Genomic DNA, 225625 nt, shown 5'->3' on the forward strand with positions numbered 1-225625 from the left:
GAAGTCCACGAGCACGGGCTTTTCGAAGGAGTTCTGGATCACCGCCTGGTCGAACGTGGCGGTGGTGGCGTCGAAGATATACGGCGTGGGCTCACTCATGGGGCGTCTCGAATAAAGCGGGAATGGGGCAACTATAAGGGCTGGCGCCGCGAATGGTACAGGCTCACCTTGCGAAACTCCCAAGGCTCGGCCAAGTCCGGCAATGTCAGGGCATCGAGTATCGCCAGGCGCTGATAATCCGGATGCTGAAAGTCCCGCACCCGCGAGTCCGCCACCAGTGCTTCACGTCCGCGCGTGAGGAACTGGTCGAGCAGCGGCAGGTTGGCGCGGTCGTAGAGCACGTCGGCCACCAGGATCAGGTCGAAGCGGTCGGCCTCGGCGAAAAAATCCGCCGAATAGCCCAGTTCAACCCCGTTGAGTTCGGCATTCGCACGGCAGGACGCCAATGCCAGTGGGTCCAGGTCGCAGGCCACCACTTCCAGCGCGCCGGCCTTGGCGGCGGCAATCCCGGCGACGCCGGAGCCGGCGCCGAAATCCAGCACGCGCTTGCCCGCGACCCATTCCGGGTTCGCCGCCAGGTAGCGTGCGAGTGCCAGGCCGCTGGCCCAGCAAAAACTCCAGTAGGGCGGCTCATGCAGGATGCGCCGGGTTTCTTCGGGGCTGAAGGCGCGGTCCATGTTGTCGGCGTCGAGCAGCCACAACGCCAGGTCGGTGCCCGGCAACGGGCAGGGCACCAGCTGTGCGTCGCCGATCAGGGCGCTCAGCGCCCGTTGCAGGTCGAGCGGTGGCGTCATGGTGCCTTGACGAGTTGCAGGGGGCCGGTGGTCTGGGTGATGGCCTGGGTGATGCGTACTGCGGGCAGGTGCAGGATCAGTTGGCCGGACTGGCTGGCGCGCCCGCGCAGTTCGACCCGCGCACCGGCCGGGAACGCGTCGGGGCTGAAGCGTAGGCGGAAGGCCAGGGGCTTGCCGTTGCCGCTCAGCACGCTGCTGGCGAGCAGTTGTTGCGGGCGGCTGCGGTCGTCGATCACCAACAGCGCCATTTCGACTTCGGCGCCGGCGGGCACGTTGGTCAGGCTGCCGTTGATCTCACGCTGGTAGGCCGGCAGCGGGCCGAGGTCTTCGATGCCGGGGACTTTTTTCTCTTGCGCCGGCTGAGGCTGCGGCGTCGAAGGTTTTGGGGCTTCGCTGCTGCAGGCGACCAGAAAACCGAACAAGGTGAGTAAAACGAGTGGTCGTAACTGCATGTACGGCTCCAGAAAGGACAAAATCCGTGGCTTAAAAAACAGGAAACATAATCGTCAGCCTATATACCGTAAAGGCTATGGCTTGTCTTGCCACGGGGATGCGCTACCATGGCCCTCCCTTTTTTTGTTGCCTGCCACCATGCACTGTCCCTTCTGCGGTGCCAACGACACCAAGGTCATTGACTCGCGTCTGGTCGCCGAGGGCGATCAAGTGCGTCGCCGGCGCGAATGCCTGGCCTGCGGTGAACGTTTCACCACCTTCGAAACCGCCGAACTGGTATTGCCGCGCCTGATCAAATCCGACGGCAGCCGCCAGCCTTTCGACGAAGACAAATTACGCGCCGGTATGCAGCGCGCCCTGGAAAAACGCCCGGTGAGTGTCGAGCGGCTGGAGGCGGCGCTGGCGCATATCAAGCACAAGTTGCGCGCGACCGGCGAGCGCGAGGTCAAGTCCCTGGTGGTTGGAGAGCTGGTGATGGGCGAGCTGCAAAAGCTCGACGAAGTCGCCTATATCCGTTTCGCTTCGGTGTATCGACGTTTCCAGGACCTCAATGAGTTCCGCGAAGAGATCGACCGCCTGGCCCGTGAGCCGATCAAAAAATGAACCCACCGTCTGCTGAACAGGCCATCCTCGACGCCCATTACATGGCCCGCGCCCTCGAACTGGCGCGCAACGGCCTGTACACCACCCATCCCAACCCGCGTGTGGGGTGTGTGATTGTGCGCGATGGGCAGATCGTCGGCGAAGGTTGGCATGTACGTACCGGCGAGCCCCATGCGGAAGTGCATGCCTTGCGCGCGGCCGCTGACAAAGCCCGCGGCGCCACGGCCTATGTCACCCTGGAACCCTGCAGCCATTACGGCCATACCCCGCCGTGCGCCGATGCGCTGGTGAGTGCCGGGGTGGCGCGGGTGGTCGCGGCGATGCAGGACCCCAACCCGGACGTCGCCGGGCGCGGTATGCAGCGCTTGGCCCAGGCCGGCATCGAAGTGCGCAGCGGTGTGCTCGAAGTGGAAGCGCGGGCGCTCAATAAAGGTTTCCTCAAGCGCATGGAACACGGCCTGCCGTTTGTGCGGGTCAAGCTGGCGATGAGCCTGGACGGCCGCACCGCGATGGCCAGCGGCGAGAGCCAATGGATCACCGGCCCCGCCGCCCGCGCCGCCGTGCAGCGCCTGCGCGCCGAGGCCAGCGTAGTGCTGACCGGCGCCGACACCGTGCTGGCCGATGGTGCGCGCCTGACCGTGCGCGCCGCCGAACTCGGCCTGGACGCAGAAACCACCGCGCTGGCCATGTCGCGTCCGCCGCTGCGCGTATTGATCGACGGCCGCCTGCGGGTGCCGCTCAATGCGCCGTTCTTCAAGGCCGGCCCGGCGCTGGTCATCACCTGTGTCACTGCGGAAAACCAGTTCCCCCGTGGCCCCGAGTGCCTGGTGGTGCCCGGTGTCGATGGCCAGGTCGACCTGCGCTCGGCGCTGGTGGCGTTGGCGGCCCGTGGCGTCAACGACGTGCTGGTGGAAGCCGGGCCAAGCCTGGCGGGCGCGTTCGCCCAGCAGGGCCTGGTGGACGAATACGTGATTTTCGTCGCCGGCAAGTTCCTCGGCTCCGCAGCCCGGCCTTTGCTGGACTGGCCGCTTGAGAAACTGGCCGACGCGCCCCAACTCAAGATCACTGAAATGCGCGCTGTGGGCGATGACTGGCGAGTCACTGCCATCCCTGTGCCAGCAGCGAGCGTATAATTCTGACCGGGCGCTCAAACGCCCGCACCGTTTTCCAGGAGAAGGCCATGTTCACCGGCATTATCGAATCCATCGGCAGCATCCGTGCCATGACCCCCAAGGGCGGCGACGTGCGCCTGCTGGTTGACACTGGCAAGCTCGACCTGGGCGACGTCAAGCTGGGCGACAGCATCGCCGTCAGCGGCGTGTGCCTGACCGTCGTCGACTTGCCGGGCAACGGCTTTGCCGCCGATGTCAGCCGCGAAACCCTGGACTGCACGGCGATGAGCGACCTCAAGGCCGGCAGCCCGGTCAACCTGGAAAAAGCCCTGACCCCGACCACGCGCCTGGGTGGTCATCTGGTCAGCGGCCATGTCGACGGCGTCGGCGAAGTAGTGGCGCGCAGCGAAAACGCCCGCGCCGTGGAGTTCCGCATCCGCGCGCCCAAGGAGTTGGCCAAATACATCGCCCACAAAGGCTCGATCACCGTCGATGGCACCAGCCTGACCGTGAACGCCGTGGATGGCGCCGAATTCGCACTGACCATCATTCCCCACACCCTGAGCGAAACCATCATGGCGTCGTACCAGCCAGGTCGCCGGGTGAACCTGGAAGTCGACTTGCTTGCCCGTTACCTGGAGCGCCTGCTTATGGGCGATAAGGCCGCAGAGTCTGACTCTCGACAAAAGCCTGCCAGTAACATCACCGAAAGTTTTCTGGCCGCTAACGGCTACCTGAAATCCTGACCAAGGGGGTGCCCTGTGGCGCTCAATAGCATCGAAGAACTGGTTGAAGATATCCGCCAAGGCAAGATGGTCATCCTGATGGATGACGAAGACCGTGAGAACGAAGGCGACATCATCATGGCCGCCGAGGCGTGCAAGCCGGAGCACATCAACTTCATGGCCAAGCACGCCCGTGGGTTGATCTGCATGCCCATGAGCCGCGAACGCTGCGAGTTGCTCAAGCTGCCGCTGATGGCGCCGCGCAACGGTTCCGGGTTCGGCACCAAGTTCACCGTATCGATCGAGGCCACCACCGGCGTGACCACCGGGATCTCCGCCGCCGACCGTGCGCGCACCGTGCAAGCGGCCGCCGCGAAAGACGCCAAGGCCGAAGACATCGTCAGCCCGGGCCACATCTTCCCGCTGATGGCCCAGCCGGGCGGCACCCTGGCCCGCGCCGGCCACACCGAAGCCGCCTGCGACCTGGCGCGCATGGCCGGTTTCGAGCCGAGCGGGGTGATCTGCGAAGTGATGAACGACGACGGCACCATGGCCCGTCGTAGCGAACTCGAAACCTTTGCCGCCCAACACAACCTCAAGATCGGCACGATTGCCGACCTGATTCACTACCGGATGATCCACGAACGTACCGTTCAGCGGATTGCCGAGCAGCCGCTGGACAGCGAACTGGGCCAATTCAACCTGGTGACCTACCGTGATTCGGTGGAAGGCGACGTTCACATGGCGCTGACCCTGGGCACCATCTGCGCCGACGAACCGACCCTGGTGCGCGTGCATAACATGGACCCGCTGCGCGACCTGTTGATGGTCAAGCAACCTGGGCGCTGGAGCCTGCGCGCCGCGATGGCCGCGGTGTCCGAGGCCGGCAGCGGGGTGGTGCTGCTGCTGGGCAACCCGGTGGATGGCGACGTCTTGCTCGCGCATATTCGTGAGTCCGCCGAGCAAACCCAGGTCAAAACGCCGACCACCTACAGCATCGTCGGTGCCGGTTCGCAGATCTTGCGTGACCTCGGCGTGCGCAAAATGCGCCTGATGAGCGCACCGATGAAATTTAATGCGATATCCGGTTTCGACCTGGAAGTTGTAGAATACGTGCCCTCCGAATAAAGGCTGGCGATTTTCGCCCCTTGTTCGCGGTTAAATCATCACTGAGGGACGCACTTTTCGCGTCCCGGCTCTTTAAGAGATTTGTCGAATGACCCTGAAGACCATCGAAGGTACCTTCATCGCCCCCAAAGGCCGCTACGCCCTGGTGGTTGGCCGCTTCAACAGCTTCGTGGTTGAAAGCCTGGTAAGCGGTGCCGTGGACGCCCTGGTTCGCCACGGTGTGAGCGAGAGCGACATCACCATCATCCGTGCCCCTGGCGCCTTCGAAATTCCACTGGTTGCGCAAAAAGTTGCGCAACGGGGTGAATACGCGGCGATCGTCGCCCTGGGCGCGGTCATTCGTGGCGGTACGCCGCACTTCGAATACGTGGCTGGCGAATGCACCAAGGGCCTGGCCCAGGTGTCCATGGAGTTCGGCGTACCGGTTGCATTCGGCGTGCTGACCGTGGATTCGATCGAACAAGCCATCGAACGTTCCGGCACCAAGGCCGGTAACAAAGGTGCTGAAGCTGCCCTGTCCGCCCTGGAAATGGTCAGCCTGCTGGCGCAGTTGGAGGCCAAGTGATTTCCGACGAGAGCGATCGTTTCAACCCGCGCGACCCACGCCCAGCCGACGCCGGCAAGCCGTCCAAGAGCGTCAAGCGTCGCGAAGCGCGTCAGCTTGCGACCCAGGCGCTGTATCAGTGGCACATGGCGAAAACCTCGCTGAACGAAATCGAAGCGCAATTTCGCGTCGATAACGATTTCAGCGACGTCGATGCCAGCTACTTCCACGACATCCTACACGGCGTCCCGGCCAATAAGACCGAGATCGACATCGCGCTGGCACCGTGCCTGGACCTGACCCTCGACGAGCTGGACCCGGTTGAACTGGCCGTACTGCGCCTGTCCACCTGGGAACTGCTCAAGCGCGTCGACGTGCCGTACCGCGTGGTGATCAACGAAGGCATCGAACTGGCGAAAGTCTACGGTTCGACCGACGGTCACAAGTTCGTCAACGGCGTGCTCGACAAGCTGGCCCCGCGCCTGCGCGAAGCCGAAGTGAAGGAACACAAGCGCTGATCCGCGCTTGAGTTCCCGATGGGCGAGTTTGAGCTGATCCGCAAATACTTCGCCGCCGCGCCTTGTGCGCAGGGCGGCGAGGGCATTGCCCTGGGGATCGGCGATGACTGCGCCTTGCTGGCGCTCCCCGCCGGGGAGCAGTTGGCAATCTCCACCGATACCTTGGTGGCCGGCGTGCATTTCGCCGACCCCTGTGATCCGTTCCTGCTCGGCCAGCGCTCGCTGGCCGTGGCGGTGAGCGATCTGGCCGCCATGGGCGCCGACCCCATCGCGTTTACCCTGGCCCTCACAACCCCCGCCGTCGATGCCGATTGGCTGCAACGCTATGCCCAGGGTTTGAACGCCATGGCGCAGAGCTGCCGCGTGGGCCTGGTCGGCGGCGACACCACGCGCGGGCCGCTGAGCCTGACCATGACCGTGTTCGGCCGTGTGCCGGCCGGGCAAGCGTTGACCCGCAGCGGTGCGCGGCCGGGTGACTTGCTGTGTGTGGGCGGGGAATTGGGCAACGCGGCGGGAGCGCTGCCGTTGGTGCTGGGCCAGCGCAGCGCCGAGGCCAGCATCGCCGACCCGCTGCTGGCGCATTACTGGTCGCCGCAACCGCAGTTGGCCTTGGGCGTTGCCCTTCGGGGCAAGGCGACGTCTGCAATGGATATTTCCGACGGGCTCCTGGCCGATTGTGGGCATATCGCCAAGGCATCGGCTGTCAGCCTGCTGGTCGAGCGCCAGCGACTGCCGTTATCCAAGGCCTTGCTCGCGTTTGTCGGCGATGACGCGGCGCGGGTGGCGGCCTTGAGTGGCGGCGACGACTATGTGTTGGTGTTCACCCTGCCACCGGCCGCGCTGGCACCATTGCTGGCGGGCGGCTGGCCGGTGCATGTGATCGGCCGGGTCGAGGCGGGTCAGGGCGTGACGCTGCTCGACGCGAACGGGCGCGACATCACCCCGGCCGTTCGCGGTTATCAACATTTTCGCGAGACGCCCTGAGTCAGCATTCAGACCTGCATAGAACCGAGACGAAGGCCAATCGAGCCGATTGATCTTTATCAACGATAATTCAGCTTAAGCGTCTGTAGGAACGTGCTGTTACAATGCCCGCCTCTGTGAAATCTGAAATCAGGAGCACACGGTGCCCGTCGTTTTCGTCGCTGCTTCCAAGCTGCCTACCCCTTTTGCCATGTTCACCATGCATGGCTTCCTCGAAGAAGCCAACGGGCGCGAGCACGTCGTGCTCAGCCTGGGCGATATCGCCGATGGCGCGCCGGTACTGGGCCGCATCCACTCCGAGTGCCTGACCGGCGACGCGCTGTTCAGCCAGCGCTGCGACTGTGGTTCGCAACTGGAAGCGGCGATGCGCGCCATTGCCCATGAAGGCCGCGGCATCTTGCTGTACTTGCGCCAGGAAGGTCGTGGCATTGGCCTGCTGAACAAAATCCGCGCCTACGAGTTGCAGGACGGCGGCGCCGACACCGTTGAAGCCAACGAGCGCCTGGGCTTTGCCGCCGACCAGCGTGACTACGGCATTTGCCTGCCGATGCTGGAGCACCTGGGCGTGAAATCCCTGCGCCTGATGACCAACAACCCGCGCAAGGTCAAAGCCTTGACCGAGATGGGCATCACCGTCGCCGAGCGCGTGCCGCTGCACACCGGGCACAACCCGCACAACAAGCTCTACCTGGCGACCAAAGCCAGCAAGCTCGACCACATGATGGGCAACGAGCACCAGGGCGAGGTCGACCGCGCGTGACTCGAGGCCAGGTGAAACGGCGACTGTCCTTCAATTGGTGGCAGTACCTGGCGCTGGCGTTGCTGCCATTGTTCGTGATCAACCTGGTGTTCGCTCAGGCCGAACCGCTGTTGCCGGTGCTGGCCATGCCGTTCTTCATTGCCGGCGTGGCCTCGATGTTTCTCAGCCTGCGCTATTTTCATGGCTATAAACATGCGTTGATCGCCACCTCTAAAGCCCTCGACACCGCAGAAGAGCCGGCGGCCTGGATCACCCTCGCCGCCCGTCGGCGCACGGCGTTGCTGATTGCCTCCGTGCCGGCCTGGATCGGTGCGCTGGCGGTATTCGTCGGCCTGGAAGCGGTGCCGTTGTTCCTGCTGGCGTTGTCTACCCTGGTGTTGTTTTACCTCTACCGCATCCCGCGTCAATTGGGATGAAGTCTCGCTGGCTGGCGCTCCTGCTGCTGGCGTTCGCTGCCCAGGCCCTGGCGGTCGAGCGGGTGGTCAGCCTGGCGCCGTCGCTGTCGGAAATCGTGGTTGAACTGGGCGCTGCCGACCTGTTGGTGGGCGTGCTCGACGGCGGCGAGCGGCCAGCGGCGCTGGCGAAGGTCGCGTCGGTCGGGCGCTATGGGCAATTGAACATCGAGCGCTTGCTCAGCCTCAAGCCCGACCTGATCCTGCTCTGGCCCGGCAGCGTCGGCCCGGCCCAGCGTGAACAGTTGCAGCGCCTGAATATCCCGGTCTACGTCGCCGAACCCCATAACCTCGAACAACTGACCCAGCAGGTCCAGGCCATCGCCGAGCAACTGGGGCGCGCCGACGCCGGCCGGCAATTGTCTGCGCAGTTGCGCCAACGCCTGGCCGGGTTGCGCCAGCGCTATCAGCGTGCCGAACCCTTGCGGGTGTTTTACCAAGTGTGGAGCCCGCCTTTGTACACCGTGGGCGGTGGGCAGATCATCAGCGATGCGCTGAGTGTGTGCGGCGCGCGCAATGTGTTCGACGACCTCACGCTGCCCGCGCCGCAGGTCAGCGTCGAGTCGGTGCTGCAGCGCAACCCCGAGGTGATTCTGGCGGCGGATCAACCGCAGTTGGATGCCTGGAAAGCCTGGCCGCAGCTGGCGGCGGTGGCGCAGGGGCGTTTGCTGTTGGTTCCGGACAAGGGGCTGGAACGGCCGAGCGGGCAGATGTTGGAAGCCTTGGCGCGGTTGTGTCAGGTGATTGCGCCGAACCGCTGACGCAATCGCAGGCACACCGACGTTTCTATCAGAGCGTCGGCGTCCAGGTCACGCCAACCCTCCACACCCGACCTTCTTCCCGATAGTCCTGATTGTTCAGGAACGCCGGATCGTCATAGCTGTAACGTGCCCGAGCGTAAGTCTTGTCCAGCACGTTATCGACTTTCAGCGACAACGCCACTTCCCGGCTGAGCGCCCAACTGCTGCGCAGCCCGAGCAAGGCATAACCGCTCAGGCGATTGCGATTGGCTTCGTCGTCGTAGCTGCTGCTGATCGCCTGCCAGCTCGCACCGACGCCGAGTTGATCGAATTGCCGATCCAGGTCCAGGTTCAGGGTGCGCCGCGCGCGGCGGGCGAGGGTGTGGCCGCTGTCGCGGTCGCGCGGGTCGATCAGCGAAACGCCCAGGTTGCCCTGCCAGCCGAACAGCTCGTGCTTGAGCGCGGCTTCAAAACCATTGATCCGCGCCGCTGCGACGTTCTGCGGTTTGCCGCCGTCGAGAATGATCGCGTCGCTCAAGTCGGTGCGGTACAGCGAGGTTTCCAGGCGCGTGTGGTCGCCGAGCTGGCTGCGCCATTGCAGTTCGTAACTCTTCGACGTCTCGGGCTGAAGATTCGGGTTGCTGTACTGCGTGTCCGGGTAATAGAGGTCATTGAAGGTCGGCGCGCGGAAGCCTTCGCTGTAGCTGAGCAGCACATCGTTGTCGGGGTTGATCGGCACGGTGAGGGTGCCGCTCCAGCTGTTCTGGCTGCCAAACTGTTGGTTCTGGTCATGGCGCAGGCCCAGTTCGGTGGAAAACCACTCGCTGCGGAAACGATGCTGGACAAAGGCGGCGCGGTTCCAGCGGCTGTTTTCGGTAAACGTGGTGGAGCCGTGGAAGCGGTCTTCGTACCAGTCGCCGCCGAGGATCAGGCTGTTGCGCTCATTCAGCGTCAGGTCGTTCTGCCAGTTGAGCGAGTCGCGGTAGGTGTTGAACACGCTGAAGTCATCGCTGAGCGTATCGCGCTTGGTGTCGCGGTTCTCGCTGTGGCCCAGTTCCAGGCGCGATTGCCAGCGTTCGCTGAGGCGGGCGTCGGCATAGCCGCTGGCGCTGCTCACGGCGTAGTCGGTGTAGGGTTTCTGGCCGACGCTCTGGCCGGTGGCGACGTCGTAGCGGCCGAAGCTGTTGTCGTACTCCGACTTGCCGCGGCTATCCAGCAGGTTGAAACCGGCTTCCAACGCGTCACTGAAACTGTGGCTGAGGTTCAGGCTGACGGACTGGTTGCGGTAGGCATCATGGTCGCCATCGCTGGGAAACGAGGTGTGTGTCGAGTTGATGCCGGCGCTTTCATCCAGGCTCGCGCCCAGGTTGAAGCGCGTGTGTTCGTCGCCGCCGGACAGCCCGAGGCTACGCTCCCAGCTCTGGTGGCTGCCGAAGCCCAACCGCAGGCGCGGTTGCAGGCCCTGTTCGGCGTTGCGCCGGGTAAACACCTGGATCACCCCGCCAATCGCATCGCTGCCGTAGATCACCGAGCGCGAGCCGCGCAGTACTTCGACGCGCTCGATCTGGTCCACATTCAGGTATTGCAGGCCGCTGTCGCCGGAGGTGGCGTTGGCGATGCGCTGGCCGTCCACCAGCACCAGGCTTTGCGCGGACTTGGTGCCGCGCAGGTAGATGCCCGGCAAACTGCCACGGCCGCCGGTGGGCGCCACTTGCACGCCGGGCACGCGGCTGAGCAGGTCGGTCAGGCTGGTGGGTTGCAGGCGGTCGATGTCGTCGCGGGTGAAGACGGTGTTGGCGGCGCTACTGTCGTTGCGCGCCTGGACCTGGCGGTTGGCGCTGATGACCACGTCGGGGAGTTTCAGCGCGGCGTCGCGGGTGTCGGCGAGCAGGTCGTGGGCTGGCAGAAGCAGCAAGGGCAGGGCAAGGCGCAGGTGATTCATAGAGCGGTCCATAGCTTTTTGTAGGAGCGAGCTTGCTCGCGAAAAACCTGAGGACGCCGCGTGCATACAGAGTGCACGCGTCATCGTTGACGTTTTTCGCGAGCAAGCTCGCTCCTACAGAAGTCTCGGGGGGTTATAAACCCAGGAGTGTCATGCGTTCGCGGACCGACGCCTCGATACCCGCCTCGTCGAGCCCGCACTCGGCGAGCATCTGCGCCGGCTTGGCGTGTTCGACGTACACATCCGGCAAGCCCAGGTGCAGCACCGACTTGAGGATGTTCTCGCGCGCCAGGAACTCGCTGACCGCCGCACCGGCACCGCCCATGATGGCGTTTTCTTCGACCGTCACCAGCAGTTCGTGGCCGGCGGCGATCTCGCGCACCAGCGCTTCATCCAGCGGTTTGACGAAACGCATGTCGACCACGGTGGCGTCGATCTTCTCGGCGACTTTCAGCGCTTCGGCCAGTTGCACGCCGAACACCAGGAACGCGGTCTTGCTGCCTTGGCGTCGCACAATGCCCTTGCCGATTTCGATCGGCGCCAGGTCTTTTTCGATCACTGCGTTCGGGCCGGTGCCGCGCGGGTAGCGCACGGCGGCCGGGCCGTTGTAGAGGTGGCCGGTGCTGAGCATCTTGCGCAGTTCGTTTTCGTCGCTCGGCGTCATCACCAGCATGCCGGGGATGCAACGCAGGTAGGACAGGTCGAAGCTGCCGGCGTGGGTCGGGCCGTCTTCGCCGACCAGGCCGGCGCGGTCGATGGCGAACAGCACGTCGAGGTGCTGCACCGCGACGTCATGCACCAACTGGTCATAAGCGCGCTGCAGGAAGGTGGAATAGATCGCCACCACCGGCTTGGCGCCTTCGCAGGCCATGCCTGCGGCGAATGTCACCGCGTGCTGCTCAGCGATGGCGACGTCGAAGTAGCGCAGCGGGAAACGCTCGCTGAACGCCACCAGGTCGGAACCTTCCTTCATCGCCGGGGTAATCCCCACCAGGCGCGGGTCGGCGGCGGCCATGTCGCACAGCCATTCGCCGAACACACCGGAGTACTTTGGCCCGCTGGCTTTTTTCGGCGCGGCGGCGGGGGCGTCCAGGGGGTCGAGCTTGGTGATCGCGTGGTAACCGATCGGGTCGACTTCCGCCGGGGCGAAGCCTTTGCCTTTCTTGGTGACGATGTGCAGGAACTGCGGGCCTTTGAGGTCACGCATGTTGCGCAGCGTGGCGATCAGGGTCGGCAGGTCGTGGCCGTCGATGGGGCCGATGTAGTTCCAGCCCAGCTCTTCGAACAGCGTGCCGGGCACCAGCATGCCTTTGGCATATTCTTCGGTGCGGCGGGCGATTTCCCACGCGCCGGGCAAGCGCGACAGCACTTTCTTACTGCCTTCGCGCATGCTGGCGTAGGTCCGGCTGGAAAGGATCTTCGCCAGGTAGTTGGACAGACCGCCGACATTGCGCGAGATCGACATGTCGTTGTCGTTGAGGATCACCAGCATGTTGGCGTCCACTTCCGGCGCATGGTTCAGCGCCTCGAAGGCCATGCCGGCGGTCAGCGCGCCGTCACCGATCACCGCAATCGCCTTGCGATCGCTGCCTTGCAGACGCGAGGCAATCGCCATGCCCAGCGCGGCACTGATCGAGGTGCTGGAGTGGCCGACGCCAAAGGTGTCGTACTCGCTCTCCGAGCGACGCGGGAAGGCGGCGATGCCGTCCTTCTGGCGCAGGGTGCTCATGCGCTCGCGACGGCCGGTGAGGATTTTATGCGGATACGCCTGATGGCCTACGTCCCACACCAGCCGGTCGTCCGGGGTGTCGAACACGTAATGCAGCGCGATGGTCAGCTCGATGACGCCCAGGCCGGCACCGAAATGCCCACCGGTCTGGCCGACCGTGTAGAGCAATTCCAGGCGCAATTCATCGGCCAGGGTTACCAGCTCGGCTTCACCCAGACGACGCAGGCCGTCCGGCGTGACAGCACGGTCGAGCAGAGGCGTGGACGGGCGTTTGCGGGGAATCTCTTGAAACGTCGTGGGCATCAGGCGAATCGTTATAGGTATAGAAGAGGCGGCAGTTTACCTCAAGCATCGCAAACTGCCCACGCAGAGCACCGAACTTGACCGATATGTGGCTGTAATGGCCGCGGTTATCAGTGACGACGTTCGACGATGTACCGCGCCAGGTCTCGCAGGGGCTCGGCTGCTGCGTCGAAAGGTCGCAGGGCGACCAGGGCCTGGTCGCGCAGTTCCAGGGCGTAAGCCTTGGCGGCATCCAGCCCGAGCAGCGCAGGATAAGTCGGTTTGTCCCGTGCGATATCGGCGCCCTGGCGTTTGCCCAGGGTGGCGGTGTCACTTTCTACGTCGAGAATGTCGTCCTGCACCTGGAACGCCAGGCCGATGGCCCCGGAGTAAACCTGCAAGGCCGCCAATTGCGCGGCTTCGGCACGCCCACTGGCCAGGGCGCCCAGGTGGACGGCGGCTTCGATCAGGGCGCCGGTCTTGTGCCGATGCATGTGTTCGAGGGCCTGTTGATCGAGCTTCTGGCCCACCGAGCCGAGATCGATGGCCTGGCCACCGACCATCCCGGCGGGGCCTGCGGCAACCGCCAGGGTGGTGACCATGCGCAAGCGGATCTCGGCATTCACGCGGCTCAAACTCGGGTCGAGCAATGCGCTGAACGCCAGGCTTTGCAGGCCATCGCCGGCGAGGATCGCGCAGGCTTCGTCAAAGGCTTTATGGGTGGTCGGCTGGCCGCGACGCAGGTCATCGTCGTCCATCGCCGGCAAATCGTCATGCACCAGGGAATAGGCGTGAATCAACTCCACCGCGCAGGCCGCGCCGTTGGCCTGTTCGGCAGGCGCGCCGAGGGCTTCGCAGGCCGCATAGGCCAGCAACGGGCGCACCCGCTTGCCGCCATTCATCACGCTGTAGCGCATGGCCTCGTAGAGCCGTTTCATTTCCGGGCTTGGCGCAACAAACAAGGGCTCCAGCGCCGCATTGACCCGGGCTTGGCTACTGGCCTGATACGCGTCGATCATTCGGGCTGTTCCGCATCGAAAGGTTCTTCGGCCAACTCCCCGTCGCGTTCGAGCAACACCTGGACCTTCTGCTCCGCCTGCGCCAACGCGCTCTGGCAGTCGCGGGTCAGGCCGATGCCTTGTTCAAACGCCGTCAGCGAGTCTTCCAGCGACAACTCGCCGTTCTCCAGACGCTCGACCAGGGTTTGCAGGTCGGCGAGGGATTGTTCGAAATCGAGTGCAACTTTTTTGCGGGCCATGGCGGCTATTCCGGTAGACGGTAAACCGGCGCGACACTAGCAGACATGGGGGATGGGGGCAAATGAACGGGGCGACTGAGCCGATTGCGCGGTCGCCTGTTACTGCGCCGCCGCGGCGCGCAAATAGTTATACACACTGGCCCGGGAAATCTTGAAGTAGTCGCCGACGTAGTCGACAAAGTTACGCACATCCAGCAGGCCGTGCTCCCGCGCCTGCACCAGCACCTGGATGATTTCGCCACGGCCGAAATCGGCGGGTTTCAAATGATTTTCGGCGGCGAGGGTTTCGATGATCTCATTGAGTTTTTCCCGCCAATCGCCGCTGAACAGCGATTCTGGGCGCCCCTGGGACTGCTGGCCTACGGCAAAGCCGCTGATCAGTTTCTGCACTTGGGCCAGGGCGGTCACATCGAAGTTCAGGCACAGCAAGGCGCAGGGTTCACCGTTGGCGGCACGGGCGACGAGGGAGATCGAACGCAACTGACGGCTGTTGATCCCGGTCTTTTCATACGGCCCGACGGTGTCGGGTCCGGCAGCCAACTCAGCCAGGTCAGTGATCAGCGATTCATCCCCGACCTGACGTCGGGAAAAACCATTGGCGATGTGGGCAATACGCCCGGTGTGCAGGTCGTGTACCACGGCTTCCAGGTCCGGATAGAGCAGGGCGGCGATGCCGTCGGCGGTTGCCTTGATGAATGCGATATCGACCATGGGTTAACCGGGCACTGGAAAAAGGAACGGTGATTGTACGCAGGCGTCCGAACAGTTGTCAGTCCACGGCCTGCATGCGCTGCACCGCGAGGGTCGCCAGTGCGATGTCCTGAGCGGCCAGGCCGGTCAGGTCAGCGATGGTCAGGTCATCGTCGCGGAAACGCCCGCGTGCCTTACCGGCCAGCACATGGCCGAGGGAAACGTCGGCCTGGTCGCTGATCAAATGGGCCCGTACTGCGTGGCTCATTTCGCCATGGTCCAGGCATTGGGCACGGTCATCGGTCATGAGCACCCGTGCCCTCTGCAGCAGCAACGGGTCCAGTTCCTGTTTGCCTGGGCTGTCTGCGCCCAGGGCGACAATATGAGTGCCTGTACGCACCATGTCGGCCGGTACGATTGCCTGGGTCGACGGCGTGCAGGTAATCACCAGATTGCACTGTGCGAAAACAGCCTCAACGCTGTCGGCTGCTTGGGCTTTCAACCCAGCTTGCTGCAGTGCGTTGGCGAGGTGTTGTGCCCGCTCGGGAGAGCGTCCCCAGATCACCACACGCTCGATTCCCAGCAGTTCGCAGGCCCAGCGCGCCTGCAGTTGCGCCTGATGCCCGCTGCCGAGAATGCCTAGCGCGCTCACCCGTGCGGGCGCCCCGGCCCGTGCGGCCAAGGCACCGGCGGCGGCAGTGCGGCAACTGGTCAGCCAGCCTTCGTCGTTGAGGATGGCGCGGGTCTTGCCGGTGTGAGAATCGAACACCAGCACCAGGCCATTATTGGTCTCCAGGCCGCGGGAAGGATTCTCATAAAAGCCCATGGCCAGCTTGACCACAAACACCGAACTGTCTTTCGCGTAGCCGGACTTGATATGACAGTCCCCCGGCGGGTTTTCAAACAACAACACCCCCGGCGGCGGGGCCACGATGCGGCCGTCGGCGTGACTGATCAATGCCTGTTCCACCGCGTGCAGCATGTCTTGGCGCGACAGCGCGGCGCGCAATGCACTGAGTTCGTAAACCGCCAGTGGCACCGCGCTCATCACGCACGCTCCTGCGGGGGAACGCAGGTTTTAAGCTTGAAGTCCGAGAGTGTGGTCATGGCGCGCTCCTGAATATCAACGGGACGAAAGCGCGACACTAACCTGATTTGTATTTATTGTCTAATTTGTACTTATCGTGCAATTCTGGTTTGAGTGTTTAAGCATCGCGTCAAACTCGACCAGCCCGGCCTGCATCTTCTGCAGTGCCGCCATCTGCAGCGCCAGCTCCTCCTGCTTGCGGGCAATCGCCTGGCTCGCGCGCGCCCAGGGCAGCGCGTCGCCCTGGTGCCCGTGCAAAATGGCCTGTAACTCCTTGAGCTTGAAACCCAGTTGCTGAGCACACTTGATCAACATCAGCAGCTCGACACTCTGCGCCGAATAGACCCGATACCGCCCCGCTCTCTGCGGGCTGGGAAGCAGGCCGATCGCTTCATAGTGACGAATCGCCTTGATGGTCGTGCCCGACAGTTGCGCCGCTTTGCCGATGAACATGAAAACGCCCTTTTCCAAATAATCCGCCGGCCCGCGTCAGCCAACGAGCGCGTTGCGCGGGCGTGGAACCCAGCACCGGCCCGAGCAACAAGGTCTTGGTCACCGTTATGCCGCAAAACGCCAGCGTCGTCTTGCGCATCTGATGAATGCCCGGCATGCGGTAGAACCAGCGGTAATACCATGGCGGCGTATCGAGCGTCACCAGCAAGTGCGCGGTTCGGCCATGCAGCAGCTTGTCAGGAAATGCCTTGCCTGCACGGTACTTGAAGGCGAAGCCGGGTAGGAAAACTCTATCGATAAAGCCCTTCATCAACGCCGGAATACCACCCCACCAAATCGGCAAGACAAACGCCAAATGGGTGGCCCACAGGATATCTGCCTGGGCACCGAGCAAATCGGCTTCCAGGGCTTGAATGTCGGTGTAACCGTGATGCAGCACCGGGTCGAAAGCCAGCGTGCCCAGCCGTAGGACGCGTACTTCATGGTCGGCGTTTTTGGCCGATTGGATGTAGGTGTCCGCCAGTGCCGAACAGAAACTGGTGCTGGAGGGATGGCCGAGGATGACCAGAATGCGCTGAACCATGGGGATGAGTCCTGAAACGGGGTTGCAGGGTAGGGGCTGCCGTATAGGGGAGAGTCAAGGGCAATAGCGCGATGCGGCTTGCCCCACGTTTTGCCCCGTTACTCATAAAACCCCGGTCTCAAGTGCTTGAGATTCGTCACCGATGAACAGCGGCTGGAACGTTTTGCTTGGCACGTAGCCGGTTATTTTTTTGTCATGTGTAAGGTTTTGAGGCGCATGTTCGGTGATGTGCATATTGATGTCGTTGGCGGCCTGCCGGCGTTTGCTACCAACGCTCTGGATCACGTGCCCCGTGGTCTGCCGGCCCTCCTGCCGGAGGACAATCTCGATCAAGTAGTGGCGAAGTGCCAGGTCCCAGTAAACCTGTTCAATGGAATGCATGCGTTCCATCCCCTCGTGACGTGTGCGAATACTTTACCTGTATAAGTCTACATTCTAGACCTGTCGTCTATTGCTACATATCGTGTGGCTGTCGTTTAAACAAATCGAGTACACGCAAGGAAGTACGCATGACTATGGCAGAAGCAGTGTCGACAGGGGCATTGGTAGTGTTGGGGAGCATCCTGCTGGTGCTCCTGCTGCAATACTTGAGGCTGCGTGAGCTCTGGAAAATGGCGCTTACCTGCCGCCGGAACGCGCGCTGGGGGCGGATCTATGAGGCTGAGAACCGGGAGTTGCGTTCTGCACTGCGCGCTGAGAAGGCGCATATCAAGCAGTTGCAGAGGAAAGTCGGGCTTTTGCAAGGGGGGGTGACTGCGCAGGAGGAATAGGTAGAGAAGGATGTCTCGCTGATCACTTTTCAGACGAGAGCAGGAGCGTCAAAAACAATACCCGTTGGAGCCTATCCTCCCAACCGCTGCGCTTGACAGGGATGGTGGCAAAGTGCGATTGAGGCTTTAGGATTTTGGGTCCGGGGCGATAACCTTTTTTTTAGCGCGCCCTCTTTTGAGCGCCGCGTAGCGACGGAGAATAGAACAATGGCAAGTATGGAAGCTCAACTGGAAGAGCAGTTCGATAAGGAAATGGCGTCGGTCAAACGCCCGAACCTGATGATTGTTGGCGGCACCGGTGTTGGAAAGAGCAGCCTGATCAATCATATCTTCGGCAAAACGATTGCCAAGGTCGGTACCGGGCAGCCTGTCACTCGCGGTTGTCATCGCTACGAAGACGCCAACATCCCTCTGGTCATCTTTGATACCGAAGGTTATGAGGTGACAGAAGGCAAACCCTCGACAGGCAACTTTCGGGAAAAAATCATCCCGGAGATCAAACAGCGCAAGTTCAAGGCGCTGGATGAACAGATCCATCTCATTTGGTACTGCCTCAGCGTAGCCAACCACCGGGTTACTGATTTTGACCTGGACAACTTGCGATTGATTACCGGTGAACTGGATATTCCGGTGGCTGTGGTACTCACCCAGTGCGATGCCGAACCCGTCGATGATGAGGGCAACGGTGAGACTTCCCGGGCGTTTCGCAACGTGCTGCGCGAGCACGGTATTCATTGTGAGGTTTTCGAGACCTGTGCAAATAACCCCAGCCACGATCCAGAGCTGAAACTGGACCTTGAAAAGTTAATTGCCTGGTCGAGTGCATCACTCAAGGACGATGCGCTACGCCAGTCCTTCGTGGCTGCCCAGATCGCGTCGCTACCAGCCAAACGCAGCGAGGCGATGACCATCATCATGACCTACAGCGGCACCACCGCCGCCAGCGCCGGACTTAACCCGGTGCCGATGTCGGACGCGTTACTCATTGTGCCTCAGCAGATGGCGATGGCGGCATCGCTGGCCAAGCTCTACGGGTTTGGCTCGATGGGTGAAATGGCCGTCAGCCTGCTCAAGGGCCAGATCCTCAGCCTGGTGGGGCGTCAGTTGGCAGCCAGCCTGACCAAGATGATCCCCGTGCTTGGGCAGATCATTAACGCCGCTGTTGCCGGGGCGATCACCGGAGCGCTGGGCTTGGCCCTGGTCGAGGTCTATGAACGCGCCGTGGACGGCTACCTGAAGACAGGCAAGTCACCGGACTGGGCTCGCCTCTTTTCTAACGAGCAGTTCATGCAGGCGTTCAAGATTGCGCTGGGAAAATGGGGCAATCAAAAAGCTTGAAGCCACTTGGCGCACTCTGAAGGCCGTGGCGAGAGACAGATCTGTTTCTAGGCAGGCCTTCATCCCCCTTCAGCGGTTCAGGGTTTAGAGAGACATGGATCAGTTCGCGATCAACATCATCGTGCTGGGTAAAAGCGGCGTCGGCAAAAGCAGCTTCTGCAACTATCTTTTTGACCAGGTGGGTTTGTTTGAGACGGGAAGTGGCAAGCCCGTCACCTCCTGGGAGAAAAATTTTCAGTCGCACACCTTCGAGCACCAGGGGCACCTGTTGAATGTGTTCGACAGCGTTGGCCTGGAAGCTGACAACTATGAGCGATGGCTCCAACAGTTCGACCGTTTCATGCAGCAACATCGTGCGCGCCCGATGGAACCGGAAACCTGGATTCATGGTGCCTTCTATGTGATCAACGCCAGCTCCGCACGGCTGGAACCGGTGGATGTGAATCTGATCAAACGGCTCGGACTGGATGCCAGGATTCCCCTGCAAGTCATCCTGACCAATGCCGACGTTGCGGGCGATAAGGTCGAGGCCCTCCAGCGAGAAATTCACCAACTATGCCCGGGTGTATCGGTGACGCCGCTGTGTTCGGTATCGGTACGTAGGCGTGGTGGTCAGTCGACGCAAGCCTTTGGTCGCGATGAAGTGCTTTCGCTCTACCTGGAACAGTCGCATGCCTTTCTCAGCAAGCGTCTGGCTGCGATGAGCTGCTTGAACTTCAAAGGTGTGCTTCGCCAAATGCGCGATACGGTCGTTGCCAAGATCGAAAAGGCAGACCTCAGCATCTTTAGAATCGCGGACCTCGATCTGGATACGGAAATCGAGTTGCCCGATTTTGATGAGGTGTTTTCCGATCTGAAAGGCTTCGATGACTACCTCTCATCCTTTGGTTTCATGGGGGACTGGGAGACCAGCGATGAGCTGGAAAACGCAGTGACCCGTGTGTTTGACGACTTCCAGCGAGAGATGGAGGGCCGCTTCAAAGAGATCGAAGACGGGTTCGAGTCCGATAGCCTCCTGCGCAAGGTGGGCGCGCTCTATGAGGCGGCAAAAATCATCCTGACGTTGAAATCGACCATGATTGAATGGCTGGATGACGGTTTTGGCCGTGTCCACGCAGAACTCGACAGGCTCTTCGTCAAATATGCCGAGGACGACAACTTCTTCGCCAGTCATCTAACGGGACGCGTCTTCATCAGGCCCAAACTGTTCGGCATTTTCTAAGCACGGGCTGCATCAGCGCTATTTAAGGAAGAGCATTAACCATGGGCTTCGATTCGATTTATGCGGTGCTGCCAGACCACGCGGCCGAGATAAGCCGCTTGCAGTACTTGTTGGCTGACGCACGGCTGCCGGTGGTTTCGGTGATCGGCAAATACAACCATGGCAAGAGCTCCTTGCTCAACGCCCTCGTGGAGCGCGAGCAGTTCGCCGTGTCGGATGCTCGGGAAACCACCGTATTGAGCTACTTCGAGCCTGAACGCCTGAGTTGAACCTGTCCTCTTATCGTGACGCCGCTCATGCTGGGCGGCTGCTTTTTTTTTGCAAAGGAATGACGCGGCATGAATCGAATGTTTGTAAGCCCTTGGTTGTCGGTATCCCCCAACGGCCCGGTGACCTGTGCTCACCCCCGCGCACATGACTATGTTCATTTACGCCAAGGCGAAATGGATGGTGCCTGTGGACCTTACTGCGTGGCGATGACCTTGATCGCATTGGGCGTTATGTCCCGCGAGCAGGCTCAATCACTCGACAGTTACGATGGCCGAACCCGACTGGGTCGCTTTCGCGAAAGCCTACTGGCCTTCGGCGCCCTGGTGTCGGAAGGCGCCGACGATTTCGATGTGAGCTGGCTGGTTGATGTGTTCAAGCACGCCGGGGTTGTGACCGAAGTGCTGGATGCAGCGCCGCGACGACAGACGACCATCCGCAATATTGCCGACGCCGTCGACAACCGCAAAATCCCGATCGTCTGTGTCGATTGGGACGACGGCCTGGCGGCGCATTGGCTGCTGGTTATCGGCTATCAGGGTTACCAGGCAAACGATGACGATGAATTACAAATCACCCACCTGCTGTGCCTCGACCCCACCAGTGACGCCCCACGGGTGTCACTTTGGAATGCAGTGATCGAAGTCTTCACCGAGGAGGGTAAATCGGTGAACGAAGGTCGTTACTACTGCCAGCACTGGGGCCCCAACGCCGCGCCGACGGCCTGCCGAATTGCTCAGAGTGTTTTGGTGGGGCTCGATAAAAAAGCCGAGTCCAACTATTTCTACTGAGTAAAGTGCGGGCGCCGCACCGTCCATCGCAGCACCTAACGAAGCAAGCCTGCTTTTTCAAGCAGGCTTATCGTTGACGGCAGTTTTCTTACTTCTGCTGCGCCGTCAGCGCCGCATAACCATTCATCAAGTTGCGATAGTTCGGAATACGCTGGGACAACAGATTGCCCAGGCCTTCGATATCGTTGCGCCAGTCGCGATGCAGCTCACACGCCACCGAAAACCAGTTCATCATCTGCGCACCGGCCTGCGTCATCCGGCTCCACGCCGCCTGCTGCACCGTGGTATTGAAGGTGCCCGACGCATCCGTCACCACAAATACATCAAACCCCTCCGCCAGCGCCGACAACGTCGGGAACGCCACGCACACATCCGTCACCACACCGGCAATGATGATCTGCTTACGCCCGGTAGCCTTGATCGCCTTGACGAAGTCTTCGTTGTCCCACGCATTGATCTGGCCAGGGCGAGCGATGTACGGCGCGTCCGGGAACATCTCCTTCAACTCCGGCACCAGCGGGCCGTTAGGGCCTTGCTCGAAGCTGGTGGTGAGGATCGTCGGCAGGTTGAAGAACTTGGCCAGGTCCGCCAGGGCCAGCACGTTGTTCTTGAACTCGTTGGGCGAGAAGTCCTGCACCAGGGAGATCAGACCGGTCTGGTGGTCGACCAGCAGGACTACGGCGTCGTCTTTGTTCAAGCGGTTGTAGGTTGGCGTGCTCATGGTTGAATCCTTTTTTGTTTAAGTGGGTTGGGCGTTGCGTTCAACATGGGCACAGATTAATGGGTGGGACGTGGGGGATAAATCGGCTGGGAGGCGTCTTACTGTCAACTTAAAAGGGACAATTGGTTGAGCTACCCGCAGTATCGGTCCTTTTCACTTGCGGGATGTTTCCTAGAGAACTCCAGGAGCGGTATGAGGGTGTTCTTCAAAAGAGCGGGCGTCAGTGCTCTGCGTGATTAACGGTGTTCTATTCGAGCTCCACCTTTTTCAGGTGAAGCCAGGCTGTACTCACCTTCATCACAATGACCCCCAACAGCAGCAAGCCGGTGAGCGTCATGGCGAGCCCTTGCAGCAAGATGTTTGCCGGTACCTTATCGGCCACGACGCCTGTCAGCATGACCGAAACAAGAAAGGCCGCGCCTGTGCCGGTATCCAGCAATGCAATCACACGGGCATAGAAATCCCCAGCAACCTGCTGATAGATGCGCAACAGGCTCAGGGTAATGACCAGCCCCTCCGCCAGCCCCGTCACAGCCACCAACGGCAATGCCAAACCGAGGCTGTCGACTTTCGATACAACCCAGATAGAGGCACATATCAGGGTCAGACTGATCAACATCCATGCGCCATATTGCTGCCCGACACGGGACCATGACGACAAAGCAAGTCCAGCCAGCATGCCGACACCATAGGCGCCGAACAGCAACCCGACATCGGCCGGTGGACGCTCCAGCACCTGGACCACATAGACAAGCGCAAGAATCTCAAAACTGCCAAGGGCCAGCATCACCAGCATACTGGCCGTCATGGGCAGTATCAGGCTGGCTCCATAGCGTGAAACCGCCGTGCGCAAATCGCGCCAGATACCTACTTCATCGGCCTGCTCCCGCTTGACATGGGACGAGGGCAACAACACACACAAGACACTGGCGATGAGCAGCAGCACGCCAATTACCACAACCGCCACCACATGCCCGTAGTGGCTGGCCAGCACGCCAGCCAACAGCGTACCGATGGCCATCCCTGACATGCGCGCGGCCATGATGATGGCGTTGGCAGCGGGTAGCCTATCTGCCGAAACCAGGCTGGGTAACAAGGCACTGGCACCCGGCACGAAGAACCGGTTGCATGTCGCCGCCAGGGCAGCAATGGCAAGGATCGGGATAAGCTGCCCACGCATCGCCGGCAGCAAGAGTGCCAGGATGATGAACAGACGCGCCACACAGGCCCAGACCAGTACCCGTTTGAGATCGGTGCGATCGGCCACTGCACCGGCCCATGCGCCGAACAGCAGCATCGGGATCAACTCGCAAATGACCAGCAACATGATGTTGAACGCTGACTGGGTCAGATCGAATACCACGATCTGCAGCAGTACGATCAGCATCCAATCCGCCACCGAAATCACCCATTGCAGACCGGTCAAGAGCAAAAGACCGGCGCCATGTTTGTGTAGCAGCCGCTTCACCGCTGGTCTTCCACAGTCAGGTTTTCCTGCGCGAGCTTGTCCTGGTCGTGCTTGAGCACAAATCGATGCAGGATCATGCGAAGCAGTCGTCCGAGCCACTTGGGATTGGCTTGCATCCAGGCGTAACAGGCTTGCAGGCGACAGCCCATTTCGACTTTGCCTTGCTCGTTGGAAATACCAAAGTTAATGCTGCGCAGTCCTTTGCCGATGGCGTGGCGAACGATGTGGTAGCCCATTGCGCGGTGGATGGACAGGCGACTCGTTGCCTCCAGATCCACGCCGCAATAGGTGGATTCCAGATGGTCGCCCAGAACAAAACAGAGGTCGAACGCATCAATGCGTCCTTCCTTGCGCAGCAGCAACCACACCGCATGGTCGAGCTGGCTCATTTGCAGAAAGAAATCTTCGGTGACCATGATCTGGTCAGGCGAGTGATGTTTGCGATACAGCTGTAACCATAAGGCGTGCAAGCGCTGCGCTTCATCAGTCGACAGTGCCTGACCCTCGCGAATGTCGAGACAGTAGCCTGCCTTTTCAAGCGACCGCAGATCACGGCGTATGCTTTTGCGCTTGGGGTGCTGCTCCAGATACTGCTCAAAGTCTGTCCAGGGCAGCTCCAAATGCGCGCAGCTGTAGAGCTTGTCGAGCGCCTGCTTGTGGAGGTAATCGGATGTCGGAAAATCCCGCCCGACGAACAGTCGGACGCCGCGCTTGATTGACGCCCGCTCCAGCGCAGCCACCAGACCATATCGCAGGCTTATGGAATTCGCAGTCACCGCTAACATCAGCGGCAACCCCGTATTGACCGGCGTTCCCAGGGTTGTGACGCGCAATGACATCCCATATGGCAGATGAATCCGCCATAGGGTGGCTACAGCAGCGCCGACCAGTTCACCGTTTGAAATGGCCAGCGCATAAAGGTACTGGCATTCCAGGCCGCTGGCCTCCAGGGCAGCCATATACTCATGGCTGCAAAACTGATGAGGCTTGCACAGTTGATTCCAGGACGTTCGGTCAATCGTCGCAATCGAGTCCTTGATTTCAATATGTTCCGCCGCCCAAGTGGTGTCATTTGTGCTGGCCGGCAAGCCGACCCGCACCACCTGTTCCATGCGTGTCATATGCGACTTCCTGACCTAGTTCGCTGCCGCTAGCAGGCTCTCGCCCAATCGACTGGATGAATCATCGCAACCGAGCAGATTTTCCAGGCTTTGGGCAAACCTCTCGATTTCCGCGTCGGTGTGGTGCCGGTGCAGGATCAGCCGTATCAGTGCCTGATTGGGCTTGACCGCCGGATAGCGGAAGATCGGTACGCAGAAGCCTTGTTGCTCCAACTGCTCCCGAACTTGCTCGGCCTTGCTGTCCTTGCCGATCAACACGGAGGTGATGTAAGACGGTGTGCTATTGAGCTGCAGGCCACCGTCAAGCAATCGCAGGCGAAACGCCAGGCTTCTGCGCAGGAAGTCATCCATGATGGAAGGGTCGCGCTTGAGGCGCTCGATGATGGATGCCGCTGCGTCTGCCGTTGGCGGTTGAATGGCGGCTGTGAAGATCGACGTTCCACTCAGTACTTCAAAGGCGTCGATGTACTCCGCGTTGGCGCTGATCGCACCGCCTTCCAGGCCAACTGATTTCGATAATGAGATCATGATGAAATCGGCGCGGCGAAGGTGCTGGAACTCTTCGTAGAAATTGCGCTGCGGCTCGCCATACACCATGAAGCCATTGGCGTCGTCGATATAGCTCAGGGCATTGAATCGTTCACACAGATCCAGGATCGTACCGATAGGCGCCACGCTTCCGTCGGAGGAGTAGACACTTTCGAAAACCACAATGGCCTTTCGATCTCCGATATTTTGCAGAACACGCTCAAGGTCGGCCACATCGTTATGCTTGAACGACAGCAGCGATTCGCCGTACTTAAGGTGCGCGGCGGCTTTCCAGAGACTCCAGTGGCAATCACGGTCAAAGATCAGCACGGCATCGCGGTTGTCAATGCCGCTGCTGGGGGAGAAATTGAACTTCGCTGTCATGGCATTGATGAAGCCAAGGTTGGCCAGCATGCCTGAGGCAAACGTGAGTGTTTTGTCTTTGCCATGATGCTCGCTGAGCAACGTTTCCAATCGGAAATGTGGCTCGCAGACACCCTGCGTCGCCCGCGACCCACCGGTGGAAAGCCCATAGCGTTTGACCGACTCACAGAACGCATCGAGCACTTGCGGGTCCTGTTGCCAGCCGAGGTAGTTGATCCCCGAAAAATTCACATACGGCAGGCCATTGCGCGTGATGCGCGAACCAGACATTCCTTCCATCAGGACCGGCTCGCGCAGGAACCCTTCTGACACCGACGACTCAACGAAGCGCTGAAAACCCCAGCGATCCACATTTGGTGATATTTCCATATGTCCCTCCTCCATTCATCCTGATTGCCAACACTTGATAGAACTTGACAAATTGCAAAAAATAAGCTTGTCGATTTTGTTTCAAGTGGTAGCGTTTAGTCGTCTCAACGATTTACGGCCGCATTCAGAAGCGCAATTATCGTTGCACCGAAATATCAAGTAACGATCAACAAGCCATCAAGATCGCATGAAGGAGTGACCTGTGAGTTTAGGACGAGTACTGATCGTCGAGGATGATTTCGATGGGGCTGAAGTACTGGAGGCCTATCTTGGCCGGGATGGATTCCAGACGCGACATGCAGCAGATGGCCATAAAGCCTTGGACTACCACGCGCGTTGGCGGCCGGATCTGGTGCTGCTGGACATCATGTTGCCGGGACTCAGCGGCAACGAGGTTTTGACTGCCATTCGCCAACACTCAGCGACCCCAGTCATTATGGTGACCGCTGTTGGGCACGAACCCAGCCGCATCAACTCCCTGCTGTACGGTGCTGATGACTATGTGGTCAAACCCTACAACCCAGGGGAAGTGGTTGCTCGCGTGCATGCGGTGCTGCGGCGTTGGCGTGGGGGTGGCCAGGGTCAGTCGACCTTGCTACGGCATAATCACTTGGTCATTGATTTGAATGCGGCACTGGCGACCATTGAAATCAATGGCACCAATCAACCCCTGGAGTTGACGCGCACCGAGTTCAATCTACTGTCCATGATGATGGCCGCGCCATCGCGCATGTACACACGTGCCGAGCTGCTCGCCAACTGCCTGCCCGAAAGTGATGCGATGGAGCGAGTGGTCGATGCCCACCTGTACAACCTGCGACGCAAGCTGGAGCGAGTAGGCATTCACGATGTCGTTCTGACGGTGCGGGGGCTGGGGTATCGCTTCAGCAATCCGGCATGAGCACGGCAAAGAACGGACTCTCCCGCCAACTCTGGTACTGGATCAGCCTGCGCATGATCGGCCTGGCACTGGCGGCCATGCTGGTGGTGGGGGCTGGCATGTGGTTACGCTTCTTCTCGTGGGAAACCAAACTGCGAAACGCACTGCCCGAGGCCGTGCGCCAGGAACTCAAGGTCCTGGAAGTCGACCATGCCGCCAATGCCGAGCGCCTGCGTGAAATCTATGGGCAATACCTCTATGGCGATTACTTCACGCCAGAGGTCCTCCGGGCGGATCTGCTGTGGTTCAGCGGGCTGGCGCTGATTGCGCTCCCCCTGATTATCGGCGGCGGCATCTGGGTCTCGTTGCGCCTGTCGCGCCAACTCAGCGCCGTTGCGATCTCGGCAATGCACATCGCTGGCGGAGACTTCCGGTCACGAGCAGGCAACGTGCGCGATGCCCCCGCAGCGCTGTATAGCTTGATGGCCGATTTCAACCACATGGCTGAGCGCCTGGAGCGGCAGGAGCGGGAATTACAGGCATCCAGCGCCGCCATCGCCCACGAGCTGCGCACGCCCCTCACCGCTGCCAAGGGGCGGCTACAGGGTCTGATCGATGGCGTATTCGAGGCCTCGCCGCAACAGTTGGTCATGATCATGCGACAGCTTGATCAGCTCAATCGGCTCATTGATGATCTGTACTTATTGTCGCTGGCCACAGCCGACCAGTTGCAGCTGATGCCCTCAAGCTTTGCACTCAAGTCCCTGATGGAAGAGCGAGTGGCTTGGGCGGCACCACGCTTGCAACAGCAACCGGTGAACATCGTCCTCGACTGTCCGGACGGTTTGATGTTGATCGCCGATCGCGACCGCTTAGGCCAGGTACTGTCGATCCTGCTCGACAATGCCCTGTGCTACGCAGCATCCGGGGGGTATCTGGCGCTGCGGGCCAGCAAGCGGCAAGACCGGGTGCTGCTCGACGTCGAGGATGCTGGCCCGGGCTTCGCACCGGAGCATATCGAGCGCTCGTGCGACCGTTTCTGGCGTGCCGAACATTCGCGCTCTCGCCATGCAGGCGGCAGCGGGCTGGGGCTGTCGGTGGCAGTCGCTATCTGCCAAGCCCATAGTGGCAAGTTGAGTGTCCATAATCGTGCCGAGGGCGGCGGTCGCATCCATATCGAGTTGCCAGGCTGACTCAAGGCGAAGGCTGCGCCAGCCTGAAAGCGGGCGCAGGCAAAACCTGGTCCGTTGTCCTTGACGAAGTCTTCACCGTTTCTTGGCGCGACCTTGAATCGAAGGCGGCTCACTACCGGGGTACTGAACCTCAAAGGATGAACCGCCATGAGCAAGCCCGTTTCTCGATACAAACACAAGCGACACATGACCAGCGCTGTCTCGGTTTTCATTACCGGCAGCCTCTGCTTGCTGATTCCGCTGAAAAGCCAGGCCCAGCAGCAAGTCTCTGACGTATCCACCCGCTTGTTTGGCGAAAAAACCGAGGTCACGGTGGGACTGGGTGCCGCCTATACCCCTCGCTATCTGGGCGCAAAACAATCGCGAGCCATGCTGGTGCCGACACTGAGTATTTATCGCGGCATTTTCTTTGCCGATTCCATGCGCGGCCTTGGTGCGGAATACCTGACTCAGAGCGGGTTTTACTCCAGCGTGGCAATCGGCTACGACTTTGGCCGTACTGATGAAGACAGCGTTTGGCGCCCGGGCTCCAAGCGACTCCAGGGGATGGGTGAAGTCACAGGCGCGACCACTGCCACGTTTCAGCTGGCACAGGATCTGACCTCCTGGCTGTCGATCAAGGGTGAAGCAGAGCTGCGCGTTGCTGGTTATAAGCGTGGTAATCGTTACCGGTTGGGCCTGGAAAGCACCGTACTGAAAACGGCAGGTGATGTGATTACCCTTGGCATGAACGTGCATGCCGGGGATAAGCGCTACAACCGCACCTACTTCGGGGTGAGCGATGCCCAGGCCCAGGCTTCCCGGTTCTCTCGTTTCGATGCCGACTCCGGCGTCTATGCCTACTCGTTGTCAGCGGACTGGCAACATAAATTCAATCAGCATTGGGCGATGTTGGTCGGGTTGAATGTCATGGAGTTCCGCGAAGAGGCGAACAAAAGTCCTGTGGTGGAAGAAAAAACCGGCGTCACCAGTTTTGCCTCATTGCACTATTCATTCTGAGGCGAATAGACATCCACCGTGCGCTTACGTAGACAGCTCATCCCGGCGCGGAGGCCAGGGTGCCGGAAACTGATTTGGTTGGCCTGCACCGTGGCGGCAGTCTTGTTATTGGTGGCGGGCGCTTGGCTGCTCATGAGCGAGCCGCCCATTTCAGTGCTGACGACACCGCTACAGCCTCCAAAATAATCTCAGACGCTCAAGGCAAGGTTGCGCCGTGGGCGTCTGTTCCGCAGACCGGTATTTGGCCGCACTTGATGAAATCTTGATTAAACCTTGAAAGACGATTGACGCGTGAAGAGCACACTTCCTTCCATGCCTCCTCTGGATCGGAAACTTCACACCATGTCACGACAGTGCAATGCAGCATTTGTGGTGGTGCTGCTATCAGGCTGCACTACGCTAATACCGCCGTATACAACCCCCGACAACAGCACCTTGCCTGCGCATTACCAGCAAGGGAGCGGTAAAAAATCCGAGGATGCCGCACTAACCTCGGAGGCCGATAAAACCTGGCAGAGCTATTTTCCCGATCCTCATCTACAGGCTTTGATCCGCCAGGCGCTGCTTCACAACCACGACCTGCGCAGTGCCGCTTTGCGGGTTCGGCAAGCACAGGCGGCCTACCGCATCGAGCGCAGCGCCCTGACGCCCACGGTTGCCCTGGGAGTCGATGCGAAACGCTCGCGCACGCCTGCAGATCTGACGGAAATCGGTCAGACCTCGACGGGCAACGAATTCAAGGCAGGTGTGGGTATCAGCAGTTGGGAGATCGACTTCTGGGGACGTATCACCAGCCTGAACGAAGAAGCCTTGCAGCAATTCCTGGCGACCCAGGCCGGGCATCAGGCAGTGACGATCAGCCTGGTGGCGCAGGTGGCCGACGCCTGGATTAGCCTTCGCGAGCTGGATAAGCGCCTGCACCTGGCTAATGTCGCTCAGGCCAACCAGAGCGAATCGCTGCGCATCTTCACACGTCGGTTCGAGATGGGGTCAGTGACCAAGCTGGAACTGACCCAGGTGCAGACGCTGCTGACCCAGGCCGAGGCATTGACGCTGCAACTGCAACAGCAACGTGACCTGCAACACAATGCCGTGAATCTGCTGGTCGGACAGGTTGACCTCGTCGATGCCAACTACAGGCCTGTCGCCGATCAGACCCTGGTCCAGCCCCTGGATGCCGGCCTGCCATCCGACCTGCTGATCAACCGCCCGGACATCGTCGCAGCAGAGCATCGCCTGCGTGCCGCCAATGCCCATATCGGCGCGGCCCGCGCGGCCTTCTTCCCGCGCATTAGCTTGACCGCTTTCGGCGGCCTGGCCAGCGCAGAACTGAGTGACTTATTCAGCGCAAGCAGCCGTGCCTGGAACTTCGCGCCAAGCCTGTCGTTGCCGGTCTTCGATGGCGGACTGAACCAGGCCAACCTGGATTTGGCGAATGTGCGCAAACACCTTGCCGTCGTTGAGTACGAGCAAACCATCCAGAGCGCCTTTCGTGACGTAGCGGATGCCCTGGCCAACCAGCACTGGCTGCAACAGCAACTATCAGTGCAGCAGCAAGCCGTCGAGATCCAGGAGGAACGCAGTCGGCTGGCGCTCCTGAGCCATGACCGTGGCCGCTCCAGTTTCCTGGAGGTGCTTGACGCCGAACGTGATCGTCTGCAGGCCCAGCAACAAGAGGTACAAGCGCAACACGCACTGCTACGCAACCGGGTGGCGCTGTATGCCGCACTGGGTGGCGGCTCACGGCATGTGCCGAACGCCCCGTTACTCGACCAGCCGTCATCCACCCTGTTTTCAGATATTGCAGAGGAATAACCCAGCCATGAGCGCCTCCATCAAGAAGAAAATCACCGCAGTTGCCATCGTGGCGGCCATTGCCGGTGCGACCTGGATCGGCTGGGACTGGTTCGATCAACGCGCTGTGCCGGACGGTCTGATGGTCAGCAATGGACGCATTGAAGCCACGGAGGTGGACGTGGCCGCCAAATTTAGTGGGCGCGTCGCGCAGATCCTGGCCGATGAAGGTGACGAGGTGCAGGCTGGGCAGGTGTTGGCACACATGCATATCGATTCGCTGCTGGCCCAGATGCGCGAGGCCCAGGCGCAATTGCAGCGGGCAGAACATGCCGTGAAGGCCACTCAGGCGCAGGTGAGCATGCGCCGCAGCGAGCAGGCCGCCGCCGAGGCTGTCGTGGTTCAGCGCCATACGGAACTGAATGCCGCCCAGCGTCGACTGGTACGCACCGAGGTATTGGTCAAGGACGGCGCCACAACAGGCCAGGAGTTGGACGATGACCGCGCCAGAGTGGCGAATACCGGCGCTGCGCTCAATGCCGCGCGCGCGCAGGCTAACGCCGCCAGATCGGCCATCGAAGCCAGCGACGCCGAAGTCACCGGCGCAACATCGACCGTCGCGGCAGCGCAGGCCACGGTCGAGCGCATCCAGTCCGAGTTGGACGACAGCACTCTCAAGGCCCCGCGCAGTGGCCGCGTGCAGTATCGCCTGGCCCAGCCCGGCGAAATGCTCAGCGATGGCGGCAAGGTGCTTAACCTGATCGACCTGTCAGATGTCTACATGAGCTTCTTCTTGCCCACCGAAGCCGCCGGGCAAGTGGCCCTGGGCAGTGAAGTGCGCGTCGTGCTGGACACCGCGCCGCACTTGCCGATACCCGCCACGGTCACCTTTGTCTCGCGCCAGGCCCAGTTCACCCCCAAATTCGTGGAGACAGCCAATGAGCGGCAGAAGCTGATGTTCCGGGTCAAGGCTCGGATCGACAAAGCATTGCTGAGCAAGTACCAGGATTATGTAAAGTCCGGCCTGCCCGGCGTTGCCTGGATCAGGACCGCTCCTCAGGCCCAATGGCCTGAAGCCTTGCAGCTTAGGGACTTGCCATGAACAGCCTCGCTGAGCCCGTGGTTCGCCTGCGGGACGTAAGCCTGCACTACGGCAAGACCCAGGCGCTGTCGGGCATCACCCAGGACATCCCTGGCGGTTGCATGGTAGGGCTGATCGGCCCGGATGGCGTAGGGAAGTCCAGTCTGCTGTCGTTGCTCTCCGGCGCGCGTCGGGTACAGCAAGGCACAGTAGAGGTGCTGGGCGCCGACATCGCCAGCAAGGCCCACCGCGACCAGATCTGCCCGCGTATTGCCTACATGCCCCAAGGCCTGGGCAAGAACCTGTACCCCACACTGTCAGTGGAAGAAAACCTGCAGTTCATCGCACGGTTGTTCAGTCAAAACGCCAGCGAACGGCGCCGACGCATCGACGATTTGACCCGTAGCACCGGCATGTATCCATTTCTTGCGCGACCCGCCGGGAAGCTTTCGGGGGGCATGAAGCAGAAACTGAGCCTGTGCTGCGCTCTGATCCATGATCCCGACCTGCTGATCCTCGACGAACCCACTACGGGTGTCGATCCGCTGGCGCGCGCGCAGTTCTGGGAACTGATCGCCCGTATCCGTCGCCAGCGAGTCGGCATGAGCGTGATCGTCGCCACCGCCTACATGGATGAAGCACAAGGCTTTGACTGGCTGGCAGTCATGGACGAAGGTCGGGTACGGGCCACCGGCACGCCTGCCGAACTGCTCGCACGCACCCATTGCGATTCGTTGGAATCGGCCTTCATCAGTTTGCTGCCGGACGAGAAAAAGCAAGACCATGAGCCCGTGGTCATTCCTCCCTTGCAGACCGACCCGGATGATATCGCCATCCAAGCCCAGGGACTGACAATGCGCTTCGGCGACTTCACGGCCGTGGATCACGTGAGCTTTCGCATCCGTCGCGGAGAAATCTTCGGGTTTCTCGGCTCCAACGGCTGCGGCAAGAGCACTACGATGAAAATGCTCACCGGCCTGCTACCCGCCAGCGAAGGCCGTGCCTGGCTGTTCGGCAAGGAGATCGACTCTCACGACCTTGCCACACGCAGTCGCGTAGGCTACATGTCGCAATCGTTCTCGCTCTATAACGAATTGACGGTAAAGCAGAACCTGGTCCTGCATGCCAAACTATTCCATGTGCCCGCCACAGAGATCGACGCTCGCGTGCAGCAAATGGCCGGGCGTTTTGAATTGCTGGACGTCATGGATAGCCTGCCGCCTAGCATCCCCATGGGCATGCGCCAGCGCCTATCGCTGGCCGTGGCGATGGTTCACAAGCCCGAACTGCTTATTCTGGACGAGCCGACTTCGGGCGTCGATCCGGTGGCGCGCGACAAGTTCTGGCGCTTGTTGGTGCAACTGTCGCGGCGCGACCACGTGACCATCTTCATCTCCACCCACTTCATGAACGAGGCCGAGCGCTGCGACCGCATGTCGATGATGCATGCGGGAAAGGTACTCGACAGTGATGCGCCAATGCAGTTGGTGGAAAAACGCGGTGCCGCCAGCCTGGAAGAGGCCTTTATCGGTTATCTGATCGAGGCCGATAACAATGCCGCGCATGTGCCGGATGAGAGCGCTCCCACACAGCACGGCACGGCCGCAACAGCAGCCGAACAGGCTCAGTCGTTCAGCCTGCAGCGTCTACTCAGCTACGCCTGGCGCGAGTCGCTGGAACTGCGGCGCGATCCGGTACGCGCCACACTGGCGCTACTGGGATCGCTGCTGCTGATGTTTGTTATCGGCTATGGCATCAGCACTGACGTCAATGACCTGCGCTACGCCGTGCTTGACCGTGATCAGACCGGCCTGAGCCATGACTACACCCTGGCGCTCTCCGGTTCGCCGTATTTTCTTGAGCGCCCGCCGTTGCACAGTTACGCAGAGCTGGACCGACGCATGCAGACCGGCGAACTGAGTCTGGTCATCGAGATCCCGTCCGGCTTTGCCCGCGACGCGACGCTGGGGCACAACGCCCAGGTCGGTGCCTGGATCAACGGCGCCATGCCCAGCCGCGCCGAAACCGTGCAAGGCTATGTGCAGGGCATGCACCTGCTCTGGCTCACGCAAAAATCCCAGCGATTGAACGGCAAAACCTACACCAACCCGGTCGAAGTGCAGACGCGCTTTCGCTACAACCCGGACATCAAGAGCCTGCCCGCCATCGTCCCGGCGGTGGTGCCATTGCTGCTGTTGATGCTGCCGGCGATGCTGACCGCGCTAGCCGTGGTGCGCGAGAAGGAACTGGGCGCGATCATCAACTTCTACGTCACCCCTGTCACCCGCACCGAGTTCCTGCTTGGCAAGCAACTGCCCTATGTGGCGCTGGGAATGCTGAACTTCCTGTTGATGAGCGTGCTGGCGGTGACCGTACTGGACGTGCCCATGAAGGGCAGCTTTGCCACCCTGGCGCTGGCCACCCTGGTGTTTCTGGTGATCTCCACCGGCATGGGGCTGGTCGCATCGGCCGTCACGCGCAGTCAGATCGCCGCGATGTTCGCTGCGCTGATCGGCACGCTGGTGCCTGCCACCCAGTTCGCCGGGCTGACTACACCCGTTTCCTCGTTGGAGGGCATCGGCAAGCTGATCGGCGAAGCCTACCCGGCCACCCACATGTTTCTCATCAGCCGTGGCGTATTCGCGAAGGCTTTGGGGCTGGCTGATCTGCAGCAGTCCTTCATTGCTTTGTTGGTGGCCCTACCGCTGGTGATGGGTCTGGCGATTGCGATGCTGCACAAACAGGAGCGCTGAGATGAAACGCACTTTTTCCAATATCTGGCAACTGGGCGTCAAGGAGCTTCGCAGTCTGTGGCGCGATCCGGTCATGCTGCTGCTGATCGTCTTCAGCTTCACGGCGATGGTCTACACGGCCGCCTCGGCCATTCCAGATACCCTGAACAACGCACCGATCGCCTTCGTCGACGAAGATGATTCGCCCCTGTCGCAGCGCATCGCCACCGCTTTCTACCCGCCTCAGTTCACGCAACCAGAGCACATCAGTGTTGCCGAGATGGACGCCGGTCTGGACTCCGGCCGCTATACCTTCGTGCTGTACATGCCGCCCAACCTACAGCGCGATGTTCTGGCGGGTCGTCCCGCGCAGGTGCAGCTCAACGTCGATGCCACACGCATGGATCAAGCCTTCAGCGGCAGCGCCTATGTCGAGCAGATCGTTACCGATGAGGTCAAGACCTTCGTGCAGCGTTATCGCGGCAATTCGGCCCCGTCGGTGGAACTGGCGCTGCGCGCACGTTTCAACCCGGCGTTGGACAAGACTTGGTTCAGCAGCCTGCTGCAGATCATCGACAACATCACCATGCTGGCGATCATTTTGACCGGAGCCGCGCTGATCCGCGAACGCGAGCACGGCACTATCGAACACCTGCTGGTGATGCCGGTCACCCCCACGCAGATCATGCTGGCCAAGGTCCTGGCGATGGGCACGGTGGTGCTGGTGGCGGCGGCGTTGTCGTTGCAGTTCGTGGTACGCGGGTTGCTCGCCGTACCCATCGAAGGCTCGATCTGGCTGTTCCTGGTCGGCGCCGCGCTGAGCTTGTTCGCCAACACCGCCCTGGGCATCTATCTGGCCACCGTGGCCCGCAGCATGCCGCAGTTCGGCCTGTTGCTGATGCTGGTGCTGTTGCCGTTGATCCTGCTCTCCGGCGGCGCCACTCCGCGCGAAAGCATGCCCACGCTGGTGCAGTACCTGATGCTGGCCGCACCCACCACCCACTTGGTGCAGTTGGGAGAAGGCGTGCTGTACCGCGGCGCGGGGCTGGACGTGGTGTGGGTTCAACTTCTTGCGCTACTACTCATCGGCAGCGTGCTGTTCGCACTTTCGTTGCAGCGTTTTCGCCGGATGCTTGCGCAGATGGATGGAGGCTGATTGATGCCTCGCCCATCACATCGCCGGATGAGGTTAGGTGGCGTTAAACCCCATTGGACAGAGAAATACCTTATGGCCTCTGAATAGAGACGCTATCAGTTGATTTCTCAGAATGGATAGGCTTATTTCGGACAATTAAAAAGCCGGCTTGTGGCCGGCTTCTCGGGGACCGCCTCAGCTTGTTTTTGACAAACCTCACCAGCCTTCAAATCGCTCAGCCAACATCGCGTCTGGCTGAATAGTCAGGGCATCCGCGGGAGTTTTTCCGCATCGCCTGGCAGGGTGAATGGCCTAAAACCAGCCCCTGCCAAATGTGCGGCGCATGATACCCACATTCACCTCAGTTGCCCACCTCCGTATCCGATTTAGAGCCTTCCCAGCCCAGCAGGTGTTCATCCAGCGGCACGGGTGGGCGGCGGTTGTTGAGGGTGGACCACCAGAACACCCAGCCGACGATCTGGAAGTTCTGTTCGAAGCGTTGATCGAAGGTCAGGTATTCGTCGGGGTGTTCGCCGGCGTTGTGGCTGCGCATGCGCAGGCCGCCGCCGGGGCGGTTGTAGAGGTATTTGATGCGCAGCATGTCGTCGTGTTCGACGGCGTAGATTTCGCCGTCGACGATTTGGGTGCGGCCGCGGTCGATGGCGAGGGTGGCGCCTTGTTGGATGATGTCGACCATGCTGTTATCGACCATGTAGGCGCCGAGGGCGCGGTCGGGGTTTACGTTTAAGGTATCGAGGGTGTGACGGGAGAGGCGGATACGTTCGGTTGAGGTGAAGGACGGATGGAGGGCGATCTCCACATCGATTGTTTCCGGGGAACGGGCGGGGCCTGTGAGGTATTTGCCGCTTTCTTCGCGGGTGGGCAATGCTTTCCTTGCATCTTGAGCGTCCAACAGGAAGTTGGCCGGTGGGTGTTTAGGGCCTACACCGGCGTGCAGCCAGCGGCTGGAGACGCACAGCAGTTCTGCGATTTCGTTGAGTCGGCCCATGGGAACACCGCGTTTGAACCAGTTGTTCACGTGCTGAGGCGTGACGCCGCGGTTCTTGGCGAAGTCGGAAGCGGAAAGATGAACTTCCCGTAATAGCGCTTTTAAGCGATCACCTGATGTATTCATAAACGCTGAGTTTACTGGCCGGGAAAATAGATCAAATAAACTATGCGTTCAATTGCCGGTGTAGGTTTTTACTTAGTTGTAGCCTGATCTTTCGTTGGTGCTGCTTAGTTCAACATAGAGTGTTAATAATTGAACTTGGTGTTTAAATTTTTCCACAAAAAAAGCCCCGAATGATCGGGGCTTTTTGATTGCCGCAGCAATGAGGAGCCGGTATCAGCCTTTGTAGGCGGCGACCGACTTCATGATCTCGGCGCGGGCGGCATCTGCGTTGCCCCAACCGTCGATCTTCACCCATTTGCCTTTTTCGAGGTCTTTGTAGTTCTCGAAGAAGTGCTTGATCTGTTCCAGCAGCAGTGGCGGCAGATCGGTGTATTCCTTCACGTCCACGTACAGCTGGGACAGTTTGTCGTGGGGCACTGCGATGACTTTGGCATCGCCGCCGCCGTCGTCGGTCATGTTCAGGATGCCGACTGGACGCGCGCGGATAACCGAGCCTGGAGTAACCGGGTAAGGGGTTACGACCAGCACGTCGAGGGGGTCGCCGTCGTCAGCCAGGGTGTTGGGGATGAAACCGTAGTTGGCCGGGTAGAACATCGGGGTGGCCATGAACCGGTCAACGAACAGGCAGTCGCTGTCTTTGTCGATTTCGTATTTGATCGGCGCGTGGTTGGCCGGAATCTCGATGGCGACGTAGATGTCGTTCGGCAGGTCTTTGCCAGCCGGAATCTTGCTGTAGCTCATTGGGCGTTGCCCCCGTAGTTGGCCATGTACATGGCCGGATTGGCCTAAAAGTGGCGGCGATTATAGGCATATTCTGACGCCGATGCCATGCACCAGACGTCGTACAGTCATTCGCCTTGTGGCTGATAACGCGGGTCGTGCGCTTGCAGCTGCGCGAGGCGGGCCAGAGGGTCCTGGCGGTAAAAATGACTGAGTTGGGCGTACACCTGTGGATAACTTTCCACCAATAAATCTGGCGCGCTGAAAAAATATTCGCTGGTGACCGCGAAAAATTCCGCCGGGTTTTCGGCGGCGTAGGGGTCGATGGCGGTTTCGGCGTCGGGGTTGGCGTCCAGTTGACGGTTAAGCTCATCGTAGGCGCCTTGCATCACGCGGGCCCAGTCTTGCACGCGCATGTCGTGGTGCAGGGGCGGCAGGCCGTTGGCGTCGCCGTTGAGCATGTCGAGCTTGTGCGCCAGTTCGTGGATCACCAGGTTGTAGCCTTCCCAGTTGCCGCTGGCCAGCACGCCGGGCCAGGCGAGGATCACCGGGCCTTGTTGCCAGGCTTCGCCGCTGTGCTCGCCGTCCCACTCGTGCTCGACGCCACTGGCGTCGCGATGACGTTGCGGGCTGAGGAAGTCGTCGGGGTACAGCACGATCTCGTGGAAGCCCTGATACCAGTCGAGGTCGCCGAGGTTCATCAGTGGCAGTTGCGCCTGGGCGGCGAGCAGCAGGCGTTGTTCCTGGTGCAGCTCGACGCCGGGCAGGGCGGTGAGGTGTTTTTCGGCGAGAAACACCACGCAGGCTTCGCGCAACCACTGGTCTTGCTCGGCGCTGATGCCGTCGAGGAAGGTCAGGTGCTCGCGCACCCGCTGCCAGGTGTCATCGGCAATCGGGTGCCTGGCCAACAGGCGCCGGCGACGCCAGGCGCTGAGGGACCACATCGCAGGTTACTGCGACTTGGCTTCGGAAGACGTGCGACCAAAGCGGCTGCGGAACACGCTGATGATCATCGGCACCAGCGACAGCAGGATGATGAACACCACCAGCAGCGAGAGGTTTTTCTTGATGAACGGCACGTTGCCGAAGAAGTAGCCCAGGGTTACCAGGCCGCCGACCCAGAAGACGGTGCCCAGCACGCTGAAGCCGAAGAAGCGCGGGTAGGGCATTTTCGCGATACCGGCGACGAACGGCGCAAAGGTGCGCAGGATCGGCAGGAAGCGCGCCAGGGTCACGGTTTTGCCGCCGTGCTTGTCGTAGAAGTCGTGGGTTTTTTGCAGGTAGTCGCGGCGGAAGATTTTCGAGTTCGGGTTGCTGAACAGGCGTTCGCCGGCTGTTCGCCCGATCACGTAGTTGGTGCTGTCGCCGAGGATCGCCGCCAACATCAATAGACCGGCGAGCAAGACCGGGTCCATGCCGCCACCCGCCGCCACCGCGCCGGCAATGAACAGTAATGAATCACCCGGCAGGAACGGCATGACCACCAGGCCAGTTTCGCAAAAGATTACAAGGAACAGAATGGCGTAGATCCACAGACCGTAATTTTTTACCAGCAGGTCGAGGTAGACGTCGAGATGCAGGATAAGGTCAAGCGGGTTGAAATCCATGGATGGCACCTGTGTGAATGGCCCGACTCAGCAGGCCTGTGCGGAGGCTCGGGTAATAAGGCTACAAGTATTTGTCGCGCTTCTTACAATCCTGAAAGGTCGGCATTATACGGATTGAGAAGTGAAAAGAGTGTGTGGGTTTTGTAGCGGGGGATGTCATGGCACTCTGCTCCCAGAGCACCACAGAACCAAATGTGGGAGGGGGCTTGCCCCCGATGGGCGCGTGTCAGTTATAAATAGTCTGACGGGTCCACGGCTATCGGGAGCAAGCTCCTCCCACAGGAATTTTGGGGGGCTTGGGGGATGGGGTCAGTCTTCGCTGATCGGCAACACGTAGTTCTTGAACTCGCTGTCTTCGCGAAAACCCATCGACTCATACGTCTTCTGCGCCACGTTATTGTTGCTGCTGGTCGACACCCGCAGCCGCACTGCATGGGTTTCCTTGGCCATCTTCTTCGCCGCGCGCATCAGGTTGTCCGCCACCAGTTGCCGGCGCGCGTCTTCGGCGACATAGATGTCGTTGAGGATCCACACCCGTTTGAGCGACAACGAAGAAAAGCTCGGGTACAGCTGACAGAACCCGAGCAAGCGCTTGTCGTCGTCATCGGCCAGGGCCAGGTAGATCACCGATTCCTTGCGGCGCAGGCGTTTTTCCAGGAAGGCCCGCGAAGAGTCCGGGAACGGCAGGGCCCCGTAGAACTCGCGGTATTTGACGAATAACGGGGTCAACAGGTCCAGGTGTTCCAGGGTCGCTTGAGTGATCCGCATGCCAGGCCTCAACTTCCAGATGGTATATGACCACGCGAGCGGCCGTGACTCGATGCTGCCTAAAGACGTGAAAAAGCGCAATCGTGCGGGGATCAGTCGGTGGGCGGGCTGAGCAGGAAATTGCCTTTCACCAAGTCCGGGTCATCTGACTCGATGGTCTGAACCTGCGCCTCATCCTTGAGGTTGACCCCCGACAACTGCCGACGGCAGGCCTCCCGCATCAAGTACAGCAGGCGATGGGCCGCCATGCCATAACTCAAACCCTCCAGGCGCACGTTGGAGATGCAGTTGCGGTACGCGTCGGTGAGGCCAACCTTGGGGTTGTAGGTGAAATACAGGCCCAGGCTGTCCGGCGAACTGAGCCCCGGTCGTTCACCGATGAGGATCACCACCATCTTGGCGCCGAGTAGCTGGCCAATCTCATCGGCCACCGCGACGCGGCCCTGTTCCACCAGGATCACCGGTGACAAGGACCAGCCTTCGGCGTGGGTCTGTTCCTCCATGCGCGTGAGAAACGGCAACGTGTGTTTATGCACCGCCAACGCCGACAGACCATCGGCCACCACCACGGCCAGGTCGACGCCGCCGGGGTTAGCCGCCGCATGGTCGCGCAGCGCCTGGGCCGACTCATCGCTCAGACGCCGCCCCAGGTCCGGGCGTTGCAGGTAGCTGTGGCGGTCGACGGCGGCGCTGTGCAGCAACAGGCTGTCACGCCCGCGTTCGGCGAGCTGAGTGCTGAGGCCGACGTGGTCGAAGGGCAGGTGGACCGCGTCCCGCGCCTGGGCGTGGGCGAATTGGAAGTCCAACTGTGCGCTGGTGGGGATGCTGGTGCCAGTACGGCCCAGGGCGATGCGCGCCGGGGTCAGGCGACGCAGTTCCAGCCACGGGTTTTCGGGTAAGTCTGGTTGCACGGGCGGCTCCTTCATCCCAATTGCGCCAAGGCGTGGCGAAATGCCGGTGGCAGGCTGTTGCCGAAGCGCACTTTGCCGTCGGCTTGCGTGAAAATGCCCATGTTCGCCAGCCACTGTTCAAACTCCGGCGCCGGCTTTAGACCCAATGTCTGGCGGGCGTACAGGGCGTCGTGGAACGAGGTGGTCTGGTAGTTGAGCATGATGTCGTCGGAACCGGGAATGCCCATGATGAAGTTGATCCCGGCCACGCCCAGCAGGGTCAGCAGGGTGTCCATGTCGTCCTGGTCGGCTTCGGCGTGGTTGGTGTAGCAGATGTCGCAACCCATCGGCACCCCCAGCAGCTTGCCGCAGAAGTGGTCTTCGAGGCCGGCGCGGATGATCTGTTTGCCGTTGTACAGGTACTCGGGGCCGATAAAACCGACCACGGTGTTCACCAGGAACGGCTTGAAGTGCCGAGCCACGGCGTAGGCGCGGGTTTCACAGGTTTGCTGGTCGACGCCGAAGTGCGCGTTGGCCGACAAGGCGCTGCCCTGGCCGGTTTCGAAATACATCAGGTTCTGTCCGAGGGTGCCACGGTTCAGGCTCAGGCCTGCTTCGTAGCCCTCCTGCAGCACGCTCAGGCTGATGCCGAAACTGGCGTTGGCCGCCTCGGTGCCGGCGATCGACTGGAACACCAGGTCCAGCGGCACGCCACGGTTGATGGCTTCGATGGAGGTGGTGACGTGGGTCAGCACGCAGGCCTGGGTGGGGATTTCGTAACGCTGGATGATCGCGTCGAGCATCTCCAGCATGGCGCAGATCGAGGCGATGCTGTCGGTGGCCGGGTTGATGCCGATCATGGCGTCGCCGTTGCCGTACAGCAGTCCGTCGAGAATGCTCGCCGCGATGCCCGCCGGTTCGTCGGTGGGGTGGTTGGGTTGCAGGCGGGTCGACAAGCGGCCGCGCAGGCCCATGGTGCCGCGAAACCGGGTGACCACGCGGATCTTCTGCGCGACCAGTACCAGGTCTTGCACGCGCATGATCTTCGACACGGCGGCGGCCATTTCTGGTGTCAGCCCTGGCGCCAAGGCGCGTAGGGATTGTTCATCGGCTGCGTCACTGAGCAGCCAGTCGCGCAGGCCGCCGACGGTCAGGTGGCTGACGGCGGTAAACGCCTGTTTATCGTGGGTGTCGATGATCAGCCGGGTGACTTCGTCGCTTTCATAGGGAATCAGCGCCTCTTGCAGGAAGTGCTTCAGCGGGATATTCGCCAAGGCCATTTGCGCCGCCACCCGCTCGCCATCGTTCTGTGCGGCGACGCCAGCGAGGAAGTCGCCTGAACGGGCGGGGCTGGCCTTGGCCATCACGTCCTTGAGGCTGTCGAAGCGGTAGGTCGATGCACCCACCGCGTGGGAAAAACTTGCCATACAGTGTCTCCTTGATGACGCGGGCAAATATGGGTAAAGCGCCCGCGTCGAGGTTTACGGCAGTCAGTGCAAGGCGGCCTCTGCGGCCTGAATCGCCGCGAACTCTTCTTCCGGCGTGCCTGCTACCAAGTGATGCCGGCTGTAGAAAGCAAAGTAAGCAATTAATACTCCATAGATGATTGCAGCGCCAATCACCACTCGCGGGTCGACCAGAAAGCCCGCCACCACGGCCACGCAGGCCAATACCAGGGCCACGCCGGAGGTAAAGATGCCGCCCGGCGTGCGGTACGGACGATCCATTTTGGGGCGACGGATGCGCAGGGTGATGTGCGCGGCCATCATCAGCACGTAGGAAATGGTCGCGCCAAACACCGCCACCAGAATCAGCAGGTCGCCCTGGCCGGTCAGCGACAGGCCGAAACCGATAATGCCGGGGATCACCAGCGCCAGGACCGGCGCCTTGCTTTTGTTGGTCTGGGACAGTTTGCGCGGCAGGTAGCCGGCACGGGACAACGCGAAGATCTGCCGCGAATAGGCGTAGATAATCGAGAAAAAGCTGGCGATCAAGCCCGCCAGGCCGACCAGGTTGACGAAGCTGCCCATCCAGGTCGAGCCGCCATACGACAGCGCCAACGCTTCAACCAGCGGGTTGCCGGACTTGATCAGCGCGTAGGTGCCGGCGCCGCCCGGTGCAATCACCAGGATCAGCAGGGCAAAACTGGTCAGCACCACAATGGCGCCGATCAGGCCGCGAGGCAGGTCGCGCTTCGGATTCTTGGTTTCTTCGGCGGCCAACGGTACGCCTTCGACTGCCAGGAAGAACCAGATCGCATACGGAATCGCCGCCCACACGCCGACGTAGCCGAATGGCAGGAAGGTGCTGGCGCCCTTGGCGTCGGTCACCGGGATGTCGAGCAGGTTGGCGACGTTGAAGTGCGGCACCATCGAGACCAGGAACACGCCCAGTGCAATGGCGGCGACGGCGGTGATGACAAACATCAGCTTCAAGGCTTCACCCACGCCAAAGATATGGATGCCGATGAAGATGATGTAGAACGCCAGGTAAATCATCCAGCCGCCGATGCCGAACAACGACTCGCAATAGGCGCCGATGAACACCGCGATGGCGGCGGGGGCGATGGCATATTCGATCAGGATCGCGGTGCCCGTCAGGAACCCGCCCCAAGGGCCAAAGGCGCTGCGGGCAAAACCGTAGCCACCGCCGGCAGTAGGAATCATGGAAGACAGTTCGGCCAGGGAAAAGCACATGCACAGGTACATGGTGGCCATCAGTAATGTGGCGAGGAACATGCCGCCCCAGCCACCCTGGGCCAGGCCGAAGTTCCAGCCGGCGTAGTCGCCGGAGATCACGTAGGCAACGCCAAGGCCGACCAGCAGCACCCAGCCGGCGGCGCCTTTTTTCAGTTCGCGTTGTTGGAAGTATTGGGAATCGACTTTTTCGAAGTCGACGGAGGATCCAGTGGGTTCGCTAGGCATGGGAAAGTACCTTTCATTCTTATTGTTTTGGTCCCGACAAGTTGTCGCCGGGTAATGTAGGAGCGAGTTTGCTCGCGAAAAACTTCAGAGCACCGCGCAGAGCCAGGCTATCCGCGTAATCGTTGAGGTTCTTCGCGAGCAAGCTCGCTCCTACGGGGGCGGTTATCGCCCCGGCGGTGTTGGGTTAGAAGAAGCCCAATGGATTGATGTCGTAGCTCACCAGCAGGTTCTTGGTCTGCTGGTAGTGATCCAACATCATCTTGTGGGTTTCACGACCGACGCCGGACTTCTTGTAACCGCCAAACGCGGCATGCGCCGGGTACAGGTGGTAGCAGTTGGTCCACACGCGGCCCGCCTTGATCGCCCGGCCCATGCGGTAGGCGCGGTTGATGTCCCGGGTCCACAGGCCGGCGCCGAGGCCGAACTCGGTGTCGTTGGCGATCGCCAGGGCTTCGGCTTCATCCTTGAAGGTGGTGATGCTCACCACCGGGCCGAAGATTTCTTCCTGGAACACCCGCATCTTGTTGGTGCCCTTGAGCAGGGTCGGCTGGATGTAATAGCCGGTGGCCAGATCACCTGTCAGCTTCTCGACCTTGCCGCCGGCCAGCAACTCGGCGCCTTCGCCCTTGGCGATTTCCAGGTACGACAGGATCTTGTCGAACTGCTGCTCGGACGCCTGGGCGCCGACCATGGTGTCGGTGTCCAGCGGGTCGCCACGCTTGATCGACGCGACCTTCTTCATCACCACTTTCATGAAGTCGTCGTAGATCGACTCTTCCACCAGCGCGCGGGATGGGCAGGTACACACTTCGCCCTGGTTGAAGAACGCCAGCACCAAGCCTTCGGCGGCTTTCTCGATGAATTGCGGTTCGGCTTTCATGATGTCGGCGAAGAAGATGTTCGGCGACTTGCCACCCAGTTCAACGGTGGACGGAATAATGTTCTCGGCCGCGCAATGCATGATGTGCGCGCCCACCGGGGTAGAGCCGGTGAAGGCGATCTTGGCGATGCGCTTGCTGGTGGCCAGGGCTTCGCCGGCTTCTTTGCCGAAACCGTGGACCACGTTCAGCACGCCCGGCGGCAGCAGGTCGCCGATGACTTCCATCAGCACGTTGATGCCCAGCGGGGTTTGCTCGGCCGGCTTGAGCACCACGCAGTTGCCGGCGGCCAGGGCCGGGGCGAGTTTCCAGGCGGCCATCAGCAGCGGGAAGTTCCACGGGATGATCTGGCCGACCACGCCCAGGGGCTCATGGAAGTGATAGGCGGCGGTGTGTTCGTTGATTTCGGCGCTGCTGCCTTCCTGGGCGCGGATGCAACCGGCGAAGTAGCGGAAGTGGTCGGCGGCCAGCGGGATGTCGGCGTTGAGGGTTTCACGCACGGCCTTGCCGTTGTCCCAGGTTTCGGTGATGGCCAGCAGTTCGAGGTTCTGTTCGATACGGTCGGCGATCTTCAGCAGCACCAGCGAGCGGTCCTGGGCAGAGGTTTTGCCCCAGGCGTCGGCGGCGGCATGCGCGGCGTCCAGCGCCTTGTCGATGTCTTTGGCGGTGGAACGTGGGAATTCGGCGATGGGCTTGCCGTTGACCGGGGAAGTGTTGGTGAAGTAGTTGCCATCGATCGGCGCCACGAATTCGCCGCCGATGTAGTTGCCGTACTTGGCCTTGAACGAAACGATGGCGCCTTCAGTACCGGGGTGTGCGTAACGCATGGTGGGTATCTCCTGGCTTTTTATGTTTATTGGAGTGCAGCGCGGCAAGCGCTTGATAAAGCGTAGAGCAAAGGTCGGGCCACTGCCTTGCAAGCCAGTTAAATCAGGGGGTTGGCGAGAGCCAAAAAGTGCGGCTGTGCCAGCCTTGGTACAGTCTGTGTGACAGTTTGTGCCATGCACGGTACAACCTGTGACCGGTGGGTCGGCGCGGGATTGCAATGGCCGGGTGGCTGGGGGATGCTGGACGTTCTCACGCAGGGAGAATAATAAGAACATGCATCACGATCATTTCAGTCGCCATGCCCAGCAAGTCTTGACCGTGACCCGTGGGCAAGACCTTTCCCAGGGCCCCGGCAGCGACCCGTCCATCGCCCGCTCCTGGCTGCGTTGCCTGGAGGATTATCACCTCGACCCTGCGCTGAGCATCGCCCCCACCGTGCTCGAACATGGCCGTCTGCTGGAAAGCCGCGAGCGCCTGCAGCAGGTGCTGCACATCGCTGGCGGCGAGATGAACAGCCTGCATCAGCAACTTTCGGGCGCCGGTCACGCCGTGTTGCTCACCGACGCGCGCGGGGTGATCCTCAACTGCGTCACCGCGCCGTCCGAGCGCAAGATTTTCGAGCGCGCCGGGTTGTGGCTCGGCGCCGACTGGAGCGAGGCCTGCGAAGGCACCAATGGCATCGGCACCTGCCTGGTGGAGCGCCAGTCGTTGACCATTCACCGCGATGAGCATTTTCGCGGGCGCCACACCGGGCTGACCTGTTCGGCGAGCCCGGTGTTCGATCCCCATGGTGAGTTGCTGGCGGTGCTGGACGTGTCGTCGGCGCGGGAAGCGGTGTCGCGTCAGAGCCAGTTCCACACCATGGCGCTGGTCAACCTGTCGGCGAAGATGATCGAGAGTTGTTACTTCCTGCGTCACTTTGAACACCACTGGCTGCTGCGTTTTCACTTGCAGGCGGAGTCCGTGGGCTTATTCAGTGAAGGGCTGCTGGCGTTCGACGGTGAAGGGCGCATTTGCGCAGTCAACCAAAGTGCCCTGAACCTGTTGGGGCAGATGCGTGGTGGCTTGCTGGGGCAGCCTGTGGAAGTGCTTTTCGAATGCACCCTGGATCAACTGCTGGGCCGCGCCAGCGCCAATGCCACAGCGAGTTGGCCGCTGCGGACGCGGGACGGTCGACATCTGTTTGCCGCGTTGCGCGGCCAGCCGCGCAGTGTGCCGGTGCCCGTACCGCCGCAGCCGGTGGTTGCCGCCAAGCCCGAGCGTCTGCTCGGTATCTGCCTGGGCGATTCCGCGTTGCAAAGCGATTTTCGCAAGGCGTTGCGCGTGTTCGAACGTGATGTGCCGCTGCTGGTCAACGGTGAAACCGGTTCCGGCAAAGAGGCCTTCGCCAAGGCCGTACACCAGGCCAGCCAGCGTGCGGACAAGGCTTTTGTTGCGCTCAACTGCGCCGCCATCCCGGAAAGCCTGATCGAAAGCGAACTGTTCGGCTATCGCGGCGGCAGTTTCACCGGTGCCCGCAAGGAAGGCATGCGCGGCAAGCTGCAACAGGCAGATGGGGGCACGTTGTTCCTGGATGAAATCGGCGACATGCCCCTGGCTTTGCAAACCCGGCTCTTGAGGGTGCTGGAGGATCGCCTGGTGGTGCCCATCGGCGGCGAGCCCCAGGCGGTAAACGTGAGAGTCATCAGCGCCACCCACCGTGATTTGTTGCAGCGTGTGCAGGCAGGCAGCTTTCGTGAAGATTTGTACTACCGACTCAATGGCCTCGAAATCGGCTTGCCGCCGTTGCGCGAGCGCAGTGATAAGCCGCAATTGCTGGATTTTCTGCTGGCCCAGGAAGCCGGGGAGCAGACGATAACGCTCGATGCCGGCGCGCGTCAGGCATTGCTGGCGTTCGCCTGGCCGGGCAATGTGCGGCAGTTGCGCACGGTGTTGCGTACCCTGGTTGCACTGTGTGACGGCGCGTTGATCGGTGTCGATGATTTGCCGCCGATGATCCGCCCGGCGTCCTTGACTACGCCTGCTGCGGATGTCCCCCCGCTGTCGCTGCTTGAGGATGCCGAGCGCCTGGCATTGTTGAAGGTCCTGACGCAGCAGCGCTGGCATATGACCCTTGTGGCTGAACGGTTGGGGGTGAGCCGCAACACGTTATATCGAAAGTTACGCAAACATGGCATTGAACTGCGTTCGGCGTTGTAATTCGTAAGTTGTTGTCGAGTGTGTGGGCGCGGTTTTTAATTGTTGGTTGTAGGGGGATTTACTGTTTTTGCTTTTGTGGGTTAATTGTTGAGAAAGTGTGTCCTGGCTGGCGCGGAAGTAAATGCATGTAATGTTGTTTCGGTGGAACTGAGATAGATATTTTTGTCACCCAGTGAATGCAAGTTTTTATTGACTGACTAAGGTGATGATTATGAATGTTACAGGTGTTCCAACTTATACTACAGTACCGTCCAGTGACGTTTCAGCTGATGTTACTCAAGCTGCCAATAATACTGGATCGACCGGTAACCCGCGCAACGCCGCTTCGGCTACTTGGCAAAATGATCGCTCCGAGCTTACTTATGATGCTGAACGTTTGAACTCGGACACGCAGGTTCGTAGCAAAAGGGGAATTGATTTCGGACGTTTTTTCCGCAGGCCGACGCATAGCACTTCCCGCGTGCCGTCTGGGACGCCCGGTCAATATAATCAGGTTAATAAGGGACCGTTTTTCTCAAACCCACCTTCCACTCATGCATCTAATAAGCCCTTTCGAGATCTGATTAATAACAACCGGTTCGGGGGCTCTACCCTTCCTTCCAGGTCTCACCCCGTTCCCAAGACGTTTGGCGAGGTGGCGCAAAACCTCGTCACTGCCGATCGCCTGGTCAAGGCTGGCGTGTTCAAGACCGGGCCAGATCTGAAAACCGTGACACGGGACGCTTTCGTGAATGCCGCAGTCAACGGCTTGGTCAGTACGCCATTGAGTATTGGTACTTACGCAGGCTCCGTATGGAGTGGCGAGCAGATCAAGGGGGCGTTCAGCGCCAATACCCCCTTACTTCCTCCCGCGCACCAGCCCGCGCCGAGTCAACAGAACGGTGTGGCGGGATCGGCGCCGAGTCCTTCATCGCCGCAAGACCTGGCGTTGCACTTGGACAATGCAGAATTAAAACTGCTCTTGGTCAGTAATACGATCCAGGCCTATACCGAAGGGAGCGAGGGTCAAGCCTTGGATAAAAGCCCCGATTGGCCAACCGAGACAACTGCCCGACTTGATATGTTGGAAAAGCAATACGACACCGTCGAGTCGAACTTGGAATTAATCTCTAAGGAAAATGATTTTATATTCAGGCCTTTTAAAAGTGATACCGCCGCCACCGAGAAAGACCCTGTGCGCCGCCTTGAAACATTGGATCGACGCAATCAGGCTGTTTTAAACCAGATCTCCCGTATCAATACGGTGTTGGAGCCGAAGGGGCCGCCATCCTCGATGCAGTTTGTCTGATGCGGGTTATTAATTGACACCCCATAATGACCCCTCGTATACGCTGAGTCCGGTGCTGTCACGGCGGGTGACGGCACCGGGCTCAACGACCGCACTGCCGGCCGAATTCAGACGATTGAGCTGGCGTGTACCGCTAAAAGAGTGCGATTTCCCCCTCCCTGCGCTAACCTGCCTCGATGTTTTACGAGGTCGACCATGCACATTCATATTCTCGGTATTTGCGGTACTTTCATGGGCTCGATGGCGGTTCTGGCCAAGGAGTTGGGCCACCATGTGACGGGTTCCGATGCCAACGTCTATCCGCCCATGAGTACGCAACTGCAAGCCCAGGGCATCGAATTGACCCAGGGCTATGATCCATCCCAATTCGATCCGGTCCCCGACCTGGTGGTGATCGGCAACGCCATGTCTCGGGGCAACCCGGCGGTCGAGTACGTACTGAACAAAGGTTTGCCGTATGTGTCCGGCCCCCAATGGCTGGCCGACCATGTGCTGCAAGGGCGCTGGGTGCTGGCGGTCGCTGGTACGCACGGCAAGACCACCACCAGCAGCATGCTGGCCTGGGTGCTGGAGCACGCGGGCATGAGCCCGGGTTTCCTGATCGGCGGCGTACCGCAGAACTTCTCGGTGTCGGCGCGCCTGGGCGATACGCCGTTCTTCGTGATCGAAGCCGATGAATACGACAGCGCGTTCTTCGACAAACGCTCCAAGTTTGTCCACTACCGCCCGCGCACGGCGATCCTGAATAACCTGGAGTTCGATCACGCGGATATCTTCCCCGATCTGGCGGCCATCGAGCGGCAGTTCCATCATTTGGTACGCACCATCCCGAGTGAGGGCCTGGTGATCCACCCGACCACCGAGCCGGCCTTGCAGCGCGTCATCGACATGGGCTGCTGGACGCCGGTGCAAACCACCGGCGCGGGCGGGCAGTGGCAGGTCAGGTTGCTCAGTGAAGACGGTTCGACATTTGAAGTGCTGTACGAAGGCGAGGCCCAGGGTGTGGTCGACTGGGACATGACCGGCCAGCACAACGTTGCCAACGCCCTGGTCACCTTGGCGGCGGCACGGCATGTTGGCGTGGTGCCTTCCATGGGCATCGCGGCCTTGAGTGCGTTCAAAAGTGTGAAACGGCGCATGGAAAAGGTTGCCGATGTGAATGGGATTACCATCTACGACGACTTTGCCCACCACCCGACGGCGATTGCCACCACCCTTGATGGCCTGCGCAAGCGGGTCGGTGATGCGCCGATCATTGCGATTATCGAACCGCGCTCCAACTCCATGAAGCTCGGCGCGCACCGCGATGGCTTGCCGGAGAGCGTCAATGATGCGGACCAAGTGGTCTGGTACGCACCGGCCAACCTCGGCTGGGACCTGCCCGCCATTGCGGCGCTGTGTCACGTGCCGTCGACGGTCTGCGATTCGATCGAAGGCATCATTGAACACGTCAAGCAACAGGCCACGCCCGGCACCCACGTGGTGGTCATGAGTAACGGCGGCTTCGGCGGCCTGCACGGCAAATTGGCCGAGGCCCTGAAATGAGCGGGCCCGAGCGCGTGACGCTGGCGATGACCGGCGCATCCGGCGCGCCCTATGGCTTGCGCCTGCTCGACTGCCTGGTGCGCGAGGAGCGTGAAGTTCATTTCCTGATCTCCAAGGCCGCGCAACTGGTGATGGCCACCGAGACCGATGTCGCGCTGCCGCCCAAGGTGCAGATGATGCAGGCGTTCCTCACCGAGTACACCGGTGCGGCGGCGGGGCAGATCAAGGTTTACGGTAAAGAGGATTGGATGTCGCCGGTGGCCTCCGGCTCCGGCGCGCCGGCGGCGATGGTGGTGGTGCCGTGTTCCACCGGTACGTTGTCGGCGATTGCCACGGGCGCCTGCAACAATTTGATCGAACGGGCCGCCGATGTGACGTTGAAAGAGCGGCGCCAGCTGATTTTGGTGCCGCGTGAGGCGCCGTATTCGAGCATTCACCTGGAGCACATGCTCAAGTTGTCGAACATGGGCGTGACCATCTTGCCGGCGTCGCCCGGTTTCTATCACCAGCCGCAGACCATCGATGACCTGGTGGATTTTGTGGTGGCGCGGATTCTCAACCTGCTGAACATTCCCCAGGACATGCTCCCGCGTTGGGGTGAGCACCATTTGAGCAGCGATGAATAAGGCGCTGTTGGTGTTGCTGGCGTTGCAACTGGCGGGCTGCGCCACCGCGCGCACGCTGGATGCGGCGAAGCCTGGCGCGCCGGTGGTGTATGCCGGCACGCGGCTGGACCTGTATGCGATGAACGGCGGCTGTTGCGCGATGGACCGTTTTGGCGCCGAGGCGCCGAGCTATCCCGGCGTCGACCTGCCAGCCAGCGCGTTGCTCGATACCCTGCTGTTGCCGCTGTCGGTGTTGACGGTGTTGGGGGTAGGGTTCAACGCCACGGGTGGGCTGTGACTCCGCGCTCAGGCCCCATCTGAACCCACATGTTGAGCTGGCAGCTCGGTTGGCAGGGTTTATTTACCCAGCTTGCGCAACTCGTCCGATTCGACCACGCGCACACCATCTTGCTCTTCCAGCGCCAGGCGCCACATGGCGCGTGCCAGTTCGCACACTTCGATGCCGTGGTACTTGCCTGGAATCAGCCGTGACAACGGCCCGGCCAATTGCTCGGCCAGGCGCGGTTCGAGGCGCTCCCCCAGCAACAGCGACGGCCGCACGATGGTCAGTTGCGGCCAACCCTGGGCTTTCAAGGCGTCTTCCATTTGCCCTTTGATCCGGTTGTAGAAGATCGAGGATTTCGGGTCGGCGCCAATCGCGCTGATGACAATCAGGTGCCGCGCGCCCATTTCCCGTGCGCGCTTGGCAAAGGCCACGACCAGGTCCAGATCGATCGCGCGAAAGGCTTCCTCGGAGCCGGCTTGCTTGATCGTGGTACCCAGGCAGCAGAAGGCGATATCGACCTGGCCACGCAGTTGCGGCAGGACCACCGCCGGGTCGCCCACTGGGTTTTCCAGGCGTGGATGTTCGGCCAACGGCTTGCGGCTGGGCGCCAGCACACGGGTCACGGTGGGTTCGTTGAGCAGGCGATCGAGCAGGTGTTCGCCGGTCAGGCCAGAGGCTCCTGCGAGCAAAATATGCTGAGGCGTCAGGTACATGGTGTTTCCCCCTTTGTTACACGTTACAGCTTAGTTGCCTTTAGCTTCCTTGCTATTCATTGAGACGCTTTCGAGCGCCTTTCGTGCTTGCTGCTTGCGTAATAGTTGCCAATGGGCGATCACGCCTTTGGGGGCCCAGATCTGCGGTTCGGAGGCTTCGAAGTTGTCCGCCTGTTCGCGTTCGGTCACGTGCAGTTGCGCCAGCTTGAAGGCTTGCTGCAAGTCGTCGGTCTGGTTGAAGGCTTGGGCGAAAAGGGCATCGCCGAAGTAGGTGAAGTCGGCTTCCTCGGAACAGCCAAACGACACGCGGTCGGCGCGGGAAGCGGTCATGATCAAGGTGTGCTCGTCTTTCAGCGCGGGAATGAAACCGCCGGAGTAACACGCGGAAATCACCACGACCTTGTCGCGGTTCTTCAACGGCGTGAGTACTGCGGCGAGCTCATCGGCCGGCAGGTCGGCCAGCTCCATGCGCGGCTGATCGAGCACCAGTTCGCTTTCGTGGGTGCCGTGGCTGGTCAGGTAGATAAACACCAGGTCCTCCGGCCCGCTGCGTTCGGCCAGGGTCTGCACGGCACGGCGCAGGCTTTCGCGGGTAGCCAGCGGGCGGTCGGCGATATGGTCGCGGTGGTTGACCAGGCGAATCTGCCCGCGCGCACCGAAGCGGCTGGCGAGCATGTTGCTGACGTAATCGGCTTCGCGCAGGAACACGCTCTGTTTGCCGTCGCCGGCGAGTACCAGGGTGTACAGTTCCACGGCGGGGGTCGAAGGAGGCACGGCGGCGAGGGCAGCATCGAGCAGGCGGCCCTGGGCCAGCACGCCGATTTCCAACGGGTCGGGCAACAGCTTGCCGTCGGCGTCGCGCACGCGCATGCCGTTGACCCAGGTGCCGGCTTGCACGGTGCCGTCGGCGAGCACCAGGGTGCCGCGGCCCTGGTAGTTGTCGCTGTCGAAACCGCCGATATAGAAGCTGCCGTCGGTGAGGTTCAGGCGGCCTTCGCCGCTGAAGCGCCAATCGCTGAACTGGCCAATGTAGTGGCTGCCATCGACGCCGATCAACTCGCCCTTGCCGCCGAGGGCGCCTTCCTTGAACTGGCCGATCCACACGTCGCCGTCGGCGTTTTCGTAGCGACCCTTGCCGTTCAATTGGTTCTGTTTGAACTGGCCGACGTAGATGTCGCCGTCAGCGCTGTTGAAGGTGCCGTTGCCTTCCAGCTGGCCATCGACGAAGTGGCCGCTGAACTGGTTGCCGCTGTCGTCGTTGCGCTGGCCTTCGCCGTTGGGCTTGCCGTGGGCGAACTGGCCCTGGTATTGGCTGCCGTCGGCCAGCTCCAGGCGCCCGAGGCCGGAATACTGGTCGTCCTTGAATTCGCCGCGATAGGTCATTTGCCCCTCTTTGAGGGTGCCTTCGCCGTTGCGCCGGCCTTGCTTGAAGCCACCGACATAGTGGCTGCCCGCAGTGGTCAGGCTGCCCTGGCCGTCAAACAGGCCTTGCTGGAACTGGCCTTTATAGACTTCGCCGTTGCTGCCATGCCATTCGCCCTGGCCGTGCCACTGGCCTTTGTCGAACTGGCCGGCGTACCAACTGCCGTTGGGGTAGTCCACGCGACCCTGGCCTTGCAGCAAGCCATTGACCACATCACCCCGGTAACGGCCGCCGTCGGGCAGGCGCGCATCGGGCGGCAACAGCGATTCGCCGTCTCCGCAAGCGGTGAGCAACAGGACAAGGGCAAGGGGAGCGAGTGGGCGCATAGCGGGATCCGGATAATTGAGCGCCGAGTATGCCGCAGCGAAGGAGCCATACCTAGTGGTCTGTTGGGGAATGATGACCTGTAGGAGCCGGCTTGCCGGCGAAGGTGGTCAACGAAAACGCGGGCATTCAGGGGGAATGTGGCGTCTGGGGGCTTTTCGCTGGCAAGCCAGCTCCTACAGGGAGGAAGGAGGCGGTTACACGAAGCAGAGCGACAGCGACTCGGCAATGTAAGCGGGTTTCTCCTGGCCTTCGATTTCCAGGGTAGCGGTGGCCTTGAACAGCCATTGGCCGGGTTTTTTCTCGGTGACGTCGGTGAGGGTCACGTTCAGGCGGACCTTGGAATTGACCTTCACCGGCTGGATAAAGCGCACGCTGTCCAAGCCGTAGTTGACCGCCATTTTCAGGCCTTCGGGCATGATCAGGATGTCTTCCATCAACTTGGGCATCAGCGACAGCGACAGGAAACCGTGGGCGATGGTGCTGCCGAACGGGGTTTGCGCGGCCTTGACCGGGTCGACGTGGATGAACTGATGGTCGCCAGTGGCTTCTGCGAACAGGTTGATGCGGGCCTGGTCGATGGTGAGCCAGTCGGAACGTCCCAGTTCCTTGCCGACATAATCTTTGAGCTGCGCTACGGGTACATAGGGCATTGCGTCTCTCCTTGGTTCATCGGTTTTTATTGATGTGCGAGAACCATGTTAGATCATCATGGGCAACCAGCCCGGTCAACCCACCATGCTTATGGCGAATGCCGGAGCATAGCGCGGGCATGCTTATAATGCGGGTGGGTCTTGAGGGGGGAAGGACGGATGCTGTTACGCGGTCTGACATGGCTGGTGCTGTTTCAATTGATCGGCACGGCGATCAACCATTTGCTGCTGCCGGTGTTGCCGGGGCCGATCATTGGTCTGCTGCTGATGCTGGGTTACCTGGTGTGGCGCGGCGAAGTCGGCGAGCCGCTGAGCCTGGCGGCCAGCAGCCTGCTGCGTTACTTGCCCTTGCTGCTGGTGCCGCCGGCGGTCGGGGTGATGGTGTATGCCAAGGACATCGCCGCAGACTTCTGGGCCATCGTCGGCGCCTTGGTGTTGTCGCTGGTGATCGCCATGGGGTTCGTCGGCGTGCTGATGCAAAAACTGGTCAAGCGCCAGGCGCAGCAGGAGGAGCAATCATGACCTTCGACTGGCAAGGCGCGTGGGCGGCGGTGATTCATCATCCGCTGTTCGGCATCGGCATCACCCTCGGTGCCTATCAACTGGTGCTCGCGGGCTTCGAGAAAACCCGCTGGATCTTCCTGCAGCCGGTGCTGGTGTCCATGCTGCTGGTGATCGGCGTGCTGCTCACCTGTGGCCTGAGTTACGCCGAGTACCGCAAGAGCACCGAGATCATGAGCATCCTGCTGGGCCCGGCGACTGTGGCCCTGGCGGTGCCGCTCTATCTGAACCTGCGTCGGATTCGTCAATTGTTCTGGCCGATTTTTACTACGCTGGTGATAGGTGGTGTGTTGGCCACCGGCCTGTGTGTGTTGCTGGGCTGGTGGTTCGGTGCCGAACACAGGATGTTGATGACCATGGCACCCAAGTCGGTGACCTCGCCGATTGCCATGCTGGTGGCCGAGCAGATCGGCGGCGTGGCCGCGTTAGCCGCGGTGTTCGTGCTGATCACCGGCGTGATCGGGGCAATGATCGGCCCGGCGTACTTGTCGCGCCTGGGCGTCCACAGCCCCGAGGCGCGCGGTATGGCGCTGGGCATGACCGCTCACGCCGTCGGCACGTCGGTGGCCCTGCAGGAAAGCGAAGAGTGCGGCGCCTTTGCGGCGCTGGCCATGAGTCTGATGGGCGTGGCGACGGCGGTGTTCCTGCCGCTGGCCGTGTCGGTGATTGTTTGAACCAGGGTTAAGGAAACCTTTATGAGTCTGGCGCTGTTCCCGCTCAACACCGTGCTGTTCCCTGGCTGCACCCTCGACCTGCAATTGTTCGAGGCGCGCTACCTGGACATGATCAGCCGCTGCATGAAAAAGGGCGAAAGTTTCGGCGTGGTGTGCATCTTCGACGGCAAAGAGGTGGGCGCGGCCCCGGATGGCTACGCGCTGATCGGCTGTGAAGCGCTGATTCGCGACTTCAAACAGCAGGATAACGGCCTGCTGGGCATTCGTGTCGAGGGCGGGCGGCGCTTCCGTGTCCGCGATGCCGAGGTGCAGAAGGACCAGTTGCTGGTGGCCGAGGTGCAATGGCTGGAAGAGCGGCCGGACCACGCGCTGGAAGAGGCGGACGCCGACCTGCAGGCCTTGCTCCAGGCCCTGGCCGAACACCCGATGGTGGCCTCGCTGGACATGGGCGCCGATGCCGACGGCCAGCAGGCCCTGGGCAATCAATTGGCGTATTTGCTGCCGTTCACCGAGGCCGACAAGATCGACCTGCTGCAACTCGACGATCCGCAACAACGGCTGGATGCGATCCAGAGGCTGCTGGATGAACTGCAAGGTGAGCTGTTCACCTGATCTTCAGAATTGTCTGGTGCTGCTTTCAGACATTTCTGCGTTGCTCCCATCGCGCGGGCTGAAATAGTTTCCGATCACACAACCACTGATCAGGGGATGAACATGATTCGGCTAGCGCAATCGGAGCAGGCGGCCTGGGACGCTTTTTTTGTCAGCATTACCTCACAACTGCTCGCGCAGGATGCACAGCGCGGCCCGGAATACATCGCCGAGCGTGCCGCAGAAATTGCCGATGAAATGCTGCTGGAGCGGCGCGAACGTTGCGTTGAGCGCCGAACCGCGCCAATCGATTGGATCGGCCCGGCCAAGGGTCAGTAGGCATACCTGAGCAGGGCGTGCGAGGTGCCGCTGAAGGCGATGAAGCCGAGCACCGCCACCACGGCAGGCAATACCAGCCACCAGGCTTTCTGCGACATCGGCGGCAGCGGGCTGCGGTATTGGATTGCGCTCAGGCTCAATGCACACACGCTCATCGCCAGCAGCATTCCGGCGAGGATGTCGGTGGGCCAGTGGGCACCCAAGTAAACCCGCGACAACGCGATGAATGCCGCGGGGATGCAGCCCAGCAGCAGCCAGGTCAGGCGCAGGCGCGTGGGCTGTCCGCGCCCGGCCAATACCGCCAGCGCCAGGAAAAACGCGAATGCGCCGGAGGCGTGGCCGCTGGGCATGCTGAAGCTGGTCAGCGGGTCGGTGAGGATTTCCGGGCGACCGCGGGCAAAAAACAGCTTGGTGGCGGTATTGATCACCGCGGCCACGCCCAGCGTGATGCCGACAAACAGCGCGTGGCGCCATTGGCGTGCGAGTAACAACAGGCCGGTGAACAGGGCGCTGGCGACAAACATCTTCTTGAACTCGCCCAGTTGGGTGAGCCTCACCATGGTCTCGTCCAGCCAGGCGCTGCGATGCTCCTGCACCAGGGCGCTCAGCCCCTGGTCGAAGTCGTTGAGGTGCGGGTAGCCGATAAACAGGGCGATCAACAGGGTCAGGCTGGCGCAACCTATCCACCCTGTGACACGGCGATGGCCGCGCAGGCTGCTGTTCAAGCTCAGCCCCAGCAACACCGCCAGGCATGCCGCGACAATTCCCGCCTCGGGCCAGAACCCCGCCGGCAATGGCAGGCGGAAAGCCGCGCCGGTCGCCCAGCCCGGCAGCAGGTACGCGACTGTCCAGCCGGCCGCCGCGAGAATGCTGACCAGGGCAAAGCGTGGGAACGGCATGTCGCACATGCCAGCCACCATCGGCAGCATGGGGCGCAACGGGCCGATGAAACGTCCGACCAGCAGGCTGGCGATGCCGTACTTGTGGAAGTAGGTCTCGGCGCCGTTCATCCATTCAGGGTGATGCCGCAGGCCGGGCAGGCGCCGGATGTTCTGGTGGAAATGGCGTCCAAGGAAGTAGGACACCCCATCGCCCACCAGGCCGCCGAGAAAACCCAGCAGCAGGGTTTCACTCAGCGACAGCGCACCGTTGCCGGCCAGCACGGCAATGGCGAACAGCAGCACGGTGCCGGGCACGATCAAACCGGCAATGGCCAGGCATTCCACGCACGCCACGATAAACACCGCCGCCGCCAGCCATTGGGGGTTCAGGGTCAGCCAGCCGGTGATGCTATCGAGCCATTGGCCCATGATTCTTCACTCCCTCGTCACCGTTTCAAATCAAAAAATAGTCGCGGCCTTCGACCTGGCCCCGGCGCAGCGGGTTCCGCGTGCAATAAGGCGCATAGCCTGCATCGACGAAGCGGTACATCAAGTGTTCGTCCCGGCCGCCGGGAATGCCCAGGCGGGTGGTCTGGATAATGTGCGTCGGCACCTGGCCGACGTCTTCTACATAGAGCCGCTCCTGGTCGAAGCGCTTGGCATCCCACATCGGCACTTTCAGGCCCAGCGCCTTGCACAATAAGGTCTGGCCGGCGCAGAGCTTCTGCGAGGCGCGTGGCCTGCCATTGGCGTCCGGGTTGTTCAGCAGCATCTGCGCCAAACTGGCCGGGCCGGAGGTCTCATCGACCCAGGGATAGGCGGATTTGATCAATACTGCATTGCCCGGGCCCTGGGCGCTGAAGTTCAGCGAATCGCCGCCACGGGCGTAGTACATATAGATATGACCGCCATCCAGAAACAAAGCCTTACGCTTTTCTGTGTAGCCCAGTGAGGCATGGCTGCCTTTTTCGGCCACGAAATACGCTTCGGTTTCAATAATCCGCGCCGAAAGCCAGAGATCGCCGACCCGATGACGGATGATTTTGCCGAGCAATTCCCGCGCAAGCAGTTGCGCATCGCGGTCGAAGAAGCGGTCGGGCAGGGCGCTGGCAGGGAGTTGGGGGGTGAAACTCGACATGGCCTTCAGGGTTAATACGGCTAAATGTGACGGAATAATAACAACTCCCACCTTAATTACGGCTGAACCCCAGGTTTTTACAGTTCATTTCGACCATCCGCCCCTCACCGCTGTCAGTCGGGCGGCGTCACAGCTATAATCTGCCGCTTTCCTCTTTGCCAAGACTCCCTGACCATGACTGAGTCCGTTCTTGACTACATGACCCGCCTGGGTCGCGCTGCCCGTCAGGCCTCGCGGTTGATCGCCCGTGCGAGCACCGCGCAGAAAAACCGTGCCTTGCTGGCCGCCGCCGATGCTCTGGATGCTTCGCGCTCCGAGTTGACCGCCGCCAACGAACTGGACCTGGCCAACGGCCGCGCCAATGGCCTGGAACCGGCGTTGCTCGACCGCCTGGCGCTGACCCCGGCGCGTATCGACGACATGATCGAAGGCCTGCGTCAGGTGGCCAAGCTGCCTGACCCCATCGGTGAAATCCGCGATATGCGTTACCTGCCGTCCGGCATCCAGGTCGGCAAGATGCGCGTGCCCCTGGGCGTGATCGGCATCATCTATGAGTCGCGCCCGAACGTGACCATCGACGCCGCGAGCCTGTGCCTCAAGTCTGGCAACGCCACCATCCTGCGCGGCGGTTCCGAGGCGATCCACTCCAACCGTGCGATTGCTGCCTGCATCCAGCAGGGCCTGGCCGTGGCCGAATTGCCGGCCGAAGTGGTGCAAGTGGTGGAAACCACCGACCGCGCCGCCGTCGGCGCGCTGATCACCATGCCGGAATTCGTCGACGTGATCGTGCCGCGCGGTGGCAAGAGCCTGATCGAACGCGTCAGCCGTGATGCCAAGGTGCCAGTGATCAAGCACCTGGACGGCGTGTGCCACGTTTACATCGACATCGCCGCCGATATCGACAAGGCGATCCGCATCGCCGACAACGCCAAGACCCACCGTTACGCCCCGTGCAACACCATGGAAACCCTGCTGGTGCACGCCGGCATTGCCGATCGCGTGCTGCCGCCGCTGGCTGCCATCTACCGCGACAAGGGTGTGGAGCTGCGCGGTTGCGAGCGCACCCGTGCGCTGCTCGGCGCGGACGTGATCGAAGCCACCGAGCAAGACTGGTACACCGAGTACACGGCGCCGATCCTGTCGATCCGCATCGTCGACGACCTGGATCAGGCCATCGAGCACATCAACAAATACGGCTCCAAGCACACCGATGCCATTGTTACCGAGCATTTCAGCGATGCCCGGCGTTTCCTCACCGAAGTGGACTCCGCTTCGGTGATGGTCAACGCCTCGACGCGTTTTGCCGACGGCTTCGAGTATGGCCTGGGCGCGGAGATCGGTATCTCCACCGACAAGCTCCACGCACGCGGCCCGGTTGGCCTGGAAGGCCTGACCAGCGAGAAGTACGTAGTGTTCGGCGACGGGCATGTGCGCGCTTGATGGGTAAACGCATCGGGTTGCTCGGCGGCACCTTTGACCCCGTGCATATCGGCCATTTGCGCAGTGCCCTGGAAGTCGCGGATGCCCTCGCGCTGGATGAATTGCGCCTGACCCCCAATGCCCGGCCGCCGCACCGCGATACGCCGCAGGTGTCAGCGCAGCAGCGCCTGGAAATGGTGCGCCTTGCCGTAGCTGGCATACCGCCGCTGGTGGTGGACGACCGCGAGCTCAAGCGCGATAAACCGTCCTACACTGTCGACACCCTGGAACTGATGCGTGCCGAGTTGGCCGCGGACGACCAGTTGTTTCTGCTTTTGGGCTGGGACGCATTTTGCGGCCTGCCCTCTTGGCATCGCTGGGAGGAACTCCTCCAGCATTGCCACATCCTGGTTTTGCAACGCCCGGATGCCGACAGCGAACCGCCGGATGCCTTGCGCAACCTGCTGGCCGCGCGGTCGGTAAGTGACCCCTTGGCCCTGACCGGGCCGAACGGGAATATTGCATTCGTCTGGCAGACCCCGCTTGCGGTGTCCGCCACCCAGATCCGTCAACTGCTGGCCAGCGGGAAGTCGGTACGTTTCCTGGTGCCTGACGCGGTCCTGGCCTACATCGATGCGCACGGGCTTTACCGTGCGTCGAACTGAAAAGGCGCGCTTGAACGCACGAACAGTCGTGCAGCGAGCGCCCGAACATACGAGCAAAACGAGTTTTATATGACGAACAAAGACGTAAGCAAAGTTAAGCGCAAAGGCACCTTCAAGAGCGCGCCACTGCCGGTTGAAGCCCACGTTGGCCCGGAACTGGCTGGCGAAGAACTGGTGAAAGTCGCCGTGGCGGCCCTGGAAGACGTCAAGGCCCAGGACATCCAGGTGCTGGACGTGCGCGACAAGCAGAGCATCACCGACTTCATGATCATCGCCACCGGTACCTCCAACCGCCAGATCGGCGCGATGCTCGACAAAGTGCGCGAAGCCGTCAAAGCCCAGGGCGTGAAGCCGCTGGGTGAAGAAGGCAAGGGCGACAGCGACTGGGTGCTGCTGGACATGGACGACGTGATCGTTCACATGATGACCTCCAACGCCCGTCAGTTCTACGACCTGGAGCGTCTGTGGAAAGGCGCCGAACAGAGCCGTGCGGCTGATGGCAAGCACCACAGCCCGGAAGTGGGTCACGCGCACTTCGACAAGCTCAACAAAGACCAGGAATAAGGAACGGCTGTGCGCCTGCGTCTGATCGCTGTCGGTTCACGCATGCCCAAGTGGGTGGAAGAAGGCTGGCATGAATATGCCAAGCGTCTGCCCGCCGAGCTGTCGCTTGAGCTGGTGGAAATTCCGCTCAATACCCGGGGCAAGAACGCCGACGTGGCGCGCTTTATCCGTCAGGAAGGCGAAGCCATGCTGGCCAAGGTCGGTCCCAACGAGCGCATCGTCACCCTCGAAGTCCACGGCAAACCCTGGAGCACCGAGCAATTGGCGGTGGAACTGGATCGCTGGCGCCTGGACTCGCGCACCGTCAACTTCATGGTCGGCGGCCCCGAGGGGCTGGCGCCGGAAGTCTGCGCGCGGGCGGACCAACGCTGGTCGCTGTCGGCGCTGACGTTGCCGCACCCGTTGGTAAGGATCCTGATCGGTGAACAGCTGTATCGCGCCTGGACAGTTCTGTCCGGGCACCCTTACCACAAATAGTCTGCGCCCCTCCCGATGACTCAGCCGATCCGCATCAAGGACCACGAGAAAGACGCACGTCTGGTGCGCTCGCGCGTGGTTTTTGGCGCGATCATGGTAGTGACGTTGATCGGGGTGTTGATCGCGCGCCTGTATTTCCTGCAGGTGATCCAGTACGACTATCACTCCACTCTGTCGGAAAATAACCGGGTGCATGTGCAGCCGATTCCGCCGACCCGTGGCCTGATTTTCGACCGCAACGGCGTGGTGGTCGCGGATAACCGGCCCAGCTTCAGCCTGAGCATGACCCGCGAACGCTCCGGCGACTGGCAGCAGGTCCTCGATGTGATCGTCGACGTGCTGCAACTGACCCCGGAAGACCGGGCGATCTTCGAAAAGCGCATGAAACAGGGGCGTCGGCCGTTCGAGCCGGTGCCGATCCTGTTCGAGCTGACCGAAGAGCAGATCGCCCGGATCGCGGTGAACCAGTTCCGCCTGCCGGGCGTGGAAGTGGTGGCGCAGTTGGTGCGGCATTACCCGCAAGGGCCGCACTTCGCGCACTCCGTCGGTTATATGGGGCGGATCAACGAGAAAGAGCTGAAAAGCCTCGATCCGGTCAATTACAGCGGCACCCACCATATCGGCAAGACCGGCATCGAGCGTTTCTACGAGCCCGAGCTGCACGGCCAGGTGGGTTACGAAGAGGTCGAGACCAACGCCCGCGGCCGTGTGTTGCGGGTGCTCAAGCGTACCGATCCGGTGCCGGGCAAGGACATTGTGCTGAGCCTGGACATCAAGTTGCAGGAAGCGGCCGAGATGGCCTTGGGCGGGCGACGTGGCGCGGTGGTGGCGCTGGACCCGAGTACCGGCGAAGTCCTGGCCATGGTCAGCCAGCCCAGTTTCGACCCCAACCTGTTCGTGACCGGGATCAGCTTCAAGGCCTACGCCGAGCTGCGCGATTCCATCGACCGGCCGCTGTTCAACCGGGTGTTGCGCGGCCTGTATCCGCCGGGTTCGACGATCAAGCCGGCGGTAGCGATTGCCGGCCTGGACGCGGGCGTGGTCACGGCGTCGAGTCGCGTGTTCGACCCCGGCTACTACATGCTGCCTAATTACGATCACAAATACCGTAACTGGAACCGCACCGGTGACGGCTATGTCGACCTGGACACCGCGATCATGCGGTCCAACGACACCTATTTTTACGACCTAGCCCACAAGCTGGGGATCGATCGCCTGTCGGCCTACATGGGCAAGTTCGGGTTGGGTCAGAAAGTCTCCCTGGACATGTTCGAAGAATCCCCAGGCCTGATGCCGTCGCGCGAATGGAAGCGTGCCACCCGCCGCCAGGCGTGGTTCCCCGGCGAGACTCTGATCCTGGGCATCGGCCAGGGCTATATGCAGGCGACACCGCTGCAACTGGCCCAGGCCACGGCGTTGGTGGCCAACAAAGGCATCTGGAACCGTCCGCACCTGGCCCGCACCATCGAAGGCGAAAAGCCGGTGGATGAAAACCCGATCCCGGACATTGTGCTGCGTGACCCGTCGGACTGGACCAAGGTCAACCACGGCATGCAGCAGGTGATGCACGGCGCCCGGGGCACGGCGCGCAAGGCGGCGATCGGCGCGCAATATCGCATTGCCGGCAAGAGCGGTACGGCCCAGGTGGTCGCGATCAAGCAAGGCGAAAAATATGACCGTTCCAAAGTCCAGGAGCGCCACCGCGACCACGCCCTGTTTGTCGGCTTCGCTCCGGCGGACGACCCGAAGATCGTGGTCGCCGTGATGGTCGAGAACGGCGAGTCCGGTTCGGGCGTCGCCGCGCCGGTGGTCCGTCAAGTGATGGATGCCTGGCTGTTGACCGACGACGGCAAGCTCAAGCCCGAATATGGCGGCCCCCCTTCAAGCACCGAGGTTACGGCCAGTGAAGAGTAATTTTGACCGCATCCTCTCCAGTGAGGATGTGATGCGTCGCCGCGCGACATTGCTGCAGCGCATGCACATTGATGGCCCGTTGTTGATCCTGCTGCTGACCCTGGCCGCCGGCAGTCTGTTCGTGCTGTATTCGGCCAGCGGCAAGAACTGGGACCTGCTGATCAAGCAAGCGTCGTCGTTCGGCCTGGGCCTGTTGTCGATGGTGGTGATCGCCCAGCTGGAGCCGCGTTTCATGGCGCGGTGGGTGCCGCTGGGGTACGTCGCTGGCGTGTTGTTGCTGGTGGTGGTGGACGTGATGGGCCACAACGCCATGGGCGCGACCCGCTGGATCAACATTCCGGGGGTGATTCGCTTCCAGCCGTCGGAATTCATGAAGATCCTGATGCCGGCGACCATCGCCTGGTACCTGTCCAAGCGCACCTTGCCGCCGCAACTCAAGCATGTGGGGATCAGCCTGATCCTGATCGGCGTGCCGTTCATCCTCATCGTGCGCCAGCCGGACCTCGGTACATCGCTGCTGATCCTGGCGGGCGGTGCGTTCGTGCTGTTCATGGGTGGCTTGCGCTGGCGCTGGATTCTCAGCGTGCTCGCCGCTGCCGTGCCGGTGGCCGTGGCCATGTGGTTCTTCTTTATGCATGACTACCAGAAGCAGCGGATTCTCACGTTCCTCGACCCGGAGAGCGACCCGCTGGGCACCGGCTGGAACATCATCCAGTCGAAGGCGGCCATCGGTTCCGGCGGTGTCTTTGGCAAGGGCTGGCTGATGGGTACCCAGTCGCACCTGGACTTTTTGCCCGAGAGCCACACCGACTTCATTATTGCGGTGATGGGCGAAGAGTTCGGCCTGGTGGGTATTTGCGCGTTGCTGCTGATCTATTTACTGTTGATTGGGCGTGGCCTGGTGATCACCGCGCAGGCGCAGACGTTGTTCGGCAAATTGCTGGCGGGCTCGTTGACCATGACTTTTTTTGTTTACGTTTTCGTCAACATCGGTATGGTCAGTGGCCTCTTGCCGGTGGTTGGGGTGCCGTTGCCGTTCATTAGCTACGGCGGAACTTCGCTGGTGACATTGATGTCAGCGTTTGGGGTTTTGATGTCGATTCACACGCATCGCAAATGGATCGCACAGGTTTGAATAAGGTGAAGATGTCAATGCAAGTATTGCGCGGCTGGGCGACTCGGCATGCGTCCTGGATGAGCCTGATCGGGCTGCTGGGCGCCATGCACGAAGCGCAGGCCGGTGACTACGATGGCTCACCTCAGGTCGCCGAATTCGTCGGTGAGATGACCCGTGACTATGGCTTCGCCGGTGAACAGCTGATGGGCGTGTTCCGCGAGGCCCAGCGCAAGCAGGCGATCCTCGATGCCATCTCCCGCCCGGCCGAGCGCGTGAAGCAGTGGAAGGACTATCGCCCGATGTTCCTGACCGACGCCCGCGTGGCCCGGGGCGTGGACTTCTGGCGCCAGCACGAAGCCGCGTTGGCTCGCGCCGAGCAGGAGTACGGCGTGCCTGCCCAGGTGATTGTCGCGATCATTGGCATTGAAACCTTCTACGGGCGCAACACCGGCAGTTACCGGGTGATCGATGCCTTGTCGACCTTGAGCTTCGATTACCCGCCCCGCGCTGAATTCTTCCGTAAGGAACTGCGTGAATTCCTGCTGCTGGCCCGCGAAGAGCAGGTCGACCCGCTGACCCTCAAAGGCTCCTACGCCGGTGCGATGGGTTTGCCGCAGTTCATGCCGAGCAGTTTTCGCGCCTACGCGGTGGATTTTGACGGCGACGGCCATATCAATATCTGGAGCAACCCGGACGATGCCATCGGCAGCGTGGCCAGCTACTTCAAGCGCCATGGCTGGGTGAGCGGCGAACCGGTCGTCAGCCGTGCCGACGTGAGCGGCGAGCGCGCCGATGAAGGCCTGACCCAGGGCATCGAGCCGGCCAAGACGGTCGGGGAGTTGCGGGCGCTGGGCTGGTCAAGTCATGATGCGCTGCGCGATGATATGCCGGTCACGGCTTTCCGCCTGGAAGGCGAAAACGGCCCTGAATACTGGATGGGCCTGAAGAATTTCTACGCAATCACGCGTTATAACCGCAGTGTGATGTACGCCATGGCCGTGCATCAACTGTCTGACATGCTGGTCCAAGCACGGGGCAACAAGTAATGCGGGCATCGCCGTTGAAAAAACCGCTCAAGCTGGTGGCGTTTGCCGCGTTGTCCTTGCTGGTTGTCAGTTGCTCCACCAGTCGCGCGCCGACGCAAAAGTCCGGCGGCACCGCTATTCGTTCCCAGCCGGGGCTGGACATCAACCGCGCGCATAAAGACGGTGCGCCGTGGTGGGACGTCGACGTGTCGAAAATCCCGGATGCCACGCCGACCCTGCACACAGGCCCGTACAAGGCCAACCCCTATACCGTGCTGGGCAAGAGCTACTTTCCGCTGCAGGACTCCAAGACCTACGTGCAGTCGGGCACGGCGTCGTGGTACGGGACCAAGTTCCATGGCCAGAACACCGCCAATGGCGAGGTCTACGACCTGTACGGCATGAGCGCGGCCCACAAGACCCTGCCGCTGCCCAGCTATGTGCGAGTGACCAACCTGGACAACAACCGCACGGTGATCCTGCGGGTCAACGATCGCGGGCCGTTCTATTCGGACCGGATCATCGACTTGTCCTACGCCGCCGCGAAGAAACTCGGTTATGCCGAAACCGGCACCGCGCGGGTCAAGGTCGAAGGGATCGACCCCGCGCAATACTGGGCCCAGCGTGGCAAACCGGCGCCGTTGATGCTCAACGAACCGCAAGCCGCGCAACCGCAAGTCACAGCCTCGACCGGCAAGATCGAGCAGTGGACGCCACCCGCGCAACAGCACGCGCCCGACACGGTCGTGGTGCCTCGCGCCGCACCGGGTGCTTCGGCTGCCGGTGGGCAATACCTGCAGGTGGGCGCTTTCGCCAACCCGGATGCGGCAGAGCTGTTAAGGTCCAAGCTGAGCAGTATGGTCAATGCGCCGGTCTTCATCAGTTCCATCGTGCGTAATCAACAGACCCTGCACCGTGTGCGTATGGGCCCGATCGGTTCGCCGAGCGAGGTCGCGCAAGTGCAGAACAGCGTGCGCCTGGCCAACCTGGGGCAACCCAGCGTGGTCAGCGCCGAATAAACCGTAAAGGATTGATGGTTCAGGTCCGTGCGCGGGCCTGGGCCCTGGTTGTTGGCTCGTTGAACAATAAAACCCAGGGGCAAGGGGTGAGCAGGCAACCGAACACGCGACAGACCGGTAACGGGCTGTCTGAATAAGTTTTGCCCGCGAGGGCAAGTTTCCATACGTAATTTCGAGAGACGGATGAACATCATCACCTTAGCCAAACGCACGTGCCTGCTTATCTCGCTGATCATCACCCCGGCCGCCTGGGCGGTTGAAATGGTGCCGGCTTCACCGCAACTGGCCGCCAAGGCCTGGGTCCTCATGGATGCCGCCAGTGGCAACGTGCTGGTGGAAAACAACGGTGACCAGCGCCTGCCGCCCGCCAGCTTGACCAAGCTGATGACAGCCTATATCGCGACCCTGGAAATCCGTCGCGGCCAGATCGGCGAAAACGACCCGGTGACCGTCAGCGAAAACGCCTGGCGCACCGGTGGTTCGCGGATGTTCATCAAGGTCGGCTCGCAGGTGACGGTCAGCGACCTGCTGCACGGCATCATCATCCAGTCCGGTAACGACGCCAGCGTCGCCCTGTCCGAGCACATCGCTGGCAGCGAAGACGCGTTCGCCGACATGATGAACAAAACCGTGGCCGACCTGGGCATGACCAACAGCCACTTCATGAACCCGACCGGTCTGCCGAACCCAGAGCACTACTCGTCGGCTCACGACATGGCGATCCTGGCGCGCGCGATCATTCGTGTCGACCCGGTCCACTACGCGATCTACTCCCAGAAGGAATTCTTCTGGAACAACATCAAGCAGCCTAACCGCAACCTGTTGCTGTGGCGCGACAAGACCGTCGACGGTCTGAAAACCGGCCACACCGAAGAAGCCGGCTACTGCATGGTGTCGTCCGCCGTGCGTGATGGCCAGCGCCTGATCGCCGTGGTCTTCGGCACCAACAGCGAGCAGGCCCGTGCGGCCGAGACGCAAAAACTGCTGACCTACGGCTTCCGCTTCTTCGAAACCCAGACCTTCTATCAGAAGGGTGCTGAACTGGCGACCGCGCCGGTATGGAAAGGCGCGACCTCGCAAGTCAAGGCCGGCCTGGCTGAAGACCTGACCCTGACCATGCCTAAAGGCCAGTTGAAAAAGCTCGCGGCCAGCATGACCATGAACCCGCACCTGGTTGCGCCAATCGCCAAGGGCGACGTGATCGGCAAGGTCGAAGTGAAGCTGGACGATAAAGTGGTACACAGTGCCGACCTGATCGCCCTGGATGCCGTCGACGAGGGTGGTATCTTCCGCCGCGTGTGGGATAGCATCCGCCTGTTCTTCTACAGCTTGTTCAACTGATAAGTGTGCACCTGCAAAGCCCCGTGTTGATCCGACGCGGGGCTTTGCCCGTCGCCACGGCTTACGCTTACGAGGCCGTTACGCCATGACCGATAAAGAAGTAAAGGCGCCAAAGATCGAATTCCCGGTGACGGATTATCCCGTCAAGGTGATCAGCGATACCGGTGTGGGCAACAAGGACAAGATTCTCGACATCGTGCGTAAACACGCGACGATCAACGACAACCGTGTGGATGAGCGTTCGAGCACCAACGGTAAGTACACCACGATCCAGTTGCACATCGTTGCGACCGGTCAAGACCAGCTTTACGACATCAACAGCGAACTGCGGGCCACCGGCTTCGTACATATGGTGCTGTGATGCCACAGGTCCTGGGCTTTCGCGAGCTCGGCCGGATGGACTACGAGCCCGTCTGGCACGCGATGCAGCGCTTCACCAACGAGCGCGGCACCTCGGCACCCGATGAGATCTGGCTGGTGGAACACCCGCCGGTGTTCACCCAGGGCCAGGCCGGCAAGGCCGAGCATCTGCTACTTCCGGGTGATATTCCGGTGGTGCAGGTCGACCGAGGGGGTCAAGTGACTTACCATGGGCCCGGTCAACTGGTGGCATATCTGCTGCTGGATGTGCGCAAGCTGGGGTTTGGCGTGCGCGACCTGGTGAACCGTATGGAGGCTTGCCTGATCGAGCTGTTGGCCAGTTACGGCGTGAGCGCCGTGGCCAAGCCCGATGCACCCGGTGTGTATGTGGATGGTGCGAAAATCGCTTCCCTGGGGCTGCGCATTCGCCACGGTTGTTCGTTTCATGGTCTGGCGTTGAACGTGGACATGGACCTGGCGCCGTTCCGGCGCATCAACCCGTGCGGTTATGCCGGGTTGGCGATGACCCAGTTGAGCGACCACGCCACACCGATTAAATTTGCCGAGGTAAGTGCCCGGCTGCGTGCGCAGCTCGTCAAACACCTCGACTATGCTGAGCAGACGACCCTTACGGGCGGAATCGACTGATTATGACTACTGATGCAGTGCAAACCATGATCCCGACGCTGGACGTCACCGAACGTCCGGCCCAGGCCCCGCGTGCCAAGGTGGAAGCCGGCGTCAAGCTGCGCGGCGCCGAGAAGGTTGCACGCATCCCGGTCAAGATCATCCCGACCACCGAACTGCCGAAAAAACCTGACTGGATTCGCGTGCGTATCCCGGTCTCGCCGGAAGTCGACCGTATCAAGGCGTTGCTGCGCAAGCACAAGCTGCACAGCGTGTGCGAAGAAGCGTCCTGCCCGAACCTGGGCGAATGCTTCTCCGGCGGCACTGCCACGTTCATGATCATGGGTGACATCTGCACCCGTCGTTGCCCGTTCTGCGACGTCGGCCACGGCCGGCCGAAGCCGCTGGACGTCAACGAGCCGGAAAGCCTGGCCATCGCCATCGCCGACCTGAAACTCAAGTACGTGGTGATCACTTCTGTCGACCGCGACGACCTGCGTGACGGCGGTGCCCAGCACTTTGCCGACTGCATCCGCGAAATCCGCAAGCTGTCGCCGGACGTGATGCTCGAAACCCTGGTGCCGGACTACCGTGGCCGCATGGACGTCGCGCTGGAAATCACCGCCGCCGAGCCGCCGGATGTGTTCAACCACAACCTGGAAACCGTGCCACGCCTGTACAAGGCGGCGCGTCCAGGTTCGGACTACCAGTGGTCGCTGACCCTGCTGCAGAAATTCAAGCAGATGATGCCGCACATCCCGACCAAGTCCGGCCTGATGCTCGGCCTGGGCGAAACCGACGAGGAAGTGATCGAAGTCATGCAGCGCATGCGTGAGCACGACATCGACATGCTGACCCTCGGCCAATACCTGCAACCATCGCGCAGCCACTTGCCGGTACAGCGTTTCGTTCACCCGGACACCTTCGCCTGGTTCGCCGAGGAAGGTTACAAGATGGGCTTCAAGAACGTCGCGTCGGGCCCGCTGGTACGTTCCTCGTACCACGCCGATGAGCAGGCCAAGCTGGTCAAGGCTAGCCTGATTTCGTAATACAGATCTGCGCAACACCGCAGATCCAATGTGGGAGGGGGCTTGCCCCCGATGGCAGTGTGTCAGTCGCTACAGGTACTGGCTGATTCAGCGCTATCGGGGGCAAGCCCCCTCCCACATTTCGTTCCGCGTCATATAGGGAGAATCAGGGATGACCAGTCGACTAGCCGCCGCCGTACCTGCATTGCGTTCTGAAGCCACCATCGGCCTGATCGCACCCGCCGGCCCTGCCGCGCTGGACGTGGAAAAAGCCGGGCAGTGGATGCGCGCCCGTGGCTATGAGCTACGCATCTTCCCCGGAGTATATGAACGCGACGGCTACCTGGCCGGCAGCGATGACGTGCGCTTGCGCGACCTGCACGCCGCCTTCGCCAACCCTGATATCGATGCGATCTTCTGCCTGCGCGGCGGCTACGGCACGCCCCGCCTGCTGGACCGCCTGGACTTCGACCTGCTGCGCGCCAACCCCAAGCCTTTCGTGGGTTACAGTGATATCACTGCGTTGCACCTGGCAATCAACCGCTATGCCGGTTTTGTGACCTTCCACGGCCCGATGCTGAATGCCGACCTGCTCGGCGACAAGCAGCCACCCACCGAGTCGTCGTTGTTCAACATGCTGCGTGGCCAGGTAGGTGCAGGCAGCGTGCTGGCGCACCCGGTGGCCTACCCATTGACCACGATCGAGCCCGGTATCGCCTGTGGGCGCTTGCTCGGCGGCAACCTATCGATGATCGCGGCCATGATGGGGACGTCCTACGAAATCGATGCCGAGGGCATCATCCTGTTTATCGAAGACGTCAATGAGCCGATCTACCGCATCGACCGCTTGCTGACGCATCTGCGCCTGACCGGCAAGCTGGCTCAGGTAGCGGGTGTGTTGGTGGGGGACGTGGCGGGGGTGGATAGCACCGCGCTGGAGCGGCTGCTGAAGCAGACCTTCGAACCGCTGTGCATTCCGGTGCTGTCTGGCTGGCGCAGTGGGCATTGCGATCCGAACGTGACGCTGCCGATGGGCGCGCGTGTGCGGTTGGATGCGGGGGAGCAGCGGCTGGTGCTGGAACAGGATGTGGTGTTCAACCGCTGAATCTGTCGTCTGCTAAACCGCTATCGGGAGCAAGCTCCCTCCCACATTTTGACCGCATTTCAAAGGATGTACGCGGTCAAAATGTGGGAGGGGGCTTGCCCCCGATAGCGGTAGTCGCCATAAGCCGATCTAACGGTTCTGCAACGACTCCAGCAACTTCACCGTCGGATAACCATCCGCCGGCCAGCCCAGTGACTGTTGCGCCGCACGGATCGCCTTGCGCGTGTTGGCGCCGATAATCCCGTCCGGGTTGCCCGCGTCATAGCCATTGCTGCTGAGTACGGTCTGCAGGTCAATGCGCTGGGAACGACTCAGCGGCAGTTCATCTTTCGGCCAATCGCCACGAATCACACCACTTCCGCCGAACCGTTCCGACAGCAGGCCCACGGCCAGTGCGTAGGACGACGAGTTGTTGTACTTGAGGATTGCGCGGAAGTTATCCAGCACCAGGAACGCCGGGCCACGGTAACCCGCTGGCAGCAGCAGGGCGGCGGAGAGTTGGTCGACGTTAGGCGGCATGCTCGCTCCCGGTGGCAGCTGGATACCCAGCTTCAGCCAGTCGGCGACGGTCTTGCGCACGCCACCGTCGGCCAGGGTGTAATCGAAGTTGGCCGGCAGTTGTTTGACTTCGAAACCCCACGGCTGGCCTTTCTGCCAGCCGGAGCTTTGCAGGTAATGCGCGGTGGAGGCGAGGGCGTCGGCCGGGCTGTTCCAGATATCGCGGCGACCGTCGCCGTCGAAGTCCACGGCGTGGGTGTTGTAGGTGGTCGGGATGAACTGGGTCTGGCCCATGGCGCCGGCCCACGAACCGCGCATCTGGTCGGCCTGGATATCGCCGTGCTGGATGATTTGCAGCGCCGCGAGCAATTGCGCCTGGGCAAAGGCCGGGCGCCGGCCTTCGTAGGCCAGGGTCGCGAGGGAACGGATCACCGAGTTATTGCCCTGGAACTGACCGAAGTTACTTTCCATGCCCCACACCGAGACCAGCGCCTGGCGGTCGACGCCATAACGTTGCTCGATGCTTTGCAGGATGTCGGCGTACTTGACCAATAGTGCTTGGCCATTACGCACGCGTACTGGCGACAGGGCGCCGTCGAGGTATTCCCACACCGGGCGGGAAAATTCCGGTTGGCTGCGGTCGGCACGGATCACCGCCATGTCCGGGGTGACGTTGGCGAAGGCGATATCAAACACGGCTGGGGTAATGCCGGCCTTCAAGGCTTGCGCACGGAAACCGGCCTGCCATTCGGCAAAGGTCTGGGTGGGCTGGATGTCCAGGTTATCCACAGCCAGCGGGGCCACGACAGCGGGCGCTACGACCGGTGCGGTCGAGAGTGTCGGCAAGGGTTGAGCATCTGCGGCGGTAGGTTTTTCCGCGCAGGCGACAAGCAGAATGAGGCTGGAGGCAGCGATCAATTGGCGAAGGTGCCAACGACGGGAAAGACTAGAGGGCATGCACAGGTCCAGGGATTACAAATCAAGTGCTGACCTTATCATGCCGGAGGGGCGCTTGCCTTCAGGCGGCCAGAAAGTAAGAAGCCTCCCAGCTATTAGACTGGAAGGCTTCGCGGCGGTAGCTGCCTTTGCCCTTGCCGGCGCGTTCCTGACGGCTGCGGAACAGTGGCTGGGCGATGATGGATTTGGCCTTGTTGGGGCCATGCTTAGATGGCTTTTTGCTCATGGTCGTTACTCTCTTCAGGTGGGATGCAGCGGTGCAAATCATCTGCCGAAGTCTGGCCGCTGTAAAGCCCGGCAAGTTTTTTGAAATACAAATGCAGCCAACATGTGGGAGGGGGCTTGCCCCATCCCGCATTGGTTTTGCGGTGTTTTTAAGAGGGGGGGTTATTCGGCAGGTAATGTCAGGCGCTGGCCAGACATCAGCAGTGACAAACGGCTCAGGCTCATCCACGGCGAACCCGCTGCCTGGCCCTTGATTTGTGCATCGATGCGCTGGGCTTCGAGCAACAGTTGCGCCCAGCGTTGCGCCGAGTGCCGCTGCAGGGCTTTGCTCATCAGCGGTTTGCGCTTGTCCCAGACCGGCGGTCTGGCTTGGCTGAAGCATTTGTCCAACGGCGTGCCCTGGCTGTATTGCAGCGCAATATTGGCCAGTACCCGCAACTCGCGAGCCAGCGCCCAGAGAATCACCGGCGGTTCCACGCCTTCACCGCGCAACCCTTCGAGCATGCGCAGGGCGTGCGCAGGCTCGCCATTGAGGATGGCGTCCACCAGCCCGAACACGTCAAAGCGCGCGCTGTCAGCCACCGCGCCTTGCACGGTTTCGACGGTGATCTGCCCGTCTTCTGCCATCAGCTTGAGCTTTTCGATCTCTTGGGCGGCGGCAAGCAGGTTACCTTCGACCCGGGCGGCGATCAGTTCCACTGCGTCCTGCGTGGCCGACAGCCCCGATTGGGACAGGCGCTGACGAATCCACTGCGGCAACTGATTGCTGTCCACCGGCCAGATCTGGATGAACTGGGTCTGTGCCCCTTCCACCAGCGCTTTGCCCCACTTGGTTTTCTGCGCGCTGCCGTCGAGCTTGGGCAGGCTGATCAGCAACACCGTGTCTTCGGCAGGCCGCGAACAGTACTCGATGAAGGCCGCCGCGCCCTTGTCGCCGGGCTTGCCCGACGGCAGGCGCAGTTCCAGCAGGCGTTTTTCGGCAAACAGCGACATGCTCGCGCCGGCTTGCAGCAGCGTGCCCCAGTCGAAACTGGCGTCGGCGCTGAACACCTGGCGTTCGTCGAAGCCTTGCTGGCGCGCGGCGGTGCGAATGGCGTCTGCCGCTTCCTGGCACAGCAACGGGTCATCGCCGCTGACGATATAGACAGGCGCGAGAGCACCTTGCAGGTGTTTGGCGAGTTGGGCGGGGGCGAGTTTCATAGGCGCGATGAACGGGGCGCCTGGGGCGCCCCGTCTGGCTTAGTCTACAGGGACTTCAACAGGCGATTGTTTCGGCGTGTTGTTTTCGTACTCTTGCGCGGCTTTCAGGGCGTCGGCGTCAGCCTTGGCCTTGTTGTCGGCGGTCTGTTGCAGCAGTTCCAGTTTTTCCGGCGTCAGCTGTTGCAGGCGCAGCATCACGCGTTGGACCAGCTCACGACGCATTTCTTTGCGCACCTGGGTCATTTCCGAGTCCGAGCCCACCAGGTTGTTGCCATCGTGGCTCACGACCTTTTGCACTTCGATCTTGTCACCCATCAACGGCAGATGGTCGCGGCCCTGCATTTCAAACGTCAACGAAGTGATCAGCTCGATATCGGACGCACGGCCAGCGCTGGCGTAGCTGAGGTTACGCTGGGTTTCTTTCTCGTCGGCCAGGAACAGCTTGTAGGTCGCGCCGGTGTAGACGTGTACGCCACTGTTTTTCAGGGTGTCGCGCAGTTGCACAACGGTTTCGCCGTAGGCGTTGCGGGCGCTGACGTCCAATTCCTTGATGGTCAGTTCATTGGTGCCGGTACCGCGCAGCTGGAAGCCGCAAGCGCTCAGCAGCACAGCAAGGCCCATCACCAGCAAATTGCGTTTGATCATTTTATTGCTCCCCTTGAAACCATGCGGGCCTTATCGAGGCCCTGAAGGTTTAGTTCGGCGCAGCGCTCAAGCCCTGCGCCCGATCCGATTTAGCTGGCGACGATATTGACCAGTTTACCCGGCACGACGATCACTTTGCGGATCGTCAGGCCTTCGGTAAAGCGCAGCACGTTCTCGTTGCAGCGCGCGGCCGCTTCGACGTCTTCGCGGCTGGCGCTGGCCGGCATGTCGATCTGGCCACGCAGTTTGCCGTTGACCTGGATCACCAGTTGCAGCGTGTCCTGGACCAGCGCGCTGTCATCCTGCACCGGCCAGCGGGCGTCAATGACGGCTTCGCTGTGGCCCAGGCGGTGCCACAGTTCGTGGCTGATGTGCGGCGTGATCGGGGCCAGCAGCAGGGTGACCGTCTCGAGGCCTTCGTGAACCAGCGCACGCTCCTGTTCGGTGGCTTGCGGGGCTTTTTCCAGCACGTTCATCAGCGTCATCACCTGGGCGATGGCGGTGTTGAACTTGTGGTTCTGGCCCACATCCTGGCTTGCTTGCTTGATGGCCAGGTGGGTGCTGCGGCGAATGGCTTTCTGCTCGTCGCTCAAGGCGGCCACATCCAGCTTGCCCGGCAGGCCCTGGCTGACATGGGCATGGGCCAGGCGCCAGACGCGCTTGAGGAAACGGTGCGAACCTTCGACGCCGGAGTCGGACCATTCGGCGCTCATGTCCGGCGGCGAGGCGAACATCATGAACAGGCGGCAGGTGTCGGCGCCGAACTGGTCGATCATCGACTGTGGGTCGACGCCGTTGTTCTTCGACTTGGCCATCTTCTCGGTGCCACCGATTTCCACCGGCAGGCCGTCGGCGATCAGCTTGGCGCTGATGACCTTGGCTTTGCTGTCGCGCTCGAGCTCGACATCCGCCGGGTTGAACCAGGTGTAGCTGCCATTGGCTTCGCGACGGTAATACGTCTCGGCGATCACCATGCCCTGGGTCAGCAGGTTCTTGAACGGCTCGTTGGAGCTGACCAGGCCTTCGTCGCGCATCAGCTTGTGGAAGAAGCGCGCGTACAGCAGGTGAAGAATGGCGTGTTCGATACCGCCGATGTACTGATCCACCGGCAACCAGTGGTCGGCCGCCGATTTCTCGACCAGGCCACCCTCGTAGTGCGGCGAGGCATAACGGGCGTAGTACCACGAGGACTCGACGAAAGTGTCCATGGTGTCGGTTTCGCGCTTGGCTGGCTGGCCGCATTTCGGGCAGCTGCACTCGTAGAACTCAGGCATGCGCGCCAAAGGCGAACCGGCGCCGTCCGGCACCACGTCTTCCGGCAGGACCACCGGCAACTGGTCTTCCGGCACCGGCACGTCACCGCAGGTTTCGCAGTGGATGATCGGGATCGGGCAGCCCCAGTAACGCTGGCGGCTGATGCCCCAGTCGCGCAGGCGGAACTGGGTGCGCGAGGCACCGAGGTTTTTCTTGATCAGCGCGACTTCGATGGCGTCGAAGGCACCGGCGAAGTCCAGGCCGTCGAACTCGCCGGAGTTGATCAGTTCACCGTGCTCACCGTAGGCGTCTTGCCACGGGGCCGGGTTGGTGTCGCCCGAGCTGGTGCGTACCACGGATTTGATCGGCAGGTTGTACTGGGTAGCGAATTCGAAATCGCGTTCGTCGTGGGCCGGCACAGCCATTACTGCGCCATCGCCGTAGTGCATCAGCACGTAGTTGGCGACCCATACCGGCAATTTTTCGCCGGTCAGCGGGTGCTCGACGAACAGCCCGGTCGGCAGGCCTTTTTTCTCCTGGGTGGCGACGTCGGCTTCCGCCACGCTGCCGCCTTTGCATTCGGCGATGAACGCCTGCAGCTCAGGGTTGTTGCGTGCGGCCTGGCTGGCCAGCGGGTGTTCCGCGGCCACGGCGACGTAAGTCGCGCCCATCAGGGTGTCCGGACGGGTGGTGAAGACTTTGAGGGTACCCGCTTCGCCGATCGAATCGACGTTGTACGGGAACTGCACTTCCATGCCCTTGGACTTGCCGATCCAGTTGCGTTGCATGGTCTTGACCTGTTCAGGCCAGCCCGGCAGGTCGTCGAGGCTCGACAAGAGTTCATCCGCGTAGGCGGTGATCTTGAAGTAGTACATCGGGATTTCGCGCTTTTCGATCAGCGCGCCGGAACGCCAGCCGCGACCGTCGATCACTTGCTCGTTGGCGAGCACGGTCTGGTCGACCGGGTCCCAGTTCACGGTACCGTTCTTGCGGTAGATCACGCCTTTTTCGAACAGGCGGGTGAACAGCCATTGTTCCCAGCGATAGTAGTCCGGCTTGCAGGTGGTCACTTCGCGGGACCAGTCCACCGCCAGGCCCAGGCTGCGCAGCTGGGTCTTCATGTAGGCGATGTTTTCGTAGGTCCACTTGGCGGGCGCTACGTTGTTCTTCATCGCGGCGTTTTCCGCCGGCATGCCGAAGGCGTCCCAACCCATGGGTTGCAGGACATTCTTGCCTTGCATGCGCTGGTAACGGGAAATCACGTCGCCGATGGTGTAGTTACGCACATGCCCCATGTGTAGCTTGCCGCTGGGGTAAGGGAACATCGATAGGCAATAGAACGTCTCCTTGCCCGGCTGTTCACTGACTTCAAAGGACTTTTGCTCATCCCAGAAGGTTTGGGCGGCATTTTCTATTTCACGGGGCTGATATTGTTCGTGCATGGCTACTTTTGAACTAAATAGGGGTGGCCTAATCCTCTTCGGTGCATTGTCCGAGCTGGCCGACACCATAAAGCGCCGTGTCCGTGCCCAAACCCTGCGGGAAGTGGAGTTACAGGAAGCGCCGTAGCATACATGACCCCACTCTATCGAGGGAAACCCTGATTGCGCGGTCGAGGCCGTCTGTCGCGGCGCCGGGCAGGCGCAGCCATGGGGGCTACGCTGTTTATTGGGGAGTGAGTCTTATCTTCAATGAGGTGAGGGGATGGTGGAATCGCAGCGAATGTTATCTAAACCGGATGTGTACCAAGGACTCATCGACCGTTTGGGTCGTGCATTGGATGCAGCAAGTACGGCGGGTCGATTGCGTGATGAGCAGCCCGTCGAGTTGGAACTGCGAGGCTTGAGCCACGCGGAGCTGGAACTGATCAAGGCTTACCTGGCAAGGAACGAACGTTCGGCCTTTACCGGCGTGGCGAGCACGCCGCCCAACGAGCCCGTGCGGTCGGCCAAGGTGGTGTGGCTCAAGGATGTGTCAGCCGCTCGCGGCCCGGAAAAACATCGGTCCGTGCGGTTCAAGTAATACATGCCCCTTAGTTTCCTGATCATCGCTGACTCTGCTTCGTTCTTGTAAAGATTGTCGCTAAACCCCGTTACACCTTAGGCTTCGGGCATCTATGGAGATGCTCGATGCCTATTCGTTATTTCATCAAACAACTGCTGTTGCCGCCCGGCATTCTCTTGCTGTTGCTGGCCCTTGCCTGGTGGTTTCGCCGCAGCCGCCCGCGCCTGGCCGGCTGCTGCTTTGCCCTCGGCCTGGGCGGGATGTGGCTGATGAGCCTGCCGATCATGGTGCAGTGGGGCGCGCGCGCCCTGGAGACGGCGCCGCCGTTGGCCCGGGAGGACTGGTCGAGCCTGGCCCGACGCGCCGATGCCATTGTGGTGCTGGGTTCGGGGCGCGAGCGTGGCGACCCGGCCTGGGGTTCGGACCAGCCAACCGGCATCGGGCTGGAGCGTCAGCGCTACGCCGCGCGATTGGCCAAGGCCTCCGGGCTGCCGGTGCTGACCAGCGGCGGTTTGCATTACGGCACACCGCCCAGCGAAGCTGAGTTGATGGCGGTGTCGATGCGGGACGACTTCGATGTGGCGGTGCGCTGGAAGGAAGAGCGCAGCCGCACCACCTGGGAAAATGCGCAGATGAGTGCCGAGATTCTGTTGCCCGAGGGGGTCAAGCGCGTCGTGGTGGTGACCCAGGCCTGGCATATGTCGCGTGCGGTCTGGAGCTTTGAAAAAGCCGGTTTCAGCGTGGTGCCGGCGCCGGTCGGCTTCCTCGGCGAGGATAACGCCCGGCCGCTGGGCGGCTGGATGCCGGAGTTCAAGTCGGTGTGGCAGAGCGGGCAGTTGCTCAATGAGGCGGTGGGGCAGGTGGGGTATCGGTTGTTCTACCGATAGCACCGCAAATCAAAATGTGGGAGGGGGCTTGCCCCCGATTGCGGTGTATCAGTATCAAATCTACTGACTGACACACTGCTATCGGGGGCAAGCCCCCTCCCACATTGGGTTCGGTTTGATTCTGTTAGACGGTTTTGGACATCCGGCCGGCCAGCAGCGCCCAGCCAAACAACACCAGGCACACCACGATCAGCGGCCACGAACGCCATTGCAGGTACGGCGTGAGGTTGTGCATCGGCACCACTTCGCCATAGAGGATGCCGCGCTCGAACTGCGGGATCTGCGCGGTGATCTGCCCATACGGGTTGATCAGCCCGGTCACGCCGTTGTTGGTGGCGCGGATCATCCAGCGGCCGGCTTCCAGCGCACGCATCTGCGCCATTTGCAGGTGCTGCAAGGGGCCGATGGAGGTGCCGAACCAGGTGTCGTTGCTGATGGTCAGCAGCAAGTCGCTCTGGGCCGAGAGGCTGGCGGCGAATTCCGGGTAGACCACTTCATAGCAAATGAACGGTGCAATCTGATAGCCCTTGGCCTGTAGCATCGCCTGGTCGGACGGGCCGCGGGCGAAGTCCGACATGGGCAGGTCGAAGAAGGCAATCAAGCCGCGCAGCATGTCCTGCAGCGGCACGTACTCGCCGAAGGGCACCAGCTTCTGCTTGAGGTAGGTGCCGTCACCTTCGCCCACGACGGTGATGCCGTTGTAGTAGCGCTTCTGGTGATGCACTTCCTGGCGAATCGGCACGCCGGTAATCAGCGCGGTGTGCCGTTCGGCAGCGAACTTGCCCATCATCCCGAGGTAGCCCTCGACGGACTCCTTGAGCACCGGCACGGCCGTTTCCGGCCATATCAGCAGGTCGACCCGCTTGGAGCTGAAGCTCATGTCGCGGTACAGCGCCAGTTGTGCATTGAGCTGCTCGGGGTCCCACTTCATGCTTTGTTCGACGTTACCCTGGATCGCCGCCACACTCAGCGGGTCGCCGGACGGTGAAGTCCAGGCGTGATGCTTGAGGGCCAGGCCGATGGCCCAGGGCGCCACCAGCAGCAACAGGCCAGCGCCGATGAAGGCGTTGCGCTGGGTCGCCAGCAGGCGCGGCAGGTTGCACAGCAGGGCGGCGGTCAAGGCCAGGGCGAAGGAAATCAGCCACATCCCACCCAGCGGCGCGAGGCCGGTGAGGGGGCCGTCAAGTTGGCTGTAACCGGAGTACAACCAGGGAAAACCGGTCAGGAACCAGCCCCGGAACGCTTCCTGGCCGACCCACAGCGCCGCAAACGTCAGGGCATCGGCCAGTGGCGCTTCATTGCGCCGCAGCCAGCGCGCCCACAACCAGGCGGGCAGGGCGAAGAACAAGGCAATGGCGGCGGTGAACGCCAGCATCAGCAAGCCAGCCAGCAACACCGAAGCGCCGCCGAAGTGGTGGATGCTGTAGTAGATCCAGCTGGTGCCGGCGCCAAACAGGCCGAAACCGAAACACCAGCCACGGCCGAGGGCCTGGCGTGGGGACAGCTCGCGCAGCCCGATATAGAACAATCCGGCCGCGACCAACGCAAGCGGCCACAGATCGAATGGCGCCAGCGCCAGGGTGGTGATGGCGCCAGCCACCACGGCCAACAAGTTGCCGGGCCAGCCGGGAGCGATGAAACGGCGCATGTCAGTCCTTAACGGGCAATAGGTGTCAGGCGAATCAGATGAATCCGGCGGCTATCGGCATTCAGGATGCGGAAGCGATAAGCGCCGATCTCGGTGGTCTCGTTACGTTTGGGCAAGTGCCCGAACGCACTCATCACCAGGCCGCCGACGGTGTCGAACTCGTCGTCGGAAAATTCGCTGTCGAAGAACTCGTTGAAGTTCTCGATCGGCGTCAACGCCTTGATCAGGAAGTCACCGCTCGGCAGCGGCTTGATGTAGCTGTCTTCTTCGACGTCGTGCTCGTCTTCGATATCGCCGACGATCTGTTCCAGCACGTCTTCGATGGTCACCAGGCCGGCGACGCCGCCGTATTCGTCAATCACGATGGCCATGTGGTTGTGGTTGGCGCGAAACTCGCGCAGCAGCACATTCAGGCGCTTGGATTCGGGGACGAAGGTGGCCGGACGCAGCAGGTCCTTGATGTTGAAGCTGTCGCCGTTCTCCTTGAGGATCAGCGGCAGCAAGTCCTTGGCCAACAGGACACCCATGACGTCGTCATGGCTTTCGCCGATCACCGGGTAGCGCGAGTGCGCCGAGTCGATCACGGCCGGGAGGAATTCCCGTGGGGTCTGGGGCGCCTTGATGCTGATCATCTGCGAACGCGGGACCATGATGTCCCGAACTTGCAGGTCAGCCACCTGGATGGCGCCTTCGACGATGGCCAGCGCTTCGCTGTCCAGCAACTTGTTCTGATGGGCCTCGCGCAGCAGCTCCAGCAGCTCCTGGCGGTTTTTCGGCTCGTGGGCAAAAGCCTGGGTCAGTTTACCCAGCCATGACTTTTGCCCGTTGCTCGATCGGTCTTCGCTCATAGCGATTACTCTAAATCCTTTGATGTTTCAGTTGAGTGTTGATCAGTTTTCGTCATCTGCATACGGATCAGGGTGACCCAATTCTGCAAGCAACGATCGTTCCAGTGCTTCCATTTCTTCGGCTTCGTCATCGTCTATATGGTCGTAACCCAACAGATGCAAGCAGCCGTGGATGACCAGATGAGCCCAATGGGCTTCAAGGGCCTTGCCTTGTTCCTGCGCCTCACGCTCGACGACTTCGACGCAGATCACCAGGTCGCCCAGCAACGGGATATCCAGCAGTTCGTCGGGTACGTCGGCGGGGAAGGACAGCACGTTGGTCGCGTAATCCTTCTGGCGCCAGGTGTGATTCAGTTCGCGGCCTTCGGGTTCGTCCACCAGGCGGATGGTCAGCTCCGAGTCGGCGGTGCGCTGGCGCAGGGCCAGGGCGCACCATTGACGGAACTGCTCTTCACTGGGGGCGTGCGCGTCGGTTGCCAGTTGCAGGTCAAGCTCAAGCATCGCGGCGGGTGTCCTTGGCCGGGGCGTCGTCGCGGTGCTCGAAGCGCTCGTAGGCTTCGACAATGCGCTGGACCAGCGGGTGGCGGACGACGTCCTTGGGCATGAAGTGCGTGAAGCTGATCCCCGGCACGTCTTTGAGCACCTCGATCACCTGGGCCAGGCCCGACTTGGTGCCCTTGGGCAGGTCGACCTGGGTGACGTCGCCGGTGATCACGGCGGTGGAGCCGAAACCGATACGGGTGAGGAACATTTTCATCTGTTCGACGGTGGTGTTCTGGCTTTCGTCGAGAATGATGAAACTGTTGTTCAGCGTCCGGCCGCGCATGTAGGCCAGTGGGGCGATCTCGATCACCTGGCGCTCGATGAGCTTGGCCACGTATTCAAAGCCGAGCATCTCGTAGAGCGCGTCGTAGAGCGGGCGCAGGTACGGGTCGATTTTCTGTGCCAGGTCGCCGGGCAGGAAGCCGAGCTTTTCGCCGGCCTCGACCGCCGGGCGCACCAGCAGGATGCGGCGCACTTGCTCGCGCTCCAGGGCGTCGACGGCACAGGCCACGGCCAGGTAGGTCTTGCCGGTACCGGCGGGGCCGATGCCGAAGTTGATATCGTTACCGAGGATTTCTTTGACGTAGCGCTGCTGATTCAAGCCGCGTGGGCGAATCATGCCCTTTTTGGTGCGCAAGGCCACGCTGGCTTCGGCCACCGGGTTGTTGGCCAGGTCTTCCACGGCCGATTCCTGCAGGTACAGGTGGACCGTTTCCGGCGACAGCTCACTACCCTTGGTTTCGCGGTAGAGGCGGCGGAGCAGGTTTTCTGCAGACGTGGTGTGCTGGGGTTCACCAATCAGCTCGAATTGATTGCCGCGGTTGCGGATCTCGATGCTCAGGCGTTGTTCGATCAGGCGCAGGTGCTCGTCGAACTGTCCGCACAAATTGGCGAAACGGCGAGCCTCAAACGGCTCGAGGAGAAAACGATGGGGTTCGATGGGTGCGTTCAAGGTCGCTTTTAGCCGCCCTTTGGCTGTTGAGGTGAAAGAGAGGATAACGCCACGCGCCAGTGTGCGAAAGCACTTATCCAGCCCGATCCAGTGTGGGAGGGGGCTTGCCCCCGATTGCGGAGTGTCAGGCAGCTCATGTGCTGCTGATGTACCGCAATCGGGGGCAAGCCCCCTCGCACATTTATTACACCAGAGAGCCGCGCAACGAGTGCGGTTGCGCCGCATCGATGTGGACATCGGCGAACTGGCCGATCAGGGTCGGGTTGTCGCAACGGAAGTTGACGATGCGGTTGTTCTCGGTGCGCCCTTGCAGTTCGCCCGGGTCTTTTTTCGAGTAGTCGGTGACCAGGATGCGCTGGGTGGACCCGACCATTTGTCGACTGATCTCGAACCCCTGCTGGTTCAGGCGATGTTGCAGGGCGTTCAGGCGCTCTTTTTTCAGCTCTTCCGGGGTCTCGTCCAGCAGGTCGGCGGCAGGCGTGCCGGGGCGCTGGCTGTAGACAAACGAGTAGGAAAAGTCGAAACCGACGTCTTCAATCAGCTTCATGGTCTGCTGGAAGTCTTTCTCGGTCTCGCCGGGGAAGCCGACGATAAAGTCCGAACTGATGCAGATGCCCGGCACTGCCGCGCGTAATTTGCGCAGTTTGGATTTGTATTCCAGGGCGGTGTGGTTGCGTTTCATCGCCGACAGGATGCGGTCCGAACCCGATTGCACCGGCAAGTGCAGGTGCTTGACCAGCTCCGGCACTTCGGCGTGGGCCTGGATCAGGCTGTCGGAGAACTCCAGCGGGTGCGAGGTGGTGTAGCGAATGCGCTCGATGCCATCCACCGCGGCGACAACCCGGATCAGCTCCGCGAGGTCGGCCAGGCGCCCGTCGTGGGTCTGGCCGCGATAGCCGTTGACGTTCTGGCCCAGCAGGGTCACTTCACGCACGCCGTTTTCGGCCAGGTGGATGATTTCTGACATTACATCGTCAAACGGCCGGCTGACTTCTTCACCGCGGGTGTAGGGCACCACGCAGAAGGTGCAATACTTGCTGCAACCTTCCATCACCGACACGTAGGCGCTCGGCCCATCGATGCGCGGCTCGGGCAGATGGTCGAATTTTTCGATTTCCGGGAACGAGACGTCGACCTGGGGCAGCTTGGTGAGGCGCGCGGCGTCGATCATTTCCGGCAGGCGGTGCAAGGTTTGCGGGCCGAAGACCACGTCCACGTAGGGCGCGCGGTCGCGGATGGCTGCGCCTTCCTGGCTGGCGACGCAGCCGCCGACGGCAATCACCATCTCCGGGTTGGCCAGTTTCAATTCACGCCAGCGGCCCAACTGCGAATACACGCGGTCCTGTGCCCGTTCGCGGATCGAGCAGGTATTGAGCAGGATTACGTCGGCATCTTCGGCGCGGGCGGTGACTTCCAGGGCCTGATGTTCACCCAGCAGATCGACCATGCGCGAGCTGTCGTACTCGTTCATCTGGCAACCGTGGGTTTCAATGTAGAGCTTCTTGGCCATGGGAATCGTCAACTGGTGGTAAAGAACCGCGCATTATAGGGGTCATGTCCATCGGTTCCTAGCACTGTGCATCGGGTGCCATGCTATAGTTCGCGCCCTCTTTTATATCCCCGATGTGTTCCCCGCCCACCATGACCAAACGTGAAGCTCCAATCTATAAGGTGATTTTCCTCAACCAGGGCCAGGTGTTCGAAATGTACGCCAAGCAGATCTATCAAAGTGATCTGTGGGGCTTCCTGGAAGTGGAAGAGTTCGTCTTTGGCGAGCGCACACAGCTGGTCGTCGACCCGGGCGAGGAAAAACTCAAGGCCCAGTTCGAAGGCGTGGTGCGCAGTTTTGTGCCGATGCATTCGATCGTGCGTATCGATGAAGTCGAGCGCCTGGGCACGCCGAAGATCAGCGAAGCGCGTGGCACGAGCAATGTCATGCCGTTTCCGATGCCGATGCCTGAGAAGTAGGGAGTTTGTAGCGAGGGCGCTGGCTCCCTCGTCACCGGTCGATCAGGGCAGGGGCGAGAACGGTGAGCGCCCATCCGCACTCTGCAGTTCCTGCAGATAATTGCGGAAGATCTGGCCCAGCACCTGGGTCGCCAGTTCCAGTTCATCGCGCTGCATGTGTTCGGCAACTTCGTCGGCGGTGTCCAGCGCGTCTTCGGCGCCGTTGACCGCGGCCATTTTCAGCACGATATACGCCTGGACGTTATTGGCCGGCACCCCTTCGCCTTTGAAGAACATGGTGCCCAGCTGGAATTGCGCCTGGGCGTGGCCCTGCAGCGAGGCTTTTTCGAAGTAGTTCAACGCTTTGTTGAGGTCGCGCGCGGGGTTCTTGCCGTCGTGGTAGTACTCGCCCAACTCGTATTGCGCCTGCGCATCCCCGCCGTCGGCCTGTTTCTGGCACGCGCTCAGGGCTTCGGCCTGGCTGTCTGGCTGGGTATTGAGGGTGCAACGACCCATCGCTGGGATTAACAACGAGTTGCCGCCTGCTTGTGCATGTGCCAGCAGCGGCTGAAGGAGCAACAGGCAGCCCAGGACCAGGGTGCGGCCGGTGCGTTTCATGGGAATCGACTTACCTCTGACGGGGCACGCGGACCCTCGGGGGTCCAATAAGCGCGCATTATGAAATAAGCAGACCTCTGCTTACAAAGTCTTTACTCGTTTTTCTGCCGGTTGGGCAAGTTATCTGCCGGATTGCAGGTGATTTCTCGAGAAAACCAGGAAAAGTCTGTAAGCAAAGTAGCAAATCTGACGCCGCCGGGGGCGACGTCAGAATGCTGTGCCGGTTATTTCAGGGCGGCGAAGGCGCGCTCGGCAGCATCCAGGGTCAGTTTCAACTCGGCGTCGCCATGGGCGATCGAGGTGAAGCCGGCTTCAAAGGCGCTCGGTGCCAGGTACACGCCGCCGTCCAGCATCAGGTGGAAGAAGCGCTTGAACAGGCCGGCGTCGCTGCCCATCACGTCCTCAAAGGTGACGATATCGTCGGCGCCGCTGAAATACAGGCCGAACATGCCGCCTGCTTGCGTGGTGACAAACGGAATGCCAGCGGCATCGGCGCGCTGTTGCAGGCCGTCGAGCAGGCGGGAGGTGTAGTCGGTCAGCTCGGCATGGAAGCCCGGGCGGCTGATCAGGCGCAGGGTGGTCAGGCCGGCGGCCATGGCCAGCGGGTTACCGGACAGGGTGCCCGCCTGGTACACCGGGCCCAGCGGCGCGATGTATTGCATGATTTCGCGCTTGCCGCCGAAGCAGCCCACCGGCATGCCGCCACCGATGATCTTGCCGAAGGTGCTCAGGTCCGGCGTTACGCCGTAATGCGCCTGGGCGCCACCGAGGGCTACGCGGAAGCCGGTCATCACTTCGTCGAAAATCAGCACCACGCCATGCTTGTCGCACTGTGCGCGCAGGCCTTCGAGGAAGCCCGGGGCCGGCGGTACGCAGTTCATGTTGCCAGCGACCGGCTCGACGATGATGCACGCCACCTCCTGGCCCACTTCATTGAGCATCTGCTCGACGGCGGCGATGTTGTTGAACGGCAGGGTCAGGGTGTGTTTGGCGAAGTCTGCCGGCACACCGGCCGAGCTTGGCACGCCCTGGGTCAGCGCGCCGGACCCGGCCTTGACCAGCAGGCTGTCGGAGTGACCGTGGTAGCAGCCTTCGAACTTGATGATGCTGTCGCGGCCGGTGAAACCGCGGGCCAGGCGAATCGCGCTCATGGTGGCTTCGGTGCCGGAGCTGACCATCCGCACCATCTCCATCGACGGCACGATCGAGCAGACCAGGTCGGCCATCTCGGTTTCCATCGAGGTCGGGGCGCCGTAGGACAGGCCGTGTTGCAACTGCTGGCGCACGGCGTCGAGTACGTCCGGGTGGCTGTGGCCGAGGATCATCGGGCCCCAGGAACCGACGTAGTCCACATAGCGCTTGTCGTCTTCGTCGGTGACGTAGGCGCCTTCGGCATGCTTGAAGAACAGCGGCGTGCCGCCGACGCTCTTGAATGCACGCACGGGGGAGTTCACACCGCCGGGGATGTGTTTCTGGGCATCGGCAAACAGGGTTTCGGAACGGGACATGATCGGGCTCTCTAAACTGAAGATTTAAGAAGATCGTTGAAAGCGCGGGCGCGGCGCGTGACTTCCTGGGTGCTGTCGGCACCAAACAGGCCGTGTACCACGGCGAGCAAGTCGGCCCCGTGGGCCACCAGCGGTTCGGCATTCTCCAGGGTGACGCCGCCGATCACGCAGATCGGCAACTGCAGACGCGCGCGGGCCTGGGCCAGCATTTCGAGGCTGGCGGCAGGGGCGCCGGGCTTGGTGCTGGAGTTGAAGAAGCGGCCGAAGGCGACGTAGCTGGCGCCTTCTTTCGCGGCCTGTTCGGCCAGTTCGATCTGGCTGTGGCAGGTGGCGCCGATGATCGCCTTGGAGCCCAGCAACGCACGGGCCGTGGTCAGGGGACCATCGGTCTGGCCCAGGTGAACGCCGACGCCCAGGCGCGCGGCCAGTTCGGCGTCATCGTTGATGATCAGTTGGGTCTTGTAGCGCGAGCACAATTCGCGGAGTTTTTCCGCTTCACGCAGGCGCCGGGCCTCGTCGCTGCTTTTGTCACGGTACTGCAGCAGGGTCACGCCGCCATCCAGCGCCGCTTCGACGTAGGCGAGGAATTTGCCGGCCAATAATTGGCTGTCGGTAATGGCATAAAGGCCACGTAGTTTCATCGGGCAGGCCTCTTGGTGTTACGAGCAGAAATCCAGCGGCAGCCGGCGAGGCACGAACTGGCCCTGGCCGAGTTGTTCGGCGTCACGCAGGGTGCGCCAAGTGTAGTTGAGGGCCGATTGCACGGCGCTGACCAGGCCTTCACCCTGGGCGATCCGGCCCGCCAGCGCGCTGGCCAGCGTACACCCCGAACCGTGATAGCTGCCGGGCAGGCGCTGGCAGGTAAAGGTCTGGCGCGTGCCGTCGCGGCTGTACAGGCGGTTGTGGACTTGGTGCTCATCGCCATGGCCGCCGGTAATCAGCAGGTGCTTGATAAACGGCAACAGCTTTTCCGCGCATTCGTCCGCCGTGCCCTCAGGCAGTTCGGCAAGGATGCGTGCTTCAGGCAGGTTGGGCGTGGCGATCAGCGACAACGGCAACAGCCGCTCGCGCATGGCGTAGCCGACTTCGTCCTTGCCTAGGCTGCCGCCGCCGCCGGCGCGCAGCACGGGGTCGCACACCACCGGCAGGTGCGGGTGCGCCTGCAGCAGCTCGACCACGGTGTCGACCATCGCGGTGGAGCCGAGCATGCCCAGCTTGACCGCCGCCACTGGCGAATCGCTGAGCACGGCGTTGGCCTGGGCCAGCACCCACTCGCGGTCGAGCACGCGGAAATCACTGACGTTGACGGTGTTCTGCACCGTCAGCGCGGTAACGGCCGGGGCCGCATGGCAACCCTGGGCGAGCAGGGCTTCGATATCTGCCTGCAAGCCGGCGCCACCACTGGGATCATGGCCGGAGAGACAGAGGACAACGGGGCGAGAGCTGTAGATATTCATGGTGCGCGAGCTTACCACCAAACGCTTTTGGCGTGGCCGTCTGGCGATGGCTGAATTTTGCCCGGATCCATGGGCGGTTATGGCTGTTTGCTAGTATCGGATTTTAGTTGTGAAGTCCGCTGAAAGCCTTGTTCTAGAGCCTTTAGAAAAATTATATCAATGGTGTCTAATGGCCTTTAGCAGCTATGCTAAAGTGATTCGAAACAACTTACTGTATCGCCGGTATACGTCTTCTCAAAAGGAATGGGGGGCTTTTTGACATGACCGGACAGGTCACGCTGGGGCTCTATGCGTTATTTGCTGATTTTATTATTGTGCGGGCTACCGCTGCTCGCCGACGCCATTGAGTTCACCCAAGACACGCGAAGCCTGCCGCTGGGCCGGGCCATGCAAGTGCTCGAAGACCCGACCAACACCCTGACCATCGCCGATGTGAGCGCTCCCGCCGCTGCCACACAGTTCAAGCCCCACGACAAAGACACCCTCAACGCCGGCTATTCGCGCTCGGTGTTCTGGCTCAAGGTCAACCTGCGTTACCAGCCCAAGCCGCCTGAAACCCAGCGCACCTGGCTGCTGGAGTTGGCCTATCCGCCCCTCGACCACCTTGACCTGTACTTGCCCGACAGCACCGGCAACTATCGCCTGGCCGGTCGCACCGGGGATGCCTTGGCGTTCTCCAGCCGCGAGATTCGCCAGAACAACTACTTGTTCAAGGTCGACTTCACGCCGGGCGAAACCAAGACCGTCTACCTGCGCCTGCAAAGCGAAGGTTCGATCCAGGCGCCGCTGACGCTGTGGTCCAGCACTGCCTATCTGGAACAACAACCGCTGCGCCTATATGTATTGGGCCTGATCTATGGCGTGTTGCTGGGGATGCTGGTGTACAACCTGTTCATCTACCTCAGCGTGCGCGACACCAGCTACCTTTATTACATCTTCTATATCGCCTCGTTCGGTCTGTACCAGCTGTCGGTGAACGGTGCGGCGGTGGAGTATTTCTGGCCGAACAACCCCTGGTGGGCGAATGCCGCGACGCCGTTCATGATCGGCTCGGCGGCGTTGTTCGGCAGCTTGTTCGCCCGCAGCTTCCTGCACACCGCCCAGCACAGCCGCTGGATCAATCGCCTGTTGCTGGCGCTGGTGGCCTGTGGCGCGGTGGTGATGCTGCTCTCACTGATGACCAGCTACGCCCTCGCGCTGCGCCTGGCCACCGGCCTGGCGCTGGTGTTCACCGTGACTATCTTCGTCGCCGCCATCAAGGCCTGGTACTGCGGCCAGCGGGTGGCGCGTTATTTCATCATCGCCTGGTCGGCGTTCCTGCTGGGCGGCGTGGTCAACACCTTGATGGTGCTGGGTTACCTGCCGAATGTGTTCCTCACCATGTACGCCAGCCAGATCGGCTCGGCGATCGAAGTGGCGCTGTTGTCCCTGGCCCTGGCGGACCGCATCAACGCCATGCGCGAGCAACAGGCGCAGATCCTCTACGATGCGAGCCAGAAGCTCGAAGTGCTCAACCAGCAGTTGGCCCGCAGTAACCGGCTCAAGGACGAATTCCTCGCCACCCTGACCCACGAACTGCGCACGCCGATGAATGGGGTGATCGGCTCCCTGGAGTTGATGCAGACCGTGCCCCTGGACGACGACCTGGCGAACTACCAGCAAACCGCCGCCGGCTCGGCGCGGGACATGATGCGGATGGTCAATGGCATCCTCACCCTCACCGAGTTGCAGGCCGGGCGCCTGAGTGCCCAGCCCAGGGTGTTCAGCCTGCGCGGCGTGCTCGACACCTTGCGCCAGCAGTTCAGCGCCAGCGCCCAGAGCAAAGGCCTGGCCTTTTCCATCGATGTCGCCGACGACTTGCCCGATCGCCTGCGCGGCGATGCCGACAAACTCAGCCAGTGCCTGGATTGCCTGTTGGACAACGCCTTCAAGTTCACCCACGAAGGCGTCGTGCGTCTGCGGGTGGTCGGCGTGCCCCTGAGCGATGGCAGCGTGCGCCTGAGTTTTATCGTCACCGACACGGGCATCGGCTTTGCGTTCCTCGACGAGGCCACCCTGTACCAGCGGTTCTTCCAGCTCGATGGCTCGACGACCCGCGAATACGGCGGCCTGGGGATTGGTCTGGCGATCTGCCGGCAACTGATCGAATTACTCGGCGGGCGCCTCACCCATCATTCCGAACCGCGCAAGGGCAGTCGTTTTCAGCTGGAACTGGCGGTCACCCCGCTGCAGCCCGAGCCACGCCCGGCAAGCCCCGCGCACGCACGCACGCCTGCGCAGTGTGCGGTGCTGCTGGTGGACGACAACAGCGTCGGCCAGTTGGTGGTGCGCGGCATGTTGCTCAAGCTCGGTTATCGGGTGAAAACCGTCGACAGCGGGCCGGCGGCGTTGGCGGCGTTGCAGGGGGAAACCTTCGACGCAGTATTGCTGGATATACCGGAAGGCGGTTTCTCGTTGTGCTGTCAGATTCGCGCGTTGCCCGGCTGCGGCGAGTTACCGGTGATCGCCCTGAGCACCACGTTGAATGTGTCCGAACGCGAGCGCTGCCATGGCATCGGCATCACCGAGCGCCTGGTCAAACCAGTACGTTTCGACGCGCTGCAAGCGCTGCTGGAACGTCGGCTGCTGTGTCCGTCAGAGGGCGAAAGCGCCGGACATTCGGCGCGTATGCCACTTTTTTAAGCGAGATGACGGTGCTTAACTGAAATTCGGGCCGCAACTCCAGGTGGCCTTTTTTCCAGGAGGCCCGTCATGAACCTGCACCAGTTCGCCGAAACCCACGACGTCACCAACCAGCCGCCCTCCCTGGACGGCATCAACCTGTACCGCATCGATGTGCCGCTGCAAGACTGGTCGCACCGCTTCGGTGCCGGCTGGGCAGCACCGCGCTTCGATGCCTATGGCGCGTTGGCCGGTGGGCCGCTGATGGCGGCCGGGTTCCTGGCGAACCAGAACAAGCCGCAGTTCAGCAGCCATGACCGCTATGGTCACCGTGTCGACCTGGTGGAGTTTCACCCGGCCTACCATGAGCTGATGCACACCGCCGTCGAGCATGGCCTGCCGTCGCTGCCGTGGGCTCACCCACAATCCGGCGCCCATGTGGCCCGTGCTGCCCTGACGTACCTGCACAGCCAGGCCGAGGCCGGCACCGGCTGCCCGTTGACCATGACCTTTGCCTGCGTCCCGGCCCTGCGCCTGCAACCGGATCTGGCGCAGACCTGGCTGCCGAAAATCCTCAGCACCGACTACGACCCGCGCAACGTCGGCATCGCCCACAAGGCCGGTGCCACCATCGGCATGGCGATGACCGAGAAACAGGGCGGCACCGACGTGCGCGCCAACACCACGCGTGCTTACCCCGTGGGCGCGGCCGGTCCCGGCCAAGCCTATGAACTGGTGGGGCACAAGTGGTTCTGCTCGGCGCCGATGTGCGATGCGTTCCTCACTCTGGCCCAGACCGACAAGGGCCTCACCTGTTTCCTGCTGCCTCGGCACCGTCCGGACGACACGCGCAACCAGTTCTATATCCAGCGTCTGAAAAACAAACTCGGCAATTGCTCCAACGCGTCCAGCGAAGTGGAGTTCCGCGGCGCCCTGGCCTGGATGGTCGGCGAAGAAGGCCGTGGCGTGCCGACCATCATCGAGATGGTCGCCATGACCCGCTTCGATTGCATGGTCGGCTCCAGCGCCTTGATGCGCCAGGCGCTGACCCAGGCCAGCCATCATTGCGCCCATCGTTCGGTCGGCGGTCGCGTACTCAGCGAGCAGCCGCTGATGCAAAACGTGCTGGCCGACCTGGCGCTGGAAAGCGAGGCCTCGCTGGCCTTGAGCCTGCGCATGGGCCGCGCCCTCGATCATTTGGGCGATGAGCAGGAAGCCAAGTTCTCCCGGCTGGTGACGGCGGTGGGCAAGTATTGGATCTGCAAGCGCGCGCCGGCGATGATCAACGAAGCCGCCGAGTGCATGGGCGGTGCCGGTTATGTGGAGGACAGTATCCTGCCGCGCTTGTATCGTGAGGCGCCGGTGAATTCGACGTGGGAAGGTTCCGGCAATGTGCAGTGCCTGGACGTGCTGCGCGCCTTGTCCAAAGAACCGGGCGTGCTGGAAGCGCTGTTCGTCGAACTGGGCGACGGGCATGGCGACAGGCAGTTGGCGCGGCATGTCGAGCAACTGAAATCGGCGTTCATGGACACCCAGGATATCCAGTACCGCGCGCGGCAACTGACCGAGGACATTGCCGTAGCGTTGCAGGCCAAGTTGTTGCTGGAGGCCGGGAACGCGGCGGTCAGCGATGGGTTTATCGCCAGCCGTTTGGGCCAGTCGTCGGGACGGGTGTATGGCACCTTGCCACGTGGTGTGGATGTTGAGGCGATTGTCGCGCGGTCCACGCCACAGGCCCTTTGAATACACGCGGTCAACATGTGGGAGCTGGCTTGCCTGCGATCGCGGTGTGCCAGCCTCCCGATATGGCAATGACCCACCGCTATCGCGGGCAAGCCCGACTCCCACAGGGACTGAGCTCTTCTTGAGTAGGAATGCCAATTCAAAGTTTGCGTCTGGCCGGGATACAGGCAAGATAAAGGTCTGCAAGTCAGCACACAGGATGCTTACCGTGACCGAAGCTTTTGTTGTCGTTCAAACCGCCGAAGAAGCCGTGGACCGGCTGGCGGCTCTGCATGAGCGTGCTACCGGCGCGCTCAATCAGGCCCTCAAGCAATACCTCAAGGACCGCGTCGAGCCCGACGCCGAACAACGCGCGATGTTTCGTTACCCGGAGCTGCGCCTGACTTACCAATGCCATGGCGAAGTCCCACAGACCACCCGGGCGTATGCCAAGGTCCAACTGCCGGGGACTTACAGCGTCACCGTCACCCATCCGTCGGCATTCCGTAAATACCTGCTGGAGCAATTGGTGCCGCTGATGCACGACTTCACCGTGACGGTGGAAGTCGGCGTCAGTCAGCAGAATATTCCTTACCCGTATGTGGTCGAGCAGGGCGACGAACTGGCCGGCTCCGGCGTGACCGCCGCGACTCTGGCGCGGGTGTTCCCCAGCACCGACCTGTCGGCCGCCACCGATGGCATCGCCGACGGCCTGTACGACTGGGAAAACACCGACCCGCTGCCCCTGGCCCTGTTCGACGCGGCCCGCGTGGACTTTTCCCTGCGCCGCCTGGTGCATTACACCGGCAGCGATTGGCGCCATGTACAGCCGTGGATCCTGCTGACCAACTACCACCGTTATGTCGACCAGTTCATCCTGCATGGCCTGGAGCAACTGCGCAGCGACCCGCGTTTTATCCGCATGGTGTTGCCGGGCAACGTGATCATCGATAAGAGCATGGACCACGGCGAAGCGTCCGCCATTGCCGCAGGCGTGGTCTGGCACCGTTACCAGATGCCGGCCTACCACCTGCAGGCCACTGACGGCCACGGGGTGACGCTGGTGAACATCGGCGTCGGCCCGTCCAACGCCAAGAACATCACCGACCACCTGGCCGTGCTGCGTCCGCATTGCTGGCTGATGATCGGCCACTGCGGCGGCCTGCGCCAATCCCAGACCATCGGCGACTATGTCCTGGCTCACGCCTATATGCGCCGTGACGGCATTCTCGACCGCGTAGTGCCGCCAAACATCCCGATCCCGGCCCTGGCCGAAGTGCAGATGGCCTTGCAGCAAGCGGCGGCCAACGTCACCGGCGAAAAAGGCGAAGAGCTGAAAAAGCGCCTGCGCACCGGCACCGTGCTGACCTACGACGACCGCAACTGGGAACTGCGCTGGGCCCAGGAACGGCCGCTGATCAACCTGTCCCGCGCCGTCGCGGTGGACATGGAGAGCGGCACCATCGCCGCCCAAGGCTACCGTTTGCGTGTGCCTTACGGCACGTTGCTGTGTGTCTCGGACAAGCCGTTGCACAGTGAGATCAAGCTGCCGGGCTCGGCCAACGCGTTCTATGAACGGGCGGTCAGCCAGCACTTGAAGATCGGCATCGAAGCGGTCGACCTGTTGCGCACCGAGCTCAACTCGCTGCACTCGCGCAAACTGCGCAGCTTCGACGAGCCGCCGTTCCGCTAAGCGGTTGGGATGGTCATTTAGCGGTCAGGCCACTAGCATTGTCGGTCCTGACCGTTAGATGTTCCTTCGCCATGTCCCGTCCCAGCCGTCCCGATTCGCGTCGCCCTGGCGTGAAAGCCCCGTATTCCGCAGCCCGTCGCGTCGCCAAGGCGCCACCGGCCGAGCCGAAGCTGATCCTGTTCAATAAACCGTTCGACGTGCTGACCCAGTTCAGCGACGAAGGCGGGCGGGCGACCCTCAAGGATTTTATCGACATCCCCGGCATCTACCCGGCGGGCCGCCTGGACCGTGACAGCGAAGGCCTGCTGCTGTTGACCAACGACGGTCAATTGCAGGCGCGGATTGCCGACCCCAAGCACAAGCTGGCGAAAACCTACTGGGTGCAGGTGGAAGGCGAACCCACCGAAGAACAACTGCAACGCCTGCGCGACGGGGTGGAGCTCAACGACGGCATGACCTTGCCCGCCGAAGCCCGGCAACTGGACGAGCCTGAGTTATGGCCACGCAACCCGCCGGTGCGTTTTCGCAAAAGCGTGCCGACCCACTGGCTGGAGTTGGTGATTCGTGAGGGGCGAAACCGCCAGGTGCGGCGCATGACCGCGGCGGTGGGGTTGCCCACCTTGCGCCTGGTGCGCGTGCGGATTGGCGATTGGTCCATCGACGGCCTGGAGCAGGGCCAATGGAAGGCCGTGCCGGCGCGCTTATAAGGCGCCGGACTCGATCAGGCCGATCACCACGCTCTTGATGACGAACGCGGCCACGCCCAGGCCCAGCACGAAGAACAGAATGAACGAGCCAAAACGCCCGGCCTTGGATTTCTTCGCCAGGTCCCAGACGATGAAGCCCATGAAAATGATCAGAATCGTGACCAGGCCGGTCATCATCCATTCTTCGAATAGTGCGGGGTCAATCGAGTTCATTGGTTTCTTCCGACAGGGCAGGCGGCAAGTATACGGCAGTGCTCGGGCTGGGCATTGACCTGCGTCGGTGCGTCGCAGGCAGACTTCACGGTTGAAACACAGGCTGAATGTGGGAGGGAGCAAGCCCACTCCCACCTTTGACCGTCACCGATCTCAAGTACGCAGGTGGGTCAGCGGCAGCTCGGTGCTGTTCAATACCTGGTTCAGCACAAAGCTCGAGCGCACGCTGGTCACGCCTTCGATCCGAGTGAGGTGGCCCAGCAGCAGCTTCTGGTAGTGATCCATGTCGGGCACCACCACTTTCAACTGATAGTCGGCATCCATCCCGGTCACCAGGCTGCATTCCAGCACCTGCGGCAGGGTGCGGATGGCGGCTTCGAAGTTCTCGAAGCGCTCGGGGGTGTGGCGGTCCATGCCGATCAGCACGTAGGCGGTGAGGCTCAGGCCGAGCATCTTGCGGTCGAGCAGCGCGACCTGGCGGGCGATGTAGCCGTCGTCCTCCAATTGCTTGACCCGGCGCGAGCAGGGCGACGGCGACAGCCCGATACGCTCGGCCAACTCCTGGTTGGAGATCCTCGCGTCGCGCTGCAATTCCGCCAAAATACTCAGGTCGTATCGGTCAAGTTTGCTCATGGGGCTGGCCTTTGTCGTAACTATTGCGGTGAATTATCCCTTAAGGGTTAAAAATTGCGCAAGCACTGTTTATTGACGCAATCTTCGCAATCATCTGCCGGGGCGCTGCGCCTATGATTACCAACAGAATCACCGCCTGGACATAGTCCACTGCAGCTCGCCCAATCAGGCCCGCTGCGGCCGCCACCCCAGCAGGGTTGAGCCGGCCTCCAGGCTGCACACTGTCCACAAGACGGCGTGAGGTGAGCCAACGTCATAAGCGTTGAGCCAGGACGAAGTTCTCAAGGGGCGGCCGACGGGCTGCCCCTTTCTTTTTGCCTTAAGAAAATAGTTCTCGTGACTGATAACCTGTTCCAGAACCGGGCGAGGCTTTTCCAGTCTCATTGATAAGCCCTAAACCGCAGTGAGGAAGAGCATGAAGCGCATCTGGCGAATGGCAGGTGTTGGTTTGTTGGTGGTCAGCGTCAGCGCGCAGGTAACAGCGGACGAGCGCGATAATTCACCCGAGCGGCCGCAGGGCGGCGGGCAGCATGAACGCGGCCCTGAAGGTGGCGGGCGGCCCGAGAATAATCAGCCGCGCCCGCAGAACCCGCCGTCACGGCCCGAGAATAATCAGCCGCGCCCGCAGATCGCGCCGCCTCGGCCTGAGAACAATCAGCCACGCCCGGAGAACCCGCATTTTGATCGCGGCGGCCCGAACGGCGGCGGTCAGGGGCAAGGCCGGCCCCAGGGCAATGAGCCGGGTCGCCCGGCACCGCAGCCACAACCGTCGAACAGCCTGCCGATCCAGGGGCGGCCCGATACGGTGCGCCAGACCCAGGAACCGCGTGAGGGTTACTACCGCGATATCCCGCGCCGCAACGACGGCAATCAACATTGGGAGGCCGGTGGCCCCGGTTCACGTCCAGGCAACGACGGCGGTTACCACAATGAGCGTCCCGGTGATAATCGCTGGCCAGGTCGCCCCGATGGGCACGGCAACGGCTGGGGCCCCGGCCCGCAGTATCGCCCGGGGTATATGGTGGATCGTTTTCCCGAGCGTAATTACCGCGTGCCTTACCGTGGCCAGGATTATTTCTTCTCCGGCGGCTACTGGTATCGCCCGCAAGGCCCGCGCTATGTAGTGGTGGCGCCGCCATATGGCATCCGCGTGCATTACTTGCCGGACTACGCGCGCGAAGTGTGGGTGGGCGGTGCGCTGTTTTTCCTCGCGGCGGGTGCCTATTACACCTACGAAAACAGTACCCAGCAGTACGTGGTGGTGGAACCGCCGACCGCCGTACCGGCACCGCAGCCAGCACCCCAGGGTAACGGTTATGACGTGGTGGCCTATCCCGCCAACGGCCAGTCACCGGCGCAGGTGCAGCAGGATGGTTACGACTGTTATCGCTGGGCGGTGCAGCAAAGTGGCTTTGACCCGCAAGCGGTCACCTACGCTCCAGCCCCGGCAGTGGTGCAAGCCTACCGCCAGGCCCAGGGCAACTGCCTGAGCAGTCGCGGCTATCAGGTGCAGTACTAGGCCTGGGCGCCACTCACCACATCCAACGGGTCGGCGTGTACCAGCACTTCGGCCCGCGGGTAGGCTTTGTGAATGGCATCGGCGGCCTGGTCGCTGATGCCGTGGGCGACAGACAACGTCAATTCCCCCGGCAATTCCAGGTGCAGCTGCACAAACCAGTGGTTGCCGGAAATCCGCGTGCGCAAGTCGTGTGCGCCCAGCACGCCGGGTACGCCACGCGCCAATTCCAGCATGTGCTGGCTGACGTCCGGCGGCAGTTCTTCGTCCATCAGCACGGCAAAGCTTTCCCGGGCGATCTGGATCGCGCTCCACAGAATGTAGGCCGCGATGCCCAGGCCAAACCAGGCGTCGATCTGATGGAAGCCGAAACCGGCCAGGATCAGCGCAATCAAGATACTGCCATTGAGCAGCAGGTCCGAGCGGTAGTGCAGCGAGTCGGCGCGCACGGCGCTTGAGCCGGTTTCCCGCACCACGTGGTGTTGCAGGACCAGCAGGGCCACGGTCAGCGCCAGGGACAAGATAATCACGCCAATGCTCAGCCACGGCGCGCCTACCGGCTCGGGATGCTTGATCCGTTCGAATGCCTGCAACGCAATCAGCACCGCACTGCCGGCGATAAACAGCGCCTGCGCCATCCCGGCCAGCGACTCGGCCTTGCCATGCCCGTAACGGTGATCGTCATCGGCCGGGCGCAGGGCGTAATGCACCGCCAGCAGATTGAGCAGCGAGGTGACACCATCGAGTAGCGAATCGGTCAACCCGGCGAGCATGCTCACCGAGCCGCTGAGCCACCAGGCGATGGCCTTGGTCACAATCAGCACAGAGGCGACGCCCACCGACGCGCGGGTGGCCAGGCGCAAGAGCCGGGCGTGTTCGGGACTGCTGGTCATAAGCGGGTCAGATCCTTAGGCGGACGGTTGTAAGCCGAGGGCCGCCAGTTGTTGCACGCTGCCCTTGAACTGGATCATGCGCGGGTCGTCCAGCGGCAGCGTGCGACCGGTTTCCTGCTGGATGATGGTCTGCAGCTTGGCGGTGTCGACCTTGCCGTCGGCACCGATGGCTTGCTGCAGTTTCTCCGGGGCGACTTGTGCGGTCTTGCCCGGTTCGAAGTAGATCGCGCCGGTGGCGAAGTCGACGCCGAAGGCGATCAGGCCAGGGATCACGTAGAACAGCAGGCCCACGGCATCGAGCACGGCAATCGTCGGGTCGATCTTGCCGTCGATCTGGCCGCGACGGTCGGGATAGAAAATCGAACCGCAGGCCGTCAGTTGGCTCAGCAGAGTGACGGCGAGGACACCGCCGATGACACGGGAAGCGATACGCATGGAAAATCTCCTGTCAGTCACTGTAGGAGCGAGCTTGCTCGCGAAAGACGTTAACGATACCGCGTGCTGCCTGAATGTGCGTGGTGCTCTGTGATTTTTCGCGAGCAGGCTCGCGCCTACGGGAGACCACCACCGGTATCCGACAGTTCGCCGTTATACTCGCCGCTCTGCTTTGGAGCCAGTATGAATTCGTTGCCGATCGATGATGTTTTACCCGCCCTGCGTGACGCCTTGGCGAATCGCCATGAAGCCGTGCTGGAAGCACCGCCCGGCGCCGGTAAAACCACCCGCGTACCCTTGGCCTTGTTGAATGAGCCTTGGCTGGCCGGGCAGACCATCCTGATGCTCGAACCCCGACGCCTGGCCGCGCGCGCCGCCGCCGAGCGCCTGGCCAGCGAGCTGGGGGAAAAGGTCGGTGAAACCGTCGGCTACCGCATCCGCCTCGACAGTAAAGTGGGGCCCAACACGCGCATCGAAGTGGTCACCGAAGGCATCCTCACCCGCCGCCTGCAGGACGACCCGGCGCTGGACGGCGTGGGCCTGCTGATCTTCGACGAATTCCACGAACGCAGCCTCGACGCCGACCTGGCGCTGGCCCTGAGCCTGAATGGCCGCGACCTGTTTCGCGATGAGCAGCCGCTGAAAATCCTGCTGATGTCCGCCACCCTCGAAGGCGAGCGCCTGGCCGCGCTGCTGGACAACGCGCCGATCCTGCGCAGCGAAGGGCGCATGTTCCCGGTGCAGATGCGCTGGGGGCGGCCGTACCAGGCCGGTGAATTCATCGAGCCGCGCCTGGTGCAGACCATCCTCGACGCTTTGCATGACGAAACCGGCAGCGTGCTGGTGTTCCTGCCCGGCCAAGCGGAGATCCGCCGGGTCAACCAGCAACTGGCGGACGCGCTCGGTGATCGCCGCGATGTGCTGCTCTGCCCGCTGCATGGCGAGCTCGACCTGAATGCCCAGCGTGCCGCCATCGACCCGGCGCCCGCCGGCAAGCGCAAAGTGGTGCTGGCCACCAACATCGCCGAGACCAGCCTGACCATCGATGGCGTGCGCGTGGTGATCGACGCCGGGTTGGCGCGTGTGCCGCGTTTCGACCCCGGCAGCGGCATGACCCGCCTCGACACCCAGCGCATCTCCCGCGCCAGCGCCACCCAGCGTGCCGGCCGGGCCGGGCGCCTGGAACCGGGCGTGTGCTATCGCTTGTGGTCCGAGGACCAGCACGAAGGCCTGGCCGCCTATGGCAGCGCTGAAATCCTCGCCGCCGACCTCGCCGGGCTGGCCTTGCAACTGGCGCGTTGGGGCGTTGCGCCCGCGCAGTTGGTGTGGCTCGACATGCCGCCCGCTGCCGCGTATGCCCAGGCTCAGGACCTGCTGCAACGCCTCGGCGCCTTGAATGACGACAAACTGACCGCCCACGGCCAGAAGATGGCCGAGCTGCCGGCCCATCCGCGCATCGCCCATCTGTTGCTGCGCGGGCAGGATCTGGGGCTGGCGGCCACCGCGTGTGATGTCGCCGCGCTGCTGGGCGAGCGCGACATCCTGCGCGGGGGCGGCGCGGATCTGCACAGTCGCCTGGCGTTATTGTCCGGTGAAGAACGCGCGCGGGGCACTCAGGGTGGTGTTCAGCGCGCCAAGCAGTTGGCCCGGCAATATCGCGGCTATTTGCGCGGCCAGGCGACCAAGCCGGTGGCCGACCCCGAACACCCGCGTTGGCTCGGCGCGCTGCTGGCGTTGGCGTATCCCGACCGCGTGGCCCAACAACGCCGCCCCGGCGGCGCCGAATACCGCCTGGCCAATGGCCGCGCCGCCTTGTTCGCCGAGGCCGATAGCCTGATGAAACAAGCCTGGCTGGTGATTGCCGACCTGGGCAGCCGCCAGGGCCAGCGCGAAGAACGCATCTACCTGGCGACGGATTTTGATCCGGCGCTGTTCGACACGGTCCTCGCCGAACAAGTAAGCACCGTCGACCAATTGGATTGGGACGAGCGCGAAGGCGTGCTGCGCGCCGAACGCCAGCGCAAAGTCGGCGAACTGGTGCTCAGCCGCGAACCCCTCAGCGGCCTCGACGAAAACGCCCGCAGCCAGGCGCTGGTCAACCTGGTCCGGCGCAAAGGCCTGGAGCTGTTGCCCTGGACGCCGGAACTGCGCCAATGGCAGGCTCGCGTGATGTTGCTGCGCCAATTGGACACCGGCACCACCAGCGAATGGCCCGACGTCAGCGACAGCGCCTTGCTCGCCAGCCTGGAGCACTGGCTGATGCCTTACCTGGGCAAGGTCTCGCGCCTCAGTCATTTCGCCAACCTGGATATTTCCAGCTACCTGCACAACCTGTTGCCCTGGCCGTTGCCCCAACGCCTGGACGAACTGGCACCGCACCATTTGAAAGTGCCTTCGGGTTCGTCGGTGCGCTTGGACTACAGCGAGCATCCGCCGATTCTGGCGGTGCGCCTGCAGGAATTGTTCGGCCTGGCGGATACACCGCGCATTGCCGGCGGGCGCCAGGTGGTCAAGTTGCACCTGCTGTCCCCGGCGCGACGGCCGGTGCAGGTGACCCAGGATCTGGCGAACTTCTGGCGCAGTACCTACGCCGAGGTGAAGAAAGATCTGAAAGGGCGCTATCCCAAGCATTACTGGCCGGATGACCCGTTGGTGGCCGAGGCGACGGCGCGGATCAAGCCCCGCAAGTAAGCGTGACCGCGATTCAAATGTGGGAGGGGCGGTTATTGCGCGGCGGGCAGCAGGAAGCGGGCGATGACCGGCAGATGGTTGGAAATGCGCAACGTATCCGCCTGGCGCACCTTGGCTTCTACACGCTTGATCCGCGAGCTGTAAAACAGGTAATCGACGGTGCGATCCGGCCCGTCCAGGCTCGGGTCATTCGGAAAGTGCGTCAGCCACTGCTCACGATCAATCCCGCTGGATTCGCTGTTGCTCGGGATCATCGGGTATTTGTCCCACAGCAGATGCAGTTCGCTGTCCGGTGAATACTGCCCGCGTTTACCGGCATCCAGGCGCAGGAATTGCCCCAGCGGCAGCAAATTGAAATCGCCACCGATCAACCACGGCGTACCGCGGCTTTCGAACTTATCCAGCAGTTTCACCGTGGCCTGGACTTGTGCTTGCACCGCACTGCGCCCGGGTGCGTCGCCCTCCAGGCGAGTGTTGAGCACCGCCAGCTGGCCGCCGTCGCTCAAGGGCAGATAGGTCAGCAGCAACGCCGGTTTGGGTTGGAACTGACGGCTGATGAAATCAGCGGGCGGTACGGGCAATTGCAGGCGTTCGGCGTGTTCGATCTGGTAGCGGCTCAGGGTCACCAGCTTGCGGCCGACGCTGCCGAAAATATGCAGGTTGGGGATAAAGTCGGCTTTCCAGTCGAAGGCCTGGGCGCTGCAGGGGTAGAGATCGACGAGCCGCTCTTGCAGCAGCGCCACCTGATCCTGGTAGTGGGACGGCTTGGCGCCTTCGTCGAGTTCCTGCAACAGCAGGATGTCGGGCTGTTCGTCGCGAATCACCCGGGCCACTTCGTCGAGGCTGAAGGCCATGTCTTCGACGGTGGGGCGGTCGTCCGGGCCGCTGCCGTCGGCGGTGTCGTACCAGAACACGTAGTTCTTGCCGGCCAGGTACTGCACGTTCCAGGTCATCACCTTGAGCGCCTGCCCGGGCAGCAGGGTCGGCGCACGGGGCGCGATGCAGCTCACGGGCAGGGTTTGCTTGTCGGCGGGGCGCCAGGTCAGGCTGTAGATCAGGGCCGTCAGCAGGCCCGCGATGATCAGCAGGCCCAGCAAGGTGATGCGCAATAAACGGGTCATCGGCTCGGCTTATAGCGTGTCAGGGGTGACACGGAGCATATCACCGCACGTCGGCGTCGCCACCGATCAGCATAAATAAACGGAACAGCACCACACTGGTAAACAGCTGCAGGAAGCTGTGCGCGCTGTCGATCAGCACGCCCAGCAAAGGCGCGGGCTCGGGATACGCCGCCATGCTGGCGCCTTTGAGCAGCCACAGTGGCGTCATTACGCACAGCAGGCACACCAGGATTCGCCAGAAATGCCCGCGGGTCAGGCGCAAACTTTCCTTCATCGCCGCCAGTGCAGGCATGCCGCGCAGCACCAGCAGGTATTCGGCGAACGCCAGCACCACCATCAGCCACAGGCCCGGCAGGAAATACAGCGACAGCCCGAGCAATATCAGCAGGGTGCTCATCGCCGTCAGCAGGGCGAAGCGCGGCCACAGCGTCAGGGCCATGGCCCACACATCCTTGGTGCGCGGCGATTCGCCACGGGTGCGGGCGTCGAGAAACAGGATCAGCGCCCCGGTGTACAGCGGATACACCAGCAACCCCACCACCACGCTGTAGCCGGGGAAGGCATCCGGGCCGAGCGTGTGGTCGAGCACCTGTTGCAGCAGGGCTTCGAGGATCACCAGAGGCAGGCATAGCTGGACGATGGCGCCCAGGTTGCGCTGGGTGAAACGGAGGGAGTCGCGCAGCACATCTAACGGATTCATCAGAGTCATCACAGGCCGAAAAAAAGCAGGGGCACACTTTAACCGATAGGTGCCGTGAGCAAGCAAACGTAAACCTTGAGTAAAGACCATTGAAACAACTGGTAACACCCCCATAACTAGCAGGACCGAGCCTGATCACAGGCCGGACCATGATTTCTACCGGCAATCTAACGAGGTCGCCATGAACAGCGAAGAGCAAACCCTGATCGATGGACTGTTTTCACGGCTGCAACAGGCCGAAACGGACTCAGCCCCCCGCGAGGCGCAGGCCGAAGCGCGGATCAAGGAGCATATGACGCGCCAACCGGCGGCCGGGTACTACATGACCCAGTCAATCCTGGTGCAGGAACACGCGCTCAAGAACCTCGACGCGCAGAACAAGCAGCAGGCGCAACAGATCCAGCAATTGCAGGACGAGCTGCAGCGGGCCAAGTCCCAGGCGGCACAACCGGCGCCGAGCAGCGGTGGCTTTCTGTCGAGCATTTTCGGCGGCGGTTCCCGTGACGCGCAACCGCCACAGAGCGCTCCAGCCTCATCCGGCGGCGGTTGGCGTGAACCGGCTCGGCCGTCTTTCGGACAGCCTGCGCCGCAACAAAACTACGCCGCCCCGCAGCAGAATTACCAACAGCCGCAACAACCCGCCGCCGCCCCCATCGGCAGTGGCTTTCTCGGTGGCGCCCTGAAAACCGCAGCGGGTGTGGCCGGTGGTGTGATGCTGGCGGAAGGTATCAGCAGCCTGTTCAACCACAACTCGCAACAGCCGCAAGTGGTGGAAGAAATCATCCGTGAAGTGCCCGCGCCTGCCAGTGACAACAGCAACTGGGGCAACGATGACCAGAAGTTTGCTGGCAATGACAACTGGGGCAGCAACAATTCCGATAGCTTCGCGGACAGTGATTATTCCGACAACTCGTCCTCCTTCGACGACGACGATTCCTTCGTCTGACGCATCCAGGCCGGGGCGCTTTGCCGCCCCGGGCTGATTTTTCCCGGAAACTTTCCCGTGGCTGGCATACTGGCAACCTTTGCGGACCTTCGCGTCCGGGGTCCAAGCGGCAGTCATGGGGAAGTGCGGTGAAGAAAATTGCAGTGTTCGCCGATGTACAAAACCTCTACTACACCGTGCGCCAGGCGTATGGCTGCCACTTCAACTACGCCGCCCTGTGGGCTGACATCAGCTCGCGCGGGCAGATCGTCGAGGCGTATGCCTATGCCATCGACCGTGGTGACAGCAAGCAGCAGCAATTCCAGCAGATCCTGCGCAACCTGGGCTTTACCGTGAAGCTCAAACCCTACATCCAGCGCAGCGACGGCTCGGCCAAGGGCGACTGGGACGTGGGTATCACCATCGACATCATGGACGCCGCCGCTAACGTCGACGAAGTGGTGTTGGCTTCCGGCGACGGTGATTTCGACATGCTGCTCGACCGCATCATCCACAAGCATGGCGTCGACGCCGTGGCCTATGGCGTGCCGGGGCTGACGGCCAACTCACTGATACGCGCCGCCAGCCGCTACGTGCCGATCGAAGGCGCGTTGCTGCTCAAATAAGCGCTGCGGTTCAATAGATAAATGCTTAGACGGAGTTGGAACAGGTTTGGAACGTATAGCGGTCATCGACTTTGAAACCACCGGCATCACCCCGAGCAGCCACTGCCGGGCCACGGAAATCGCGGTGGTCATCCTCGAACGTGGCCAGATCGTGGACCGCTACCAGAGCCTGATGAACGCCGGCGTGCGCGTGCCGGGCTTTATCGAACAGCTCACCGGCATCAGCAACGCCATGCTGCGCAGCGCGCCGCCGGCCGAGCGGGTGATGAACGAAGTCAACGAGTTCGTCGGCACCACACCGCTGCTGGCGCACAACGCCGCGTTCGACCAGAAGTTCTGGGACTTCGAACTGGGCCTGATCCGCCGCACCCGCCTGCAAAAATTCGCCTGCTCCCTGCTATTGGCCCGCCGCCTCATGCCTGCTGCACCCAACCACAAACTCGGCACCCTCAACAGCTACGCCCAACTGCCCCACACCGGCCAGGCTCACCGGGCCATGGCCGATGCGGAGATGGCGGCTAACCTGACGGCGCACCTGGCCGAGCAACTGCGGCGAACCCATGGCTTGCGCGAGCTGTCCCACGACCTGCTGTGTACCTTGCAGAAAGTCCCGGCGGCGAAGATCAATGAGCATTTGAAGAAGCATCGCGGGTTCTGATAGAACAACGCCGTTCAAAATGTGGGAGGGGGCTTGCCCCCGATAGCAGTGGATCAGTCAGCTTATGTGTAGCTGACCCACCGCAATCGGGGGCAAGCCCCCTCCCACATTCGTTATGTGTGGTTCAACGAGGTTGCACACACTCCAGCGCCCGATCCACCACTCCCTTCGCCATTTCCACCAAATGCATCACCGCCCGTGGCTGCGCGTTCATCGCCTCACCCGGCAAGTGCGCAGTTTTCACCGCGCAATGCAGCAAGTCCGCCGCATGGGCGAGGGCATCTTCGAGGCTCAGGTTGTCATTCAGGATGAAGGTGGGCGCATCCGGGGCGGACGCTTTGAGGTAGTAGTCGATGGCGCGGCGGTTGAGCAGGGCGTCTTCGCTCAAGAAGTCTGGTGGATCGGGGGTGACTTTGACCATGGTGTAATTCCTCTGAAGTAAGAGGCCGTCACCGTTCGCTTGCACGCGAATGAGGGTGGCAGCTGTACGCAGGTGTGCAAGACCGGGGCAAAGGAAACCCGGCAGACCCCGAAGGTCTCCAGCGCACAGCCGCCATAACAGATAAACGCCGACCACTAAAAACCAGGCGTTGAGATGTAGGGCGCTAGTGCACCTTTGCGAACCGGACTTGCACGTCCGATCATCGATGATTCGATGACGAGGCGAGACTAGCTACCTGATCCGAGGGGCGCAAGGCCGTGGAATTCTCTAGGAAACGTCCCGCAAATGAAAGGGATTGGTCTTGCTTGCCACTAAAACATCAGTTCTTTGTGGAGGCTTTTAGCGGTCTTCTGAAACGTCAGTAGGCTAAGCGCTACTGCTTCGTCGGACCTTTCTGGTTTTTCCCGCCAACCACCAATCGCCCTTTGCTGAAACTTACTATCCGCCTGTCATTTACGTACAGGGACTACGGCATGCAGGAAAGCGATCTTCATACAGCAATCATGCGAAGCAAGTTTGAGCTCGAAAGCAAGGGCATCGATTTCGGCTCAACTTCAAGCATGGCGTTTCATATGGGAAACACAATGACAAGCTGCCCGGCAGTCATGGCTTTGCCTAATTCGCCAGGCTGGACCCATGGCGCCAGTTATCAGTTACTCAAGCCCATTCATGCGGAATCCTCGGTGCCGAGCACTACTTTTGACGAACTCTGGAAGTGTACAAAGCAACACTACGGCTTGACGGCTGCAACGGTTCTCACTGGTGCGGCGGGCATACCGATAAGCAAAATTGCCGTGGGCACTTGGGTTCAAGTCGGCTCCAGCAAAACGACGAACCTGGCTAGCCTCATCGGAATGCGCTTCTTCCCTCGTACATTGATCAGGCAGCCAACCGTGGCCAGAATGGCGAAAGCAACATTTGGAACTGTCAGGGTATTTGGCATTATCGGGCGAGGCATTCCCTTCGTGGCTGCGGGGTTGGCTGTCTTTGATCTAATCAGTATTGGTAAGTGTGCCTACGAGGCAAGAAATGGAAAGTAATCTGACCCGAGCCGAGATCAGCGAAAAGGTCATTCAACTGTTCGTCGATATCATCGGCTTCATCGACCGCAGCCAGGTGACGGAACAAACGGATTTCATCCATGACTTCAAGATCATCGATGACGATTTGACTTGCTTTGTCATGCAGATCAAGTGGCAATTCAAACTGCGCGCGACGCAGGCAGATTGGGATCACATCACCACCCTTGAGCAAATTGTCGACTTGATCGTTCAGCGTTCAAATCTGCAGTGCGGCCTCTGACGCCATCGGGGGCAAGTCGAATCGTCGCACCGCCCCTCCCACATTTTGATGTGTGAATACATGCAAACTGTGGGAGGGGCGGTGCGACGATTCGACTTGCCCCCGATGGCGCTGGATCAGCCACCACTTTTCCCATTCCCCTCCAACTGCCCCAACGGCACCCGCCGCTCTATCGCGCTCGACAAAATGATCGAGGTCTTGCTGAACCCGAACTTCGCTATCCGATTAATCAAACTCTCCAGCTCCGGCATGGTGCCTACCGCCGCTTGCATGATCACGCACGGATCGCCCGTGACCCGGTGGCATTCGGTCAGTTCGGGGATTTCGGCCAGGGCGTCGTACACCTTCTGGCTGCCATGGTTGGTCAGGCGCAGTTCGATCACGCACTGGATCGGCAAACCCACTTTGGACAGGTCCACCTTGGCCTGGTAGCCGGTGATCACGCCGCTGGCTTCCAGCTTGGCCACGCGCTCGGCCACGGCGGGGGCGGAGAGGTTGACCGTGCGCGCGAGTTGCGCGTAGGACGCGCGGCCGTCTTCGAGCAGGGCGCTGAGGAGCATGCGGTCGTATTTGTCCATGAAAAGGCTCCAGCGTCAGGTGGCTTTCGAAAGCATGGTTTATAGCCCTCATAACCATGCTTTGAAAAGTGTATGGGCGGTTTAAACAGGTTTTGTAACTTATGTTTATGCACCTGTCTTTTTAGAATAAGCCTCTCTTTTTCTGCCGCAGAGCTGCCCAATGCCTGGCCCACGTCGCTTTCCCTTACCGTTGATCGCCGCCTTTTTTGCGCTGTATGTGATTTGGGGGTCTACCTACCTGGTGATCCGGATCGGTGTGGAGTACTGGCCACCGCTGTTGCTGGCGGGGATTCGGTTCTGTACGGCGGGGGCGCTGATGTACGCGTTTTTGCGCTGGCGTGGAGTGCCAGCGCCGACGTGGGTGCAATGGAAGTCTGCCGGGATGATCGGGATTTTGCTGCTCACTTTCGGTAATGGCGGCGTCACGTTGGCGGAGCACGCGGGGGTGTCGTCCGGTGTCGCTGCGCTGGCCGTGGCGACCGTGCCGCTGTTCACCTTGCTGTGCGGTTACTTCTGGGGCGCGCGTAATACCCGTCTGGAGTGGGCGGGGGTGATCCTGGGCATTATCGGCATTGCCATGCTCAACATGGGCAGCACCTTGCAATCGAGCCCGATCGGCGCGGCTTTACTGCTGTTCGCCGCCGCTTCGTGGGCGTTCGGTTCGGTGTGGAGCCGGCAACTGCCGCTGCCCCAGGGCGCGATGGCCAGTGCGGCGGAGATGCTGGTGGCCGGTGCGGCCCTGTTGCTCGGCAGCGCGGTGTCCGGTGAGCACCTGCAAGCCATGCCGCCGCTGGAGGGCTGGCTGGCCCTGGCCTACCTGACGGTGTTCGGTTCGATCATCGCCTTCAACGCGTATATGTACCTGCTCAAGCACGTGCGTCCGGCTGCCGCGACCAGCTATGCCTATGTGAACCCAGCGGTGGCGGTGTTGTTGGGGATCGTGTTTGTCGGCGAGTCCATCGGCATCGAAGAGGCACTGGCCATGTTGGTGATCATCAGCGCCGTGCTGTTGATCAGCCTGCCCCAGTGGCGAAAGCCTGGGCCGAAAATAAGGTAAACTGCCGCGCATAACGCCTTTTTACCCGCTTAGGCGCTGAATTTCCCCTACGGTAACCACATGACTTTCGCCACACTTGGCCTGATCGAACCCTTGCAGCGCGCCCTTGAGACGCTCGGCTACCAGACCCCGACGCCGGTGCAGGCGCAAGCCATTCCGGCGGTGCTGGCCGGCCGCGACCTGATGGCCGCTGCCCAGACCGGCACCGGCAAGACCGCCGCTTTCGCCGTGCCGCTCCTGCAACTGCTGACCATGGAAGGGCCGAAAGTCGCCGCCAACTCGGCGCGCGCGCTGATCCTGTGCCCGACCCGCGAGCTGGCCGAGCAGGTTCACGCCAGCGTTGCTGAGTATGCCCAGCACCTGCCACTCACCACCTACGCGGTGTACGGCGGCGTGAGCATCAACCCGCAGATGATGAAGCTGCGCAAAGGCGTCGACGTGTTGGTCGCCACGCCTGGCCGCCTGATCGACCTGTTTCGCCAGAACGCGCTGAAACTCAATCAGCTGCAAACCCTGGTGCTCGACGAAGCCGACCGCATGCTCGACCTGGGCTTCTCCGAGGAGCTGGCGAATATTTACCGCATGCTGCCGAAAAAGCGCCAGACCCTGCTGTTCTCCGCGACCTTCTCCGATGAAATCCGCACGCTCGCCGGGCAAATGCTCAACGACCCGCTGAGCATCGAAGTCAGCCCGCGCAACGTCGCCGCCAATACCGTCAAGCAATGGGTGGTGCCGGTGGACAAGAAGCGCAAGCCGGAGCTGTTTGTCCACCTGATGCGCAAGGGCCGCTGGAAGCAGGTGCTGGTGTTCGCCAAGACCCGTAACGGCGTGGACGCGTTGGTGGATAAGCTGCAGGGCCTGGGCATCAATGCCGACGGCATCCACGGCGACAAGCCGCAGGCGACCCGTCAACGCGCGCTGGACCGCTTCAAGTCGAGCGACGTGCAGATCCTGGTGGCCACCGACGTGGCGGCCCGTGGCCTGGATATCGAAGACCTGCCGCTGGTGGTCAACTTCGACCTGCCGATTGTGGCTGAAGACTACATCCACCGTATCGGCCGCACCGGCCGCGCGGGCAACACCGGCGAGGCGATTTCCCTGGTGTGCGCCGATGAAGTGAACATGCTGTCGGCCATCGAGATGCTCACCCGTCAGACCTTGACCCGGCATATGGAACAGGATTTCGAGCCGGAACACCGCGTGCCGGACACCGATGCCAGTGGGCAAGTGGTGAAGAAACCGAAAAAGCCGAAGAAGCCCAAGGCTTCCGGTGGTGGCGGCAAGCGCAACCTGGGCAAGTGGGTGGACAGTGGCGAGGTCGCGCCTGCCGAGCCGTCGATCAAGCCGGTGCGCAAGGTGCCGGTGTTCAACACCGGGCCGCGTAAGAAGAAGTGATTTTGCGGCGCTGCTGATGGCCTCATCGAGGGCAAGTCGAATCGTCGCACCGCCCCTCCCACATATTGATCGGGTTCACATAGTCAAAATGTGGGAGGGGGCTTGCCCCCGATGACGGCTTTGAATTCACCGCAGATCTCAGCGCTTAAGCCACTCCAACATCCCCCGCCCGGCCGCTCTGCCACTGGCAAAACACCCCGTCAGCAAATACCCGCCGGTCGGCGCCTCCCAGTCCAGCATCTCCCCCGCACAAAACACCCCTGGTAATTGCTTGAGCATCAACCGCTCATCCAGCGCCTCAAACGGCACACCGCCCGCCGTACTGATCGCTTCATCCATCGGCCGGGTTTTCACCAGGCTCAGGGGCAATGCCTTGATAGCCACAGCCAATTGCGCCGGGTCGTTGAAATGTTCGGCGGGTGCCAGCTCACGCAACAACGCCGCCTTGACCCCATCCAACCCCAACTGACTGTGCAGATGCTTGCTCATCGAGCGCGACCCACGCGACTTGGCCAAGGCGGCCAGGACCTTGTCCAGCGGCTTGCTCGGCAGCAGGTCGATATGCACCGTGGCGGCGCCATTGCGATTGATCGCCTCACGAATCGGTGCCGACAGCGCATAGATCAGGCTGCCCTCGATACCGCTGGCGGTGATCACGCATTCGCCGAGGCGCGGCTTTTCATCTCCCAGGCCGATAGCGACGTTTTTCAACGGTGCGCCAGCGAATTTGCTGACCATCAGTTCGCTCCAGGCCGACACCTCGAAGCCACAATTACTCGGCTGTAACGGCGCGCAGGGCACGCCTTTAGCTTCCAGCCGCTTGAGCCAGGTGCCGTCGGAGCCCAGGCGCGACCAACTGCCGCCGCCAAGGGCGAGCAGCACGGCGTCGCTGTGGATGGTTTTTTCGCCGTCCGGGCTGTGGATAAGTAAACCGCCGTCCGCGCTCCAGCCCAGCCAGCGATGGCGGGTGTGGATAACCACGCCGTGGTCGCGTAGGCGCTTGAGCCAGGCACGCAACAGCGGGGCGGCTTTCATGTCTGTGGGAAACACCCGGCCGGAGGTGCCGACAAAGGTATCGATACCCAGACCATGAATCCATTCGCACAGTGCTTGCGCACCGAACGCACGCAGCAACGGCGCCATCTGCGGCGCACGTTCGGCGTAGCGTGACAGGAACGCCGGGTAAGCCTCGGAATGGGTGATGTTCATCCCGCCCACGCCGGCCAGCAGGAACTTGCGCCCCACCGAGGGCATGCCGTCGTACACCTCCACCCGCAGGCCCGCCTGGCTCAGGATTTCAGCGGCCATCAGGCCGGCAGGGCCGCCGCCGATAATGGTGACGTGTTGGGCAGGGGTGTGAGGCATGGGCAGGGCTACGGTCGCGTGAATAGGTCGAGCATTCTACCCGAGGACGGCGCAAGTTCCTGATCAAAAAACGTACAGCTTCCTACAGGCTATGCGGTTACTGGCTTTCAGACGTTTACGCTCAAGTTATCCACAGGCCGTTCCACAGGCATTGTGGGTAACGCCCATATTTCAATGACAACCTGATGACGTCCACACCCGTTGCGCGCTGTGGTGCAGGATGCCGTGGCGGCGGGCCAAGGCCACACGGTCTTTGCTGTAGCCGCCGCCGATCACGCCCATCACCGGAATGTCGCGGCCCAGGCAATGGCGCATCACGCTCTCATCGCGGGCGGCGACGCCCTCGTCCGTCAGCTTGAGGTAGCCGAGGGCGTCGTCCTTATGCACGTCGACGCCTGCGTCGTACAGCACCAGGTCCGGCTGGTACAGCGGCAGCAGGTAGTTGAGCGCGTCGTCCACCACCTTGAGGTAATCGGCGTCGCCCATGCCCATGGGCAGCGGGATGTCCCAGTCGCTCTGGGCCTTGCGCGCCGGGAAGTTCTTTTCGCAGTGCAGCGACACGGTGATCGCGTCCGGCGTGTCGTGGAGGATGCGCGCGGTGCCGTCGCCCTGGTGGACGTCGCAGTCGAAGATCAGCACGCGGTTGACCCGGCCGCTGGCCAGCAGGTAATGGCTGATCACGGCCAGGTCATTGAAGATGCAAAAGCCCGCCGGGTAATCGTAGTGGGCGTGATGGGTGCCGCCCGCCAGGTGGCAGGCCAGGCCGTGCTCCAGCGCCTGCTCCGCCGCCAGGATCGAACCGCCCACCGCGCGCACGGTACGCCGCGCCAGGGCTTCGCTCCAGGGCAGGCCGAGGCGCCGTTGGTCTTCGCGGGACAACTCGCCGCTCATGTAGCGTTCGATATACCCAGGTTCATGGGCCAGGGCCAGAATGTCCGCCGGACACAGCGGTGGGCGCAGTAATTGGCTGTCCTGGGTCAGCCCGGTGGACACCAAGTGGTCACGCAACAGGCGGAACTTGTCCATCGGGAAGCGGTGGTCCGCCGGGAACTCGGGGCTGTAATCATCGTGGTAGATCAATGGCAAAGGCATGGGATTTTCTGACGGGAACCTGCGACGGATCTTAACAGCGCGGTACACTCACGCACATGGCAAGGGAGGGGGACCCATGGAGCCGATACTGGAATTGCACAGCGCACGCCTGGTGCTGCGCCAATGGCGCGATGCCGACCTGCCGGCGTTTGCGCACATGTGCGCCGACCCGCAGGTGATGCGTTATTTCCCGGCCCGATTGGACCGCCTGGAAAGCGCCGCGTTGATCGGCCGGATTCGTGGGCATTTCGCCGAATACGGCTTCGGCCTGTGGGCCTTGCAGCGCAAGGACAGCGGCGAGTTCATCGGCCTGACCGGGTTGCAGAATGTCAGCTTTGAAACCGCCTTCACCCCTGCGGTGGAAATCGGCTGGCGCCTGGCGCGTGAGCATTGGGGCCTGGGGTATGCCAGCGAGGCGGCATGGACCGCGTTGCGTTGTGGTTTCGACCGCCTGCAGTTGGACGAAATCGTCGCCTTCACCACCCAAACCAATCTGCCATCACAAAAAGTCATGCAAGCCATCGGGATGCATTACGATCCCCAGGCAGATTTTGAACACCCCAAGGTCGCGGCCGATGACCCGCTGCGCCCGCATGTTTTGTACCGCATCACCCGCGCCCAATGGTTGGACACGCTGCACGGATAAGCAGCCCGGAATGCCCCATAGATTGTAGGAGTTGCTCTATGAGCCAAGTATTGGAAGATCTGGTGGACTTGCTGACCCTGGAGCCGATCGAGGAAAACCTCTTTCGCGGCCGCAGCCAGGACCTGGGTTTTCGCCAACTGTTCGGCGGGCAAGTGCTCGGCCAGTCGCTGTCGGCTGCCAGCCAGACCGTAGAAGCCGAGCGGCACGTGCATTCTTTGCACGGTTATTTTCTGCGCCCCGGCGATGCCGCATTGCCGGTGGTGTATTCGGTGGACCGCGTGCGCGATGGCGGCAGCTTCAGCACACGCCGCGTGACGGCGATCCAGAAGGGCCACCCGATTTTTACCTGCAGCGCGTCGTTCCAGTACGACGAAGCCGGCTTCGAGCACCAGACCAGCATGCCTGCGGTGGTCGGCCCGGAAAACCTGCCGTCGGAGCTGGAACTGACCAAGCAGCGCGTTCACCTGATCCCCGAGCACATGCGCGACAAGTTGCTGTGCCCCAAGCCGATCGAAGTGCGCCCGGTGACCGAAAAAGACCCGTTCAACCCGCAGCCGTCCGACCCGGTCAAGTACGTGTGGTTCCGCGCCGACGGCGCCCTGGCCGACACGCCGGCGCTGCATAAGTACCTGCTGGCCTACGCCTCGGACTTCGGCTTGCTGACCACGTCGCTGCTGCCCCATGGCAAGACCGTGTGGCAGAAAGACATGCAGGTCGCCAGCCTTGACCACGCGCTGTGGTTCCACGCCGACCTGCGCGCCGATGACTGGTTGCTCTACGCCATGGACAGCCCGTGGGCCGGCAATTCCCGTGGTTTTTCGCGGGGCAGCGTGTACAACCGCGCTGGGCAACTGGTGGCCTCGGTCACTCAGGAAGGCCTGATCCGCCACCGTAAGGACTGGGCATGAGCCTGGCGCAGATTAAACATTGGGTGTTCGACATGGACGGCACCCTCACGGTGGCCGTGCATGATTTCGCGGCCATTCGCGTAGCGCTGGATATTCCGCCCGAGGATGACATCCTCACCCACCTCGCAGCATTGCCGGCGGATGTCGCGGCGGCCAAACATGCCTGGTTGCTGGAGCATGAGCGCGAGCTGGCGCTGGGTTCGGTCGCGGCGCAAGGCTCGGTGGAACTGGTGCGGGAATTGGCCGGGCGGGGTTGTCGCCTGGGCATCCTGACCCGCAACGCGCGGGAGCTGGCGCATGTGACGTTGGAAGCGATTGGCCTGGCGGACTGCTTTGCCGTCGAGGATGTACTGGGGCGCGATGATGCGCCACCCAAGCCCGACCCAGGCGGCCTGCTGAAACTGGCGGCGGCCTGGGATGTATCGCCCAGTGCGATGGTGATGGTGGGGGATTACCGCTTTGACCTGGATTGCGGCCGGGCAGCGGGGACCAGAACGGTGTTGGTCAACCTGCCGGAGAACCCGTGGCCGGAGTTGGCAGACTGGCATGCCGAGGATTGTGCGGTATTGCGCCGGATGATCCAGCCCGGGCAATAGAGATCAAATGTGGGAGGGGGCAAGCCCCCTCCCACAGGTTGAGCCGGTTTCTGCAGGTATTACTGAGAGAACAGTGCCTTCTGCCCTTCAGGCGAAGTGAAGATCCCATCGCCGTTATGCCCAACCCCCGGCACTTCCACCAGCTTCTGGGTCAGTTGCGGGTGGCGCTGCTTGAGGTAGTCGAAATAGTTGTGCCCGCGAATCAGGCGGTACGCGCCCTGGGTCTCGGCTTCGCAGCTTTTATCCAGCGCCGGGTGGTTCGGGTCGGTGTCTTGCCGGCCCAGCAGGTAGGTGATGTCACGCGACACATAGGCCTGTTCCAGTTGCTCGGCGCTTTGCCCCTTGGCATAGGCGGGCAGGTGTTGCATGCCGTACTTCCAGTCATTGAAGCCAGGGCAGTCGGCGACCTTGAACGGCACCGGGCGCTGCGGGCTGAAGTAGGCGTAGGACGACGGGTTGGCCACCACATAGCGCAGGCGGATGCCCGCGCTTTGCAGGCTCGGTTGAGCCTGGCCGGTGAGCGCGAAGCGCTGCACCACCTGGCCGCCGCCGGAATGGCCGGCCACCACAATCTCTTTCAGTGCCGGGAACACGGTGCGGTTGCCCAGGTGCTCGATAATCTGGTCCAGGGCGCCGTAGGAACTGACCTGGCCGAGGCCCGTGGAGGGCTCGCCGGCCATCCAGTCATTGCCGTTCCAGCGCAGCACTTGCGGGGCCAGGTGATGGCGTTTCACGTCCGAGTCATTGAGAAACTGCGGCGCGACCACCAGCGTCGTGCCACCAACCCCGGCATGTTCGGCGGCGTCTTCAGCGCTCTGCAGGTAGGTCTGTGCGTTGCGCAGGCGACCATGCACGATGATCAACGCACGGGTGACGTTGGGCAGGGGTTTACTCCAGTCCTGGCTCAAGCCGAGGCTGAGGTCGCCGGCCGTCAGGTGAAAGCGCTCGGGGCTGACCGCCTTGACCCCCTGCTCGGCGGCCCAGGTGGAGGCGCTGCAGGCGGCCAGCACACCCAGCAGCATTCGCAATCGCGTATTCATTTAAAGACTCTTGGCCGCGAAGGTGTCGCATTGAGTGATCTGGCCTTGGGCAAAGCCGGTCTTGAACCAACGCACGCGCTGCGCCGAGGTGCCGTGGGTGAACGAGTCCGGCACGACACGGCCCTGGCCCTGTTGCTGCAAACGGTCATCGCCAATCGCGTTGGCCGCATTCAGCGCTTCTTCGATATCGCCGGGTTCCAGCCAGTTCAGGCGTTTTTGCGCGCGGTTGGCCCACACGCCGGCAAAGCAGTCGGCCTGTAGCTCCTGACGCACCAGCAGGCCGCCGTCGCCTTGCATCTGCCGGCCTTGCTGGCGCGCAGCCTGGATCTTCGACGAGATGCCGAGCAAGGTCTGCACGTGGTGCCCGACTTCGTGGGCGATCACGTAGGCCTGGGCAAAATCGCCGGCGGCCTGGAAGCGTTGCGACATTTCCCGGAAGAAATCCAGGTCCAGGTACACCTGCTGATCCGCCGGGCAATAGAACGGGCCGCTGGCGGACGTGGCGCCACCGCAGGCGGAATTGACCCGGCCACGGAACAGAATCAGTTTCGGGTTCTTGTAGGCCAAGCCGTTTTCCTGGAACACCTGGGCCCAGGTGTCTTCGGTATCGCCGAGCACTGCACGGACAAAGTCGGTTTGCTCATCATTGGCCGGCGGCGCCTGGCGCGACGGGGTGCTCACCGAGGGCGCCTGCTCCAACTGGCCGGTCAATTGGCCGAGGATCTGCAGCGGGTCCTGGCCGGTCAGCCAGCCGATGCCGACGATCAACACAATCGCGGTCAGGCTCAGGCCCTTGCCGCCGCCAAAACGCATGCCGCCACCACCACCGCCACTGTCATCGCGGGCATCCACCACGTTGTCGCTGCGTCGGCCTTTTTTCCATAGCATGGGGCAATCCTCTGTGTGCTAAGCGTGATTGATTATGGTCGTGATTAACGGCAATAGCCTTCGCCGGTGGCGACGATCAGGCAGTTCTTTTTATCCGCCAGCCATTTCAACCCGGTTGCCGCACCGTCACCGGCGCGCAGCTGTTGCGGGCCATCGGGGCGGGTGAAGGCGATGCCGTCTTCGGCCGCTTCACCTTTGAAGGTGCCGGCGGCGTCGGCGTCGAGGCCGTATTGCATGGTAAGAAGGTAGTGGCCACGGCCGATGCTGTCGTCCTTGGCGATGGTCAGGTGCAAGCCTTCGACGCCGATCCATTTGCCAACCCAGCTGTCGGTGGGTGGGGTTTGCGGCACCAGGGTCGCTTGCACGGAAGGCGGCGCCGGTTTGGCGGGCGCCTTGGACTCTTGGTTGCACGCGGTGAGCAGGGCAAGGGTAGACAGAAGAAAGACAGTTTTTTTCATAGCGGCAAGGCCTTGGTTAAAAAGTGTGCAACGCCGGGGCGAACGTGCAGCGTTGGACTCGGTTGCAGTGATTTAGTGCGCTGTTCGCACTGTGTTTGGTTATGCTCTTGGGGCAGACGCATGCCCGACTGCTAGATTAACGGGTTGAGTACCACCGCGTTCAGCCCGCCACGCAAGAGAATTCAATGACTGTCAGCACCCCACTTTCCGGCGTCAACCATCCCTTCAAAGGCATTCTGCTGATTGTGGTGGCGACTTTTCTGTTCTCCAGCCACGACGCCTTGTCCAAATTCCTGGCCGGGTTCTACCCGATCGTGATGGTGGTGTGGGCGCGTTACCTGGTGCATACCTTGTTGATGGCCGGGATTTTCCTGCCGCAATCGGGCTTGCGCGTGCTGCGCAGCAAGCGGCCGGGGATGCAGGTGGTGCGGGCCTTGTGCCTGTTGGGCACCAGCCTGTTTTTTACCGCCGCGCTGCATTACATCCCGCTGGCGGAAGCCACCGCAGTGAACTTCCTCGCACCGATCCTGGTGACGGCGCTGTCGGTGCCCCTGCTCGGTGAACACGTGACGCGTGGCCAATGGCTGGCGGTGATCTGCGGGTTTGTCGGGGTGCTGGTGATCATCCACCCGGGCGGTGAACTGTTCACCCCGGCGGTGCTGCTGCCGCTGTGCTCGGCATTGTTCTTCTGCTTCTACCAACTGCTCACGCGCATCCTCAGCCAATACGACACGCCCACCACCAGTAACTTCTTCGCCGGCCTGTGCAATACCTTGGTGATGAGTGCGATGGTGCCGTTCTTCTGGCAAGTGCCAACCCTGTGGCACGGCGTGTTGATGCTGGCGTTGGGCACCTGCGGGATGACCGCGCACTTGCTGCTGACCCAGGCCTTCCGCTTCGCGGCGCCGGCCTTGCTGGCGCCGTTCGGCTATTGCCAGATCGTGTTTGCGGGCGTGTTGGGCTGGCTGGTGTTTGCGCATACCCCCGACTTGACCACGGTGGTCGGCATCGGGGTGATCTGCATGAGCGGGTTGGCCGCTGCCTGGCAGCAGCGGCGGCGCTGAATCAGGCGTCGACCCTGGGAATCTTGCGCGGTGCCATGAAGTACATCCAGGTCAGCGCGATGAAGTACATCGCCGGGATCAGGGTGAACAGCACGGTGTAGTTGTTGTTCGTCACGGTCAGGATGTGGCCGACAATCTGGGTCATGAACATGCCGCCGATGGCCGCGCACATGCCGCCGAAGCCGAATACCGTACTCATCATGTGCTTGGGCGTGTAGTCCATCACCAGGCTCCAGATGTTGGCGGTCCAGGCCTGGTGTGCGCCAATCGCCAGGGAGATGGCGAACACCGCGACCCACAACTGGCTGGAACCGGCGGCCATGATCACCCCGATGATGCAGCAGGCGAACAGCAGCATCGACAGCAGCCGCGCCTTGATCGAATTCATCCCGCGGCCGATCAGGAACGACGACAGAATCCCACCGCCGACGCTGCCGAAGTCGGCGGTCAGGTAAATGATGATCAGCGGGATACCCATCTGCGTGACGTTGATGCCCAGGTTGTATTGCTGGTTCAAGAACGGCGGCAGCCAGTACAGGTAGAACCAGAACACCGGTGCGGTCAGCGAGTAGGCGATGGCGAAGGCCCAAGTGCCGCGCATGCGCAGGATACGGCTGAAGGGGACGCGGGGCTGTTCCGGTTCGACTTCCCGTTGCACGTAGTCCAATTCGGATTGCTTAACCGTCGGATGCTCTTCCGGGTTGTAGTACTTCAAACCCCAGAACAGCAGCCAGATCCCACCGAGTGCCGACATGCACAGGAACGCTGCTTGCCAGCCCCACACATGCAGGATCAACGGCAGCAGCATCGGCGTCATCATCGCGCCGACGTTGGTACCGGCGTTGAAGATGCCGGTGGCCACTGCGCGCTCGCCGGCGGGGAACCACAGGCGGGTGGTCTTGACGCAGGCCGGGTAGTTGGCGGCCTCGGTCAGCCCGAGGATAAAGCGGCAAACCATGAAGCCGACGGCCGAGGTGGCCAGGCCGTGGGCGCCGGTAGCCACGCTCCACAGCAGCACCGCGCAGAAGAACACGCGCTTGACACCTACGCGGTCGATCAGCCGGCCTTGCAGCACAAAGCCAATCGCGTAGCCGACCTGGAACCAGAAGTTGATGTTGGCGTAGTCCATCGCCGTCCAGCTCATTTCTTTGGCCAGGATCGGTTGCATCACGCCGAGGGCGGCGCGGTCGATGTAGTTGAGTGTGGTCGCGAAGAACACCAGGGCCAGCATGCCCCAGCGAGTTTTACCGACGGCCATTGCACCGCGGATCTTGTCGCCGATGCCGGCGTGCGGGTTGGCCGGGCGCGCAGCCAGGACTGAGTTTTGCGAAGGCATGAGGGTTTACCCGTTTTTGAAATTTTTATGGTGTGTTCTGGGTTTTGTTACGGAATCGATGGTGCGCAGTGGCTAAAAAATCGTCAATTCGCCAATGGCCATTGTGTTCGATAATCGCCCTGAAAACTAACTGGTTCGTACATTTCAATTGCTGCATTAGGCTAGGGGGCGAATAATTTACTGTAAATAACAATTGCCGGGAGTCGCCCCATGCAACGTTCCATCGCCACTGTTTCCTTGAGCGGCACCCTGCCGGAAAAGCTCGAAGCCATTGCTGCCGCCGGGTTTGATGGGGTCGAGATCTTCGAGAACGACCTGTTGTATTACGACGGCAGCCCGCGGGAAGTCAGGCAAATATGCACTGACTTGGGCCTGGCTATCACCTTGTTTCAGCCGTTCCGCGACTTTGAAGGCTGCCGCCGCGACCGTCTGGCGCGCAACCTGGAGCGCGCCGAGCGTAAATTCGACCTGATGCACGAGCTGGGCACCGACTTGGTGCTGGTGTGCAGCAACGCCTCGGCCGATTGCGTGGGCGATGAACGTATTCTACTCGATGACCTCAGCCTGCTCGCCGAACGCGCCGGCCGCCGTGGTTTGCGCATCGGCTATGAAGCGCTGGCCTGGGGCCGGCATGTGAACACCTGGCAGCAGGTGTGGAACCTGGTGCGTCAGGTCGATCACCCGAGCCTCGGGGTGTTGCTCGACAGCTTCCACACCCTGTCGCTCAAGGGCGACCCGAGCGCCATCGCCGAGATCCCCGGCGACAAGATCTTCTTTGTGCAGATGGCCGACGCACCGATCCTGGCCATGGATGTGCTGGAGTGGAGCCGACACTTCCGTTGCTTCCCCGGCCAAGGCGAATTCGACCTGGCGGGTTTTCTCGCGCCGATCATCAAGAGCGGCTATACCGGGCCGCTGTCCCTGGAAATCTTCAACGACGGCTTCCGCGCCGCGCCAACCCGAGCCAACGCGGCGGACGGCCTGCGCTCGCTGCTCTACCTCGAAGAGAAAACCCGCCAACGCCTGGCGCAGGAACGCCCTGCCGCACCGCTGGATATTCTCTTCGAAACCCCGCCCGCCAGCGAATACGACGGCATCGAGTTCCTTGAGTTTGCCGTGGACGAAAACCTCGGCGCCAAGCTCACCCAATGGCTGGAGCGCCTGGGCTTCGTCAAGGCCGGCCAGCATCGCTCCAAGAGCGTCAGCCTGCTGCGTCAGGGCGATATCAACCTGATCCTCAACTGCGAGCCCTACTCCTTCGCCCACAATTTTTTCGAGGCGCATGGGCCGTCGCTGTGCGCCACCGCGATTCGGGTCAAGGACAGCGCCAAGGCCCTGGAACGGGCGGTGGCCTACAAGGGCCAGCCGTATCGTGGCCTGGTCGGGCCGAATGAACTGGAATTGGCGGCGGTGCGCGCGCCGGACGGTAGCCTGATTTACCTGGTGGACCCAAGCGAAGGCGTATACGACACTGATTTCAATCTGCAACCGGCCGCTGCCACCAGCGGCGGGCTTTTGCGCATCGACCACATGGCGATGGCCTTGCCTGCCGACAGCCTCGACAGCTGGGTGCTGTTCTACAAGAGCTTGCTGGATTTCGAGGCCGATGACGAAGTGGTGCTGCCTGATCCGTATGGCCTGGTGAAAAGCCGTGCGCTGCGCAGCCGTTGCAGCTCGATTCGTTTGCCGCTGAATATTTCCGAAAACCGCAACACCGCGATTTCCCACGCGCTGTCGAGCTATCGCGGCTCGGGTGTGCATCACATTGCCTTCGACTGCGTGGATATTTTCGCCGAAGTGCGCCGGGCCAAGGAGGCGGGTGTACCGCTGCTGGATATCCCGCTCAACTACTACGACGACCTGGCGGCGCGCTTTGATTTCGACGACGAGTTCCTCAGCGAGCTGGCGTACTACAACGTGCTGTACGACCGCGACGCCCAGGGCGGTGAGTTGTTTCATGTGTACACCGAGCCGTTCGAAGGGCGGTTTTTCTTCGAGATCATCCAGCGCAAGCATGGCTACGCCGGCTACGGTGCGGCCAATGTGGCGGTGCGTCTGGCGGCGATGGCCAAGTCGCGCAGTGGTGCGGTACGCCAGGCACGGTTGTGACGGCAGGGCCGGTGCTTCCTTCGGGGCGCGCCGCGGCCCATAATCGCGGCCTGCACAATAAAAAACGGCCGTGAGCGCACCATGACCTTGACTCCCGATCTCTCCGCAGTGTCAGACGCACCGCGCAAGAGTCGCAAGAACAACCCGGAAAAGACCCGCGAAAACATACTGCAAGAAGCCATTGTCGAGTTTGTTCAGCAGGGCCTGTCCGGCGCTCGCGTGGATGCGATCGCCGAGCGTATCCACACCTCCAAACGCATGATCTATTACTACTTCGGCAGCAAGGAGCAGTTGTACGTCGAGGTGCTGGAGAAGCTCTATGGCGATATCCGCAACACCGAATCACGCATGAACCTCACGGCCCTGGAACCGCGCGAAGCTATCAGTCGGCTGGTGGAATTCACCTTCGATCACCACGACCGGAACGTGGATTTCGTGCGTATCGTTTGCATCGAAAATATCCACAATGCCGAGTACGTGAAGCGCTCCGATTCAATCAAGGCGATGAACAGCAACATCCTGGACGCGCTGGGCACGACCTTGCGCCGTGGCGCCGAAATGGGGCTGTTCCGCGAGGGGCTGGAGCCGCTGGACGTTCACCTGCTGATCAACTCATTCTGTTTTTATCGCGTATCCAACCGCCATACGTTCAGTGAGATTTTTCAGATCGAACTGTCGGACGAGGCCGTTAAGCAGCGGCATCGACAGATGATTTGCGAGTCGGTGCTGCGTTACCTGCAAACCTGAGGTTGGCGCGGATTCACGGTGGGAGGGGCAAACTCCCTCCCACATTTGGATGCGGTTTCGGCCGTCAGCTCTTCATGCTCTGGAAGTGCGCCAACATCCTGTGTGCATCCGGCACCACGCCACTGAACAATTCGAACGCCTTCACCGCCTGAAATACTGCCATGTTGCCGCCATCCAGAGTGCGGCAGCCCAAGGCGCGGGCGTTGCGCAGCAGTTCGGTTTCCAGTGGGAAATACACGATTTCCGCGACCCACAATTGCGCGTGCAGCAAGGCCGGCGGCACGGGCGTGCCGGGCAGTTTGGCCATGCCCATCGGCGTGGTGTTCACTAACCCGTCGGCCTCGGCCATGGCGTTTTCCAGATGGGTGCCGACCTGGGCCCGTCCCGGGCCGAAACAGTGCGCGAGGTTGTCCGCCAGGCCCTGGGCACGGCTGGCGTCCACGTCGAAAATGCTCAAGTGCTCAACGCCTTCCGCCAGCAGCGCATGGGCCACCGCCGCGCCTGCGCCGCCGGCACCCATCTGGACCACGCGTCGCCGAACGACATCCTGCAAGTTGCGTCGGAAACCTTCGGCGAACCCCAGGCAGTCGGTGTTATGGCCGATGCGTTTGCCCGCTTTGAACACCACGGTGTTGACCGCCCCAATGCCCCGGGCCTCGTCGGACAATTCATCGAGTAAAGGCAGGATCGCCTGCTTGCACGGGTAGGTAATGTTCAACCCGGTGAAGTTCATCTGCTCGGCGGCCTGCAGCAGGTCGGGCAGGGCATTGATGTCCAGCTGCAGCGGTTCCAGGTCGATCAGGCGATATAGGTAGCGCAGGCCTTGGGCGTCACCTTCCTGTTCATGCAGGGCGGGCGTGCGGGAGGCCTGGATGCCGGCGCCGATCAGGCCGGCGAGGACGCGCGGTTTCATCGGGCTCATCCTTTCACCGTGCGGCTGAAATGTTCCAGGGCCAGGTGATAGCCGTGGCTGCCAAACCCGGCGAGTACCGCCTTGGCGATGGGCGACACGAACGAGTGATGACGAAACGGCTCGCGCGCATGCACGTTGGATAAATGCACCTCGATCACCGGCACTTCACTGGCCACCAGCGCATCGCGAATCGCCACCGAGGTGTGGGTCCAGGCCGCCGGGTTGATCACGATACCGGCGCAACGGGCGCGGGCGCCGTGAATCCAGTCGAGCAATTCGCCTTCGTGGTTGGTTTGGCGAAATTCGATGGTCAGCCCCAGTTGCTCGGCACTGCGGCCACACAGCGTGGCGATGTCGGCCAGGGTTTCATGGCCATAGGTGGCGGGCTCACGGGTGCCGAGCAGGTTGAGGTTGGGGCCGTTGAGCACCAGCACGATGGGCGGCATAAGGGGATCTCCACAGTTATTGTTCGTTGTGCGGATAAAATGTACTGAATGGTTAATTTGGTCAATCGATGGCGGTAGATGTGTTCGATTATCGAACCGTTAATCAGTGAGACCGGGCATTTCCAGGTGCTGCCATGAGTCGTTACAAGACCGTATTCGACGGTTTGCCCGCTGTTACTACGCTGTGAAAAACGCCCTGATCAAGGAGCCGGTTGTCGGGTGATGTATGGAAAAGTGTTACCCGGCGGAAAATAACCTAACGGATGGGTTACGATGAAAGTAGGCACTTACAAAGGACATGTGATTGCGGTGTTTCTCAGGTATGAGCATTGCCCGCCTCACGTGCATGTCAGGGGAAAGCAATGGGATGCGCGTTTTCGTTTCAGCTTTCTGGATGGGCGAGTGGAGCTTTGGGATGTAGACCCCGAACGGCGGCGGCCACCCCCCGGGATTCTGGAGGGCATTCGCCAGACGTTGATGCAGCGACACGTCCTGGCTCGTGTACGAAGGATCTGGTGGGAAAAACTGCAAACGGTTTGCCTGGAGAACCATTCCTGGGATTGGGACGCCGACGAGGTGGTGCCGGGGTTGATCATTCGGCGTGGCGTCTATGTGATTGCAAACGCCCGACACGATGTGGCGGGGCAACGAACCCTTTTGAATCTGGTCAGGGCGCCAGATTGTGTGGAGATTGATCTATGAAAATCGTAAAAGCCAAAACCTTGCCCGATGTACCGATCACTGAGGCCGATATCGATAAGGCCATGGTGCGGGGGCGCAAACTGAAGCGTGTGTACGCCAATGCCTGCTCGGTGCGTTACGAGGATGACTGCATCTCCATCGGCTTCAGCGATGGCAGTCGCATCATGTTGCCGGTGGCCGGTCTTCCGGAGTTCGAAGGGTTTTCCGCGCAGGACTTCGAGCAATTGGAGGTTGGCTTTGGCGGCAAGGCGCTGTGCTGTGAAGCCCGCGACCTGCATGTTTCCATCACCGGCCTGATTGCGACCAGCCAGCCCTTGATGGATCTGGCCGTGAGCCTGGTGGCGTCGCACAACGGCCGCAAAAGCAGCGCGGCCAAATCCGCCGCCGCCCGAGCCAATGGCAAGAAGGGCGGTCGGCCGCGCAAGGAACCGTAAGGGAGGTTATCGACGGGTCAACAGCACCCCGGACTCCATATGGTGCGTCCATGGGAACTGGTCGAACATCGCGCATTGGGTAATCCGGTGCGTGTCATGCAGTTGCGCAATGTTCGCCGCCAGGGTTTCCGGGTTGCAGGAGATGTAGAGGATGTTGTCGAAGCGCCGGGTCAGTTCGCAGGTGTCCGGGTCCATGCCGGCGCGCGGCGGGTCGACGAAGACGCTGCCGAATTCGTAGCTTTTCAGGTCGATGCCGTGCAGGCGTCGGAACGGGCGCACGTCGTTCAGCGCTTCGGTGAGTTCTTCGGCGGAGAGGCGCACCAGGGTGACGTTATCCACTGCGTTTTCATCGAGGTTGCTCAGGGCTGCGTTCACCGAGGTCTTGCTGATTTCGGTGGCGAGCACGTTGCGCACGCGGGTGGCCAGCGGCAGGGTGAAGTTGCCGTTGCCGCAGTACAGCTCCAGCAGATCGTCCGGGCGATCGCCGAGTGCGTCGTATGCCCAGTTGAGCATCTTCTGGTTCACCGTGCCGTTGGGCTGGGTGAAGGCGCCTTCGGGTTGGCGATAGCTGAAGGTGCGGCCACCGACGTCGAGTTTTTCCACCACGTAGTCATGGCCGATCACATCGCGTTTGCCCTTGGAGCGGCCGATGATGCTCACGTTCAAGTCGGCGGCCAGCTGGTTCGCGGCGGTGTGCCAGTGCTCGTCCAGCGGGCGGTGATAGCACAGGGTGATCATCGCGTCGCCGGCCAGGGTGGTCAGGAACTCCACCTGGAACAGCTTGTGGCTCAGGGCGGCGCTGGCTTGCCAGGCGGCCTTGAGCTGCGGCATCAACTGGTTGATGCGCTGGCTGGCGATGGGGAACTCGTCGATCAGAATCGGCGTGCGCTTGTCGTCCTGGGAGAACATTGCGTAGTGGCGTTCCCCCGCTTCGCGCCACAGGCGGAATTCCGCGCGCAGGCGGAAGTTCTGCAGGGGCGAGTCGAAGACCTGAGGCTGTGGTGCGTCGAACGGTGCCAGCAGGTCACGCAAGCGCGTGACCTTGTCTTGCAGTTGAACGGTGTAGCTTGCGGCGTCAAAAGTCATGCGTTGAACCAGCCCAGCTTGATCACAAACAGAATCGACAGAATCACCAGCGCCGGGTTCAGCTCACGGTAGCGGCCCGAAAGCAGCTTGATGGCGGTCCAGGCGATGAAACCGAAGGCGATGCCGTTGGCGATGGAGTAAGTGAAGGGCATCGCCAGGGCGGTGATCACCACCGGCGCTGCAACAGTGATGTCATCCCAGTCGATTTCCGCCAGGCCCGAGGTCATCAGCACGGCCACGAACAGCAACGCCGGTGCAGTGGCGAAGGCCGGTACGCTGGAGGCCAGTGGCGAGAAGAACAGTGCCAGCAGGAACAGGATCGCGACCACGACCGCGGTCAAACCGGTGCGGCCACCGGCACTCACGCCCGCGGCGGATTCGATGTAGCTGGTGGTGGTCGAGGTGCCCAGCAGCGAACCGGCCATGGCGGCGGTGCTGTCGGCGATCAGCGCACGGCCCATTTTCGGCATGTGGCCATCCTTGTCCATCAACCCGGCGCGCTTGGCCACGCCGATCAGGGTGCCGGAGTTGTCGAACAGGTCGACGAACAGGAACGCGAAGATCACGCTGACCAGGCCGATGTCCAGCGCGCCCTTGATATCCAGCTGCAGGAAGGTCGGGGCCAGGGACGGTGGCATCGAGGTCACGCCGCCGAACGGGGTCACGCCGAGCAGAATGGAGACAATGGTCACCGCCAGGATGCCGATCAGTACCGCGCCGCGTACCGCCAGGGCTTCCAGCGCGACGATCAGCGCGAAACCGAGGGCGGCGAGGATCGGCGCCGGTTGTTTCAGGTCGCCCAGGCCGACCATGGTGGCCGAGTTGCTCACCACGATCCCGGCGTTGTGCAGGGCGATCAGCGCCAGGAACAGGCCGATACCGGCAGCAATCGCCGAGCGCAGGGGCAGGGGGATGCTGTTGATGATCCATTCACGGATGCGGAAGATCGACAGCATGAAGAACAGCACCGCCGAAATGAACACCGCCCCCAGCGCCACTTGCCAGGTATGGCCCATGTGCAGGACCACGGTGTAGGTAAAGAAGGCATTGAGGCCCATGCCCGGCGCCAGCGCGATCGGGTAGTTGGCGATCAAGCCCATCACGGTCGAACCGATGGCCGCTGCCAGGCAGGTGGCGACGAACACTGCGCCCTTGTCCATGCCGGTTTCGCCGAGGATGCTCGGGTTCACGAACAAAATGTAGGCCATGGCCAGGAATGTCGTGATGCCCGCGAGGATCTCGGTTCGCACGTTCGTGTTGTGTGCTTTGAGTTGAAACAGCTTTTCCAGCATGCCTGCTCCCTGTGACGCTATGTTGCGTCGTTATTTGTTGACCTCTAAGTCAAAGCACAAATTGCGCCAAGCGCCTGTGGTTTCAGAGAGGATCGGAAAAAGCGGCGCATCATACCAGCAGCCGAGGCCGTGTGGCGCACGGGCTTGGCTTTGTGGCGCATGGCTGTGAATCATGGCCTTGAGGCATACTGCGCCGATGTTTAATTCAGGGTCATCGACAGCATGAAAAAAGCCAACCCGTGGAGTCTAGCTCTGATCGCTTGTATCAGCGCGTGGTTAGGCGCGGCACCGGCGTGGGGCGCGACTGCACCGGCCTTGAGCGAGGTGCGGGTGTTCAAGGTCGAGTCGGCCGGGTGTGTGGAAACGATTCCGGAGCGCTCCCAGAGCACACAGATGTGTACGCACCGTGGGCCCACCCAGGTGTCGGTGATGGAGGTTGGCCTGGGCAACAACCCGATGGGTCGCTTCAATGGCGCAGTACTCAACGGGCAACGCACCGCGGTGTGCCAGGTCGGCAACGTCAGCCAGGCCTGCAATGGCGCGGGCACGTTGATGGGCTACATCTATGTGTTCGACCTGAACGTCGAAGCCCAAGGCTGGTTCGAATACAGCAACACGTCGATCAACGCGCCGCGAAATACCTTGAATACCCAGCTCAATATCCGCTGATCAATGGCCCTGAACGTCACGGATATCCGCACCGGCTGGTGGTGAGGTTCAGCCCTTGGCTTCGTCCAGCGGCACATGCATGCGGTCGCGGTGAGCCAGGGTCGGGAACAGTTTGATCCACGTCCCGGTCACCACCAACGTGCCGATCCCGCCCATGACCACGGCGGGCACGGTGCCGAACCAGTGGGCGGTGATCCCGGATTCGAACTCGCCCAGTTGATTCGACGCGCCGATAAACAGGCCGTTGACCGCACTGACCCGCCCGCGCATGTCGTCTGGGGTTTCCAATTGCACGAAGGATGCGCGGATCACCATGCTGATCATGTCGGCCGCGCCCAACACCACCAGCACCGCCAGGGAAAACCAGAACGAGGTGGACAGGCCGAAAGCGATGGTCGCCACCCCGAACACCCCGACGGCGGTAAACATCACACGGCCCACGTGTCGGTCGACCGAGAAGCGCGCCAGCCACAACGACATCAACAGCGCGCCCACCGCCGGCGCCGAACGCAGCAGGCCCAGGCCCCAGGCGCCGGTCAGCAGGATGTCCTTGGCGAACACCGGCAGCAACGCGGTGGCACCGCCGAGCAGCACGGCGAACAGGTCGAGGGAAATCGCCCCGAGGATGTCCGGGCGGCTGCGGATAAAGCGAATCCCGGCCAGCAGCGAGTCCATCGTGGCCTTGGCCTTGTTCAGCGGCGTCTGGCGCGCGGGCAGGTTGAGGGTCAGCGTGCAGGCAATGAGGTACAGCACCACGGTCGGGCCATACACCCACACGCTGCCGAACGCATAGAGCAAACCGCCGAGGGCCGGGGCGACGATGGTTGCCAGTTGCTGGGCCGATTGCGACGAGGCCACGGCGCGCGGGAACAGCGTGCTGGGCACGATGCTCGGGAGCAGCGCTTGGGTGGTGGGCATTTCAAAGGAGCGCGCGGCGCCGAGCAGGAAGGCGAGGATAAAGATCATCTCGCGGGTCACATTGCCGGTCAGGCCGCCAATGGCCAGGGACACGGCAATCAGCGCCTGCACGGTCTGACAGATAGCCGCCACCTTGCGCCGATCATAGCGGTCGGCCACATGCCCGGTGTGCAGCATGAACAGCACGCGGGGAACGAATTCCACCAGGCCGACCAGGCCCAGGTCCAGCACGTTGCCGGTCAGTTGATAGAGGTTCCAGCCGATGGCCACGGTGAGCATTTGGAAGCCGCTGGCGGTGAAGATCCGCGCCAGCCAGAACGCGATGAAAGGGCGGTGGTGACGCAACAGCAACGCGGGTTCATTGGGCATCGGGAGTTCGGGCCAGCGCGGTAGGGAAACCCGAGATTAGCATCAAGCTGTAACAAACAGTTGCAGAAACTGCGCTGAGGCAAGCTGTCACGCGGCAAAAGACCACACAGGCCAATTACCAAAATGGGACTACTCTTTTGACTGTGATTGATCCAGATCAAAGCTATTTCAGGATTTGTTCTGGCGGCCGCAAGGCCTGACTCCCTACGTGGTTGGTAAAAAAAGAAACGAATTGAAATTCGCCACACTCCATATCCGTGGGGGCAGTGGATGCGGCCTCCAGCCAGCATTCGGTATTACCTGACAGAGGAAGACTTATGTTCGGTTTGGAGGCGCTAGATCTCGCCCGAATTCAGTTCGCGTTTACTATCTCGTTCCACATCCTGTTCCCGGCGATCACCATTGGCCTGGCGAGTTACCTTGCGGTGCTGGAAGGCTTGTGGCTCAAGACCCATAACGATACCTACCGTGACCTCTACCATTTCTGGTCGAAGGTCTTTGCCGTCAACTTCGGCATGGGTGTGGTCTCCGGCTTGGTCATGGCGTACCAGTTCGGCACCAACTGGAGCCGCTTCTCGGACTTCGCCGGCTCCGTCACCGGGCCGCTGCTGACGTATGAAGTGCTCACGGCCTTCTTCCTCGAGGCCGGTTTCCTCGGCGTGATGCTGTTCGGCTGGAACAAGGTGGGGCGCAAGCTGCACTTTTTCGCGACCGTGATGGTGGCCGTCGGCACGCTGATTTCGACCTTCTGGATTCTCGCCTCCAACAGTTGGATGCAGACTCCCCAGGGCTTTGAAATCATCGACGGCCGCGTGATCCCCACGGACTGGCTGGCCGTGATCTTCAACCCCTCGTTCCCCTACCGCCTGATGCACATGGCCACGGCGGCGTTTGTGGCGACGGCGTTCTTCGTCGGTTCTTCGGCGGCCTGGCATTTGCTGCGTGGCAAGGACAACCCGGCGATCCGCAAGATGCTGTCGATGGCCATGTGGATGGCGCTGATCGTCGCGCCGATCCAGGCAGTGATCGGTGACTTCCACGGCCTCAACACCCTGCAGCACCAGCCGGCGAAAATCGCCGCGATCGAAGGCCACTGGGAAAACATCGGCAACGAGCCGACGCCACTGATCCTGTTCGGCTGGCCCGACATGAAGGCGGAAAAAACCAAGTACGCGGTGGAAATTCCCTACCTCGGCAGCCTGATCCTGACCCACTCCCTGGACAAACAGGTACCGGCGCTCAAGGAGTTCCCGCCTGAGGACCGCCCCAACTCGACCATCGTGTTCTGGTCGTTCCGGGTCATGGTCGGCCTGGGTTTCCTGATGATCTTCACCGGCCTGTTCAGCCTTTGGCTGCGTCGGGGCGGCAAGATGTATACGTCCCGGCCGTTCCTGTACCTGGCGTTGTGGATGGGCCCATCCGGCTTGATCGCGCTTCTCGCCGGTTGGTTCACCACCGAGATCGGCCGCCAGCCGTGGGTGGTCTACGGGCTGATGCGGACTGCGGATGCGTCCTCCGGGCATAGCCTGGCGCAGATGAGCATCACCCTGGTGCTGTTCGTGGTGGTGTACTTCGCGCTGTTCGGCGCCGGTTTGGGCTACATGATGCGCCTGGTGCGCAAAGGCCCGGTGGCCCACGACGGCATCGAGCCAACCCACGGTGGCCCAGGCCAGAAACGCACACCGGCGCGGCCGTTGTCGGCGGCCGATGACGGCAGCGATGACGATCACGTCGACCTCCAGCATAAGGGGCATTGAGATGGGTATTGATCTTCCGCTGATCTGGGCCGTGATCATCATCTTCGGCATCATGATGTACGTGGTCATGGACGGTTTCGACCTGGGCATCGGCATCCTCTTTCCGTTCATCCCCGGCAAGACCGACCGTGACGTGATGATGAACACCGTCGCCCCGGTCTGGGACGGTAACGAAACCTGGCTGGTACTGGGCGGCGCGGCATTGTTCGGCGCGTTCCCGCTGGCCTATTCGGTGGTGCTGTCGGCGTTGTACCTGCCGCTGATGCTGATGCTGATCGGGCTGATCTTTCGTGGCGTGGCCTTTGAATTCCGCTTCAAGGCCAAGGACCACAAGCGTCACCTGTGGGACAAGGCGTTCATCGGCGGGTCGCTGGCGGCCACGTTCTTCCAGGGCGTCGCGTTGGGTGCGTTCATCGACGGCATCCCGGTGGTCGATCGCCAGTTTGCCGGTGGCTCACTGGATTGGGCGACGCCGTTCACGATGTTCTGCGGCGTGGCGCTGATCGTGGCCTACGCGTTGCTCGGTTGCACCTGGCTGATCATGAAGACCGAAGGCAAGTTGCAGGAGCAGATGCACGACCTGGCGCGGCCATTGGCCTTCGTGGTGTTGGCGGTGATCGGCATCGTGAGTATCTGGACGCCGCTGTCGCACCCGGAAATCGCCTCGCGCTGGTTCACCCTGCCGAACCTGTTCTGGTTCCTGCCGGTGCCGATCCTGGTGCTGGTGACCATGTACGGGCTGATCCGCGCCGTGGCGCGCAACGCGCACTACACGCCGTTCCTGCTGACGCTGGTGCTGATCTTCCTCGGCTACAGCGGCCTGGGGATCAGCCTGTGGCCGAATATCATCCCGCCGTCGGTATCGATCTGGGACGCTGCCGCGCCGCCGCAAAGCCAGGGCTTCATGCTGGTGGGCACGTTGTTCATCATCCCGTTCATCCTGGGCTACACCTTCTGGAGCTACTACGTGTTCCGCGGCAAGGTCACCCATGAAGACGGTTATCACTAGGAGGGTCGTTTCATGTCCGGCAAACCTTCGTTGCACGAGATTGAACAGGCTGAGAAGCAACCGCTGTGGCGGCGCCTTGGTTGGTTGGCGATGATCTGGAGCGGCAGCGTGCTGGCCCTGTTCATCGTGGCCAGCCTGATGCGCCTGTTCATGAGCGCGGCCGGCCTGACCACGCACTGACATCCCATCCCGTTGCCTTGCGGCACGGTTTTTTGACCCTGCCCCTCTTTGGAGGGGCGGGGTCTTTTTTTATTTGCGCGCTTTGAGAATGACGAATTTGGGCGTGGCGGCCACTTGCTCGACGCCCCGGAACAGCCGCGCCAACTTGCTGTGATAACCCAGGTGACGGTTGCCGACTATATAAAGGGCGCCGCCGACCACCAACGCTTCGCGCGCCTGCTGGAACATGCGCCAGGCGAGGAAGTCGCCGACCACCTGCTGCTGGTGGAACGGTGGATTGCACAGCACCACATCCAACGATTGCGGTGCCTGCCCGGCCAGGCCATCGTCGGCGCGGACGATGACCTCGCGATCACCCAGGGCCGCTTGCCAGTTCTCGGCGGCCGATTGCACGGCCATGTAGGACTCGTCCACCAAGGTGTAATGCGCGTCCGGGTTCAGCAGGGCGCTGGCAATCGCCAGTACGCCATTGCCGCAACCCAGGTCGGCGACTCGCGCACTGCCAAGGCCCGTGGGCAAGTGTGGCAGGAAGGCGCGGGTGCCGATGTCCAGGCTTTCGCGGCAGAACACGTTGGCGTGGTTGAGCAGGGCGATGGCTGGAGTGTCCAAGGCGTAACGGGTGGGGTAGGGCGAGACGGCGGCCGGGCGCTCCCCAACGGTGGCGATCAACAGACGCGCCTTTTTGATCGCGAGGGACGCGTGCATCGGCCCGATGTACTGCTCCAGCAATTCACCGGCGGCCCGTGGCAGATGCTTGACCATCGCTGCGGCGATAACTTCAGCGTCCGGCGCCAGTTGGCCCTGCAGGCGGATCAACTGTTCTTCGAGCAGCGCCAGGGTTTTCGGCACGCGGATCAGCACCCGGTCGAATGGCCCGACAGGCACTTGGCTGGCGGGGATGAACGACACCGCATCGAACGCCTTGCCGTTGCGCAGCAGGTTTTTTTCCAGGCCTTGGGCGGCGAGAAACGAGTCGCCGCTGGATGTCACCTGCACATGGCCCTCAAGGCTGGCGGCCAATGCGCCAAAGCTATCGTTAAGCACCAGCACGCGAGTTGCGGCGTTCGGTTGCTGTTCGGCCAGGTAGCTGAGCAGATACTCGTCGGCGGCGTCGAAGGCCTGCAGCGGATCATTGTGCTGCTCGGGTTGGCGGATCAGATCGAGCTGGGCGAACGGGCTTTCGAGCAGGGGCATGGCGGGGGAGGCTCTGGGTAATCGATGGGTGTTCGGCAGGCGCTGTGGCGGCCGGCGGAACCGTCTGAGTGAACTGCGAGGCGGCACCGAGGGGCTGCGTCAACACTCAGAGTTGGCCGTAAATGTTACTTTTTTTTTGGAGTGATTACATGCGGTGTTTCAAAGCGGGTTAAAACAAGCCTGCTTTCGAGGCACAGAGCACCGCAGCGATTTTGTTATTGACGCCCATTTTAGTGAAGATGCTTTTGAGATGAAAACCAATGGTGCGTTCCGACAGGCACAGTATGGCGGCGATATCGGCAGCCGTTTTGCCCAGGGCTGACCATTTGAGGATTTCTGTCTCCCGTGGTGTCAATTTGCAGGCCGAAGGCGCGTTGGGCTTGTCGGCATATTTCTGTGCGACCACCGCATGCATCGCATGACAGAGCCACAATACCTGGCCGGCCTTTTCGTACAGCTCTTCCGGGCTGACCTCGCCCTTGCTGCGTCCCAGAGTCAGCATGCTGAACACGCCCTGGAAATCGTGGACCGCCTGGGTCCATCCAAGATGCACGCCAGAGGACCGGGCCAGTTCCCACAAATTCGGCGCGGCGCCGAACACTTTTTCCTCCCAGACAATCGGTAGTACGCAACGTTTGCAGTGGGTGACAACCGGGTCTACGTCGAAAAAGTGGGCCTGGTCGTACAGGGAGTTCCATTCATTTGGGTAGTTGTTGAGGCAAATCGGTTTGCATGGGTGTGTGGGTCGTTGTGAACTCATCGTGAAGGAACAGAATTGGAAGCCAAGCTCGTAGGTTTTGTTGATGACCATTTCAAATACACTGGTGATCTTGTCCTCGCCTTCCAGTTTAGGGAGTCGTGTATTGCGCCAGTTGACCATCGGAAGCTCTCCATGGAGTTCTTTGTGACTTGGGTACGTCCTGGCCCCCAATGTTGCACGCAAATTAGTGTAGGACACGGACTACACTTGCAGCGGAAATTTTCGTTCTTGTTCGTCGTGTTCTAAGACTCTTTAAGCAGGTGTGCAACTTCCGTCCGCAACTTTTTGCGAAGGTTTGCCCTTTTTTAGTGGGTTTTAGCGTCTGTAATGCGTCACTGACAATCGCACTATGGGGCGATGTTGTGATGTGTCTTGGACTAATAGCCAAATGTTTAGTAGTGCAATTAAATAGCCATCAACTTGTGGTTTTTTTTGCTCTATTCACAATGCCACTACCGACTGCGGGTGTTTCCGCACGTGACTTTGGGGGACACTAGGGCACCTGTAGAACGGAGCTCCCCATGACGGCCAGTGCTGAGAAATTTACCCGCCAGACCCTGCTCGACGTGCAATCGCTGACCCCCAGCCTCTTCACCCTGCGCACCACCCGTGACCCGGGCTTTCGGTTCACCGCCGGCCAGTTCGTGCGCCTGGGGGTGACCAAGGCCGATGGCAGCACGGTATGGCGCGCGTACTCCGTGGTGTCGTCGCCGTTTGATGAGTACCTGGATTTTTTCTCGATCGTGGTGCCCGGTGGCGAGTTCACCAGCGAGCTGAGCCGTCTGCGCGTCGGCGATACGTTGATGGTCGAGCGTCAGGCCACAGGCTTCCTGACCCTGAACCGGTTTGTCGACGGTCGTGACTTATGGTTGCTGGGCACCGGCACCGGAGTGGCGCCGTTCCTGTCGATCCTGCAGGACTTCGAGGTCTGGGAAAAATTCGAGCGCATCATCCTCGTGTACAGCGCCCGGGAAGCCAGGGAGCTGGCCTATCAGTCGCTGATCCAGGGGCTGGCGCAGCGTGAGTACCTGGCCGAGTACGCCCACAAGCTGACCTATCTGCCGCTGGTCACCCGCGAGCAGCACCCCGGCGCCCTGCACGGGCGCATTACCACCCTGATCGCGAATGGCGAGCTGGAGCGCGCAGCCGGCGTCGCGCTGACCCCAGAGCATTCGCGCGTGATGATTTGCGGCAACCCGCAGATGATCGACGACACCCGTCAGTTGCTCAAACAACGCGATATGCAATTGAGCCTGTCCCGGCGCCCCGGCCAGGTGGCGGTGGAGAACTACTGGTAACAAAAAAGGCGCCCCTGGAGGCGCCTTCGTTCAAACCGATACGGCTTATTGCGGTTTGTCGTTCTGTGCCTTGAGCAGATCGCGGATCTCACCCAGCAACACTTCTTCCTTGCTCGGCGTCGGCGGCAGGCTGGGGGCCACGGCTTCTTCGCGTTTCAGGCGGTTGATGGCCTTCACACCCATGAAGATCGCAAACGCGACGATCAGGAAGTCGATCACGCTCTGGATGAACTTGCCGTAGGCCAGCACGACCGCCGGGACATCGCCCTGCGCAGCCTTGAGCGTCACCGCCAGATCAGCGAAGTCCACACCGCCGATCAACAGACCGATCGGTGGCATCACCACGTCGCCTACAAACGAGGAAACAATTTTGCCGAAGGCGGCGCCGATGATAATCCCGACGGCCATGTCGACCACATTACCTTTGACCGCGAAGGCCTTGAACTCACTGATCACGCCCATAGGTTATTCCTTGTTACAGATGAGAAGGGTGGAAGTCAGTGTAAGTCAGTCGTAGCGGGCTTGCCTGACACAACTGTTAACACTGTCGGTTTTTATCGACACATTAAATCGCAAATAGTTTGCAAAGTGCCATCAATCGCGCGCGAAATACCCGCGATTTCAGTGAGTTACCAGATTATTTTTTCAATCGACCCGTTGGGGTTTTTCTATTTATCTTCTGACTCGCGGGTCACTAGCCTCTGGCAAGCACAACTGAATGTGCATTAAAAAAACCAGAGGAAACCCCGATGAACAACCCAATGAGCCGCGCGCCCGTTCTGGCGCGACATGCGCTGGTGCTGGCAACCGTCAGCCTGCTTTCGCTGTCTGTGCAGGCCGCCAACCTGACCCGTGACAATGGTGCCGCCGTCGGCGACAACCAGAACTCGCAAACCGCGGGCGCCAACGGCCCGGTGCTGCTGCAAGATGTGCAACTGATTCAGAAGCTGCAACGCTTCGACCGCGAACGCATCCCCGAGCGCGTGGTACATGCCCGTGGCACCGGCGCTCACGGCACGTTTACCGTCACCGATAACCTCAGCGACCTGACCAAGGCCAAAGTTTTCGCCGCCGGTGAGGCAACCCCGGTATTCGTGCGGTTCTCGGCGGTGGTACACGGCAATCACTCCCCGGAAACCCTGCGCGACCCTCGCGGCTTCGCCACCAAGTTCTACACCGCCGACGGCAACTGGGACTTGGTCGGCAACAACTTCCCGACGTTCTTTATCCGAGACGCCATCAAGTTCCCGGACATGGTCCACGCCTTCAAACCCGACCCGCGCACTAACCTGGATGATGACTCGCGTCGTTTCGACTTCTTCTCCCATGTTCCCGAAGCCACCCGCACCCTGACCGAGCTGTACTCCGACTCCGGCACGCCGGCCAGTTACCGCGAAATGGACGGCAACGGCGTACATGCCTACAAGTTGATCAACGCCAAGGGCGAAGTGCATTACGTCAAGTTCCACTGGAAGAGCCTGCAAGGCATCAAGAATCTTGATCCCAAGCAAGTCACCGACGTACAGGGCCGTGACTACAGCCATATGACGAATGACTTGGTCACCCATATCAACAAGGGCGACTTCCCCAAGTGGGACTTGTACGTGCAGGTGCTCAAACCTGAGGAACTGGCCAAGTTCGATTTCGACCCGCTGGACGCCACCAAGATCTGGCCCGGCATACCCGAGCGCAAAGTCGGGCAGATGGTGTTGAACCGCAACCCGGCCAATGTCTTCCAGGAAACCGAGCAAGTGGCCATGGCCCCGGCCAATCTGGTGCCAGGCATCGAGCCGTCGGAAGACCGCCTGCTGCAAGGCCGGGTGTTCTCCTATGCCGACACGCAGATGTACCGCCTGGGCGCCAACGCCCTGCAACTGCCGATCAACGCGCCACGGGTCACCGTCAACAACGGCAACCAGGACGGCGCGATGAATTCCGGCAAGACCAGCACCGGCGTGAACTACCAGCCAAGCCGCCTGCTGCCACGGGAAGAGCCGCAAAACGCACGCTACAGCCAGTCGCCGCTGGCGGGCAGTACCCAGCAGGCGAAGATCCAGCGTGAGCAGAACTTCAAGCAGGCCGGTGATCTGTATCGCTCTTACAGCAAGAAAGAACGTCAGGACTTGATCGACAACTTCGGCGGCTCCCTGGCCACCACCGACGACGAGAGCAAGCACATCATCCTGTCCTTCCTCTATAAAGCCGACCCGGAATACGGCGCCGGCGTGACCAAGGTCGCCAAAGGTGACCTGGCCCGCGTGAAAGCGCTGGCACAAAAACTCACCGACTAACCCCACCCCCCCCCCTGTAGGAGCGAGCTTGCTCGCGAAAAACGTCAACGATGACGCGTGCATCCTGGATGTACGCGTTGCCTGGCAGATCTTCGCGAGCAAGCTCGCTCCTACAAGGGTTTTGTAGAGGAGTTGAATCAATGCGTACCTTCATCGGCGCGCTGCTGGCCTGCTGGTCGCTGAGCGGGGTTGCCGGGCAGCCTGCGCCCAATGACGCAGCGGCGCTCAAGGCGCAATTGCAAGGCTACTATTTCGATGCCGCACGTCGCGGCGACCTGCCCATGCTCGATACCTTCATCGACGCCGGCTTCCCCCTCAATACCCAGGACGACAAGGGCTACACCGCACTGATCCTCGCCGCCTACCACGGCGAAAGCGCCTACGTTGAACGTCTGCTCGCCGCCGGCGCCGATGCCTGTGTGCAGGACAAGCGCGGCAACACCGCGTTGATGGGCGCGATTTTCAAGGGCGAGCTGAAGATTGCCCAGCGCCTGCTGGCCACCGACTGCAACCCCGACCAGCGCAACGGCGCCGGGCAGACCGCCGCCATGTACGCCGGGCTGTTCAAGCGTCTCGAACTGCTCGACGAATTGAAGGCCAAAGGCGCCGACCTGAATGCCGAAGACCCGATCGGCAACAGTGCTTCACGATTGGCCAGCGGTGAAATCCGGACCCCGGCGCCGCGCTGAGCTATCATCGCGGTTTTTCGGTTGGAGGTTCTCAAATGGCAAAGGCCAAGCGCATGTACGGCTGCACCGAGTGCGGCGCGACCTTTCCCAAGTGGGCCGGCCAGTGTACCGAGTGCGGGGCGTGGAACACCCTCACCGAAACCATGATCGAAAGCGGCGGCGCCGCGGCCCCCAGCGGCCGTGCCGGCTGGACCGGGCAACAGGCGCAGATCAAGACCCTGGCCGAAGTCAGCGTCGAGGAAGTCCCGCGTTTCTCCACCGCGTCCGGTGAGCTCGACCGCGTGCTGGGCGGTGGCCTGGTGGACGGTTCGGTGGTGCTGATCGGCGGCGACCCCGGTATCGGCAAGTCGACCATCCTGTTGCAAACCCTGTGCAGCATCGCCAGCCGCATGCCGGCGTTGTACGTCACCGGCGAAGAATCCCAGCAACAAGTGGCCATGCGCGCACGCCGCCTGGGCTTGCCCCAGGACCAACTGCGGGTGATGACCGAAACCTGCATCGAAAGCATCATCGCCACCGCGCGGATCGAAAAGCCCAAGGTCATGGTGATCGACTCGATCCAGACGATTTTCACCGAGCAACTGCAATCGGCCCCGGGCGGCGTGTCCCAGGTGCGTGAGAGCGCGGCGCTGCTGGTGCGCTATGCCAAGCAGAGCGGCACGGCGATTTTCCTGGTCGGTCACGTGACCAAGGAAGGCGCGCTGGCCGGGCCACGGGTGTTGGAGCACATGGTCGACACCGTGCTGTATTTCGAAGGCGAGTCCGACGGCCGTTTGCGTTTGCTGCGCGCCGTGAAGAACCGCTTCGGTGCGGTGAACGAGCTGGGCGTATTCGCCATGACCGACCGCGGGCTGAAAGAAGTCTCCAACCCCTCGGCGATTTTTCTGACCCGTGCCCAGGAAGAAGTCCCCGGTAGTGTGGTGATGGCAACGTGGGAAGGCACCCGCCCGATGCTGGTGGAAGTGCAGGCGCTGGTGGACGACAGCCATTTGGCCAACCCACGTCGAGTGACCCTGGGCCTGGACCAGAACCGCCTGGCGATGCTGCTCGCGGTACTCCACCGGCACGGCGGCATCCCGACCCATGACCAGGACGTGTTCCTTAACGTGGTGGGCGGGGTCAAGGTGCTGGAGACCGCGTCCGACCTGGCGTTGATGGCGGCGGTGATGTCCAGCCTGCGCAACCGGCCGCTGCCCCACGACCTGCTGGTGTTCGGCGAAGTCGGCCTGTCGGGCGAGGTGCGCCCGGTGCCCAGCGGTCAGGAGCGTTTGAAGGAAGCGGCCAAACACGGCTTCAAGCGCGCGATCGTGCCCAAGGGCAACGCGCCGAAGGAAGCGCCGCCGGGGTTGCAGGTGATTGCAGTGACGCGGCTGGAGCAGGCGTTGGATGCACTTTTCGAGTAGCCCGCAACACCGCAATACACATGTGGGAGGGAGCAAGCCCCCTCCCACCGGTGGTCAGTGCTCCAGCAGCGCGCCCAACTGCCGCTCCAGTTCTGCCTGATCCCCCAGGTTCAACTCGATCAAGCGGCGCAAATGGCTGATCGATTCCAGACTGATGTGCTCGCATTCAAACCCCAGGTGACCGCTCTGGTCATGGGTCAGCCTGACCTGCATCTGCACATCGGTATTGGCATCCAGGTGGATATCCACATCGAACGACTCGGTGCCGATGCTGTGCCAGGGCGTCGGTTTCTGCACCAACAAGCCCTTCAGCGATAAGTCCACCAGTTGCACCGACCATTTCCGACCGTTCTGCCGGAGTTCAGTCTTGGCATCAAAGGCGATCCGGCGAAAACGACGGCGATCAGACGCATGCTCGGTCATGGTGAAACCCTCTGTGGATGAAGGGATTGTAGCCCTACGCCATTATTGAGGCTTTATTTCTGCTTTTTTTGCCATGGGAAGGCTCTAGACCAACGTAGGGGGCTGGCCTTTAAGGCCAGTAGCGCTAAACTCGAGCTGGTTGTCCTTTCTGTCCACCCTGGCTGGAATACAAAAAATGAAAAATAATAATAGCCTGCTACGCCACTTACCCTGGCTGGTACTGGCCATAGTAGGTGCGTGCGCTCTGGGCGTAGTGGCCTTGCGCCGCGGCGAGGCGATCAATGCCTTGTGGATCGTCGTCGCAGCAGTGGCGATCTATCTGGTCGCCTATCGCTACTACAGTCTGTTCATCGCCAATAACGTGATGCAACTCGATCCACGACGGGCCACCCCCGCAGTGGTCAATAACGACGGTCTGGACTTCGTACCGACCAACAAACACATCCTTTTCGGTCACCACTTTGCGGCGATTGCCGGTGCAGGCCCCTTGGTCGGCCCGGTGCTGGCGGCGCAAATGGGTTATCTGCCCGGAACCCTGTGGCTGATCGCCGGCGTGGTACTGGCCGGTGCGGTGCAGGACTTCATGGTGCTGTTCCTGTCTACCCGTCGTAACGGCCGTTCCCTGGGGGATATGGTCCGCGAAGAGATGGGTCGCATTCCCGGGACCATCGCGCTGTTCGGCTGCTTCCTGATCATGATCATCATCCTCGCGGTGCTGGCGCTGATCGTGGTCAAGGCCCTGGCCGAAAGCCCGTGGGGCATCTTCACGGTGATGGCGACCATCCCGATCGCGATGTTCATGGGCATCTACATGCGCTACATCCGCCCGGGCCGCATCGGTGAAATTTCGATCGTCGGCGTGCTGTTGTTGCTCGGTTCGATCTGGCTGGGCGGGCAGATTGCCGCCGACCCGGTCTGGGCCAAGGTCTTCAGTTTCACTGGCATCCAGATCACCTGGATGTTGATCGGCTACGGTTTCGTCGCGGCGGTACTGCCGGTGTGGCTGATCCTGGCCCCGCGTGACTACCTGTCGACCTTCCTCAAAATCGGCACTATCGTCGCCTTGGCCATCGGTATCCTGGTGACCATGCCCGACCTGAAAATGCCGGCGCTGACCCAGTTCATCGATGGCACCGGCCCGGTGTGGAAGGGCGGTCTGTTCCCGTTCCTGTTCATCACCATTGCCTGCGGTGCGGTCTCGGGCTTCCACGCGCTGATCGCTTCGGGCACCACGCCGAAGTTGCTGGCCAGTGAAGGCCACGCTCGGTACATCGGGTATGGCGGCATGTTGATGGAGTCGTTCGTGGCCATCATGGCGATGGTTGCCGCTTCGGTGATCGAGCCGGGTGTGTACTTCGCCATGAACAGCCCGGCGGCGATCGTCGGCTCGGACGTGGTTACCGTCGCTCAAACCGTCAGCAGCTGGGGCTTTGCGATTACGCCTGAGGCGCTGTCGGCCGTTGCCCATGACATCGGCGAAACTACCGTGCTGGCTCGTGCCGGCGGTGCGCCGACGCTCGCGGTGGGTATCGCGCAGATCCTGCACAGTGTGCTGCCGGGTGAAAACACCATGGCGTTCTGGTACCACTTTGCGATCCTGTTCGAAGCGCTGTTCATCCTGACGGCTGTCGACGCCGGTACCCGTGCCGGGCGCTTCATGCTGCAGGACCTGCTGGGTTCCTTCGTGCCGGCGCTCAAGCGCACCGAGTCCTGGACGGCCAACCTGATCGCGACCGCCGGTTGTGTGGCGATGTGGGGTTACCTGTTGTATCAAGGCGTGATCGACCCGCTGGGCGGCATCAACACCTTGTGGCCGCTGTTCGGTATCTCCAACCAGATGCTGGCAGGTATCGCGCTGATGCTGGCGACCGTCGTGCTGATCAAAATGAAGCGCCAACGCTACATCTGGGTGACCATGCTGCCGGCCGTCTGGCTGCTGATCTGCACCACCACGGCGGGCTTCATCAAGCTGTTCGACGCCAACCCGGCGATCGGCTTCCTGTCGCTGGCGAAGAAGTACAGCGATGCGCTGGCCAACGGCCAGATCCTCGCCCCGGCCAAGAGCATCGACCAGATGCAGCATGTGATCTGGAACGCCTACACCAACGCAACGCTGACGGCGCTGTTCCTGTTCGTGGTCTTCAGTATCCTGTTCTATGCGCTCAAAGTCGGCGTCGCCGCCTGGGGCAACAAAGAGCGCACGGATAAAGAAGCCCCGTTCCAGGCCGTACCGGACGCATGATCGAGGATTGCAGCCATGTTCAATGACATCAGTCGCCTCGGTAAATACCTCGGTCAGGCCGCGCGCCTGATGGTCGGCATGCCCGACTACGACACTTACGTCGAGCATATGCAAACCAAACACCCGGACAAGCCGATGATGGACTACAAGACGTTCTTCCGGGAACGCCAGGAAGCCCGTTACGGCGGCAAGGGTGGGCCCAAGTGCTGCTAAGTTGGTAAAACCGCTTTACCTGTAGGAGCGAGCTTGCTCGCGAACAACGCAAGGACACCACGTGCATCCAGTTAGCACGGGTTATCGTTGACGTTCTTCGCGAGCGAGCGCGCTCCTACAGTTGTTTTTACCTCCCCATTTTCAGGAGAACTGTCTTTGTCCTCTCCCATTCCCGTCACGGTCCTCAGTGGCTTCCTCGGCGCCGGCAAGACCACGTTGCTGCGTCACCTGCTCAAAGCCGAGCACGGCTTGAAAATCGCCGTGATCGAAAACGAATTCAGCGACGCCGGTATCGACACCCAGCTATTGGGCAACGAGCCCGTGCAAGTCATGACCCTGTCCAACGGCTGTGTGTGTTGCACCATCCACACCGACCTGACCAAAGCCCTGTATCTGTTGCTGGAACGTCTCGACAGCGGCGAAATCGCCTTCGACCGCCTGGTGATCGAATGCACCGGCCTGGCCGACCCGGCCCCCGTGGCCCAGACCTTTTTCATCGATGAAGAGCTGCGCGAGCGCTACATCCTCGACGGCATCATCACCCTGGTGGACGCGGCCCACGCCGAGCACCACCTGACCCAAACCATCGCCCAGGCACAGATCGGGTTTGCCGACCGCCTGCTGGTGAGCAAGCGCGACCTGGTGGACGAAGCCAGCTTCGATGCCCTCAGCCAGCGCCTGACCCGCATCAACCGCCGTGCGCCGATTCGCGTGGTCGACCACGGCGCCATCGACCTGGCCGAGCTGCTCGACGTGCGCGGCTTCAACCTCAACGCCGGCATGAACCTGCGCCCGGTCAGCGCCGCGCCGTCCATCGACCGCATCTCCAGCCTGGTGCTGCGCACCGAACAGCCGCTGGATATCGACCGCCTCAGTGAGTTCATGAACGAGTTGTTGGAAGACCACGGCAAGCAACTGCTGCGCTACAAGGGCGTGCTGAACATCGCCGGGGAAGACCGGCGCATGGTGTTCCAGGGCGTGCTGAAGCTCTACGGTTTCGATTGGGATACCGAATGGGCCGAGGGCGAAACGCGGGAGAGTGTGATCGTGTTTATTGCCGATGAGTTGCCGGAAGACAAGATTCGCGAGGGTTTTGCGAAGGTCTATCAAGCCTAACTTGGAAATGCGATCAAAAATGTGGGAGGGGGCTTGCCCCCGATAGCTGTGTGTCAGCCATACATGTGTCGACTGACCCACCGCCATCGGGGGCAAGCCCCCTCCCACATTGGCCGGTATTCCAAATCCTGATCTGCATAAAAAAGCCCGGCTCAAGAGCCGGGCTTTTTATTCAAGCAACTGCAATCAAGCGCCGTACACCGGCAGCTTTTTGCAGATGGCCTTGACCTTCTCACGGACCGCGTCGATCACGGCGTCGTTGTTCAGGTCAGCCAGGATGTCGCAGATCCAGCCGGCCAGTTCCTTGCACTCTGCTTCCTTGAAGCCACGAGTGGTCACGGCCGGGGTGCCGAAACGCAGGCCCGAGGTGACGAACGGCGAACGTGGGTCGTTCGGCACGGAGTTTTTGTTCACGGTGATGAAGGCTTTGCCCAGGGCGGCGTCAGCATCTTTACCGGAGATGTCCTGCTTGATCAGCGACAGCAGGAACAGGTGGTTTTCAGTCCCACCGGATACCACGTCAAAACCGCGTGCGATAAACACTTCGGCCATGGCCTTGGCGTTTTTCACCACTTGTTGCTGGTAAGTCTTGAACTCAGGCTGCAGGGCTTCTTTGAAGCAGACCGCTTTGGCGGCGATCACGTGTTCCAGCGGGCCGCCTTGGGAGCCTGGGAATACCGCAGAGTTGAGCTTCTTCTCGATCTCGGCGTTGGCGCGCGCCAGGATCAGGCCGCCACGCGGACCGCGCAGGGTCTTGTGGGTGGTGGTGGTGACCACGTCAGCGAACGGCACCGGGTTCGGGTAGACGCCAGCGGCGACCAGACCGGCCACGTGGGCCATGTCGACGAACAGGTACGCGCCCACTTTGTCGGCGATGGCGCGGAAACGTGGGAAGTCGAGGATCTGCGAGTAGGCAGAGAAACCGGCCACGATCATTTTTGGCTTGTGCTCGACCGCCAGGCGCTCGACTTCGTCGTAGTCGATCAGGCCGTTGGCATCGATACCGTATTGAACGGCGTTGTACAGCTTGCCGGAGGACGAAACGCTGGCGCCGTGGGTCAGGTGACCGCCGTGGGCCAGGCTCATGCCCAGGATGGTGTCGCCGCCTTGCAGCAGGGCCAGGTACACGGCGCTGTTGGCTTGGGAGCCGGCGTGTGGCTGGACGTTGGCGTAATCGGCGCCGAACAGTTGCTTGGCGCGGTCGATGGCCAGTTGCTCAACCACGTCGACGTATTCGCAGCCGCCGTAGTAGCGCTTGCCTGGGTAGCCTTCGGCGTACTTGTTGGTCAGAACCGAACCTTGAGCCTCCATTACCGCAGGGCTGGTGTAGTTTTCCGAAGCGATCAGCTCAATGTGCTCTTCCTGGCGCACGGCTTCTTGCTCCATGGCGGCGAAGAGATCGGCGTCGTACTTGGCAATGGTCAAATCACGGCTGAACATGGCGGTCCTCAAGGATCGGGGGGCAGAAAAGGAAGGCATTCTAACCTAATGGGTTTTAGATGGCATATGAAAGGACGTCATGTCGCGGACAAGTGGTGTTCATCTGACGTGGGGGGGACTGTACCGCCGCTATCGGGAGCAAGCTCCCTCCCACATTTGAATGTATTCACAAATCGAAGTGTGGGAGGGGCGGTGCGACGATTCGACGTGCTCCCGATGGGGCCAGCGGCTTCACCACAAACTCTCAGTCGAACATGAACAGCGCATCATTGCTGAACTGCGCCGCGAACCGATTCGGCGGCATCGGCCGCCCGAACAGATAACCTTGCACCTCATCGCAGCCATGCTCGCGCAGGAAGTCCAGTTGCTCATGGGTCTCCACGCCCTCGGCGATCACCGCCAGGTTGAGGCTGTGGGCCATGGCGATGATCGCACGGGCGATTTGCGCATCCTGCTCGCCGGACGGCAGGCCGTCGACGAAGGTGCGGTCGATCTTGAGCACGTCGATGGGGAATTGCTTGAGGTAGTTGAGCGACGAATAACCGGTGCCGAAGTCGTCCACCGCAATGCTCAGGCCGAGGTTTTTCAGGCTGGCGAGGATCTGCATGGCTTCGTTGACTTCGCGCATCAGGATACTTTCGGTCAGCTCCAGCTCCAGGCACGCCGGCGGCAGGCCGGTGTCCTCAAGGATGCTGGCGATACGCTCACCCAACTGACCATCGGAGAATTGCCGCGCCGAGATGTTCACCGAGACTTTCGGCACCCGCACCTTGTTCTGGTGCCAGCTCTTGAGCTGGCGGCAGGCTTCGCTGATCACCCAGTCGCCCACGTCCACCACCAGGCCCAACTCTTCCAGCACTGGAATGAAGTCCCCTGGCGGCACCAGGCCACGGCGCGGGTGACGCCAGCGCAGCAAGGCTTCGGCGCCGGTCAGGCGTTTGCCGTCGCCACTGAATTGCGGCTGGTAATAGAGCACGAATTCGTTCTGGTCGAGGGCGTGGCGCAGGTCGCTTTCCAACTCCAGGCGCTCCAGGGCGCTGGCGTTCATGTCGGCCTGGTAGAACTGGAAGTTGTTCTTGCCACGCTCCTTGGCGTGATACATCGCAGTGTCGGCGTTTTTCATCAACTGGCTCAGCTCGTTGCCGTCCTGCGGGCTGAGGGCGATGCCGATACTTGCGGTGACGAAAAACTCGCGGCCTTCCAGCACGAACGGTCTGACCAGGCTGGCGAGGATTTGCTCGGCCACGTGAATCGCGCGGTTCAGCGCCATTTCGCGGCTGATCCGCGGCTGCAGGAGCAGGGTGAACTCGTCACCGCCCATGCGCGCCACGGTGTCGTCTTCGGCCACGCAACCGAGCAGGCGGGTAGCCATCTCCTTGAGCATGCGGTCGCCGGCGGCGTGGCCCAGGGAGTCGTTGATCGGTTTGAAGCGGTCGAGGTCGAGGAACATCAGCACCACCCACGACTTCTGCCGTTCGGCCGACTGCAGCGCGGTGTGCAGGCGGTCCTGGAACAGCGTGCGGTTGGGCAGGTGGGTCAGGGCGTCGTAATAGGCCAGGCGGTGGATGCGCTGTTCGCTGGCCTTGCGCTCGCTGATATCGCTGAAGAAGCAGACGTAGCTGGCCAGGTCGCCTTCATCGTCGAACACGGCGGTAATGCCGACCCAGGCCGGGTAATGCTCGCCGTTGCGGCGCTTGAGCCACACTTCGCCTTCCCAGGTGCTGTGCTGGTGCAACTGCTTGAGCACGTAGCGCAGGTGGGCTTCCTGCTGCTCGTCGACGGTGAGCATGTTCGGCAACTGGTCGAGCACGTCCGCCACGGCGTAGCCACTGACGCGGCTGAACGCCTCGTTGGCCTGCACGATATAGCCGGCCGGGTCGGTGATCAGGATCGCCGACGTGGAGTGCTCGAATACCGTGGCGGCCATGCGCAGGTCTTTCTCGGCGCGGCGCTGCTGGCTGATATCGCGGCCGACGCCGAGGATGCCCTCGAAGGCGCCGTGCTCGTCCCACACCAGCACCAGGCGCAGCTCGATCGGAACTTTACGCCCGTCGGCGCGCAGGCAGTCGAACAGGTACAGTTGGGTGTGGATGTCATCGCGCAGCTTGGCCAGCGCCTCGGCGTCGCCCAAGGCCCGGCTGACTTGCTCGACCAGGCTGTAGATGCCGGCCAATTGCTGCGGGTTGGCGATGATCGACTGCCAGCCATTCTTGAACACCCAGTCCACGTCATAGCCCAGCACGGCGTTGACCGAGGGGCTGATGTAGTTGAGGGCGAGGCGGCTGTCGGTGGAGCAGATCACGTCGCTGATGCTTTCGGCCAGCATGCGGTAGCGCTGTTCGCTGTCACGCAGGGATTCGCTGGCCTCGATCTGATCGGTAATGTCCTTGGCCACGCCGATGATGCGCGTGACCTGCGCGGTCTTGTCCCCGGCCAGGGCTTGCTCGCGGATATCGAAGCGGCGCCATTGATTGTTGCGGTGGCGAAAGCGCAACTGGCATTGCAGTTGGCTCGAATAACCGGCCTGGCGCTGCTGCTGGCGCAAGTCGTGGTAATGCTCGGCGTCCTCGGGGTGCAGCAGGATTTCCCAGAAGTACTCGCCCATTTGCTGCAATTCGGCCTTGTTATAGCCGAGGGTGTGGCCCAGGTGGTGGTTGCTGAAAATCATCCGCTGGCTGATCACATCCTGCACATACAGGTGATCGGGCACGGTTCGCACCACGTCCGACCAGAAACTTTCGCGCTCCACCAGCGACAGTTCGATCAGCTTGCGGCTGGTGATGTCGCTGATGCTGAGGATCACCGCCTTGAAGTCGTCGCGCTGTTCCGGCAGGCGCATCACCAGCCACAGGTATTGGTTGTTGCCGAGCACATCGTTGAGCTGGATTTCCAGTTCCAACTGGTTCTGTTGGGTCAGCACCGCCTCGAGCACCTGATAGCCGATAGCCGTGGCGTTGCGTGGGCAGTCATCGATCAGGCGTTCCCAGGCTTGCTCGCACGAGCTGACGTTCAACAGGCGCACCGCCACCTGGTTGACCTCGGTGACGCGCAGTTCCTTGAGCAACTGGCGACGCGCTTCGGGGTTGCCCTGCAGCCACCCGTGCAATTGCTCGCGCGTGCGGATCTTGGCCTTGTCGAAGAACGCGTTGAGCCCCGACAGGTCAAGCACGCACAGGGCCACGCCGGTGCCTTCGAAAATATCCTGATAACGCCGCCGACCTTCGTTCACCTGGCGCTGGCGGCGGCGCATATTCAACAGCACGATCACCGGCACCAACGAGAAGGCCAGGCCCAGCAGGCACTTGCCGATAAACGCCGGCAGCAATTGTTCCAGCACGGCGTTACGGTCGAAGAGGCCGCGCAGTTGCCAGTCGCTTTTGCTCAGTGGCGTGACCAGCACGCTTTTTTTCAACTCGTCCGGGGTCAGGGCTGCGGCCAATTGTGTCGGCATGCCGCTGTCACGGCTGACTACGTGGTGGTTCAGGCGATTCTCGACGGCCCACATCGGCCGCTGGCCCTGGCCATCCTGGCGGGTAAGGTTGGCCAGGTAGTTCGGCGCCAGGCGCAGCGCCCAGTACATTTTCGAATCGCCACTGGGCTGATGCAGCAGCAGATAAATGATGGTGCCGTTGTTGTCGTTGCTCAGGTAGTAGGGCTGGGAATGGCTGCGCTTGACCAGTTCCTCGAGGAAGTCGCTGTCCTGGCTGTCTTTGGCCGTGTCGCGGATTATCGCGCCGCTGGGGGCGAGCAGCGCGAAGCTGCGCAGTTCCGGCAGAGAGCGTTGCAAGCTGAGCATCAACGCCTGTTGCTGTTCGTCGTTGCGCGGCGGCTCGACCATCGGCAGCAGATTCAGCGCGATCTGTGCGCTCAGGGCCATGTTCAGGCTGATCTGTTCCGCCAGGTCGGCGCTGTAGTCGATGGTGTATTGCTGCTGGTTTTTCTGGTTCTGCTGCAGTTGGTCGAGCAGTTGCCAGAACAATAACGCGAGCAACATGAGGACAAGCGTCGCCAATGCGCCTTTGAGGGTGCCGTGCAGGGGCGCTCCCGGCGCTATGTGAGCGGCGCGCAGGGGAGTAGGCGGCGTGACGTTGGACAAACTGTGATCCTGCGGTTTGGCTGGACTGGCGCGCGACATGCACTATAAGCCGGACGCCCGGAGGGCGGCTAGCATGCCTTGACTTGTGGCAAAGTGCCAGTCCTGCCTGGCTGGACTGCCCTGGCGCATTCAGGTAGCTTTGCCGGTTACGCGGGGGCGTTCCAGCCCCAGACAATCAGGCTTTTTCCGCTCGCAGGCATTGATCAAGGTCAACGGCCCGCGCGGCGCATGGTCTGGCACGGGCTTCGCCCGCTCAATTCATCAGTCACTGACGCTAGGTTCACCATGGCTCAATACGTCTTCACCATGCATCGGCTGGGCAAAGTTGTTCCGCCGAAGCGGGAAATCCTGAAAAACATTTCGCTGTCTTTTTTCCCCGGCGCCAAGATCGGCGTGCTCGGCCTCAACGGTTCGGGTAAATCCACCCTGTTGAAAATCATGGCCGGCGTCGACACCGAGTTCGAAGGCGAAGCCCGCCCGATGCCCGATCTGAACATCGGCTACCTGCCGCAAGAACCGATCCTGGACCCGGCCAAGACCGTGCGCGAAGTGGTCGAAGAAGCCGTCAGCGTGATCAAGGACGCCCAGGCCCGCCTGGACGAAGTCTACGCCGCCTACGCCGAACCGGATGCTGACTTCGACAAGCTGGCCGCCGAACAGGCCAAGCTCGAAGCCATCCTGCAGGCTGGCGACGGTCACAACCTCGATCGCCAGCTGGAAGTCGCCGCCGATGCGCTGCGCCTGCCGGCGTGGGACGCCAAGGTCGAACACCTGTCCGGTGGTGAGAAGCGCCGTGTGGCCCTGTGCCGCCTGCTGCTGTCGGCTCCCGACATGCTGCTGCTCGACGAACCGACCAACCACTTGGACGCTGATTCCGTCGCATGGCTGGAACATTTCCTTCACGACTTCCCGGGCACCGTGGTTGCGATCACGCACGACCGGTACTTCCTGGACAACGTCGCCGGCTGGATTCTCGAACTCGACCGTGGCGCCGGCATCCCTTACGAGGGCAACTACTCCGGTTGGCTCGAAGCCAAGTCCGACCGTCTGGCCGCCGAATCCAAGCAGCAATCGGCCCACGAAAAAGCCATGAAGGAAGAACTGGAGTGGGTGCGCAAAGGCGCCAAGGCCCGCCAGTCCAAATCCAAGGCACGTCTGCAACGCTTTGAAGAAATGCAGTCGCAGGAATTCCAGAAGCGCAGCGAAACCAACGAGATCTACATCCCGGCCGGTCCGCGCCTGGGTGACAAGGTCATCGAATTCAAGAACGTGTCCAAAGGCTATGGCGACCGCGTGTTGATCGACAACCTGTCGTTCTCCATGCCAAAAGGCGCGATCGTCGGCGTTATCGGCGGTAACGGTGCGGGTAAATCCACACTGTTCCGCATGCTGATGGGCAAGGAAACCCCGGACTCGGGCACCATCGAAGTCGGTGAAACCGTGCAACTGGCCTGCGTGGACCAAAGCCGCGAAGACCTCGACGGCAGCAAAACTGTGTTTCAGCAGATTTCCGACGGTTCCGACCAGATCCGTATCGGCAACTATGAAATCCCGTCGCGCACCTACGTCGGCCGTTTCAACTTCAAGGGTGGCGACCAGCAGAAGTTCGTCAAGGACCTGTCCGGTGGTGAGCGTGGTCGCTTGCACCTGGCCCTGACCCTGAAAGAGGGCGGCAACGTCCTGCTGCTCGACGAACCGTCCAACGACCTCGACGTTGAAACCCTGCGTTCCCTGGAAGAAGCCCTGCTGGACTTCCCGGGCGCCGCCATTGTGATCTCTCACGATCGGTGGTTCCTCGACCGCGTCGCGACCCACATCCTCGCGTATGAAGATGACTCGCAGGCGGTGTTCTTCGAAGGTAACTACACCGAGTACGAAGCGGATCGCAAGAAACGCCTGGGCGAAGCCGCTGCCCAGCCGCACCGTGTACGTCACAAGAAACTGGCCTGATTCGGGTCGGTTTGGAAAAGCGGAGCCTTCGGGCTCCGTTTTTTTTGCCCATGACTTCCTGACGAACATCGATCAAATGTGGGAGGAGGCTTGCCTCCGATAGCGGTTTTTCAGTTGGTGCATGGCGCCGTTTTGAAATCCCCTTTTAGGTGCGATAAATGCCTGTTTTTCAGGTTTATTTATATCCAATGCACCATTTAAATTCACAAAGGCGACATTTTGCCCTGTCGCGGTGCGACATGAATTGATAAAGTCCGGCTCAATCGCCCTTAACGACAATAAATTTGCCGAGACTTTTCATGATCGAATCCGTTGAATCCTTCCTTGCCCGCCTGAAGAAACGCGACCCCGACCAGCCGGAATTCCACCAGGCCGTAGAAGAAGTCCTACGCAGCCTGTGGCCGTTTCTTGAAGCCAATCCTCACTACCTGACCTCGGGCATCCTGGAGCGCATCTGCGAGCCGGAACGTGCGATTACTTTCCGGGTGTCGTGGGTCGATGATCACGGCAAGGTTCAGGTCAACCGCGGTTTCCGTATCCAGATGAACAGTGCCATCGGCCCGTACAAGGGCGGCCTGCGCTTTCACCCGTCGGTCAACCTGGGCGTATTGAAATTCCTCGCCTTCGAACAGACCTTCAAAAACTCCCTGACCTCGTTGCCCATGGGCGGCGGCAAAGGCGGCTCGGACTTCGACCCCAAGGGCAAGAGCGACGCCGAAGTGATGCGCTTCTGCCAGGCGTTCATGAGCGAGTTGTACCGCCATATCGGCGCGGACGTGGACGTCCCGGCCGGCGATATCGGCGTGGGTGCCCGCGAGATCGGTTTCCTGTTCGGCCAGTACAAGCGCCTGAGCAACCAGTTCACCTCCGTGCTGACCGGCAAAGGCATGACCTACGGCGGCAGCTTGATCCGCCCCGAAGCCACCGGTTTCGGTTGCGTGTACTTCGCTGAAGAAATGCTCAAGCGCGATGGCCAGCGGGTCGAGGGCAAACGCGTGGCGGTCTCCGGCTCCGGCAACGTGGCGCAATACGCGGCGCGCAAGGTCATGGACCTGGGCGGCAAGGTGATTTCGCTGTCCGACTCCGAAGGCACCCTGTACGCCGAAAACGGGTTGACGGAGGAGCAATGGTCGGCGCTGCTGGAGCTGAAAAACGTCCAGCGCGGTCGCATCAGCGAACTGGCGGCCCGTTACGGCCTGGAGTTCCGCGCCGGTAAAACCCCGTGGGAACTGGCGTGCGACATCGCGCTGCCATGCGCCACCCAGAACGAACTCAACGCCGACGCTGCGCGCGCCCTGTTGCGCAACGGCTGCCTCTGCGTGGCCGAAGGCGCCAACATGCCGACCACCCTGGAGGCTGTGGATATCTTTATCGACGCAGGCATTCTGTTCGCCCCGGGCAAGGCGTCCAACGCTGGCGGCGTGGCGGTGAGTGGCCTGGAAATGTCGCAGAACGCCATGCGCCTGCTGTGGACCGCCGGTGAGGTGGACAGCAAACTGCACAACATCATGCAGTCGATCCACCACGCGTGCGTGCATTACGGTGAGGAAAACGGCCGGATCAACTACGTGAAAGGCGCGAATATCGCCGGCTTCGTCAAAGTCGCCGACGCGATGCTGGCCCAAGGCATCGTCTAGGTCTCGGCCTCGATGCGCAGCACTTCGATCAACTGATCGCCGACGGGGCGCTGCCACAGCACCTCGTCGCCCACCCGGGCCCCGAGCAGCGCCCGACCCAGGGGCGAACCCCAGTTGATCAGGCCCGCACCGGCATCGGCCTGGTCTTCACCGACCAACTGAATGCGCTGTTGCTCGTCCTGCTCATTGGCAAAGGTCACCCAACTGCCGATCTGCACCTTGTCGGTGGACACGGCCGGCGCCACCACCTGGGCACTCTGTAGCCGCTGGTTGAAGTAACGCAAATCCCGCTCAAGGTCGGCCTGGCGCTGTTTGTCGGCCTGTTCGCCCTTGGCGGATTCGACGCTGTATTCCTGCTGCAACTGCGCGACCTTGGCCTGCAACTGCGCCAACCCGCGCGCGGTGAGGCGATTGGGTTGCTCGCTGACCTGACGCTCGACCGGTGGGTCGGCCTGGGCGGCGGCGCTGTCTTCATTCACAAAAGCTCGGCTCATGACAGGCTCCCTCTATAAGCGTTTGGGCCATGTTCGCCGCACTTAAGTTTCGACGAATGTCTGAAAGCGACCTATTGCGAGCGATAAGCCTTGGCTGCGTCGCGATCCTTCTCCTGCTGCCAGGCGCGCTCGCGCTCGTCCCAGTGATGATCTTTGTAATCGCGTAACTCCTCGTTTTCGCGCATGGCCTTGCACTGGCGAAAGCCATCTTCCCAGCCTTCGGCGTATACGCGGTCTTTCAGATAACGCGGCACATTCTTGCGAAACTCCCCGGTGATCACCCCCGCGGCCTGGCGACCACTGCTGCAACCGTCATCGAAGCCATCGGCAAACGCCGGTGGATAGCCCTTGGCCAGCAACTCCTGATGGGTCGATTGGCAACCCGACAACCCCAGCACCGCACACAGCATTACTGCATACCGCCACATTACTCGCTCCCTGGCCGTTTCACGGCTGATAGGGGAAGTTTAGAAGGGGATTCGTCGGGGGGATGTGAAAGGGGGGTGAGAAAGGTGTTGGGTTAAAGGGCCATCAATGACGATTCTCTTTAAATTGCAGGACGATTCCTAGAGAATCTCTGCCCTATTGCGCCTTAGGGTTTGGATCACTAGCCTCCTGACTTCGCTGTGAAAACAGTGACCGGGTTTAGCGACCCGAACCACCGAGACGCATCCTCTGTACACATTAGGCCGGCGGTTTTTACGTTCGTCGATATCGTGTTATGGCGGCTGTGCGTGGGAGATCTTCGGATCTGCCGGGTGTCTAGGTGACCGGTTCGCTAACCTGCGTACAGCTGCCACCCCTTCATGTTTAGCGACGTGTTGTGGTGGTCCTTTATTTCACTTAGAGGTGCATCATGACTAAAGTCGTGCCCGATCCACCACAGTCCTCAATCACCACCCTAGGCGTCGTTACGTTCGGCGACTACGGCGAAAACGAAAAACCGTTGTTTCGCGTCAATGCCGGCATGCCCATTGATGAAGCGCTAGAGCACGCCTCCACCCTGCTTTACTACTCTAAGAAACTTGCAATGGAAGCCGCCATGGATGTCCGTGGCGAACAATATGCCTGGGCTGCACATTTTTTATGTGAGATGGGCAAGGCTGTAGTGGATGATCTGACTCAGGCGCTAACACCCGCAGCCTAAAGGTAGACACTGTTCCTGTGGCGAGCGGGTAAGCCCACTTGCCACAGGTTTATCGATAGCCTTGTAAGAGGCTTCCCGCTATCACCCTGCAACCATCAAGCGTAATAACCCACGGTCTTTTTCAGCTGATCTGCGTATTCGTATATCTCATCAATGGAAGAGATCGCATGACGTGTCTCGTTTTTTTCTTCGTCAAAAATCCCGAGGTACTTCTGGCTTCGGTTGAAGTGAAGACGACAAATTGGTTTGCGGTTGTTGTCATCCAACAATATCCCAAAATAGCTTTGGGTATCTCGCTGAACAATTCGTTTGGCATCGACCACTGATCGGACAAGGGCCCGAACGATGTGATAACCCTCCAGTTCTTCCAGCGTAGTCAGGATCTTGTCTCCTGACTCGTCTCTATCCTGAGTATCTGCGTTTGCGCTGTTTGTGACGGGCATCGATGTCATTATCGGTTGGATCGTGCCGCTCATCGCTGACTTCAGGCGATCGTTGATCTGGTCATTTAGAAACTGGGCTAAGGCTTTTCGAGTCAGTTCATAAAATTGCTCACGCACTTTCTGCGTGATTACTCCCTCATAAACGCGGGATGCGAAGAATTTTACGAAGTCATCTTCTGGCTTGCTGACTTGAGCGCCGATGAGTTTTTTGAGTTGGCTAACGTATTTCAGCTCTCCCGCAGCGTTGATGATTGAGTCGACGTCGAAGGCCGACTTAGTCAGCTTTATCAGCTCCGGCATGGAGTACTCATCAATGTCTAGCAGATCCAATTCTAAAAATGGTTTCTCGTCCATTTTGTTCGGGGCATCTAGGTCAGTAAAAAATCTATAGACCTGACCATTGGTGAGAATTGATATTCTTGCGCTTGTGACGTGAAAGTAACGGAAAAGCTGAGAGGCGTGATTGATGCTCAATGACTCACCGATTTTTTTGCATTCGATAAGTATCTGAACCTCACCGTCTTTCATGATAGCGTAGTCGATTTTTTCACCTTTCTTTGTCCCGACATCGCAGACAAATTCTGGCATCACTTCCTGTGGATCAAACACGTCGTAGCCCAGCACCGTGTTGATAAAAGGCATTACAAAAGCATTTTTTGTAGCTTCTTCTGTTTGGATGGCGGGGCCTTGCAGTCGAACTTTGGCTGCCAGGCTGGTGAGCTTTTCAAAAAATTCCATATAAACCTCTTACCTATTCGGTTCCGTGTATAGATGTGGTGGCAAATTGACAGCCATCTGATACTAGACACAAAAAACCATAAAGAAAATGCGGTAAGAGGTTGTTTGTCTTTAATTGAAAAAAAGCTAAAAAAGTTCGTAAATTTCTTATCTATTTATCAATAGGTTGCAGGTGTGCGAAAAATTTGTGTGTGCAGGACAAAAAGTCTGAAAACTCTGGATAGGTAGACGGATAGTCTAGGCGGATGATCTGTCAACTCCTGCCAGCGCAGCATGCTCAGCCAATTCTTGCTGGATAAACGCCGCAATCATCGCGCGGTACACCTGTTCGGTGACGTCGGGATTGGCGCCGACCGTTTGGGACAGATTGCGTACTTTGCTGATCACCTGTTCGACGCGCTGTGGTGCCTTGACGCCGTCGGTGTCTTTTTTGAAGCGTGCCGCCTGGGAAACGTAGTGGCCGCGTTCGGCCAACAGGCTGACGATTTGCTGGTCGAGGCGGTCGATGTTGCTTCGGACTTCTTCAAGGGTGGTGCAGGTAACGGCCATGTTGAGTGAACTCCTGATTCTGGTTGGGCGTTGGTCAGTAGTGATACCACTTCATCTCAAGCATTACCTCATTCACCGGCGTCGACAAGTGGCTGTACTCGCGTTGGGCGCTCAGGCGCAGGCCGAGGTTGCGCGACAATTCCCACTGCTGGTTCAGGCTGATGCTGCGCCGTACTTCGCCATTGGTGAAGAAATCTCCCTTGGCTTCCAGGCTCAGGTTGCCCAGCGGGTTTTTCCACAGTACGCCGGTGTTGAAACCGGCGGCGGGGGAGATGGCTTCGCTGAAGTCGTTGTTGTGTTCCACGCGCACGGTGCCGAGGGCGAAGCCGAGCATGTCGTCGCGCAGTTGCCAGGTGCCGCCGGCGCCGCCGTTGACGTGGGCGACCAGGGTTTCATCGTCGTGTTTGCCCGGCACGCGTTCCAGGCCGCCGGTGACTTGCCATGACCAGGGTTGCAGCAACGCGTTGCGCGGAGTCAGGGAGCGGATGGTGGCCAGGTCCAGTTGCTGCAGTTGCCAGTGGTTGCCTTCGTACTGGCGCAGTTTCATTTGCAGGATCTCGATCTGCGCGCCGAGGGGGAAGCCTTCGGCGTTGTCGTTGAGGTCGTGGTAGGCCATGCGCAGGCCGTATTCGCCGAAGGCTTTGTCGCCACGCGTGCCGATGCCGGCTTGCCAGGTGCGTGATTCATGGCCGGTTTCCGGCAGGCCTGGGGGCGTGATCTTCAGGTCGGGCGCGGGGTTCTGGTTGATCGCACGCAGCAGTTCGAAGCTGCGTTGGGAGCGTTCGGTGTCGCGCTCCAGGCCATTGGCGCGGTAGCGGCCGAGGCGGTAGGCGGCGTCGATGATCAGCGCCTGGCGCTCGCGCGGCAACGCTTTAAACGCGGGCGCCTGCAGTTGTTTCTGGTCGTCGCTGACTTTCAGCACCCATTGCTGCTCGTCGCTGTCCAGCGGTTTGGCGCGTTCCAGCAACTCGCGCTCACGGGACGGGCGATAGTCGATCTTCTCGACCAGGCCGGCGTCTTTCACGGCCTTGACCGTGTCGGTGGGGATCGCAGTGAGCGGGAATTGCTCGGTCAGGCGCAGGCCGGGGCGGGCCACTTGCAGCAACTCCAACAGGCGGTAGGAGCAGTTTTCGTCGAAGAAGAAGTAGTCGAACTGGATCTGCTTGAGTTCCCACACGTGCTCGACCATGCGCTCGGTCTCGACCTGGGTCAGGTTCAGGCGGTATTCCCACAGGTCGCGGTTCTCCAGGCTGCGGTATTCGGAGAGTTTTTCCTGGTAGGGCACCAGGGCGAACAGGCCGGGGTAGCCGCCCATCAGGCCTTTCCAGGCGTAGAGGATGCTGTTGTCCGAGCCTTCGATGTACGCGCCGAAGTTGATCGCATAGCTGAGCAGCGCGGTGTTGTTGCTCTGCACGTCGGCCTGGTCGATGCGCAGCAGGGTGTGGCCGAACATCGATGAAGGGCTGTTGAGGTAGGCCGCCGGGAAGATCATCACCGCGCTATGGGGCGCGACGTCCTTGAACCATTGCTTGAATTCGTTGCAGCCCACGGCGGGCAGGTCGGTCAGTTGCAACCGGTCCTTGAGCCAGCGGGTACGTGCGGGGTAAACGCATTGTGCGTGTTTTTCACCCAGGCTGGCCGGCGCGTAGAGCGCGTCGACGGTGGCCTTGAGTTCGGCATCCGGGTGATGGGCGCCATCGGCGGCGAGGAAGAATTTTTTGTCGCTGACATAGCTGCGCCAGCCACTGACTTTGCCGGCTTCGTAATGGCCCAAGGACAACCAGAACGGATCGTTGGCCAATTGCTGCAAACGTTGATCATCAAGATGCGGCGCCGCATACAACGGGGCGCAGGCGAAGAGTGCCATCCAGGCAAGGCGTTTGAGCATAGGGGCAACTTAAGTCGGAAAAAGTGAGACCCAAGCGGGGAGGCGGGTCCAAAAATAAGACCCGCGCCTTGGAGGGCGCGGGCGGCTCGAGCTTAAGCCTGGGTTGCGTATTTCGCCAGGCGGGCATCACTTTTCAGTACAGCCAGGGTGTTGTTGTGGACATCGTCAGCGGTCACGTCGGCCTTGCTGAAGATTTGCTGGAAGTGCTCGTGGGTCACGGCAGCAAAGTGCTCGCGATCTTCTGGTGCAACGCCCAGTACCACGGCGTAGGTGGTCAGCGCCTCGCCATTGCCTTTGGCCATGTCTTCGGACAGCTCGTTCATCATGCCATTCATGGCAATCCACGATTTGCCGCCGTAGGTCAGGGCGCTGTTGGTGCTGCAACCGTTGGTGCCCGAGGTCATGCCGAAGGTAGCGTTGCCCGAGGTGCCGTTGGTGGTGGACGCCAGGAAGTGCGCCGGCGTGCCGCGCTGGCCTTCGAACAGCATGTTGCCCCAACCGCAGTTCGGGCCACCGGGTGATTCAGCCATTGCGTTGAGGGAAACGACGGTGAAGAGAGTACCGAGAAGGATCCGTTTCATAGCTTTGTTCTCTTTGTGTGCAAACCAATGGACAAGGGTTCAGGCGCAGTAACGCGCCTTAGGGGCCGGTTATTAGTCCAGCCCGCGCAGTTTGGAGTTTAGGCAGGTTCCAGGGGTTCCGTGATTTTTAATAAAACAATCAGAGATATCTCGATTTTTTTGTAGGACGCAGCCCGTGTCTATGCTTTACCTCAGGCGCGCCTTGCCAGAGCGCGTAACAGAGAGCCAGAATGCCGCCATCTGCCCCGCCTGATGTAAGGAAGCCCGATGCCTGATCCTGTTGCTGCCAGCTTGCGTCTAGCGCCCGAAGCGCTGACTCGCCCTTTCTCCGCTGAACAGTTCAGCTTCTCGACCACCAATGATTTGGAGCCCTTTCGCGGTGTGCTTGGCCAGGAACGTGCGGTTGAAGCCTTGCAGTTCGGTGTGGCCATGCCACGCCCCGGTTACAACGTGTTTGTCATGGGCGAGCCGGGCACCGGCCGCTTTTCGTTCGTCAAACGCTACCTGAAGGCCGAAGGCAAACGCCTGCAGACCCCGTCGGACTGGGTCTATGTGAATAATTTCGATGAGCCCCGCGAACCCCGCGCCTTGGAACTGCCGGCAGGCGGCGCCGCGGCGTTCATCAGCGACATCAACGGCTTGATCGACAACCTGGTGGCGACCTTCCCGGCAGTGTTCGAACACCCGACGTATCAACAACGCAAAAGCGCCATCGACCGCGCGTTCAACCAGCGTTACGACAAGGCATTGGACGTGATCGAACGCCTGGCCCTGGAAAAGGACGTGGCGCTGTACCGCGACAGTTCCAACATCGCGTTCACCCCGATGCTCGACGGCAAGGCGCTGGACGAGGCCGAGTTCTCGCAGCTGCCGGAAGTCGATCGCGAGCGCTTCCACACCGATATTTCCGAACTGGAAGAGCGCCTCAACGAAGAGCTGGCCAGCCTGCCGCAGTGGAAGCGTGAGTCGAACAACCAACTGCGTCAGTTCAACGAAGAAACCATCACCCTGGCCCTACAGCCATTGCTGTCACCGTTGTCGGAAAAGTACGCAGAAAACGCCGCCGTATGCGGTTACCTGCAAGCCATGCAGGTGTACTTGCTGAAAACCGTGGTCGAGCAATTGGTGGACGACGCCAAGACCGACGCCCAGGCCCGCAAGCTGCTCGAAGAACAGTACTGCCCGAGCCTGGTGGTCGGCCATCCGGTCAACGGCGGCGCCCCGGTGGTGTTTGAACCGCACCCGACCTACGACAACCTGTTCGGCCGGATCGAATACAGCACCGATCAGGGCGCGCTCTACACCACCTATCGTCAGTTGCGTCCGGGCGCCTTGCACCGGGCCAACGGCGGGTTCCTGATCCTCGAAGCCGAGAAGATGCTCAGCGAGCCGTTTGTGTGGGACGCCCTCAAGCGTTCCCTGCAGTCGCGCAAGCTTAAGATGGAGTCGCCGCTGGGCGAACTGGGCCGCCTGGCCACGGTGACGCTCAACCCGCAGATGATTGCGTTGCAGGTCAAGGTGATCATCATCGGCTCCCGCCAGCTGTACTACGCGTTGCAGGACGCCGATCCGGACTTCCAGGAAATGTTCCGCGTGCTGGTGGATTTCGACGAAGACATCCCGATGGTCGACGAAAGCCTCGAGCAGTTCGCGCAGTTGCTGAAAACCCGCACCTCGGAAGAGGGCATGGCGCCGCTGACCTCGGACGCGGTGGCGCGCTTGGCCACTTATAGCGCACGCCTGGCCGAACACCAGGGGCGGTTGTCGGCGCGCATTGGCGACTTGTTCCAACTGGTCAGCGAGGCGGATTTCATTCGCCACCTGGCGGGCGACGAAATGACCGACGCCGGCCACATCGAACGTGCGCTGAAGGCCAAGGCCACGCGCACCGGACGGGTGTCGGCGCGGATTCTCGACGACATGCTCGCCGGGGTGATCCTGATCGACACCGCCGGCGCGGCGGTCGGCAAGTGCAACGGGCTGACGGTGCTGGAAGTCGGCGATTCGGCGTTCGGCGTGCCGGCGCGGATTTCCGCCACGGTGTACCCGGGCGGCAGCGGCATCGTCGACATCGAGCGCGAGGTCAACCTCGGCCAGCCGATTCACTCCAAGGGCGTGATGATCCTCACCGGTTACCTGGGCAGCCGTTATGCCCAGGAATTCCCGCTGGCGATCTCGGCGAGTATCGCGCTGGAACAGTCCTACGGTTATGTGGACGGCGACAGCGCGTCCCTGGGCGAGGCCTGTACCTTGATTTCGGCCTTGTCGAAAACCCCGCTCAAACAGTGTTTTGCCATCACCGGTTCGATCAACCAGTTTGGTGAAGTGCAGGCGGTGGGCGGGGTCAACGAGAAGATCGAAGGTTTCTTCCGCCTCTGCGAAGCGCGTGGGCTGACCGGCGAACAAGGCGCGATCATTCCGCAGGCCAACGTCGCCACGCTGATGCTCGATGAGAAGGTGTTGCAGGCCGTGCGCGCCGGGCAATTCCATATCTATGCGGTGCGCCAGGCGGATGAGGCGTTGAGCCTGCTGGTCGGCGAGCCGGCCGGTGAGCCGGACGCAGAAGGGCAATTCCCCGAAGGCACGGTGAATGCGCGTGTGGTCGAGCGTTTGCGCGCGATTGCCGAGATGATCAGCGAGGAAGACTTGAAGGAAGCTGAAAAGGAACTGGCGCTGCACGCGCAGGCGGAAGCCAAACCGAGCTGATCGGTTAGCCCGCCACTAAATTGACTCCAGGTTGGGGGCCAACGCCCGTTGGTCTCTACAACCTTGGTTTATCGCGTTTTTCTTCTATTCTGAGCACTAGGGATATCCACCGGAGTCGCAGGATAGAAACAGTCTCGCCGTGCTTGAGGCTGAACGCCGATCTACCGAGGGTCGCCGCCATGCCGCGCAACCTTTGCCTGACCCGCCAGTGTCTGGGCCTGGGCACTCGCATCGAATGCTCCATTCGCCCTCTCGCGGGGGATAACGGAATGTGGACGTTGTTGTTTGCCGCTGGAATGACCGGTGAGCAGCCTTCGACCATCAAATCCCAGGGACCGTTTCCCGGGCCGTTCGTGGCCGAAACCTTCCTGCAATCAATCGTCGAAAACCTGACCCAGCAAGGCTACGAGCTGGCGCAGGAGCCGCAGATCTGGTGCCTGCATCTGCAGGCCCACCTGCGCCAGCTCAATAACGGGCAGGAATGCCTGGCCCTGTAGGCCCGGTTATTTGCTTTCGGGCTTGTCCAGCTTGACCTCGAAGCCGTATTGCACGGTGCTCAGGTTGGTACGCTGGTAGCTTTCCAGCTGGGTCGGCTGGCCGTAGAAGTAGTGCACATCAAACAACGCCGTGCCGTATTCCTCGGCGTGGTGGCTGACCCCGAGGATTTCCTTGAGGTAGTTGCCGCTGGCGTCCTTGGCATAGAAGCGCCAGCTGTCGGACGGGAACTGCGCCTGGTCGACGATCAGCGCGTTGTCCTTGAGCGACAGGCCCTTGGGCAGCTTGGTCACGTCGATCGTGGCTTGGTCGATGCTGGCCAGGAACAGCGGAATCGAGCCCACCACAAACGCCGGGTTTTCCGGGAACAGGTTGAGGTCGTAGGTGAGCGTGCCGCGTGCAGGGTTCAGCTCGAAGGCTTCGCTCGGCAACTCGATGGGCTCGCCGCGCTCGCCTTTTTCATTGGCTGTGAAAAACGTCACCGGGGCTTCGTCGCTGTTGCGTTCGGTGCCCGCCAATTCGTCGTTGAAGGTGTAGGGGTGGTCAAACACGATATGCGCGGCGCTGGCATCTTCGACGGACTGGCTGATGGTCACGCTGTTTTTCAGTTGGTCCTCGGTCATCGTCGCGGTTTTCAGCCAACTGGCGGTGCTGTCGTCGTACACCGTTACCGCCATCGGCAAGGCTTGCACGGTTTTCTGCAGGCTGTTCTTGTCGAAGCGCAATACGGGCAGGTCGAGGTCCTTGCGGGTCAGCGTGGCCTTGGAAAAGTCCAGCACGTCGACCTGCAGCGTGTCGATCAGGCCATTGAAGTAGACCTTGGCGTAATGGCTGCTTTGCTGGTGTTCGAAGGCTTTCTGCTCGTCCGTCAGTTGTTTCTCAAACGCGTCCGACCAGGCTTTCTGCTTTTGCATCTGCGCCAGTTGTTTCTCGTAGAACGCCACCTGCGCGGCATTTTCGTTGATCGAGCCCGAGCGCGTGAGGAACTGCCCGGTACTGTCGCGGGCCTGCACCAGCAACGGGTCCGGTGATTCGTCGCCGACCTCCGCCGCCAGCGGTTCGTGGTTGGTCAGTTCGATCTCGGCGTAGTTTTTTTCCAGGCTCAGCAGGTTGAGGGTGATATTGCCCTCGGTGCGCGGGTGGCCGAGGTCTTTTTTCGACAGGTCGAACGTCAGCACCTTGCCCGGCGCGACCACCTCGACCGTACCTTTGAGGCTGACGGGCTGCGGCTGGCTCTTGTTGTCGGTCTCGATGCCGTCGATGAACGGGTAGGTCACCGTCAGGTCATCGGGGTTGGTCAGGTTGGAACTGCTGGGGCTCAACTGGATGCCGGGATCGGTTTCCGACCATTCCGGCTGGAAGGGGATGACTTTGCTGTTGCTCAAGGTCACCGACTGCCATTCCAGGCCGTGGGGGAACGGGAACTGGTCGGGGGTGTTGAAGTTGAACGGGAACACCGGCTGCAGATCGGTCAGGTAGTCGGAGTGGGAGGTCTTGCGCAGCACGAACAGGCCGTTGATGTAGGTGTCGACCAGGGCCTGGGGCGTGGGGTAGTGCTTGAGCAGGGCCAGGCTGTCTTCGCCGTATTCGGCTTCGATGGGCTTGCTGGCGAGCTTGACCCGCGCCCGTTCCAGCAACAACAGCGAACCGCCGAGGTCAGCGATGGCGTCGCGCAGTTTGGGGTCCTGGATACTGTCGAGCGACTGTTCGAACTGCTTGGTTTTCTCTTCGAGGGTGGTCTGCTTTTGCTCGTCGCTGGGAGAACAGCCACCGGCCAGCAGCAATGCCGCACACAGGCCGATGCTGGCCCAAGGGGAACGCACATCCATCATCTTGAGTTTTCCTGTCCGACGTCTTTGAGCCGAGTTGATGGCCTCGACACTAGCAGAAAAACGCTCTTACAGATGCCACTCAGGTCAGTTTTCTCGCGGTCACAGGTGTTGGGTAGCGGCTGGTATACTCGCCGTCATTTCTAACCACGCTGTGTGAGATTCAATGGAACGCTTTATCGAAAATACGATGTACGCCTCGCGCTGGTTGCTGGCGCCGATCTACCTGGGGTTGTCCCTGGGCTTGTTGATCCTGGCATTGAAATTCTTCCAGGAAATCATTCACGTCGTTCCCAATATCTTCAGCATGCTCGAATCGGAAGTGATCCTGCTGCTGTTGTCGTTGATCGACATGGCACTGGTCGGCGGCCTGCTGGTGATGGTGATGATCTCCGGCTACGAGAACTTCGTCTCGCAGCTGGACATCGATGAAAACAAGGAAAAGCTCAACTGGCTGGGCACCATGGACTCTTCCTCGCTGAAGATGAAAGTGGCCGCCTCCATCGTGGCGATTTCCTCCATCCACCTGCTGCGCATCTTCATGGATGCCAAGAACGTCGATCCGCAGCATTTGATGTGGTACGTGATCATCCACATGACCTTTGTGGTCTCGGCGTTCGCCATGGGTTACCTGGACAAGCTCACCAAGCACTGATCCCCGCGCCGGCTTTACTGCCCGATGAAGTAGTAAGGCTGGCGATTGATTGCCATCTCCTTGATCACCGTGACCTTGCCGGTCAGTTGCTCCGTGTTATCCAGCAGCGCGACGTTGCCGGGGGCGGCGGCCAGGTAACTGTGCAGTTCGGGCTCGGTTTGCAGAATCGGCAAGTAGGCCTGCAGATAGAACACGCTGGCGCCATCGATGCGCTCGTTGGGCCGGAACAACGCGACCTTTTTGCCTTCGGCCTGTAGCGCCTGGATCTGGCTCATCACGGGCACGAAGGACTGTTTTTTGTCGGCTTTTGGCGCGAACCAGAAAGCAGCGCTCAGGTAGCAGGCGATGAGCACGGTGAACACGCCGCCAATCACGATTTTATGCCGCTTATACAGCGCCGGTTTGTGATCTTTCAGCCAGTGCAGCAGCACCTGCGCATATTCCGCAGCCAGTACGGCGGCGGCTGGCGTCAGCGCCATCAGGTATACGGTGCGCTTGCTGGAAGCCAGGGTCAGCAGGGTGAATTGCGCCACCAGCCAGACGCAGAAAAACAGACGGTAGCGGTTGTGCACCAGGCTTTTACGGAAGTGCCACAACCCCAGGTACACCAGGATATTCCACGGCAAAAAGGCTTCGGGCAGTTTGGCGATGTAGTAGTAGAAGGGTTCGTAGTGCCCGGCTTCGACAAACGAGCCGCTGAACCGCCCGACGCTGTTGGTCCACAGCACTTCGCCCACCGCCTGCAGCCCGCCGCGCTGGAACAGAAACCCCAGCCAGATCAGCAGTGGCACCAAGGCCAGCAGGGTAAACAGTGCCGGCCGCAGCCAGTCGCCGATGCGCAGGCGTTTGTCCATCCAACTGGTGCAGGCCAGGTACACAAAGATCACGATGCCCGGCATCGCCAGGCCCAGCACGCCTTTGCTCAGGGTGGCGATCACCATCCCGGCCGTGAACAGGGCCCACGCCCAGGCGGTTGAGCCCTGGCGCTCGGCCGCCGGCCGCATGGCCTGGTAGAACGCCAGCAGCGCGGTGGTCACACCCAGGCTGAGCAATGCATCTTCACCGACGCCGCGCACATTGCTCCAGTAACTGGCCATGGTCGCCAGGATCAGCGCCGCGCAGAACGCCAGTGTCTTTGGCCGCCCGAACGTGCGCAGCATCCCGTAAAGCAGCATCACGCTGAACAACCCGGCGAACGCCGAGGCCAGGCGCACGGCCCCGGGCGTGCCGCCAAACAGGCGGATCGCGCCGGCGTCGAGCCACAGGCTCAGGGGCGGTTTTTCCAGGAACGGCTCACGGAACAGCCGTGGCACCACCCAGTCGTTGTCCAGGTGCATGGCCATGGCGATCCCGCCGACACGGGCTTCAGTGGAGCCTTGCAGTTCATGGTTACCAAGGGCGAAGAAGAACAACAGGCCAGCAAGCAGGAGCAGCAGAGGAACGGGACGCGTCATGGGGGCTGGTTACCGGGGCAGGGGGCCGTTCGAGGGAACGGCTCGCAATCGGTGAGTATAGGGGGGCGATTCTTAATATTTCATGAATGGGTACGAGGTTTGTGCAGGGGGACCGGGGCGGTGGTTTATTTCCGCCCCGGCTTCACTGCGGATGGGGGTTATGTCGCTTTGACTTTAAACCGGCTCAACCCTTGTTGCATGGAGCTGGCCCGTTCCGACAGGTCGCGGGCAGCCACCGCGCATTGTTGGGAGTTGGCCTGATTCTGCTGGGTGACTTCGTCGATCTGCTCCAGGCCGATACTGGCTTGCTGCAAGCCGGACGCCTGTTCACTCGAGGCTTGGTAGATCAGCGACACCAGGCTGGAAACGGTGCTGGTGCCGGTGACGATGTTTCGCAACGAGTCGGCCGTGCGACCGGCGATGACCATGCCGCGCTGTGTCTTGGTCGACGAGTCGGCGATCAGCGCCGCGGTTTGCTGGGCCGCTTCGGCACTGCGGGCGGCGAGGCTCCTGACTTCATCGGCGACGACGGCAAAGCCACGGCCCAATTCGCCGGCGCGTGCCGCCTCGATCGCCGCGTTCAAGGCCAGCAGGTTGGTCTGGGCGGCGATGTTGTCGATGGTGGTGATGATCGCGGTGATGTCTTTGCCCGAGTTGTCGATTTCGGTCATGGCGGCGATCAGCTCGCTCATCAACTTGTCACTTTCCCCGGCGTCGGCGCGTGAGGCCTGGGATTGTTCGTCGGCCTTTTTCGCGTTGGCGGCGTTGTCGGTGGTCTGCGCGGCCATTTGCGTCATGACGGCACTGATCTCAGTGATGGACGACGCCGAGTTGGACGCCCCGTCGGACAACGACTGGCTCAACTCGGTGACTTGTGCGGAGCTGCCGGTGATTTGCGTGGCGCTGGCCTGCACCTGGGAAATCAAGGTGTTCAAGTTGCCGACCATTTTTTCCAGGGACTTGCCCAACGTGTCGTTGGGGGAGGACAAACGCACTTCCAGGTCCAGATCGCCTTCGGAGATACGTTCAGCCACACGGACCTGACGCTGCAGGCTTTCGGACATCTCGTTCAAGGCCAAGGACAACTGGCCGACTTCATCGTCGGATTTTTGCACCAGGCGACGCGAGAAATCCCCCAGGCTGATGTTGGCAGCCAAGGCGGCGGCTTCACGAATCGGCCCGACGATTTTTGCGGTGGCGAACCACAGCGCCAGCAATGCCAGTACCGAGATACCCAGGCCGACCGAGACCTGCCAGATACTGCTGCTGACGCCACGGGATTGCAGTTCCTTCTCCAGGGCAATCGCCTGGCTCATGACCACCGCCTTGGGCAGGTGGATCAAGATGGCCCAGGGTTTTTCGGTGCGGCCCAGGATGATCGGCATCTGTACTTCGATTTCCTGGGACTCCTGGTTGAGGCGACTGTCGCCCTGGCCTTTCTGCACATTGGCCAGCACCTTGTCCCAGGTGTCGGGTAGCAATGCCTTCAATGACTGGCCGATCAGTTCCGGCCGTTTACTGTCGGCGACCACCAAGCCCTGGTTGCTCAGGATCGACACCGAACCTTTGCCGCCGTAGAGGTCGGCGGACATTTGCTCGCTGAGTTTCTGGATAAACGAGATGTCGAAGTCTGCGCCGACCACGCCGTAAAACTTGCCATTGGCGGTGATCGGCACCGAGAGCGTGGTCAGCCACACATTTTTGCCTTGCACCACGTAGGGAAGAGGGTCGAGCACGCTTTCTTTCAGGGTGTCCCGGGGGCCGCTGTACCAGCCGCCCTTGAGCACGCCATTGGGGTGGCGGGCATCGGAGTCGTATTCGACCAGCGGTTGCACGGCGATATGGCCGTCCGAGCCGCGTGTCCAATAGGGCGTGAAGCGGCCGGTCAACGGGTTGTTACCGCCTTCGTTGTTACGAAACGCTTGGTCCTGGCCGTCCACCGCATCCGGCTCCCAGCACGAATACGTGCCGTTGAAGTCGGGGTTGTCCTTGAGCACGCTGAGCAACATTGTATTGATTTGATCGCGGCCCAGTGCCAGCGGGCTTTGCGCACTTTTACTCGCGCCCAGCGTATTGGCCAGCGTGCGTGCCGAGTCCAAGGCATTTTGCAGTTTCGCCCTGATCGCATTGGCACGGGACTCCGCCAGGTTTTGTACTTCGCGAATGGTGCCGCTTTCGATCAATGTTGAAACTTCGGTGCCCACGTAGGCTTGATTGGCGGTTGAGGAGTACAACCCATATAACACCAGGCTCGCGCAAGAGATTAACAGGCAGAGTCCGGCGGTGAAGCAAATCCGAGTCTGTAATGAGTTGAATTTCATGGTATTTCCTGCCCACGCTAGTAGTTGCCGACATAATTGGATGGCGGCATTTCAGTTTTTTTTGTTCGCAAGGCTTACTGCTTGATCATGGGCTGCTTGAGCATATAAATGCAGTACAGCTGGGGCGTCGCTTAGTTCTGCTCGGACGCCTCATCGTCGAGCCAGAGACGTTCGGTGTTTTTAAAGCCATAACGCTGTGACGGTACGCGCGCAATGATGCGATCGGTTTGTTCGGGATCACTCAGATCGATTATTTTTGGGGTGATATAAATATTTAACACCGGCACGAAGAACAACTTAATCTTTGGCGTCAATAAAGAGTCGGGGTGTTGTTCGATCACCACGCCGATACTGCCACTTTTCAACTGAACGATAGACCCCACCGGATAAATACCCACGGACTTCAAAAACGCGCGGAACACCTCGTCGTCGAAATGCCCGTCCCATGTCGACATTTGCTGGATGGCGACCGCGGGGTCCCAGCCTTGGTTGTAGGAACGATCCGAGGTGATTGCATCGTAGACATCGCAAACGGCGGCCATTCGCGCAAAAAGACTGATCTGGTCGCCGACCAACTGATGGGGGTAGCCGCTGCCGTCCACCCGTTCATGGTGATGCAGGCAGACATCCACGACCATGTCGCACATCTGCGAAGTCGCCAGCAGGGTTTTCTCACCTTCCAGCGGGTGCGTGCGTATCAGTTGCAATTCGTCACCGCTCAAGCGCCCGGGCTTGTTGAGGATCGCGCCCGGTATGGCCATTTTGCCGATGTCATGCAGCAGGCCGGCCATCCCGACCCGGCGAATCAACACGGCGGGCAGGTTCAACTGGTTGCCCAGGGCAATCATCAGTGCACACACGGCGACCGAATGCATATAGGTGTAATCGTCGAGGCTTTTCAGGCGTGCCAGGCTGATAAAGGCATTGGGATGGCGGGCGATCGACGCGGAAATGTCGTCGACCAGTACGCTGATATTCTCCAACTCCAGGGCGCGGCCCATGCGGACATGGCTGAACATCTCGACCACGGCGGTCTTGGCGCGGGCACAGATTTCCTGGGCGGCAACGAGCTCGTTGTTCATGCAGGTGGGAGTGATCGTCGCCGCTGCGGGCGCAGGGGGCGGCTCTGCTGACTGGGGCGTCTCGGGTAGCTGCGCGCCGCAGCCCATGGCGCATTGGATATCCGCCTGCGCGTCGCGTGCGCGGCCTTGCCAGAAGGGCCTGGCCTCGCCGTTGTCTGGCGCCAGATGATAGAGCTCATTACATTTCAACATGATTTGCCCTCTGTTGATTTTGTTCTTATTCGTTTCCTTGCAGCCTCCTTGGCTTGAGTGTTGTTGTCGTAGAGCGTCAGTTCGTGTTGACGGCTTTGATACGTGAGACGACGCGGCCGGCCAGGTCATCGGGGCGGAACTTGGCCAGGAAGTCGTCGGCCCCGACTTTCTTGACCATGGCCTGGTTGAAGCCCCCCGAGAGCGAGGTGTGCAGCACAATGTGCAGGTTGGCCATGCGCGGGTCGTTGCGGATCTCGGCGGTCAAGGTGTAGCCGTCCATCTCCGGCATCTCGATGTCGGAGATCATCATCAGAAACTCCTCATCCGGCTTGCGCCCTTCGTCGAGCATGGCGCGCAGATAGTCCAGCGCTTGTCGGCCATCGTTCAAGGCCACTACCTCGACGCCCACGGTTTCCAGGCAGCGGGTCACCTGTTTGCGCGCGACCATCGAGTCGTCCACGGTCAACACCCGCAGGTGTCGCGCCTGCTGGGTGACTTCGTGATCGATTACGCCGCTGGATATTTCCTCGGACGATGGCGATATTTCTGTCAGCACCTTTTCAACATCGATGATCTCGACCAGGCGGTCGTCCGTGCGGGTGACGGCCGTCAGGTAATTGTTCTCACCACTGCCCTTGGGCGGCGGATGGATGTCTTCCCAGTTCAGATTGACGATGTGTTCGACCGCGTAGACGAGGAAACCCTGAACGCGATTGTTGTACTCCGTAAGTATTATAAAAGCGCTTTCCTGATCCTCGACTCCGGGCAGTCCCGTTGCCATGGCCAGGTCAAGAATAGGGATGCAGACACCTCGGATATTGGCCACGCCACAAATATTGTTATTAGACTTTGGTATCGATGATAACTTCGGGCAGCGGATAACTTCACGAACTTTGAATACGTTGATCCCGTACAGTTGGTGATTGTTGAAGCGGAACAGCAACAGTTCGAGCCTGTTCTGCCCGACCAGTTGTGTGCGGCTGTTAACGGAGGCCAGTACACCGGTCATACACACTCCTTAAACCTGGTTGAACAGCGCTGATGTCGTAATGACATTAGCATATGTAGGGGGATGTAAAATATATGTGAAAATAAAAGAATGCCAGGCTTGGTCGTTAAAGCGATATGAAGTCAGCTGAATGTCTTTTCGCACAGTTGTTTTAAATGCTTAGTTGGCTAACTTATTGTTTGTTATTGTTGAGAATGATTTAGATCGAAGGTTTTAGATGATCTGCAACATTCGATAGTTCATATAGCCCAAGTCGGAGTCGAGGCATGACCGCCGCTGATGATCCTTGCGGGTGCCGGGCACATCGATCTCGCGCATGCGTTGCAAAGGCACGCCGATGCATAAGTCGATGGGCCGCGTGTAAACAGAAGCGGGGTGGCTGAACCGTTCATATGTCTGTTTCGGCCGAACCCTGGCGATGGTCGAGAAGCGTCTAGTCCGGGCCTGAGAACCTGCTCCATTTGTTTACCTGTACGGACAAACATCGTGGACGGGGTCGCTGATTTTGCTTAGGGTGTGGCCATTCGATATTACTGGCAAGGTGGTCTGCATGCAGCGCGAACAGTTCCTGGCGCAACCTGAAGTTGAGTCCTTCATCGCATGGCTTGCAGCGAACTTGCCGACGCTGACCTTCAAGCTGCGCTTCAAGTCGAGCAAATTCGTGCCTGGCGGTTTGACGGCTGATGTCCAGGGCATCGAGCAGGTGCTTGGGCACTATCGCTGGAAGGCAAGCTGGCAGGATGCTCACCAATGCTCGGTGGATTCACGCACCTGGGCTGAAACCCAACGCTCTCTCGGGCAACTTCGCGAATGGCTGACGAGTGCGGTCAAACAGGGGAATGACCAGCAAGCGCTTCAAGCCTGCCTGCAGATTCTTCGTTGGGGCGGTGTGCGGGGCGCCATTCCGTTTTTGCACCGGCTGGCCGCAAACGGCAAGCTGTCGAGCTATCTGCAAAAGATGGCCGGGCTGATGTCGCTCGATGGCAAAAATGACCTGGATGATCTCGATGCGATCAGCGTCGAGCGTTTCGATGCGGGCCTGACCAAGATTCATGCGTTGTTTGATTCGTCGGGCTCCCCCATCTATGACAGCCGCGTCGGCGCAGCGATAGGCATGCTGTATTCACTGTTTCGCCAGCAATGGACGGGGAGCGGCAAACCCTTGCTGGCTTTCCCGTCCGGAGCCGCTCGTGGCAGCCAGATCCGCAACCCCGGAGCATTTTTGAACGGCCTGGCCGCGCCTCAGTTCTCTTCGATCAGCTATGAGACATGGGCCCGCTGGCAAGTGCGGTTGGGCTGGATTATCCGCGCCCTGCTCGAGCGCACCGGCTGGTTCGCCGAGCAAGGCGCGCTGCCTGCGCGGTGCCATGCGTTCGAGGCCAGCCTGTTTGTGCTTGGCTATGACCTGCGGTGCTTTGGGTGGACACCTAAGTCAGCCGTGCCGGTGGTTGACCTGCCGGAACCCGAAGAACGTGACAGCACGGGCTGGGTGCCGACGGGGAACCCTTTCAGTCAGGTCATCAACGACTATCTGCTGTTCCGTCGCGAGGGTGGAAAAAGCGATAAAGCCTCGTTCGTTGACTGGTTGTCGACTCATCCGCACCACGCGCGTCCGATCTCGCGGGCTACCGCTCAGGACTACTGTTTTGCGTTTTCGATGCAGGAGTTCGACCTCTTCGACCGCTCCCTTGAAGCGCTGGAGCGGATTGTCGCCGGTGGCGAGGACGGCTTGCGTGCCGTCTTGGCGAGCGAGGCGCTGGAGCCTTTCACCTTGGGCGATGAGCGCGTCAGCGTGTGTCTGGTAGACGTCATGATCACGGGGCGGGCGTATCAGCGAGAGTCGACCGGTGACGCGCGCGTCGAGTCGATCTTGAGCGCCGGGTACGCCGGCACGAAAAACAGCGCAAACACACTGATGGCCCTGGGACGCAACGTGGGCAAGCACTTCGGTCTGTTGGACGACAAGCATTTGCCTACGCCGCTCTTCGAGCGTTTCTTCGGCGCATGTTCGCTCGAGGCGTGACGCTCACGACGTTGTGTGCGGGGCGGCCGATCACTCTGTTTGAGCGCATCGATGATCGCGCCGAGCTTGGCCTCAGCGACTGGCACCTCTGCGTGCTGTTCGATGAGGCGCCGCCTCTCGATCCGTCCGGCTTGAATCAGCGCGACCTGGCGGGTGACACGCCGCTGGACATGGCTTACCGGCTGAACCGCAGCGGCCTGATCGACACGCTGGAGTCACTCGGCGCCCAGGGCAACCCGCAGATTCGCGGCTGGGCCGGCCTGGGCAGCTTCATGCCCCACGACAAGTACATCCACCTGCCTGCGCGATACGGCAATGTCAAAACCCTGCAAGCCCGCTACCGCCTGGGTGCCAGCCTCAATGACCGCGATGGGCTGGGGAACACGCCACTGCATTGGCTGCTGCTCAATGGTCACTTGAAGGCCGCGCGGTACTTCATCGACCGCGCCATGACGTTCGGTCTTGATCTGGGCGCGAAGAATCACCAGGGCAATACGCTGCGCAATATTGCTCTGCTCAACGGCCAGCATGAACTGGCACAGCGCTTACTCGCGGCCGAGATCGACAATTGCCTGCGTGCGCTGCGCCTCTGGCAGGACATGCGCCTCAATCATGCATCAACCACGGTCTCAACTCTTTGAGATTGGTGACCACGATCTGCTGGGCCTCGGGGTTGGTCGCCTGGTTGCGCGGGTCGACCTGATAGCGGCGCAAGACGTACTTCACCAGTGCCTTGCGACTGGACACCACCAGTTGCCCGTCGGTCATGCCGAAGTCGGTTTCGATGATGGCCTGCTGCGCCGCGTTCAAGCGGCCATCGGGGGCGAAGATGATCGGCACTTCGGTATTCCAGTCTTCGTCCAGTTCCCGTGTGTTCTGCGACGCGTCGAGCAGGTCCGGCTCACCGCGCAGGCGGCTCAGCACAAAGTCGCGGTACTGCCGATTCTTCTCGCAGTAAGCGCGCACATGCCAGCGCATCCCGGTGTACACCAGGGTGTGAGGGGCAATCAGGCGGATTTCCACGTTCGGGGTATTGAGCGATACGTACTCGGTCTCCAGGCGCAGACCGTCGCGGCATGCCGCGAGCAAGGGGCGCAGGATCTCTGGCCGGATCGGCCGGTCCGGCACTTCGAGCACCTTGGTATGGGCATATGCCAGGGCCAGGCCTTCGATGTGCGGCGCCCGTTCATTGTTCTGGTAAAGCAGGTGCAGGTAGGCACTGGCGCTGTCATCGATGAACAGCGGCTTGAAGTGTTTGCTCGGTACATAGCCCTTGCGTTGCTTGTCATATGTCAAGTTTCGGGGCGCATGTTCATTAATGTAGGTATTGATGTCCTTGGAGGCTTGCTGGCGGCTGATGCCGAAGCTCTGGATCAAGTGCCCCGTGGTCAGGCGGCCTTCCCACCAGGCGACGGTCTCGATCAAACGATAGCGAAGTGCCAGGTCCCAGCGCACTTGTTCGATGGATTGCTTGCGTTTCATACCTGCTCCATGTGCGTGAATACTTTACCTGTATAAGTCTACATTCTAGACCTGTCGTAAATCACTACATATCGTGTCGCTGTCTTCGGAATATCTCGAAGGGATGGAAGGATGTGAACATGAGTATGTCGGAAGTGGTTTCGACGGGGGCATTGGCGGTGATAGGGATCATCCTGCTGGTGCTGGTACAGCATTGTTTGAAGTTGAGCGAGCTTTGGAAAATGGTTGCCCATTATCAAAAGGATCTGCGTTTGGCGCAGATCTTGGACATGGAAAACCGCGAGCTGCGGTCGGCGTTGCGCGCCGAGCGAGAACACGTCGCGCAGCTGCAGCGCACGCTGGAATTGCTGCAAGCGCTGCTCCCGGTCACAGAATAATCCGCAGTATCGCCATCCAGGAGAACCCATTCATGCCGATAAAACCCAGACCCTTCACCTTTGTGTGTGAAGACTGCAAGTGGAAGAAAACCATTGCGCCGCGCAGTGACGCGCTGATGCCCGGCGATTGGTTCGCGAGCTGTCCGAAGTGCGGCAGCACGGCCCTGACAATGCGCGCGGCCGGGTGGCTGGAGGCAGCGCTGGCAGAGTGTGTGGCGCGGCGCTAGGCGTCGACAGCTACAGGCTGAACGCGTGGATCTTGTCGACGATCTGGCGTGAAGCCGTCCTGATTGCCGTTGCGGTATTGCCCGCGATATGCGGCGTCAGTTGTGCGTTGGCAATGCCTGCCAGCGGTGAGTTGAAGCGGTCCTTTTCTTGGGCAAAGGTATCGATGGCGACTGCTTTGATATGCCCGGGAAAGCGGGTCATGAACGCTGCCAGTTGGTCCTCGTCGACGATGCCACCGCGGGCGGTATTGATCAGGATCGAGCCCGGGCGCATCTGGCTGAACGCTGTACTGCCGAACAGGCCCCGTGTGAGCGGCGTGAGTGGTGTATGGATCGAGACGACATCGGCTTCGCCGAGCAACTGCGAGAGGGTTGGTCTTCGATCAAGCCCAAGGTCCCGTGCGACCTGATCGGTAAAGCGCTCCGAACCGGTGGCGATGACCTTGATGCCGAGTGCCCGCGCCTTGCGAGCGACCTGTTGGGCAATGCCGCCAGTGCCCACCAGCCCCAGCGTCAGCTCGGAGAACTCCTGGCCGGGAGGTAGGCTGCCCTTGGACCAGTGGCCTTTATGGGTTTCGGTGTTGTAGTGGCTGAGGTCCCTGGATAAAAACACCGCTTGGGCCACCACGTATTCAGCGACGGCCGTGGCGTTGGAACCTGGTGTGTTCAGTATCGTCACGCCAGTGCGCTCGGCCTCTTGCCGGTCGATGTGGTTAAGCCCCACGCCTGCCTGGGCGATGGCGCGCAACGGTGTTGCCAAGGCAGGGGAGGCGGCGGCGCTGATCAGTTCGCCATCGAGGGGGATGTTCAGGCGCGTCTTGAACACGCTGTAGCCCCCGGCCTGGATTACCGCCGCGATGAAGGCGGACTTGTCGTGGCAATTGATCTGGGCGTATTGAATGCGCTCGCCGTAGTGGTTCCTGATGCCGTCCTGGTCGGTGAAATAATGAAGGTTCAGGGTGACGGCCAGCCCCAGTTCAAGGAATCGGTCGATTTCCTCAAATAGCAGCGGCGGGCCAGGGGCGTCCAGTATCAGGGTGGTGAATGCCATGCGCGTGATCCTCTTGAAAGAGTGCCTGAGTCCCTCGGCCACCTCGATGACGTCCTTGTTCGCACTCCACCATAGAGCGTGAAGCCGCGTTATTCACGTTCCAGGCATAACGGGAGCGTTGTCCGCGCTTCTGAGAGTGAGGCTCCTTTTGGCCGTAGCCGAAGCACTGCACTTCACACGCGTAGCAAAGACACTGTATCAGGGCGGTGTGCCACCTGGACGGTTGCGTGCGCTCAGCCGATCACCGTCTATACACCAGCGTATTGATACACCGTCGCGCTCCAATATTGGCTGCCATTGTGCTGTTGGCGGGTCCAACCGTCTGCGAGCAGGTGTTTGGCGATCATTTGATTCATCACGCCATGACCGAGCAGCAGAACCGGCCCTTCACCGGCGAGGGACTGCAGTCGTTGAGCGGCCGTGTTGGCGCGCAACCTTGCGGCGCCAGCGGATTCGATATTGCGTGAGTAACCGCACAGCCATAAGACCCGGAAGATAAATGCCCAGATAAACGGCGATAGCCGGGGCAATCGCCAACGGCCATAAGGCAGTTGCGCTTCGCAGAAAAGCGCGTCGACGACAGCAGGCTTCAGCCCGAGCACCTCGACCGAGGTCAGCGCACGAGGCGCGCTGCTTGAAACAACCAGGGTGGCGGCTGCGGCGAGTTGCTGGCTGGCGTCCGGAGCCGGATGGCGGATGATTTCGGATCGGTTGTATTGCTCGATCCAGTCTTTCATCTCGAACATTGAGATTCTTTCGCGCGCGGCCATCTTGGGCTGGCCGTGACGCATCAGGATGATGGTTTTGCTCATCGTGTGTTTTCGTCCTTGTTTGGCTTAACCACGCCATGTTTCCGATACCACGCCACAGTGTCAGAAACGGTCTGCTCCAGCACTCGAAAACTCAGGCCAAGCTCCTGTTCGCTCTTGTGGTGGTTAAAACAGGTACGGTGCTCCTCTCGTATCAATAGGCGCAACGTCGCCATGCTCAGCAAAATAGGCTTGCCGGTAACGCGCGCGTAAACCTCCTGCACCGCCGCCAACAGGTACAGCGCGGGTACTGGCAGTTGCCGAACAGGGGTTTTGACGCCCGCGATACGCCCCAGCACAGGTACCAACTGGCGCATGGTCAAGTTGCGACCGGCCGCGAGGTAGCGCTCTCCTCGCCGCCCATGTTTGGCTGCGGCGATCTGGGCACATGCCACATCGCGGGCATCGACCACGGAGAAGGTGCCGGGGATCAGCCCGGGTAACTTGCCGTTGATCACGTCCTTGACCAATTGTCCGGAGGAGGTCGGGCCCATATCGCCCGGGCCCCACATCCAGCCGGGCAGCACCATGCAGGCATGCATTTGGGGATGGGTTTCAAGGAACGTCAAGACGACACGCTCGGCGAGGATCTTGCTGCGATAGTAGTCATCCGCATCGGCTTCGGCCCGCAGGCATGTCTCGTCGATAGAGGTGCCGGGGGCTCCGTCGAGCACGGCAATCGACGAGGTATGCACGAAGCGGCGGACCCCCGCGCGATAGGCCTGGTGAAGCAGGGCTTGCGTACCGGCGACATTGATCTTTTCGAGCGCTTCCCAGTGGCTGCCGCCCTTGTAGTTATCGCGAAAGAACGCTGCGGTATGAAACACCGTATCGCAGCCTTGCAACGATGTTGCGAACGCGTCGGTGTCGGCCATATCGCCAACGACCAGTTCCACGCTCGGCAGGTCGTTGAACTGCTGCTCACCCTTGGCCCGTGAGCGGACCAGGGCTTTGACGGCGTAGCCGTGTGCGACCAGTTCCCGCACCAGGTTGTTGCCCAGCAAGCCGGTTGCGCCAGTGACGAATGCGTTGCGCATGGGGTCCATAGTCATACATTTCATTCCAGTCGTTTCGAAGGCCGGTAGATATACCGTTGAGGCTGCGCCTGAAAAACAGCGACTACTGCATAATGGCTTTGCATATATGCAAACCCTGGAGGATGGGAGGTATGGCGTTGCAGGCAAATTGGGACGATCTTCGTCTGCTGTTGGCGGTCTCGCGGCGTGGCAGTTTTCTTCAAGCTGGCCAGTTGCTGGGGATCGCGGCGTCTACCGTGTCCCGTCGCCTGACCCAGCTGGAAGCGGCCCTGGGTGAGCCGCTCGTTGAGCGCGGCGTTGAAGGCTGCTGGTTGACCTCGCGGGGCCAAGCCCTGGTGGACGTCGCGGTGGCAGCAGAGGCGGGCTTGAGGCGTCAGACGGCGGCGGAGTTGTCCGGGGAACACGCAGCGCTATGTGGCAGCGTGCTGGTCAGTGCCGGCGAGGGGTTTTCTTCTTGTGTGCTGGACGCCGCGAGCCGGTTTACGGCCCTGCATCCGCGCTGTTCCGTGGAGTTACTGGTCGCCACCGACTTTCACAAGATCGTCCGCGGGGTGGCGGATATCGCCATACGCACAGCGCACCTGGGCGAGCCATCGTTGATTTATCGACCCATCGGCAAGCTCGCCTATGGCGTCTTCGCTGAGGCCGGGTACCTGAAGCGATCTCCCGGAGTGACCCTGGCTACGGCGGTCAACATCGCCTTGCTTCCTCCGCTGGATATGTTGCCTCAAATGCGTGCCGCAAAGGCTGCGGGCCTGGACCGTGCGCAAATCAGCGTGAACTCGTTCGCCGTCCAACTGGAGTCGGTGCGGCAAGGCATGGGCGTGGCTGTACTGCCGCGTATTCTGGCGAAGGGCCTGACGGAGTTGTTCCCGGAGCTGGAACTTCCAGAGATGGAGGTCTATCTGGTAACCCGGCCTCAGGCGTTGAAACAGGCGCACATCAGATGTTTCTTCGACATTCTGGAGCAGGTATTGCTCGAAGTCCTCTGCGTCGGCACGCATCAAAGGGCGAGCTGACAACGTCGCAGTGCGGATCGCGAAGAGGCACCGCTGATGGTTCTCGTCCGTTTCAGTCGATGAGTTGTCTTGACGGAACATTTCGCTCATCCAGGCGGTTACGTAACCTGATCCCAGGTAAATGCCGTGAAGGGATCGGTTATGAAGAGTGTTACTCGCGCCTCTTTGCGAGATGAGAATGATCATGTGCAGCGCCAACGCTCGCTGAGCGTTCTGGCGGTGCTCGTCGTGTTGTTTCTCGCGGCGATGGACAGTACTGCTGTCAGCACGGTACTGGCGCAGATCAATGCGCAAATGCAGGACGCGACGCTCTATCCCTGGGTGGTCTCAGGCTTCCTGCTACCCCTGGCACTCATTGCCCCGCTGGCCGGCGCACTGGCGGATCGGTTCGGGGTTTCGTCGATGATGAAGGTCAGCCTGCTGATCTTCATCGCCGCGTCGGCGCTGGTTGCCGCTAGCCAGAGCATGGTCATGCTGATTGCCGGCAGAGCGCTGCAAGGCGTCGGGGCGGGTGGCATCATCGTTCTTTCCTACTCGATGCTGGCGTCGCTCTTCGACGGGCCCAAGCGTGCCAGCATGCAGGGCATGCTCAGCAGTGTCTGGGGGCTGGCGGCTGTGTTGGGCCCGGTTGCCGGTACGGTGCTGGGCAACACCCTGAGTTGGCGCTGGGTATTCTGGCTCAATCTGCCGCTGGGCTGTTTGGCATTGGCGGTGTTGTGTTTCACACCAGCTATCGGTCGAGGTCAATCGACCAGGACGGTAGACCCGATAGCGCAGGGCCTTTTGGCCATTGCTGCTTGTGCGGGGCTGTTCATGTTGAGCAGTCAGCGTCTGGATATGATCCCGTACCCGATAGCGACGCTGGCGTTTGTGGTGCTCATCAGTCTGGTCGCGCTGATAGCTCGCGTGCGTCAGGTACCTGCCGGTAGCCCAGTGCCGTTTGGTTTCTTTGAACGGCCTGCACTGGGAGCGGTCATGGCGTTGGTGGTGATCTCCAGTATCGGCTTGTACGCCACGGTCAGCGTGTTGCCAATTGCCCTGAGCCATTCGCCGGGCAGCGCATTGTCGACCGGCGGGCTGATCATGCTGGCCGCGTTGGGCTGGGTAGGCGGTGCCACCGTCTGTGGCAAGCGTCTGGCGAATGTCGGGTTCAAGTCCATGGCTATCGTTGGGATGGCCATGCTGATGTTCGGTTGTCTGGGGGTGGCTGCGGGGTTGCACTGCTCGCAGTGGCTGCTGATGGGCATCGGTCAGATTCTGGTCGGGCTGGGTATGGGCTTTACAGCCACAACAACCCTGGTACTCGCACAGAACAGCGCCCCGCCTGATCAGTTGGGAGCCTATACCTCCACGGTGCAGTTTCTGCGCAACCTTGGCGCGGCGTTTGGCGTCAATGCACTGGTGGCTGTTGCGTTGTACCTGCCGCCAGACCAGTCCTACCCGGACACGTTCCTGTTGCTTGGTCTTTTGATGGCACTCGGTTTACTCTTTGCCTTCAAGCTGCCTGCGCGCGGTGGACCGCAGAAAGGGTAAGCAGAGTCGCAATGAGTTTCGTCGACCTGGATCACACCGCACTGGTTGTTGAACGGCAGTTAACCAAGCTGCCCGAGGCGGAGCGTCATGCTCATCAACACCCCTTCGGGCAGTTTGTGTTAGTCAAAAACGGTGTGCTTCATGGCAACGCCATCGAGCAACGCTGGTTGCTCAAACCGGGAATGGCCGTCTGGATTCCGCCACAGACCTTGCACTCGGGCGAGGCGTATAACCCGGTAGACCTCACGGTCTTGTACCTTGACCCTGACCTGTGCAAACACATCTCCCCGAGCGTCAAGCTGATCGATGCATCCCCGCTGATCATCGCCCTGTGCGAGCGGTTGGCCGAGCAGAGCACTCGACCGCTTTGCGAACAACGGCGCGCCTGCATGTTGCAGTTGTTGTTCGAGGAGATCGAAGAGCGGGTGCCCAGCAACATGGTCCTGCCTTTGCCGAGCGACGCACGGCTCAAGCGTGTGGCCGAGCAACTGATCGCCAGGCCTGGGATGCGCAAGAGCCTGACCGAATGGGGGCACGAGGTAGGCGCTACGGAGCGGACGCTGGCGCGGCTGTTTCGCAAGGATACCGGATTGCGCTACACGGACTGGCACAACCGCCTGCTCCTCGTGGAGGCATACCGAGGCCTGGCAGGCGAACACTCCAACGAGACCCTGGCGCAGCACCTGGGATTTGCGTCGGGGGATTCCTTTGGTCATTGGTTTCGGCGCATCACCGGCAGCAGCCCAGGCAAGGTGCGTAGCTCTTTGCAGGTTGCCAGCGCGTAAGTGCGGCCGCTGGCCCCATGAGCCCGCGCCCCTGAAGGGCGCGCGCTCATTTCTCGCTTGACCGCTCAACGGGCAAAAAAACGAGGCGCGCAAGGCTCATCCGGCGATGTACAGCCCGCCGTTCACGTGCAGTACTTCGCCGGTCATGAAACTTGAGCCGTTGCTGCATAGAAAGGCGATCACCGAGGCGATTTCGCTCGGTTGACCCAGGCGTTTGAGCGGGGTCTGCTCCACCGAATCGCTGCCGCGGCTCGCGATCAGGTGCTGGGTCATCGGGGTTTCGATGATCCCGGGGGACACCGCGTTCACCCGGGTCTGCGGCCCCAACTCCCGCGCCAGGGCGCGGGTCAGGCTCAGTAGGCCGCCCTTGGAGGCGCCATAGTGCGCGTTAGAGAACGCCCCCCGATGTGCGGCCACCGAGGTTAGGTTGACGATTGCGCTGTTGGCACGCAGTACCGGGATTGCCCGCTGGCACAGGTAGAACACGCCGTCGAGGTTGATGCCCAGCGTTTGGCGCCATTGCTCATCGGTCATTTGGCGAATCGGCTGCGACTGGTACAAACCGGCCGATGGCACCAGGAAGTCGATGCCGCCGAAGCGTTCGACGGCCAGTTGCACAGCCTTGGCCGAATCGGCAGGGTCGGCCGCATTCATCCGCAGGGTGGCGACGCGCTCGCCGCTGGCGTCCAGTTCCCGGGCGAAATCCGCCAGGCCGTCGCCGTCCAGGTCGGCGAGCACCATCGAGGCGCCGTACTGATAGAACAGCCTTGCCACTTCGCGGCCGATGCCACCGTTGGCACCCGTCAGCAGCAGGACGCGATTGTTGAAATCGTACATGGTCGTTGTCTCCGAAAGAGTACCTGGGTTCATGGGCCGAGAATGCGCGCCAGATGTTCGTGTTGCAGGTCAACGCCGAGAAAACGACAGATCTGCACGATCTGGCCATAGATCATGTGTTGTCCATGGTGAACGCGGCAGCCGCGCAGTCGAGCCGCGGCCAACAGGGGGGTGTCGCCGGCGCGCATCACGGCTTCGCAGACCAGGGCATCAGCCCGCAGGGTGCTGGGGTCCAGCGGCAGGGCATCGTCGTCCTTGAGGCCCAGGGAGGTGGCGTTGATGATCACGTCGAAGTCCTGCGCATTGCCGTCGCTGGTGCTTAGCTCGACCTTGGGGAACTGCGTTTTCAGGCGTTCCAACAGGGCTTCGGCGCGGGCAGGGGAGCGATTGTAGATCGCTAGCCGTGCCGGTTCCTGCCGGGCAATCGCTGCGGCGATCGACTTGCCGGCTCCACCGGCGCCCACCAGCAGCACGCGTTTGCCTTCCAGCCTATGACCTTGCTGATGCAGCCCGGCGAGCATGCCTTCGCCGTCGAAGTTGCCACCGATCAAGCGGCCGCTCTCGGGGTCGATCCGCACCGCGTTGACCGAGCCGACCTGGCGTGCGGTCTCGGTCAGTTCGTCGCAGTATTCAACGATGCTTTCCTTGTACGGGATGGTCACTACCAGGCCGTGCAGATTGGCGATGCCGGATACGCCGAGCAGCACCTTGTGCAGGTTCGACCCTTGCACGTGCAGCGGCACGCAGACCAGGTCGAGGCCCTGGTTGGCAGCACTGTGGTTGATCACTTGCGGAGTTTTTACATGGGCGATCGGATCGGCAACGATGCCGATCAGTTGCGTCTGGCCACTGATGTGCATGGGAAACCTCAACGGTAGGAGTGGGTACGGGCGGTCGTGCCGAGGCGCTTCTCATAAAGAGCCGGGCCGAAAAAGGGATCGAGTGGAAGCTGGAATACCGCAGGGTGGGCGGTCGTGCCGAGGGCAGGAGGGGTGTCGGAGGTGCGGATCAATGAAGCCAATGCTTGTAACAGTGCGCTGATAGAACTCATGAGCAGTAACCTGTCTGACATATTTTATTGTTGTCTGACAGGATGGTAGAAGGCTTCGCTTTTCGGTGTCAAGGGTGCTGCCGGGAATCAGGCCTGCAGGTACATGTTCATCCGCTTGGCGGCATTGCGCAGATGGCGCTCGGCGGCTTCGCCGGCCAGCACCGGATCACGGGCCTGGATGGCCTGGAAGATGGCCTGGTGCTCGTCCTGCACGTCCTGGATCAGCTCGTTGTAGATTTCGGCGGTGTTGCTGCGAGCTTCGCGAATCAGGCGCCGGACGCTGTGGTCGAGGTACTCGTTGAGCGATTTGAAATGCGGGTTGTGCGTGGCCGCGACAATCGCCTGGTGGAAGGCATAGTCTTCTTCGTCCCCCAGTTGATCATTGACCATGGCGTATTCCATACCAACCAGTGCCTGGCGAATCTTCTTCAGGTCTTCGGGGGTGTGGCGCAAGGCTGCCAGGCGCGTGGCGCCCACTTCAATGGTGATCAGGAATTCGAGGATATGCAGCAATGCGTCCCCTTCACCCAGCGAGACTGCTTTCAAGCGAAACGCATGGCGCTCGCCGCGCTTGGCGACGAAGGCACCCTTGCCTTGCTGAGTGGTGATCAGCTCTTCGAACTTGAGCTGCGACAAGGCTTCGCGCACCACCGCCCGGCTGACCGAAAACTGTTCGCACAGTTGCCGTTCGCTGGGCAGTTGATCGCCAGTGGCCAGCCGCCCGGATTGGATCTCGCCACTGAGCCAGTGAACGATTTCCATGGGCAGGGGCTGGTTGGGGTGCGCGTTGTCGCTTTTCATGGTTCGGTCCTCTGCCAGGGGGCAGCACGGGTGCGGGCATTGATGTGATGAGCTGTTGATAGTGACGGATTGAGCTGTGGTCTTACAAGTGTTTGAAAAAATAATCCAGGGTGGAGTTGTCTGTTTTAAAGGCCCGCAGGTGCATTTATAAAAAATAAATGCATAAAACGTGGTAGGAGTGCTTTGACTTCGCGGCAGGCTTGACGTAATTTTCGCCAACTGGTCAGACATGTACTTGCTGATGTACTACCAGATTGCAAATAACAATAAAAATTCGAGGTTTCCATGCACACCAAGACCACGCTGCGTCTGCTCACCCTCGGCACGACCCTGTTCGCCGGTATCGCCTGCGCTGATCCTTTGAAAGTGGCGTTGGTCGAGACCCTGTCGGGGCCGTCGGCCGCCACCGGGCAAATGTTCCGCGCCGCCACGCGTTTTCAGATCGAACGGCTGAATGCCGAGGGCGGTTGGAACGGCGAACCGATCCAGCTCCTCGAGTTCGACAGCCAGGGGACCCCCGCGGGCGCCTCCGAGAAACTCAAGGCCGCCATTGGCAGCGGCGCGCAAATGATTGTCCAAGGGGCTTCGTCAGTGGCTGCCGGGCAGATCACCGAAGACGTGCGCAAGTACAACCTGCGCAATAAGGGCAAGGAGGTGGTGTTCCTCAACGTCGGCGGTGAAGCGCTTGAACTGACCGGCAGCAAATGCCACTTCTATCACTTCCGCTTCAACGGTAACGCACCGATCCGGGTCAAGACCCTGGTCGCGGCAATGAAAGAGGCGGGCACCCTGGGCAGCAAAGTCTATTCCATGAACCAGAACTACAGCTGGGGCCAGGACATGGAAAAATCCATCACTGAAAACGCCGCGGCTGGCGGTTATCAGTTGGTGGGTAAAAGCCTGCACGACACGCAGAAGGTGCAGGATTTTTCGCCCTATATCGCTCGCATCCAGGCCTCCGGCGCAGAAACCGTGCTGACCGGCAACTGGGGCAACGACCTGTTGCTGCTGATGAAAGCCAGCCGCGCCGCCGGCCTGAAGCTGCGCTTCGGCACGGCCTTTCTCGATCAGCCGGGCAACCTCGCCAACGCCGGCGATGTCGCGCTGGGGCACTACGTTTCCCACCCGTTCAACATTGAGGCGGCGGGCGAGCAGGGCGAAAAATTTGCCAGCGAGTATCAGGCCAAGACCGGGCACCTGCCAGCCTACATCGAGCCACAGACGGTATTTGCCTTGCAGATGGTCGGCAATGTGCTGAAGAAGCTGCCGGCCGAAGACGGCCGTCTCAATACCCGCAGTTTCGCCCTGGCCCTGGAACAGGCCAGCGACCGCAACCCATTGGGTGACGTGCGGATGCGTGCCGAGGATCACCAACTGCTGATGCCGTTCGTGGTGTCGGTGGTGTCGAAGGAGGCGCGCTACAAGGTTGACGGCACCGACATGGGCTTTGTGCCGATCAAGTCGTTCAGTGCCGATGAAGCCGCAGCGCCTGTCCAGGATGCCTGCCGGATGCAACGACCCGAGTGACGCCGCCTGGCGTGCCGAGCGGCACGCCTTCCTGCCCATCGCGAACGCTGGAGTCGCCTATGGAATTTCTCACAGTTTCACTGCTTAACGGCGTGATCTACGGCCTGCTGCTGTTTATGGTTTCCGCCGGCCTGACGCTGATTTTCGGCATGATGGGCGTGCTCAATTTCGCCCATGCCTCCTTCTATATGGTGGGCGCCTACCTGGCCTACACCCTGCAGAAGGTTGTCGGCTTCACGACTGCGGTAGTGCTCTCGACCGTGCTCGTGGGCCTGCTCGGCGTGATCGTCGAGCGCTTCTTCCTGCGCCGCGTACACAAACATGGCCATGCTCATGAACTGCTGCTCACCTTCGGCCTGACGTTCATCATTGCTGAACTGATCAAGTTGTTTTACGGCAACTTTTCCGTCGAATACCGAGTTCCAGAGTTCCTCAACTTTGCCGCCTTCCAGGTGTTCAGCACCGACTATCCGTTCTATCGCTTGTTGATGGGCGTGGTCTCGCTGCTGGTGTTCGGCCTGATCTACCTGCTGTTGACCCGCACTCGGGTCGGCATCGTGGTGCGGGCGGCGATTCATCGTCCACAAATGGCCGAGGCCCTGGGGCACAACGTCCCGCTGGTGTTCATGGCCGTGTTCGGCATCGGCGCGGCACTGGCCGGCCTGGCCGGGGCTCTGGCTGGGGCGTTCTACACCACCAACCCGAACATGGCCCTGGAGCTGGGGGTCATCGTGTTTGTCGTGGTGGTGGTTGGCGGCCTGGGTTCGATGGCCGGGGCCATGATCGCGTCGCTGCTGATCGGGCTGATTTCTTCGTTCGCGGTGGGTGTGGACCTCAGCCTGGCTTCACTCCTGGGTTTGCTGGGTGCCGGTGACTGGGCGCAGCAGATGGGCGGGTTGATGACCCTCAAGGTATCCAGTGTGGCGGCAACCATTCCGTTTGCGCTGATGCTGCTGATTTTGCTGATCCGGCCGTCCGGGTTGATGGGCGAGAAGGGGTAAACCATGAAACTGACGAAAATCCTCCTGGCGGTGCTGTTGCTGGCCCTGCTGGTGCTGCCCGCCATCCTGCCGGCGGCGATGGTCAACGCGGCCATCCAGATGCTTATCGCGGCCTTGTTTGCCTGTGCCTTCAACCTGTTGTGCGGGCAGGGCGGCATGCTTTCGTTCGGTCATGCGGCGTACTTCGGCGTGGGGTCGTTCGCTACATTGCATGCGATGAGTGCGCTCAATGGCCAAGGCCTGCTGCCGACACCGTTGCTGCCGCTGATCGGTGCCATGGGCGGCTTTATCTGCGGCCTCTGCGCCGGTTGGTTCGCCACTAAACGGGCGGGCGTCTACTTCTCCATGATCACCCTGGCGCTGGCCGAGTTGCTGCATTCCCTGGCCCCGCACCTGAATACGCTGTTTGGCGGCGAGGCGGGTATTTCGTCCATGCGCGCCCCTGCCTGGGGCCTGGATTTCGGTGACGCGACCCAAGTGTATTACCTGACGCTGGGTTGGGTGGTGCTGTCGATTGCCTTGCTCTACGCCTTCACGCTGACGCCCATGGGGCGCCTGACGTTCGCCTTGCGCGAGAACGGCCACCGCCTGCAGTTCCTGGGCTACAACGTTCACCGCTTGCGAGTGCTGGTGTTTGCCTTGTCGGCGATGTTTGCCGGTATTGCCGGTGGCTTGCAAGCACTGAACCTGGAGTCGGCCAACTACGTGCTGTTCGACATGCGTTTTTCTGCCGAAGTGGTACTCAACACCTACATCGGCGGCGTCAACGTGTTCCTCGGGCCGGTGCTCGGCGCTGCCCTGATGACGTTCTTTGGCAACGCCGCCTCTGACCTCACGCAATCCTGGTTGCTGTATCAGGGCCTGTTGTTCGTACTGGTGATGATGTTCATGCCCAGCGGCCTGGCCGGGCTGGTGCTGTGCTGGAGCGCGCAGATCCGTCGGCGCGGTTGGCTGGCGATCATCCCGGCGGCGTTCTCGGCGCTGCTTGGCGCTGGGGTGTTGAGCCTGGCGGTGGTGTTTTTGATCGAGACGTTGCAACGCGTATTCAGCCAGGACTATCAGGCCCTGTTGATGACGGACCAAGCCTGGCCGGCGATCAGTCTGTTCGGCCGTGAATGGCTGCCGGGCGCGCTGCTGACCTGGGCCACGCCGTTGCTCTTGGGGGTGGCCGGGCTGTTGGTCCTGAAACTGGCCCGGCACCAATGGCTGCGCCTGCTGGACGACGAACCGGTGGTCAACGCCGCCGCACTCAGGCCTCGGGTCGAAGGAGAACAACCATGAGCGATGCGATCCTGCAGTTACGCGATGTGCATAAGTCGTTTGGCGAGGCTCACATCATTCGGGGTGCGCAGCTTGAATTGCGTGCCGGTGAACGTCATGCGGTGATCGGTCCCAACGGGGCCGGCAAATCGACCTTGTTCCATCTGATCTCCGGGCAGTTGCAGCCCAGTAGCGGGCAGATCCTCCTGGGCGCGGAAGCGATCCAGGGCTACTCGCCACAGCACATCAATCACCTGGGGTTGTCGCGCTCGTTCCAGATCACCAACATTTTTCCCGGGCTCTCGGTGTTCGAAAACCTGCGCATCGCGGTGATGCGCAAGCACCGGATGCAATACCACTTCTGGCGCTCCGTGCAGCGTTACCCCGAGGTGCGCGAGCAGACTGAGCAACTGCTCGAACAGGTGCGGCTACAGGACAAGCAAACGGTGTGCGCGGCCGAACTCTCTTACTCCGAACAGCGCGCCTTGGAGATCGGCATGACCCTGGCCTGTGACCCTCGGGTGATCTTGCTCGACGAGCCGATGGCGGGCATGTCCCATGAAGAAACCGATTACGCCCTGAACCTGATCCGCGAGGTGACCCAGGGGCGTTCGCTGCTGATCGTCGAACATGACATGGACGTGGTGTTCTCCCTGTGCGACCGCATCAGTGTGCTGGTCTACGGCGAAGTCATCGCCACCGGTACACCGGACCAGATCCGCGCAGATCGTCGGGTGCAGGAAGCCTACCTGGGTGAGGAGCAATGTGCATGAACCCTACTTCGCAAAACCTGCTGTCGATCAGCGACCTGCATGTGCATTACGGCAAGAGCCATGTATTGCATGGGGTCGATCTGCACATCGGTCACAACGAGGTGGTGAGCCTGCTCGGGCGCAACGGCGCCGGGCGCTCGACCACCATGAAAGCGGTCATGGGCCTGGTGCCGCCCAGTGCCGGCAGCGTGCAGTTGGCCGGGCGCGAGTTGACCGGGCTGCGCCCCTATCGCATCAGCCGTGCCGGCATCGGGTTCGTCCCGGAGGAACGTGAGGTCTTCGCCAACCTCAGCGTCGAGGAAAACCTGCGCATGGGCCAGCAAGCGCCCACCGACGGCGCCACTGCGTGGACCGTCGAGCAGATGTTCGAGTTTTTCCCGCGGCTGCGCGAGCGCCGTAACACTGGCGCGGGCAACCTTTCGGGGGGCGAACAGCAGATGCTCACCCTGTGCCGGTCGTTGCTGGGCTGCCCCAGAGTGCTGCTGATCGATGAACCCACCGAAGGCCTGGCGCCGAAGATTGTGGCCGTCGTCGCCGAGGCTATTCGCGAGATCCACCGACGTGGGGTTTCGATCCTGCTGGTGGAACAGAAGCTGACCATCGCGCTTAAGGTCTCGTCGCGAGTCTGCGTGATGGGGCATGGGCGGATTGTCTTCGAGGGCACGCCGCAGGCGCTGACCGACGATGCGAATTTGATGAAGGAATGGTTGGCGGTCTAGACCGACCGCCAGCGTGTTCAACCCGGCAGGTTCGCCTGCCAATTTCCCCCCCGATTGTGTGGCAGCACGTGTGCTTGCCAGGGGGTTCTGCGTTTTAAATCCACCGGGAAAAACAATAAAAATGAGCCTGCCTAACTACATCACCGTACAACCCCTGCTGTTGCTCAGCGTCTTGCCGGGCCTGGTCCTGGCCCAGGAGCAGGGCTTTATCGAAGGCGCAACGGCCAACGTGCTGATGCGCAACTTCTACTTCAACCGTGACTTTCGCGACAGCGGTGCCGCCCAGGCCAAGAGCGAGGAGTGGGCGCAGGGCTTTCTGCTTAACGCACAGTCCGGCTACACCCAAGGCACCGTGGGTGTCGGCGTCGATCTGATCGGCCGTCTCGGGGTCAAACTCGACAGCGGCAGTGGGCGTGCTGGCAGCCTGTTGTTGCCGGCGGACGGCAAAGGCTCGGCGGATGATTTTTCCAGCTTGGGGGCTGCGCTCAAACTGAAACTGTCGAAGACCGAGCTGAAAGTCGGGGAGCTGCTGCCGAGCCTGCCCATCCTCCAGTACAACGATGCGCGGTTGCTGCCGCAAACCTTTCAGGGGGCGATGCTGACTTCGAAAGAAATCACCGGGCTGACCCTCAATGCCGGGCAGATGCGCTCATTCACTCAGCGCAACTCCAGTAACCGCGAAGACCTGTTTATTGATGGCCGCTCGTTCGCCACGTCCGACCGCTACAACTACCTGGGTGGCGAGTACCGCTTCAACCAGGAGCGGACCATGCTCGGCCTCTGGGGCGCAGAACTGGAGGACATCTATCGCCAACGCTTAGTCCAGTTCGCCCACAAGCAACCGGTCGGTACCTGGACGCTTGGGACCACTGTCGGCCTGCTCGACTCCGAGGAACAAGGCCAGGCCAAGGCCGGCAAAATCGACAACCGCTCGTTCTACAGCACCCTCAGCGCGGCACATGGCGGGCACACGCTGATGGCCGCCTGGCAGCGCATGTACGGCGAAGACGGGACCATCTGGCTAAGCCCGACCACCACCGTGCTGCCCAGTGATATCCAGGTGCGCAATTTCGCCTCCGCCCAAGAGAAAGCCTGGCAGCTGCGATACGACTACAACTTTGCCGCCATGGGGGTGCCAGGGCTGACGACCTTCGTGCGTTACGTCAGTGGCGACAACGTACTGGTGGCGGGCAGCAACGACGGCAAGGAATGGGAGCGCGATTTTGACGTGTCCTATTTGATCCAGAGCGGCGCGCTGAAGAACCTGGGCCTGCGCTGGAGAAACGCCATGGTGCGTTCCAGTTTCGGTCCGTCAGTCGACGATAACCGACTTATCGTCAGCTACAGCCTGGCGCTGTTCTGATCGATATGCCGACTATTCCGGTAACAATTTCCTTTGACAGACCCCGCAGTGCGGGTTAGTTTTTCTGAGCTGGTCAGACAAGTTGTTTTAAATGTATGACCAGCTACAAAAATAAGTGAGAACCTCATGTCCTACTCAGATAGCTCAGCACCTGCGTCCGTACAACCACAGCCTGAAACGGCTGTTTTCCAGCACAGCGCCTATGCCGGCATCCATGACAAGGTGGTGGTGGTCACCGGTGGTGGCAGCGGTATCGGCTTGGCACTCGCCAAAGGTTTTGCTCGCAACGGCGCGCACTTGCTGCTGATCGATATCAACGCTCAAGCCATGGCCGACGCCAAGGGCGAGTTGCAGGAAGCCTTCCCCAATAGTCGAGTCGAATGCTTCCAGGCTTCGGTTGCTGACGAAGACGCGGTTGAAGCGGCCTTTGCCCACGCCAAGGCCTGTTTCGGGCGTATCGACGTGCTGCTTAACAACGCCGGCGTATCGATCAACAAACCGTCGCTCGATATCAGCCCGGCCGAATGGCGTCGGGCCGTCGAGATCAACTTCAACAGCGTGTTCTTCTGCGCCCAGGCGGCGGCCCGGCACATGATCGAGCAGCAGGCGGGCGTGATCATCAACACCTCGTCGATGTGGGGCGTGTCCCACTCCGCCGATCGCACGGCGTACTGCGCGACCAAGGCCGCCGTGGTCTCCATGACCAAGTGCCTGGCAGTGGAATGGGCCCGCCATGGCATCCGCATGAACGCCATCGGTCCTGGCTATACCCGCACACCGCTGGTGGAAGAACTGCAACGGGCCGGACGCCTGGACGTCGAGGCCCTGCGCAAGCGCACGCCGTTGCAACGCCTCGGTGAGCCGGGCGAGATGGCCGAGTTGGCGCTGTTCCTGGCGTCCAGCAGCGCGACGTTCATCACCGGGCAGATCTACGTGTCGGACGGCGGCTGGACCGCCAACGGTTTCTAGTTCGCCTTCGTTGTGGCGGCCCGCCGTGGCCCGTCGATTCGAGTTCTTTGTGGAGAAGTGAAATGCCGAAAAGTGTTGCCTTGTCGCCGGCCTCGCCGTGGGTCGAGCTCAGTTCCACCGATGCCGACTGGAAGCAGGCCGACCCTGCGTTGCTGGGCACGATGCTCAGCCAGTTGCACCTGATCCGCGCCTTCGAGGAGACCGTGCTGGAACTGGCCGGAGAAGGCCTGGTGCATGGTCCGGCGCATTCGAGCATCGGTCAGGAAGGGGGCGCGGTAGGTTCGATCGTTGCGCTGGGCGCGGCGGATGAAGTCAACGGCTCGCACCGTGGTCATCACCAGTTCCTGGCCAAGGCGCTGGTCTACCTGATGCCCGAGGGTATCGACCCGAAAGCGCCGGTCACTGCACCCATCCAGGATCTGCTGCAACGTACCCTGGCGGAAATTCTCGGCCTGGCCCAAGGGTTCTGCAAAGGCCGGGGCGGTTCGATGCACCTGCAGTGGGCCGAGGCCGGCGCCCTGGGGACCAACGCCATTGTGGGCGGTGGTGTGCCGCTGGCGGCCGGTGCCGCCTGGGCACACCGGCATGCCGGGACCGACACCGTGGCGGTCACCTATTTCGGTGACGGCGCGGTGAACATCGGTTCGGTGCTGGAGACCATGAACCTGGCGGCGGCCTGGAAACTGCCGCTGTGTTTCTTCATCGAGAACAACCTGTACGCGGTGTCCACCACGGTTGAGGAAGCCACTGCCGAGCCGCGCCTGTCGGCACGCGGGCTGGGTTTCAATATTCCGAGCTGGAAGGTCGACGGCATGGACCCGCTGGCGGTTTACCTGGCCATGCAGCAAGCCCTGGCGCACATGCGCGCCGGCAACGGACCGACCGTCATCGAGGCCGATGTGTACCGGTTCTTCCATCAGAACGGTCCGTTTCCCGGCAGCGCATTCGGTTACCGCAGCAAGGAAGAAGAGCAGAGCTGGCGCGCCCGTGATCCGCTGGAACGCCTGGCCCGCGAAATGAAAAAGCGCGACCTGATCGACGACGCCGGCCTGGCCGATCTGCGTGAAACCATCAAGCGGGCCATGGCCCAGGCGGCGGCTGAATTGCTTGAAGCCGACCCGGCGGGCAAACCGGGCAAGCGACGGATCCGTCCCCAGTTGTGGCCTTCGCCGGACTTTCGCGATGTCGGGATTCGTGGCGACCTCAGCGAACTGGCCACGGCCCGGACCTGTGAACTGGCGACCTATCGCGGCGGCCTGCAGCAACGCAAGTTCATCGATGCCATCGCCGACGTGATGAACCGACGTATGGAAACCGATGACAGCATCGTGGTCATGGGTGAGGACGTACACCGTCTCAAGGGCGGTACCAATGGCGCCACGCGCGGCCTGAAAGAGCGTTTTCCGCAGCGCATCCTCGGTACCCCGATCAGCGAGAACGCCTTCTGCGGGCTGGGTGGCGGCATGGCGTTGGACGGGCGTTTCAAACCGGTGGTGGAGTTCATGTACCCCGACTTCATGTGGGTCGCCGCCGACCAGGTGTTCAACCAGATCGGCAAGGCGCGGCACATGTTCGGCGGGCAGAGTGACGTGCCGCTGGTGCTGCGCACCAAGATCGCCATGGGCACCGGCTACGGCTCGCAGCATTCCATGGACCCGGCCGGCATCTACGTCACCAACCCGGGCTGGCGCATCGTTGCCGCGTCCACGCCGTTCGACTACATCGGCCTGATGAACACCGCGTTGGCCTGCAAGGACCCGGTACTGGTGATCGAGCACGTCGACCTGTACAGCCACAGCGGCGAAGTGCCGGTGGACGACTTGGACTATCAGATTCCATTCGGGACCGCCGCCGTGCGCCGAGAAGGCCGTGACCTGACCATCCTCACGTACCTGAGCATGGTCGGACACTCCCTGGAAGCGGTGGAGCAGACCGGCATCGATGCCGAAGTCATTGACCTGCGTTTCCTCGACCGCGCCAGCTTCGACTGGGTCACGGTCGAGGCGAGTATTCGCAAGACCAATAATGTGCTGATCGTCGAGCAGGGCGCCCGAGGGACGTCCTATGGCGGTTGGCTGGCCGATGAACTGCAGCGCCGTTGCTTCGACTGGCTCGACCAGCCGATCCAGCGCGTGACCGGTGGCGAAGGCTCACCGAGTATTTCCAAAGTCCTGGAGCGCGCCGCCTGTGCCCGCACCGAGGAAGTGATCGAAGGCCTGCAACAGGTCATCCGTGAAAAAGGGGCACACCAATGAGCGTGAAGATGCTGGTTCCAATGGAAGTGGGGATTTGCTGCGTCGATCTCCCGGCCCTCAGCCGTTTCTATCAGGACGTGCTGGGTTTCACCTTTGTCGCACAGGTGCAAATGCCGGCCGCCGCCGCGCAGTTGGTGGGCCTGAGCGAGGGCGGCTACAGCGTGGTGCGTCTGCAGACGCCTTACGGTGAACGGATCAAGTTGCTGGCGCCTGAGCGGGCGCCGATCCGGCCTGAACCGGGGCTGATTCTCGACCGGCAGAATGCGAGTTACCTGACATTCATCGTCGAAGACATCGCCAGCCTGGTGGACGACCTGAAAAATGCCGGTGCGAGCTTCTGCGCCGAGGCTGCCCCGATCCAACTGCGCCCCGATGTGAAGGCGCTGTTCTGCCGCGACCCGGAGGGCAACGTGCTGGAACTGGTGGAGTACGCCGATATCGCCGCCTACCGTCCCGATCTGTTCAGCGACAGGAGCGCCTGATGGCCAAGCTCTTACATATGCCGGAAGTGTCGGCCAACGCCACCCACGCCGCGATCCAGAACTGGACCCTCAAGGAAGGCGACACCATCAGCGCCGGTGATTGCATTGCCGAGATCGAGACCGAAAAAGCCTTGGTCGAACTGGCCGCCGAGGAAGATGCGGTGCTGGGCAAGATCCTGGTCGAGCCGGGGCGCGAAGTGGAAGTGGGCGCGCCGATCGGGGTGCTGTTTGCCAGAGGCGAAACCGATGTCGATATTGCCGCGCTGTTGGCCAAGGCCGGTGCGCTGGCGGCGGCCAATGAGTCGGTGGTGGATGACGCACCGGTGCTCCAGCCTCGGGCCGAGGTGGCGCCTGCGATTGACGCGCACAGCGGGCGGATCTTCGCCAGCCCTCTGGCCCGCCGCCTGGCAGCGGCCAAGGGGCTTGACCTGGCGAGCCTCAAGGGCAGCGGGCCGAACGGGCGCATCGTCAAACGCGACGTCGAGGCGGTCGCCGTTGCCGCTGCGGTGGCCGCACCGACGCCCGTGTCGACCGTCGACTTTGATGAAATCCCCCACAGCAGCATGCGCAAGACCATTGCCCGCCGCCTGGTGGAGAGCAAGGCCATGGTCCCGCATTTCTATCTTGATGTGGAATGCCGGATGGAACCTCTGCTGGCCCTGCGCGAGCAGGTCAACCGGACCGCAGCGAGGAAGATTTCGATCAACGACTTCATCGTCAAGGCGGCGGCTGTCGCCCTCCAGCAAGTACCGGCGATGAATGTGACCTGGACCGAGACGGCGCTGCGCCGCTACCACCAGGCGGATGTCTGCGTGGCGGTGTCCACCGAGAGCGGCCTGATCACCCCCGTGGTGCGCAATGCCGACAGCAAGGCCCTTTCGCAGATCAGCGCGCAGGTGGCGGAGTTGGCCGGGCGCGCCCGCGACGGACGTCTGCGCCCCGAGGAATACCAGGGCGGCAGTTTCACCATCAGCAACCTGGGGATGTTCGGCGTCGAGCAGTTCAGCGCGATCATCAATCCACCCCACGCCGCGATTCTGGCGGTGGGTGCGACGCAGCAAAAACCGGTGGTTGAAAACGGTGAGCTGAAGGTCGGTGCGGTACTGCGTTGCACGTTGTCGGTGGATCATCGGGCCGTGGATGGCGCACTCGCTGCGCAATGGTTGGCGGTGTTCAAGGGCCTGATGGAAAACCCGCTGGGCATGCTGATTTGAGAGAGTACCCATGAGCGAAATGAAATTTGATCTGATCGTCGTCGGTGGCGGCCCCGGCGGTTACGTGGCGGCCATTCGCGCCAGCCAGTTGGGGCTGCGCACGGCGTTGGTGGAAAAGGCGCAACTGGGTGGGGTCTGCCTGAACTGGGGCTGCATTCCGACGAAGGCCCTGTTGCGCAGTGCCGACGTGTTGCGCCTGATCGGCAGCGCGGGCAGTTTTGGTATCGAGGTCGGGCCGGCCAGGCCGGACCTGAAGGCCATCGTCAAGCGCTCCCGCGATGTCGCCGCCCAGTTGCACCGTGGGGTCAGCGGGTTGATGAAAAAGCACCGCGTCCAGGTGTTCAATGGGCATGCGCGGCTGGATGGACCGCAGCGCCTGAAAGTCAGTGGGGAGCAAGGCGAGCTGAGCCTGAATGCGCCGCATATTATTCTCGCCACCGGGGCCCGGGCCCGAGTGCTGCCGGGCATGGAGCCGGATGGCAAGCATTTCTGGAGCTACCGCCAGGCGTTGGTGCCGGACAGCGTACCCAAGCGGTTGGTGATCATCGGCGGCGGTGCGATCGGGATCGAGTTCGCCAGTTTCTATCACGCGCTGGGCGCCCAGGTCAGCGTGGTGGAAATGGCGGAGCGGATCCTCCCGGTAGAAGACCACGAGGTCAGCGCCCATGTGGCGCAGGCCCTGGTTCGCGACGGTATCCGCCTGTACACCGGCTGTGCGCTGCAAGGTAGCAAGGTGGAGCAGGGCGCCGTGCAGTTGCGCCTCGAAGGCAACAGCAACGAGACGCTGCAGGCTGACGTGGTGCTGGTGGCCGCGGGCATTGTCGGTAATGTCGAGGAGCTGGGGCTGGAGGGCACAGGGGTCAAGGTGCAGCACACCCATGTGTTAGTGGATGAGTTCTGCCGCACGGGCGAGCCGGGTGTCTACGCCATAGGTGATCTGGCCGGGGCGCCGTGGCTGGCGCACAAGGCCAGCCACGAAGCTGTGATCTGTGTCGAGAAGATCGCCGGTCAGAACCCCCACCCACTGGACCCCCGCAGCGTGCCGGCTTGTACCTACAGCCACCCGCAAGTCGCCAGTGTCGGCTACACCGAAGCCCAGGCGCGCAGTGCCGGCAAGACCCTCAAGGTCGGCAAGTTCCCCTTCGCCGCCAACGGCAAGGCGATTGCCATGGGCGCCACGGAGGGCTTCGTCAAAGTGGTGTTCGACGCAGACAGCGGCGAGTTGCTCGGCGCGCATATGGTCGGCGAGGAGGTCACCGAAATGATCCAGGGCTACACCATCGCGCGAGGCCTGGAGACCACCGAGGCCGAACTGATCGAAAGCATCCTGCCGCACCCGACGATGTCCGAAGCCATGCATGAGGCCGTGTTGGCCGCCTATGAACGCGCCCTCCATTGCTGAGCACTGATCCACGAGCGATTGCCGAACTGTACGAGGTTGAGTCGTGTCAGTTCGGCAGGCGCCGGGAGCGTTCGGGGCTGCCTAGAAGTGCGAGGAAAGACCGCGTGATGCTCAACGGCCTCAACCGATCGGAAGACCCGTCTTCGGTCACGCGTCATTCCTGGTGTCGCGGGTTTGGGGCTCAGGGATGGTGATGTTTGTATTCCTGGCTCACGCCGCCATACCCATACGCACTGGCCCTGCAATCGATGAGGTGGATGTTGGAGTGTGGATGCAGGTTGCCGATTTCCTCGGCCAATAGCGCGAACGCCTCACGCTGAAAGCGCGCCTTCTGCGCTTTGGTGTTTGTCTCATCGGTGATGGTGACCTCCAGCCGGAACGAGTTGTAACCCAGTTCGGCCAGCGAGCAACTGTTGATGAACCATTGCTCATGAGGCACGAAATGCACCATCACCAGCGTCTGCTCCGGGCGTTTCTCCAGCACGTCGCAGGTTAGCGCGGTGAGCTGGGAAACGATCCCCTGGACTCGCGCAAGGTCAGGTTGGCCAGAGATTTTGAGTGTGATGCCGGGCATGTTGGAGTCCTCGTCGGAAGTAAATGTCTGGCTCAGAGTAAGGAGTGGCTTGAGTGCTGAAAAGCCGGAAGATATGATCGTATCCTTCGGAAAAACGGCAGGATGAGCATGCGCCCCTTTGATCTCGAACTTTTGCGAGCCTTCGCGGTTGCGATGGAGTCAGGCAGCCTCGCGCAGGCGGCGCCTAAGTTGTGTCGGTCGCAGTCGGCGTTAAGCGAGCAATTGCGCAAGCTCGAGGCCTTCACCGGGGTTACGTTGCTGGAGCGGGGTAAAAAAGGCGTCAGGCCGACACCGGCTGGCGAACGCTTATTGGTCCATACACGCGACATGCTCGCCTTGAGTGAGCGTGCCCTTGAAAGCGTGCGTGGCGTGACCTTTGTCGGCGAGTTGCGGCTGGCCATCACCGACTACTTTCTGCCCAGCTCGATCGCCGACCTGTTGAAGAAACTGCGAGTGCGCTATCCGCACCTTCGCCTGCATGTGTCGGTACGCAAGAGCATGCAAATCGAGAGCGGGGCGGATTCGGATGAATTCGATATCGGCCTTTCCATGCGAATTCTCGACGGGCGCAGCCTGCCTGAGGGCTTGCCGGTGCGACGGGAGGCGTTGCGTTGGGTGTCGGTCGCGGGGTTCGAGGCTGAGCGGGAGGAAAACACCCCGTTGCCACTTTTGGTACTGCCGCAGGGGTGCAGCCTGCAGCGCCTCGCCAGAGAGACCTTGGAGGCTCACGAGGTGCCTTATGTGGTTGCGCATTCGGCGTCCGGCGTCGCGGGGCTGCAATCAGCGTTATTGGCAGGTTTGGGCGTCGCTTGTCTGAATGCGTCCGCAGTACCGATGGGCGCGCAGGTCTGCCAGTCGGCGCACCATTTACCGGGATTGCCGGATGTTGAGTTCAGCCTGTTGCCCCCTCGTCCTGGCGAATCGCCCTTGGTCGGGGCTGTCAGGGAAATGCTTGCGAGCCAGTTCAGTTAATCGTCCGAGAAGCCAGCAGCGCCGCTAGGGCGCTACGGGGCGTTGCGAAATGCATGCACTGCGTCAGGGATTGGCACTGAGATTCGGGCCTGTCAGCCGGGACTCTTGAAAGGAAAAAAAGGAGTGACTATGCATAAAGAAATCTGGATGAAACGTTACCGCGTAAAGTTGATTGCCGTCGTTTGTCTCATCGTGGCTATCGCGTTGCTTGTTCTCGCGCGGCTTGACACTTATGGTCTGGATCGCAGAGCCAGCGAACCGTTTGCATTCGACGCAAATGGACTGCGCCTGGCCGGCACGCTCTGGCTGCCCGACCACGCAGCAACAGCGGCAGTGGTTCTGGTTCACGGGGATGGCCCCCAGGATCGCACGTCGCAGCAGGGTTACGATCCACTCATCAACGCGCTTCTCGATGCCGGCATTGCGGTTGTTTCGTGGGATAAACCGGGCGTTGGGGATTCGCCGGGGAATTGGCTCAGCCAGTCGATGACGGACCGCTACGTGGACGTGCGCAGCGCGTTGTCTGCCCTGCGCAGTAAGTTGCCAGCAATCCCTGTCGGTGCGCTTGGGTTTTCACAAGCCGGCTGGGTACTGCCCCGCCTGGCGTCGGGGGATGCGGACTTTCTGGTGCTTGTCGGCGGCGCGGTATCCTGGCAACGGCAAGGTGACTATTACACGCGGACACGGTTGCAACGCACGGGGATGTCCGAGCCCGACATCGACGCAACGATGGCTCGGATCGCCGCCGCCGATGAGCGTTTGTTTGCCGCTGCGCAGGTGCCGCCGGTTGCCCTTCTGGACGGTATGAGCCCAGAGCGATGGGCGTTTGTGCGGCGCAATCTTCACGAAGATGCAACCGGTGCCTTGGAAAAACTCGACATTCCACTGCTTGCGCTGTGGGGCGCGGACGATCTGAATGTCGATCCCGAAGCCAGCGCAGCCCTCTACCGAAAGGCGCTCGGCGGCAACCATCCCGCCAACCGGATTGAAGTCATACCGGATGCAACCCATGGGCTGCTCAAGGCGGCGGCTTACAACACGCAACTCACCAGCGAGTGGTCCTGGTTCACCACGATGAGGTTCCTCATGGAAGGTCGTCTTGCCTACGCCCCAGGCGCCCTTGAAACGATAAACGCGTGGGTTCACGCCAGAGCCAGCCAGTGAATGCACTGGCGGCCAGCGTTGGCAATCAACGCGTGCGGGCAACCACTCGACAAGCGATGTTGGAGCCTCAAGGCTCCTGAGTTTCGAGACGCCGTTTAAACGCGTCGAGCGCAGTACGGATCAACGGGCCCATCACCGGGTCGGCGGCAATGCCCTCGGCGCTCGACTGGCTGGACAGGAGGTTAACCGTGATTGACGCTTGCTCGATGATGCTCGCCGACATCGTTTCCAGGACCAGCCGCAATGCCGCTTGCGCGTGGCTGGCTCTGGGCGATGCGTTGAACAGCGCGACAGGCTTGCCCGGAAACTCTTCACTGCTCACCAGCCAATCGAGCATGTTCTTGAATGCGCCGGGAATACCTCGAGCATACTCGGGGCACGAAACCAACAGCCCATCCGCCTGCCCGATAATTGCGCGCAACGCCAAGACTGACTCGGGGGGATCCTCGAGCAGGTCCGGGTTGAAGTGAGGCAATTCAGCGATGCCTTCGTAATGTGCGACCTGTACCCCTTCGGGGCATAGATGCTCAACTGCGCGTAGCAAAATTGAGTTGGAAGAGGCCAGACGCAGACTTCCCGAGACAGCAAGCAAACGCACCATTTCAACACCGTTCGTGATTCGTGAGTCGGTGAAGTTTCGCACGAGCTGAGCTTCGTTCACCATTGCGGCATAGCCATCCAGCGCTCAGCGGGGAGCTTGGCGGCACCCGATGTTGAGGTCTCGACCTCTCGGTGCCGAGACCTCAACCGCACTGAAGCCGGACGCAATATCCGGTTTTAGATCCAGCGTCGGAACAGCACGCTGGCGTTGACCCCGCCGAAACCGAAGCCATTGGACAGCGCATATTCCATGGGCAGGTGCTGGGCCTGGCCGCGAATCAGGTTCAGGCCTTCGGCAGCGGCATCCGGAGTTTGCAGATTGAGTGTCGCCGGAACTACCTGATCGCGCAGCGCAAGTACGGTGAAGATCGCCTCGATCCCCCCCGCAGCGCCCAGCAGGTGGCCAGTGGCGGACTTGGTCGAACTGATCGCAAGGCCGCTGTCTGTGCCGAACAGGGCTTTGATTGCCGCGAGTTCGCCTTTGTCGCCCACCGGGGTCGAGGTGGCGTGGGCATTCAGGTGCTGAACCTGGGATGCGTCCACGCCGGCTTGGCGCAATGCCTGTTGCATGGCGCGGCGGGCGCCGTCGCCATCTTCGGGCCCGGCGGTCATGTGGTACGCGTCGGCGCTGGTGCCATAGCCCACCAGCTCGGCGATGGGTGTGGCGCCGCGTGCCAAGGCATGTTGCAACTCTTCGATGACCAACAGGCCGGCGCCTTCACCCATGACGAAACCATCGCGGGCCTGATCGAAGGGGCGCGAGGCGCGCTCCGGGGTGTCGTTGTAATCGCTCGAGAGGGCGCGTGCGGCAGCGAAGCCAGCCAGGCTGACCCGGTGAATGGCCGCCTCCGTCCCGCCGCAGAGCGCTACGTCGATTTCCCCCGCGCGAATCATCCGTGCAGCGTCGCCGATGGCCTGGACGCCCGCCGCACATGCGGTCACCGGAGCCCCCAGTGGCCCCTTGAGACCATGACGGATGGAGACATGACCGGCGGCCATATTGCTGAGAAATGACGGGATGGTGAAGGGTGACAGGCGCCGTGGCCCCTTGCTGTCAGTCGTCCGCACGGCTTCGGCAATCGCCGGAAACCCGCCCACGCCCGAAGCGATGATGGTGGCGGTGCGCTCCTGCGCCTCTGGGGTTTGCGGCGCCCAGCCGGCCTGTGTCAACGCTTCATGGGCCGCTGCCAGGGCGAACAGAATGAAGCGGTCCATCTTGCGCTGTTCTTTGGGGGCCAGCAGTAGATCCGGATCGAAGCCGGCCTCCGGGTCTTGGATGCGGTCGGGAACCTGGCCACCGATGCTGATCGACAGATCGCCGATCAGCTCCGGTGGCAACCGACGGATCCCCGACTGCCCTGCCAGCAGGCGTTGCCATATTTGCTCGACTCCGCAGCCAAGTGGGGTCAGCGCGCCCATGCCTGTAACGACGATGCGTTTGTTCATGATGATCCAGTTCTTTGTGCTTAAGGGAGGGGTAACGACATATGGACGTCACTATCATTATGAAAGTAACATGCCTGGCCACCAAATGTTCGAACCCCGTAAGGAACTGTCATGCAGCGCAAGACCCTCATTCATGCCGAATGCCCGATCGCCCGTAGCCTGGAACGGGTTGGCGAGTGGTGGAGCATTTTGATCATGCGCGACGCCCTGCATGGCCTGCGACGCTTCGAGGAGTTTTCCCGCAGCCTGGATATCGCCCCGAACATGCTCACCAGACGCTTGAACTCGCTGGTGGAGGCGGGCCTGCTCGAGCGTCAGCCTTACAGTCAGCGCCCGTTGCGCTACCAGTACGTGCCGACGGCCAAGGGCGAAGATTTCCGCGTGGTGCTCATGGCCTTCGTGGCCTGGGGCAATCGCCATTACGCGCCAGAAGGGGAAAGCGTGCAGATTGTCGAGCGGGAGACGGGGCGGCCGGTGCTGCCGGTGATGGCGGATATCGCCGATGGCCGTCTTGTGCCCTTGGACCAGTGCAGCGTGCAGGCCGGACCCGCGGCCAGCGCGGGCATGCGTCAGCGGTTTGGGTCCATGGCTGACCGGATTGAGTGAGGCGCCATGCAGCGGAGGAGTGCGGCACTCAAGGGCTGCCAGCGGTTAGAACTCACTGGCGCAGTTGTTTTGGCGAGGCGTTCAACAGGCGGCGCATGAGTCGCCGCAGGGCCGTGGCATCTTGGTATCCCACCTGCGCGGCGATAGATTCAACGGAGTGCCTGCTGGTTTCCAGCAGCACGCGGGCTCTGTTCAATTGCACGCGTTGGATCAGATTGCGAGTTGAAAGACCGGTTGCTTTTCGAAGGTGCCGCGACAGCGTTCGCTCAGACATGCCGACGTATGCCGCAAGGCTCGGCACACTGGGCGGATGGGGCAGGCGTGCTTCGATGTAGGCGGTGAGGTTGGCGACCAGCGTATTGCCCTGGGCCATGATTGCCGGGTTGATGAAGGGGGACTGCAATTGCCGGCCATCGAGCAGCAGGGCCTTGCCCACCGCGTCGGCGAGTTCCGGCGACAGACGTCTGCGCAGCAGGTGCAGCATCAAGTCGGTTTGTGCGAAGGCTGCACCGGCGGTCGTCAGCGGCGGATCGCGGAGCACCATGACGTTGGGGTCGACAATGCAGTCAGGCGCCATGCTCGACAGCCAAGGGGCGAGCCACCAGGAAGTCGTCACCCGTCGCCCCGTGAGCAACCCGGCGGCATGCAGGAGAAAGACCGCCGAGCATGAGGCGGCAATCTCCTTGCCTTGATTCACATGTGCCTTCAGCGCTGGCAGGGTCTGAAGGACCACGTCTTCCTCAAGCCGCTGCCGCAGCACGTCGAAGTCGCTGATGCCGAGGCCCGGAATGACCCAGCAGGAGTTGTCCTCGACATCTGTGGTCAGCGCGTCAACCTGCAGCAGCATGCCTTGGCCCAGCGTAATCAACCCTGGCTGCGGCCCACACACGCGCCAGCGCGGCACGGCAAGGCCGCGGCGCTGCGCAAGTATTGCGGCGGTGCCGAGGATGTCCAGGGTGGCTGCGACGCTCGAGGCGAACGCCCCTGGAAAGACGAGGACAGTGAAATCGTACATTGTCCGATTATGCCCGAAAGAAGACGAATCGGTCACTTATCGAGGGAAGGGATAGCTGGCCCAATGGCGCTTCCAGTTAACCGCGAGGTTTCGCCATGCCAAACATCCTGATCAAGGTGCCTACCGGCGCTTTCAACCTGCCACAGCGCCACCAGTTGCTTCGAAGCGTGAGCGACGTGGCGATGATTAATGAACACATGGGCGATGCCCCTCAGCAACGTATGTTGTGCTGGGTGTTGATTGAGGAAGTGCAGGCCGATCAATGGCTGTGCGGAGGCGTTGCTCCTCATGCCCAGGTTGTCCCGTGCATGGTCATCGTCAAGGTGCCCGCCGGCGTCCTTGATGCACCGATGCGCCAGCGCTACGTGAGTGAACTGCATGGCACCCTACAATCGAACCTGGCGGCGGGGGATCAGCGCCGGTTGCTGAGCTCGATACAGATCGAGGAGGTTGTCGACGGAACGTGGGGGGCGAACGGTGAGATCTGGCATTTGGCCGACTTCACCCGTGCAGCCGGATACGGACATCTCGCTGACTAACGATAGGCGCCCGCCAGAAAGCGTACACCTGTACGCTTATTCGTCCCCCGGTCGAACCGTCGGTTGTTTCAGTCCCTGTCGAGAAAAACGGTTGGCGGTAGTGTTGCGATTCGCGGTGGGGCAGGGGGGGATGCTCGTCTGCCGCCAGCTCGATGCTGAACCTGCGTCACATCCCTGACCGCACCGCGAGCCGCGTTCGATGTCAGTGCCGCGTAGGCCTGAAGTGCCGCCGACACTTTTCGCGCCCGTGCGGCGGGCTGCCAGGCTTGCCCTTCCTTGGCATCCATCGAGTGGTAACGCTGGTTCAACGTTGCCTCATCGACCCTCAGTTCAACGGAACGGTTGGGAATATCGATCTTGATCACGTCCCCTGTTTCCACCAGGCCTATCAGTCCACCTTCCGCCGCTTCCGGTGAGACATGGCCGATGGACAGGCCCGAGCTGCCGCCCGAAAATCGCCCGTCGGTCAAAAGCGCGCAGGACTTGGCCAGCGCTTTGGATTTGAGATAGCTGGTGGGGTAGAGCATTTCCTGCATGCCAGGGCCGCCCTTGGGGCCTTCGTAGCGGATGACCACCACATCGCCAGGCACCACCTGGTCGCCAAGGATGCCAGCCACCGCCGCCTCCTGACTTTCGAAAACCACCGCTTTGCCTTCGAACACCAACATGGAGGGGGCGACGCTGGCTGTTTTGACGATACAGCCCTCCGGCGCCAGGTTGCCAAACAGCACCGCGAGGCCGCCGTCCTTGCTGAAAGCCTGTTCAGCGCATCGGATCGCGCCCGTTGACCTGTCTGTGTCCAGGTCATCCCAGCGCGCTGACTGACTGAAGGCTCGCTGGGTGAGGGCATTGCCCGGTGCGGCGCGGAAAAATGTCTGCACTTGCTGGTCTGGGCTACGGGCGATGTCCCAGCGATCCAGCGCATCTTTCAAGGTGGGCGCGTGGATTGTCGGCAGGCTTGTGTCGATCAAGCCTGCGCGGTCCAACTCGCCAAGGATCGCCATGATGCCACCGGCGCGATGCACGTTCTCGATGTGTACATCGCTGCAGGCGGGCGCGACTTTGCACAGCCACGGGACTTGGCGAGACAGCCGGTCAATGTCGGCCATGTTGAACGCCACGCCGCCTTCGCGCGCAGCTGCCAACAGGTGAAGGACCGTGTTGGTCGAGCCGCCCATGGCGATGTCCAGGCTCATGGCGTTTGCAAACGCCGCGCGGTTGGCAATGTTGCGCGGCAACGCGCGTGCGTCGTCCTGTTCATACCAACGTTTGGCTAACTCGACGATCAGCCGCCCGCTCTGGCGAAACAAGCCCTCACGCTCAACATGAGTCGCCAGCACCGTACCATTGCCGGGCAATGCCAGGCCAAGCGCTTCCGTCAGGCAGTTCATTGAGTTGGCGGTGAACATGCCGGAGCATGAGCCGCAGGTGGGGCAGGCGGCGCGTTCGACCGCGGCGACTTCCTCGTCGCTATAGGCGTCGTCGGCGGCGATCACCATCGCGTCGATCAGGTCCAGAGACTGGCGCGTGCCTTTGATTACCGCTTTCCCAGCCTCCATCGCCCCGCCAGAAACGAACACGGTCGGAATGTTTAGGCGCATGGCAGCCATCAACATGCCGGGGGTGATTTTGTCGCAGTTGGAGATGCACACCAGCGCATCGGCGCAATGCGCGTTGACCATGTATTCAACGGCATCGGCGATCAGTTCCCGCGAGGGCAGTGAATAAAGCATGCCGTCATGGCCCATGGCGATACCGTCGTCGACGGCGATGGTGTTGAACTCCTTCGCCACGCCACCGGCCGCCATCACTTCGCCGGCAACCAGTTGGCCGAGGTCCTTGAGGTGTACGTGGCCTGGAACAAACTGCGTAAAGCTGTTGGCGATGGCAATGATGGGTTTGCCGAAGTCGTCATCGGTCATGCCTGTGGCGCGCCATAGGCTGCGGGCACCGGCCATGTTGCGGCCATGGGTAGTGGTTCTCGAACGATAAGCGGGCATTGAGTCCTCCTGGGCTGACGGTATGGACTCAGGCTAAAGATCGGTTGGATGGCTGTGAAATATATTATTTAATGCTTATTAAGTCTCTGGAGGTATAAGAAATGGATGTTCGCCAGCTCAGGCATTTTGTCGCTGTCGCCCAGACTTTGCATTTCAGCCTGGCAGCGCAACGCCTGTGCATGACCCAGCCGCCGTTGAGCCAGTCGATCATGGCGCTGGAGCGCGAAGTCGGTGCCTCGCTGTTTGTACGGACCAAACGCAGCGTGGCGCTGACCCCGTTCGCCGAGCAATGGCTACCTCAGGTGCGGGCCGCGCTGGGGGCTATCGATGCGCTGGGTCATACAGCGCAAGCCATCCTTCGCGGCGATGCCGGCGGGTTGGAACTGTCGTTTGTCAGTACCGCTGACTACAGCATTCTTCCCGTGCTGGTCCAACGGTTCCGCAGCCTGTACCCGGCGGTGGAACTTTCGTTGATGGAGGCTACCAGTGATCTTCAGATCGCTGCGCTGCTCGAGGGCAAGGGGCACGCAGGCATTGTCATTGCCAACCCGTGGGCCACGATCCCCGATCAATTGGCCTACCGGTCTTTGGTCGTCGAGCCACTGATTGCCGCTGTGCCGCAAGCGTGGATGGCGGACGGGCGCCTGGTCGATGTGGAGGGCCGGTTATCTTCGGACGCGATGATATCTTGCCCGCTGGTGGTCTTTCCCAGGCGTGCGGCACCGGCGTTCTATGACCTGGTCACCGGCTACTACGCCGCGTGCGGCGGTAGCCTGCATATTGCCCAGCACGCTATTCAGATGCAGACGATCATTAGCTTGGTATCGGCAGGCATGGGCATCGCGCTGGTGCCGGCGTCATTGCGCCATCTCGCTCGCTCGGGGGTGTGCTATCTCGCTTTGGAGGAAAATGCGCCACATCTGGAAACCGGCCTGGTTTACCGCCGCGACGATACGACACCGACGCTTGCCAACTTCCTGCGCATGGCCAGTCAATTGCTCGAACTGGACATGAGTTGATCCTAGGCCGGGCGAGTGAGGTTGTTAACCTGTGGCCGCATGGTTGGGCAATCAACGCCTGGGATTAAAGGGAATTAATACCGATGTGGTTTTTTCTTTCGTTTGCCAAGAGGCCAGATGAGGCGCCTGCTGAGCGAGCGCAGCCGTTTGAACATCCCAACGGCTTTCGCGAGATGACATCGTTGCGCGTTATCACGCCCGACCACCACGCGTTTTCGACCGCTGCCACCTGCGCAAACCAGCTGAAAGGATTTGAAATCATTCAGGGTGATGAACACCTGCTCTTACTGGAAATCGATCATGGCGCCAGCGGCCAGGCACACGATTTCCGTCCCGGGTTGCCGGTGATTGTGAACTGGTGATGCATTGGCCTGGAGGGCCCGTTCTATCTTGATGATCTGGAGCCCACGGTGGTCGGCGCTGCCATAGACCGTGCGGTGGGTTACAACACGGGCAATGACGAATATCACCCGACGGCGGGGGATTTCCCTGGATGCAACATGACGCCGATGTACATGCTAGTCCGTGCTCGATAGTTCGAAATTGGCGAATCCATAGAGTTTATTGGTGAGAGAGTCAATACCGGTGTCGGGCTGTTTGCATATTTTTAGAGTGTGTTCAGCTGATGTTCAGAACTCGCATGCTAGTTGATTAGTTGAGTCAATAGGTCGCATGTGTTTAACAAGTTTTCACTGTTTTTGTCTGGATGGCGCAAAAAGCAAAATGCTAGCCTGCGAGTTTTTTGGGATAGCAGGTCCACATGAAAGTGCTAAAGGAAATGGCTGTAAAAAAGCCATGCTCATTTATTTTTATATTGACATTTCTCGTGTTTGCAGTACTGCAATACAAGCCTGCTGTGCTCAATTACACAACGCGCTTTGTCGATTTTGCTCAATATATGCTCGCGCATGGGGTGACGCTGTTTCCAATTGCGGATGATCTGCGGCCATATCCCGATTACACGGTGATCAATACGCTACTTGTTTATCTGGTTTCTTTGCCGTTTGGTCGTGTATCGATTCTTTCAATGGGCCTTCCCTTCTGTGTTGCCGCGGCCTTGATGCTGGTGTTTGTTTACAAGCTCGGTGCATTGCATGAGAAAAAATGGGGCGCATATGGTGTTGTATTTGCCCTGTTCACCTGGTCATTTCTGGACGGCGTGAACTCCTTGGCACTGGATATATACCCCGCGCTTTTTACAGTGGTGTGTTTTTATCTGGCCTACACGGGAGAGGTATACAAACAACGTTTCCGCGTGCTGCTTGTGCTCGCAGGCCTTGCGCTGGGCTTTGCATTTCGTGGCCCCATTGGGCTGATCGGTCCCGCCAGTGTGGTCGCCGTTTATTATTTTTTGAGCAAGCAATGGCGCATGCTGGTTGTGTTTTGCTTGCTGGCAGGCTTGGTCCTGGCCACAGGCATTGCGGTGCTGACATGGGCTGCCTACGTACAAGGTGGAGACGCGTTTCTACAAGAGGTATTGATCATGCAAGGGCTGGGGCGGTTTGGCAGTGACCACGCGCCTCGTTATTACTTCTATTTCTCTGCCGGCTTGCTGACCTATGGCGTAACAGCTCTTATCGCTTTGAGCGTTATCGCCAAGAAGGGGAAGTGCTTTTTTGAACGCTCACCTGATCCAGCCACGAACATGCTCTTGTATCTCTCGGGCTGGCTCCTTGTGGTGATCGTACTGTTCACGATTCCAAGCTCCAAGAAGGCGCGTTACATACTTTCAATTACACCCGCTATTTCCTTGTTGGCTGCCTACATCTTCGTGGATCGCAGCGCTCTCTTTGCAAGTATCCGAGACAAACTGCTGCGGTTTTGCTTAAACCTGCCAGTGGTTGGCCTGGGAGTGTTACTGCTCGCGTTTATTCATGGTCTGTATGCGGCGACTCCACTTCAGCCGAACTATCTCGGTGCGTCCATGGGGTTGATTGCCCTTGTTGCCGTTAGGCCTTGGATGGTGACACGTTTCAGCGTGCATCCACATCGTGAGTTTGTGATTTTCTCTTTTGGTGCTATCGCCTTCCTCATACTGGACATGTTTTTCTTTAACTCTGTTACTTACCATTTGGAGTTGGCCAACGAGCCGACACCCAAGTTTTTGCCGTATTGGTTTTGGTGAGGTCTGAATCGCCCCGGGTTTTCTAGATACTCTCCAACCATCGCCGGATGGCTGGCAGCTATCACAAACCTTTGAGCAAGAGCTTGGGGAGAAATTGCTCAGACATCGTGATACGCGTCCTTGCACGTCCAGAGGGGGCGATCAAGTCAAGACAGTCGCACGACTGCATCCAGCGTCGTGCGACTTGTTAATGTCTCTGATATGACCTCTTTAAGAATATTCCGGAACCAAATGGAGCGGCCATCCATTTGATCAGTGCGCCTATACAGCATCGAGATTTGCTCCATGGGCAGTTCGAAGGGCGCGGCGGTGACCTCAAGGCCGTAAAGCGGCGCCATGCAATAAGCCGTGATCTCGGGAACAGTTGCAATCGCCGGTACCGACAGCAATAACGGCGCAATTGACGCGTGCCTCGACACGCCTGCGACGATGTTGCGCCTGACCCCGGCAGCGCTGAGCACGCTGTCCAAGTTTGTCGCGCCGTCGCCTTCCGACGACACGATGACATGTTGGGCCTTCGCATAGCTTTTGATGCTCAGCGGCAATGTCAGTTTTAGCTGCCTGGGGTCATAAAGGCAGACAAGACGTTGTTGGAATAGCAACTCACACATGTGCCACGAAGGTGGGTTTTCGTGAACGGAAACGCTGACGTCGTAAGCGCCCTGCTCTAAAAGTTGAACCGAATCGCGCTTCGTCGAGGCGACTGCCAATACGCGCGAGCGCGGTGCGAGTTCGCGGATTCGAGCCGCGAGGGCCCCAAGTAGTGCTACCTCGAAGTTGTCACACATGCCAATGCGGAATTCACCTTCCCATGTGGCGGGATCGAACACCCCTGGCGCCCGCACTGCGTGTTCGATGGTAGATAACGCCTTGGCGATCTCCGGTGCAATCGCGAGTGCCCTGGGCGTTGGCTGCAGACCTCGTCCAACACGTACAAACAACTCATCGTCCAACGTCTCTCGCAGGCGTCGCAGCGCGCCCGAAAGACCCGGTTGGCCAATAAATAGTCGTGCAGCGGCCTTACTGACACTTTTCTCCTCCATGAGCACGGAAAACACATGCAGGAGATTTAGATCGAGGGTCCGAAGGGTTGTCATTTACATCTCTCGCAGAGATAGATGCCATCACGAACAGCAATTTGTCAGATATGTATCGATCGGTCAATATCTCACGCATCGCACCCAGCCGTTGGTATGGAGCCTTGGTTTAGACGTGCTTGCGGACCAAATCGGATATAGGAACGTGACGTGATGAAAGTAGCAATTCTTGACGATTACCAAGGCGTCGCGCTGTCCGCTATGAATTGGTCGGAAGTCGCAGCGAAGGCAGATCACAGTCTTCCAGGACCCATTGGCAGGCCGCGTTGCGGCAGGGCGTCCTGATCAGTGCGACGGGCGGCCGCGCGAGTGGCGCACCGGAACTGACCTGGGCCTTGATGATGTATCGATAAATCCTGCGGACAAACGAGTTTTGTTCGGCATGCCTCTCAGCCGCCGCTAAGGCTGTAAGCGCAACAAACCACATACCCCGAATTTTTGCTTGCCTGAGTTTTACCTCAGGTAACGGCACCCCGCTGCCTGGAGGATCATGTTATGAACGCCCCATCTATAGAGCTCAAGCAGGAAACTGAGGGCGCAGGCATGAGCCGGGGGCTTGTACTGTTACTTGCCGCAGCGACCGGCTTGTCAGTAGGCACCCAGTATTACAACCAGCCTTTGCTCGGGCTGATTGCGGACGGCTTCGGGATAGGTACCAAGGTCAGTCTCGTCGCGATTGCGACACAGATTGGTTACGCGTTGGGCTTGGTTCTGCTGGTGCCACTAGGCGACAAGATCGACCGTCGACGGCTGATCCTCATTCAATGCATAGGGCTCACGGTAGCGACGCTTTGCGCGAGCGCGGCCCCCGAGCTGTATAGCCTTGCAATGGCGTCCGTCATGATTGGGGTGTTCGCGACGATTGCCCAGCACATCATCCCGCTCGCATCTGAATTATCCCCGCCAAGCAGTCGGGAACGAGTTCTCGCATCAATCACCAGCGCGCTGCTTGTTGGGGTGTTGCTGGCTCGGGTGATCAGCGGCTTCGTGGGCGCCTATTTCAGCTGGCGCGCGATGTTCCTCTTGGGCGCTGTGCTTTCTCTGATGATGCTTGCAGGGCTCGCGGCGAAACTTCCAACCAGCCAACCGCAATCACGCGCTTCATACATTGAGTTGCTTGTTTCATTGTTTGGGGTCGTGCGCGATGGCGCTGAACTTCGCCAGGCCGCACTGGTGCAAAGCCTCGTTTTCTTCGGCTTCAGTGCGTTCTGGACAATTCTCACGCTCCTGCTGCAAGGCCCTGGGTTTGGGTTGAACAGTGGGACTGCGGGGCTCTTCGGCGTGGTGGCACTCGGCGGGGTGATGCTTGCCCCACTGGGGTTGCGCCTTGCTGGCCAGTACGCCGGTCACGTCGGTATCGGCCTTGTCGTGGCGAGCTTTGTCGTAATGATCGCGTTCGTGAATCTGGTGGGGCTTAGCGTCGGAGCCATTCTGATGACGACCGGTTTGCAGATGTCTCTTATCTACAACCAGTCGCGAGTCCTCGCACTCGCCGGCACCGCCCGAGGCCGCTTCAACACCATTTTCATGGCGTCCCAATTCGCCTTCGGCGCCATCGGTTCCGCCGCAGGCAGCATCGGCTGGCAGTCCGGCGGCTGGACCGCGGTGATGGCCATGGCCTTGATCGCTTCCGCAGCTGCGTTGCTCGTGCAATTTACCCACCACTCAAAGGTTGGAGCGCGAGCGTAAAGACGCTTGCGGCGTACCTACCCTGGTCAATCTGGAGAATAAAGAAATGATTGAAGAGCACACTATCGGCGAATTCACACTAGTCACGTTACTGGACGGAATTTTTCTATGCAGTACGGACATGATTAAAGCCGCGGCCTCGGAAGAGGGGGCTGCATTATTCAAAAGTGCAGGTCTCCCCGCATCGGGGCCGGTTCCTGAGCCGATCAACGCATTCCTTTTGAAGAAAAACGACGAGCTTTGGTTGATCGATGCCGGTTGTGGTCGCGAGTTGGGACCTCGCTTCGGAAAAGCATCGGCGGCGTTGCTGTCTGCTGGCTACGCGCTTGACCAGATTCAAGGCGTTATTATTTCTCATATGCATGAGGACCATGTTGGCGGTCTTATCAAAGAGGACGGTAGTGCGTTGTATCCCAACGCGACGCTCTTTCTTTCGCACGAGGAGTTGGCGTTCTGGACCGACCCGACGGCTCCTGAAAAACATCCTCAGATGTCGCAGGCTGGCCTGTTCAAATTGGCAAACTCGGCATTGACGGCCTATGCGCCACGTATCAAGGCACTACCTGCCGATGCACACGTCATTCCTGGCGTCAGCTTGATCCCACTTCACGGGCATACGCCAGGTCACAGTGGCATCCAGATTGAGAGCGGTGGCCAGCGTGTGCTGATCTGGGGAGATGTCATACATTCGACACTCTTGCAATTGCGCTATCCGCATTGGAGCATCGGTTTTGACATGGACCCAGTCCAGGCCCTCGACACGAGAGTTCGATTGCTGGAGCGGCTCGCGAATGAGGACATGCTGGTGACGGGACCGCACGTAATGGGAATTGGACACGTCCACACCTGTTGCGCAGGCGGTTATGAATTGAAGCTGGTCAGCAGAACCTAAGTGTTCAGTTGCAGGCGAAGTTGCCCATCACCACGTGGAAGGTTCCTGACGTTTGAGACGTCTGGCTCATTGACCGTCGGGAACAATACACAGGCTATCCCATATCCCCATCACTTGAGTCACTGCGGCATCCAGCGTGGCATGTGGAAGACCATCGCGCGCCAATGTAGACAAGCCCAGAAGGAAACTGTCGAACACCGCGGCGAGGGTGTCTGGGGTAATGGTCGCCGGTAACACGCCCTCCGCGATAGCACGTTCGATACAGGCAACCATGCCTGCGCGGGTTAAGCGCCTGGCCTGTGCGAGAGGTTCTGAAATGGCCTTGCTTTCGTCCGAGCAAGCGCTCATCAGGCCCAACGACACCAGACACCCCTTGGGATGATCGGGCTCACATTGCATTTTCGCTGACCGGCGAAGGGTGAGTTCAATCGCCTCCTTGGGTGGCAGGGTCGTATCAAACAGGCTGTCGGTGACCCGACCGTGCGTAGTGAGGTAGCGCTCCATTACCTCGTTGAACAGGGCTTGCTTGGAGCCAAACGCCGCGTAAAAGCTCGGCGCGGTGATGCCTCCACCAATATTAGCCTTAAGCTGACTCAGGGATGTCGCATCGTATCCATGCTCCCAAAATAAATGCAGTGCCTGAGTGATTGCCAGGTCACGGTCAAACGTGCGCGGGCGTCCCATCTGTGCCATGTCGGATCTCCTCCAGAGTTACTTAAATACTAATCGATACATAAGTTATTGACTACCCTGCGGCCTCTCCCTATATTTATACCGATCAGTATATTAGTGGGAGTGATCGAATGACTACAGATGAGCCGCAGAGCGGGAAACTTCCGCTTGGAGCATTACTGGCACTGGCGATGACAGGTTTCATTTGCATTGTGACTGAGACATTGCCCGCGGGTTTGTTGCCCGAGATCAGCAGCGGGCTTGGTATTTCGGCATCTTTGGCTGGGCAGATGGTGACCGTTTATGCCTTGGGGTCACTGCTGGCAGCAATTCCGCTGACTATTGCCACGCAAAGCTGGCGCCGCAGGACGGTGTTGCTGCTAACAGTTGTCGGCTTCCTGGTATTCAATACCCTCACGGCGCTGTCTTCCCACTATTGGCTTACTTTGATTGCGCGGTTTTTTGCCGGCGTTTCTGCGGGACTGGCCTGGAGCCTCATTGCGGGCTATGCGCGACGGATGGTTGCTCCACAATTGCAGGGACGCGCATTGGCAGTAGCGATGGTGGGAACGCCCATCGCATTGTCGCTGGGCGTGCCGTTGGGAACCTGGCTGGGGGGATTCATGGGCTGGCGCATGGCGTTCGGATTGATGTCCGGGATGACCTTGCTGTTGATTGTCTGGGTGCTGATCAAGGTGCCGGACTACCCTGGCCAATCCTCCTCACAGCGCATGGCGTTGCGTCAGGTCTTTTTCACACCTGGTGTACGTTCGGTGCTGGGGGTCGTCTTCACCTGGATGCTGGCTCACAACATTCTTTATACCTACGTCGCGCCGTTTGTTTCCAGGGCTGGGTTGGCCGATGAGGTTGGTTTGGTTCTGCTGGTATTTGGTGTTGCCGCTTTGGCGGGCATCTGGATAACGGGGCGGCTGGTTGATCGGCATCTGCGCAAGACAGTGTTGGCCAGTCTCGCAACCTTCGCAGCCGTTTCGGTTTTCTTCGGCTTGTTTTCAGGCTCTGCCGTGGCGATTTATCTAGGTGTTTTTATCTGGGGCCTGACCTTTGGTGGCGCCGCGACGCTTCTACAAACCGCGCTTGCCGACGCCGCAGGCAAGGGCGCCGATGTTGCTCTCTCCATGAACGTCGTCGTCTGGAACAGCGCTGTCGCTGGCGGGGGACTCTTGGGTGGCGTGTTACTCGGCCAGTGGGGAGTGGGTTCCTTTCCCTGGGTGTTATTGATACTGCTACTCCTCAGTCTGTTCATCGCATCTAGAGCGCGGGTCCACGGCTTTGCGCAAGGTGACAGGCAGTCCAGCCAAGTGGTCGCTGGTCATTGATGTGTGGGCAGCATTGCGCTGCATGCTCAAGCTTCCAACGCATTACAACGAGTGAACAGCATGAATACGTGATTTAAGCCGCCGCGGCGACTTGCTATAGATTTACCGGGCTTGGGCGAGTCTGAATCGCCCAAGACGAGGGGATGGTTTTTTGCTTTAGTTTAGATACCGTTCCACTAGGCGCGCCCAGTAGGCAGCACCGATTGGCAAGTTTTTGTCATTGAAATCGTAGGCCGGGTTATGAACCATACAACCATCTTCGCCAACGCCATTGCCCAGGCGTAAAAAACAACCTGGCCGCTGCTCAAGCATGTAAGCGAAGTCCTCGCTGGACATGAGCTGATCGGCATGGGCAATCACATGCTCATCACCCACCAGTTCCCGTGCTACTTGCAGAGCAAATTCGGTTTGCGCTCGGTCGTTGTCGATCACCGGGTAACCTTCCATATAGTCGATCGTGGCCGTTGCTCCATAGCTGTTTGCTTGGGCGTGGACCAGTGCTTCGATGCGCTCTTTCAACTGGCTACGGACCCGCTTGCTGAACGAGCGGATGCTCAGCTCAAGGTAGGCACTGCTGGAAATCACATTGTTAGCAACCCCCGCCTGAAGCAAGCCGACCGTGACTACAGCGGGTTCAACAGGGTTGATATTGCGCGCGACAATGGTCTGCAGCGACATGACGATGCTGGACGCCACCACAACCGGATCTACCGTAAGGTGTGGGCGAGCCGCATGGCCTCCGAGACCATGAATGGTAATCGCGACCTTGTCGCTCGCCGACATGAACGGTCCGCTTCTAAACAGGAAGGTGCCCGGAGCCTCGCCGGGGTGGTTGTGCATTCCGAACACGGCATCACAGGGAAAGCGTTCGAACAAGCCATCATTTACCATGCGTTGCGCACCGCTATCGAAGCCCTTCTCCTCTGCGGGTTGAAAATAGAGGTGCACCGTTCCGCGGAAGTTTCGTGTGCGCGCCAGATATTCAGCGGCCCCAAGCAGCATGGTGGTATGGCCGTCGTGGCCGCAGGCATGCATTTTTCCCTGATGGACACTGGCGTAAGGCAAGCCGGTCTGCTCGGTCAACGGCAGAGCATCCATGTCTGCTCGTATGCCAATGTTCTTGCCGGCGCCTACCGTCAGGCTGCCTACCACACCGGTCTCACCAACGCCTTCGGTTACGCTGAACCCCCAGGCCCGTAAGCGCTCTGCAACGAGTTTGGCGGTTTGAAACTCCTCGTAGGCCATTTCCGGATGCTGGTGAATATGGCGGCGAATACGTGTCAGCTCCTCAGCTTGAGGGCGTAAATCATCGACTTTGCAGTAGTGAGGTTCAGTCTTCATCACAGTGAGTTCCTAGCGGTGAATAATGGAGTGCAGGAGTGCCGTCAGTTGGGATGCATCCCCGGCTCCTACGGTTGAGCCTGGGCCGGTAAACGCAGTGCCAACGTACAAAGACCGCCGATCACTAAAAGGACGGCCATTACGGCCATCCCCGCAGCGAACGAGCCGGTGAAGGTCTTCAGAGCACCGATGATGGAAGGACTGACAAAGCCACCGAAGGCACCGATGCTGTTGATCAGGGCTATGCCTCCAGCGGCGGCAGTACCTTTGAGGTAGCTGGAGGGCACAGCCCAGAACACGGCATAGGCCGAGTATGTGGATAGCGTTGCGAGGGTAATACTGCACAGCGCCAACGTCAGGTTGCCGGAACTGAAACCGGTCAGCACTAAGCCTATTGCGCCCAGAAAGGCGGGTACTGCGCCGTGCCAGCGGCGCTCGCCCAGGCGGTCGGAACTCCGAGCATTGATCAGCATCGCGAAAATGGCGGCGCTGTAAGGGATCATTGAATAGAGCCCGATTTCGAAAATATTCTTTACGCCAGCGTCCCGCAGTATGCTCGGCAGCCAGAAACTGACGGTATACAGACCGCAGATCAGACAGAAGTAAATGAGGGCCATCAGGTAAATTCGCCAGTCTTTCAAGGCGGCAGCGAAAGTATGTTGTTTTGACGCCTGCACCTGCTCCAGATCATTCGCCAGCAGCCGTTTCTCTTCTTTGCTCAGCCATTTGGCCTGTTCCGGCGAGTCACTCAAAAAGAAGAACGCCGCGATACCCAAAAGAATGCAAGGCGCTCCTTCGAGGATGAACATCCACTGCCATCCCGCCAAACCATGAATGTCGGCGAAAGTCCCCATAATCCAGGTCGACAATGGTCCACCGATGACGTTCGAGACTGGCCCTGCCAACAGGACGCACGCCATTACTTGAGCGCGACGCTTACCTGAAAACCAGAAGGTCAGATAGAGGATCATGCCCGGAGCAAATCCAGCCTCAAACACCCCTAGAAAAAACCGCAGGACATAAAAGGTAGTGCTGTCATGCACAAACAGCATCGAGGTTGAAGCCACCCCCCACAACAACATGATGCGACTGAGCGTCTTACGTATTCCTACCCGCGCCAGCCAGAGATTGCTCGGCACTTCGAACATTACATAACCGATAAAGAAAATCCCTGCCGCCAATCCATAAGCTGCATCGGTCAGACCGAATTCCTGCTGCATCGCAATCTTGGCGTAACTGATATTGACCCGATCTAAATAGGCGAGGACGTAGCACAACAACAGAAAGGGCAATAGGCGCCAACTGATTTTGCGATACATCTTGCGTAGGGCGAGGTCATCGGGGGAGGTCGGTGTAATCAGTATTGCGGCCTGAGCCATAGTGAAGTCCTCACAAGTTCCGCATTTTTTTTATTGTGTCGATTAAATGAGCTTGGCATCGCCCAATTGACAGAAAGTATGGGGAGCGCAGAAACTTCAAACAATAGCGATCTTCGCTTGCGAGTGTTGACTTTAAGTCAACAGACAGGAGAGCCCTAATTGCAAAAAATCGGCCTTAATGAACGGCGACTTCACTATTTTTCAGAGGTCGCAGAAGCCGGCTCGATCCGAGGCGCAGCGGATCGTCTGAATATCGAGCCCTCAGTTGTCAGCCGGCAAATCCACCAGCTGGAAAGCGAGTTGGGTGTGCAACTCCTACAGCGCCACGGCAGGGGTATCGTCCCTACGGAAGCTGCCAAACTGGTGATCAACCATTGTCGTGAGCGGCGATCAAGCGAAGCATTGCTGCTGACTCAGATTTCCGAACTCAAGGGTCTGGAGAGAGGTGAGATTCACATTGTTGCGGGCGAGGGTTTCCGCGAGGAATTAGTCCGCTGGGTGCTTCAGGACTTCAGCCAGCAGCACCCCAAGCTGGTGGTTACGCTGGAGTTCGCCAATGCCGTCGACACAGTGCGGATGCTGGCAAGTGATCAGGCTCACATCGGCTTGGCCTACCGTCCGCCTATCGATCCCGCCGTGCGTACGGTCATGTTGCGCAAACAGCCAATGTGCGTCATCACCTGGCCCGGCCATCCCCTTACCGAGAAGCAGCAGCCGCTGGCATTGAGTGATGTTTGCCCCTATCCGGTGGGCTTGATGTCCAACGGCTTTGGCTTAAGCAATCTGGTTAAGCTGGCGCAATTCCACGATCGCATTCAATTCGAATCCAATCTGGTCACCAACTCGATCGCCACCCTCAAGAGCTATGTAAAAGCCCATCTCGGGGTGACCTTCCTGTCCTCGCACGCAGTAGCCAATGAAATCGCGGAAGGTACGCTTGTAGCGCTCAGGACCCGCAGCGAAGTATTCGAAAGTGCCGAGGCACACCTGATGGTCCGAGCGGGTCGGCAACTGTCAGTTGCCGCTGAAAGGTTGTTGGCCATGTTGAAACAGAAGGCCGTTTTTGAAGTCTCTGAATAATCTTGACCCAACTGCCCCGAAAACCGGTGCATGAGTTTAAACATGGAAGATTCTGGCCCTGGGCTAATGGTCGCCAAATCACCCGCGCGCTGCGTCTTGGCGCAGAGATAGTCCGTGTCTTTCGGTTTCACCGCTTTGAGCTGGCGGTCAGAGAGGCGGGGGCTTGGGCGCACATGAGGTGTTCCATGGCGTTAATTGGTGTTCCAAAAATGACCACTGGTACCATTTGGAGTGCCCGGTAATGTGGGGTGGGTCGGATGTCTAGGGGTACTGATAGGCTATAAGGATTTGATTTTGTTGGATTTAAGGTGAAAAAAAGACGTCTGTGGACGTCTTTCAATGATGAATTGGTGGGCAGAATCAAAGTTTTTGACACTGATCAAATCGCAGAGGGGCTGGAGGGGATTTGGTGTCTTTGTACAGTAGTCGAAGAGCACACACCCGATAAGCCTATCGGATCTCTCAGATCAGGGATCCATTGATCGTGTCCAGCTTTACGACGGTCAAGGCTCAGGCTAAGGTGCTGGCATAAGGACATTATTTTATAACATTCGTCCACGGAAGGTTTCTGATTAGCCGTAGTGAAACTACCGCCCTTCCTTTCCGAATTTGTTGTGCCCTGAAAAACGCGTGCCGAGCAAGGTGTTGTCATCGATCGCCAGCGGGATTGGCGATTGACGCATCAATGTGGGTGTTGCAGGCGTCCCGAACATCAAAAAATTGCTAAATTGAAGGCGGAAAGTATGGATTTTTCGACGCTGTTGCATCTTTGGGGGGCAGCAAGCTCCGAGCAGCTGATCGCACCAAAAATGGTAGTTGGCTTCGTTTTCATTTTATGCGCTTGGTACTTTGTCCGTTATTTTTGTAGATCCTTCAAACTTAGCAGTCAGCTGAAAAGTCTGACTAAACGCGCGCAGGGTGTGAAAGCGCTCGCCCCGTCTCAACGGCGCTCTGAATTGGAGCGACTGTTCAATGGAAGCAAGCTAGAGCACTCCTGGCACGAGTACGCTGAAACGCTGCACGACCAGTTTGAGTTTCAAGAAGGCGAACAGGTTCTTGTCCGGTCGCGCGCCACCGCCGGAGCGGCACATTTTTTCTCACCTCAAAGCGTGGTCGATACCCCGCTGGGAACCGAGTTCTATAAACACCTGCCCGGTATTTTGACCGGCATCGGTATTGTCGGAACCTTCTTCGGCTTGATGCTAGGCCTACAGCATTTTGATCCAAGCACCCCTGAGCAGGTAAATGCCAGCGTCGATAAGCTGCTCAAGGACGTGTTGTTTGCGTTCATCGGCTCCTTTATTTCAATTATGGCTTCTATAGCAGTCACGATTACTGAGAAGTGGCGTCTAGGGCAATGCTATAGGCTCCTTGAGGCGTTCAACGAGACCATCGACGGGCTTTTCGACAGCGGTGTCGGTGAGGAATATCTGGCGGAGCTCGTGCGCTCAAGTGCTGAAAGCTCCGTGCAAACCCGCCAGCTAAAGGACAGCCTGGTAACAGATCTGCGGGAAATGCTGCAGAACCTGGTTGATACCCAAGTCCGCGAGAGCCTCAAATTAGCGGATACCTTATCAACCACTTACCGTGACTCTGGGCAGCTGTTGGCCGATCAGGTAAGCAGTGCAATTGAGAACAGTCTCAAATCCCCTCTTGAAGCTATTGCGGGTGCGGTACAGGCCGCCAGTGGCGATCAGTCAGGGCAAGTACAAAACCTTCTCCAGGATGTTCTAGTTGCCTTCATGAACAAGCTGGAAGGTACGTTCGGCCAACAGTTCAATGGCCTGCACGAACTCATGGGGCAGTCCGTTTCCGCCATGCAGTCGATGCAGCAAGGCTTTTCGACGCTGATCCAAGATATGCGATCGGCTAGCGAGTCATCGACTCAAAACAGCTCGACCATGATTGCCCAGTTACTCTCCGATATGCAGGCCGGACAGAACACCATGCAAGCGGGGATGAACGAGATGCTCGCCAATCTCCAGGCCTCGGTTGCCCGTATCGGTAACGAAGGGGAGGGGGCAGGTGCTCGAATGGCCGAGCAATTGGAGAAGTTGTTTGCTCAAAGCGAGGCGCGCCAACAGGCAATGGCTGAGAATCTCCAGGCTTTTGTTGAGTCGATCAAGCAGAACATCGGCCAAGGTCAGCAGGAAACCATGGCGAAAATTGCGGGTTCCGTTGAGGTGCTCGGTGAGCAGCTCTCGGCAGTCTTCAAGCAATTGGAGAATGGGCAGCAGCAGATGGACCAATCCACTCGCGCTGCACAGGCTGACCTGCATCAAGACACCCGAGATCTGGTGGGCGGCCTTGACGAGCAGGTCAAGGCGTTGCTGCAAACAGTATCTGAACAACAGAAGTCTGCACAAGACACCGTTAAGGCATTGAGTGCCCAAACGGAGCAGCATTTGCAGAGCATGCAGCTAGGCGCAGACAAGATGCGGGCGGCGGCTGAGCGGTTCGAAACGGCCGGACAAAGTGTTGCACGAGCCAGTGAGTCGACTGCAGGCCTGATGGGAACCGTCCAGGGCGCAGGCACTGAACTTGCGCAGGCGTCACGTGAATTGAACGCCGTGGTGGCGGACTACCGCGGCAATCGAGAAACGGTGGCGAAAACGCTTGCTGTTGTCGAAGGGCTTGTTGCGAGTGCTCAAGGGGAGGCGAGCGGCCGTAGCCAGTATCTCCAGGACCTCAAGGTCCAAAGCGAGCGGATGCAGGCGCTTAATCGTGAAGTGAACGAGTACCTGGACAGTATCAGTGGTGTGCTAGGCAATGGTTTCAAAGAGTTCGGTGATGGCATGGATCGGACCTTGAGACAGACCTTGGGTAGCCTGGACACCGAGCTCGACAAAGTAGTCAAGCTCCTGGCTGGTGGCGTAGAAGGGGTCAAGGAAAGCATTGATGACTTCGGCGACATCATGGAACGAATCAGGCAGTAACGGAGGCTAGTCGATGTTTGGTAAGCAAATGCCTTCGGTTGTCCGTTCAAAAGACGAGGGAGAGAAGCCGTTCTGGATCTCCTTCGCTGATTTGATGACTGCGATGATGATTCTATTTCTGGTGGTCATGGTGGCGGCTTTGAGTTCTGTGACGCAGCGTATTAACCAAGCGGAGCAAGGAGAGAAGCAACGTAATAGGGACATCAGTCAGATCTGCGAGCACCTGAGCCTTAAGGCGAAGACTGCCAGTAAAACCATCGTTGTGGACTGTAAGGACAATCGGATTAGCTTCGGCGATGCTGGCCGATTTGGGCATAACCAGTACGCGCTGAGCAACGATGGCCAGTCGGCACTTCAGGAGGTTGTGCCGATGATTCTGGACGCGGCTAACAGTGAAGAAGGCCGAAAATGGTTCAAACAGGTTGTGATCGAGGGATCGACAGACACCGACGGCTCTTATCTTTATAACCTGCACCTTTCACTGCAGCGTTCAGAGTGGGTGATGTGCAGCCTGCTCGATAGCCGCAGCCCGCTCCAAGTCGGATTGTCGCCGGAGCACCAACAGCAAATCAGATCGATTTTCCTGGCGGGCGGTGTGTCGTTCAACAATGCAAAGGACACCAAAGAAGAAAGCCGGCGAGTGGAGTTGCGCATGCAGTTCTTTGGCTTGAAGGAAAAGGAGGACAACCTCAAGCCAGAGGTACCGGTGTTCAATAGCACCGATATGGAAAAGTGTCAGTTGGCGATGAGCCGATGACTAGCCCAATCGCGAGGCTTTCCGCCGCTATAAACCTGAGTCTTTCCACACATCGAACAGGGCCCGCGCCTGAGCCGTTAGCGCGATTTCCCCGTCTGGGTGCTGCGGGAGCTGATCTTTACGAACGATTCGAGCGCGCTGAAAAGGCTTTGCCACCCCCTCAGGAAAAGCGCCGTGCAGCGATAAGCAAATTCCGCAATGTACTTCCGCTCAATGCCTCTGAATGGCGCTTGGTTTTCGCCGGTCTCTCGGACAAGAGTGAGCGAGTCGGACCGATACTGGACGATGACCAGCTTTTTGACCGAGTGCATAAAGAAATCCATCACCGCATTGAAAAACGGAGACTGAGCCGCCGAGATTGGTTGGCGCTGTGCTTTAGCTACTTTGGGTACGAGGCCGCCACGCCTGATCAGAACGCCAATTGGTGTGTGTTGCGGGCAGACGTTCAGCTTGGCTTCGAATGCGTCAGAGGTCAGCAAAAGCGCGAGAAGGAATGGGTGCATATCGTCCAGCAGCATCAGGAGCTTTTTTCCGAACAGGCAGGTGCCAGGCTGGGCGACCAGATGTTCAAGGGTGAAATCAGCGACCTTTCAGCGTTGCAGACGATTGCGCAGATCCCTGACAGCAGTTGGCTGTGGCGAAGGATCTTTAACGTACTAATCTCTCGTATTTTCGTGTTGGATGACGCCGAGTTTTCTGAGAGCTTAGCCGACCTTGTCGATATCGGCCGGCAGCACCCGCGTTATATGAACGACATTCTGAGTGCATGTCTGTCGCGCTATCACGTAGCAGCTTATCGAGAAAAGCCGTCGTCACTGCTTAAGCAGGTTGCACTCGACAATTGGGGCAGCCCTCAGATTCGCTCCAGGCAAAACAGCTGGCTGCAGTACGTTGAAAAAGACGTCTGTGCGATGGTCGTGGCATGGTTCGCGAAGGAAGATCTGGAGCACTTCTTCAACCTGTTGAAGGGCGACTCCGAGGTTGATCAGTCGCGTTTGTATTACTGGCTAAGATATGCCAACCAGATGAGCTATACCCGCATTGTCATGGGCTCGGATGCCTGGCATGACCGTGGGCGGGACTTTGTCCATTTCCGTGAGAAGAACAGAGGGCGCTTGAGCAAGTTGGTGGGCGGTCCTGGACACAACAATGCCGTAGTCATGCAGATTGGGGACTACTTTTTCGTGGAGTTTTCGGGAACTGGTAATGCCTGCTTTGTGTATAAAGCGGACGATTCGCCGTTTAACCCAGACCAAACTCAGCTTGATCTCAAGGAACTCAAGCAGCGCCATCGAACGGTGGAATGGATGACTCATTCACCTGCGCCTAGCCGCCCAGACCGCATCGAGGGTTGGCTGAGCAAGTTCGATGAAAAGCTAGGGAAGTTGGGTAGTGGTACACACAGCCAAGTCGTGGAGACTGCCACGCTTAGACTACTGTCGTTCGACCACCAGGTCCGTGACGCCATCAAGTCAGTTAAACACAAATTGTATGACCATCGCGCACAAGGCGGCGCAATCCATATTCAACTGGAAGAAGATGATCAGGCTGCCGTCATCGCTCTCCGGCGACTGGGCTTCAAGCCCGAGAATCAGCAGCCGCTCAGGTTCTGGAGGCAGTAATGCTCAAGCGTTTCCTTAAAGGCTTTGGCCTGCAGCCGAATACCGCAGCAGAAAACGCTGCACCTGTTTTTTCCATCGAGGAACAGGGCATTTGTTACCCCTTGAGCCTGGCGGAAAACGCAGATTCCTGGCCGCTGGCAAGTTATCTGGATCAGTTGGAAGAAGAGGAGTTCGTCTCCCAACTCAGCGATCGCTGGCTGTTGACGTGGGATGAGCTTTATCGGCTTCTTGATGAGCCAGAGCACTTAACAAGTCTGCCGCTTTTGGGGGTGCCGCCAGTGACAACCCTCATCCCTCAACTGAGCAGCCAAGGCAGTCTTGCCTCCGACGACTTCAAGGTCGCTGTCAGTGGATGGCGTGATACCAAGACCAACGCAAATGTGCAGGTGCAACGTACGGGCGCCATCGTTCAGTACCACGGGACAATGGAAATTCTGCCTGAGTCTTCCTGGAAACTGACCGGTGCGGTGCGCCAACTTTATCTGGCTCAACAAAATGAGCCGGGTGAAGTAACCAACCAGATCGGCTGGGCCAGCATCAGGAAGTTGGCACGCAACGCAGGTGCCGGTATGGATGGTTTCCTGGATAAGACCGTCGTTATCAAACCTGAAAGCCTACGGCTCAACCCGCGCAAGTCGACAGTAGGTAATACACCGGTCATCGAACTGCAACCAACCTTCGACGGCCAGCCGGCAAATTGGCTTGTGAGTTTCGACGGTGCCCATCAGGTTCAGGATCTATATCGGGTGACCGGTGATGATGGATCGCTGACACACGTCCTGATTGATCCCGAAGTCAAATCTGTATTGGACTACGTGCGCTCGCTGCCCGGGCGTCGGGTCGCGGGCGACGAAGCGCTTTCATTTGTCCGCAACCCGTACAGCGCACTCGGCGACAGCGCCGCGCTAGTTCTGGATGCCGGGACCTATGAAGACGACCTGGCTGAGGCTGGAATTTTCTTTCACCGCTTTCATCTGGAGCCCAAGCTGGATGAAGCGGGACAGCACATTGAGCATGTAACCCTGACGCTCGAACCAATTTCGCCAACCCCACAGCCGCCCATCGAAGTTGAATTCAATGCGGCTTATGAACTCGCGCCGTTCGTGCATGAATTGCAACTGAAATTGGCCTCTGGAATGCCAGCTGGTTTCTGGCAGGGCTATGAGCTGGAACTCAGCGATTTTGATTTGCGCCAGTTGGCAGGTATCAGCGACCTGCTTAAGCGTTGGCAAAACGAAGCGGCCGGTATTGAGTTCGACTCAGTCCTGGACCTGTCTCTTTATGGCGACCGTGTGACGGGCATCGGGGAAGCGGAAAGAATTACTTCTCCTTTCCTCGTCAAAGAGGCGACAGAGAACTGGTTGCCGAAGGATGTGGCGGCGCTGGGCATTGACGCAGAAATTCTTGGGCGTTGGGACCCATCCGACCGTGCTCAATTTGAAGAGTTTGAACAGCGGCTGGACGAAGCTCGCGCTGCCGGTGATGAAACGGTCTGTTTGCCAGAGTCCGAAACACCGCTGTCGATTGCCGCCGCCGAGCAACTGTTTGATGCCTGGTCCAAGAAGATCGCCCCTGTCGAGACCGGCCTGGTCCATCAACAGGAAAAGGTTGGTCGCGCCGTACTGCAAATCGGCCACAACATTGACGAACCGACCTATGTTCAAATTCGTCAGGCAGCCTTACGCGCCGCTTTAGACGCAACGCCTGAGTTGCCCAATCTGCTCAAGCCTGAAGTCGTCTTGCGTGAGCACCAGCTTCAAGGCGTTGCGTGGTTGCAGCATTTATTCTGCTTGTCCCCCTCGGACGTGTCAGGTTGCTTGCTCGCTGATGATATGGGGCTTGGAAAAACGATCCAGTTACTCACCTTCCTGGTCTGGTACCTGGAACAGTACCCAGAGGACAAGCCAACACTGATTGTCGCCCCGGTTTCGTTGCTCGATAACTGGGAGCGAGAGCTTCACCGGTTCTTTTCCGCTGATGCGCTACC

The 225625-nt window shown here is 60.8% G+C and carries 214 protein-coding genes and 1 pseudogene (2 of these 215 cut by a window edge); 118 read left to right on the forward strand and 97 right to left on the reverse strand.

What is annotated here, in order from left to right:
- The 3 genes in view from trxA to ACP7E3_RS20945 are tightly spaced (at most 32 nt apart) and all read right to left on the reverse strand, a layout consistent with a single transcriptional unit that may run on beyond the window.
- On the reverse strand, positions 1–99 hold the beginning of the coding sequence (trxA, locus tag ACP7E3_RS20935; RefSeq protein ID WP_057005478.1) for a thioredoxin. Its footprint begins 774 nt before the window's first position; 99 of the gene's 873 nt are visible here — the first part of the coding sequence; the start codon lies at positions 97–99; its stop codon lies beyond the left edge, outside the window.
- Positions 100–131: 32 nt separating this feature from the next.
- Positions 132–794, reverse strand: coding sequence for a class I SAM-dependent methyltransferase (locus ACP7E3_RS20940; protein ID WP_046381890.1), 663 nt, complete (start codon positions 792–794; stop codon positions 132–134).
- Positions 791–1246 (reverse strand): YbaY family lipoprotein, encoded by a 456-nt coding sequence (locus tag ACP7E3_RS20945; RefSeq protein WP_017849582.1) that lies wholly within the window; start codon positions 1244–1246, stop codon positions 791–793. The genes ACP7E3_RS20940 and ACP7E3_RS20945 overlap by 4 nt, the downstream gene beginning before the upstream one ends.
- Positions 1247–1385: 139 nt before the next feature.
- On the opposite strand from ACP7E3_RS20945, the gene nrdR reads away from it, so the two are divergent.
- The 10 genes from nrdR (at position 1386) to ACP7E3_RS20995 (ending at position 8834) form a co-directional block, all read left to right on the forward strand.
- A complete protein-coding gene (nrdR, locus tag ACP7E3_RS20950; RefSeq protein ID WP_026140361.1) occupies positions 1386–1850 on the forward strand; it encodes a transcriptional regulator NrdR in 465 nt (154 codons plus the stop codon).
- Positions 1847–2983, forward strand: a complete 1137-nt coding sequence (gene ribD, locus ACP7E3_RS20955; protein ID WP_046381891.1) for a bifunctional diaminohydroxyphosphoribosylaminopyrimidine deaminase/5-amino-6-(5-phosphoribosylamino)uracil reductase RibD — start codon at positions 1847–1849, stop codon at positions 2981–2983. The genes nrdR and ribD overlap by 4 nt, the downstream gene beginning before the upstream one ends.
- A gap of 47 nt (positions 2984–3030) precedes the next feature.
- The gene (locus ACP7E3_RS20960) at positions 3031–3708 is read left to right on the forward strand and encodes a riboflavin synthase (RefSeq protein ID WP_017849579.1); all 678 of its coding nucleotides are present in this window, start codon (positions 3031–3033) and stop codon (positions 3706–3708) included.
- A 15-nt stretch (positions 3709–3723) separates the two neighbouring features.
- A complete protein-coding gene (ribBA, locus tag ACP7E3_RS20965) occupies positions 3724–4815 on the forward strand; it encodes a bifunctional 3,4-dihydroxy-2-butanone-4-phosphate synthase/GTP cyclohydrolase II (RefSeq protein WP_046381892.1) in 1092 nt (363 codons plus the stop codon).
- Positions 4816–4903: 88 nt separating this feature from the next.
- The gene (gene ribH / locus ACP7E3_RS20970; protein WP_017849577.1) at positions 4904–5380 is read left to right on the forward strand and encodes a 6,7-dimethyl-8-ribityllumazine synthase; all 477 of its coding nucleotides are present in this window, start codon (positions 4904–4906) and stop codon (positions 5378–5380) included.
- Positions 5377–5877 carry a transcription antitermination factor NusB gene (nusB, locus tag ACP7E3_RS20975; protein ID WP_017849576.1) on the forward strand — a complete coding sequence of 167 codons (501 nt, stop codon included), beginning with the start codon at positions 5377–5379 and terminating at the stop codon, positions 5875–5877. The genes ribH and nusB overlap by 4 nt, the downstream gene beginning before the upstream one ends.
- Before the next feature lie 18 nt (positions 5878–5895).
- Positions 5896–6861, forward strand: coding sequence for a thiamine-phosphate kinase (thiL, locus tag ACP7E3_RS20980; RefSeq protein WP_198864490.1), 966 nt, complete (start codon positions 5896–5898; stop codon positions 6859–6861).
- 142 nt (positions 6862–7003) lie between these two features.
- Positions 7004–7621 (forward strand): GTP cyclohydrolase II, encoded by a 618-nt coding sequence (gene ribA, locus ACP7E3_RS20985; protein ID WP_017849574.1) that lies wholly within the window; start codon positions 7004–7006, stop codon positions 7619–7621.
- The gene (locus tag ACP7E3_RS20990) at positions 7618–8037 is read left to right on the forward strand and encodes a nuclear fragile X mental retardation-interacting protein 1 (RefSeq protein ID WP_026140360.1); all 420 of its coding nucleotides are present in this window, start codon (positions 7618–7620) and stop codon (positions 8035–8037) included. Before ribA ends, ACP7E3_RS20990 begins: the two co-directional genes overlap by 4 nt.
- Positions 8034–8834 (forward strand): cobalamin-binding protein, encoded by an 801-nt coding sequence (locus ACP7E3_RS20995; RefSeq protein ID WP_426124241.1) that lies wholly within the window; start codon positions 8034–8036, stop codon positions 8832–8834. Before ACP7E3_RS20990 ends, ACP7E3_RS20995 begins: the two co-directional genes overlap by 4 nt.
- 28 nt (positions 8835–8862) lie before the next feature.
- Here ACP7E3_RS20995 and ACP7E3_RS21000 read toward each other — a convergent pair whose 3' ends face one another.
- The 9 genes and pseudogenes from ACP7E3_RS21000 to ACP7E3_RS21040 form a co-directional block, all read right to left on the reverse strand.
- Complete coding sequence (locus ACP7E3_RS21000; RefSeq protein WP_426124243.1) at positions 8863–10755, reverse strand: TonB-dependent receptor domain-containing protein; 1893 nt, start codon at positions 10753–10755, stop codon at positions 8863–8865.
- A 133-nt stretch (positions 10756–10888) separates the two neighbouring features.
- Complete coding sequence (gene dxs / locus ACP7E3_RS21005) at positions 10889–12787, reverse strand: 1-deoxy-D-xylulose-5-phosphate synthase (protein WP_046381896.1); 1899 nt, start codon at positions 12785–12787, stop codon at positions 10889–10891.
- A 110-nt stretch (positions 12788–12897) separates the two neighbouring features.
- On the reverse strand, positions 12898–13785 hold the full coding sequence (gene ispA, locus ACP7E3_RS21010) for a (2E,6E)-farnesyl diphosphate synthase (RefSeq protein WP_169881747.1): 888 nt from the start codon (positions 13783–13785) through the stop codon (positions 12898–12900).
- Positions 13782–14024, reverse strand: coding sequence for an exodeoxyribonuclease VII small subunit (locus ACP7E3_RS21015; protein WP_003176346.1), 243 nt, complete (start codon positions 14022–14024; stop codon positions 13782–13784). The genes ispA and ACP7E3_RS21015 overlap by 4 nt, the downstream gene beginning before the upstream one ends.
- A 99-nt stretch (positions 14025–14123) precedes the next feature.
- Positions 14124–14735, reverse strand: coding sequence for a helix-turn-helix transcriptional regulator (locus ACP7E3_RS21020; RefSeq protein ID WP_126589118.1), 612 nt, complete (start codon positions 14733–14735; stop codon positions 14124–14126).
- Positions 14736–14793: 58 nt separating this feature from the next.
- On the reverse strand, positions 14794–15762 hold the full coding sequence (locus tag ACP7E3_RS21025) for an ornithine cyclodeaminase (RefSeq protein WP_426124246.1): 969 nt from the start codon (positions 15760–15762) through the stop codon (positions 14794–14796).
- A gap of 120 nt (positions 15763–15882) precedes the next feature.
- Positions 15883–16254 (reverse strand): MerR family transcriptional regulator, encoded by a 372-nt coding sequence (locus ACP7E3_RS21030; RefSeq protein ID WP_057005484.1) that lies wholly within the window; start codon positions 16252–16254, stop codon positions 15883–15885.
- Positions 16193–16837 (reverse strand): NAD(P)H-dependent oxidoreductase, encoded by a 645-nt coding sequence (locus ACP7E3_RS21035; RefSeq protein WP_128191669.1) that lies wholly within the window; start codon positions 16835–16837, stop codon positions 16193–16195. Before ACP7E3_RS21035 ends, ACP7E3_RS21030 begins: the two co-directional genes overlap by 62 nt.
- Before the next feature lie 123 nt (positions 16838–16960).
- Positions 16961–17227 (reverse strand): annotated as a pseudogene (locus ACP7E3_RS21040) (WYL domain-containing protein); the annotation flags it as partial.
- 119 nt (positions 17228–17346) lie between these two features.
- On the opposite strand from ACP7E3_RS21040, the gene ACP7E3_RS21045 reads away from it, so the two are divergent.
- The 5 genes from ACP7E3_RS21045 (at position 17347) to ACP7E3_RS21065 (ending at position 21225) form a co-directional block, all read left to right on the forward strand.
- Positions 17347–17607, forward strand: a complete 261-nt coding sequence (locus tag ACP7E3_RS21045; RefSeq protein ID WP_046381900.1) for a hypothetical protein — start codon at positions 17347–17349, stop codon at positions 17605–17607.
- A 207-nt stretch (positions 17608–17814) separates the two neighbouring features.
- Positions 17815–18945, forward strand: a complete 1131-nt coding sequence (locus tag ACP7E3_RS21050; protein ID WP_046381901.1) for a YcjF family protein — start codon at positions 17815–17817, stop codon at positions 18943–18945.
- A gap of 94 nt (positions 18946–19039) precedes the next feature.
- Positions 19040–20167 carry a GTPase gene (locus tag ACP7E3_RS21055; protein WP_057005487.1) on the forward strand — a complete coding sequence of 376 codons (1128 nt, stop codon included), beginning with the start codon at positions 19040–19042 and terminating at the stop codon, positions 20165–20167.
- 41 nt (positions 20168–20208) lie between these two features.
- Positions 20209–20436, forward strand: coding sequence for a GTPase (locus ACP7E3_RS21060; protein WP_057005488.1), 228 nt, complete (start codon positions 20209–20211; stop codon positions 20434–20436).
- Positions 20437–20505: 69 nt separating this feature from the next.
- A complete protein-coding gene (locus ACP7E3_RS21065) occupies positions 20506–21225 on the forward strand; it encodes a hypothetical protein (RefSeq protein ID WP_426124250.1) in 720 nt (239 codons plus the stop codon).
- Positions 21226–21313: 88 nt separating this feature from the next.
- Here ACP7E3_RS21065 and ycaC read toward each other — a convergent pair whose 3' ends face one another.
- The 4 genes from ycaC to ACP7E3_RS21085 form a co-directional block, all read right to left on the reverse strand.
- Positions 21314–21946 carry an isochorismate family cysteine hydrolase YcaC gene (ycaC, locus tag ACP7E3_RS21070; protein ID WP_046381905.1) on the reverse strand — a complete coding sequence of 211 codons (633 nt, stop codon included), beginning with the start codon at positions 21944–21946 and terminating at the stop codon, positions 21314–21316.
- Positions 21947–22193: 247 nt separating this feature from the next.
- The gene (locus tag ACP7E3_RS21075; RefSeq protein WP_261754726.1) at positions 22194–23414 is read right to left on the reverse strand and encodes an MFS transporter; all 1221 of its coding nucleotides are present in this window, start codon (positions 23412–23414) and stop codon (positions 22194–22196) included.
- Complete coding sequence (locus ACP7E3_RS21080) at positions 23411–24535, reverse strand: GNAT family N-acetyltransferase (protein ID WP_057005490.1); 1125 nt, start codon at positions 24533–24535, stop codon at positions 23411–23413. Before ACP7E3_RS21080 ends, ACP7E3_RS21075 begins: the two co-directional genes overlap by 4 nt.
- 15 nt (positions 24536–24550) lie before the next feature.
- Complete coding sequence (locus ACP7E3_RS21085) at positions 24551–25798, reverse strand: aminotransferase class I/II-fold pyridoxal phosphate-dependent enzyme (protein WP_200806983.1); 1248 nt, start codon at positions 25796–25798, stop codon at positions 24551–24553.
- A 220-nt stretch (positions 25799–26018) separates the two neighbouring features.
- On the opposite strand from ACP7E3_RS21085, the gene ACP7E3_RS21090 reads away from it, so the two are divergent.
- From ACP7E3_RS21090 to ACP7E3_RS21120, 7 genes are all read left to right on the forward strand, one after another.
- On the forward strand, positions 26019–26717 hold the full coding sequence (locus tag ACP7E3_RS21090) for a response regulator (protein ID WP_046381909.1): 699 nt from the start codon (positions 26019–26021) through the stop codon (positions 26715–26717).
- Complete coding sequence (locus ACP7E3_RS21095) at positions 26714–27889, forward strand: sensor histidine kinase (protein WP_046381910.1); 1176 nt, start codon at positions 26714–26716, stop codon at positions 27887–27889. Before ACP7E3_RS21090 ends, ACP7E3_RS21095 begins: the two co-directional genes overlap by 4 nt.
- Positions 27890–28036: 147 nt before the next feature.
- Positions 28037–28888, forward strand: a complete 852-nt coding sequence (locus ACP7E3_RS21100; protein WP_426124254.1) for a MipA/OmpV family protein — start codon at positions 28037–28039, stop codon at positions 28886–28888.
- A 342-nt stretch (positions 28889–29230) separates the two neighbouring features.
- Positions 29231–30703 carry an efflux transporter outer membrane subunit gene (locus ACP7E3_RS21105; RefSeq protein ID WP_426124256.1) on the forward strand — a complete coding sequence of 491 codons (1473 nt, stop codon included), beginning with the start codon at positions 29231–29233 and terminating at the stop codon, positions 30701–30703.
- A 7-nt stretch (positions 30704–30710) separates the two neighbouring features.
- Positions 30711–31784, forward strand: coding sequence for an HlyD family secretion protein (locus tag ACP7E3_RS21110; RefSeq protein ID WP_057005492.1), 1074 nt, complete (start codon positions 30711–30713; stop codon positions 31782–31784).
- Positions 31781–34516, forward strand: a complete 2736-nt coding sequence (gene rbbA, locus ACP7E3_RS21115) for a ribosome-associated ATPase/putative transporter RbbA (RefSeq protein ID WP_057005493.1) — start codon at positions 31781–31783, stop codon at positions 34514–34516. The genes ACP7E3_RS21110 and rbbA overlap by 4 nt, the downstream gene beginning before the upstream one ends.
- A gap of 1 nt (position 34517) precedes the next feature.
- Complete coding sequence (locus tag ACP7E3_RS21120; protein ID WP_046381914.1) at positions 34518–35651, forward strand: ABC transporter permease; 1134 nt, start codon at positions 34518–34520, stop codon at positions 35649–35651.
- A 340-nt stretch (positions 35652–35991) separates the two neighbouring features.
- Here the strand turns inward: ACP7E3_RS21120 and ACP7E3_RS21125 are convergent, their stop codons facing one another.
- From ACP7E3_RS21125 to exaC, 9 genes are all read right to left on the reverse strand, one after another.
- On the reverse strand, positions 35992–36765 hold the full coding sequence (locus tag ACP7E3_RS21125; RefSeq protein WP_102616991.1) for a LexA family transcriptional regulator: 774 nt from the start codon (positions 36763–36765) through the stop codon (positions 35992–35994).
- 213 nt (positions 36766–36978) lie between these two features.
- Entirely contained in the window at positions 36979–37506 is a 528-nt protein-coding gene (gene ppa, locus ACP7E3_RS21130) for an inorganic diphosphatase (RefSeq protein ID WP_003176323.1), read from the reverse strand.
- Between the two features lie 107 nt (positions 37507–37613).
- Positions 37614–38429 carry a zinc-dependent peptidase gene (locus tag ACP7E3_RS21135; protein ID WP_017848367.1) on the reverse strand — a complete coding sequence of 272 codons (816 nt, stop codon included), beginning with the start codon at positions 38427–38429 and terminating at the stop codon, positions 37614–37616.
- A 6-nt stretch (positions 38430–38435) separates the two neighbouring features.
- Positions 38436–39092, reverse strand: a complete 657-nt coding sequence (locus ACP7E3_RS21140; RefSeq protein ID WP_079444784.1) for a DedA family protein — start codon at positions 39090–39092, stop codon at positions 38436–38438.
- A gap of 309 nt (positions 39093–39401) precedes the next feature.
- A complete protein-coding gene (locus ACP7E3_RS21145; RefSeq protein ID WP_017848365.1) occupies positions 39402–39860 on the reverse strand; it encodes a GNAT family N-acetyltransferase in 459 nt (152 codons plus the stop codon).
- A gap of 92 nt (positions 39861–39952) precedes the next feature.
- Entirely contained in the window at positions 39953–40786 is an 834-nt protein-coding gene (gene eutC, locus ACP7E3_RS21150) for an ethanolamine ammonia-lyase subunit EutC (RefSeq protein WP_079444783.1), read from the reverse strand.
- A complete protein-coding gene (locus ACP7E3_RS21155; protein WP_017848363.1) occupies positions 40783–42177 on the reverse strand; it encodes an ethanolamine ammonia-lyase subunit EutB in 1395 nt (464 codons plus the stop codon). Before ACP7E3_RS21155 ends, eutC begins: the two co-directional genes overlap by 4 nt.
- A gap of 63 nt (positions 42178–42240) precedes the next feature.
- Positions 42241–43674 (reverse strand): ethanolamine permease, encoded by a 1434-nt coding sequence (eat, locus tag ACP7E3_RS21160; RefSeq protein WP_017848362.1) that lies wholly within the window; start codon positions 43672–43674, stop codon positions 42241–42243.
- 184 nt (positions 43675–43858) lie between these two features.
- Positions 43859–45379 carry an acetaldehyde dehydrogenase ExaC gene (gene exaC, locus ACP7E3_RS21165; protein ID WP_017848361.1) on the reverse strand — a complete coding sequence of 507 codons (1521 nt, stop codon included), beginning with the start codon at positions 45377–45379 and terminating at the stop codon, positions 43859–43861.
- A 274-nt stretch (positions 45380–45653) separates the two neighbouring features.
- Between exaC and ACP7E3_RS21170 the strand changes: the two genes are divergently transcribed.
- The 5 genes from ACP7E3_RS21170 to ACP7E3_RS21190 all read left to right on the forward strand — a co-directional run bounded on the left by ACP7E3_RS21170 (position 45654) and on the right by ACP7E3_RS21190 (position 51315).
- Positions 45654–47579 carry a sigma-54-dependent Fis family transcriptional regulator gene (locus tag ACP7E3_RS21170; protein WP_046381918.1) on the forward strand — a complete coding sequence of 642 codons (1926 nt, stop codon included), beginning with the start codon at positions 45654–45656 and terminating at the stop codon, positions 47577–47579.
- Between the two features lie 211 nt (positions 47580–47790).
- Positions 47791–48867: a hypothetical protein gene (locus ACP7E3_RS21175; protein WP_169881756.1), complete on the forward strand. Its 1077-nt coding sequence runs from the start codon at positions 47791–47793 to the stop codon at positions 48865–48867.
- Positions 48868–49062: 195 nt separating this feature from the next.
- On the forward strand, positions 49063–50412 hold the full coding sequence (gene mpl, locus ACP7E3_RS21180) for a UDP-N-acetylmuramate:L-alanyl-gamma-D-glutamyl-meso-diaminopimelate ligase (RefSeq protein WP_426124263.1): 1350 nt from the start codon (positions 49063–49065) through the stop codon (positions 50410–50412).
- Positions 50409–51038, forward strand: coding sequence for a flavin prenyltransferase UbiX (gene ubiX / locus ACP7E3_RS21185; protein ID WP_010206807.1), 630 nt, complete (start codon positions 50409–50411; stop codon positions 51036–51038). Before mpl ends, ubiX begins: the two co-directional genes overlap by 4 nt.
- A complete protein-coding gene (locus tag ACP7E3_RS21190) occupies positions 51031–51315 on the forward strand; it encodes a YceK/YidQ family lipoprotein (protein ID WP_017848357.1) in 285 nt (94 codons plus the stop codon). The genes ubiX and ACP7E3_RS21190 overlap by 8 nt, the downstream gene beginning before the upstream one ends.
- Positions 51316–51374: 59 nt before the next feature.
- Here the strand turns inward: ACP7E3_RS21190 and ACP7E3_RS21195 are convergent, their stop codons facing one another.
- The 3 genes from ACP7E3_RS21195 to ACP7E3_RS21205 all read right to left on the reverse strand — a co-directional run bounded on the left by ACP7E3_RS21195 (position 51375) and on the right by ACP7E3_RS21205 (position 54416).
- Complete coding sequence (locus tag ACP7E3_RS21195) at positions 51375–52016, reverse strand: oxidoreductase (protein ID WP_046381921.1); 642 nt, start codon at positions 52014–52016, stop codon at positions 51375–51377.
- 30 nt (positions 52017–52046) lie between these two features.
- Entirely contained in the window at positions 52047–53765 is a 1719-nt protein-coding gene (locus ACP7E3_RS21200; protein ID WP_057005934.1) for a C13 family peptidase, read from the reverse strand.
- Positions 53766–53960: 195 nt separating this feature from the next.
- On the reverse strand, positions 53961–54416 hold the full coding sequence (locus ACP7E3_RS21205; protein ID WP_017848354.1) for a MaoC family dehydratase: 456 nt from the start codon (positions 54414–54416) through the stop codon (positions 53961–53963).
- Positions 54417–54575: 159 nt separating this feature from the next.
- Between ACP7E3_RS21205 and ACP7E3_RS21210 the strand changes: the two genes are divergently transcribed.
- The 4 genes from ACP7E3_RS21210 to ACP7E3_RS21225 all read left to right on the forward strand — a co-directional run bounded on the left by ACP7E3_RS21210 (position 54576) and on the right by ACP7E3_RS21225 (position 56581).
- On the forward strand, positions 54576–54938 hold the full coding sequence (locus ACP7E3_RS21210; protein ID WP_017848353.1) for a CidA/LrgA family protein: 363 nt from the start codon (positions 54576–54578) through the stop codon (positions 54936–54938).
- On the forward strand, positions 54935–55651 hold the full coding sequence (locus ACP7E3_RS21215; RefSeq protein ID WP_017848352.1) for an LrgB family protein: 717 nt from the start codon (positions 54935–54937) through the stop codon (positions 55649–55651). Before ACP7E3_RS21210 ends, ACP7E3_RS21215 begins: the two co-directional genes overlap by 4 nt.
- A 21-nt stretch (positions 55652–55672) precedes the next feature.
- A complete protein-coding gene (locus ACP7E3_RS21220; RefSeq protein WP_017848351.1) occupies positions 55673–56263 on the forward strand; it encodes an LON peptidase substrate-binding domain-containing protein in 591 nt (196 codons plus the stop codon).
- Positions 56264–56365: 102 nt separating this feature from the next.
- Positions 56366–56581 carry a hypothetical protein gene (locus tag ACP7E3_RS21225; protein WP_026140195.1) on the forward strand — a complete coding sequence of 72 codons (216 nt, stop codon included), beginning with the start codon at positions 56366–56368 and terminating at the stop codon, positions 56579–56581.
- Here the strand turns inward: ACP7E3_RS21225 and ACP7E3_RS21230 are convergent.
- Together ACP7E3_RS21230 and ACP7E3_RS21235 are read right to left on the reverse strand one after the other, a co-directional pair.
- Positions 56575–57891, reverse strand: a complete 1317-nt coding sequence (locus ACP7E3_RS21230; protein ID WP_128191679.1) for a bifunctional DedA family/phosphatase PAP2 family protein — start codon at positions 57889–57891, stop codon at positions 56575–56577. The two genes, ACP7E3_RS21225 and ACP7E3_RS21230, sit on opposite strands and share 7 nt — an antisense overlap.
- A gap of 25 nt (positions 57892–57916) precedes the next feature.
- The gene (locus ACP7E3_RS21235; protein ID WP_426124266.1) at positions 57917–58600 is read right to left on the reverse strand and encodes a DNA-3-methyladenine glycosylase; all 684 of its coding nucleotides are present in this window, start codon (positions 58598–58600) and stop codon (positions 57917–57919) included.
- Positions 58601–58774: 174 nt separating this feature from the next.
- On the opposite strand from ACP7E3_RS21235, the gene ACP7E3_RS21240 reads away from it, so the two are divergent.
- The 13 genes from ACP7E3_RS21240 to ACP7E3_RS21300 all read left to right on the forward strand — a co-directional run bounded on the left by ACP7E3_RS21240 (position 58775) and on the right by ACP7E3_RS21300 (position 71261).
- Positions 58775–60040: a glutamate-5-semialdehyde dehydrogenase gene (locus ACP7E3_RS21240; RefSeq protein ID WP_046381926.1), complete on the forward strand. Its 1266-nt coding sequence runs from the start codon at positions 58775–58777 to the stop codon at positions 60038–60040.
- Entirely contained in the window at positions 60040–60684 is a 645-nt protein-coding gene (gene nadD, locus ACP7E3_RS21245) for a nicotinate-nucleotide adenylyltransferase (protein ID WP_017848346.1), read from the forward strand. Before ACP7E3_RS21240 ends, nadD begins: the two co-directional genes overlap by 1 nt.
- Positions 60685–60753: 69 nt before the next feature.
- A complete protein-coding gene (rsfS, locus tag ACP7E3_RS21250; protein ID WP_003176298.1) occupies positions 60754–61248 on the forward strand; it encodes a ribosome silencing factor in 495 nt (164 codons plus the stop codon).
- A gap of 9 nt (positions 61249–61257) precedes the next feature.
- Positions 61258–61725 carry a 23S rRNA (pseudouridine(1915)-N(3))-methyltransferase RlmH gene (gene rlmH / locus ACP7E3_RS21255; protein WP_003176297.1) on the forward strand — a complete coding sequence of 156 codons (468 nt, stop codon included), beginning with the start codon at positions 61258–61260 and terminating at the stop codon, positions 61723–61725.
- A gap of 15 nt (positions 61726–61740) precedes the next feature.
- A complete protein-coding gene (gene mrdA / locus ACP7E3_RS21260) occupies positions 61741–63639 on the forward strand; it encodes a penicillin-binding protein 2 (RefSeq protein ID WP_046381927.1) in 1899 nt (632 codons plus the stop codon).
- A gap of 31 nt (positions 63640–63670) precedes the next feature.
- Positions 63671–64774 (forward strand): rod shape-determining protein RodA, encoded by a 1104-nt coding sequence (rodA, locus tag ACP7E3_RS21265; RefSeq protein WP_017848344.1) that lies wholly within the window; start codon positions 63671–63673, stop codon positions 64772–64774.
- 17 nt (positions 64775–64791) lie between these two features.
- On the forward strand, positions 64792–65802 hold the full coding sequence (gene mltB, locus ACP7E3_RS21270) for a lytic murein transglycosylase B (protein ID WP_046381928.1): 1011 nt from the start codon (positions 64792–64794) through the stop codon (positions 65800–65802).
- Complete coding sequence (locus ACP7E3_RS21275) at positions 65802–66800, forward strand: septal ring lytic transglycosylase RlpA family protein (RefSeq protein WP_017848342.1); 999 nt, start codon at positions 65802–65804, stop codon at positions 66798–66800. Before mltB ends, ACP7E3_RS21275 begins: the two co-directional genes overlap by 1 nt.
- A gap of 183 nt (positions 66801–66983) precedes the next feature.
- Entirely contained in the window at positions 66984–68141 is a 1158-nt protein-coding gene (locus ACP7E3_RS21280; RefSeq protein ID WP_046381929.1) for a D-alanyl-D-alanine carboxypeptidase family protein, read from the forward strand.
- Positions 68142–68226: 85 nt separating this feature from the next.
- Positions 68227–68502 carry a DUF493 domain-containing protein gene (locus ACP7E3_RS21285; protein WP_017848340.1) on the forward strand — a complete coding sequence of 92 codons (276 nt, stop codon included), beginning with the start codon at positions 68227–68229 and terminating at the stop codon, positions 68500–68502.
- Positions 68502–69149: a lipoyl(octanoyl) transferase LipB gene (lipB, locus tag ACP7E3_RS21290; RefSeq protein ID WP_046381930.1), complete on the forward strand. Its 648-nt coding sequence runs from the start codon at positions 68502–68504 to the stop codon at positions 69147–69149. The genes ACP7E3_RS21285 and lipB overlap by 1 nt, the downstream gene beginning before the upstream one ends.
- A gap of 26 nt (positions 69150–69175) precedes the next feature.
- Entirely contained in the window at positions 69176–70177 is a 1002-nt protein-coding gene (gene lipA / locus ACP7E3_RS21295) for a lipoyl synthase (RefSeq protein WP_162231495.1), read from the forward strand.
- A gap of 151 nt (positions 70178–70328) precedes the next feature.
- The gene (locus ACP7E3_RS21300) at positions 70329–71261 is read left to right on the forward strand and encodes a S66 peptidase family protein (protein ID WP_017848337.1); all 933 of its coding nucleotides are present in this window, start codon (positions 70329–70331) and stop codon (positions 71259–71261) included.
- Positions 71262–71390: 129 nt separating this feature from the next.
- On the opposite strand, the gene ACP7E3_RS21305 is transcribed toward ACP7E3_RS21300, so the two are convergent.
- From ACP7E3_RS21305 to leuS, 5 genes are all read right to left on the reverse strand, one after another.
- Positions 71391–72716 (reverse strand): lytic murein transglycosylase, encoded by a 1326-nt coding sequence (locus ACP7E3_RS21305; RefSeq protein WP_046381931.1) that lies wholly within the window; start codon positions 72714–72716, stop codon positions 71391–71393.
- 61 nt (positions 72717–72777) lie between these two features.
- Positions 72778–72942, reverse strand: a complete 165-nt coding sequence (gene arfA / locus ACP7E3_RS21310; RefSeq protein WP_003176285.1) for an alternative ribosome rescue factor ArfA — start codon at positions 72940–72942, stop codon at positions 72778–72780.
- 161 nt (positions 72943–73103) lie between these two features.
- The gene (holA, locus tag ACP7E3_RS21315; RefSeq protein WP_046381932.1) at positions 73104–74141 is read right to left on the reverse strand and encodes a DNA polymerase III subunit delta; all 1038 of its coding nucleotides are present in this window, start codon (positions 74139–74141) and stop codon (positions 73104–73106) included.
- Between the two features lie 39 nt (positions 74142–74180).
- The gene (gene lptE, locus ACP7E3_RS21320; protein ID WP_017848334.1) at positions 74181–74786 is read right to left on the reverse strand and encodes an LPS assembly lipoprotein LptE; all 606 of its coding nucleotides are present in this window, start codon (positions 74784–74786) and stop codon (positions 74181–74183) included.
- Positions 74787–74875: 89 nt separating this feature from the next.
- A complete protein-coding gene (leuS, locus tag ACP7E3_RS21325; protein ID WP_177032031.1) occupies positions 74876–77482 on the reverse strand; it encodes a leucine--tRNA ligase in 2607 nt (868 codons plus the stop codon).
- A gap of 262 nt (positions 77483–77744) precedes the next feature.
- On the opposite strand from leuS, the gene ACP7E3_RS21330 reads away from it, so the two are divergent.
- Together ACP7E3_RS21330 and ACP7E3_RS21335 are read left to right on the forward strand one after the other, a co-directional pair.
- Positions 77745–78062, forward strand: a complete 318-nt coding sequence (locus tag ACP7E3_RS21330) for a hypothetical protein (protein WP_046381934.1) — start codon at positions 77745–77747, stop codon at positions 78060–78062.
- 107 nt (positions 78063–78169) lie between these two features.
- The gene (locus ACP7E3_RS21335; RefSeq protein ID WP_426124273.1) at positions 78170–78931 is read left to right on the forward strand and encodes a YdcF family protein; all 762 of its coding nucleotides are present in this window, start codon (positions 78170–78172) and stop codon (positions 78929–78931) included.
- A 124-nt stretch (positions 78932–79055) separates the two neighbouring features.
- Here ACP7E3_RS21335 and lnt read toward each other — a convergent pair whose 3' ends face one another.
- From lnt to miaB, 5 genes are all read right to left on the reverse strand, one after another.
- A complete protein-coding gene (gene lnt / locus ACP7E3_RS21340) occupies positions 79056–80579 on the reverse strand; it encodes an apolipoprotein N-acyltransferase (RefSeq protein WP_017848329.1) in 1524 nt (507 codons plus the stop codon).
- A gap of 8 nt (positions 80580–80587) precedes the next feature.
- Complete coding sequence (locus ACP7E3_RS21345; RefSeq protein WP_017848328.1) at positions 80588–81427, reverse strand: HlyC/CorC family transporter; 840 nt, start codon at positions 81425–81427, stop codon at positions 80588–80590.
- A 42-nt stretch (positions 81428–81469) separates the two neighbouring features.
- Entirely contained in the window at positions 81470–81928 is a 459-nt protein-coding gene (gene ybeY, locus ACP7E3_RS21350) for an rRNA maturation RNase YbeY (RefSeq protein WP_079444779.1), read from the reverse strand.
- On the reverse strand, positions 81921–82922 hold the full coding sequence (locus ACP7E3_RS21355) for a PhoH family protein (protein ID WP_017848326.1): 1002 nt from the start codon (positions 82920–82922) through the stop codon (positions 81921–81923). The genes ybeY and ACP7E3_RS21355 overlap by 8 nt, the downstream gene beginning before the upstream one ends.
- 184 nt (positions 82923–83106) lie before the next feature.
- Positions 83107–84432 carry a tRNA (N6-isopentenyl adenosine(37)-C2)-methylthiotransferase MiaB gene (gene miaB / locus ACP7E3_RS21360; protein WP_017848325.1) on the reverse strand — a complete coding sequence of 442 codons (1326 nt, stop codon included), beginning with the start codon at positions 84430–84432 and terminating at the stop codon, positions 83107–83109.
- A 131-nt stretch (positions 84433–84563) separates the two neighbouring features.
- Between miaB and ACP7E3_RS21365 the strand changes: the two genes are divergently transcribed.
- A complete protein-coding gene (locus ACP7E3_RS21365) occupies positions 84564–84890 on the forward strand; it encodes a DUF1820 family protein (protein WP_003194436.1) in 327 nt (108 codons plus the stop codon).
- A 42-nt stretch (positions 84891–84932) separates the two neighbouring features.
- On the opposite strand, the gene ACP7E3_RS21370 is transcribed toward ACP7E3_RS21365, so the two are convergent.
- The 4 genes from ACP7E3_RS21370 to ACP7E3_RS21385 all read right to left on the reverse strand — a co-directional run bounded on the left by ACP7E3_RS21370 (position 84933) and on the right by ACP7E3_RS21385 (position 88452).
- Positions 84933–85487, reverse strand: coding sequence for a tetratricopeptide repeat protein (locus ACP7E3_RS21370; RefSeq protein ID WP_017848324.1), 555 nt, complete (start codon positions 85485–85487; stop codon positions 84933–84935).
- 224 nt (positions 85488–85711) lie between these two features.
- A complete protein-coding gene (hemL, locus tag ACP7E3_RS21375; protein ID WP_046381936.1) occupies positions 85712–86995 on the reverse strand; it encodes a glutamate-1-semialdehyde 2,1-aminomutase in 1284 nt (427 codons plus the stop codon).
- An 11-nt stretch (positions 86996–87006) separates the two neighbouring features.
- Entirely contained in the window at positions 87007–87636 is a 630-nt protein-coding gene (thiE, locus tag ACP7E3_RS21380) for a thiamine phosphate synthase (protein WP_017848322.1), read from the reverse strand.
- 18 nt (positions 87637–87654) lie between these two features.
- Positions 87655–88452: a hydroxymethylpyrimidine/phosphomethylpyrimidine kinase gene (locus ACP7E3_RS21385; protein WP_026140190.1), complete on the reverse strand. Its 798-nt coding sequence runs from the start codon at positions 88450–88452 to the stop codon at positions 87655–87657.
- Between the two features lie 288 nt (positions 88453–88740).
- Here ACP7E3_RS21385 and ACP7E3_RS21390 point away from each other — a divergent pair, with 288 nt between their 5' ends.
- From ACP7E3_RS21390 to ACP7E3_RS21405, 4 genes are all read left to right on the forward strand, one after another.
- Positions 88741–91134 (forward strand): hybrid sensor histidine kinase/response regulator, encoded by a 2394-nt coding sequence (locus tag ACP7E3_RS21390; protein ID WP_057006087.1) that lies wholly within the window; start codon positions 88741–88743, stop codon positions 91132–91134.
- Between the two features lie 69 nt (positions 91135–91203).
- Positions 91204–92856, forward strand: a complete 1653-nt coding sequence (locus ACP7E3_RS21395; protein ID WP_177029865.1) for an acyl-CoA dehydrogenase family protein — start codon at positions 91204–91206, stop codon at positions 92854–92856.
- 199 nt (positions 92857–93055) lie between these two features.
- A complete protein-coding gene (amn, locus tag ACP7E3_RS21400; protein ID WP_164886999.1) occupies positions 93056–94528 on the forward strand; it encodes an AMP nucleosidase in 1473 nt (490 codons plus the stop codon).
- Between the two features lie 71 nt (positions 94529–94599).
- The gene (locus tag ACP7E3_RS21405) at positions 94600–95235 is read left to right on the forward strand and encodes a pseudouridine synthase (protein ID WP_046381941.1); all 636 of its coding nucleotides are present in this window, start codon (positions 94600–94602) and stop codon (positions 95233–95235) included.
- Here ACP7E3_RS21405 and ACP7E3_RS21410 read toward each other — a convergent pair.
- On the reverse strand, positions 95230–95439 hold the full coding sequence (locus ACP7E3_RS21410; RefSeq protein ID WP_026140189.1) for a DUF2788 domain-containing protein: 210 nt from the start codon (positions 95437–95439) through the stop codon (positions 95230–95232). The two genes, ACP7E3_RS21405 and ACP7E3_RS21410, sit on opposite strands and share 6 nt — an antisense overlap.
- A gap of 162 nt (positions 95440–95601) precedes the next feature.
- Positions 95602–96081, reverse strand: a complete 480-nt coding sequence (locus tag ACP7E3_RS21415) for an Lrp/AsnC family transcriptional regulator (protein ID WP_003194418.1) — start codon at positions 96079–96081, stop codon at positions 95602–95604.
- A 415-nt stretch (positions 96082–96496) separates the two neighbouring features.
- On the opposite strand from ACP7E3_RS21415, the gene ACP7E3_RS21420 reads away from it, so the two are divergent.
- Complete coding sequence (locus ACP7E3_RS21420; protein WP_169881761.1) at positions 96497–97600, forward strand: DUF6515 family protein; 1104 nt, start codon at positions 96497–96499, stop codon at positions 97598–97600.
- On the opposite strand, the gene ACP7E3_RS21425 is transcribed toward ACP7E3_RS21420, so the two are convergent.
- Positions 97597–98490: a cation diffusion facilitator family transporter gene (locus ACP7E3_RS21425; RefSeq protein ID WP_017848314.1), complete on the reverse strand. Its 894-nt coding sequence runs from the start codon at positions 98488–98490 to the stop codon at positions 97597–97599. The genes ACP7E3_RS21420 and ACP7E3_RS21425 overlap by 4 nt on opposite strands.
- A 15-nt stretch (positions 98491–98505) precedes the next feature.
- The gene (locus ACP7E3_RS21430; RefSeq protein WP_017848313.1) at positions 98506–98925 is read right to left on the reverse strand and encodes a hypothetical protein; all 420 of its coding nucleotides are present in this window, start codon (positions 98923–98925) and stop codon (positions 98506–98508) included.
- A 183-nt stretch (positions 98926–99108) separates the two neighbouring features.
- Here ACP7E3_RS21430 and hrpB point away from each other — a divergent pair, with 183 nt between their 5' ends.
- Positions 99109–101616, forward strand: coding sequence for an ATP-dependent helicase HrpB (gene hrpB / locus ACP7E3_RS21435; RefSeq protein ID WP_426124280.1), 2508 nt, complete (start codon positions 99109–99111; stop codon positions 101614–101616).
- Positions 101617–101648: 32 nt separating this feature from the next.
- On the opposite strand, the gene ACP7E3_RS21440 is transcribed toward hrpB, so the two are convergent.
- The gene (locus tag ACP7E3_RS21440; RefSeq protein ID WP_079444772.1) at positions 101649–102737 is read right to left on the reverse strand and encodes an endonuclease/exonuclease/phosphatase family protein; all 1089 of its coding nucleotides are present in this window, start codon (positions 102735–102737) and stop codon (positions 101649–101651) included.
- 40 nt (positions 102738–102777) lie between these two features.
- On the reverse strand, positions 102778–103437 hold the full coding sequence (locus ACP7E3_RS21445; protein WP_046381956.1) for a YciC family protein: 660 nt from the start codon (positions 103435–103437) through the stop codon (positions 102778–102780).
- A gap of 181 nt (positions 103438–103618) precedes the next feature.
- On the opposite strand from ACP7E3_RS21445, the gene ACP7E3_RS21450 reads away from it, so the two are divergent.
- The 3 genes from ACP7E3_RS21450 to ACP7E3_RS21460 all read left to right on the forward strand — a co-directional run bounded on the left by ACP7E3_RS21450 (position 103619) and on the right by ACP7E3_RS21460 (position 105646).
- Positions 103619–104383 (forward strand): DUF2076 domain-containing protein, encoded by a 765-nt coding sequence (locus ACP7E3_RS21450; protein WP_426124282.1) that lies wholly within the window; start codon positions 103619–103621, stop codon positions 104381–104383.
- Between the two features lie 128 nt (positions 104384–104511).
- On the forward strand, positions 104512–104988 hold the full coding sequence (locus ACP7E3_RS21455; RefSeq protein WP_128191689.1) for an NYN domain-containing protein: 477 nt from the start codon (positions 104512–104514) through the stop codon (positions 104986–104988).
- A gap of 46 nt (positions 104989–105034) precedes the next feature.
- Positions 105035–105646, forward strand: coding sequence for a 3'-5' exonuclease (locus ACP7E3_RS21460; protein WP_017848307.1), 612 nt, complete (start codon positions 105035–105037; stop codon positions 105644–105646).
- Positions 105647–105770: 124 nt separating this feature from the next.
- Here ACP7E3_RS21460 and ACP7E3_RS21465 read toward each other — a convergent pair whose 3' ends face one another.
- A complete protein-coding gene (locus ACP7E3_RS21465; RefSeq protein WP_046381957.1) occupies positions 105771–106067 on the reverse strand; it encodes a DUF3077 domain-containing protein in 297 nt (98 codons plus the stop codon).
- A 494-nt stretch (positions 106068–106561) separates the two neighbouring features.
- On the opposite strand from ACP7E3_RS21465, the gene ACP7E3_RS21470 reads away from it, so the two are divergent.
- Together ACP7E3_RS21470 and ACP7E3_RS21475 are read left to right on the forward strand one after the other, a co-directional pair.
- Positions 106562–107128 carry a hypothetical protein gene (locus ACP7E3_RS21470; RefSeq protein WP_046381958.1) on the forward strand — a complete coding sequence of 189 codons (567 nt, stop codon included), beginning with the start codon at positions 106562–106564 and terminating at the stop codon, positions 107126–107128.
- Entirely contained in the window at positions 107118–107390 is a 273-nt protein-coding gene (locus ACP7E3_RS21475) for an acyl carrier protein (protein WP_017848306.1), read from the forward strand. Before ACP7E3_RS21470 ends, ACP7E3_RS21475 begins: the two co-directional genes overlap by 11 nt.
- A gap of 116 nt (positions 107391–107506) precedes the next feature.
- Here the strand turns inward: ACP7E3_RS21475 and ACP7E3_RS21480 are convergent, their stop codons facing one another.
- On the reverse strand, positions 107507–107968 hold the full coding sequence (locus ACP7E3_RS21480; RefSeq protein ID WP_046381959.1) for an Lrp/AsnC family transcriptional regulator: 462 nt from the start codon (positions 107966–107968) through the stop codon (positions 107507–107509).
- A 160-nt stretch (positions 107969–108128) separates the two neighbouring features.
- Here ACP7E3_RS21480 and yedA point away from each other — a divergent pair, with 160 nt between their 5' ends.
- Both yedA and ACP7E3_RS21490 read left to right on the forward strand, forming a co-directional pair.
- Entirely contained in the window at positions 108129–109025 is an 897-nt protein-coding gene (gene yedA, locus ACP7E3_RS21485) for a drug/metabolite exporter YedA (RefSeq protein ID WP_057005123.1), read from the forward strand.
- A 60-nt stretch (positions 109026–109085) separates the two neighbouring features.
- Positions 109086–110420 carry a DEAD/DEAH box helicase gene (locus ACP7E3_RS21490; RefSeq protein ID WP_017848302.1) on the forward strand — a complete coding sequence of 445 codons (1335 nt, stop codon included), beginning with the start codon at positions 109086–109088 and terminating at the stop codon, positions 110418–110420.
- A gap of 138 nt (positions 110421–110558) precedes the next feature.
- Here the strand turns inward: ACP7E3_RS21490 and ACP7E3_RS21495 are convergent, their stop codons facing one another.
- Positions 110559–111785: a TIGR03862 family flavoprotein gene (locus ACP7E3_RS21495; RefSeq protein ID WP_426124287.1), complete on the reverse strand. Its 1227-nt coding sequence runs from the start codon at positions 111783–111785 to the stop codon at positions 110559–110561.
- Between the two features lie 171 nt (positions 111786–111956).
- Positions 111957–112877 (reverse strand): histone deacetylase family protein, encoded by a 921-nt coding sequence (locus tag ACP7E3_RS21500; RefSeq protein WP_046482194.1) that lies wholly within the window; start codon positions 112875–112877, stop codon positions 111957–111959.
- A gap of 76 nt (positions 112878–112953) precedes the next feature.
- On the opposite strand from ACP7E3_RS21500, the gene ACP7E3_RS21505 reads away from it, so the two are divergent.
- From ACP7E3_RS21505 to ACP7E3_RS21515, 3 genes are read left to right on the forward strand one after another with little or no spacing between them, the layout of a single operon-like run.
- Positions 112954–113523, forward strand: coding sequence for a GNAT family N-acetyltransferase (locus ACP7E3_RS21505; RefSeq protein ID WP_046381964.1), 570 nt, complete (start codon positions 112954–112956; stop codon positions 113521–113523).
- Positions 113524–113561: 38 nt separating this feature from the next.
- Positions 113562–114431 carry an acyl-CoA thioesterase II gene (gene tesB, locus ACP7E3_RS21510; RefSeq protein WP_046381965.1) on the forward strand — a complete coding sequence of 290 codons (870 nt, stop codon included), beginning with the start codon at positions 113562–113564 and terminating at the stop codon, positions 114429–114431.
- Positions 114428–115027 carry an HAD family hydrolase gene (locus tag ACP7E3_RS21515; RefSeq protein WP_104904391.1) on the forward strand — a complete coding sequence of 200 codons (600 nt, stop codon included), beginning with the start codon at positions 114428–114430 and terminating at the stop codon, positions 115025–115027. The genes tesB and ACP7E3_RS21515 overlap by 4 nt, the downstream gene beginning before the upstream one ends.
- A 59-nt stretch (positions 115028–115086) precedes the next feature.
- Here the strand turns inward: ACP7E3_RS21515 and ACP7E3_RS21520 are convergent, their stop codons facing one another.
- The 3 genes from ACP7E3_RS21520 to ACP7E3_RS21530 are packed head-to-tail and all read right to left on the reverse strand — an operon-like array spanning position 115087 to position 117413.
- Positions 115087–116067, reverse strand: a complete 981-nt coding sequence (locus tag ACP7E3_RS21520) for an alpha/beta hydrolase (RefSeq protein WP_426124290.1) — start codon at positions 116065–116067, stop codon at positions 115087–115089.
- Complete coding sequence (ypfJ, locus tag ACP7E3_RS21525) at positions 116068–116955, reverse strand: KPN_02809 family neutral zinc metallopeptidase (RefSeq protein ID WP_017848295.1); 888 nt, start codon at positions 116953–116955, stop codon at positions 116068–116070.
- Between the two features lie 44 nt (positions 116956–116999).
- On the reverse strand, positions 117000–117413 hold the full coding sequence (locus ACP7E3_RS21530; RefSeq protein WP_046482185.1) for a lipoprotein: 414 nt from the start codon (positions 117411–117413) through the stop codon (positions 117000–117002).
- Positions 117414–117598: 185 nt separating this feature from the next.
- On the opposite strand from ACP7E3_RS21530, the gene ACP7E3_RS21535 reads away from it, so the two are divergent.
- Positions 117599–118477 carry a DMT family transporter gene (locus ACP7E3_RS21535; RefSeq protein WP_017848293.1) on the forward strand — a complete coding sequence of 293 codons (879 nt, stop codon included), beginning with the start codon at positions 117599–117601 and terminating at the stop codon, positions 118475–118477.
- A gap of 1 nt (position 118478) precedes the next feature.
- Here ACP7E3_RS21535 and ACP7E3_RS21540 read toward each other — a convergent pair whose 3' ends face one another.
- Positions 118479–119813 carry an MFS transporter gene (locus tag ACP7E3_RS21540; protein ID WP_046381969.1) on the reverse strand — a complete coding sequence of 445 codons (1335 nt, stop codon included), beginning with the start codon at positions 119811–119813 and terminating at the stop codon, positions 118479–118481.
- A 210-nt stretch (positions 119814–120023) separates the two neighbouring features.
- On the opposite strand from ACP7E3_RS21540, the gene quiC reads away from it, so the two are divergent.
- Positions 120024–121922 carry a 3-dehydroshikimate dehydratase QuiC gene (quiC, locus tag ACP7E3_RS21545; RefSeq protein WP_426124294.1) on the forward strand — a complete coding sequence of 633 codons (1899 nt, stop codon included), beginning with the start codon at positions 120024–120026 and terminating at the stop codon, positions 121920–121922.
- Between the two features lie 81 nt (positions 121923–122003).
- Positions 122004–122669, forward strand: coding sequence for a TetR/AcrR family transcriptional regulator (locus ACP7E3_RS21550; protein WP_017848290.1), 666 nt, complete (start codon positions 122004–122006; stop codon positions 122667–122669).
- A gap of 64 nt (positions 122670–122733) precedes the next feature.
- Here the strand turns inward: ACP7E3_RS21550 and ACP7E3_RS21555 are convergent, their stop codons facing one another.
- Both ACP7E3_RS21555 and aroQ read right to left on the reverse strand, forming a co-directional pair.
- Positions 122734–123582: a shikimate dehydrogenase gene (locus ACP7E3_RS21555; protein ID WP_046381971.1), complete on the reverse strand. Its 849-nt coding sequence runs from the start codon at positions 123580–123582 to the stop codon at positions 122734–122736.
- Positions 123583–123587: 5 nt separating this feature from the next.
- Positions 123588–124028, reverse strand: a complete 441-nt coding sequence (aroQ, locus tag ACP7E3_RS21560; RefSeq protein WP_232566032.1) for a type II 3-dehydroquinate dehydratase — start codon at positions 124026–124028, stop codon at positions 123588–123590.
- Positions 124029–124301: 273 nt separating this feature from the next.
- On the opposite strand from aroQ, the gene ACP7E3_RS21565 reads away from it, so the two are divergent.
- A complete protein-coding gene (locus tag ACP7E3_RS21565) occupies positions 124302–124730 on the forward strand; it encodes a DUF4160 domain-containing protein (RefSeq protein WP_426124297.1) in 429 nt (142 codons plus the stop codon).
- The gene (locus tag ACP7E3_RS21570) at positions 124727–125164 is read left to right on the forward strand and encodes a DUF2442 domain-containing protein (RefSeq protein WP_426124299.1); all 438 of its coding nucleotides are present in this window, start codon (positions 124727–124729) and stop codon (positions 125162–125164) included. Before ACP7E3_RS21565 ends, ACP7E3_RS21570 begins: the two co-directional genes overlap by 4 nt.
- A 6-nt stretch (positions 125165–125170) precedes the next feature.
- On the opposite strand, the gene trmA is transcribed toward ACP7E3_RS21570, so the two are convergent.
- Positions 125171–126250 carry a tRNA (uridine(54)-C5)-methyltransferase TrmA gene (gene trmA, locus ACP7E3_RS21575; protein ID WP_046381974.1) on the reverse strand — a complete coding sequence of 360 codons (1080 nt, stop codon included), beginning with the start codon at positions 126248–126250 and terminating at the stop codon, positions 125171–125173.
- Positions 126247–127542: an NCS2 family permease gene (locus ACP7E3_RS21580; protein ID WP_017848284.1), complete on the reverse strand. Its 1296-nt coding sequence runs from the start codon at positions 127540–127542 to the stop codon at positions 126247–126249. Before ACP7E3_RS21580 ends, trmA begins: the two co-directional genes overlap by 4 nt.
- Positions 127543–127764: 222 nt before the next feature.
- On the opposite strand from ACP7E3_RS21580, the gene ACP7E3_RS21585 reads away from it, so the two are divergent.
- On the forward strand, positions 127765–128211 hold the full coding sequence (locus ACP7E3_RS21585; RefSeq protein ID WP_046381975.1) for a DUF4879 domain-containing protein: 447 nt from the start codon (positions 127765–127767) through the stop codon (positions 128209–128211).
- Positions 128212–128259: 48 nt separating this feature from the next.
- Here ACP7E3_RS21585 and ACP7E3_RS21590 read toward each other — a convergent pair whose 3' ends face one another.
- Positions 128260–129498 carry an MFS transporter gene (locus tag ACP7E3_RS21590; protein ID WP_017848282.1) on the reverse strand — a complete coding sequence of 413 codons (1239 nt, stop codon included), beginning with the start codon at positions 129496–129498 and terminating at the stop codon, positions 128260–128262.
- Between the two features lie 317 nt (positions 129499–129815).
- Here ACP7E3_RS21590 and ACP7E3_RS21595 point away from each other — a divergent pair, with 317 nt between their 5' ends.
- The 3 genes from ACP7E3_RS21595 to ACP7E3_RS21605 are packed head-to-tail and all read left to right on the forward strand — an operon-like array spanning position 129816 to position 132444.
- A complete protein-coding gene (locus ACP7E3_RS21595; RefSeq protein ID WP_046381976.1) occupies positions 129816–131255 on the forward strand; it encodes a cytochrome ubiquinol oxidase subunit I in 1440 nt (479 codons plus the stop codon).
- A gap of 1 nt (position 131256) precedes the next feature.
- Positions 131257–132264: a cytochrome d ubiquinol oxidase subunit II gene (gene cydB / locus ACP7E3_RS21600; protein WP_046381977.1), complete on the forward strand. Its 1008-nt coding sequence runs from the start codon at positions 131257–131259 to the stop codon at positions 132262–132264.
- Positions 132265–132276: 12 nt separating this feature from the next.
- Complete coding sequence (locus ACP7E3_RS21605; protein ID WP_017848279.1) at positions 132277–132444, forward strand: DUF2474 domain-containing protein; 168 nt, start codon at positions 132277–132279, stop codon at positions 132442–132444.
- Between the two features lie 69 nt (positions 132445–132513).
- On the opposite strand, the gene ACP7E3_RS21610 is transcribed toward ACP7E3_RS21605, so the two are convergent.
- Positions 132514–133638, reverse strand: coding sequence for a methyltransferase (locus tag ACP7E3_RS21610; RefSeq protein WP_177029914.1), 1125 nt, complete (start codon positions 133636–133638; stop codon positions 132514–132516).
- A 169-nt stretch (positions 133639–133807) separates the two neighbouring features.
- Positions 133808–134518, reverse strand: coding sequence for a helix-turn-helix transcriptional regulator (locus ACP7E3_RS21615; protein ID WP_046381979.1), 711 nt, complete (start codon positions 134516–134518; stop codon positions 133808–133810).
- Positions 134519–134919: 401 nt separating this feature from the next.
- Between ACP7E3_RS21615 and ACP7E3_RS21620 the strand changes: the two genes are divergently transcribed.
- On the forward strand, positions 134920–135696 hold the full coding sequence (locus ACP7E3_RS21620) for a ferredoxin--NADP reductase (protein ID WP_046381980.1): 777 nt from the start codon (positions 134920–134922) through the stop codon (positions 135694–135696).
- Positions 135697–135741: 45 nt separating this feature from the next.
- Here ACP7E3_RS21620 and mscL read toward each other — a convergent pair whose 3' ends face one another.
- On the reverse strand, positions 135742–136158 hold the full coding sequence (gene mscL / locus ACP7E3_RS21625) for a large-conductance mechanosensitive channel protein MscL (protein ID WP_017848275.1): 417 nt from the start codon (positions 136156–136158) through the stop codon (positions 135742–135744).
- A gap of 287 nt (positions 136159–136445) precedes the next feature.
- On the opposite strand from mscL, the gene katB reads away from it, so the two are divergent.
- The 3 genes from katB (at position 136446) to radA (ending at position 140079) form a co-directional block, all read left to right on the forward strand.
- A complete protein-coding gene (katB, locus tag ACP7E3_RS21630) occupies positions 136446–137987 on the forward strand; it encodes a catalase KatB (protein WP_108525515.1) in 1542 nt (513 codons plus the stop codon).
- 140 nt (positions 137988–138127) lie between these two features.
- Positions 138128–138676: an ankyrin repeat domain-containing protein gene (locus ACP7E3_RS21635; protein WP_046381982.1), complete on the forward strand. Its 549-nt coding sequence runs from the start codon at positions 138128–138130 to the stop codon at positions 138674–138676.
- Between the two features lie 35 nt (positions 138677–138711).
- Positions 138712–140079, forward strand: a complete 1368-nt coding sequence (gene radA, locus ACP7E3_RS21640; RefSeq protein WP_017848272.1) for a DNA repair protein RadA — start codon at positions 138712–138714, stop codon at positions 140077–140079.
- Between the two features lie 54 nt (positions 140080–140133).
- On the opposite strand, the gene ACP7E3_RS21645 is transcribed toward radA, so the two are convergent.
- Complete coding sequence (locus ACP7E3_RS21645) at positions 140134–140502, reverse strand: PilZ domain-containing protein (protein WP_126588655.1); 369 nt, start codon at positions 140500–140502, stop codon at positions 140134–140136.
- Between the two features lie 175 nt (positions 140503–140677).
- Here ACP7E3_RS21645 and ACP7E3_RS21650 point away from each other — a divergent pair, with 175 nt between their 5' ends.
- The 3 genes from ACP7E3_RS21650 (at position 140678) to yjiA (ending at position 144073) form a co-directional block, all read left to right on the forward strand.
- Complete coding sequence (locus ACP7E3_RS21650; RefSeq protein ID WP_057005111.1) at positions 140678–142744, forward strand: carbon starvation CstA family protein; 2067 nt, start codon at positions 140678–140680, stop codon at positions 142742–142744.
- Positions 142745–142759: 15 nt separating this feature from the next.
- Entirely contained in the window at positions 142760–142957 is a 198-nt protein-coding gene (locus tag ACP7E3_RS21655) for a YbdD/YjiX family protein (protein ID WP_017737420.1), read from the forward strand.
- Between the two features lie 156 nt (positions 142958–143113).
- Positions 143114–144073, forward strand: a complete 960-nt coding sequence (yjiA, locus tag ACP7E3_RS21660; RefSeq protein WP_126588653.1) for a GTPase — start codon at positions 143114–143116, stop codon at positions 144071–144073.
- Positions 144074–144259: 186 nt separating this feature from the next.
- Here yjiA and glyA read toward each other — a convergent pair whose 3' ends face one another.
- Positions 144260–145513 (reverse strand): serine hydroxymethyltransferase, encoded by a 1254-nt coding sequence (gene glyA / locus ACP7E3_RS21665; RefSeq protein WP_017848268.1) that lies wholly within the window; start codon positions 145511–145513, stop codon positions 144260–144262.
- 244 nt (positions 145514–145757) lie between these two features.
- Positions 145758–149609: a sensor domain-containing protein gene (locus tag ACP7E3_RS21670; RefSeq protein WP_057005133.1), complete on the reverse strand. Its 3852-nt coding sequence runs from the start codon at positions 149607–149609 to the stop codon at positions 145758–145760.
- Positions 149610–149894: 285 nt separating this feature from the next.
- On the opposite strand from ACP7E3_RS21670, the gene ettA reads away from it, so the two are divergent.
- Together ettA and gdhA are read left to right on the forward strand one after the other, a co-directional pair.
- A complete protein-coding gene (gene ettA, locus ACP7E3_RS21675; protein ID WP_017848266.1) occupies positions 149895–151559 on the forward strand; it encodes an energy-dependent translational throttle protein EttA in 1665 nt (554 codons plus the stop codon).
- A gap of 299 nt (positions 151560–151858) precedes the next feature.
- Entirely contained in the window at positions 151859–153196 is a 1338-nt protein-coding gene (gene gdhA, locus ACP7E3_RS21680; protein ID WP_108525511.1) for an NADP-specific glutamate dehydrogenase, read from the forward strand.
- On the opposite strand, the gene ACP7E3_RS21685 is transcribed toward gdhA, so the two are convergent.
- Positions 153193–153690: a GreA/GreB family elongation factor gene (locus ACP7E3_RS21685; RefSeq protein WP_017848264.1), complete on the reverse strand. Its 498-nt coding sequence runs from the start codon at positions 153688–153690 to the stop codon at positions 153193–153195. The genes gdhA and ACP7E3_RS21685 overlap by 4 nt on opposite strands.
- 71 nt (positions 153691–153761) lie before the next feature.
- Positions 153762–154118, reverse strand: coding sequence for a hypothetical protein (locus tag ACP7E3_RS21690; protein ID WP_046381987.1), 357 nt, complete (start codon positions 154116–154118; stop codon positions 153762–153764).
- 428 nt (positions 154119–154546) lie between these two features.
- Here ACP7E3_RS21690 and ACP7E3_RS21695 point away from each other — a divergent pair, with 428 nt between their 5' ends.
- On the forward strand, positions 154547–154837 hold the full coding sequence (locus tag ACP7E3_RS21695) for a DUF3077 domain-containing protein (protein WP_017848262.1): 291 nt from the start codon (positions 154547–154549) through the stop codon (positions 154835–154837).
- A 95-nt stretch (positions 154838–154932) separates the two neighbouring features.
- Here ACP7E3_RS21695 and ACP7E3_RS21700 read toward each other — a convergent pair whose 3' ends face one another.
- The 4 genes from ACP7E3_RS21700 to ACP7E3_RS21715 form a co-directional block, all read right to left on the reverse strand.
- Complete coding sequence (locus ACP7E3_RS21700; RefSeq protein WP_426124308.1) at positions 154933–156018, reverse strand: type I restriction endonuclease; 1086 nt, start codon at positions 156016–156018, stop codon at positions 154933–154935.
- A gap of 237 nt (positions 156019–156255) precedes the next feature.
- Positions 156256–156567, reverse strand: coding sequence for a chorismate mutase (locus ACP7E3_RS21705; RefSeq protein WP_128191697.1), 312 nt, complete (start codon positions 156565–156567; stop codon positions 156256–156258).
- Between the two features lie 34 nt (positions 156568–156601).
- Entirely contained in the window at positions 156602–158455 is a 1854-nt protein-coding gene (locus ACP7E3_RS21710; protein ID WP_046381989.1) for a DUF4105 domain-containing protein, read from the reverse strand.
- 92 nt (positions 158456–158547) lie between these two features.
- Positions 158548–159036, reverse strand: a complete 489-nt coding sequence (locus tag ACP7E3_RS21715) for a DUF3015 domain-containing protein (protein WP_046381990.1) — start codon at positions 159034–159036, stop codon at positions 158548–158550.
- Positions 159037–159303: 267 nt separating this feature from the next.
- Here ACP7E3_RS21715 and ACP7E3_RS21720 point away from each other — a divergent pair, with 267 nt between their 5' ends.
- The gene (locus tag ACP7E3_RS21720) at positions 159304–161742 is read left to right on the forward strand and encodes a Lon protease family protein (RefSeq protein ID WP_017847320.1); all 2439 of its coding nucleotides are present in this window, start codon (positions 159304–159306) and stop codon (positions 161740–161742) included.
- Positions 161743–161921: 179 nt separating this feature from the next.
- The gene (locus ACP7E3_RS21725; protein ID WP_017847321.1) at positions 161922–162239 is read left to right on the forward strand and encodes a hypothetical protein; all 318 of its coding nucleotides are present in this window, start codon (positions 161922–161924) and stop codon (positions 162237–162239) included.
- A gap of 6 nt (positions 162240–162245) precedes the next feature.
- On the opposite strand, the gene ACP7E3_RS21730 is transcribed toward ACP7E3_RS21725, so the two are convergent.
- Positions 162246–164069, reverse strand: a complete 1824-nt coding sequence (locus tag ACP7E3_RS21730) for a hypothetical protein (protein ID WP_128191698.1) — start codon at positions 164067–164069, stop codon at positions 162246–162248.
- Between the two features lie 163 nt (positions 164070–164232).
- On the opposite strand from ACP7E3_RS21730, the gene ACP7E3_RS21735 reads away from it, so the two are divergent.
- Complete coding sequence (locus tag ACP7E3_RS21735) at positions 164233–164721, forward strand: TIGR00645 family protein (protein WP_017847323.1); 489 nt, start codon at positions 164233–164235, stop codon at positions 164719–164721.
- Between the two features lie 14 nt (positions 164722–164735).
- Here ACP7E3_RS21735 and ACP7E3_RS21740 read toward each other — a convergent pair whose 3' ends face one another.
- The 4 genes from ACP7E3_RS21740 to ACP7E3_RS21755 all read right to left on the reverse strand — a co-directional run bounded on the left by ACP7E3_RS21740 (position 164736) and on the right by ACP7E3_RS21755 (position 170779).
- Positions 164736–166175, reverse strand: coding sequence for an ArnT family glycosyltransferase (locus ACP7E3_RS21740; protein ID WP_046381991.1), 1440 nt, complete (start codon positions 166173–166175; stop codon positions 164736–164738).
- Between the two features lie 158 nt (positions 166176–166333).
- A complete protein-coding gene (locus tag ACP7E3_RS21745) occupies positions 166334–168496 on the reverse strand; it encodes a methyl-accepting chemotaxis protein (protein ID WP_079444755.1) in 2163 nt (720 codons plus the stop codon).
- 131 nt (positions 168497–168627) lie between these two features.
- Complete coding sequence (locus ACP7E3_RS21750) at positions 168628–169899, reverse strand: HD domain-containing phosphohydrolase (protein WP_426124313.1); 1272 nt, start codon at positions 169897–169899, stop codon at positions 168628–168630.
- Positions 169847–170779 (reverse strand): chemotaxis protein CheV, encoded by a 933-nt coding sequence (locus tag ACP7E3_RS21755; RefSeq protein WP_057005104.1) that lies wholly within the window; start codon positions 170777–170779, stop codon positions 169847–169849. The genes ACP7E3_RS21750 and ACP7E3_RS21755 overlap by 53 nt, the downstream gene beginning before the upstream one ends.
- Positions 170780–171329: 550 nt before the next feature.
- On the opposite strand from ACP7E3_RS21755, the gene ACP7E3_RS21760 reads away from it, so the two are divergent.
- Together ACP7E3_RS21760 and ACP7E3_RS21765 are read left to right on the forward strand one after the other, a co-directional pair.
- Positions 171330–172802, forward strand: a complete 1473-nt coding sequence (locus ACP7E3_RS21760) for a hypothetical protein (RefSeq protein WP_426124315.1) — start codon at positions 171330–171332, stop codon at positions 172800–172802.
- Positions 172784–173443: an ankyrin repeat domain-containing protein gene (locus ACP7E3_RS21765; protein WP_231589862.1), complete on the forward strand. Its 660-nt coding sequence runs from the start codon at positions 172784–172786 to the stop codon at positions 173441–173443. The genes ACP7E3_RS21760 and ACP7E3_RS21765 overlap by 19 nt, the downstream gene beginning before the upstream one ends.
- On the opposite strand, the gene ACP7E3_RS21770 is transcribed toward ACP7E3_RS21765, so the two are convergent.
- Positions 173409–174284, reverse strand: a complete 876-nt coding sequence (locus ACP7E3_RS21770; RefSeq protein WP_017847330.1) for a WYL domain-containing protein — start codon at positions 174282–174284, stop codon at positions 173409–173411. The genes ACP7E3_RS21765 and ACP7E3_RS21770 overlap by 35 nt on opposite strands.
- Positions 174285–174403: 119 nt before the next feature.
- Between ACP7E3_RS21770 and ACP7E3_RS21775 the strand changes: the two genes are divergently transcribed.
- Together ACP7E3_RS21775 and ACP7E3_RS21780 are read left to right on the forward strand one after the other, a co-directional pair.
- On the forward strand, positions 174404–174661 hold the full coding sequence (locus ACP7E3_RS21775; RefSeq protein WP_426124318.1) for a hypothetical protein: 258 nt from the start codon (positions 174404–174406) through the stop codon (positions 174659–174661).
- 32 nt (positions 174662–174693) lie between these two features.
- Positions 174694–174888, forward strand: a complete 195-nt coding sequence (locus ACP7E3_RS21780) for a hypothetical protein (RefSeq protein ID WP_426124320.1) — start codon at positions 174694–174696, stop codon at positions 174886–174888.
- 10 nt (positions 174889–174898) lie between these two features.
- Here the strand turns inward: ACP7E3_RS21780 and ACP7E3_RS21785 are convergent, their stop codons facing one another.
- The 3 genes from ACP7E3_RS21785 to ACP7E3_RS21795 all read right to left on the reverse strand — a co-directional run bounded on the left by ACP7E3_RS21785 (position 174899) and on the right by ACP7E3_RS21795 (position 177785).
- A complete protein-coding gene (locus ACP7E3_RS21785; protein ID WP_057005102.1) occupies positions 174899–175939 on the reverse strand; it encodes an NAD(P)-dependent oxidoreductase in 1041 nt (346 codons plus the stop codon).
- Between the two features lie 248 nt (positions 175940–176187).
- Positions 176188–176751 carry a histidine phosphatase family protein gene (locus ACP7E3_RS21790; protein WP_426124322.1) on the reverse strand — a complete coding sequence of 188 codons (564 nt, stop codon included), beginning with the start codon at positions 176749–176751 and terminating at the stop codon, positions 176188–176190.
- Positions 176748–177785 carry an SDR family oxidoreductase gene (locus ACP7E3_RS21795; RefSeq protein WP_108525573.1) on the reverse strand — a complete coding sequence of 346 codons (1038 nt, stop codon included), beginning with the start codon at positions 177783–177785 and terminating at the stop codon, positions 176748–176750. Before ACP7E3_RS21795 ends, ACP7E3_RS21790 begins: the two co-directional genes overlap by 4 nt.
- 131 nt (positions 177786–177916) lie before the next feature.
- Here ACP7E3_RS21795 and ACP7E3_RS21800 point away from each other — a divergent pair, with 131 nt between their 5' ends.
- From ACP7E3_RS21800 to ACP7E3_RS21810, 3 genes are all read left to right on the forward strand, one after another.
- Positions 177917–178804, forward strand: a complete 888-nt coding sequence (locus ACP7E3_RS21800) for a LysR family transcriptional regulator (RefSeq protein WP_017847335.1) — start codon at positions 177917–177919, stop codon at positions 178802–178804.
- 141 nt (positions 178805–178945) lie between these two features.
- Positions 178946–180337: an MFS transporter gene (locus tag ACP7E3_RS21805; protein ID WP_426124324.1), complete on the forward strand. Its 1392-nt coding sequence runs from the start codon at positions 178946–178948 to the stop codon at positions 180335–180337.
- A gap of 11 nt (positions 180338–180348) precedes the next feature.
- Positions 180349–181122, forward strand: coding sequence for an AraC family transcriptional regulator (locus tag ACP7E3_RS21810; RefSeq protein WP_079444749.1), 774 nt, complete (start codon positions 180349–180351; stop codon positions 181120–181122).
- A gap of 96 nt (positions 181123–181218) precedes the next feature.
- Here ACP7E3_RS21810 and ACP7E3_RS21815 read toward each other — a convergent pair whose 3' ends face one another.
- The 4 genes from ACP7E3_RS21815 to ACP7E3_RS21830 form a co-directional block, all read right to left on the reverse strand.
- Complete coding sequence (locus ACP7E3_RS21815; protein WP_046382002.1) at positions 181219–181959, reverse strand: SDR family NAD(P)-dependent oxidoreductase; 741 nt, start codon at positions 181957–181959, stop codon at positions 181219–181221.
- A 29-nt stretch (positions 181960–181988) separates the two neighbouring features.
- A complete protein-coding gene (locus tag ACP7E3_RS21820; RefSeq protein ID WP_046382003.1) occupies positions 181989–182819 on the reverse strand; it encodes a shikimate dehydrogenase family protein in 831 nt (276 codons plus the stop codon).
- 8 nt (positions 182820–182827) lie between these two features.
- The gene (locus ACP7E3_RS21825; RefSeq protein WP_126587246.1) at positions 182828–183010 is read right to left on the reverse strand and encodes a hypothetical protein; all 183 of its coding nucleotides are present in this window, start codon (positions 183008–183010) and stop codon (positions 182828–182830) included.
- An 87-nt stretch (positions 183011–183097) separates the two neighbouring features.
- Positions 183098–183811 carry a FadR/GntR family transcriptional regulator gene (locus ACP7E3_RS21830; protein WP_046382004.1) on the reverse strand — a complete coding sequence of 238 codons (714 nt, stop codon included), beginning with the start codon at positions 183809–183811 and terminating at the stop codon, positions 183098–183100.
- A gap of 285 nt (positions 183812–184096) precedes the next feature.
- Here ACP7E3_RS21830 and ACP7E3_RS21835 point away from each other — a divergent pair, with 285 nt between their 5' ends.
- The 11 genes from ACP7E3_RS21835 (at position 184097) to lpdA (ending at position 196776) form a co-directional block, all read left to right on the forward strand.
- Complete coding sequence (locus ACP7E3_RS21835) at positions 184097–185338, forward strand: branched-chain amino acid ABC transporter substrate-binding protein (protein ID WP_052735750.1); 1242 nt, start codon at positions 184097–184099, stop codon at positions 185336–185338.
- Between the two features lie 59 nt (positions 185339–185397).
- Positions 185398–186339 carry a branched-chain amino acid ABC transporter permease gene (locus ACP7E3_RS21840; RefSeq protein ID WP_046382005.1) on the forward strand — a complete coding sequence of 314 codons (942 nt, stop codon included), beginning with the start codon at positions 185398–185400 and terminating at the stop codon, positions 186337–186339.
- Between the two features lie 3 nt (positions 186340–186342).
- Complete coding sequence (locus ACP7E3_RS21845) at positions 186343–187620, forward strand: branched-chain amino acid ABC transporter permease (protein ID WP_057005098.1); 1278 nt, start codon at positions 186343–186345, stop codon at positions 187618–187620.
- Entirely contained in the window at positions 187617–188372 is a 756-nt protein-coding gene (locus ACP7E3_RS21850) for an ABC transporter ATP-binding protein (protein ID WP_046382007.1), read from the forward strand. Before ACP7E3_RS21845 ends, ACP7E3_RS21850 begins: the two co-directional genes overlap by 4 nt.
- Positions 188369–189091 (forward strand): ABC transporter ATP-binding protein, encoded by a 723-nt coding sequence (locus ACP7E3_RS21855; protein WP_046382008.1) that lies wholly within the window; start codon positions 188369–188371, stop codon positions 189089–189091. Before ACP7E3_RS21850 ends, ACP7E3_RS21855 begins: the two co-directional genes overlap by 4 nt.
- Before the next feature lie 115 nt (positions 189092–189206).
- The gene (locus ACP7E3_RS21860) at positions 189207–190454 is read left to right on the forward strand and encodes an OprD family porin (protein ID WP_426124421.1); all 1248 of its coding nucleotides are present in this window, start codon (positions 189207–189209) and stop codon (positions 190452–190454) included.
- A 126-nt stretch (positions 190455–190580) separates the two neighbouring features.
- Positions 190581–191423 carry an SDR family NAD(P)-dependent oxidoreductase gene (locus tag ACP7E3_RS21865; RefSeq protein WP_079444744.1) on the forward strand — a complete coding sequence of 281 codons (843 nt, stop codon included), beginning with the start codon at positions 190581–190583 and terminating at the stop codon, positions 191421–191423.
- A 62-nt stretch (positions 191424–191485) separates the two neighbouring features.
- On the forward strand, positions 191486–193678 hold the full coding sequence (locus ACP7E3_RS21870; protein WP_426124330.1) for an alpha-ketoacid dehydrogenase subunit alpha/beta: 2193 nt from the start codon (positions 191486–191488) through the stop codon (positions 193676–193678).
- On the forward strand, positions 193675–194160 hold the full coding sequence (locus ACP7E3_RS21875; RefSeq protein ID WP_426124332.1) for a VOC family protein: 486 nt from the start codon (positions 193675–193677) through the stop codon (positions 194158–194160). Before ACP7E3_RS21870 ends, ACP7E3_RS21875 begins: the two co-directional genes overlap by 4 nt.
- Positions 194160–195374, forward strand: a complete 1215-nt coding sequence (locus ACP7E3_RS21880; protein WP_426124334.1) for a pyruvate dehydrogenase complex dihydrolipoamide acetyltransferase — start codon at positions 194160–194162, stop codon at positions 195372–195374. Before ACP7E3_RS21875 ends, ACP7E3_RS21880 begins: the two co-directional genes overlap by 1 nt.
- Positions 195375–195384: 10 nt before the next feature.
- Positions 195385–196776 carry a dihydrolipoyl dehydrogenase gene (gene lpdA / locus ACP7E3_RS21885; protein WP_046382013.1) on the forward strand — a complete coding sequence of 464 codons (1392 nt, stop codon included), beginning with the start codon at positions 195385–195387 and terminating at the stop codon, positions 196774–196776.
- 181 nt (positions 196777–196957) lie between these two features.
- Here lpdA and ACP7E3_RS21890 read toward each other — a convergent pair whose 3' ends face one another.
- Complete coding sequence (locus tag ACP7E3_RS21890; protein ID WP_017847336.1) at positions 196958–197350, reverse strand: tautomerase family protein; 393 nt, start codon at positions 197348–197350, stop codon at positions 196958–196960.
- 108 nt (positions 197351–197458) lie between these two features.
- On the opposite strand from ACP7E3_RS21890, the gene ACP7E3_RS21895 reads away from it, so the two are divergent.
- Together ACP7E3_RS21895 and ACP7E3_RS21900 are read left to right on the forward strand one after the other, a co-directional pair.
- Positions 197459–198322 carry a LysR family transcriptional regulator gene (locus tag ACP7E3_RS21895; protein ID WP_079444741.1) on the forward strand — a complete coding sequence of 288 codons (864 nt, stop codon included), beginning with the start codon at positions 197459–197461 and terminating at the stop codon, positions 198320–198322.
- A 129-nt stretch (positions 198323–198451) separates the two neighbouring features.
- A complete protein-coding gene (locus tag ACP7E3_RS21900) occupies positions 198452–199486 on the forward strand; it encodes an alpha/beta hydrolase family protein (protein WP_232566023.1) in 1035 nt (344 codons plus the stop codon).
- Positions 199487–199553: 67 nt separating this feature from the next.
- Here the strand turns inward: ACP7E3_RS21900 and ACP7E3_RS21905 are convergent, their stop codons facing one another.
- Entirely contained in the window at positions 199554–200150 is a 597-nt protein-coding gene (locus ACP7E3_RS21905; protein WP_126587241.1) for an NADPH-dependent FMN reductase, read from the reverse strand.
- Between the two features lie 113 nt (positions 200151–200263).
- Positions 200264–201532, reverse strand: a complete 1269-nt coding sequence (gene fabF / locus ACP7E3_RS21910) for a beta-ketoacyl-ACP synthase II (protein WP_046382015.1) — start codon at positions 201530–201532, stop codon at positions 200264–200266.
- Between the two features lie 111 nt (positions 201533–201643).
- Between fabF and ACP7E3_RS21915 the strand changes: the two genes are divergently transcribed.
- Positions 201644–202138 carry a winged helix-turn-helix transcriptional regulator gene (locus ACP7E3_RS21915; protein WP_177029908.1) on the forward strand — a complete coding sequence of 165 codons (495 nt, stop codon included), beginning with the start codon at positions 201644–201646 and terminating at the stop codon, positions 202136–202138.
- A gap of 52 nt (positions 202139–202190) precedes the next feature.
- Here the strand turns inward: ACP7E3_RS21915 and ACP7E3_RS21920 are convergent, their stop codons facing one another.
- Positions 202191–203153, reverse strand: coding sequence for a GlxA family transcriptional regulator (locus tag ACP7E3_RS21920; RefSeq protein WP_426124338.1), 963 nt, complete (start codon positions 203151–203153; stop codon positions 202191–202193).
- Between the two features lie 95 nt (positions 203154–203248).
- Between ACP7E3_RS21920 and ACP7E3_RS21925 the strand changes: the two genes are divergently transcribed.
- The gene (locus ACP7E3_RS21925; protein WP_108525475.1) at positions 203249–203692 is read left to right on the forward strand and encodes a tautomerase family protein; all 444 of its coding nucleotides are present in this window, start codon (positions 203249–203251) and stop codon (positions 203690–203692) included.
- Between the two features lie 68 nt (positions 203693–203760).
- Here the strand turns inward: ACP7E3_RS21925 and ilvD are convergent, their stop codons facing one another.
- A complete protein-coding gene (gene ilvD, locus ACP7E3_RS21930; RefSeq protein WP_046382018.1) occupies positions 203761–205692 on the reverse strand; it encodes a dihydroxy-acid dehydratase in 1932 nt (643 codons plus the stop codon).
- Positions 205693–205793: 101 nt separating this feature from the next.
- Between ilvD and ACP7E3_RS21935 the strand changes: the two genes are divergently transcribed.
- From ACP7E3_RS21935 to ACP7E3_RS21945, 3 genes are all read left to right on the forward strand, one after another.
- Complete coding sequence (locus ACP7E3_RS21935; RefSeq protein ID WP_108525473.1) at positions 205794–206711, forward strand: LysR family transcriptional regulator; 918 nt, start codon at positions 205794–205796, stop codon at positions 206709–206711.
- A gap of 83 nt (positions 206712–206794) precedes the next feature.
- Positions 206795–207073 carry a hypothetical protein gene (locus tag ACP7E3_RS21940; protein WP_178087549.1) on the forward strand — a complete coding sequence of 93 codons (279 nt, stop codon included), beginning with the start codon at positions 206795–206797 and terminating at the stop codon, positions 207071–207073.
- A gap of 398 nt (positions 207074–207471) precedes the next feature.
- Positions 207472–208836, forward strand: coding sequence for a hypothetical protein (locus tag ACP7E3_RS21945; RefSeq protein WP_426124342.1), 1365 nt, complete (start codon positions 207472–207474; stop codon positions 208834–208836).
- 146 nt (positions 208837–208982) lie between these two features.
- Here ACP7E3_RS21945 and ACP7E3_RS21950 read toward each other — a convergent pair whose 3' ends face one another.
- The gene (locus ACP7E3_RS21950; protein ID WP_079444735.1) at positions 208983–209933 is read right to left on the reverse strand and encodes a LysR substrate-binding domain-containing protein; all 951 of its coding nucleotides are present in this window, start codon (positions 209931–209933) and stop codon (positions 208983–208985) included.
- Positions 209934–210428: 495 nt separating this feature from the next.
- On the opposite strand from ACP7E3_RS21950, the gene ACP7E3_RS21955 reads away from it, so the two are divergent.
- Together ACP7E3_RS21955 and ACP7E3_RS21960 are read left to right on the forward strand one after the other, a co-directional pair.
- Entirely contained in the window at positions 210429–211622 is a 1194-nt protein-coding gene (locus ACP7E3_RS21955) for an MFS transporter (protein WP_426124344.1), read from the forward strand.
- 46 nt (positions 211623–211668) lie between these two features.
- On the forward strand, positions 211669–212514 hold the full coding sequence (locus ACP7E3_RS21960) for an MBL fold metallo-hydrolase (RefSeq protein ID WP_322246847.1): 846 nt from the start codon (positions 211669–211671) through the stop codon (positions 212512–212514).
- Positions 212515–212580: 66 nt separating this feature from the next.
- Here the strand turns inward: ACP7E3_RS21960 and ACP7E3_RS21965 are convergent, their stop codons facing one another.
- Positions 212581–213207 (reverse strand): TetR/AcrR family transcriptional regulator, encoded by a 627-nt coding sequence (locus ACP7E3_RS21965; protein WP_057005089.1) that lies wholly within the window; start codon positions 213205–213207, stop codon positions 212581–212583.
- A 110-nt stretch (positions 213208–213317) separates the two neighbouring features.
- Between ACP7E3_RS21965 and ACP7E3_RS21970 the strand changes: the two genes are divergently transcribed.
- Positions 213318–214523, forward strand: coding sequence for an MFS transporter (locus tag ACP7E3_RS21970; RefSeq protein ID WP_057005088.1), 1206 nt, complete (start codon positions 213318–213320; stop codon positions 214521–214523).
- A 156-nt stretch (positions 214524–214679) separates the two neighbouring features.
- On the opposite strand, the gene ACP7E3_RS21975 is transcribed toward ACP7E3_RS21970, so the two are convergent.
- A complete protein-coding gene (locus ACP7E3_RS21975; RefSeq protein WP_108525469.1) occupies positions 214680–215864 on the reverse strand; it encodes a M20 aminoacylase family protein in 1185 nt (394 codons plus the stop codon).
- A gap of 68 nt (positions 215865–215932) precedes the next feature.
- Positions 215933–217243, reverse strand: a complete 1311-nt coding sequence (locus ACP7E3_RS21980) for an MFS transporter (RefSeq protein WP_046382025.1) — start codon at positions 217241–217243, stop codon at positions 215933–215935.
- 159 nt (positions 217244–217402) lie between these two features.
- Here ACP7E3_RS21980 and ACP7E3_RS21985 point away from each other — a divergent pair, with 159 nt between their 5' ends.
- The 5 genes from ACP7E3_RS21985 to zorD form a co-directional block, all read left to right on the forward strand.
- A complete protein-coding gene (locus tag ACP7E3_RS21985; protein WP_046382026.1) occupies positions 217403–218323 on the forward strand; it encodes a LysR family transcriptional regulator in 921 nt (306 codons plus the stop codon).
- Between the two features lie 743 nt (positions 218324–219066).
- Positions 219067–221259: a type I Zorya anti-phage system protein ZorA1 gene (zorA1, locus tag ACP7E3_RS21990; RefSeq protein ID WP_426124348.1), complete on the forward strand. Its 2193-nt coding sequence runs from the start codon at positions 219067–219069 to the stop codon at positions 221257–221259.
- Between the two features lie 13 nt (positions 221260–221272).
- Positions 221273–222016 carry a type I Zorya anti-phage system protein ZorB1 gene (gene zorB1, locus ACP7E3_RS21995; protein WP_426124350.1) on the forward strand — a complete coding sequence of 248 codons (744 nt, stop codon included), beginning with the start codon at positions 221273–221275 and terminating at the stop codon, positions 222014–222016.
- A complete protein-coding gene (zorC, locus tag ACP7E3_RS22000; RefSeq protein WP_426124352.1) occupies positions 222013–223638 on the forward strand; it encodes a type I Zorya anti-phage system protein ZorC in 1626 nt (541 codons plus the stop codon). Before zorB1 ends, zorC begins: the two co-directional genes overlap by 4 nt.
- A protein-coding gene (gene zorD, locus ACP7E3_RS22005) for a type I Zorya anti-phage system protein ZorD (RefSeq protein ID WP_426124354.1) crosses the window boundary here: on the forward strand, positions 223638–225625 show its 5' portion. 1261 nt of this gene lie beyond the right edge of the window; the window shows 1988 of its 3249 coding nt (coding positions 1–1988); the start codon lies at positions 223638–223640; its stop codon lies off the right edge, out of view. The genes zorC and zorD overlap by 1 nt, the downstream gene beginning before the upstream one ends.

The organism is Pseudomonas sp. PSPC2-3 (assembly GCF_049898265.1).
GTDB classification, from domain to species: Bacteria; Pseudomonadota; Gammaproteobacteria; order Pseudomonadales; family Pseudomonadaceae; genus Aquipseudomonas; species Aquipseudomonas veronii.

Coding starts and splice junctions, on each gene's coding strand:
- ACP7E3_RS21835 (WP_052735750.1), top strand. CDS start 184,097: ATGCACACCAAGACCACGCTGCGTCTGCTCACCCTCGGCACGACCCTG.
- ACP7E3_RS21820 (WP_046382003.1), bottom strand. CDS start 182,819: ATGCACATCAGTGGCCAGACGCAACTGATCGGCATCGTTGCCGATCCG.
- ACP7E3_RS21765 (WP_231589862.1), top strand. CDS start 172,784: ATGTTCGCTCGAGGCGTGACGCTCACGACGTTGTGTGCGGGGCGGCCG.
- ACP7E3_RS21520 (WP_426124290.1), bottom strand. CDS start 116,067: ATGAATACGCGATTGCGAATGCTGCTGGGTGTGCTGGCCGCCTGCAGC.
- ACP7E3_RS21000 (WP_426124243.1), bottom strand. CDS start 10,755: ATGAATCACCTGCGCCTTGCCCTGCCCTTGCTGCTTCTGCCAGCCCAC.
- ACP7E3_RS21570 (WP_426124299.1), top strand. CDS start 124,727: ATGAAAATCGTAAAAGCCAAAACCTTGCCCGATGTACCGATCACTGAG.
- ACP7E3_RS21920 (WP_426124338.1), bottom strand. CDS start 203,153: ATGTACGATTTCACTGTCCTCGTCTTTCCAGGGGCGTTCGCCTCGAGC.
- ACP7E3_RS21775 (WP_426124318.1), top strand. CDS start 174,404: ATGAGTATGTCGGAAGTGGTTTCGACGGGGGCATTGGCGGTGATAGGG.
- ACP7E3_RS21495 (WP_426124287.1), bottom strand. CDS start 111,785: ATGCCTCACACCCCTGCCCAACACGTCACCATTATCGGCGGCGGCCCT.
- ACP7E3_RS21405 (WP_046381941.1), top strand. CDS start 94,600: ATGTCCCGTCCCAGCCGTCCCGATTCGCGTCGCCCTGGCGTGAAAGCC.
- ACP7E3_RS21390 (WP_057006087.1), top strand. CDS start 88,741: ATGCGTTATTTGCTGATTTTATTATTGTGCGGGCTACCGCTGCTCGCC.
- ACP7E3_RS21690 (WP_046381987.1), bottom strand. CDS start 154,118: ATGTGGCGGTATGCAGTAATGCTGTGTGCGGTGCTGGGGTTGTCGGGT.
- ACP7E3_RS21830 (WP_046382004.1), bottom strand. CDS start 183,811: ATGAAAAGCGACAACGCGCACCCCAACCAGCCCCTGCCCATGGAAATC.
- ACP7E3_RS21605 (WP_017848279.1), top strand. CDS start 132,277: ATGTCCGGCAAACCTTCGTTGCACGAGATTGAACAGGCTGAGAAGCAA.
- ACP7E3_RS21800 (WP_017847335.1), top strand. CDS start 177,917: ATGGCGTTGCAGGCAAATTGGGACGATCTTCGTCTGCTGTTGGCGGTC.
- ispA (WP_169881747.1), bottom strand. CDS start 13,785: ATGATCGACGCGTATCAGGCCAGTAGCCAAGCCCGGGTCAATGCGGCG.
- quiC (WP_426124294.1), top strand. CDS start 120,024: ATGCAACGTTCCATCGCCACTGTTTCCTTGAGCGGCACCCTGCCGGAA.
- ACP7E3_RS21915 (WP_177029908.1), top strand. CDS start 201,644: ATGCAGCGCAAGACCCTCATTCATGCCGAATGCCCGATCGCCCGTAGC.
- ACP7E3_RS21695 (WP_017848262.1), top strand. CDS start 154,547: ATGACTAAAGTCGTGCCCGATCCACCACAGTCCTCAATCACCACCCTA.
- ACP7E3_RS21470 (WP_046381958.1), top strand. CDS start 106,562: ATGCAGGAAAGCGATCTTCATACAGCAATCATGCGAAGCAAGTTTGAG.
- katB (WP_108525515.1), top strand. CDS start 136,446: ATGAACAACCCAATGAGCCGCGCGCCCGTTCTGGCGCGACATGCGCTG.
- ACP7E3_RS21725 (WP_017847321.1), top strand. CDS start 161,922: ATGCCGCGCAACCTTTGCCTGACCCGCCAGTGTCTGGGCCTGGGCACT.
- cydB (WP_046381977.1), top strand. CDS start 131,257: ATGGGTATTGATCTTCCGCTGATCTGGGCCGTGATCATCATCTTCGGC.
- radA (WP_017848272.1), top strand. CDS start 138,712: ATGGCAAAGGCCAAGCGCATGTACGGCTGCACCGAGTGCGGCGCGACC.
- ACP7E3_RS21895 (WP_079444741.1), top strand. CDS start 197,459: ATGCGCCCCTTTGATCTCGAACTTTTGCGAGCCTTCGCGGTTGCGATG.
- glyA (WP_017848268.1), bottom strand. CDS start 145,513: ATGTTCAGCCGTGATTTGACCATTGCCAAGTACGACGCCGATCTCTTC.
- ACP7E3_RS21595 (WP_046381976.1), top strand. CDS start 129,816: ATGTTCGGTTTGGAGGCGCTAGATCTCGCCCGAATTCAGTTCGCGTTT.
- ACP7E3_RS21645 (WP_126588655.1), bottom strand. CDS start 140,502: ATGACCGAGCATGCGTCTGATCGCCGTCGTTTTCGCCGGATCGCCTTT.
- ACP7E3_RS20940 (WP_046381890.1), bottom strand. CDS start 794: ATGACGCCACCGCTCGACCTGCAACGGGCGCTGAGCGCCCTGATCGGC.
- ACP7E3_RS21650 (WP_057005111.1), top strand. CDS start 140,678: ATGAAAAATAATAATAGCCTGCTACGCCACTTACCCTGGCTGGTACTG.
- ACP7E3_RS21155 (WP_017848363.1), bottom strand. CDS start 42,177: ATGGCAAGTTTTTCCCACGCGGTGGGTGCATCGACCTACCGCTTCGAC.
- ACP7E3_RS21615 (WP_046381979.1), bottom strand. CDS start 134,518: ATGGTCAACTGGCGCAATACACGACTCCCTAAACTGGAAGGCGAGGAC.
- ACP7E3_RS21305 (WP_046381931.1), bottom strand. CDS start 72,716: ATGCCCTCTAGTCTTTCCCGTCGTTGGCACCTTCGCCAATTGATCGCT.
- ACP7E3_RS21030 (WP_057005484.1), bottom strand. CDS start 16,254: ATGTTCATCGGCAAAGCGGCGCAACTGTCGGGCACGACCATCAAGGCG.
- ACP7E3_RS21870 (WP_426124330.1), top strand. CDS start 191,486: ATGCCGAAAAGTGTTGCCTTGTCGCCGGCCTCGCCGTGGGTCGAGCTC.
- ACP7E3_RS21220 (WP_017848351.1), top strand. CDS start 55,673: ATGAGTCTGGCGCTGTTCCCGCTCAACACCGTGCTGTTCCCTGGCTGC.
- ACP7E3_RS21430 (WP_017848313.1), bottom strand. CDS start 98,925: ATGCGTATCGCTTCCCGTGTCATCGGCGGTGTCCTCGCCGTCACTCTG.
- ACP7E3_RS21230 (WP_128191679.1), bottom strand. CDS start 57,891: ATGGGCCAATGGCTCGATAGCATCACCGGCTGGCTGACCCTGAACCCC.
- zorB1 (WP_426124350.1), top strand. CDS start 221,273: ATGTTTGGTAAGCAAATGCCTTCGGTTGTCCGTTCAAAAGACGAGGGA.
- ACP7E3_RS21760 (WP_426124315.1), top strand. CDS start 171,330: ATGCAGCGCGAACAGTTCCTGGCGCAACCTGAAGTTGAGTCCTTCATC.
- ACP7E3_RS21210 (WP_017848353.1), top strand. CDS start 54,576: ATGCTGTTACGCGGTCTGACATGGCTGGTGCTGTTTCAATTGATCGGC.
- ACP7E3_RS21950 (WP_079444735.1), bottom strand. CDS start 209,933: ATGACAACCCTTCGGACCCTCGATCTAAATCTCCTGCATGTGTTTTCC.
- ACP7E3_RS21795 (WP_108525573.1), bottom strand. CDS start 177,785: ATGCGCAACGCATTCGTCACTGGCGCAACCGGCTTGCTGGGCAACAAC.
- ACP7E3_RS21720 (WP_017847320.1), top strand. CDS start 159,304: ATGCCTGATCCTGTTGCTGCCAGCTTGCGTCTAGCGCCCGAAGCGCTG.
- ACP7E3_RS21420 (WP_169881761.1), top strand. CDS start 96,497: ATGAAGCGCATCTGGCGAATGGCAGGTGTTGGTTTGTTGGTGGTCAGC.
- thiE (WP_017848322.1), bottom strand. CDS start 87,636: ATGAAACTACGTGGCCTTTATGCCATTACCGACAGCCAATTATTGGCC.
- ACP7E3_RS21515 (WP_104904391.1), top strand. CDS start 114,428: ATGAGCCTGGCGCAGATTAAACATTGGGTGTTCGACATGGACGGCACC.
- ACP7E3_RS21710 (WP_046381989.1), bottom strand. CDS start 158,455: ATGCTCAAACGCCTTGCCTGGATGGCACTCTTCGCCTGCGCCCCGTTG.
- ACP7E3_RS21540 (WP_046381969.1), bottom strand. CDS start 119,813: ATGCCTTCGCAAAACTCAGTCCTGGCTGCGCGCCCGGCCAACCCGCAC.
- yedA (WP_057005123.1), top strand. CDS start 108,129: ATGCCTGGCCCACGTCGCTTTCCCTTACCGTTGATCGCCGCCTTTTTT.
- ACP7E3_RS21370 (WP_017848324.1), bottom strand. CDS start 85,487: ATGAAACGCACCGGCCGCACCCTGGTCCTGGGCTGCCTGTTGCTCCTT.
- ACP7E3_RS21275 (WP_017848342.1), top strand. CDS start 65,802: ATGCGGGCATCGCCGTTGAAAAAACCGCTCAAGCTGGTGGCGTTTGCC.
- ACP7E3_RS21205 (WP_017848354.1), bottom strand. CDS start 54,416: ATGCCCTATGTACCCGTAGCGCAGCTCAAAGATTATGTCGGCAAGGAA.
- ACP7E3_RS21480 (WP_046381959.1), bottom strand. CDS start 107,968: ATGGACAAATACGACCGCATGCTCCTCAGCGCCCTGCTCGAAGACGGC.
- ACP7E3_RS21610 (WP_177029914.1), bottom strand. CDS start 133,638: ATGCCCCTGCTCGAAAGCCCGTTCGCCCAGCTCGATCTGATCCGCCAA.
- ACP7E3_RS21730 (WP_128191698.1), bottom strand. CDS start 164,069: ATGATGGATGTGCGTTCCCCTTGGGCCAGCATCGGCCTGTGTGCGGCA.
- ACP7E3_RS21655 (WP_017737420.1), top strand. CDS start 142,760: ATGTTCAATGACATCAGTCGCCTCGGTAAATACCTCGGTCAGGCCGCG.
- ACP7E3_RS21555 (WP_046381971.1), bottom strand. CDS start 123,582: ATGAAACCGCGCGTCCTCGCCGGCCTGATCGGCGCCGGCATCCAGGCC.
- ACP7E3_RS21200 (WP_057005934.1), bottom strand. CDS start 53,765: ATGCGCCCACTCGCTCCCCTTGCCCTTGTCCTGTTGCTCACCGCTTGC.
- ACP7E3_RS21890 (WP_017847336.1), bottom strand. CDS start 197,350: ATGCCCGGCATCACACTCAAAATCTCTGGCCAACCTGACCTTGCGCGA.
- ACP7E3_RS21475 (WP_017848306.1), top strand. CDS start 107,118: ATGGAAAGTAATCTGACCCGAGCCGAGATCAGCGAAAAGGTCATTCAA.
- ACP7E3_RS21790 (WP_426124322.1), bottom strand. CDS start 176,751: ATGAGCAAAACCATCATCCTGATGCGTCACGGCCAGCCCAAGATGGCC.
- ACP7E3_RS21330 (WP_046381934.1), top strand. CDS start 77,745: ATGGTGGAATCGCAGCGAATGTTATCTAAACCGGATGTGTACCAAGGA.
- nrdR (WP_026140361.1), top strand. CDS start 1,386: ATGCACTGTCCCTTCTGCGGTGCCAACGACACCAAGGTCATTGACTCG.
- ACP7E3_RS21055 (WP_057005487.1), top strand. CDS start 19,040: ATGGATCAGTTCGCGATCAACATCATCGTGCTGGGTAAAAGCGGCGTC.
- ACP7E3_RS21415 (WP_003194418.1), bottom strand. CDS start 96,081: ATGAGCAAACTTGACCGATACGACCTGAGTATTTTGGCGGAATTGCAG.
- ACP7E3_RS21550 (WP_017848290.1), top strand. CDS start 122,004: ATGACCTTGACTCCCGATCTCTCCGCAGTGTCAGACGCACCGCGCAAG.
- ACP7E3_RS21780 (WP_426124320.1), top strand. CDS start 174,694: ATGCCGATAAAACCCAGACCCTTCACCTTTGTGTGTGAAGACTGCAAG.
- ACP7E3_RS21170 (WP_046381918.1), top strand. CDS start 45,654: ATGCATCACGATCATTTCAGTCGCCATGCCCAGCAAGTCTTGACCGTG.
- ACP7E3_RS21125 (WP_102616991.1), bottom strand. CDS start 36,765: ATGAATACATCAGGTGATCGCTTAAAAGCGCTATTACGGGAAGTTCAT.
- ACP7E3_RS21225 (WP_026140195.1), top strand. CDS start 56,366: ATGATTCGGCTAGCGCAATCGGAGCAGGCGGCCTGGGACGCTTTTTTT.
- ACP7E3_RS21975 (WP_108525469.1), bottom strand. CDS start 215,864: ATGAAGACTGAACCTCACTACTGCAAAGTCGATGATTTACGCCCTCAA.
- ACP7E3_RS21750 (WP_426124313.1), bottom strand. CDS start 169,899: ATGACCTGGCCGGCCGCGTCGTCTCACGTATCAAAGCCGTCAACACGA.
- ACP7E3_RS21580 (WP_017848284.1), bottom strand. CDS start 127,542: ATGCTGGAAAAGCTGTTTCAACTCAAAGCACACAACACGAACGTGCGA.
- ACP7E3_RS21740 (WP_046381991.1), bottom strand. CDS start 166,175: ATGACGCGTCCCGTTCCTCTGCTGCTCCTGCTTGCTGGCCTGTTGTTC.
- arfA (WP_003176285.1), bottom strand. CDS start 72,942: ATGAGCAAAAAGCCATCTAAGCATGGCCCCAACAAGGCCAAATCCATC.
- ACP7E3_RS21565 (WP_426124297.1), top strand. CDS start 124,302: ATGAAAGTAGGCACTTACAAAGGACATGTGATTGCGGTGTTTCTCAGG.
- mrdA (WP_046381927.1), top strand. CDS start 61,741: ATGACTCAGCCGATCCGCATCAAGGACCACGAGAAAGACGCACGTCTG.
- ilvD (WP_046382018.1), bottom strand. CDS start 205,692: ATGCCCGCTTATCGTTCGAGAACCACTACCCATGGCCGCAACATGGCC.
- lipA (WP_162231495.1), top strand. CDS start 69,176: ATGATCCCGACGCTGGACGTCACCGAACGTCCGGCCCAGGCCCCGCGT.
- ACP7E3_RS21425 (WP_017848314.1), bottom strand. CDS start 98,490: ATGACCAGCAGTCCCGAACACGCCCGGCTCTTGCGCCTGGCCACCCGC.
- ACP7E3_RS20960 (WP_017849579.1), top strand. CDS start 3,031: ATGTTCACCGGCATTATCGAATCCATCGGCAGCATCCGTGCCATGACC.
- ACP7E3_RS21035 (WP_128191669.1), bottom strand. CDS start 16,837: ATGGTTCAGCGCATTCTGGTCATCCTCGGCCATCCCTCCAGCACCAGT.
- ACP7E3_RS21505 (WP_046381964.1), top strand. CDS start 112,954: ATGGAGCCGATACTGGAATTGCACAGCGCACGCCTGGTGCTGCGCCAA.
- ACP7E3_RS21100 (WP_426124254.1), top strand. CDS start 28,037: ATGAGCAAGCCCGTTTCTCGATACAAACACAAGCGACACATGACCAGC.
- trmA (WP_046381974.1), bottom strand. CDS start 126,250: ATGACTTTTGACGCCGCAAGCTACACCGTTCAACTGCAAGACAAGGTC.
- amn (WP_164886999.1), top strand. CDS start 93,056: ATGCTTACCGTGACCGAAGCTTTTGTTGTCGTTCAAACCGCCGAAGAA.
- ACP7E3_RS21935 (WP_108525473.1), top strand. CDS start 205,794: ATGGATGTTCGCCAGCTCAGGCATTTTGTCGCTGTCGCCCAGACTTTG.
- ACP7E3_RS21060 (WP_057005488.1), top strand. CDS start 20,209: ATGGGCTTCGATTCGATTTATGCGGTGCTGCCAGACCACGCGGCCGAG.
- ACP7E3_RS21025 (WP_426124246.1), bottom strand. CDS start 15,762: ATGAGCGCGGTGCCACTGGCGGTTTACGAACTCAGTGCATTGCGCGCC.
- ACP7E3_RS21175 (WP_169881756.1), top strand. CDS start 47,791: ATGAATGTTACAGGTGTTCCAACTTATACTACAGTACCGTCCAGTGAC.
- ACP7E3_RS21195 (WP_046381921.1), bottom strand. CDS start 52,016: ATGTACCTGACGCCTCAGCATATTTTGCTCGCAGGAGCCTCTGGCCTG.
- ACP7E3_RS21865 (WP_079444744.1), top strand. CDS start 190,581: ATGTCCTACTCAGATAGCTCAGCACCTGCGTCCGTACAACCACAGCCT.
- ACP7E3_RS21385 (WP_026140190.1), bottom strand. CDS start 88,452: ATGAATATCTACAGCTCTCGCCCCGTTGTCCTCTGTCTCTCCGGCCAT.
- lpdA (WP_046382013.1), top strand. CDS start 195,385: ATGAGCGAAATGAAATTTGATCTGATCGTCGTCGGTGGCGGCCCCGGC.
- ACP7E3_RS20945 (WP_017849582.1), bottom strand. CDS start 1,246: ATGCAGTTACGACCACTCGTTTTACTCACCTTGTTCGGTTTTCTGGTC.
- ACP7E3_RS21445 (WP_046381956.1), bottom strand. CDS start 103,437: ATGAATCCGTTAGATGTGCTGCGCGACTCCCTCCGTTTCACCCAGCGC.
- ACP7E3_RS21685 (WP_017848264.1), bottom strand. CDS start 153,690: ATGAGCCGAGCTTTTGTGAATGAAGACAGCGCCGCCGCCCAGGCCGAC.
- eat (WP_017848362.1), bottom strand. CDS start 43,674: ATGCCTAGCGAACCCACTGGATCCTCCGTCGACTTCGAAAAAGTCGAT.
- miaB (WP_017848325.1), bottom strand. CDS start 84,432: ATGGCCAAGAAGCTCTACATTGAAACCCACGGTTGCCAGATGAACGAG.
- ACP7E3_RS21145 (WP_017848365.1), bottom strand. CDS start 39,860: ATGCGGATCACTCAAGCGACCCTGGAACACCTGGACCTGTTGACCCCG.
- ACP7E3_RS21700 (WP_426124308.1), bottom strand. CDS start 156,018: ATGGAATTTTTTGAAAAGCTCACCAGCCTGGCAGCCAAAGTTCGACTG.
- ettA (WP_017848266.1), top strand. CDS start 149,895: ATGGCTCAATACGTCTTCACCATGCATCGGCTGGGCAAAGTTGTTCCG.
- ACP7E3_RS21365 (WP_003194436.1), top strand. CDS start 84,564: ATGACCAAACGTGAAGCTCCAATCTATAAGGTGATTTTCCTCAACCAG.
- eutC (WP_079444783.1), bottom strand. CDS start 40,786: ATGAAGGAGCCGCCCGTGCAACCAGACTTACCCGAAAACCCGTGGCTG.
- ACP7E3_RS21015 (WP_003176346.1), bottom strand. CDS start 14,024: ATGGCCCGCAAAAAAGTTGCACTCGATTTCGAACAATCCCTCGCCGAC.
- ACP7E3_RS21945 (WP_426124342.1), top strand. CDS start 207,472: ATGAAAGTGCTAAAGGAAATGGCTGTAAAAAAGCCATGCTCATTTATT.
- fabF (WP_046382015.1), bottom strand. CDS start 201,532: ATGAACAAACGCATCGTCGTTACAGGCATGGGCGCGCTGACCCCACTT.
- ACP7E3_RS21905 (WP_126587241.1), bottom strand. CDS start 200,150: ATGGTGAACGAAGCTCAGCTCGTGCGAAACTTCACCGACTCACGAATC.
- lipB (WP_046381930.1), top strand. CDS start 68,502: ATGCCACAGGTCCTGGGCTTTCGCGAGCTCGGCCGGATGGACTACGAG.
- ACP7E3_RS21450 (WP_426124282.1), top strand. CDS start 103,619: ATGAACAGCGAAGAGCAAACCCTGATCGATGGACTGTTTTCACGGCTG.
- ybeY (WP_079444779.1), bottom strand. CDS start 81,928: ATGCTTGAGCTTGACCTGCAACTGGCAACCGACGCGCACGCCCCCAGT.
- hrpB (WP_426124280.1), top strand. CDS start 99,109: ATGAATTCGTTGCCGATCGATGATGTTTTACCCGCCCTGCGTGACGCC.
- ACP7E3_RS21845 (WP_057005098.1), top strand. CDS start 186,343: ATGAAACTGACGAAAATCCTCCTGGCGGTGCTGTTGCTGGCCCTGCTG.
- ACP7E3_RS21850 (WP_046382007.1), top strand. CDS start 187,617: ATGAGCGATGCGATCCTGCAGTTACGCGATGTGCATAAGTCGTTTGGC.
- ACP7E3_RS21110 (WP_057005492.1), top strand. CDS start 30,711: ATGAGCGCCTCCATCAAGAAGAAAATCACCGCAGTTGCCATCGTGGCG.
- ACP7E3_RS21530 (WP_046482185.1), bottom strand. CDS start 117,413: ATGAAAAAAACTGTCTTTCTTCTGTCTACCCTTGCCCTGCTCACCGCG.
- ACP7E3_RS21955 (WP_426124344.1), top strand. CDS start 210,429: ATGAACGCCCCATCTATAGAGCTCAAGCAGGAAACTGAGGGCGCAGGC.
- thiL (WP_198864490.1), top strand. CDS start 5,896: ATGGGCGAGTTTGAGCTGATCCGCAAATACTTCGCCGCCGCGCCTTGT.
- ACP7E3_RS21745 (WP_079444755.1), bottom strand. CDS start 168,496: ATGAAATTCAACTCATTACAGACTCGGATTTGCTTCACCGCCGGACTC.
- ribD (WP_046381891.1), top strand. CDS start 1,847: ATGAACCCACCGTCTGCTGAACAGGCCATCCTCGACGCCCATTACATG.
- ACP7E3_RS21285 (WP_017848340.1), top strand. CDS start 68,227: ATGACCGATAAAGAAGTAAAGGCGCCAAAGATCGAATTCCCGGTGACG.
- ACP7E3_RS21190 (WP_017848357.1), top strand. CDS start 51,031: ATGAATAAGGCGCTGTTGGTGTTGCTGGCGTTGCAACTGGCGGGCTGC.
- ACP7E3_RS21240 (WP_046381926.1), top strand. CDS start 58,775: ATGACTGAGTCCGTTCTTGACTACATGACCCGCCTGGGTCGCGCTGCC.
- ACP7E3_RS21900 (WP_232566023.1), top strand. CDS start 198,452: ATGCATAAAGAAATCTGGATGAAACGTTACCGCGTAAAGTTGATTGCC.
- ACP7E3_RS21395 (WP_177029865.1), top strand. CDS start 91,204: ATGAACCTGCACCAGTTCGCCGAAACCCACGACGTCACCAACCAGCCG.
- zorC (WP_426124352.1), top strand. CDS start 222,013: ATGACTAGCCCAATCGCGAGGCTTTCCGCCGCTATAAACCTGAGTCTT.
- ACP7E3_RS21875 (WP_426124332.1), top strand. CDS start 193,675: ATGAGCGTGAAGATGCTGGTTCCAATGGAAGTGGGGATTTGCTGCGTC.
- ACP7E3_RS21105 (WP_426124256.1), top strand. CDS start 29,231: ATGTCACGACAGTGCAATGCAGCATTTGTGGTGGTGCTGCTATCAGGC.
- zorA1 (WP_426124348.1), top strand. CDS start 219,067: ATGGATTTTTCGACGCTGTTGCATCTTTGGGGGGCAGCAAGCTCCGAG.
- ACP7E3_RS21065 (WP_426124250.1), top strand. CDS start 20,506: ATGAATCGAATGTTTGTAAGCCCTTGGTTGTCGGTATCCCCCAACGGC.
- ACP7E3_RS21535 (WP_017848293.1), top strand. CDS start 117,599: ATGACTGTCAGCACCCCACTTTCCGGCGTCAACCATCCCTTCAAAGGC.
- ACP7E3_RS21970 (WP_057005088.1), top strand. CDS start 213,318: ATGACTACAGATGAGCCGCAGAGCGGGAAACTTCCGCTTGGAGCATTA.
- rodA (WP_017848344.1), top strand. CDS start 63,671: ATGCGTCGCCGCGCGACATTGCTGCAGCGCATGCACATTGATGGCCCG.
- mscL (WP_017848275.1), bottom strand. CDS start 136,158: ATGGGCGTGATCAGTGAGTTCAAGGCCTTCGCGGTCAAAGGTAATGTG.
- exaC (WP_017848361.1), bottom strand. CDS start 45,379: ATGCGTTACGCACACCCCGGTACTGAAGGCGCCATCGTTTCGTTCAAG.
- lnt (WP_017848329.1), bottom strand. CDS start 80,579: ATGCGCCGTTTCATCGCTCCCGGCTGGCCCGGCAACTTGTTGGCCGTG.
- ppa (WP_003176323.1), bottom strand. CDS start 37,506: ATGAGCTACAGCAAGATTCCGGCTGGCAAAGACCTGCCGAACGACATC.
- ACP7E3_RS21965 (WP_057005089.1), bottom strand. CDS start 213,207: ATGGCACAGATGGGACGCCCGCGCACGTTTGACCGTGACCTGGCAATC.
- nadD (WP_017848346.1), top strand. CDS start 60,040: ATGGGTAAACGCATCGGGTTGCTCGGCGGCACCTTTGACCCCGTGCAT.
- ACP7E3_RS21585 (WP_046381975.1), top strand. CDS start 127,765: ATGAAAAAAGCCAACCCGTGGAGTCTAGCTCTGATCGCTTGTATCAGC.
- ACP7E3_RS21500 (WP_046482194.1), bottom strand. CDS start 112,877: ATGCCTTTGCCATTGATCTACCACGATGATTACAGCCCCGAGTTCCCG.
- ubiX (WP_010206807.1), top strand. CDS start 50,409: ATGAGCGGGCCCGAGCGCGTGACGCTGGCGATGACCGGCGCATCCGGC.
- ACP7E3_RS21810 (WP_079444749.1), top strand. CDS start 180,349: ATGAGTTTCGTCGACCTGGATCACACCGCACTGGTTGTTGAACGGCAG.
- ribH (WP_017849577.1), top strand. CDS start 4,904: ATGACCCTGAAGACCATCGAAGGTACCTTCATCGCCCCCAAAGGCCGC.
- holA (WP_046381932.1), bottom strand. CDS start 74,141: ATGAAACTCGCCCCCGCCCAACTCGCCAAACACCTGCAAGGTGCTCTC.
- ACP7E3_RS21020 (WP_126589118.1), bottom strand. CDS start 14,735: ATGGTCGATATCGCATTCATCAAGGCAACCGCCGACGGCATCGCCGCC.
- ACP7E3_RS21960 (WP_322246847.1), top strand. CDS start 211,669: ATGATTGAAGAGCACACTATCGGCGAATTCACACTAGTCACGTTACTG.
- ACP7E3_RS21300 (WP_017848337.1), top strand. CDS start 70,329: ATGACCAGTCGACTAGCCGCCGCCGTACCTGCATTGCGTTCTGAAGCC.
- rsfS (WP_003176298.1), top strand. CDS start 60,754: ATGACGAACAAAGACGTAAGCAAAGTTAAGCGCAAAGGCACCTTCAAG.
- ACP7E3_RS21880 (WP_426124334.1), top strand. CDS start 194,160: ATGGCCAAGCTCTTACATATGCCGGAAGTGTCGGCCAACGCCACCCAC.
- mpl (WP_426124263.1), top strand. CDS start 49,063: ATGCACATTCATATTCTCGGTATTTGCGGTACTTTCATGGGCTCGATG.
- ACP7E3_RS21465 (WP_046381957.1), bottom strand. CDS start 106,067: ATGGTCAAAGTCACCCCCGATCCACCAGACTTCTTGAGCGAAGACGCC.
- ycaC (WP_046381905.1), bottom strand. CDS start 21,946: ATGAGCACGCCAACCTACAACCGCTTGAACAAAGACGACGCCGTAGTC.
- ACP7E3_RS21705 (WP_128191697.1), bottom strand. CDS start 156,567: ATGGCCGTTACCTGCACCACCCTTGAAGAAGTCCGAAGCAACATCGAC.
- tesB (WP_046381965.1), top strand. CDS start 113,562: ATGAGCCAAGTATTGGAAGATCTGGTGGACTTGCTGACCCTGGAGCCG.
- mltB (WP_046381928.1), top strand. CDS start 64,792: ATGCAAGTATTGCGCGGCTGGGCGACTCGGCATGCGTCCTGGATGAGC.
- ACP7E3_RS21620 (WP_046381980.1), top strand. CDS start 134,920: ATGACGGCCAGTGCTGAGAAATTTACCCGCCAGACCCTGCTCGACGTG.
- gdhA (WP_108525511.1), top strand. CDS start 151,859: ATGATCGAATCCGTTGAATCCTTCCTTGCCCGCCTGAAGAAACGCGAC.
- ACP7E3_RS21235 (WP_426124266.1), bottom strand. CDS start 58,600: ATGTCGAGTTTCACCCCCCAACTCCCTGCCAGCGCCCTGCCCGACCGC.
- ACP7E3_RS21095 (WP_046381910.1), top strand. CDS start 26,714: ATGAGCACGGCAAAGAACGGACTCTCCCGCCAACTCTGGTACTGGATC.
- ACP7E3_RS21925 (WP_108525475.1), top strand. CDS start 203,249: ATGCCAAACATCCTGATCAAGGTGCCTACCGGCGCTTTCAACCTGCCA.
- ypfJ (WP_017848295.1), bottom strand. CDS start 116,955: ATGCTATGGAAAAAAGGCCGACGCAGCGACAACGTGGTGGATGCCCGC.
- ACP7E3_RS21980 (WP_046382025.1), bottom strand. CDS start 217,243: ATGGCTCAGGCCGCAATACTGATTACACCGACCTCCCCCGATGACCTC.
- rbbA (WP_057005493.1), top strand. CDS start 31,781: ATGAACAGCCTCGCTGAGCCCGTGGTTCGCCTGCGGGACGTAAGCCTG.
- ACP7E3_RS21635 (WP_046381982.1), top strand. CDS start 138,128: ATGCGTACCTTCATCGGCGCGCTGCTGGCCTGCTGGTCGCTGAGCGGG.
- ACP7E3_RS21440 (WP_079444772.1), bottom strand. CDS start 102,737: ATGACCCGTTTATTGCGCATCACCTTGCTGGGCCTGCTGATCATCGCG.
- ACP7E3_RS21770 (WP_017847330.1), bottom strand. CDS start 174,284: ATGAAACGCAAGCAATCCATCGAACAAGTGCGCTGGGACCTGGCACTT.
- ACP7E3_RS21140 (WP_079444784.1), bottom strand. CDS start 39,092: ATGGATTTCAACCCGCTTGACCTTATCCTGCATCTCGACGTCTACCTC.
- ACP7E3_RS21815 (WP_046382002.1), bottom strand. CDS start 181,959: ATGTACGATTTCAACAATCGCGTCCTGCTGCTGACGGGTGCCAACGGT.
- ACP7E3_RS21345 (WP_017848328.1), bottom strand. CDS start 81,427: ATGAGCGAAGACCGATCGAGCAACGGGCAAAAGTCATGGCTGGGTAAA.
- ACP7E3_RS21490 (WP_017848302.1), top strand. CDS start 109,086: ATGACTTTCGCCACACTTGGCCTGATCGAACCCTTGCAGCGCGCCCTT.
- ACP7E3_RS21715 (WP_046381990.1), bottom strand. CDS start 159,036: ATGAAACGGATCCTTCTCGGTACTCTCTTCACCGTCGTTTCCCTCAAC.
- ACP7E3_RS21215 (WP_017848352.1), top strand. CDS start 54,935: ATGACCTTCGACTGGCAAGGCGCGTGGGCGGCGGTGATTCATCATCCG.
- ACP7E3_RS21940 (WP_178087549.1), top strand. CDS start 206,795: ATGTGGTTTTTTCTTTCGTTTGCCAAGAGGCCAGATGAGGCGCCTGCT.
- ACP7E3_RS21840 (WP_046382005.1), top strand. CDS start 185,398: ATGGAATTTCTCACAGTTTCACTGCTTAACGGCGTGATCTACGGCCTG.
- ACP7E3_RS21080 (WP_057005490.1), bottom strand. CDS start 24,535: ATGACACGCATGGAACAGGTGGTGCGGGTCGGCTTGCCGGCCAGCACA.
- ACP7E3_RS21785 (WP_057005102.1), bottom strand. CDS start 175,939: ATGGCATTCACCACCCTGATACTGGACGCCCCTGGCCCGCCGCTGCTA.
- hemL (WP_046381936.1), bottom strand. CDS start 86,995: ATGTCCCGTTCCGAAACCCTGTTTGCCGATGCCCAGAAACACATCCCC.
- ACP7E3_RS21805 (WP_426124324.1), top strand. CDS start 178,946: ATGAAGAGTGTTACTCGCGCCTCTTTGCGAGATGAGAATGATCATGTG.
- ACP7E3_RS21120 (WP_046381914.1), top strand. CDS start 34,518: ATGAAACGCACTTTTTCCAATATCTGGCAACTGGGCGTCAAGGAGCTT.
- ACP7E3_RS21735 (WP_017847323.1), top strand. CDS start 164,233: ATGGAACGCTTTATCGAAAATACGATGTACGCCTCGCGCTGGTTGCTG.
- ACP7E3_RS21855 (WP_046382008.1), top strand. CDS start 188,369: ATGAACCCTACTTCGCAAAACCTGCTGTCGATCAGCGACCTGCATGTG.
- ACP7E3_RS21050 (WP_046381901.1), top strand. CDS start 17,815: ATGGCAAGTATGGAAGCTCAACTGGAAGAGCAGTTCGATAAGGAAATG.
- ACP7E3_RS21825 (WP_126587246.1), bottom strand. CDS start 183,010: ATGAGTTCTATCAGCGCACTGTTACAAGCATTGGCTTCATTGATCCGC.
- ACP7E3_RS20995 (WP_426124241.1), top strand. CDS start 8,034: ATGAAGTCTCGCTGGCTGGCGCTCCTGCTGCTGGCGTTCGCTGCCCAG.
- lptE (WP_017848334.1), bottom strand. CDS start 74,786: ATGATCAAACGCAATTTGCTGGTGATGGGCCTTGCTGTGCTGCTGAGC.
- ACP7E3_RS21590 (WP_017848282.1), bottom strand. CDS start 129,498: ATGCCCAATGAACCCGCGTTGCTGTTGCGTCACCACCGCCCTTTCATC.
- ACP7E3_RS21335 (WP_426124273.1), top strand. CDS start 78,170: ATGCCTATTCGTTATTTCATCAAACAACTGCTGTTGCCGCCCGGCATT.
- ACP7E3_RS21045 (WP_046381900.1), top strand. CDS start 17,347: ATGACTATGGCAGAAGCAGTGTCGACAGGGGCATTGGTAGTGTTGGGG.
- ACP7E3_RS21135 (WP_017848367.1), bottom strand. CDS start 38,429: ATGTGGTCCCTCAGCGCCTGGCGTCGCCGGCGCCTGTTGGCCAGGCAC.
- dxs (WP_046381896.1), bottom strand. CDS start 12,787: ATGCCCACGACGTTTCAAGAGATTCCCCGCAAACGCCCGTCCACGCCT.
- leuS (WP_177032031.1), bottom strand. CDS start 77,482: ATGCACGAACAATATCAGCCCCGTGAAATAGAAAATGCCGCCCAAACC.
- ACP7E3_RS21280 (WP_046381929.1), top strand. CDS start 66,984: ATGAACATCATCACCTTAGCCAAACGCACGTGCCTGCTTATCTCGCTG.
- ACP7E3_RS21755 (WP_057005104.1), bottom strand. CDS start 170,779: ATGACCGGTGTACTGGCCTCCGTTAACAGCCGCACACAACTGGTCGGG.
- aroQ (WP_232566032.1), bottom strand. CDS start 124,028: ATGCCGCCCATCGTGCTGGTGCTCAACGGCCCCAACCTCAACCTGCTC.